Origin of the sequence: Bradyrhizobium sp. CCBAU 11430 (genome assembly GCF_028128855.1) — a bacterium.
Lineage (GTDB): Bacteria > Pseudomonadota > Alphaproteobacteria > Rhizobiales > Xanthobacteraceae > Bradyrhizobium > Bradyrhizobium ottawaense.
In genome coordinates this window covers 1-230,686 of sequence record NZ_LBJV01000007.1, presented here as the reverse complement: position 1 = coordinate 230,686, position 230,686 = coordinate 1, and the positions used below count along the sequence as shown (strand labels likewise).

Here is a 230,686-nt window from a genome sequence, read left to right as displayed (position 1 = left end):
TCACGCCGAACGGCTTGTCCGTCATGTCCCGGCAGCGCGCGATCTCCTTGGCAAGCAGCTCCGGCGTCCGCTGGGTGAGGCCGGTGATCAAGCCGAGCCCGCCGGCGTTGGATACCGCGGCCGCCATTTCGGCGAAGCCGACATAATGCATTCCACCCTGGATGATCGGATGCTCGATACCAAACAGTTCAGTGATCGCTGTCTTCACGAATGATCTCCCCGCGTTTCCGCTCAGTGGATGATTTCAAACAAGCCCGCGGCGCCCATGCCACCACCGATGCACATGGTCACCACGCCGTATTTCGCCTTGCGCCGCCGTCCCTCGATCAGGAGGTGGCCGGTGAGCCGCGAGCCGGTCATGCCATAGGGGTGGCCGATCGCGATCGAGCCGCCGTTGACGTTGAGCTTGTCCGGATCGATGCCGAGCTTGTCGCGGCAATAGATCACCTGCACCGCATACGCCTCGTTGAGCTCCCAGAGATCGATGTCGTCGATCCTCAAACCGTGGCGCTTGAGCAGACGCGGGATCGCGGCGACCGGGCCGACGCCCATCTCGTCCGGCTCGACGCCGGCGGCGACGAATCCGCGGAAGATACCGAGCGGCTTCAGCCCCTTGCTGGCTGCAAACTTTCCGCTCGTGACCACACAGGCTGAAGCACCGTCCGAGAGCTGGCTGGCATTGCCCGCGCTGATGGTCTTGCCCTCGAACACCGGCTTGATCTTGGCAAGGCCCTCGGCCGTGGTTTCCGGACGCGGGCCCTCGTCTTTCGTGAGCGTCACCTGTTCGTAGGTGACCTCCTTGGTGTCCTTGTTGACGAGCGCCATCCTGGTCGTGAACGGCACGATTTCATCGCTGAAGCGGCCGGCTTGCAGAGCGGCGCCGACGCGGCGCTGGCATTCGAGGCTGTACTCGTCCTGCTTGTCGCGGCCGATCGTGTACCGCTCGGCGACGACCTCCGCCGTATCGAGCATCGACATGTACATTTCGGGCTTCATCGCCATCAGCTCGTCGTCGACGGCGTGGAATTTGTTCATGTGCTCGTTCTGCACGAGGCTGATCGACTCGATCCCGCCGCCGATGGCGACCTCGACCCCGTCCAGCATCACCGAGCGCGCGGCAACGGCGATGGCCTGCAGGCCGGACGCGCATTGCCGGTCGATCGTGGTGCCGGCCACCGTCACGGGCAGGCCAGCGCGGATCGCGCCCTTGCGCGCCACGTTCATCACCATGGTGCCTTGCTGCATCGCGCAGCCCATCACCACGTCTTCCACCTCGCCCGGCGCGATGCCGGCGCGCTTCACGGCTTCGGCCATCACATGCCCGGCCATGGTCGGGCCGTCCGTGTTGTTGAGCGCGCCACGATAGGCCTTGCCGACGGCCGTGCGTGCGGTGGAAACGATGACTGCTTCAGTCGTCATGCTGGCCTCTTCTCTTTACGCGGCCGCATCCAGCTGCGCGTAGCGCAGCACGTGGAACGCGGGATCGCCGAACTGGATGTTGATGGAGGAGATTCGCTTGAAATAGTGTCCGACGTTCAGCTCGTCGGTCATTCCCATGCCGCCGTGAAGCTGCACCCCCTGGTCGGCTACGAACTTCCCGGCATAGCCAATCTTTGACTTGGCCCCGGAGGCGAGCCGCGACAGGCCTGAATCACCGGCGTCGAGGCTGAGATTGAGATGCTGCATCAGGGAGAGCGCCTCCTGATGGGCAATGAACATGTCGACCATGCGATGCTGCAACACCTGAAAGGAGCCGATGGCGGTGCCGAACTGCTTTCGGGTCTTTGAATAGTCCAGCGTTGCGGCATTCAGCTCGCCGATCGCGCCGACGACCTCGGCGCAAAGCGCGCCGATCGCGCGGTCACGACAGGTTTCCAGCGCGGCAACGCCCTCGCCTTCTGCTCCCAGCAATTGTCCGCGGACCTCGCGCAAGCTGATCTCGGCGGCGCGGCGTCCGTCGATGGTCTTGAAGCTCTGGAGATTGACGCCCGCGGCATGGCGGTCGACCACGAACAGGCTGACGCCGCCGCGGTCGCGATTGTCGCCGGCGGTCCGGGCCGAAACGATCAGATGATCCGCCCAAGGCGCTGCCATCACCATGGTCTTCTCGCCGCTCAGAACGTAGTCGTCTCCCTCGCGCCGCGCCTTGGTCGCGATATTGGCGAAATCGAACCGGGAGGCCCTCTCGGTCCAGGCCAGCGCCCAGATCCTGGAGCCGTCGATGATGCCTGGGATGAATGCCTGCTTCTGCTCGGACGTGCCAAGCTGCTCGATCAGGCCGCCAGCAAGCACCACCGTTTCGACGAAAGGCTCGACGACGAGGTGACGGCCGAACTCCTGCATGACGATCATGGTCGACAACGGACCGCCGCCGAGGCCGCCGGCATCTTCGGAAAACGGTGCAGCGAGCAGGCCGAGCTCGGCGAAGGCCCTCCACCGCGTCCGGCTGAACCCCTCCTCGCTCGCCACGATCTTGCGCCGCGCCTCGAAATCATACTGGTCGCGCAGAAGGCGCTGAACGCTGGATCGCAGTAATTCCTGCTCTTCCGTGAACTGAATATCCATCCGGTCCTCCCGATCCGCCGTGGCTTAGAGCCCGAGCACGGCTTTGGCGATGATGTTTCGCTGGATCTCGTTGGATCCGCCGTAGATGCTGAGCTTGCGCGCGTTCAGATATTTCTCGGACGCGGTGTGGCCGTAGTCCGGACCCGGCATGAAGTGGTTGTCACTGACCGGATGCTCGCGGATGGCAAGACCATAATTGCCGATGGCGCGGTGCGTGAGCTCGGTGATGTCCTGGAAGATCTCGGTGCCGCGGACCTTGAACAGCGACGCCGCCGGACCGGGATCGATACCACGCGCCATCTGGGCGACCACGCGTAGTTCGGTCGCCTCCAGCGCCAGCACGTCGAGCTCGACGCGGGCGATGTCGCGTAGAAATCCCAGATGCGCCGGATCGTCGGCCGGTATCTCGGCCTTCACGATCTGCTTCAGCTTCCGGAGATAGCGGGTGGACCGGCCGATGCCCGCCATGCTGGTGCGCTCGTTGCCGAGCAGGAACTTGGCGTACGTCCAGCCCTTGTTCTCCTCGCCGACCAGGTTCTCGACGGGCACGCGGACGTCCTCGAGAAAGACGTCGTTGACCTCGTGACTGCCGTCGATCGTGATGATCGGCCGAACGGTGACGCCGGGCGACTTCATGTCGATCAGCAGGAAGGAGATTCCCGATTGCGGCTTCGCATTCGGATCAGTTCGCACCAGGCAGAAGATCCAGTCGGCGTGCTGGGCCAGCGTGGTCCAGGTCTTGTGCCCGTTGACGACGTAGTGGTCGCCCTCGCGCACCGCCTTGGTTCTGACGGTCGCAAGGTCCGAGCCGGAGCCCGGCTCCGAATAGCCCTGGCACCACCAATCCTCGCCGGACAGAATTCGCGGCAGAAACTTCTTCTTCTGCGCCTCGTTGCCGAACGTGTAGATCACCGGCCCGACCATGGTCACGCTGAAGGCAAGCGGCGGCAGCGTTCCCGCCCGGGAGGTTTCCTGCTCAAAGATGAACCGCTGTGTGACCGTCCAGCCCGGCCCGCCATACTCCTTGGGCCACAGCGGCGCGATCCAGCCCTTCTTGTGGAGGATCCGGTGCCAGAGCAGTGACTGCTCCTTGGTCAGGTCGGTCTCCGGATTGGGCACGCGCATCTCCGCCGGATAATTGTCCGCGATGAAGGCGCGCACTTCATCGCGGAAAGCCGCGTCATCGGCAGACAGCGCAAGCTCCATCGTAAGGCCTCCTTACCACTTCTCGCCGAAGGGACGGATTTCCAGCTCGAATGTCCACGCGCTCTTCGGCTGCTGATAAAGCTGCCAATAGGACGCAGCGACGGACGACGGCGGCATCAAGAGATCGGGATCGTCGAGCGCATTCGGACCGAGTGCCTCGAGCCGGCGCTGCCGCACCCATTCCGTATCGACGCCGGAATCGATGATGAGATGCGCGACGTGAATGTTCTTGGGGCCGAGCTCGCGCGCCATCGCCTGGGCCACCGCCCGCAGGCCGAACTTCGCGCTGGCAAAGGCGGCATAGCCGCTGCCGCCGCGGAGCGACGCTGTCGCGCCGGTGAAGAAGATCTTGCCGCCGCCGCGAGGCAGCATCAGCCGCGCGGCCTCGCGGCCGGCGAGAAAGCCGGAATAGCAGGCCATCTCCCAGACCTTGCGGAAGACCCGCTCGGTCGTATCGAGGATCGGAAAGTTGACGTTGGCGCCGATGTTGAAGATGCAGACCTCGAGCGGCGCATGCTTGTCGGCATCGGCGAGGAAGGAGATGACCTCCTCCTCCTTGCGGGCATCCAGCGAGCATGCATGGATTTCGCCTCCGGCGGCCTCGATCTCCTTGACGAGCGGCTCGAGCTTGGCCCCGTTCCGGCGCCCGGCGAACACCGTGAAGCCCTCCGAGGCGAACTTCTTGGCGATCTCGCCGCCGATATAGTCGCCGGCACCGATCACTGCGACGGTTGCATTTCTCTTTTGCATGGATCGTCTCCCGGTTGGATTGAACTTCGTTAGCTCGGCGGCTCTATGCCGTCCTTGCGACCGGCCTCGTTTGCTCGAGGATGGACTCCTCGACGTCACGAAGCTGATCCTTGCCGAAGAACATCTCCTTGCCGACGAAGAAGGTTGGTGACCCGAACGCGCCTCGGCTGACGGCATCGTTGGTCAGATCAATCAGCCTCTTCTTGACGTCGTCCTGCTGGGCGCGAGCGATCAATCTGTCGATATCGAGCCCCGAAGCCATGAACGCGTTCCGGAAGATTTCGACGTCGTCCATCTTCTTCGGCTCCTCCCACATATGGTGATAGGCCGCGCGAAAATAGGACTCGAACACGCCCTCGAACTGGGCTGCCACGGCGCCCCGCATCAGCATCAGCGTGTTGACAGGAAAGAAGGGATTCTGGCGGAATTTCGTGACGTTGTGGCGGCGGATAAACCGCTGGGTCTCGAGCGCCTGATATTCCGGCTTGTTCTTGATCCCACGAAGCGAGTCGAACGGCGACATGTTGCCCGTCGCCTTGTAGATGCCGCCAAGCAAGACCGGAACATAATCGAATTTCGCACCGGTGCGCTGCTCGATGCCCGGAATCGCCACCTCGGCCAGATAAGCGTTCGGGCTGCCGAAATCGAATTGGAATTCAATCTTCAAGGTCATCTCGGCTCCTCCCGCGGAACATGTGCTTGCACTGGCGATCCCGGTCGCCGGCTTGACTTTCCTCAAACATACAGTTCTAAAATAGAACTGTCAAACGCTCCCGCAATCTGCTGATTTCGTCTTGCCTGGAAGGGTATTGTTTGGAGTTTAGTACCTATCTAGAATGGCAAATCCGCGCCGGCCTCTGCAACGATTCGAGACGAGGTCCGTGCCGCGGCGGCGACTGGAGTGTGTGGATGAAGTGGAAGGAACTCGAGGAAGAGCCGTGCTCGATGGCCCGAACTATCGGCGTGATCGGCGATCGCTGGACTCTTCTGATCCTGCGCGAGTGTTTTCTGCGCACGCGCCGCTTCGAGGGATTTCAGTCGGCACTCGGAATCACGCGGCATTTGCTTGCCGAACGTCTGAAGAAGTTGGTTCGGCAGGGCATCCTGCGCCGCATTCCCTACCAGGAATCCCCCAAGCGGCACGAATATATCCTGACCCAGAAGGGGCTCGATCTGTATCCGATCATGATGGCAATCGTGCATTGGGGCGATATTCACATGGTCGACGAGCGCGGCCGCCCCTTGCTGCACCAGCATCGCAAGTGCGGAAAAGATTTCGATCCGGTCATGGTGTGCTCCGAATGCGGCGAGCCGCTGTCGGCCAAGGAGGTTCATACTCATCCCGGGCCGGGTGCTCGCAGCGCGCCGGCGGCAGCGGCGCCGACGACCTCGAAAACAAAGGCACGCTCGCGGGCCGCCTGAGGCTCGGGCATCGAAGGCCTCCCGCGGCCGGAGGTGCCGCCAGATGCGATCTGGCGGCGAGGGAGTGAGTAACGACCGCACGGGACAGGCTCGCTCTCAGACCCGGATCACATCGGCGCCAGCTTCGTGGGTGTAGAGACGCTCAACCTGTTCGGATCGAACTTTCAGCACCGCGCGTTGGTTGACATAGGCCTTGTCGGTGATCTCGCCTGCCGCCATTGATGGCGGGTCTTTCAGCAGAACGAAGGAGCAGATCCGTTCGCTGCTTCCGACGGTCTCATTGTAGTCCCGAAAGCGATCCAGCAGGAACCCGACCACGGCGGGATCCGAGGTCAAATCCGCACCCGGAGTTTTCGAGATCCGTGCGGCCTCCGTGGGATTCAACCAGCAGAGCAGCGCGCACGCCTCACGATTTTCGCCCGCGACCACCATGTCGAGCAAGACACCGCGCGTTGCGGCCAGGATTGCCGCGCGCATATTGCCGATCGAGACCCAGGTCCCATTCGCAAGCTTGAAGTTCTCGGAAATTCGTCCGGTAAAGCGCAGCCCGAGCTCAGGCTTCTGCGGATCCAGAAACGAGACAGTATCGCCGATGCGATAGAAGCCTTCCTCGTCGAAGGCCATTTCCGTCAAATCCGGCCGCCCGAGATAACCCGGCGTGACGTTGGGTCCCTTGACCCTGACCTCGTAAGTATCCGAGACCGGAATGAGCTTGAGCCGCAGTCCCGGCGCGGGAAGACCGATCTCGCCGGGTCGATCTGTCGCCCAATGGGTCGTACTGATGGTCGGGGCGGTTTCGGTCGTACCGTAACCCGACATGACCGGAATTCGCCGGCCGGTCACCGAGAGTGTCAAGCGATAGAGCTTCTCCAGCGTGTCCTTTGAAATTGCAGCGCCGGCATAACTCATTCGGTCCACCCGCTTGAAGACACTGGCGCCCAGATCGAGATCCTTCTCGACCGCGTCACACAGCAGGTTATAGCCGGCAGGCACGTTGAACATGGCGGTCGGCGACACTTCCTTGAGATTGGCGACAGTCTTATGAAAGAGCTGCGGCAGCGGACGGCCGTCGTCGATATAGAGCGTCCCGCCGTTCTTGAGGATGCCGTGAAGAATGACGTTGCTGCCCATCGTGTGGTGCCAAGGCAGCCACTCCACCTGGACTGGCGCAGCCGGAGGAGACACGAGCTGGCTACCCATTTGCAGGGAGCTTGCCATCATGCGGTGGGTGTTGAGCACGCCTTTCGGAAAGCCTGTCGAACCCGACGTGAAGAGTATCTTGGCGACCGCGTCGCACGAGACCGCACGAGATGCCTCGGCAAATCCGTCGCACGCGGTTTTGGCTGTGAGGGTACGGAAGGGCACCGTGTCCGGCGCGCCATCGACACTGATCCAGGTCGCGGCCGCCAATTCCGGAATGGTACGGCCTGCGGAAAACTCACGTCCGCTTTGGACGAACACGAAGCTCGGGCGCAGCACTTCGGCGATGTCCTTGAGACGAGCAAGTCCACCGGGCATCAGCGTGTAGTTTGGCGATATCGACGCCAGGATGACGCCGATAGACATCGCCGCAAACGAAACCACGGCGTTCTCGATCGAGTTTCCGGAGAGGATGGCCAGCTTGTCCGCTGGCTTTGCGCCCAGATCAAGCAGACTTTGGCCTACCGCCTGGACCTGAGACCATGCCTCGCTGTAGGTGATCTCGTCCCACCCACCCTTCGCATTGCGCTGCGCGAGGAATATCCGGTCCGGGGTGGTGCTTGCCCAGCTCGGCAGAAAGTCCGTGATACGCCAGTCACACGGCTTCCACTCGAGGGGTGAGCTCAATATGAGCGCGCCATCTGGTCGGCGCACGATTGAAACCTCGCGCGGCGCAAACGTCAGTGCCTTCGTCGACATCGAATTGATCTCCTGAAGTACCGGAATGGCGATCGCAGCCGTTGCGCTCGTGTCGCGCAGGACGCCGGCGCCGGCACGTCGTCAATGCCGCTCGCCTCTCGCCTGTTACGTGCTCATTCGGACCTGGCGTCCAGCACTTCTCCGAAGGCTTCCCAAGTCGATCCGGTCCATCGCTGCAGGCGCATCTGCGTCCAGATCATGTTCTCGGTTTCGCTGGTGTTGATCTTGATGCCCGGCAGTGCGGTCGGGACGACGAAGTCCCGGAGGTTCTTGGCCTGAGCCAGGATGTTCTTGCGGGACAGGTCATCGCCGCATTGTTTCAAGATCTGTTCCAGCAGGATGCCCTGCTGATAACCGGTGAGATAGCTGCCGTTGGTGATATCGACGCCGGGCAGATATTTGTCGATAAACGCCCGATAGGCCTGCATGCCGGGATCATCTTTCCACTTCGGATCCACGACATCCTTGTTGATGGTGCCGACGATCACGCCAGTCGACTTGTCGAGGCCGGCCGGCGTGAGCGTGCCTCCAACCGAGCCGGACGGAAAGTTGATGATGACGGTCGCCTTCCAGCCAATCAAAGAGGCCTGCCGGATCGCCTGCGCAGCGAATTTCGGCGTGCCCGCGATCATCAGGGCATCCGCACCGGAGCTCTTCAGGTTGGTGATCTGCGAATCGACGGTCGGTTCAGTGACCTCATAGGACGCGGTGACGACCCTGCGATCGTAGTCCTTACCGAGAAACGCCTTGAAGGCGTTGACGTAGTCTTTTCCGAGGTCGTCATTCTGGTAGAGGATCGCATATTTGGCGTTCGGCAGAGCCTTCGTGAGGTATTTTGCGTAGATCTTTCCCTCGGTATCGTAGCTGACGAGACCTGTCGTGATCAGCGGGTAACTGGCGACGTCGGTGAACTTGGACGATCCGCTGACGATCGCGATGCTGGGCACCCCTTTCGACTTCAGGTATTTTGACGTTGCCGAAATGGCGGGAGTGCCGAGCTGACCGAACATGAATGCAACTTCATCGCTCTCAACGAGCTTGCGAACCTGCTCCACGGCCTTGGGCGGGCTATAGGCATCGTCATAGGCGACGTAATTGATCTTGCGCCCGCTGATGCCGCCGCGATCATTCAGGGACTGAATGTAGGCGATCAGCCCCTTGCCCACGAGACCGATCGATGAAGCCGGTCCGCTGAACGGAAACACCCCGCCAATCTTGATTTCCGTCGCCGTAACCCCGGGCTCGTCGGCCGCGAATGCCGGGCTGCCCAACAGCACGAGCAGAACGGCAAGACTCTTCCATCTCGGCAACATCGGCATCCTCCCTGATGCGCACTCTTCGGGTGCGCCGTTCAATTCTTGTGTGTCTCTACGGCTCGCCAGGCGTCATGCCGTGCGAGATCGAGCGCGCTCGCCAAGCGTCGATGGCCAAGCGCGTCAACCGTTGCGGCTCTTGGATCGGCCGCCTCATTCCTCGAACCTACAGTTCTTTTTTTGAACTCGTCAAGCGCTTAGATGCATCACCCCTGACAAAGGACGAAGCGCTTGCGATCTTGCGAAGAGTTGTACTCATAATTCGACAGCGGCACGGGTAGAGGCTGATACCGATTCCAGGCGCGGAGACGCCCCTTTCGGCCCCGGATATCGCGCGTCACAATACAAGACCAGTTCATTCTGTTCTTGAACTTACGAGATGATCGGAGGTGAACCGTAAAATGGCACCGAGGGCTGCGCTGCAACACGCCCGGCCAGCAGGCCAGCGATCCGCTTAGATGCGCGGCGCTCGATTGAAGGGCTCAGGCCATAGACAAAGGAACGTCAAAGCGGGAGCACGCTTCACTGAGAGGGGAGAATTCCAGGGTCTTCAAGACGTTCCGGGCGCAGGCGACGCCGCCCGTGATCTCGCGACACGGACGCTACGGGTCCAAGTTCGTGGATGGCGCCAAGACGTTCAAGGTCGGACGGCAGCGACCCTGATTCCAAGATGGGGTCGCTCGCCAATCCGCGCTGCGCGGAGCGATTGTCAGACTACAAGGTGCCGGAAACAGTCTCACTGCGCATGACACCGCCACCGCGCAATGCAAACGGCAAGGTTCTGAAAGCCGCGTTGCGCGAGAGCAAGACATGAAGGTCGCCACCTGGCACAACGGTACAATAAAGCTGTACTGGCCCTTTCCGCCCTACGGCCCCGCCTTCCCCTTTCGCGCGGCGATCTGCTGTAGCGCCCAGCGCGCGTTCTTGCGCACGTCAGGATCGGGATCGTTGGCGATCACCACGAGGTATGCCTCGCCTTCGGGGGCGGCGATCTCGCCGAGCGCGGCAGCCGCCTCCTTCCGCAAATTCGCCTGCTCATGGTTGATGCAGTTACCGATCGGACGCAGGGCGCGCTCGACCTTCATCTTGCCGAGGCTGCGGATCGCCTTGAGCCGAACCTGCCAAAACCCGTCGGCAAGTGAGACGATAAGCTGATCGGCGGCGAGCGAGCCGTTGACGTTGAGCCCGAGCGTCTCGGCTGCCATCTCCCGGACCATCCAGTCCGCATCCCTGAGTGCGCGGGTGATCGTCTCGGCCGCAGGCTTCATCTGGGAGAAGGCGAGCGCGCTCACCGCGGCGCGGCGCACATGGGCGTCGGGATCATGGATCAGCGCGGTGAGCGCCGGGATCGACTCTTCGAGCTTCAGGAAACCGATGACGCCGATCGCCTGCACGCGGACGGCCGCGTCACCATCCTGGAGCGCTTCCAGCGCAGGCTTCAGCGTGTCCTTGCGGCGCAACTCCTTGAGCGCGCGCAGCGCGCCCATGCGGACGAAGGCGTGGGCATGCTTGACCAGCGGCAGGATGATTTCGGCGCAAGCGGGATCCTTGAATTCGGCCAAACTGTCGGCTGCGGCCGACGCCACGATCCGCTCGGGATCGACGAGCAGCTTGACCAGTGCATTCGCCGCTTCCCGCCCGTCGAACTCGCCGAGCGCCATCGCGACCTGCTGGCGCACGCCCGCGTCGGGATCAGACACCATGTTGGCGAGATGCGCGACCGCAACCGGATCGCCGGAATGGCCGAGCGCAATGATGGCGACGCGCCGCTCGGCCGGATCAGCGGCTTGCAACCGCTCGTCGGCGTCTTCGAGATCGTCATAGGATTCGAACGGACTCGACATGACTACCTCAAGAGATAGGGAATGTTCACGGTGACGGCGCCGGTCGGGCAATCGGCCTCGCAGGGCATGCAGTACCAGCACTCGTCATAGGCCATGTAGGCCTTGTTGGTCATGTCGCTGATGCGGAGCACGTCGAGCGGGCAGACGTCGACGCAGACGGTGCAGCCCTTGTCGGCGATGCATTTGGCGTCGTCGACGACCACCGGGACCGACGTCTGATAGGACGCGAGAGGCATCGTAGATCTCCTGTTGCTTGTCGTTCGATGGATCAGGCGGTCGCGCGGATGCGCTGCTTGTCGTAGAGGTCCTTCTCGTCGTCCGCGATCGGGACGACATAGGGTTCGACCGCGCGCTTCTCACTGGTCATCCTGCCGTTCTGTTTGCTCAGCAGGGTGTGGCAGAACCAGTTCTCGTTGTCCTTCTCCGGGAAATCCGTGCGCCAGTGATAGAGGCCCCAGCGGCTCTCCTCGCGATACAAAGAGGCATGTACCGCCATGTCGGCGCAGTCCATGATCGACTGCACTTCAAGGGCGCGGAGCAGCTCGTGTGCGTTACGTGCGATCATATGCTCCTGCATGTCTTGCCGCGCCTCGGCGAGGCGGCGCATGCCGAGCTCGTATTTGCGCGTGACCTTCGGCGGCTGGAGATAGTCGTTGACCAGGCGCCGCGTCTTGTACTCGACCTGGTTCGGCGGAATGCCGTCCTCGCGCCTGGTCGGCGCCATCACGCGGTCGCGCTCCCTGGCCACGTCGGCGGCATCGAACTCCGCGAAGTCGTGGCTGTCGGCGAACTCCATCGCGTCGATGCCGGCCACCGCGCCGTTGGTGAAGGCGCCGAGCATGTAATTGTGCGGCACGCTCGCCATGTCGCCGGCGGCGTAGAGGCCGGGCACGGTGGTGCGCGCATTGTCGTCGACGAACACGCCGGAGGCGCTATGGCCGGAGCAAAAGCCTATCTCGGAGATGTGCATCTCGATCGAATCGTTGCGGTAATCGACCCCGCGTCCCTGCTGGAACAGGCCACGCGTCGGCCGCTCCACCTTGTGCAGCGTTGATTCGATTTCCGATATCGTATCCGGGTGGAGATGCTTGAGCTGGAGGAACACCGGGCCCTTACCCGACAGCAGCTCGTTGTAGAATTCGAGCATCATCTGTCCGGACCAGTAGTCGCATTCGATAAAGCGCGATCCCTCGTTGTTGGCGGTAAAGGCGCCGAAGGGACCGGCGACATAGGCGCAGGCGGGACCGTTGTAATCCTTGATCAGCGGATTGATCTGGTAGCATTCGAGGTTCGCAAGCGCGGCGCCGGCGTGATAGGCCATCGAATAGCCATCGCCGGAATTGGCAGCATTCTCGTAGGTTCCGAACATGTAGCCGGAGGTCGGCAGACCCAGGCGGCCGGCCGCGCCCATGCACAGGATGACGGCCTTGGCCTTGATCACCAGCATCTCTGCGGTACGCGTATTGACGCTGACCGCGCCAGCGATGCGCCCATCTGCCGACTTGAGCAGTCGCGTCGCCATGTAGCGATTGGAGATCAGGATTCGGGCGCGCCGGAGCTGGCGGTAGAGCGCCTTTTTCACTGTCTCGCCGTTCGGCATCGGCAGCACGTAGGTGCCGATATGATGCACCTTCTTGACGGCGTAGTCGCCGTTCTCGTTCTTCAGGAAGCGGATGCCGAAGCTGTCGAGCTCTTCGATGATGCCGTAGCAGTTCTGCGCGTACTTATAGACCGCCTTCTGGTCGACGATGCCGTCATTGGCGATGGTGATTTCCTTGGTGTACTGCTCCGGTGTCGCATAGCCGGGGATGACGGCATTATTCAAGCCGTCCATGCCCATCGAGATCGCGCCGGAGCGCTTGACGTTGGCCTTTTCGAGCAGGACGACGTTGGCCTTCGGATTCTTCAGCTTCGCCTTCAGTGCAGCCATCGGGCCGGCTGTGCCGCCGCCGATGACCAGCACATCGCAGGAAACCTCCGAAAGTCCGTCGACGATCTGATCTAGTGCCATCGCTTGCTCCTGGTTCGCCGGCATTTCCGGCGCCTTTGCATCAGATTTGTTCAGAGGGCGTCGCCGCGATAGCAATTAGTTGTCGACGGGACGCGATTTGCGCCTCAGCGCTCGACGAACGCCTTTTCGATCACGAAATGCCCGGGCTGGCTGTGGTTTCCCTCGACGAAGCCACGCGCGGAGAACATTGCGGGCAGTTCCTCCAGCATCGCCGGGCTGCCGCAGAGCATGATGCGGTCGGTCTCGATATCGAGGCTGCCCTGCCCGATATCGTCGAAGAGCTGGCCCGAGGCGATCAGATCGGTGATGCGGCCACGATTCCTGAACGGCTCTCGGGTGACCGTCGGATAGTAGACGAGCTTGTCGCGGATCAGCGGTCCGAAGAACTCGTGATTGCGGAGGCCTTCGACCACGTGCTCGCCATAGGCGAGCTCAGAGACTTGGCGGCAGCCATGGGCGAGCACGATCGTCTCATAGTTCTCGTAGACGTCGGGGTCCTTGATCAGGCTGGCGAACGGCGCGAGCCCCGTGCCGGTCGAAAGCAGCAGGAGGCGCTTTCCCGGAATGAGGTTGCCGGTGATCAACGTCCCCGTCGCCTTGCGGCCGACCAGGATGATGTCGCCTTCGCTGATCTTCTGGAGGCGCGAGGTCAGCGGACCGTCCTGCACCTTGATCGAGAAGAACTCGAGCGCTTCCTCGTGATTGGCACTCGCCATGCTGTAGGCCCGCATCAAGGGCTTGCCCTCGACCTCTAGCCCGATCATGGCGAACTGGCCGTTCTGGAAGCGAAAGCCGGGATCGCGCGTCGCGGTAAAGCTGAACAGGGACTCGGTCCAGTGCCGGACCGACAGAACCGTCTCTTTCTGAAATGCGCTCATCTCGTCTCCGTGCCTCGATCGCGCACAAGGTTTCGGAGAGACGGGCATCCGGCAACGCGGAAGTGAAACTCCCGGTCGATTAGTTTCACATTTCGCGGGCGATGATCGGAGAGCGGCCGGCGTTGGCAACTAGTTGCTATTCGCACTCGTCTGCGACGCCGTAGAAGAGGGTCGGAGATACGTCATGACCATGACCTTGGTAGTACCGACCGTGGCCGACTACGAAGCGAGCGCCGATCTGGCGATGCTCCTCGTCCGCACCACGCTGGACGACGCGCTGAGCGTCCCTGCCGAAAAACTTCGCCTCTCCTGCAAATGCGCCCACTGCATCCGCGCCCGCTTCGACGGCCGTTTCCCCGAACACTTTCCCGGCATCGCCATCACCGAGATCGGCGATCTCGGCTATGGGCTGAACATCTCGTTCTCGGACGGACATAACAGGGGGATTTACCCGAAGACGTATTTGCTGAGCCTGGCGGGGCGCTGACCCGCATCCACACACGTCATTCCGGGGCGCCCGAAGGGCGAGCCCGGAATCCATAACCCCCGCTCGTGGCTATGGATTCCGGGCCTGCGCGCTTTGCGCGCATCCCGGAATGACGCAGGAAGTTTGCGCTTTCTCATCTGGCACGGACATTGCTCCTCTTTAGAACGATTTGAACGTTCCGGAGGCAGATGATGTTGCAGGCGGCGAATGCGGTGCGCGGGGCTGTTCCCCCGGCAGTCCGGCCTGCAGGCAGCTCCTCGCTGCTGCTCACCGAGAACCAGCAATGGATCGGCGGGCCCCCGCCGCTGATGGATAAGCTCTCCCCGCGGGAGCGGGAGCAGGTGCTGAAGCAAGGCCGCCGAAAAGTGCTCAACCGCGGCCAGACGCTGTTCAGCCAGGGGGGCAAGCATGACGGCATCTGGCTGATCGAGAGCGGCCGTATCCGGGTGTTCTACACCTCCCCACTCGGGCGCGAGATCACGCTGGCCTATTGGCATGTCGGCAATTTCGTCGGCGGGCCGGAAGTGTTCGAGGGCACGGTGCATCAATGGTCCGGTGTTGCGTCCAGCAATTGCAGCGTCGTGCACCTTCCCGGAAAGGAGCTGCGATCCCTCGCCGTCGAGATCCCGAACCTTGCGATCGGCCTGATCGAAGGCCTGACGTTCAAGGGCAAATGCTATTCGGCTCTCGCCCAGATGCTGGGAACGCGCTCGATCACGCAGCGCCTTTCGCATTTGCTGCTGCATCTCGTCGAGCTCTATGGTGTTGAGGACGCCGATGGCAGGGTGATCGCAGCCGCCTTTACCCATGCCGACATCGCGCACATGGTCGGTGCCACCAGGCAATGGGTCACGATCAGCCTGAAGCGGATGCAGGAGAAGGGAATCGTGCAAACCAGGCGGTCACAGATCGTGGTCTGCCGGACGGACGTGCTGGAGGAGATGCGCGGCCACGCATCCGATTGACCGAATTTGCGACCATCGCCCCTGCTCAGGCAAGCGGCTTTATAGTGCAGAACTGCTCAAGGAGTATGCAATCAGCCTTTCCCGGCAACTAATCGACTGCAGCGCTCATTCCGGATTTGCCCTGTCCGGGCCCTCACCCAATCATGGCAACCACAGCACATCCAACCGAATGAGGATGAGAATGGTCCGCCGTCTTTCCACGCTCTCGATCGCGACGTCGGTGACGTCGCTGGCCCTTCTGGTCGCGCAGCCGGCCTCGGCGGAAACCGTCACGCTTGGCATCGGAACGCAGGATACGACAACCAACACGGTGACCGCCGGTGTCGTCATCCGCCAATTGCACCTGCTCGAAAAATATCTGCCGAAGGACGGCAAATACAGCAACATCAAGTTCGAGCTGGAGTGGCAGAACTTCACCTCCGGCCCGCCCGTCACCAACGCGATGATGGCGAACAAGCTGCAGATCGGCATGATGGGCGACTATCCGCTGATCGTGAACGGCTTCACCTTCGAAAGTAACCCCGAAAGCAAGAGCCGGCTGATCGGTATCGCCGCCTACAGCCTGTCCGGCTCCGGCAACGGCATCGTCGTTCACAAGGACTCGCCCTATTACGATCTCGCTGATCTCAAGGGCAAGCTCGTCAGTGTACCGTTCGGCTCCGCCGCCCATGGCATGGTGCTCAAGGCGATGCAGGACCGTGGCTACACGTCCGACTTCTTCCAGCTCGTCAGCCAGAGCCCGGAGGTCGGCTCGACCAATCTCCAGGAAAAGAAGATCGACGCGCATGCCGACTTCGTTCCCTTCGCCGAGCTGCTGCCGTTCCGCGGCTTCGCGCGGAAGATCTTTGACGGCGTCGAGACCAACGTACCGACCTTCCACGGCATCGTGGTCCGCACCGATTTCGCCGATAAATACCCGGAGGTCGTCACCGCCTATCTGAAGGCGGTCATTGCCGCCAATCAGTGGCTGCGCGACGATCCCAAGCTGGCCGCGGAGAAGATCCAGGAATGGACCGGCATCAGCAAGGAAGTGGTGTACATCTTCCTGGGGCCCAGCGGCAACATGACCACCGATCCCACGGTCAAGCCGGCATTGATCGACGCCGCCACCGCCGACGTCAAGGTTCTGCAAAATCTCGGCCGGATGAAGGAATTCGATCCGAAAAAATGGGTCGACGATGGCCATATCCGCAAAGCCTATGCCGAGATGAAGCTCGATTACGACGCGCAGCTCGCGAGCACCAAGAATTACGAGATCGCCGGCGAAGACACCTTCTGCAAGAAGCCGATCACCGATCCGCGCAAGGCCGGTGAGGTCTGGGTGGATGATGCCGGCATCATGCCGTTTGCGTCCGCGGTGTGCACCCTGGGGGCCTATGCCGACTTCAAGGCCAAGGGCAAGAAGATCAACGTCGCCTACGTCTTCGACACCACGCGCGGCATCAAGCTGTTCGCCGACCAGGCCTTCTTCGCCGTCGGCGATGGCGACGTCGCGCCGTTCCTGCTGAAGAAGGACGCCGAAGCCTATGCCGCCAGGATCGGCGGCAAGGTGCTGGGCTTCGACGACGCGGTGAAGGCGGCGGTCGGCGGAGGCAAGACGTGAGTAGTCCCGCCATCCTCAGACATCCCGAGGACAGCATGCCGGCAACAGCCATTGCAGAGACGGGCGTGGAGCCCGTCGCCACCCCGCCCTCCTTCGGAACGCTCGCGCTGCGCTGGTACCGACTGAACCGCGGCGGCCTGCGCGCGATCGCGATCGGCATCACCTCGCTGCTGGCATTCCTGCTGGTCTGGCACCTGCTCACGACCTATCGCGTCGTGTTCTTCGTGCGATTCACCAATGTGCCCTCGCCGCTCGCGGTCTATGCCAGTTTCACCAAGGCGATCCACGATCCCAAATTCCTGATGCACATCGTCTTGAGCTGCCGGCGCATCCTCGTCGGCTTCTCCCTTGCAGCCATCGTCGGGGTACCGCTCGGTCTCGTGATGGGCCGCTTCAAGCTCGTCCATGAGATCATCTTCCCGGTCGCCGAAGTGCTGCGACCGATCCCGGCAATCGCCTGGGTGCCGATGGCGATCATGCTGTGGCCGACCAACGAGCAGAGCATCGTCTACATCACCTTCCTCGGCTCGTTCTTCCCGATCCTGGTGAATACACTTCACGGCATGACGCTGGTCGATCCCGTGCTGGTGCGCGCAGCACAGTGCCTCGGCGCGCGGGAGCGCTCGATCTTCCGCGAGGTGTATTTTCCGGCGTCGCTGCCGCACATCTTCACCGGCCTCACGGTCGGCATGGGCGTAGCATGGGTCTCGCTGATCGCGGCCGAGATGATCTCCGGCCAGTACGGCATCGGCTACTTCACCTGGGAGGCCTATTCGCTGGTCCAGTACGCCGACATCGCGCTCGGCATGATCGCAATCGGCGTTCTCGGCCTGGGATCGAGCCTGCTGATCCGGGGCGCCGGACAATTGGTGATGCCGTGGAGAGCAAAATGAGCGAGATCCCCGCCAAGGCACCGCAAGGCCATATCGAAGTCAGGAGCTTCTCCCTCAGCTATGACGGCATCGAGGGACCGGTCCAGGCGGTCACCGATACGCAGATCCATGTGAAGCCGGGCGAGTTCGTCTCGATCGTCGGGCCCTCCGGCTGCGGAAAATCGACGCTGCTCAATGCGGTCGCGGGCTTCCTCAAGCCGACCACCGGTATTGTCACCGTCGACGGCGAGCGTGTGAGCGGACCCAGTGCCGAGCGCGGCATGGTGTTCCAGCAATATTCGCTGTTCCCCTGGAAGACGGTGCGGGAGAACGTCGAATTCGGGCTGAAGATGCGCGGCATGCCTCGCTCGCAGCGTGAGCGCGCCGCCCGGACGCTGCTCGGGCTGGCGGGCCTGGAGGCCTTCGAGAAGCACTATCCGGAAAAGCTCTCCGGCGGCATGAAGCAGCGCGTCGGCATCGTCCGCGCGCTCGCCACGGGGCCGAAAGTGCTGTTGCTGGACGAGCCCTTCGGTGCACTCGACGCCCAGACCCGCGTCATCATGCAGCAGATCCTCACCAACATGTGGCAACGGCTGAAGATCTCGGTGCTGTTCGTCACCCACGACATCGACGAGGCGATCTTCCTGTCCGACCGGGTCTACTGCATGACCGCGCGCCCCGGCTCGATCAAGGCGGAGATCCCAATTCCGCTGGAACGGCCGCGACAGCAATCCATGATGATGTCCTCGGAATTTTTGGCGCTGCGCCGCGGGCTGATGTCCCTGATCCGCGAGGAGAGCCTGAAGGCGATGGGCGGCGAGATCAACGACCTCGGCATGCGCGGATTGAACATCGAGCTGCATGGCCAATCTTTGGCCGAGGTACTTTAGGCGAAGCACTGATCTAGATGCTGCGATAGCGATCGATAGCTGAAAGATCCGGCACTGTTCCGAGCCCCGGGTCGTCACTCAGCTGAACCGTGCCTTCGCGCACGTCGACCAGGGAGCCGCAAAACAAATCGCGCAGCGGATTGTCGTTGGCGTCGACCTCCAGCCAGCCATCCCCTCCGATGCCGGCAAGCAGATGAGCCGAGGCAAGCAGTCCAACGCCGCCGCCGAGATAGTGCGGGCAAAACGTCTTGCGCGCGTCGAGGATGTCACGCGCCAGTCCGACACAGACCGTGAGCCCGCCCCACTTCGCGATGTCCGGCTGAACCACGCCGAGCACGTCCTCGGTCAACACCTGCCTGAAGCCTTCGGCGCTCGAGATGTTCTCGCCGGCCGCAATCGGCATGTCCGCGCCTGCCCGCAGTCTTAGCCATTCTTCGCGTGGCCGATCGGCGCGGATAGGCTCTTCCAGCCAACGCAGATCGAACCCGCCAAGCCGCTCCAGCATCTGAAGCGCTTGGTCGACCGACCAGCCCTGATTGGCATCCGCCGCTAGCATGCCCGCGCCGACGATCTGGCGCAGAGCCGCGAGGTTGCCGAGGTCGATGTCGGCGCCGAATCCGACCTTCAACTTCAATGCGCGATGACCTCGCTCGAGTGCGGCTTCGGCCGTCTGCGTGGCTCCGCCGGGATTGATGCCGCTGGCATAGACCTTGATCGTACTGCCGTGCCCCCCGAGCAGCCGCCAGAGCGGCAAGCGCCGACGGCGCGCCGAGAGGTCCCATAGCGCGAGATCGATGCCCGCGATCGCCTGCGCAAACGGACCGGGTTCGCCGCATTGCAGCGCCAGCACTTCGGTGCCCCTCGTCAGGCTCTCGAAGGCTTGAGCCGGACCGTCGAATTTGCGCCCGACGAGACCGGGCGCGAGCACCTCGTTCACGAGTCGCGCACGATGCTCCGCACCGGGCGCGGGAAAATTCGACCAGGCCTCGCCCCATCCCTCGACGCCATCTTCATCGACGGCGCGAATGAAGACGGCGGGGCGGTTGAGCATGCGGCCGAACGACGTCACCACCGGCGTCGCCAACGGATAGCGATAGCAGAGCGCTTCGATCGAGCGGATGGTGAAGCTGTCAGACGTCATGTTGCAGATCCTGCGACCGAGATCGGACCACGCGGAACGGCCATCAGCTCAATACGCGCGCGCGAAGTCCCCTTCCCGCTTGATATCAGTGAATACGGGAAAGCGCGCCTTCCAGGGCGTTCCCTTGGCCTTTGTCAACTCGTTGAACCGTTCGAGCACACCAAGGCCATCCTTGCGCAGGCTGGCGGAAACCGCCGCGCGGTCCGGGAAATTCTTCAAGACGGCATCGAGCCAGATCGTGCGGCCCGCCAAAAACCCGCCCGCGCCCGCGGCATAGGCAAAGTCGAGTACCCGTTCGAATTTCTCCGGCGCAGCACCGCCGGAGAGCAGCACCCAGGGGATGCTGCGCGCGCGGCAGATGTCGCCGATCGCATCGAACTCCGTCTGCGCGGCTTTCGCCTCGGCGCCGCCATCCCGGGCAGGCAGATTGTTGGCCGCCAGCGGGCTCTCCAGCTTCAGAAGGTCGACGCCATATTCCGGCTTGGCGAACTCGCGCACGCTCTCGATGACCAGACCTGGAAGTTTTTCGGGCGACTCCACGTAGTCAGCGGTGTGATTAGCGCTGCCGAGGAACGGATAGACCAACAGCTCCAGGACGTAGGGAATGTCGTGACGGGCGCAATCCTGCCCGATCTCGCGAACGAACCGCTTCTGATGCTCGTTGACCGCAGCATCGGCGTCCGGCCGGTACCACGCCAGCACCTTGACGGCGTCGCCGCCCATGGCGCGGATCTTCTCAACGCTCCAATCGGTGATCGCCCGCGACTTGCGTCCGCCCGATGTCTCATCCACCCGGTGCTCTTCAAGGGTCATGATGAGACCGCAACGCGGCGGCAGAAGATCGATGGCCGCGGGCACCGCGAAATTCGGATCGAACAGCATCGAGCTGCAATGTGGCGCGAGGTTCTCGACGAGCAGACGCTTTGCTGCCGTCACGTCGGAATACTCGACCTGGTCCCGCGTAATCCCCTTTGCTTTCGCAATAGCGTCAAACAGCGGCGGCCGCTGATCCAGCGCGACCATGCGAAAATGACCGTCCGCGTCGGCCAGACGCGCCAGGCCGCGGTTCTTTCCAATCGTTCTCATGGCTTCGTCCTCATGAATGCAAGACACTCGTTGATGGTGGGGATTCCGTTGCGTCCGCCTGCGTGGCGGCATTTCATTGCGGCCGCCGCGGCGGAAAACGCCATCGCGTCGCGCACGTCGAGGCCGGCGCCGACCGCGAGGGCATAGGCGCCATGGAAGACGTCGCCGGCGCCCGTGGTGTCGACCACATCGACCGCGAAGGCCGCCTGCCGGTGCAGGCGGCCGTTCTCGTACCAGCTCACACCCTCGCCACCGCGCGTCACGGCGATGATGCGACACCCGAAGCGGGCGAGCGCGGCGAGGGTTTCATCCTTGGCCGAGCCGCCAAAAGCCGTGAGCGCGGGCTCGGAGAAGATTGCGTGGTCAGTCAGGGGCAACAGCCGCTCGAACACCTCGGCATCGGCCATGTCGCCGTCGAGCACCGTCGGGATCCCGCGCGCGCGGGCTTCGCGGAACAACGTTGCCGCCCCCTCGACCCAGCGCGGATCTGCCAGCACCGAGGATGCGCGGGAAACCGTCTCCAACGGCAGCCAGTCGGCTGCTTCCGGATAGAGACCGCGGAAATTGACGATCTGCCGTTCGCCCGAGCTGTCGACGATGATCCCGGAGACCGACGAGCGGCCATCGGGAAACAGCCGGAAATTCTCGACATCGATGCCCTCGGCGCCGAAGGCGGACCGCATCTCCTGGCCGGCGGCATCATTGCCTGCCCGGCCCCAGAACGCGACCGCCGCGCCGAGCCTTGCAACCGTAACCGCGGCGTTGGCGGCCATGCCGCCGCCGAGGGTCCCGTAGCCGGCGGCCTTGATCTTCTCGCTTCTGCCTGCAAAGAGCCGGTCGACGCGCCAGATCTGATCGAGCGCCGACAGCCCGAGGCAAATCACCTGCACGCGATCCGCCTTGGACACGAGCTCTGCCAGCGCCGACGGATTTCCAATGTTCGCTGGCGATCTCACCGCAAGGCCCGCCCGTCTGCGGCGTCGAACAGATGCGTCCGGCCGGGTTGCGGGCGGAGGCTGAGGCGATCACCGACCTTCGGTCGTAGCGACGGATCGACCCGCGCGATGGATGCCGCGCCGGCAAGATCGAAATGGATCAGCGTGTCCGAGCCGAGCGGCTCAACGAGCTTGACGTTCACTGCAATGCCGTCGGCGGCATCGGTGGCAACGGCAAAATGTTCGGGACGAATGCCAAGCACAGCGCTGCCGGCCCGCCGCAGCCCGTTTGCCGTCTCCTCGCCCAGCGGCACCACCGTTCCGCCTTGCGAAAGGATCGCACGCTCCTGTCGCCATTCGACCGGAAAGAAATTCATGGCTGGCGAACCGATGAAGCCGGCCACGAACTGGTTGGCCGGCCGCTCGTAGACCGCCTCAGGCGTGTCATATTGCTGGATCATGCCGCTCTGAAGCACCACGATGCGGTCGGCCATGGTCATGGCCTCGATCTGGTCATGCGTCACGAAGACCATGGTGGTCTTGAGCTCCTGCGACAGCGCCTTGATCTCGGCGCGCACCTGCCCGCGCAGCTTGGCGTCGAGATTCGAGAGCGGCTCATCGAACAGGAAGGCTTTTGGATTGCGCACGATCGCACGCCCCATGGCGACGCGCTGGCGCTGGCCGCCGGAGAGCTCCTTCGGCTTGCGGTCGAGATACGGCTCGATGTGCAGCAGCGACGCCGCGCGCTTCACCCGCGCGTCGATCTCCGCCTTCGGCGTTCCCCGCAGCTCCAGCGCAAAGGACATGTTGTCGTAAACCCGCATGTGCGGATAGAGCGCGTAATCCTGGAACACCATCGCGATGTCGCGCTGCGCCGCCTGCACGCCGTTGACGCGCGTATCGCCGATGTAGAGGTCGCCGGAGGAAATCGGCTCGAGGCCTGCGATGATCCGGAGCAAAGTCGACTTTCCGCAACCGGACGGGCCGACGAAAACCACGAATTCGTGGTCCGCGATCTCCAGGTTGAGATCGGGGATCACAGTGAAATTGCCGTAGCGTTTGGTAAGGTTGCGGATCGAGATCGAGGCCATATCGCTTAGTCCAGCGCCAGTACAGGCTTGATCAACTCGCCTTTGGCGAAGCGGGCGAAATTCTCGGGCAAAGCGGACAGGCCGAACTCGCCGTCGACGAGAACGCGGTATTCGTCCTTGTACCTGCGCAGCAGTTCGACGTTCGGCTCGAAATCCGAAACCGGGAAGTAGAAGGTCCGGATCATGTAGAAATCCTTGCGGCGGAACACCTTGCCTTCCTCGATGGTCCAGGGCGCGGCGTTCTCGCCGACCAGCACCAGCGCCCCGCGCGGCAGGACGAGCTCGATACCGAGGTTGCGCGCCGCGTGCGCGCCGGAGCATTCCATGATGAGGGCGAACCGTTTCGACGTGTCGCCGACCGGATGCGGTTTCACGCCGAACGATCGGGCGATATTCAAGCGTGCAGCGTTCGGATCGGCCACGTGGATGTCGTCATAACCGAGACTACGGAGCGCCAGCACGACGCCGAGACCGACGGGCCCCGCTCCCATCACGAGGACCGCACCTGCCTCGTCCGGCTGCACTACGCGACTGACGAACCGCACGGCGTGGCCGGAGGTGCCGATGGTGTCGAGCAAGAGCGGCGCGAGGCTGTCCTCGATATCGTCGGGCACCGGCAGCAGGCAGTTTTCCGGCACCGGCACGTATTCGGCGTAGCCGCCCGGCCTGTTCCAGCCGATCAGGCTCGAGACCTCCAGGCACATCTGGGTGTCGCCGCGCTTGCAGGCCGCACAGTGGTCACAGTGCAACGGGATATAGACGGCGCAGCGGCGGCCATGCAGGCGATGGCCGGACTGCTCGACGACGCCAAAAATCTCGTGGCCGGCGGTGAACTCGGCGCCTTTGTGCCAGAGCTTGAAGTCCGAGCCGCACAGCGCGGTGCGCGAGACCCGTACCAGCACCTCGCCTGCCCCAACGTCGGGCATCCGTACCGGCTCGATGGTGATGCGTTCGTGACCATGGAACACCGCAGCCTGCATGATCGCGTTCGGACGTGGCGTTACGTTCATCAGATACCTAACCTTTCACCGCGCCGAGCGTCAGCCCGGACACCAGCCAACGCTGAACCAGAGCTGCCAGTACCAGCGGCGGCAATGCGATCAGCGTCGCCGCGGCCATCAGGGCGCCCCATTGCGTCGAGCCTTCGCCGATGAAATTGAATGCAGCCGCGATCAGCGTCTTGGTGTCGCCATTGGAAAGCACCAGCGCAAACAGGAAGTAGTTCCACGAGAATACGAAGGCCAGTATGGCCGAGACGGCGATGCCGGACGCCACCAGCGGCAGCGCGATGCGCCAGAGGATGCGGGTGACGCTGCATCCATCGACCTGCGCCGCCTCGAACACGCTGCGCGGGATGCCGTCAAACGACGGCAGCAAGACCCAGATCACGATCGGAAGCGTGATCACCGCGTGGCTGAGGATTAGCGCCGTGTACGACCCGATCATGCCGACCTGCCGGAACATGACATACCACGGCAGCAGGAACAGCGTTCCCGGTGCCATGCGCGCCGCGAGCGTCAGGATCGCCGGCCACGAAATACGCGTCCAGGAGACGGCGAACGCGGCCGGAATTCCGAACAGGAGCCCAAGCGCGGTCGAGCCGACGGTGACGATCAGGCTGTTGAGGGCATAGCTCAGGAACGGCGTCGTCTTGGTCAGCTCGACATAATTGTCCAGCGTCGGCGTGAAGATCAGTGTCGGCGGATAGGCCGTCACCTCGAAGGACGGCTTGAAGGAGGCCAGCACCATCCAGACCGTTGGCGTCATGATGATAACGCCGGCCAGCACGAGCTGCACCAGGTTGAGCCAGCGTATCCAGCGGTCGGTGTTGACTGCGTCGGTCATGAGATCACCACGCCACCGCGCCGCGCAGGCGGTTGAAGGCGAGCACGGCGCCGAACACGATCGCGGTCAGCGTCAGCATCAACGCGCTGGCATAGCCGATGTTGAAGAATTCGAAGCCGACCCGGAAGCCGTAGATATTGAGCGTATTCGAGGCGTTGCCGGGCCCGCCCTGGGTCGTGATGTAGATGATGTCGAAGAAGCGCAGGAGATCGACGCTGCGCAGGATGGCTGCAGTGACGATGGTCGGCAGCAGCAGCGGCAGCGTGATGCGCTGGAAGGTCTTGAACGCAGATGCGCCATCGATCTGCGCGGCCTCGTAGACGCTCGGCGGCAGAGATTGCAGGCCGCCGAGCACGATCAAGGCGACGTACGGCGTCCACTGCCAGCTATCGATCAGCGCGACCGTCGGAATGACCCATGTCGGCGAGGCCAGCCAGTCCGACGGCGCCAGGCCGAACGATTGCAGGATGTAGTTGGCCGCGCCCAGCGACGGATCGAGGATCACAAGCCACATCATGCCGGCGACCACCGGCGGCATCATGAACGGCGAGATGAACAGCGATCGCACGATCCCAGGAAGGCGCTTGGCATGAAACAGCACCAACGCAAGCCAGACGCCGAAGACGAGTTGCAGCACCAGCGAGAGCACGAACAGCGCAATGGTGATCCACAACCCATGCCAGAACTCGACGTCGGACATCAGCTTCGTGTAATTGGCAAGGCCGGCAAAGGACTGCTTGCCGGTCGAAGAGAAGGTCTGGAAGCCGAGCCAGATCGTATAGACGACCGGAAATGCGATCATCGCGACCGTGAAGATCACGGCCGGCGCCGAGAGCGCCGCCATTTCCAGCTTCTGCCGGTCCTGCGTGAGTGTCGCAGCCGTGTCAGACATGTATTCCTGTCCTCGATCGAGTTAGGTGCCGGCCGGCGCGAAACCAGCCGGCACCGGGCGGTCAGTTCAGCGCGATCAGCGCGTCCAGCGCCTTGTCGGCGTCCGCGCAAGCCTGATCGACGGTCTTTTGCTTCAGGATCAAATCCTGCACCGCCTGACCAATGAACTCGCGCGATTGAGGATTGGCGACGATGGGATAGCCGACTTCGGACGAGCCCTTGGTGGCGAGCACGTCGAGCGCGGCCTGCCATTCCTTGCGCACTGGCTCCTCGTCGATCCACTTGCGATATTCGGGGTCCTTGGCGACGGACGGACGCGGCGGGGCAATACCCTGCAGGGCCATCTTCTTCTGCACCTCGGGGCTCGTTGCCCACTGCACGAAGTACCAGGCCGCATCAGGCTGCTTGCTGTGTGAGGACACCGCCATGCCCCAGCCGATCGTGGTCGGCACCTGGCCGGCCTCGCCGGCCGGGAACGGCAACAGGCCGGTGTCCTTCAGGCGCGCGCCGCCTTCCATCACCGTGCGCAGTTCATTGGAGGATTCGAACGCCATCGCCGCGCGGCCGCCGCGATACAGCGCCGAAATCTGCTGGAAGCTGTAGTTGACGACGCCGGGCGGTCCGAAGTCACGCAGCAGCCGGCTATAGGTGTCGAGCGCCTCCTTGCCCTTGGCCGAGCACAGGCTCGACTTGCCGCTCGCGATATACGCGCCGCCGATATTGTGCAGCATGTTGCTGAAGGTGTAGGCGATCGCAGGCTTGAGGCCACGCGAGACGAACGGCGTCACCGTGCTGTCGCAAGTCTTGATCTTCTCGGCGGCAGCCTCGACGTCCTTGATGGTCTTCGGCGCCTCGAGGCCGCACTTCTTGAAGATATCGGTGCGGTAATAGAAAATCGGGCCCTCGATGTTCATCGGCATGCTGGTCAGCTTGCCGCCGAACGTCGCGGCCTTCAGCAGGGCCTGGCTCAACCCCGCCGGATCGTAGTCCTTGGCGACCTCGTTCTTGGCCATCGCGGTGAGATCGCCGTACCAGCCGGCAGCGGCGAACTGCTCGCCTTCGCGCGAGGGCAGCGTCATGAACACATCGACCTCGTCGCTGTTCGCATTCATGACGGTGACCAGACGCTGGCGCATCTGCTGTTCCTGATAGCCGTCGACCTTCAGGGTCATGCCGGTCAGCTTCTCGAAATCGGCCTTATAGGTGAGCAGCGCCTGCGAAACCGGATTGTTGTTGGCGAGAAAGGTGACGGTCTTGCCCTTGAACTTCATCCAGTCGAATTCGGCCGCGCGCGCCTGCGCGCTCACGGCGGCAATCGCAAGAACAGGCAACGCGACGCGCGTCGCGAGCATCCTGGCCTTCATCGAACTCTCCTCCCGCTGGCCGCTTTATGCTGTCGGCACTTTCTGAAAACGGTTACATCCTAAGCGCCATCTCACCTCTGTCAAGCGATAGACAATCTATCTTTTGTGCGGCAATATTGCAGATATTCTTCTTGCCGCGTTCACGATCCGGTATTGTAACGTTACATCATGAATCGACCGCCCGCCAAATTGACGAAGCAAGGCATCCGCGCCGTCGCGGCACGAGCCGGCGTGTCGACGGCATCGGTCTCGCGTGCGCTCAACAATCCCGATGCAGTGAGCCCGTCCCTGCGCGCGCGCATTGCGCAGGCAATCGAAGCCGTCGGTTACATCCCGCATGCGCCGGCCCGCATTCTGTCATCGCGGCGATCGCGTACGCTTGGCGCGATCGTGCCGACGATCGACAACACGATGTTCGCGCGCGGCATCGCCTCACTGCAAAGATACCTGTCCTCGGTGGGCTACATGCTGTTTCTGACCACGAGCGGATACGATCTCGACGTCGAGCTGCAACAGGCCCGCAACTTGATCGGTCGCGGCGTCGATGGCCTCGTGCTGCGGGGCGACTGCCATCACGAGGGGTTGCGCAAGCTACTCGCGGACAATGCGGTGCCTTTCATCAATGTCGGGATCTATCAGCCCGACCGGCCCTACCCTTGCGTCGGCACGAACAACGAGGCCGCTGCCCATCGGGCGGCCGGGCATGTCATCGAGCTCGGCCATCGCCGGATCGGAATCGTTTCCGCCCTCCAGCGCAACAACGACCGCGCCGGCGCTCGCGTCGCCGGCTTTCGCCGCGCGATCGCGGAGAACGGCCTGGAGCTGCCTCCGGAATGGCATGTCGAGGTGCCCTATACCCTGGACGACGCGCGCGAGGCGGCCCGCCATCTCCTCAACCTCAAGAATCGCCCGACGGCAGTGGTCTGCGGCAACGACGTCATTGCCTACGGCGTCCTGTTGGAAGCGGAGCGTAGCGGCTTCTCTGTGCCGCGTGATCTGTCGGTCGTCGGCTTCGACGACCTCGACTGGAGCCGCCATTTGCGACCGAGCCTGACGACGATCCACGTCCCAACCGACGAGACCTGGCAGCGTGCCGGAGAATATCTGGTGCGCAGCCTCGCCGGTGAGCAGACCATCATGCATCGTGAGATCGACTTCTCGCTGGTGGTCCGGGAATCGACGGCTCCGCCTCCCGCACTCCCGAAGTGAGATCCTCCGATGAGTACCAGCTTTTCTCTCACCTCCGGTTTTCATGCCGTCGTGATCGGCGGCGCCGGCGACATCGGCGCCGCGATCAGCAACCAGTTCTGCGACCTCGGGGCGACGGTGACCGCCACAGGCGTCAATGACGCCGATCTCGCACGCTCCCTGCTCAAGCCGCGCGCCGGACTTGCGCTCACGACGCTCGATGTCACGAGCGATCAGGCCGTCGCGTCACTCGCCGGGCGGCACGAACGCGTCGATGCGCTGATCAATTGCGCCGGCATCCTGGCACGGGACAAGGAATACGAAATCGAGACCTTCATGAAAGTGCTCGACGTCAATCTGACGGGCACTTTCCGAACCTGCATGGCGTTCCGCTCGCAGCTGGCGAAGATGAAGGGCTCGATCGTCAACATCGCCTCGATGAATGCAACCCTGGCCCTGCCGCGGATTCCGGCCTATTGCGCCAGCAAGGGCGGCGTCGTGATGCTGACCAAGGCGCTGGCCCTGGCGTGGGCCGAAGACGGCATCCGCGTCAACGCCGTCGCGCCCGGTTATGTCGAAACCGCGATCAATGCCGCCGGCCGCACCGACCGCGCCCATTATGAGCGCATCGCCGACCGCACCGCGTTCAAGCGCTGGGGCCAGCCCGAGGACATCGCCGGTGCCGTCGCCTTTCTCTGCATGCCAGCCTCGCAATACGCGACCGGAACGGTGGTCGCGGTGGATGGCGGGTTTCTTGCGGGCTAGCGGCAGCTGTCACACGTTCGCAAGATGGCGCGGCTGCAGGTGCAGCCGCGCCATCTAGCTCAGCGGAAGTTGCCCTTGGTCTCGGGGATCACGACCGCGCCGATCAAATAGATCACGAACACGCCGACTGCAAAGTAAGCCAGCGACATCGGAATCTGTGCGGGGCTGCCGCTCACCAGCGAGACGAAGGTCGGCATCATTCCGCCCAGCGCAAAGCCGATATTCCAGGACAGGCCGGTGCCGCTGGCGCGAAGCGCCGTGGGGAACCGTTCGTTCAGGAAGATCAGCACCGGCGCATAACCGGCATTGCCGATGAAGGCGATGGCAAGCGCATAGAGCGTAATCTGCGTGGTGTCCTTGGTCGTGGCAAGATTCAGATAGCACAGCGGCAACAGCACCGCCGCCAGGACCCCGATCAGCAGGAACGTCTTCTTGCGGCCGATGAGATCGCTCAGCGCGCCGACCAGCACCGCGGCGAAGAACGCCGAGACGCTGGCGCCCATCAGGATCAGCGAGGAGGTCTGGTTCGGAACCGCGTTGATGACTTTCAGGAAGCTCGGCAGGTACCCCGAGGTCAGATAATAACCGGCGCCGCCGCCGAAGGTAATGAGCAGGTTGATCAGCAGGACGCCGCGATACTCGCGGGACAATACGTCCTTGACCGGCGCCTTCGAGACCTTTGCCTGCTTATTGCCCTGCTGGCGCTTGAGGTCCTTGAAGTACGGGGACTCTTCGAGGTTCCGGAAGATGAACCAGCCGAGCAGAGAGCTCAGCAGCCCTGAGAAGAACATGAAGCGCCAGCCCCACACGGCAAAGGCATCTCCGGGGAATACCGAGGACGTGATCAGGAAGATGAAGGACGCCAGCAGCGCGCCAATGCCGGCGCCGCCGCCGCCGACCAGGCCCGACATCGCCCCGCGCCAATGCGGCGGCACCGATTCCGTGCCGATCGTGTGGGTCGAGGCCACGACCCCACCGACGAACACGCCCTGCACCAGGCGCAGGATCAGGAACACGATGGGAGCGATCACGCCGACCTGCGCGATGGTCGGCAGCAGGCCGAACGCGGCCGTGCTGATGCCGACGCCGATGATGGCGATCAGCATGGCCTGCTTGCGGCCGTGCACGTCGGCGTAGTGCCCGAACACCGCCGAACCGAGCGGCCGCATCAGCAGCGTAACGGCGAACGAACCGTAGACCGCGGCGAGCGACAGCGCCGCATTGCTCGACGGAAAGAACAGCGCGCCGACCACCGGCGCTACATAGAGCAGAATGAACAAGTCGAACAGGTCGAGTGCCCATCCGAGCACTGACGCGATGATCGCATTGACCATCTGCTTGTTATCCGTCGATGCCCGTGCACCGGCCACCGGCATATCCATCTCAGCCATCTTGTTTTACCCTCCCCGTTTGAATAGGGCCGCGGTCCGCGCCATTGCGAACCGCGGCAGCTTGTTGCGTCGCGTATCAACGGCCGACGAATTTCGGCGGACGCTTGGCGTTGAAGGCCTCGACGCCTTCCTTGAAATCTTCCGACTGTCGCAGGCGGCTGTAGCAGTGCCCCTCGAGCTCGATGGCGATCGCGAGCGTCGAATCCTCGGTGTCGTTGAGCAGCTTCTTGGCGGTACGCTGCGCCAGCGGCGAGAAGCTGCGGAGCTCGTCGACAAGCTTGTCGGTCGCCTTCTCCAGTTCGGAATCGGGCACGCATTCGGTGGCGATGCCCCACTCCAGCGCCTGCTTCGCCGAGATGCGCTTGGAGCGCATCACGATGTCCTTGGTGCGGGTGATGCCGACCATCTTCTGCAGCCGCGCCGACCCGCCGGAACCCGGGATCTGGCCGAGCTTCTGCTCAGGCAGCGCGTACTGCGTGGTCTCCGAGGCGATACGGAAGTCGCAGGCCAGCGACAGCTCGAAGCCAACGCCGAAACAATAGCCGCGATTGGCGACGATAACAGGCTTGGCGCAACGCGCCGGCGCGGCGATGTTCCAGGCGAGCTTGGAGACGTGCTCGGGGCTCGCTTCCATGAAGCCTCCGATGTTCCCGCCGCTCGAGAAATGCTCGCCCTCCCCGCGCAGCACGATGATGCGCACGCGCGGATCCTCGTCCAGAGTCTCGAAGGTCAGCCGGAGCTGGTCGCGCTGCGGCATCGCCACGACGTTGTAGGGCGGGCGTCCCAGGATGATGTCCGCGCGCTCATGCGCCTCATCGATCTCGACCTTGAACCCGTCGAGCTTGGCAAGCCGAGGATCGGCAAACGTATAGGGTGACGGCATTTTCACTTCCTTCTGTTGATGCGTGACGATCAAGCGGCGTCCGACGGCGGCCGACGCTCGGTCTCGTATTCTCCGGCGACGAGCAGGCGCCGCAGCAGCTTGCCGACCGGCGATTTGGGAATCGCGTCGACGAAGACGTAGCGGCGCGGCCGCTTGAAGTTGGCGAGGCCCGAGGTGCGGCAGAACTGCTCCAGCTCACTCTCGGAAACGTTGCAATTGCGCTTGACGAAGGCGGCGACGACCTTGCCCCATTTTTCGTCGGCGACACCGACCACGGCGACCTCGTCGACCCCGGGATGCAGCGACAGGCAGCTCTCGATCTCGACCGGAGAGACGTTCTCGCCGCCGGTGATGATCATGTCGTCGACGCGGCCCGTGACGAAGAGGTCGCCATCGGGATCGACGAAGCCGGTATCGCCGGTGAAATACCAGCCTTCGCGCAACGATTTGGCGTCGGCCTCGGGGCGACGCCAGTAGCCCTCAAAGGCTTCGTCGCCCGCGAGCGTGGCGATGATCTCGCCCTCCTCGCCGACCGCGGCAAGCTCCGCGACCGAACGCGCGCCGATGCGCACGACCTTGACGTGCTGGTTCAGCCCGGCCCTACCGGCGGAGCCGGGTTTTGCCGTAGCGTTCTGATCGATCGTGAAAGTGTAGATCTCGGAGCTGCCGTAATGATTGACGAACAGCTCCGGCCTGAAGGCCTCGTCCAGCTTTTTCAGCAGGCCGTCCGTCATCGAGGCGCCGGCAAAGCCGAGCTTGCGCACGCTGGAGACGTCGGTCCGGTCGAAGGCCTCGTGATGGACGAGATCGTGATAGAGCGTCGGCACCAGATAGAGATTGGTGATCCCTTCCCGCTGGATCAGCTCCAGCGCCTGGCGGCTGTCATAGCGCGGCAGGCAGATGAAGCTGCCGCCGATCAGCGACATCGCGAGCAACGAGCGGACGCCCATGGTGTGGTAGAGCGGCATCACGCCGAGCGTGCGCTCGCCGCGGCCGTAGAGATTTTGCGCGACATGGGCGATCGCCGCGGCGCGCTCGGCGCGATGACGCCGCGGCACGCCCTTCGGCCGAGAGGTCGTGCCCGATGTGTAGAGCATGATCGACCAGGCATCAGAGCCGACGCACGGCTCGGCATCGGGCGCGCTGTCCCTGATCAGATCGGCAAAGCCGACCGCCTCGCCTGTGCCCGGATCGACCGACACGCGTAGCAGCCGGCCGGCGAGAGCCGAACCCTGCACCGCCTCAGCAGAAACATCCTGGTAGAAAACTGCGCGGCCCTCCGCGTTCTCGATGCAGAAGTCCAGCTCGTCGGCCTTGGCGCGCCAGTTGATCGGGGTGATTACGAGTCCTGCGAACTGGCAGGCCCAATGCAGCGTCGCGGCCTCCCAGCGGTTTTTCAGCAGCGTGACGACGTGGTCGCCGGGCTTGAGGTCCAGGCGACCGAAGGATGCGACCAAAGCAGAGATCTTGACGTACCATTGCCGGTAGGTCAGGCGGAGATCGCCGTCGACCAGCCCGATGGCGCGCGGATCGCGCGCGGCGCTGGCCATGAAGCTGCTGGCGAGATCAAGCATCTGACGTCTCTTTTTTCGATGAAGCGAGCTGGGCGGCGGCTTCGAGGGCCGCCTGAACGATCGGCGTGTAGCCGGTGCAGCGGCACAGATGCCCGCTGAGAAGATCGCGAATCTCCGCCTCGGTCGGCGCCGGGTTCCTGGCGAGATAATGATCGAGCGACATCAGGATGCCGGTCGTGCAGAAGCCGCACTGGAGCGCGTGGTGACGGCGGAAGGCCCGTTGCAGCACGCCGAGGCGATCGGCCGCGGGTGCAAGCCCTTCAACCGTCTTGATCTCGGAGCCGTCGACCTGCGCTGCAAGGGTGAGGCAGGAACGGGTCAGCATGCCGTCGACGACGACCGTGCAGGCGCCGCAGACGCCGTGCTCGCAGCCGACATGGGTGCCGGTGGCGCCCAACTGGTGCCGCAGGAAGTCGCACAGCAGCGTCCGAGGCTCAGCTTCTCCCGCGATGGGCTCGCCATTCAGCGAGACGTGGATGGGGTGGCGGGCGTCGGATTTGAGACGGGTCATCGCAGAACCTCGCCGATCAGATCGCGGCCGATCATGCGCACGAGGTCGCGGCGATAGCGCGCGGTGGCATGAACGTCGTCGCGCGCACCGAGCTCGTAGGCAAACGCGTTGAGGGCATCGTCGAGCGCGCTGCCCTCGAGTCGCGGCCAGTCCCGCGCGGTCGGGACGTCCGCAACGCCACCGACCGCGAGGCGGACGCCGGATGGCGTCTTCATCGCGGCGCAGGCCACGATGGCAAAATCGCCGTGCCGGCGCGCGACCTCGCGGAACGCGAAGCGAGATCCATTGATGACCGGGAGCGAGATGCCCTCGATCAGCTCGTCGTCGTTGCGCGCCGTCAGCATCATGCCGGCGAAGAAATCTCTGGCCGCGACGCGGCGACGACGCCTGGCACTGCGCAAAAGCACCTCGCCGCCGAGCGCGACCAGCGCGAGCGGCATCTCGGCGCTGGGATCGGCATGCGCGAGCGAGCCGCAGATGGTGCCGCGGCTGCGGGTCTGCATGTGACCGACGCAGGGCAGCGCCAGCGCCACCAGCGGCAATGCCTCGGCCAGATCCGGCCAGGCCAGCAGATCGGCCTGGCGCACGCCGGCACCGATGACGACGGCATCGGATTTCCGCTCGATCTTGTGGAGCTCCCGGATCCGCATGATGTCGATCAGAAGCTTCGGCTTGGCGAGGCGCATGTTGAGCATCGCCATCAGCGACTGTCCGCCGGCGAGCACACGAGCATCGCCGCCCTGCTGCGCCAGCGCATCGAGGACATCACCGACGGCTTCGGCGCGGAGATAGTCGAATGCGGGCGGCTTCATCGGCGCCCCCCAAACCGGCCGACGAATTTCGCCAGCACGGCCAACAGCGAGAAGGCGCCCGAGGCGCCGCCGCCGCCGGCCTTGCGGGCCAGCGCTGCGAAGAACTGGCCGATGATCACCCGCGTCGCGCCGTCGAGCAGACGGCCGCCGATGCTCGCAATCTTGCCGCCGATCGCGGCGTCATAGCTGTAGGTCAACTTCGTCCCGCCGCTGCCGTCGGGCGCGAGCGTGACGCGCCCCTCAGCGCTCCCGAAGCCGAGCGCGCCGGTGGCGCCGCCGCGCAAGGTGACCGCGCGCGGCGGATCGAGATCGAACAGCTCCACGTCGGCGCGATAGCGCCCGGTGACAGGGCCGATGCCGAGCGTGACGTCGGCGCGGAAATGCGTCTCGGTGATCTTGTCGACGCGCCGGCAGCCGGGAATGATCGATTGGAGCGTGGCGGGATCGAGCAGCATGGCCCAGACCTGCTCGGGCGTCGCCCTCACCGAGGCCTGCCCCTCGCCGCCAAGCCGCCGATCTGCTTCGCGCGCTGGCGCCGCGGCCACGCCCCCCGCGGGAGGTGGTGGCTCGGCGCTGCGCACCAGCTCGGCAAGCCGCGCGGGCACCAGAGGCAGCGTGATGTCGACAACGCCGAGCGCATCCGCGACCGCATTGGCAAGGCAGACCGGCGTCGACATGCAATTGCCTTCGCCGACGCCCTTTGATCCGAGTGGAGTAAATGGCGACGGCGTCTCCATGTGAAAGATCTCGGGCTCGGGCACCTCGGTGGCGGTCGGCAGCAGATAGTCCGCCAGCGTTCCGGTCAGAAAGCTGCCGTCGTCAGCGTAGGCAAATTCCTCGTAGAGCGCGGCACCGAGCGCCTGCGCGAAGCCGCCACGGATCTGGCCATTGACCATGCCGGGATGCAGGATGGTGCCGCAATCATGCATCGTGACGTAGCGATCGATCCGCGTCTGCAGAGTGGTGCGGTCGATCTCGACGCCGCAGAAGTCGAAGATGAAGCCATGGCACAGCGAGGAGTTGATGCGGTCGTCCTCGCCGGGCGGCGTCAGCTCCGGCGGCGTCCAGAACACAGTCTCGCGGATAGACTGGCCGGCATCGTCAGGCAGCGAGCCCGGCGACCAATGGCTGAGCGCGGCGACACGCGAGAACGCGATCCGGTTTTCCGGATTGTGCCTGGAGGCAACGAAGCCCTCAGCAAACACGATATCCGCGGCTTCGACGTTCAACTGGCTGGCGGCGATGCGGGCGAGACGGCCGGCAATGCGCTCGGCCGCCAGTTTTGCCGTGCCGGCCACCGCGGCGGCGAAGCGGCTGGCATAATTTCCCGACGCGATCGACCAGGCATCCTTGGCGGTATCGATCTCGGTGTTGACGCGGATGTCCTTCGGCTCCAGGCCGAAGACGTCGGCTACCACTTGGGACAGCACGGTGCGATGACCCTGCCCCTGCGGCACGGAGGCGACGTGAACGGTGACGCTGCCGACTGGATCGAGGCCGACGGTCGCTGTCGCCTGCGCGCCGTTCTTCGGCCCGGCCTTGCGGCGCTCGGCCGCGGTCAGCACCGTTGTGATGTAGCCCATATTGGAGACGCTGGGCTCGACCACCGCCGTGAAGCCGATGCCGTAAAGCCGCCCCTCCGCCCGCGCCGCGTCGCGCCGCGCCTTCAATTCCGCCAGCCTGCCCTGCTCGACCGCGCGCGCGATCGCGTCCTGGTAATTGCCGGAATCGAGCAACGCGCCGGTCGCGGTGCGATAGGGAAAGGCACCTGCCTCGATCAGATTGCGCTTGATGACATCGAGCGGATCGAGACCGAGCCCGATCGCGATGCGCTGCACCAGGCGTTCCAGCGCGAAATAGACCTGCGGCCCGCCGAAGCCGCGGTTGAGGCCGGTCGGTGTCTTGTTGGTGACGACGACGCGGTTGCGGATTTTGACGTGGTTGATGTCGTAGGCCCCCGTCATGTTGCCGTGCATGCGGTAGAGCGTGGCCGGCTCGGGTGCGCGCAGATGCGCGCCGCAATCCTCGACCTGGTCCCAGTCGAGCGCGAGGATCTTGCCGTCGGCCGCAACCGCCGCGGCCAATGTCGTCGCGCGGTTTGTCGCTGACACCGACGCGGTGAGATGCTCGAGCCGGTCCTCGATCCACTTCACCGGCCGCCCCGTGACGCGCGCCGCAGCCGCGATCAGAACGATGTACGGAAACACGCCCTGCTTGACGCCAAAGCTGCCGCCGGAATCCGGCGGCGTGCGCAGCCGCAGCCGATTGCCCGGAACTTTCAGTGCACGCGCAATCACGGTGTGGATGCTGAAGGGCCCCTGAAAATTCGCAAGAACCTCAAAGGCATCCTCGCCGGCATCATGCGAGGCAACGACGCCATAAGTCTCGATCGGCGTGCACGAGTTGCGGGGATAGCGGATGTCGATGGAGAAGCGATGCGGCGCACCCGCAAACTCCTTTTCCGGATCGCCGTAACGAAACGTGCGGTCGCTGGCGAGATTGCCGGGAAAACCGTCGTGCAGGACCGGTGCACCTGGTGCCATCGCTCCGAGCGGATCGACTGTGGCCGCTCGTGGGCGATATTCGACATTGATGAGTTCGGCCGCATCTTCGGCGCGGGCACGATCAGTCGCCACGATCACAGCGACCGGCTCGCCGACATAGCGCACGCGCTCGACCGCAATCGGCCAGCACTCGACCGGCGCCTTCACACCGACGACGAGACTCGTGGTGACCGCCTTGATCTGCTCGCCAGTCAGGACCGCGGCGACGCCCGGCAGCCGCCTGGCCGCTTCGACGTCGATCGAAACAATATCGGCGTGGGCGTGCGGCGAGCGCAGGATCGTCGCATGCAGCGTGCCGGGCTGGACGCCGAGGTCGTCGATGAAACGGCCGCGGCCGCTGAGCAGCGCGGCATCCTCGACGCGCTCGATTGAACGCCCGACCCACGGCTTGTCACCGCTCTGATCAACCGAATTTGCGGACTTAACCGCAGCCTGCACCATGTCCCGGCATACCTCCCGCCGCGTTCTCTGACGCGACGGCGACGTTTGTCAGGACAGGAGGCGCGAGGGCCATACCGCCCGCTCTCACGACTTACCAAATCGTCTCATTCGAGAGCGTGCAGCGCAATATCAGCCCGCAAGGATCAACCCGCGAGGCGGGAGACGTTGCGAAACTCGCGCGGGCTGACGCCGGCATGATCGCGGAAGAAGCGCGTGAAATGTGCCGGCTCCGGAAAGCCAAAGCGCTCGCTGAGCTCGCCGAGCGGCGTGTCCTCGCGCATCACCGCGTCGAGCGCACGCTCCATGCGGACGACGTTGAGGTATAGCTTCGGCGAAACGCCGAGCGAGGTCTCGAACAGGCGGAAGAACTGCGCGCGCGACAGGCCCGCGCCCTTCACGAACTGATCGACGTTGGCGTAGGAATCGTTCACGCGCATCGCGTCCATCGCGCGGCGGATCCGCCAGTCGCAGCTCACCGCGCTCATGCCGCGGATCGAGGTCGGAAAGCTGCGCCAGGGCGTGAAGCGCTCGATCACCGCGATCATGAGGTCCGAAAGGGTCTGCTCGTGGGTTCGCACCGCATCGGGATTCGCCATCATTTCGGCCGCAAGATGCAGCGTGAGTTGCCGAATGCGCGGCGAGACTTCGCCCGAGGGACGCTCGAAAAAGCCCGGCGCGCCGCTCGCGGCCCATCCGGGCCGGAACTCCTTCAGCCATTCCGGCTCGATATAGAGCGCCATGATGAGCGTGCGCGGGCGATTGACGTCATGCACATAGGCATGCGGCTTCCAGCCGTCGACGAGAACGGCGGCCGTGTCCGTGAGCGGCGTGACCTGGTCGCCGACCAGAAACTGGGTGTCGGCGCCCTCGACCTTGAGCAGGACGTGGCAGTGATGATGAGCGTGGCGGACCAGCGAACGGTCCATGTCGAGCAGAGCGACCCTGCCGAAAGCGCCATGAGCGATGCGCAGGGCCGTCGACATCAGTTTCTTCCTCCCGGCGTTGCGCCGCAAAATGGTTGCCTTGCTGGTGCGGCACTATAGGCCGCCCTTGCTACATATTCCAACGGCGCAAACGGACGCAAGCCGCTTCCGGGTGATAACCCGCTCACATCCGCGCCTCCGCAAGAAGGCGCGCGACCGCAGCGCCCGGATCGGCCTGCAAGGCTGTCGTCAGGTCGACGTCCTCCTCGCCCTTGACGCGGATGCGCTTGAAGGCGAACTCGGACGCGCTGACCGGCGCCGTCGCATCGAGGCCCATCTTGGCGCCGATACCGTCATCCGTGGTCGGATCGAGTTTCGAGCCGAGCGCGCCGGCGACGACCATGAGATCGCGGTCGGCCTGGAAGCGCGTCGCCACCGCCCATTCGATCTCCTCGGAGGAAGAGATATCGACGTCCTTGTCGACCACAACCACCTGCTTGATGTCGTAATGCGCGCCGAAAGCGCACATCATGACGTTCTTCGGCTCGCCCTCATTGGTCTTGTCCAATTTGATCGCGAGATGATAGCGGCAGGTGCCGCCGCGCGTGAGGCGAACATCCAGCACGGTCGGGAAGCTGCGGCGCAGATGCTGGAGCAGCGTCGCTTCGCGCGGCACGCCGCCGAGTATCAGGTGCTCGAAACCGCCGCCGACGATGGTGTGGAAGATCGGCTTGGCGCGATGCGTGATGGCATCGACTTCGATCACCTCGCGATCGGCGCGCGGGCCGTAATATTGCGGGAATTCACCGAACGGGCCCTCCGGCTCGCGCACGCCTTGCAGGATCCGTCCTTCAATCACGATCTCCGCTTGGGCGGGAACGCGAACCGAATTGGTGCGACATTTGACGACGTCCACGGGCGAGCCGAGCAGCGCGCCCGCAATCGCCATCTCGTCCTCGTCCAGCGCGGCAATCGCCTGCGAAGCCAGCAGCAGCGCCGGATGCGCGCCGATGACGATGGCGATCTCCAGTGCCTGGCCCAGTTCTTCCGCGATGCGATAGTAAGAGAACGTGTGCCGCGGCAGCAGCAGAACGCCGATACGATTCTTGCTGCTGACCTGACAACGGTGAATCGAAACGTTCTGAACGCCGGTCTTCGGATTGCGCGCGATCAACAGGCCGGCCGTGATATAGGGACCGCTATCGCGTTCATTGTGCTTCGGCACCGGAAGTTGTCGGAGCAGGTCGACGTCGTCGTGAACGACCTCCTGCACTGGACCGTCCGGAACCTCGCGGGTCGGCAGTGGATTGCTTGCGGCGGCAAGGAATCGCGGCAGCAACTGGTCCTCGGTGACGCCGATGGAATCGGCGACCCAGTCACGACCGGCAAACAGGTTGGCGATGACGGGAATCTCGTGCCCATCGGGACGCGGGAACAGCACCGCGCTGTCGCGCTCCAGCCGCTTCGCGATGGCGGCGAGCTCATCGATCAGCGCAATACCCTCGCGGGCAATCGCGAGCTTGCCGCGCTCGGCGAGGTAAGCGAGCCAGGCACGCAGATCGGCCGGTGCGTTCGTGCTCTTCGCCGAATTTTGCCTCGCCGAATTTTGCATTCGCATATGACGTATCTCTCTCCTCGGGCGTTCGGGTCAGGGCGCGATCTTGCGCAGCGACGGCGAGCGGCGCTTGAGCGCTTCGTCCTCGCCCCAGCGGCGCACCACGCCGATATCGATATCGAAGAGGTCGAGCACCCGGCCGACGGTGTGCTCGACCATGTCTTCGAGATTCTCGGGTTTTGCGTAGAAGGCGGGCACAGGTGGCGCGATGATCGCGCCCATCTCTGATAGCGCCGTCATCGTCCTGAGATGCCCGGTGTGCAGCGGGGTCTCGCGCACCATCAGCACCAGGCGCCGGCGCTCCTTGAGCACAACATCGGCGGCGCGGGTCAAAAGCGTCGTGGTGACGCCCGAGGCGATCTCGGACATCGAGCGCATCGAGCACGGCGCCACAATCATGCCCGCGGTACGGAACGAGCCGCTCGAGATTGCCGAAGCCATGTCGTCGATCGCATGGCTGACATTGGCGAGCTCCCTCACCTCCGCGATCTTCAGGTCGGTCTCGTAGGCAAAGGTCTGCTCGGCCGTCTTCGACATCACCAGGTGAGTCTCGACGCCGGCATTGCGCAGGAGTTGCAGCAGGCGCACGCCATAGGTGACGCCCGAGGCGCCGGAAATGCCGATGATCATCCGCGTGGGCGCTGCGTGCTGCATATGTCTGATTTCGCTCCCGTGGCCACGTACCCTCGAGGTCTCGTAGCCGGTCGCAAAACTAGGCAATCTCGGCCATCACAACAAATAATGATTGATTATATCATTCATCATCGAAGATGATGGCCCGCGAACGAGTTGGCGAACGAAGGACTGGCCCCGTGGAACTCAGGCAGATGCAGTATTTCCTGTGCCTGGCCGATGAAAAGAACGTCACGCGGGCCGCGCGCCGGCTCAACATCGTGCAGCCGGCGCTCAGCATGCAGATCGCCAAGCTCGAGGCCGAGCTCGGCCAAAGGCTGTTCGACCGCAGCGTCCAGGGCATGACGCTGACCAGCGCCGGCGAGGCGCTGGTGCGGCTGACGGCGCCGATCGTGCGCGATGCGGAGTATGCGCGCCAGGAGATGGCCCAGATCGGCGGGCGGATTTCAGGCCGCGTCGCGGTAGGCCTCATCACCTCCGTTGCGCAGAGCACGATGGCGAGCTCGTCAGCGACTGTCGCGCGCCGCTATCCCGAGATCATCCTCTCCGCGTGCGAAGGCTACACCGAGACGCTGGTCGACTGGGTCAACAGCGGCCAACTCGATTTCGCGCTGATCAACGTGCCGCGCCGAAGGACGCCGCTCGCCGCGCATCACATCATGGACGAGGAGATGGTGTTCGCCTGCCGCAAGGACGGCCCGATCCGGCCGCCGGCCAAGCTGCGCTTCGACCACATCGCGAATTTCGATCTGGTGCTACCCTCGAAGCGCCACGGCCTGCGGCTGATCCTGGACGAGCGTGCCGCAGCCCTCGGCATCGACCTGCGGCCGCGCCTGGAGCTCGACACCCTGCCCGCCCTCTGCGACGTGATCGCGACCACCGATTTCGCGACCGTGCTGCCGACCATCGCGCTCCGGCAGTCGCTGGCAAGCGGGACCATTCGAGCCCACCGTTTCGACGCGCAACGGATCGTTCGCTCCATCGCCTGGGTGCATCACCCGCGGCGAGCGGTCTCGGTTGCGGCCAAGGCCGTGCTGGACGTCATCAGCCACGATCTGGCGCAGGCCGCGGCGGTGGCAAAGCAGTTGGCTGAACCTGGCTCCGGCGGCGCAGCCTCGTCATCCCGCAAACAACGTCGCAAGACCGGGAAGACGATTTCCTGAATCCCGAACGCTCATTTGGACAAGATGTCGCGCCTCTTTGCAAAATGAGACGGGTTGGTAAGTTTCGAGACGAGCCGGCATGACGGTCACGTCAAGCCGCTAACTACGGTCCAGGCGCAGAAAATCGCGGCCTGGCGCTCCTCCGGACAACTCCTGTCACGGACGCTCCCAAGGCTCGCAGAACAAGACGCGGTCGGGAGATTCAGTCCGAGATGGCAAGGTTCGGTCACAGCAGGATCGCGGACGACACAGCGCCGCACGTTGAAGGATTTCACCCTGACCGCAGGTCTTTGCTCTCGCTCGGCCTGGGCGCGGCTCTCTCCGCCACCGGGCTGCGTCCCGCGCAAGCCCAAGACTACCCCGCGCGTCCGATCCAGGTGCTCGTGCCCTTCGCCGGCGGCAGCGCCAGCGACGTCATCACGCGCATCCTGCTCAACCGCATGTCGACGTCACTGGGGCAGGCCTTCGTAGTCGACAACCGCCCTGGCGCCGGCGGCAATATCGGTACCGCCGCCGCTGCACATGCCGCCCCGGACGGCTACACGTTGCTGATGAGCACCTCCGGCCCACTGGCCGCGAACCGATCACTGTACAAGGAGCTGCCCTACGATCCGCTGAAGGATTTCGCCCCGATCGGACTGTTCGCCACGTTGCCGAATGTCATCGTAATCAATTCGAGGCTGCCGCCGAAATCCCTGCACGAGCTGATCGAGTACACCAAGGCCCGCCCCCGGGAGCTGAACTACGGGACGGTCGGAGTCGGCTCGTCGCAGCACCTCGCGGCTGCCTATTTCGAGCAGCTCACGGGCACCGAGATCACCCACGTTCCTTACCGCAACATCGCTGCTTACACGCCGGACTTCATCGCGGGCCAGGTCCCGCTAGGCTTCCAGCTCTTGCCGAACGTCATCGGTCTGATCAGGAGCGGCGATGCGCGTCCGCTCGCGGTTGCCAGCGACAAGCGCATGACGGCGCTGCCGGACGTGCCGACCGCGGCCGAGGCTGGCCTGAAGGATTACGAGAGCGCGGCGTGGCTTGCCCTGCTCGCGCCCGCGGGCACCGGCACCGCCGTTATCGACAAGCTCTATGCCGCCATGATCGAAGCCATGAACGATCCGAAGGTGCGCACCCTCCTGGTGGAGCAGGGCGCCGAGCCCCTGGTGATGGCCCCCCAAGGTCTGAAGGATTTCATGACCGCGGAAACCACAAAATGGGCCGGGATCATCAAGAAGATCGGCATCGAGCCGATGTGACTGCCAGCTTTTGGGTAATCAGCCTCTTCCGCGTGATCCGCCACCCGCGCCCTGCTCGCCCAAAGCTCGCTCGCCGAGCGGCTCGCGCCTGGCTCAATGCTGCGTGCTGGCGGTATGAGCTCGCGTTACGGCAGATTATCCCGCAGAAAAATGTCGATGCGGATGCGTTCTTGGTCGGGGCTGATTGGCTCGCCCGAACAGTGCGCGAGCAGAACGCGTGCCGCAGAGCGCGCCTCGTGCCCGGGATCCTGATTGATCACGGCATCGAGCGTGCCGCGAACCAGGAAACGCCGTGTATATTGGGTCAGCTCATGGGTGATCCAGACCACCTCGCGAGCGCGGCCCGAGGCCTCGAGCGCATCGGCGATGCCGCGGTTTCCGGCGCCGCAGCAGTATATGCCGCGAAGATCGGCATGGCGCGCGAGCAGCGCAGCCGTAAGCTTCCGCGTGCGATCGCTGTCGTCCCGGCCCTCGATGACCGGTAGCGCGGGCAGGTTCGGATACTCGCTGGACAGGATCTGATGGAAACCGAACTGCCGTTCAGTGTGATCACGCAGCGACAGCGACCCCGCGATCACCGCGACCGTCCCCTCGCGCCCAGCAAGGAAGCGCCCCATCAACGTTGCGGCGGTGCGGCCTGCGGCCGGATTGTCGATGCCGACATAATGCAGGCGGCGCGAGCTTGGCGCGTCCGACACGAGGGTCACCACGGCGACCCCGCGTCCGACGAGCTCATCGATCGCGGCCCGAACCCTGGGATGATCGAGCGCGATGACGGCGACGCCCTGGTAGGCCGGCGACAGGGTTTCCAGCGCGCCGGCGAGCACATCCGGATCGAACACGTCGACACGGAGAATGTCGATGAAGCCGCGCTGGCCGGCGAGCCAGTCCGCGGTGCGCTGGACCTGCTCGCTCAGATTGGTCATGAAGCTGTTGCTGCCGGTCGGCAGCACGAAGGCGAAGCGGAACGTCTGCCCGCGGGCGAGCCGCGCGGCCGCGACGTCGGCGCGATAGCCGAGTTTTGCCACCGCGGCCTCGACACGCGCGACGGTCTTGGCGCGCACGCCCTCGCGCCGGTTGACGACGCGATCGACGGTCGCAAGCGAAACGCCGGCCGCACGTGCGACGTCCTCGAGCGTGGCGCGAATCGCCGGCTGCGTCGCCCCTCCCGTCATTCGCGCGCCGCCCAAAGCATGCCGCGGGTCATCAGTGTCCGGATCTCCGGCACGTCGAGCTCGTAGGCACGGTGGCCGAGCGAGGAATAGAACACCCTGCCCGCGCCGTAGCGCTTCTTCCAGACCACGGGCATCACCACGCCCTCGATCCACGGCGCGTGCTCGCCGGTGAAGGTCGTCGTCGCCAGCACCTCGTTGGCGGGGTCGACATGCATGTAATATTGCTCGGAACGATGTTCGAAACTGTTCAGGCCCTTCATGATGGGGTCATCCGGCTTCGTCAAGTCGACCTTGTAGTCGATGATGTTGCCGGGATGGGCCACCCACTGCCCGCCGCACATGAATTGGTAGTCGACGGAATCGCGGAACGCATCGCACATGCCGCCATGATGGCCGGCGAGCCCGACGCCGCTCCGCACTGCGGCGCAGAGATTGAGCGCTTCCGCCTTCTCGATCTTCGACATCGTGTAGATCGGGATGATCAGCGACATGTCGTGGATCGCGGGATCGGCGAATGCCGCCGTCGTCGTCTCGATCCGCACCTCGAAGCCTTCCGCTCTCAGCCAGCCGCGAATCATCGAGGCGCAGAGATCCGGATCGTGTCCCGGCCAGCCGCCCCATACAATCATTGCCTTGCGCATGGTCATTCCCTCAATCGATCTGACCCGTTTCACGTCCCGCCGGCAGCATCGCCGGCCGCTCGACGCTGCTCTCGATCTTGACGCGCCGCCCTTCATCGGCGGAGGTCTGGAACGCCTCCATCACCTCCAGCACGTGAAACGCAAGCGCACCGCTGGCGCGGTGCGGACGGTTGTTCAGGATCGCGGATGCCATGTCGGCGACCCCAATGGAGCGGAACTCACCCTCGACATGGCCGTGCGTCAACGGCATCGTTTCCCATTCGCCGCCGGTCCTGGCGAGGTGCACCTCGCCGCCGAAACGGTTCGGGTCCGGCACCTGCATGCTGCCCTTGTCGCCATAGATCTCGATCGGCGCATGCCGGTGCTTCGGTACATCGAAGCTCATCGCGATCGAGATGACTGCTCCGCTCTCGAATTCAAGCGTACCCGCGACATGGGTCGAAACCTCGACCGGGATCAGCGTGCCGTTCATCGGCTGGCTGGTGACCAGGCGCTCCGATTTCGGCCTCGCGGTCGAGCCCATCACGCTCGCGACCGGGCCGAGCAACTGCACGAGATCGGTGATGTAGTACGGCCCCATGTCGAGCATCGGCCCGCCGCCGCGCAAGTAATAGAAGCCCGGCGCCGGGTGCCAGCGCTCATGGCCGGGGCAGCCGAAGAAGGCGCTGCCCGCCACCGGCGTGCCGATCGCGCCGTCGTCGATCAGCTTGCGGGCGGTCTGGTGCCCGCCGCCGAGGAACGTGTCGGGCGCGCAGCCGACGCGCAGGTTCTTCTGTGCGGCGAGATCGATCACCTTGCGGGCTTCGGCGGCGTTGATGCCGAGCGGCTTCTCGGAATGGACATGCTTTCCGGCATTCAGCACCGCCAGACTGACGTCGGTGTGGGCCAGCGGCACCGTGAGATTGACGACGACCTCGACGTCATCGCGTCTGAGCAATTGATCGACCCGCATCGCCGGCAGCCCGAAAGCGGCACCCTGCCGCTCCGCGACTTCACTGCGCATATCGGCGAGCGCCCTGACCTCCATGACCGGGAAGCGTTGCGCCGCCTTGAGATAGGCGGTGCTGATGACACCGCAGCCGATGATTCCAATTCCGACTTTTCTCATTGTGGTCTCCGTAAGGTCCGTTCATCCCTTGACCGCACCTGCAGTGAGGCCGGCAACGATGTGCTTCTGCGCCAGAAGGAAGAGAATGATCGTCGGCAGGATGGTCAACGTGATGAAGGCCAGGATCAGGTGCCATTCGGACGAATACTCGCCCTGATAGACCATGATGCCGAGCGGCCAGGGATAGAGCGCATCCGTGTTGAGCATCACCAGCGGCAACAGATAGGCGTTCCAGCTGTTGACGAAGGTGATGGTCCCGACGGTCGCCAGGATCGGCCGCGACAGCGGCAACGTCACATAGCGGAAGAACTTGATGTAGCTGCAGCCGTCGACCAGCGCAGCCTCGAGCAGTTCATAGGGAATGTCCTTGAAGAAACGCCGGAGCAGCAGCACGCTCATCGCGAGGCTGAAGGCCACCTGCGGCAACGCAACGCCGAAATAGGTATCGAGCAGCCCGAGATCGCGCACCTTGATGAACAACGGAAGCACCGCGGTCGCCGCCGGAAACAGCAGGCCGAGCGTGAGATAGCTCAGCAGCATCGAGCTGCCGTAGAACCTGACATGGGCAAAGGTGAACGCCGCCATCGAGGCCGTGATCAGGGTCAACACCACCGCGAGCGACGATATGATCAGCGAATTGCGCAGGAGCTGCCAGTAGCGCGCGGAGAACAGGATGTCGGAATAATTCTGCCACTCCCAGTGACGCGGCAAACCGAACGGGTTGACACGCAATTCGCCGAGCGATTTGAAGCCGCCGAGCAACGTCGCGAGCAGCGGCACCAGCACGAAGATGGCCACGATGGCGAGGAACACCGCCTTGAACAGCACGGCGGGATCGACCGGCGTACGAGAGATCTTCGCACTACTCATCGCGCATGAACCAACGCTTGTAGGTAAAAGCAAAGGTCACGCAGATCGCGAACAAGATGACGCCGATGGCGCTGCCATAGCCGACCCGCATGCGAGAGATGCCGTTGTTGTAGAGGAAGCTCACCATCGTGTTCGAGGAGTCCGCAGGCCCCCCGCGTGTCAGCGGCATGACGAGGTCGAACAGCTGCAGCGAGCCGACAATGGCGAAAAACACCGAGAGGCGAATCGTCGGATAGAGCAAGGGAATGACGACATGGCGCAGGGCTTGCAGCCGCGTCGCACCGTCGATGCGCGCCGCCTCGATCAGGCTCTTGTCGAGGCTCTGGAGCGCCGCGATGAACAGCATCATGTGGAAGCCAAAATACTTCCACACGATCACGATCAGCACGGCCAGCATCGACGTGTCGGTCGAGGCCAGCAGGTGCGGCGGCTCGGCGCCGAAACTGCGCCAGATCGACGCGACGAGGCCGTAGTCACCGTCATAGACGAAGCTGAAGATCAGCCCGGTCGCGATCTCGGCCAGGATATAGGGCATGAAGAACAGCATGCGCAGCGCCACCGACCCGCGAAAGCGTTCGGCGAGCATCAAGGCCAGCGTCAGCGCGAGCGGCAGCTGGACCGCGAGCGAGACCGCAATAATCAGCCCATTGTTGCGCAGCGCGAGCCAGAAGGCGCGCGTCTCCAGCACGAAGCGGTAATTGTCGAAGCCGATCCAGTTGGTCGGCCTGCCGAACCCGTTCCAGTTGAAGGCCGAATACCAGGCGGCCTCGCCGATCGGCAGCACCACGAACAGCGTGAACAATAGCAGCGCCGGCGGCAGGAACAGGATCAGGACCGTGAAGCGGCCGTCCCAAGCCGGGCCGCGGACCGCGAGCGAAGAGAACGGTGTCTCCGCAACGCCAATCGCGGGGGAATTCGCGATACGCCGGGCCACCGTCAGTTGCCCTGCTTCCACGCCGCCTCGATCGCCTTCGCCGCATTCTGCGGGCTCATGCTGCCACCGGCGATCTCCGCGGTGACGTCGTTGACGACGCGGCCGACCGACGGACCAAGGCTCTGATCATAGAAGTTCTGGTGGTAGTTCGACTTCGCCAGATTGGTCGCGATCAGCTTCATGAAGGCATTGTTGAGACCAGCGTCCGCGCCCTGCACCACCGGGATGATGAAGTTACCCGCCGCAAGTCGCGTCTGCACGTCCTTCGAGACGAAGTCCTTCAGGAAATCGACCGCCTCCTTCGGCGAGCCTTTCGTGACCAGCCAGCCGGTGATGCCGCCGAGCGTGTCGGTGGGCGCGCCCTTGCCGCCTGATACCACCGGGAAGTCGAACCAGCAGATCTTGTCTTCGCTCAATCCGACCTTGTCGGCGGCGAGAGCGCGCTGCAAATGATAGACCGTGCTGATCGCGAGCGTCATCGCCGCCTTGCCGTCGCCGAAATAGCCGACGGCCTGCGGATTCTTGAAACCAAGGAAGCCATTCTGGAACGGCTGGAGATCGACGAGTTGCTTGAACAGCTCGCCGGACTTCTGGAAGGTCTCGCCGGCGAAGCCGCTGTCCTCGCCGCGCAATGCAGCGTCGAATGCCGGCTTGCCGCCGATGCGCACCGCAAGATGGGTCCAGTAGAAGTGCAACGGCCATTTGTCGGCGCCGCCGACCACGATCGGGGTCACGCCGGCGGCCTTCAGCGTCTTCACCGCCGCAAGCAGATCGTCCCAGCTCTTGATCCCGGCAGGATCGACTTTCGCCTTGGCCATCAGCTCCTTGTTGCAGAGGAAGCCGACCTGCGACAGCGCGGTCGGCAGACCATAAACGCGGCCGTTAGCGGTGAACGCGGCGAGCGCGGCCGGGGTGAGACTGTCGCTGTATCCCTTCACCTGTTCGGTGATGTCGTCGAGAACGCCTGCCTCGATCTGGGTCTTCAGGACGCCGCCGGCCCAGCTGTAGATGATGTTCGGCCGGTCCTTGGATTGCAGGATGGTCGGCAGCTTGGCCTTGTAGGCTTCGTTCTCGAGAAACTGCATCTCGACCTTGACGCCAGGATGGGAGGCCTCATAGGCGCGCGCGACCTCCTCCCAGATTTTCACCTGGGCCGGATTTGCCTCGATGTGCAGCCACTTTACGATCGTGTCGGCTGCGGCGGCGTCGGCCAAAAGCAGGCATGCGGCAGCGGCGAGTCCCAGCTTCCCGAGCAGTCTCATCACATCTCCTCCCGACATCTTATTCTTTGCCGCGATCCTGCTCCCGATTTTTGAGGTACGCAACTAAAATTCTGATCTACGCACCTCACGCGGGACGTGGCTGAAGCCTGCGGAAGAGCTGCATGGCAACCGTGCTTCGTTCAGGCTTAGCTGGCGAGCCCCTCGGGGCCTGAGCGTCAACCTTCTGAACTCGTCGTATCGATCGACGGCAAATTCCGAAGCGCTGCCGCCGACGAAAACGGAATGCGCCAGAGATATCCATGCCTGCGGCGAACGAGGCGTGATCGCTGGATCTCAGCCGCTCGCGGCCGGCAAGCCCGGCGTCTGCTGCGGCATGCCGGCGCGGTCGACAAGCACATCCGTGAGTCCCGCCCCCAGCCACATGCCGCCGAGCACGAGCCAGGCGGTGAGTGCGAATACGGAGGCACCGGTCACGCCAGCGCCGACCGCGCAGCCGCCGGCGAGCATCGCACCGAACCCCATCAGCACCGCGCCGAACAGGTAGCGCCGCATGCCGAGCCCGTCCGAGAACCCCTCGAGCTTCAGTTCATGTGCACGCGCCGCGGCCAGAAACGAGCCGAGGAATACGCCGGGGACGATGCCGAGGTCGAAGCCGAGCCGGAGCTGCGCGCTGTTGAGCACCAGCATCAGCAACTCGGCCGAAGGCCCGCTGAAGGTGAGGCTCTTCAGCGTCACCGGCGCGAAGGAAGCCTGCGACAGCTGGTAGGTGAAGAGCCAGCCGGCGACGACGGCCGTTCCGGTTGCGAGCGCGGCGAGGATCAGCCGGCGCGGCAACCGGCTGCGAAAGGCGAAGGCCAGCCCGGCAATCAGCCACAAACCTCCGAATGCTAGCTTCTCGGGCGTGCCGGCACCGAACATGGCCATGATGTCGCGCGACGGACCGCCATCGACCAGCCACAGGTTGGTCACCCATTCACGGGCGGGCGACAGCAGGCCGCGATAGGAGGCTTGCGCGGTCACGGCGAACACCAGCCCCGACAACAAGGCCCGGAGGTTTCCGTTCGCCGAGAGCACCAGCAGCCGGCTGGCGCAACCCCGCGCCAGGATCATCCCGCAACCGAACATCACGCCGCCGAGGAGAGCGCCGGAGATACTGCCCTGCTGCGCGAGCTGGCGCGCCTCGGATATTTCGAGCCAGCCGAGCGCGACAAAACCTTGCGTGCCGACCAGCGCCGCGGCAAAGGTCAGCAGCCAGACCGCAAGGCGCCGGCCGCCCTCGCCGCGGGAGAATTCGACCGCCGCGGCACGCAGGCAGAAGCGGCTGCGCTGCGCGAAGAACCCGAACAGACCTCCGACCACGAGGCCGCCGAACCATGACAGCGAATCTTCACCCAAGAGATCGATGATCGGCGTCAGCACGTCCGCCTCGGTTGTTCCTGCGAGCATGCAATTCTAGCGATCGCGTCGTCGCGTCCCATGAGCCAGATCAAGGCTCGACGTCGCAGGATGCCGGAGCGGAGCGGCCTCATGGCCGTAGATAAGCATATCCCTGCTGTTGCAGCTCGACGAGCCGCACCACGCCGCCCTTCTCGGCCACCACGAAGCCGGGCGTGAGATCGTCCAGCTTGACGCCCTGCGCCTTCATCGTATTGGCGCAGGCATCGAAGCCGACGCCGGCATCGACGAGCTTCGTCATCATCGCAACGGTGTGGTCCTGTGCCGCGAGTGCGTGGAAGGCACGCAGCGCCGGCCCGTGCACGACCAGCCTGATGTCGGCCTTGCCAGGCCCGCCGACGCCGTCGACATGGTTCTGCAGATTGCCCAGAACGAAGACGACGCGATCGGCATCGGCGAGATGATAGACGACGCGCTGCCGCGCGGGCGTTTCCGTCGCCGCGGACGCCTCGCGCACCGCGAACGCACCAAATAGCCCGGCAAGGCTCGCGCGAAGCATGGATCGACGCTGCATGGTCCCCCTCCTATCGTGCCTGCTTGATGAACTCGGCGATTCGATCGGCGACGTCTTCCGCGAACAGGTCGCGGAAGAAATGATCGGCATCCTCGATCTTGTCGAGCTGCACTCTGCCCCCGCTCGAACCAGCAAGCGAATCGAAGGCCTGTGCTACATCGGGCACAACGCTATCCTTGGTGGCGGCGAGCACCAGCACCGGCAGCTTCACGCGCGCTACGAGCGCGGCCGTGTCCTGGCCGGCATCGGGACCGTAGAATGACGCAAAGGTCCGCGCGGTAACCACGGCATTGCGGCAATAGACGAAGCCCGGCACGTCCATCCACTCCCCGCCGCGGCCGGCCGCAACCGCCTTGGTTGCCAGCTCCAGAAACGGTTCGAGCGGCTTGCCATAGGTCTTGGCGTAGGAGGCGCGCAGATCAGCCTCGGCCTTCGCGGTCACCGGCGCCAGCAACACCCCACCCGCCACCGGCGCGGCTTCGCTTGCAACGAGATACCGTGCGACCTGGTTGCCGCCGCGCGAATGGCCGAACGCGAAGACGAGCCGGGACATGCCCCTCGCCCGCGTGACCCAGGCGCTGATCTCCGCAACTGCATCCTCAACGACATAGTCATGCCGCGCGGTACAGTCGTACATGCCCTTGCGGCGATCGAGCCCCAGCGACAGCGTATGGGCGAGCGAAGCGATGCCGCGCTGCTCAAGCGCTTTGGCAACGCCCTGAATGACCTCCATGTCCTTGTGCGCGAGCGTGCCGTGGGTCATTACGACAAGCGGCGTATCGGGTTTCGTCGAGGCTGGCGTGCGCAGTGTTGCGAGCGTGGTGCGGCCGTCGACCGACAACTCGAGCTCCTGCTCGGCCGCATATGCGGACCCTGCGAACGCGAGCAAGACTGTCAGTGCTATCAACCATCGCATCAGCAGCTTTCTCCTCAGGGCCGGACAATTGTCCAGTTTTTCTCCGCCAAATCCAACAGCGCGGCAACCCCAACCTGCGTGACGCTGACGCCATCGATCAGCGGCGGCCGCTTGTCCTCCTTCGCCGCCAGCGTCTCCAGCGTGTTGCCGCAGGCGATGAAGCTCACATTCGGCATCGATTTCAGGAAATTCCCCAGGCGCTCCTTCACCGGCGAGCGGTCCGCGAGCAGCATGTCGAGGCCGCCGTTGAAAGCGACCACAGCGATTTCGACGTCCTCGCCCTGTCCGGAATAGTGCCGCGAGACGTTGGCCGCGACATCGAGCACGGCACGCATCTTGACCGGGTCGTCGTCGCTGATCTGCAGCGCGAGCCTGTGAAATTCGGCCGCCTGGGCCGCGGCGGGACGGATTGCGATGAGCGAGCCAACAGCGAGAGCCGCATGCAGCAGCGCGCGGCGGTTCGCCCGGCCGTGTATCACTCCACGCCCCGCGACTTCTTCTCCTTGCCGTCCTCGGGCGTCACGTCGATGGCGGCAGCGCGCCCGATAATCTTCACCGGGGCGACGCAGTTATTCATGCAGGGGTCTTTCTGCCAGAACGACTTCTCGGTGGTGGCGCGGTCGTCCATCACGAACCCCTGCTCGTTCGGCATCTTGATCGTCGCAAGGGTCTTCTTGTTCAGCTCGAAGTTTTGATCGGTGACGACGTCGTTCAGATAGAGGACGTACGCGACCAGCGCATAATATTCATCGACGGACAGGGATCCCGTATTGCCGTAAGGCATGGCGTGACGGACGTAGTCGAACACGGTGGACGCGTAGGGCCAGTACGAGCCCACGGTCTTGACCGGATTGTCCGACGTCAGTGAGCCCTTGCCGCCGGCCAGCACCGGCCAGCGGCCGTTCCCCTCGCCGAACTCCCCGTGGCAGCTCGAGCAATTGTCCATGAACAGCTTTTCGCCCTGCATGGCCGTGCCCTTGCCTTCCGGCAGGCCCTGGCCGTCCGGGCGCACGTCGATATCCCAGCCGCGGATCTCGTCCGCGGTCGGCGCGCGGCCGATGTGATAGCGGGGACCGCTCTTGGCGTCCGCCTTCTGCTGTGCAAGCGCCGGCGCGCTCAGCGCACAGGCGAGCAGCGCGGCTGCAACGAACTTAAGCGACTTCGACATTCTCGACCTCACCATTGGCCTGCACATGCCAGGTCTGGATGCCATTGTTGTGATAGATGGAGTTGACGCCGCGGATCTTGCGCAGCTCCGCCTTGCTCGGCTGCACGTAACCCGTCTCGTCCTGCACGCGCGATTGCAGCAGCAGCGGCTCGCCGTTCCAGTCGAATTCGTAGTAAAAACGCGTCAGCGCCTTGTCGAGAACGGGCCCGTCGAGCCGCGCCGGCCACCAATTTCGGCCGCCGTCGAGCGACACGTCCACGCGCTTGACCTTGCCGTTGCCGCTCCAGGCCAGACCCGAGACGATGGTAAAGCCTTTGCCGTGCTTGATCGGCGCTTGCGGGCTCGGGCTGGTGATCACGGACTTGGCGTCCATCGACCAGGTGAAGCGGCGCGCCTTGCCGCTCGGCATGAGGTCCGTGTATTTCGACGTCTCCTCGCGAGTGTGCCAGGGCTGGTCGCCGACCTTGATGCGGCGCAGCCACTTGACCCAGAGATTGCCCTGCCAGCCCGGCACCACAAGCCGCATCGGATAGCCCTGCTCGGGATAGAGCGCCTCGCCGTTCATCTTGTAGGCGATGATGCAGTCGTCGAGCGCCTTCTCGATCGGCAGGCTGCGGTCCATCGCAGCCGCGTCGGCGCCTTCGACCAGCAGCCACTTGCCGCTCGTCTTGACGCCGGCTTCCTCCAGCAGAGTGCGCAGCGAGACGCCGGTGTACTGCACGCAGTGGATCATGCCGTGGGTGAACTGGCAGCCATTGAGCTGGGCGCCGCGCCACTCCATGCCCGAATTCGCCGCGCACTCCATGAAGTGGATGCGGTTGACGCGCGGATAGCGCTTCAGCTCCTCCAGCGTGAGGATGAGCGGACGCTCGACGAGGCCATGGATCATCAGGCGATGATCGGCCGGATCGACCTCGGCGATGCCGCCGTGATGGCGTTCGAAGCAGAGGCCGTTCGGGGTAATGATGCCTTCGAGTTCGTGCAGCGGCGTGAAGCTCACCGAGGATTCTCGCGAGGCAGTCAGCCATTCGACGTCGCGCCGGACAACGTCCTTCTCGAAGTTCGACGGCTTGCCATACGGGCGCACCGCGACGCCCTCGCCGAGCGACTTGGTCCATTCCGGCACATTGGGCGGCTGGTTAGCGGGATTTCCGCCTGCGGCCGCCGGCCTTGCCAGCATCGTGGCCGCGACGCCGGCCCCGGCGGCCAGGAAGCTGCGACGGGATTGACTGTCCATCTTCGACATCGCTTCTTACGCTCCGGTAACTTTGACGGCCCGGTTGGGCTCGAGCCGAACGGTTTTCTGTTGCGTCAGGTAGTTCGCGACGACGTCCCAGATCGGCGGCCCTTCGGTTCCTTCGTTGACGCTGGCCCAGCCGGCGACCTGATATTCCCTGGCGGGCTCGATCGGCGTGCCGGTCTTGAGGACCTGCATGCCGGAGATGCGCTGCCCCTGCGGCTTGGCGACGTCGATCGCGTAGGAGAGCCCGCCGATCCGCACCATATCGCCGCCCTGTTGATAATAGGGATCGACGTTGAAGAGATTGTCGGCAACGTCCTCGATGATCTCCTTCAACCGCGAACCGGTCATGCCCATGCGGTAGACCGCGGGATAGGTGATCGCGGTGGCGTTGGTGACATCCTCGAAGGTGACGTCCTGCCCCGGCAGCACGCTGGTGCCCCAACGGAAGCCGGGTGAGAGCGCGATCTCGGCGTCGCGTTCCTGCAGCAGCGCCTGGCAGATCAGATCGTCGAACGTACCGTTGAAATTGCCGCGCCGGTAGAGCAGCGAGTCGGTCTTGCCGAGCACCTTGGCCAGATCGGAGGCGAAGGGTTTGCGGACCTCGGCGATCTTCGCGGCCATCTCGGCGTCCGCCGTGATCACATCGGAGAACAGCGGAATGAGCTTGTACCTGAAAGCCTTGACCTCACCGTCGCGAACATCGAGATCGAGCCGCGAGACGAACTTGCCGGACGAGCCCGAGGCGATCAGCAGAGTCTTGCCGACTTTGACAGCCTCGGGCAGCGCGTCATGGGTATGCCCGGTCAGGATGACGTCGATGCCCTTGACGCGGCTCGCGAGCTTGCGGTCGACATCGAAACCGTTATGCGACAGCAGCACGACCAGTTGCGCGCCGCCCTTGCGCGCCTTGTCGACCTGCGCCTGAACGTCCTCCTCGCGCACGCCGAACGACCAGTTCGGAATCATCCAGCGCGGATTGGCGACCGGCGTATAGGGGAACGCCTGGCCGAGCACCGCGATCTTGACCCCGCCGCGCTCGATCATGGTCGAGGCGTCGAACGCCGCCTCGTTCCACTCGGTGTCGCGGATGTTGAGGCCGAGGAACGGGAAGCCGAGGCCTTCGATGGCCTGCTTGACCCGATCGGCGCCGTAGGTGAACTCCCAATGGCCGGTCATGGCGTCGGGCTTGAGCAGCGCCATGCAGTCGATCATGTCCTGACCGCGCGTCTTCAGCGAAGACCACGAGCCCTGCCAGGTGTCCCCGCCGTCGAGCAGCGCGACCTTGTCGCCGCGCTCGGCCCGGATCGCCTTGATCACGGTCGCGGCACGATCGAGGCCGCCGATCCGGCCGTAGCTCTTCGCAAGGGCCTCGAAATCCTCCGAGGTCAGGGCATAAGCCGCCGACGAGCCGGGCGCGATGCCGAACCGGGCGAGAAACTCCTTGCCGGTGACGTGCGGCGGAAGGCCCTTGGCCTCGCCCACGCCGAGATTGGTCGAGGGCTCGCGGAAATAGAGCGGCATCAGCTGACCGTGGATATCGGTCACGTGCACGAGCGTGACGTTGCCGAGCGGCTCGAAGGCCAACAATTCCTTTTCAGTCAAGCGCTGCTGGGCGAACGCGCGGGTCAGGCCGGAGCCCGCACCGGTCGAGAGCCCCGCCGTTGCCGCGGCAACCTGAATGAACTCGCGGCGAGAGATCATGCGCAATACTCCTGCAAGCTCAACGTTTCAGTTGCGCACCGACGGCGTCTCGACCGGCAACCCGATGCCGCGCCAGGCCACATAGAGCTCGAGCGCGAGGAACTCGTCCGAGAGCGGCTTGAACGGCTCGGCGCGTACGTCGAACATGCAGCCTTCGAACCGCTCATGCAGCGGCACCAGGCGCTGGTCGCGCAACCGATAGGTCGGAAAGCCGTTGGTCTGGCCCTGGCTCAGGAAGTCCGCGCGCATGAACTTGCCGTTGTTGCGCTCGTGGCAGGACTCGCAAGCGAGATCGAGCTGGCCGTAGCGCGTGTAATAGATCTGCTTGCCGCGATCGAACCAGGGCGACATCGGGCCGTCGGTCTTCACCGCGACCTTCATGCCGTGCGACTGGTAGCGCACGAACGCTGTCATGTCGGTCAGCTCACGGGATTTGAACTTCCAGGGCTCCGCCTTCATGTGCTCGCTGCGGCAGATATTGATGCGCTGCTCGAGGTTGACCGGCTTCTTCAGCTTGTCGTCCCATTTCGGCATGGCGGCGCCGACGCCCTTCATGCTGGTCTCGGCTTCGCCGTGGCAGCTCATGCAGGACTTGCCCTCACCGCCCTCGACCTTCTTCCAGACATCCGCCGCGCGCTCCACGGCGAGGAAGCCCGGATTTTCGAGATCATCGTCCTGCAGCGCGCGGGTCTCCTTGCTGCGAAACTCGTAGCCGGAGATGATGGTCTTGAAGACGTGGCCGGGCGGCGCCGCGATGCCTTTGCGCTCGGCGTCCTCTGCGACCGCGAGCGTCGCAACCGACGCGGCGGCCACGACCAGAGCGGCCAACCCAACAAATCGTCGCGCCATTGCGTGCCTCCCTCAATGCGCGATGCGCATCATGCCTTGAGCGCAATCTTCTCTTCGGCCGTGATCACCGTGCCGTCGTCATCCGTCCAGGAGAACTTGAACGTGCCGGCTTCGTCGACCCGCGCGTCGAACTGGACGTAGGGATTGGCCGAGATCGCCGGTTCGAGCGCGCAGGAGAACACCGGCTTGCCGTTGAACTCGCAGGCGAACTTGTTGATGATCTTGCGCGGAATGGCCTTGCCCTGTGCGTCCTTGCGCTGGCCGGATTCCATGACATGCGAGACCAGGGTCTTGATCTGGATGACCTCGCCCTTGGCCGCTTCCTTGGGAAGCTTGATGCGCGGTTTGTCTGCCATTGTTCCTCTCCTGACGCCCTTAGCCGCCGCAGCCGCCGATAGTGACCTTGACGGTCTTCTGCTCCATGAACAGCGAACCGTCACTCATCTTCGCGACCGCAATCACGTTCTGCGTGGTCGCGAGCCGGATCCGGATCGAGGCTTCCGCCTTGCCCGACAGCGCTGTGAACGACAACGTCGCCACGCCCGCATTGGGGTTGCCGTCCGCGATGATCAGAACGTCTTTCACATAGGCGTCCGCCGTCATCGGGCTCTCGATGTTGATCGACAGCGGCACGGTGTTGCCGTTCTCCGCGATCTCCGGCAGGTCGAGCGCGATCTTTCCCTTGGCAGGCTGCTTGCCGCCGGTGAACGTCTCGATCCATTTCGCCGCATCGCCCGTCACTTCGGCATCGGCTGCCATGGGCATCAGCGTCAGCATGACGAAGCCGCCCCCGAGCGCAAATGCCTGCCGTCGATTGATGGCTTTCATTCCTGATCCTCCTCGCTGTCAGTTCAGCGTCTTGAGAAAAGCGATGACGTCCTCGACCTGCGCGGCCGTCAAAATGGATTTGCCTACGAATTCCGGGCGCACCCGGCTGAGGCCGTCGTTCCTGAAGAACGCCGGCATGACGGTGTTGATGAAGATGCGCTTGGGGTCGGCGACGATGAGGCGCAATTGCGCCTCGGTGTAGCGGCCGGCGACATCGTCGAGCGACGGACCGAACTCGCCGTGGAATTCCTCGGACTTCAGACTGGTGACCTGATGGCAGGCCAGGCAATTGCCGAGCGTGCGGGTCAGAAACACCTTCTTGCCGGCGGCGGCATTTCCTGGCGCGCCGGTCAGGGATTTCGGCACGGAGTCGTTGACGATTTCGAGCCTGATCGGCTCCTTGTTCGGCTCTTGCGCCAGAGCGCTTCCGGCCGACAGACAAAGTGCAAACGCAGCAGCAAGCGAGCGCCGCATGTTCCCTACCCTCGGATCGCGGGGTGACCCCGCTCTTGGTTACGACGGACTCACAATTCATCAAATTCAGTTATTATGATATGTTCATATAAACGCTGACGTCAAGCGGAATTCGAAAGGCGCTCATGGTCAGCCGTTCGCGGCCAGAAACTCCCGGAACGAGCCGCGCTCGTAAGCGCGCTCCCGCACGAAACGAAACATCGCCAGGAAGTGCGGCGGCTTGAGATAGCCGGGTGCCCGCGCCACCTCGCGCGCCATCGCGTCCTTTGCTTCGAGGCCATCGGCGGATGGCGGAAAAAACTGAAAGGTCGGCGTGAACCGGATCCCGTATTTCTGGGCGAGCTCTTTCTCTGTCAATTCCTGGCGATCGAAGTCCGTCACCTTGCGCGAGCCGATCAGATTGAGCTGCAACACCTCGAAATTGTCGCGGATATAGCTGGCGATGCCGGCATCGGCGAAGTTCACCAGATGCGTCTCGCGGCAATAGGGGCAGCCGCGCAGCTCCCACATGATGGCAAGGCGCTTGCCGCCGGCCGCAGCGCTATCCAGGTCCTCGCGCAGATCGAGGAAGCTCTGCAGGAACCAGGGCTCGTGATAGAGCCCGTCTTCTCCGACGGCGGGCTCGGCCGCCGCCGCGCCGCGGCCGGCCAAGGCCACGCCTGCTGCGAATGCGAGGACGCCGCGTCGCGTCGGCGTGCGAAGCGACGTCGGGGTTTCGTGTATCGGAAGATCTTGCGCGCTGCTCATTTTCATTATGATATTCGAATACACGAATGTGACAAGGAGATCCGATCTTGCGCTGCACCATCGTGCTGCTGGCATGGCTGGCCTCGAGCGCGCTCGCGCTCGGTGCGGAAGCCGATAGACTTGCGGATGTCGCATCGGCGATGGCGCCGATCATGGCCAATCTGCGCACCGCTGCGAGCTATGCGCGCACCGGAAATATCGCGCTGGCACAGATCGAGACCGACGAGGCGGTCGCCGGGTGGAAGCGGCTCGCTTCCCTGCCCGCTGACGGACCGTCCGAGTTGTCGAGATTTTTCGACGGAGGTCGCGAACGGCTGGCGACGGCGACGGCTGCACTGGACCGCGGAGACGATGTCGCCGCCGGCCGCGAGCTGCTTGCGCTCCGGCAGGCTTCTCACGCGCTCAGGCGTCGCGCAGGCCTCTACGATATCGGCGATTGCATCTTCGAGATCGCGCCCGCCATGGAAGCCTTGCGTGTCGCAGCCATCGGGTATGGCGAACGGCCGGCGCCCGCAAACGCCGAGGAGACCGTTGCCACTGCAAGCGCGTTCCGCGATCGGCTTCAACGCTGTAACGAATGGGCAAACAGCGAGATCGCGGCCCAAGGTGAATTCCGCCGCCTGATCGACGGCGCAATCGCCAGCAGCGGCGAGATCGCTCATGCCGCGATGGCGGGCGACGGCCCCCTCGTGCATCGTTACCTCATCGAGTTGCAGTCCTTTGCCCAGTTGCTCGACTTCCGTTACGGCTAGCCTCAGCCGATGCTGGTCAATGCAGGGAAATACTCGAGCAGCCATTGCGAGACCGCGGGCATCAAGCCGGTCAGGAACATCAGACCCGTCGCCACCAGGAATACGCCCATCGTCTTCTCGATCAGGCCGAGATGCCGGCGCACACGACCGAGCGCGGCAATGAAGCGGCCGGTGAAGGCCGCCGCGATCAGGAAGGGAATGCCGGTCCCGACCGAATAGGCGAGCAGCAGCAGTGCGCCCCGCCCGGTCGTGTCCTCCGATCCAGCCATCAGCAGCACGGCGGCGAGGATGGGGCCGGCACAGGGCGTCCAGCCAAACGCAAAGGCCAGGCCCATGACGAAGGCCCCCGCCACGCCGGCCGGGCGGTTGTCGACCTGCACGGTCGCGCTGCGATAGAGCAGCGGAATCCTGAGCAGCCCCAGAAAATGCAAGCCCATGATGATGATCAGCCCGCCGGCGACGATGCCGAGCGTCGACAGATGCGCGGAAATGAAGCGTCCCGCGATCGAGGCGGTCGAGCCGAGCGCGACGAACACCAGCGAAAAGCCCGCCACGAAGGCCAGCGCGGAGAGCAGGATCCGTGGCCGCAGATCCGGCCTGTCGCCGGATAGATCCGTGACCGAGACGCCGGCCATGTAGCACAGGAAAGGCGGCACCAGGGGCAGGATGCAGGGCGACAGGAACGACAACAGGCCCGCGACGAAGGCCGCACCAAGCGTGACGTCCAAGGTCATTTCCGCCCCATCCCTAGCACATATACGAATTTAATGATATAAGCCCCAGGGACGTTTGCAAGCAAGTCTGCCAAGCAAGTCCGCAAAGGGCCGGTTACGCAGCATGAACAGAATCGTCGTTTTGCTCGCCCTGGCCGTCGGGCTCGCGCTGCCCGCGATGGCCTCGCGCGCCGCCGAGCTCGTCATGCTCGAGCGCGCTGGCTGCGTCTGGTGCGCGCGCTTCAACGCCGAGATCGCCCCGATCTACGGCAAGACCGACGAAGGCCGGGCCGCACCGCTGCGACGGGTCGACCTGAACAGGCCCCTTCCCGCCGATCTCGCCGGAATCGATCCGGGTCCCTTCACGCCGACCTTCGTCGTGGTACAAGAGGGCCGTGAGATCGGGCGCATTCGCGGCTATCCCGGCGATGCCTTCTTCTTCGGCCTGTTGGACCGAATCCTGTCAAACACGGGATCGGAACCCGGGAGGTCGTGACCACCTTGCGGATTTTCTGAGAGGAACTTGACGCGATGCCGTTGCCAAAGCTGAAGGATATCGAGGGCTCCGCCGAACTCGAGCAGATGATCGAGAAGGCGCGCGAGGCCAGCGACATGCTCAAGGCGCTGTCGCACGAGTCCCGATTGCTGCTGCTCTGCATCCTCGCCGAGGGCGAGAAGTCCGTGACCGAGCTCGAGCAGTTCCTGGGCGAACGCCAATCGACCGTCTCCCAGCAGCTCGCGCGGTTGCGGCTCGATCGGCTGGTGACGACCCGCCGCGACGGCAAGACGATCTACTACAGTCTCGCCAGCGAGGACGTTCGCAAGATTCTCACCGCCGTTTACGACGTGTTCTGCGAGCCGGTACGCCGGCGCCGCCGGTAGTTCTCCGCGCTGGATTTTCGCGCCCCACCGGCGCAGACTACCCGCAAGGCAGAACCAAAAACGAAGCGGGAGGAATGCTGAGCCCTTCGACCATAGCGTTTGCATGCGGGCTTGCCGCCGGCGCCGTGCTCGGCGTTGCCGGCCGAGCGGGTCGTTTCTGTACGCTGGCGATGCTCGAGGACGCATTCTTCGGATCGGATTTTCGTCGGCTGAAATCCTTCGCGCTGGCCGCGGCAGTCGCCCTGCTCGCGACCCAGGCGCTCGCCGCGTTCGGCATTGTCGATCTGTCGCGGTCAATCTACCTCACGGCGTCGATCGGTCTTGGCGGTGCGATCATCGGCGGTCTGATGTTCGGCGTCGGCATGGCGCTGGTCGGCACCTGTGGCTTCGGCACGCTGGTGCGCGTCGGCGGCGGCGATCTAAGGGCCATCGTGGTCTTTCTCGTGCTCGGCCTGTCGGCGCTCGCGACCATGCGCGGCATCACCGGCATGCTGCGGCTGATGCTGATCGAGCCGTTGTCGTTGCGGCTGCCCGAGGGAAGCACCCAGACCTTGACGTCGCTGCTCGGCGCAGGCAGCGCGATGCGCGCGATCCTCGTCGTGGCGATTTCCGCCGCGCTGGCCTTCTGGGCCCTTGCGGATGGCAGGCTGATCCGGTCGCCGCGGCTGCTCGCCTCCGGCCTTGCCGTCGGCGCAGCAATCGCGTTCGGCTGGTTTGCCACCGGATGGCTTGCCGACGACGAGTTCGATCCCGCGCGGGTCTCCTCGCTCAGCTTCGTGGCGCCGCTTGGTGATGCCATCCTTTACGTCGCCACCTTCTCCGGCGCGCGGCTCAATTTCGGCATCGGCTCGGTTGCCGGCGTCGTCGCAGGCTCGTTTGCCGCCGCGATGCTCGCGCGCGGCTTCCGCTGGGAAGCGTGCGACGACGCACGCGAGTTGAAGCGTCACATGATCGGCGCGCTGCTGATGGGCATCGGCGGCATCATGTCGATGGGCTGCACCATCGGTCAGGGCCTGAGCGCGCTGTCGACGCTCGCGGTTTCGGCCCCCGTCACGATGTTGGCCATCGCCTGCGGCGCGCGCCTTGGGCTCGAGTTCACGATGACCGGCGAGTGGCTGCCGGCGGTGCGCAGACTGTTCGGGGTCTCGACCTAAATCGAAAAACGCGGATCGGCGTCAAATCGCCGTCGAACTGCCGGCCTCGTATCCTCCTGCAGCCCGGTTGCCCCTTCAAGCATGACGGCAGACACACCTTCGCATTCTCGCGGCGCAATTCGCCCGAGCTTTGCTTCGTCTCGCGACCCTCCAATCCAAGAGGGCGCAGGGAAGGCCGGGTGCTGGCTCGCACCCGCGGTCCGCTGCGCGAAAAGCGCACGCAGAAAGAACCGCACAGCAGCATACAGGTGGTGCCGATCACTCGGCCTTCCCTGCGCGATGGTCGGACGGCTTATGCCGTGATCTCCCGGAAGCCGAACTTTCCTTCTGGCCTCCCTCGCCCCACGAATTGGATGATGCAGTCTGCCCGGTTGGGCGCGCTCGCACCTTCGCAGGACTTGACCGTAGCAACGACGGCCAGGACCACACGGTTTTCCCGTACGCACGGCCCGCCATTTCGCCGCAGTTTTTCCAGCCCTGCCGACGAAGCCGGAAACTTACAGACGAGACGAAGCCTAGCAGCGCCGCTCGTCGCACGAAGCCTCGGGCTCACAGGGACTACCCGCCCTGCCCGCGCCTCTCGTGCCGACGCTGCCGCGTCCACCGCAAGCCCGGCTCGCGATGCGTGACGACACATGATCGCCCCTCTTGGTGAGCCGGGATGCGCAACACATACGCCGAAACCGAATTTCGGTAAAGTGGAATATTTTTGCACGCGTGGATTGACAGAGCGCGACACAGGCACGGTTCGGTCGGATCGGCTCATCCACGTCTCCCAGTCGACCTCGCTTCAACCGCTTATCGACGAAGCGCAAGAGCCTCGTTTGCGCCCTCAGTCGTGAGCGCCCGACATTTCGTCGTGCTTCAAGTGCCGCCTGCGGATATTGCGGGTGACGATCCAGACCACGGCCACGGCAACCGGCACGAAGATCGCGGTTGCCAGCGAAGGCTCGACATGCAGGCCACCGTCGTGGGCGCCCTTGGCGAGGTAGCCGAACAGGCTGACAACGTAATAGCCAATGGCCGCCACCGACAAGCCTTCGACCGTGCTCTGCAGCCTCAATTGCAACCGGGTGCGCTCATCCATCGAGCGCAGCAGATCGCGATTCTGCTCCTCGAGCTCGACATCGACGCGCGTGCGCAACAGATCAGCCGCGCGCGCGAGCTTGATCGACAGATCCGCCTGCCGGTCCTCCATCGTCGCGCAGGTGCGCATCGCAGGTGCCATGCGGCGGGCGAGGAAGGAGGACCAGGTCGGATAGCCCGCGATCTCGCCGCCTTCGATCACGGCGAGGCGGGCCTGCACGATGTCGTTGTAGGCGCGGCTGGCGCCGAACCGAAACGAGCTGCCGGCAGCTCCCCTTTCGAGCGAAGCCGCCAATGCCGTCAGTTCCGTCAGGAGATGATTGTTGAGCTTGAGATCCTCGGCGCCCTGCATCTCCTCGAGCACTTCGACGAGCCGTCGGCCGATATGGTCGACAGAGGGCGCAAGCTCGAGCGCGGCGGGCAGACCGAGCAGCGCCAGCGTGCGATAGGTCTCGATCTCCAGCACACGCTGCACGAGGGCACCGAGCCGGCCGGGCGAGAGGCCGTCGTTGCAAACGAGGATGCGGACGAAGCCCTGATCATCGGTGCGAAAGTCGGATGCAACGACGGCGGGACCGCTGCGGACCGCGGCGATGGCGAGACTGCCTCTCTCGAACAGCTGCTGCGCACGCTCCAGCGCCGCCGAAATCTGCTCGACCTCGAGCTTGACGGCGACCAGCAATTGGCCCGATTGCCGCAGAGACCGGATCAACGCGGCCGGCTCTTCACCGATCTCGCCGAACCGGCGCGCGGCCGTCTGAGGGCTGCTCAGGATCCAGGTGAAGGTGCTGAATTCCGAGTGTTGCTCCCAGCGCAGCTGGGTATCACCGATCGTCACCTGGTGATGCTTGGTTCCGGCGTCCGGCGGCGCCTGCCCGTGCGACATACAAAATGCCACGAAGCTCTGCCGGTCCGCTGCAGCGACCTCGCCTTGGCCGAGAAAGGCAAAGCGCAGCACCGTGACCGGCGCCGTCAACCGGGTGAATGGGCGCGCATGCACCTCGGCCAGCACCGCACCGCGCTGCGGATGAAGTTCGAAGTCGGCGAGATCGAGGTCACGGTTCATCGACGGTCCCCTGGTGCGCTGTCAGGCCGCGATGTGCCGCCAACCTGGCCGTTCACTACCACAACACACCTCGCCTGCAACGCATCGCGCGTTGCGAGGCCATTTTTTCGCCGCGGAGACTTTCGCCGCCCACGACCTGACCAGACCTAGAACGTCCCGGCGATGGTAAGACGGAACGTCAACGGCTCCACGGGGTGCAGCACGTAGTCCATCACTCCGTTCTGACAGACTGAAGTTGGCGCAGTGCCCGATGCGCAGAGGTTGTAGAGCGTATCGGTCTTGAGCAGCGAGCCATAGGCATAACTGATCTGGTTCGCCCTCGTGTTGAGGAGGTTCAACACGTCGAGCTGAAGGCGCCAGCCATTGTCGATACGATAGCCGAGGCGGCCGTTGAAAATGCTGGTCGCAGAGGAACGGAACGCGTTGTCCTCCGTCAGTGGGCTCGACGCCAGATACCGCCAGCGCAAGGTCCCGAACCAGCCGGTCCTCTCGCCCAGCGTGACGCCGACTGAAGCCACCATCGCGGGCGAGTTCGGAATGTAGTTGCCGGGCGCATTGCCGATCTGCGCCTTGGGATAGCCGGCGAGCGAGGCATAGACGTCCGCCTGCTCGCTGTCATAACCGCGGAAGCGTGCATGGGTCATTGCGAGATCGGCGTCGATGTCGATCCAGGATCTGGGCCGGTAGTGGTTGGTCCATTCAAAGCCGTAGCGGCGGCTGGCGCGGGTCGCCGACGTATCCCCGGCATCGCCGGAGAACAGGATCTCGGAATCCTGATCCAGGATGAAGAGGCTGAGCGAGGTGTCGAGGCCGGGAACGATCCTGCTGCGCACGCCGACCTCTGCACCCTTGGTGCGCACCAGGAGCGGCGATGGCGTCAGCCTCGTCGCAGGGTCGCTAGGATCCTCCGTCGTGGTCGCGCCGCGGGCGTCGTTGGAGTGCATGCCGTAGCCGGCGCCGAAGAAGAATTCGGTCTGGTTGAACGGACCGAGCACCATCCTGAATTTCGGGCTGCCGAGCGCGGCGTCGGTACGGCCGGAATTGTTGGCATTGAACCGCGACGTGACGTCGGCGGCATAATAGTCGCCGCGCCAGCCCACCGTCGTCCTGAGCCAGTCAGTCCAGCGCACCGTGTTTTCGGCATAGACGCCGACGCTGCCCTCGCCGACCTTGTCGCTGCGAACGCTGGCAAGGAAGCCTCGCTGGAAGGTGTTGGTGAGCGCGAGATCAATCGCATCATAGCGCGACTGCAGGCCAAAGGTGGTCTGCATCGGCAAGCCCGCCAACGCGCCGTTCAGCGTGCGCGAGATGTTGGCGCCCGCCATCAGGCGATCGTCGTGCTGGTGGAACTGGTCGCCGAGCACGGGATCGCTGAGGTAGTAGGTGAAATTGTTGAAGAGGTCGAGCTGGCTCTTCACGACGTAAGCGTTGGCTTTCCAGGAGCCGAGATCGTCGCTCTGCGCGATGCGGCTCGAGAGCGCGAAGCGGTTGGTGTTGCCGCCGTCGCTTGGATCTTCCGCGCCGAAGCGATCGAGAAAGCCGGATGCGATCGCGCGCTGCGGGACCTGGTCCGTCGAATTCCATTTGTTGGCGTAAGCCATGCCGGTGACGGAGACGCCGTCGGTCGCGGTGCCCTGACTGTAGCGCACGAGACCGTTGAGCTTTCGCACATTGTCCGGGTTGTCCCACGGGCCGTTGTAGGTCCCGATCTCCCCGGCCACGAGCAAGGAGCCGTCACCGACCTTCGCGGAGTCCATGCCGAGCAGACGGCGATAGCCGAAGCTGCCGGCGGTCACCTGCGCTATCCCCCTGGTGCGGTCGATCAGATCGATATGGACGCTGCCGACTGATGCGAAATCGCCTTCGTCGGCGAAGTACGGACCCTTGCGCACGTCCACTGCTGCGATAGCCTCCGGAATCAGCCAGTTGAGATCGGCATAGCCCTGGCCGTGCGCGTGGGTGCGCATGTTCACGGGGACGCCGTCAACGGTGATGGCAAGGTCGGTACCGTGGTCGAGATTATAGCCGCGCAGGAAATACTGGTTGGCTTTGCCCTCGCCGGAATGCTGCGTCACGATGAGACCCGGCACGGCTTCGAGCGCTTCGCCCGGCCGCGCGAAAGGGCGTGCATTGATCTCCTCGCCCGAGACGGAGATCTCGCTGGCCATGCCAAGCTGACCCTTTGCACCCGAGGCGACGCTGCGCATATCCGACGCTTGCGCCGCTGCCGGATACACGGGGATGCGGTGATCCGCTGGGGACGGCTTGCCGGCCCGGCGCGATGCGACCGGCTTCTTGCGCTCCGCCGCCTCGCCGCCGCCGATTTGGATTGGCGGCAGCTCGCGTGAGGTGCTCTCGCTCTGCGCGAAAGCGCGGCCGTCATCCGCGAGCAGAACCAGGGCCGAGAGTGCCGTCAGCGCGCCGCCGCCACGACAGGGCTCACGCCACTTCGGTCGCATCGGCGCATGCCAGAGCTTTCGTCGCGGCCCGGTTCCGGCCGTCCGCAAAGACGCGGCGATAGAGCACGACCGAGACGAGCCAGGCGACCGCGAACAGCGCGATCACGGCAAAGCCGACATTGGCGAGCGACTCGTTGAGGCCGTCGACCAGCGCCCACATCCCTCCGGACAGATCGAGCCGGTCGGCGATCAGCCCGAGCGCCTCGGTACCGCCGATGAACAGCGCGACCGCCACCGAGGCACCGGTGATCGTGAGGTTGTACCAGAGCTTTCGCAAGGGATCGACGAAGGCCCATCGATAGGCGCTCACCATCAGCGCGGAATCGGCGGTGTCGACCAGCGCCATGCCCGACGCGAACAGTGCAGGGAAAACCAGCACGTCGGCAACCGACGCGCCGCGCGCGGCTTCGGTTGCGGAGATGCTGAGCAGGCCGATCTCGGTCGCCGTGTCGAAGCCGAGCCCGAACAGGAAGCCGAGTGGGTACATGTGCCAGGGTTTTGTGACCAGGCGGAACAGCGGTTCGAGCAGTCGCGCGAGGAAGCCGCGATTGGCGAGCAGCCTCTCGAGCCCTTCGGCGTCGTGGACGCCCTGCTCCCGGGCAGCGCGAAACGTCCGCCACAGGCCGACGAAGATGACGAGATTGATGGCCGCGATCACCAGCAGGAACAGGGCCGACACCGACGTGCCGATGAGGCCGCCGATCTCCTTGAGCAGGCTGTCGCCGCCCAGGCTCACCACGCCGAGCGCAAGCAATATGGTAGCCACCACGACGACGGTGGAATGGCCGAGCGCAAAATAGAGGCCGACGCTGCGTGGCGCACCACCCGTCTGCATCAGCTTGCGCACGACGTTGTCGATGGCGGCGATGTGGTCGGCATCGACAGCGTGGCGCAGGCCGAACACCCAGGCCAGCAGCGCGGTCGCCAGCACCGTCGGCCGGTCGCCGAACAGCGCGAAGGCCCAGGCCCATGCGGCGATGTTGGCGGCGATCAGCCCTCCGAACAGCACCACCGTTCCGGGCTCGACCGCCCGCAAAGTCCGCCTCACCGCTCGCTCCATCCACCTGATCCCGCAGTATGACGTTTATCAAGAACCCTCATACTGGCAAGAGCAAGAGCCGCGCCACTTTTCGGCCCGGCGGCCGAAAGGGCCCTCGAGATGGAAGTCACCTCGTTGATTCCATGGAGATTTTTTTAGTCCGGCGCATCACAGCGCCGGAGCGGAATGCTGGGCTGCGTTTCACGCAAGCGCGTGCGCGGTCACATATCCACGGTCATCGACAGGAGATATGTGCGTGGTGCTCCCAGGAAGAATGTTCCGAACGAAGCCACGCTGGACCAGTAACTCTCACCGGTCACGTTCTGGATGTTTGCGCGGAAAACCGTCTTCTTGCCGTTGATCGCGGTGGTGTAGCGAGCGCCGAGGTCGAGCCGCGTCCACTCGGGAATCGGCTGCTTGTTCGCGGCGTCGACGAACTGCCTGCCCGTGTAGATCACTGCTCCATTCACGGTAAGCCCCCTCATCCACGGGAGGTCCCACTCCGCGCCGATATTGGCCTGTATGTTCGGAACGCCGATCGGCGTGTTGCCCACATTGGCCGCGACGGCGGTCTTCGTCAGGGTGCCGTCCAGCAGCGAGACACCTCCGAGGACACGAACATCCGGCAAGAGTTCGCCGTAGACGTTGAATTCGAGCCCGCGGACACGTTGCTCGCCCGTCGCCGCGAAGCGCCCAGCAGACGACTCGCCGCTCGCCTTCGATATCTCGAACGCGCTGAAGGTGGTCGCGATCCGGCCAAACTCCACCTTGATACCGGCCTCGTACTGCTTGGCGATGTAGGGCTGCAGCACTTCACCGAAATTGGACGTACCCTGAGGGGCAATGTCGCCCCGCGCGAGACCTTCGACATAGTTCGCGTAGAGGGAGACGTTGTCCTGGGGACGGACGACCAGGCCGACCACCGGGGTGACCGCGCTCTTGTCATAGGACGACGTCGGTGTCCCGACATTGGAGGAATAGTTGTTCGCCTCGATGCCCTGGCGGCGGACGCCCAAAGTCAACAGGACGCGCTCATCGAGCACGGACAAGGTGTCGGCAATCGAAAGCCCGGTAAGCTCGCTGTCCGAGAGCCGAGGGCGGTCGCTGATCTCGTTCGCGAACTGCGTCGGCGCGACGGTCGGGCTGTAGATGTTCGAGGTGACCAGACTGCCATTGGTGAGCCGCCGGTGCAGCGCGTCGTGATAGACCGAGGCCTGGAAGGCGACGGCATGGTGGACGAAGCCGGTATCGAAGCGGGCGCGAACACCGCCATCATATGTAGTTCGATCGATGCTGAGGCCGAAGTACTGGGGCGTCGAGGTCGTATTGCCGCTCGTGTTGACAATGGTCGGAAGACCGAAGAACCGCTCGACGTTGGTCTTGGAGCCGCCGACATCCGCGAACAGCGTGACCTGCTCGGTGAGATCGTACTCCGTCCGCAGCAAGGCAGACTGGTCGTTGATGCGCGACCATTCCCAGGGCTGGGTCACGTTCAGCTTGCCGTCCGGCGCCTTCGGCACCTGCAGGCCGGGAGCCATCAGAAAGGGACGTGACGGCGCGTCGAACCGATCGGTCTGGGCGATGAGATAGAGCCAGGACCTGAACCGTTCGCCCTGATAGTCGAGCGCCAGCGATCCGACACCTGTCGTCTCGGACTGGCGGTCGATGGGCGTGTCGCCGCCGCGGACGCTTCCGCTGGCGCGTACGCCCCATTTCTTGCCATCGCCATAGCGCCTCGCAACATCCCAGTGACCGCCGAAACGTGCGGTCGAGCCGTAGCTCGCGGTCAAGCGGGTCAAATCCTCTTCCGCGCGCTTGGGCACGACATTGATGACGCCGCCAACACCGCCATTGGGCGCCATGCCCGAGAGCGCGGCCGAGGGACCCCTGAGCACTTCGATGCGCTCGACGTAGTCCGTGAAGATCCGATATGTCGGCGCGATTCCGTAAAGGCCCTCGAAGGCGAACTCACCGTTATTGCCTTCGTTGATCGGGAAGCCGCGTATGTTGAAGGAGTCGACGATACCGCCCGTCGGGTGGGAACTTCGCACGGAGGGATCGAGGATCAGGGCATCCGCACCCGTTGCCGCCTGTTGATCCCGAATGAACTTGTCCGTGTAGCTCGTCACGCTGAAGGGTGACTTCATGGTGTTGGTATTTCCGAGCATCCCCAGTCGCGCGCCTTGAGCGACCTGCCCGCCGGCAAATGGCGGGACGACAGCCGGTTGCGATTGCACTGCGACCGTCGGGGCTTGCGGGGCGCGCCGTGAGGTCGATCGGACCCGCGCGTCGTTTCGCCTGGTTGGCGCACGGCGAACCGACTGTTGCGTCGGAGCTTCGACGGTCACGGGCGGAAGGGAGCTGCCGCCCTGAGGCGTTTGGGATTGAGCAGGCGATTCGAACCACGTCAGCCACGCCACACCACCCAGCAGCGCCGCACCAAAGCGAGCTACCGTCTTATCCCCACCCGCACGTCGCATTCCAGAAAGTCCTTCATCAATAGCGCGCAGCCCGCCGTGAAGCGGCTTCCGCGTTTGGCCAGCAACGACCATGGATCGAAGAGCAGCTCTTCGTATCCGAGCTCGGCCGGCAAGCATGGCCCGTCAATCAGTTGCTCTGCAGACGCGCACGCGCGTTTGCTGCCTTCGTCTTGGCGGCAACATCCGAATGTCAGCGATCTGCATCGCTTCTTTAAGAAGACGCCATCGTGACGGCAACGCAAATGCGTGCGCTGCGGCTTAGAATGCCTCGATCATCGCCAACTGGGAGGAGAATGTCTGGAACGATTCAAATACGCTTTGGATGATTCCAGATCGGTGCGGTCAAGATGCCGCGGGAAGGCTTGCTCGGAGTGCGCTCGTCAGGAACGCCTCGGCATCATCACTTCGTTGCCGTGGCCTTTATCGCGACGACATCTGCCGCTGACACGCTCTATCTCAGCGAAATCATGATCTGGCTGATGTTGGCCGCAAGCTCCAGGCCCGCTTTCGGCCCCTGCATCACGATCGTCACCCCCTTCTCGTTGCGCAGGTGGACGCCGCTGATGCCTCCAACCAAAGCGAAGCCGCCGCCGACGGAGCTGTAGGTGCCGGCGAAGTCGCCGACCTCGCGGATACCCGAGGCCCAGCCGTCGAGCCGGCCGATCGTCGCGCCGGCGGTGATGCCGAAGCTCATGCCCGTAATTTTGAAGGGATACTTATTGCCCCGATAGGTCAGCACACCGCTTCCAGCGCCACCGCCGACAAGGAGACCCGCCTTGACGATCTTGGCACGCACGTGACCGGCGGCTTGCGCGAATGACGGCGTAGCCGGCACTGCGAAGCCCATCACCAGCACCAGCACCATCATCGCAATCAGGCGACATAGGCGCAGCGGCGATGCCATGATCCGTTCAAGGCTTTGCGGCATCGACTTTCTTCCAAGTCTGGTCGGGATCGAACAAGGTCGTGCGCGGCGCGATGAATTCGGTTCTCGTCCCCAAATCCTTCTCGTAAACGGTGCCGGCATGGTTCACCACGAACGTCATCACACCGGAATTGCCGTACTCGGCGGGCCAGGCGATCAGCCCGAAGCCGCCGATCATCTTGCCCTTGACGACATAATTGAGCGCGCCGCCGGGCGCGTCGGAACCTTGCCCCTTCAGGATGCGGAAGTAATAGCCGTGATAGGGCGCGAGCCTTTCGCCCGGCTTGTAGCCCTCGGCTGAAGCCTCCGCGACGAGGGGACCGAGCGGACTGGGGTCACTGTCGTCGCGCCAGAACAGACCGTCCTTCTTGCCTGACGTCGAGAGGAAGCGCTGTGCGTAGATGCCGGCGCCCTCGCCGCGATCCTTGTCGGCATATTCATTCTGCGCGTCGACATAGGCGAGCGCGGTCTGGATCGCGTCGAGCTCGTTACGGCCGATGCGGCGGCGCAGCACTTCGATCCGTCCCTCGTCAGTGTCGAACTCCCAGCCTGCCTTGGTGTTGACGAGGGGAATCGGGAACGGGAAATCGTCAGGCCCGAGCACCAGCGTCGCCCTCTTGTTGCCCTCCGCCTTGACCGAGTGCTTGGCGTCGTACATCGAGACGAAGCGGGCGCGGATATCGGCGTCGGCGACTTCGTCGCCCGACGAGACGATGTCATCACCCGCCCTTCCGAGCACTTTCAGAACGTCACGAGGACCGCTCCTGGCCGCCGCCGCGAGTGCCGAGGCGGCATCCTCCGGCGTCGGATAAGATTGCTGGGCTCGGGCCGTGGTGACGAGAGCCAGTGCCACGATGCCCGGCAGAGCGGCGCGACGAAGCAACTTCAAGCCGGTCATGGCAAGTCCTCCGCAGGGATCTTCGCGCCATTGGCGAGCCAGTCACCGTAGGATCGGAATCTCAATCCGAGCTTGTCGTAGTAGACCCGCAGATAGCCATCGCTGCCGCGCGTGACAGCATCGGGCGCCACCCGCTCGACCTCCTGCGCCATCACGCCGACATAGCTCTTGTCGCTGCCGATATAGCTGAAGCGGTAGTAGCCGAGGCCGCTTGCGAGATGGCCGAGCAGGACGACATCGTGCTTCAGTGCGATGTCGGAACGCCGGCCACCGCCGCCGCCTCCGCGGCCGCCACCACCAAAGCCACCTCCGCCGCCGCGCATCGCCATTCCGCCACCTCCGCCGCGGCCAGCCATGCTTGGTCCGCCGCCACCACCGCGCGGCATGCTCGCCATGCTGGATCTTCCGCGCGCAGATGCTGCGGCTGCCGACCGGCCGGAGGAGACGTTCATCGCGCCGCCGCGATTGCCGCCACCGCCGCGGTTGGCCGCACCGCCGCTGGGGCGGCTGGCGGCCTTCGCACGATCGCCGCCACCCTTGGCCCGGTCGCCTCCGCCCTTGGCACGATCCCCGGCACCAGCGCGATCACCACCGCCCGGCCGATCGCCGCGATTGCCGGCACGGTCACCCGCTCGATCGCCGGCTCGATCACCAGCACGATCGCCCGCACGATCACCCGCGCGATCTCCCGCGCGATCTCCTGCACGATCGCCTGTCCGATCTCCTGCGCCCTGATTGGGTCGCAGCACCTGATTGCCGTCACGACCTCGGAAATCCATCCGATCCGACACGCCCGCCTTCAGGTTGTTGTTGCCAAAGCGCTGCTGAACATTGCTGTTGTTATAGCGCACGCCCTGGCGATGCGCCGGATTGTGCTGCCAGCCGTTACCGATGTTGGTGGTGCGATGATTGACGTAGACGTTGCGGTTGCCCCAATTGCAGCCGCCGCCCCAGTAATTGCCCCAGCGCCCGATCGCCCAGGCGGTGCCGAAGGCGAGGCCGGCCGCGACCACGCCGGCACCGATATAGGACGGGTAGCCCCAATAATACGGCGGATACTCCGCATAGGGCCAGCTGCCATAGACCGTCGCCGGATCGTAATATGGCACGTACATCGCCGAGGGGTCGGCCTGCTGGATCACGACGACCTGCTTGCCTTCCTGCGACTGGACACTGACCTTCTGCTGCTTGGTCGTGACCAGCTTCCTGTTGTCATAGGCCTTGTTGCGCAGGCGCTGGATCGCATCCATCACGTCGGGCTGCTGGGCGAGAAAGGCATCACCGAGCTTCTTGGTCCATTCGAGCTGGTCGCTCATCATGGTCAACACATCGGCGGTGCTGGCCAGCGCCTTGACGCTGTCGTCCCAGGCCTGCTTCTCGACCTCCGTCTTCAGCGCATCGCCCTTCAGGGTCTTGCGCTCCTTCAGCCAGCGGTCGGCCTGCACCACCTCCAACGGATAGGTTGAGGCGGCGAGCACATTGGCAAGAAGCTCGTCCGGATAGAGCGCGATCGGCGCTACCAGGGCCTCGAGCTGCTCCGGCTTCAGAAGCTCGGCGGTCGGCGCAGGCGGAGGAGCCGGCTGCGCTTGCGGAGACGGGGCCGCAGGCGTCGTGTTGGTTTGCGCCGTTGCGGCGAACGATGTCGCCATGACGAGCGCAAGCGCCATCAGGGTCTTGCCGCAGCGAAACATTGCATCCTCCCTTGCACTTCCAGGGTGGGACGATCGGGCCGGGGAGCAGACGTTTGTTGATCGAGATCAACGAAACGAGGCCCTCGTGGCTGCTGCAGCGCGAGAGCAAACTGTCATTCAACCAGCCCGGCATCCATCCGGAGCCGGCGCGGCGCCCTCAGTCCAGGGGCATTGGCGGCTCGCTACATCGTCTGTCAGCGGATGATCGGAAGCTGGATCGTGAACAGCGCCCCGCCCGCAGGCTGGTTCGCCGCGGCGATCGTGCCGTGATGGGCCTCGATGATGGTTTTGGCGATCGCGAGCCCCATGCCCATGCCCTGAGGCTTGGTCGTGAAGAACGGATCGAACACGTCGGCGAGGTCGGAGGCGGCAATCCCGGGACCAGTATCGGAGACCCGGATCTCCGCTGCATTGCCGACGCGCTGGGTCGAGACGTTGACCTGGCGCTTTCCGGGATCGGCGTCGAAGATCGCATCCATCGCGTTGATGACGAGGTTGAGAACGACCTGCTGAAGCTGGATCGGATCACCTCTGACATGCAGGTCAGCCAAAGCGGGCGTGTAGATCAATGTGATCCGGCGTCCGCCGGCGACAGCCCGCACAAGGCCGATCGCTTCGCGGACCATATCGTTGAGCTCGATGTCCTTGACCTCGAACGGTGTCTTTTTCAGAATACTGCGTAGCCTGCGGATGACTTCGCTCGCCCGCTGATCATCACGCCTGATGTCCGCGAGGATCTGCCGGATCTCGTCGATGTCGGGCGAAGCGGCCTTGAGCATGAGCTCCGCGGTCTCGGCGTTGGTCAGGATGGAGCCGAGCGGCTGGTTCAGCTCATGGGCGATCGACGTGGTCAACTCGCCAACGGCCGAATAGCGGTTGGCGTGAGCGAGCTCGGCCAGACGCTGGCGTGACTCGACTTCGGCGACCTGGCGCCGACGCCGCTCATGCAGCATCCCGCTGATCAGGCCGGCCTGCACCAGAATCACGGACGCGATCAGCAGCATCTGCCAACGATAGCGCTCCCAGATGCTCTGTTCGCGAAACACGATTTCGCTGCCGGGAGGCAAACGGCTCTCGCTGATGCCCCAGTGCTGCAATTGGCGCCAATCATATCTCGGCGCGGCGAATCCGATCGGATCGTAACTGATGCTCGCTGGTTTCGCGCCGCCGAGAATGCCAATCGCGGCACTGACGGTCCGGGAGCTCGTTTCCGCGATCATATGCATCGGTCCCCCGACGGTGCCGTCACCGAAGAACGGCTCCTGGTAGGAGAAGATCGGGGCATTCGCGGCCGCGTACAGGCTGCGCAAGGCGATGTCGCTCTCGTGGACGACCCCGGCCGCATCGACCGACATCAGTCCCCAGAACAGCGCGGTGTGCGGCGGCAGCCTTGATGCGCGTTTCAGGATTTCCTCGAATGACAGGTCCGAGTACCAGACCAGCTCAATCCCTTCTCCCAAAGGTTGCAGTTCCCGCTTCACCTCCTCTACCCAGAACTTCTCGAGCGGCGATGCGCCGATCACGACCGCAATCGACTTGGTGTCCGGCAGAACCTGAAGGATGTTGCCGAACGCGGCCATGAAATCGTTGCGGATCGCCACGACGACGTCGTTGTCGCTGAGATCGGCGCGATTGATCAGCCGATGCTCGACCGCGGAGAAAATCAATGGCACATCAGGGAACAGTCTTCCGCGGTATTTCTGCGCAAACCGGGCCGCCGGCGCGCCGATGCTCAATACGATGTCGGGCATCGCTCCGTGGTACAGCGACTGCAGATAGTCGACGAAAGGCGCCTCGGGACCAGGATTATTGAAGCGCGCGGTGAGCAGCGCGTGCTCCTGGATGTCGAGCGGCCAGGGCGATTGCCGTTCGAGCTTGGCCTTGATATCGCGCGCATACTCGCTCCACGGCCGAAAATCACGGCCGAAAGAATGCAATATCAGGACGCGCTTCAGCTCGCCGCGGAGGCTCCGCTCGACTGCACCAACTCGCCCGGCTGACAGGCACACGGTGAAAAGCAGCGCGAGACAGAGTAGCGCCGCCACGGCCCTCGGCCTGACCTTGGAGATGGACGTGGGCCCGCTCATGCTCCATCCTTGCAGCTCCAGCAACTGCTGTCGCGGCAATTCTAGCGGGAATTGTACCGCTGCGACAGGCCCGGGGCGGCTTCACAGCTCAATGCCCGCTCAGCACCAGCGTCTGGATCGGCAGCAGGAGCGCCTGGATGCGCAGCAGCAGGGCATGCACCAGGCCGACGCCGTCGACGACATGCAGCGCGATCTTCCGGCTGGTCGAAGTCCCCTTGGCCGAGATTTCCTCGTGGTTGCTGGTGTAGGCATTGACGACGCAGCTACTGCCCGGCGTCACGCCATCGATGCCACCCTTGTAAAGCGGCTCCAGGAACACCAGGATGGTGCCGGGGCGGACTGCGTTCTGCGGATCGACCAATTGCTCCCCGGATCGGAATTGTCCGGCAGCGATGTAGTCCTGGACTGACGTGATCACCATGGGGATGATCACCCATGGCCTGGAGATGCAGGTCGCTTCCGCCACCATGCCCTCTTTCATCACCTGTGCCTCGATCTGGCCGAACCCGGCCTGGAGCACCTTGCGGCCGGCCCCCTCCGGGATGAGAACGCCTGCGGGCCGCATGAGTTGATTGACGACGTCGCCGGGACGGATCAGGAATTGCTCGACCCGCCCATCGACACCGGCGCGGACGAAGGTCTTGTCGATATCTACCTGGGCCTGGTCGAGCGCGGCCTCCGCGCTGGCCTTCTGCGCCGGCAGCAGGATGGAGATCTGCATCGATACGGATTGCTTCGCGGCAGTCGCGGCATCGATCCCGGACTGACGTTGATCGACCAAAACCTGGAGCTTGTCGATATCACGCTGCGGGACGATGCCCGGATTGCGGCGCTGCAGCTCGGTCTTGACCTCGAGCTCGTCCTTGGCCTGCTGGTAGTTCGCCTTCGCTTCCCCGATCTGTGCCTCGGCCTTGACCACGTCGGCCTGCGCCGTCTGCATGGCGGCATCGACCTCCGCGACCTTCCGCTTGGCGGTTTCGAACGCGGCCTGCTGTTTCGATGCGTCGAGCGTGAACAGCACGTCGCCCTTCTTCACCGGCGCGCTGAAGCCGACCTTGACCTCGGCAACGCGGCCGGAGCCTTCCGGCAGGATCGGCACAGTGCGGAAATAGAGCGTCGCCGATGACGTCGTCGGATGGAAATAGAAGATCATGGTGATCAGCGACACCGTCAGCATCAGGCAGCCGGTGATGCCCCAGCGCAACTCGTACCAGATCGAGAAGAAGGTGATCTCCTTGCCGAAACGCTTGCCCTGGGCGTAGCGGCGGTAAAGATAGTCCGGCAGGATCGTCAGCAGCGAGCAGAACATCAGCTCAAACATGGCTGTGCTCCTTCTTTGCGGCTTCCGGCTTCTGTTCGGGAGGCGTCGCGGCCTCTGTCCGGATCTCTTCGCCACCGGCGGCAGGCGCTGCCTCTGCAATCTTCTCGACCGACCCGGCGATGCTGCGCAGCGGCGTGCCGAAATCGGGAAGATCGATCAACGCGAGCAGGAGGCCTGCGACCCAGAAGATGTGCATATGCGTGAACAACGAGATCAGGCCGAGCACCGCGACGAACTCGAACTGCAGTTTTTGCGATTTGTGCGCCATCCGCTCGGGCAGGCTGTGCAGCTTCCAATAGAGCGTACCGACCCAGAGCACGGTGCCGATCAGGAACAGCCCCATCACGACCATCAGCGTATCAGTCCCGCTCCCCGGCGCCAGATAAAACGGCAGATGGTGCGGAGCCATCGGATGAAGCTGGTCGCTCAAGGCGTCTCTCCCGATCAAATGCGCATGTGCGATATTGTGTTCGGGCTGGCCGCGGTTTGCTTGATTTGAATCAAGGGAACATCCTCCGCCGGACCTAGCGTTTCCTGGATGCTGATTGGATAACCACCAGGAGCCGCCAGCCATGCCCGGCCTCGACGATCTCATCCCCAACGCCGCTCAGATTCGGAAGGAAGCCGCTCTCAAGGAGGCCGAGAAGGCCGAGGAGTATGTCCGCCTCGCCGCCGCGGTCGAAGCCGAGAAGCGCGCGCTGATCGAGCGGCTCAGCAAACCCTCCGGCAAGAGCGAGGAGGAGAAGATCAAACTCGCCTCGACCATCATCCAGCGTGCGGTGCGAAACGGCCTGACGGAGGTGCTGGTCTATCGCTTCCCCAACTCGCTTTGCACCGACAAGGGGCGCGCCATCAACCAGATGGAAAAGGGCTGGGAGACCACGCTGACCGGCATCCCCAAGGAGATCTTCCAGCTCTGGACCGATTATCTGAAGCCGCGCGGCTATCGCATCGCCTACCAGATCATCGATTTCCCCGGCGGTGTGCCGGGCGATATCGGCGTGACCATTTCCTGGGACGATTGATCCTCCGGACGACGACGAGCGCAGCAGCGAGAGGACCGGCATGGCCAAGGACGGGACCGCGGAGAAGATGAAGCGGAAGGACTATGAGAAGGAGCTGGGGAAGCTCCAGGTCGAGCTGTGTCACCTCCAGGACTACGTGCGGGAGAATAAGCTCCGGGTCATCGTGCTGTTCGAAGGCCGGGACGCAGCCGGCAAGGGCGGCACGATCAAGGCGATTACCGAGAAGGTCAGCCCGCGCGTGTTTCGTGTGGTCGCCCTGCCCGCGCCGTCAGATCGCGAGAAGACGCAAATGTTCTTCCAGCGCTACATGGAGAAATTTCCGGCCGGCGGCGAGATCGTGATCTTCGACCGGAGCTGGTACAACCGCGCGGGCGTCGAATATGTCATGGGCTTCTGCACTCCCGCCGAGCACGAGCGCTTCCTCTCGCTGTGTCCGCAGATGGAGAAATACGTCATCGACGGCGGCATCATCCTGATCAAGATCTGGCTCGAGGTCGGCATGGACGAGCAGGAGCGCCGCTTCAATGCCCGCATTGACGATCCCGTCCGGCAATGGAAGCTCAGCCCGATGGATCTGGAATCCTATCGGCGGTGGTACGACTATTCGCGGGCGCGCGACCTGATGCTGAAGAAGACGAGCACGAAGGACGCACCCTGGTATATCATCCGCTCCGACGACAAGCGGAAGGCGCGGCTGAACTGCATCGCTCACCTTCTGGGCGGCATCCCCTACAAGCGCATCAAGAAGGACAAGATCAAGCTGCCGAAGCGTTCCGACAAGGGACGCTACAACGACCAGACCAGCCTGAAGGGGATGAATTTCGTCGCCGAGCGATATTGAGACGCGAGCGGGCTGCGCTGCCGCAGCCCGTCGTCTCGTCTGGATCACTTGAGGCGGATCGTGACGCCGCCGACCGCCGCCGATACTTCCGCGCCGACCCTCGGACCGCTGAGCTGGAGGATCACGCCGTTGGCGTTCTGCAGCTGAACGGCACCGGCGCCCGCGGCCACGGCTCCGCCCGCTCCGCCCACGGCGTAAGAGCCTTCGATGGATGCTGGTCCCTTCAGATTGAGCGCCCGGCCGACGAACTTGGTCGTCGATGCCCCGACCGTGAGGCCAACGCTCATGCCGGAGACGGTGAAGGGATATTTCTTGCCCCGGAGGAGCAGAACGCCCTCGCCGCCCCCGACGCCGACGATGAAGCCGCCCTTGGTGAAGACGACGGCGACCTCGCCGGTCTCGGCACGCGACGGCGTGCTGAGACCGGTCAGGGCCGCAATCGAGGCAACCAGGGCGACGCCAACGGCAAGTGTCTTCATGACTTTCTTCCCCCTTTTGATCATTGCGCAAGGATCATTGCGAAGTAGCCGAACACGGTGAGCAAGATGCCCGAGACGGCATAGCCGACCGGGAATCCGATCCACGGCACGGAACTCTGGATCTCGACCGCGGCCTCACGGCACGGACCGGAGTGCGACCGCGCGCCGGCAACGCCGCCCATCAGCACGGCCGGGTTGATCTTGAAGACGTGGAAGCCGATCGCCCAGACGATGAACGGCGGGATCGTGCAGGCAATGAAGCCGACGAGGAATATCTTCAAGGCGACTGCACCCGTGAGCTGCGACAGCAGCCCCGCGCCGGCATTGACGCCAACGATGGCGACGAAGACCACGAGGCCGAGATCCTCCAGCACGTTGCGCGCCGCGTTCGGCGTGTTGCCGAAGAAGCGCAGACGCGACACGACCGACGACACGATCACACCCGACAGCAACAGACCGCCCGCGTTGCCGAGGCCGATCTTGGCACCGAACGCCGGGAATTCGATCTTGCCGATCAGGAAGCCGATGATCATCCCGACCGCCAACGTCAGCAGATCGGTCGAGGTGTTGGACCGGGCGATCCGGCCCCACATCTCGCCGAGCTCGTTGACGGCAGACTTCAAGCCGACCACGGAGACGATGTCCATCCGCTCCAGCTTGGTTTTGAGACCGGCCGGAATCTGCACACCGCCGCGCTCGACCTTGGTGACCTGCAGCTGGCCGGCGATCGCGGTGTCACGGAAGGACTCGAAGGTGCGCCCCACCATCTCCTTGTTGGTGATGAGGATGTCCGCCTGGTCCATGGGAATGCCGAGTGTCTTGGCATCCGAGACCTCCGGACCGATCAGGCCCATCTTCTCGGTGAGGTGCTCGGTCGAGCCGCCGAGGGCGACGATGTCGCCCTTCTGCAGCACGAGGTCGGCATCCGCGCCTTGCGGCTCGCCGTTCCGCCCGACGTTGACGATCCGGTATTCCGGATTTATCGAGCGGAACTTCGCGATGCTCATACCGACCGTCGCCGGGTTCTCCAGCCGGTAGGCCCGCAAACCGAACTGGCGATAGCCGGTCAGGCCGCCGCCTTCGAGATCCTTGACGCCGAATTCCCGCTCGTACTGCTTCGCGGCGGCCTTGGCATCGACGCCCCACCAGCGCGGCAGGTATTTGCAGATCAGGATGATGCCGACGGTGCCCCAGATGTAGGTGATGCCGTAGGACAGCGCGATCATGCCTGAGGCATCCTCAGGCTTCATTCCCTCGGGCAGCTTGACGACGCCCGACGTGATGGCCTGCTCGGCCGAGCCGATCGCCGCCGACATGGTCTGCGATCCCGCCAACATGCCGCCGGCTGCGCCTGGCGGGAGAGAGAACATCTTGGCGCCGATCACCACTAGCGCGAGCCCGATAACGCTCGATACCACCGCGAGGATGCAGAACTTCAGGCCGTCGCCCTTCAGGCTGTTGATGAAGGACGGCCCGACACGCAACCCGACGCCATACATGAAGAGATAGTAGAACAGACTCTTGGCGAAATTGTTCAGCTCGAGCTTCACGCCGTAGGTCGACGCCCACACCGAGACGCCGGCGCCGACCACGATGGCGCCGGCAACCATGCCGAGGCCATACCCCTTGATGCTGGCCCGACCGATATAGACGGCGAGGCCGACGACAAAGAACAGCAGCAGGTACGGATTCTGCTGCAGGAAGGTGAAAAACGCCTGCATGTTGGTCCCCTCCAAGACTTATGACGCAGCCTTGAGCTTGGGCTGTGCACTGGGCTTTGGACGTCCGATCTTCGCCAGGGCTTCGGACCGCACGAGCTTCAGCCCTTCCTTGGCGTCGTAGCCGTGGATCTCCTTCACATCGAGCTTGCGCATGAAGTCGATGGTCTCCTGCGTGATGACCTGACCGGGCACCATGATCGGGAAGCCCGGCGGATACGGGATCACGAAATTGGCCGAGACGAGCTCTGGTCCCGACTTGAGCCGGCGATCGATCTCGGGATCATTGAGGCGGATGTGCTCGCAACCCGCCACGTCGTAGGCCGCGTAAAAGCCGCTGCGAATGTCGCCTTCATTGGTCTTGCTGCCGGCATCGCCGCGGAAGCTCGGGTGGAAATGCGAGAAGTTGGGCAGATCAGGCACGTCGGTCATCAGGCTCTTGACCCGTGCTTCGAAGGTCTTCCTCGCATTGGCACCGCCCTGCGCCAACCCGCGATCGACCTCGCCCGCGATGTCGGCGAGGACGCGGATGAGATGCGCGACGTCGCTGCGGGTGTTGTTGATGTTGGACTGGACCAGGACCGAGTTGCGCGAGGTCTTGTTGACCTGGATGTTGTACTCATTGGCGAGGATACCCTTGAACTGGGTGCCGTCATAACCGGCCATGCCGCACACCAACGTCATGCGGGTCGGATCGAGGCAGAACTCGTCCTCGTCCAGGCTCTTGAGGGTGTTGACCCAATTCACGCCCGCGGCGAGATAATCGGTAAAGCCGCTCTGGCGATACTGGGCAGGCACCATGGCGTCGGCGCCGAGGATGCGGAAATATTTCGAGATCAGCGGGTTGTTGTTGACCGCCTGGCGAATGGCAAGCGCGATCTCCATCGCATTGGCCACGAGGCCGTAACCTTCCAGTTCCATCTGCCGCCGCGATATATCGAGGCTGGCGATGAGTTGCTGGTTCGGGCTGGTGGAAGCGTGGGTGAACACGGCCTCCTTGAACTGCTGTTCGACCGTGTGGAATTCGACGTCCTTGACCGAGAGCATGGAGCCCTGGCGGATCGCCGACATCGACTTGTGGGTCGAGTTGGTCTGGTAGACCCGCAGCCGGATCTGCCTGGGATCGGGAATCAGCCGGGTCTTGAGCAGCATCTCGTCCGACGGGCTCTTGCCGAGTTCGGCCTGCTGCTTCTCATAGGTCGCGACCGACTTCGGGTCGTGCATCCACGCCTCGATCTCGTTCGCCGCCCCCATGGCGGTGCGGCGGCGCAGGAACGGCGAGAAGCGCGCGAAGCCGAACCAGGCCTCGTCCCAGAGGAAGATCAGGTCCGGCTTGATAGCGAGACATTCCTCCATCACCCGGCGGGTGTTGTAGATGTGGCCGTCGAAGGTGCAGTTGGTGAGGTCGATCATCTTGACGCGGTCGAGCCGGCCGTCGGCCCTGGCGCCGAGCAGCGCCTGCTTGATCGTCTTCAGCGGCACCGCGCCGTACATCGAGTATTCCGTCATCGGGAAGGCTTCGACGTAAAGCGGCTGCGCACCGGCCAGAACCATTCCATAGTGGTGCGACTTGTGGCAGTTGCGATCGACGATCGCGATGTCGCCCGGCGCGAGCAGCGCCTGCACCGCCATCTTGTTCGATGTCGAGGTGCCGTTGGTGACGAAGAAGACGCGGTCAGCGCCGAGCGCCCTCGCCGCTTTCTCCTGCGCCTTCTTGATGTTGCCGGTCGGCTCCAGCATGCTGTCGAGGCCGCCCGTGGTGGCGCTGCTCTCGGCCAGGAACAGGTTCGGCCCGTAGAATTCGCCCATGTCGCGGATCCAGTCGGACTTGAAGATCGACTTTCCGCGGGCGATCGGCAACGCATGGAACGTGCCGATCGGACGCTGCGCATATTTCTTCAGATTGTCGAAGAACGGGGTGTCGTAGCGATCCTGAATGCCTTCGAGGATGGACAGATGCAGCTCGAGGAGCTCCTCGACGGAGTAGAAGATGCGGCGAACGACGTTGGCTTCAGGGTTTCCAGCCAACTCCTCGACGTCGCGGTTCGAGATCATGTAGAGGTCGAGCTCGGGTCGGACGCGCTTGATGATTTGGGCGAGCCGGAGCGCGGAGGCGTCGGACTCGTCGTTGAGGCCGGCCGAAGCCGTGATCGAGCGCAGCACGGGTGCATTGTGGCGCGAGCGCAGCCCGAAGCCTTCGTTGATGATGACGGCCGCGATATTGGGATTGAGCATGGTCGCGCAGAATGCGTCTTCCAGGCTGCCGACGACGACGGGCTCATAGATGAAGCCATCGATTGGACGCCGCAACTTGCGCCATTCGGCGGCGAGCGCCGGCCACTGACTTGACGACACGCCGGTCACGATCAGGGTTTCGAAATAGGGCCGGCGTGCCGTATGCGCACCGAACGTCGGTGGCACCAGCTCGGGCGCGTCGCCATTACCATCATCCTTCGCGCTCCAGTCGCCGGCATGCTGCCGGAAAGACCGCGTCGCAAGTGCCTGGGTAATCCGCGTCGCAAGGGCCAGCGACGTTGCCCCATCGCCTGCTGAGGCCGCTTCCCGCAGTGCCGCCATCAGGTGCAGGCCAGGATAGCCGTAAAACTCCTCCGTCACCGCAAGATCGGCCAGTGCCGTATCGTAGACCGCGCGATTGCCGACCCGAGCCCACGCCTTCGCGGCCTCCACGAGGTCGCGCCAGTCATCCGCCCGCGCGCCGGGCCCGGAGAAGAACTGATCGATGCGCTTTTGCGCCGGCTTGGTGTCCTTGGACATGTGTCTCTCCCGATCCTCGGCGGTGCCTTGATGGTCACTCGATGGTCATTTGATGCCAATTGGGCGAAGATGAGCGTGATCGTGAGTTCGGCGCCGGTGGCTCCATTGATCCAAGTCAACGGTCGGGCGCATTCTGGCGAGACCGTCGGCCGCAGCGGTCATTCGCATTGCAACACGCCCGCTCAGGCCGTCCGCTGCGCCGTCACGGCCTGCTCGTCGCCGAGGACGCTGTCGAGCGATCGCAGCCACTGGCTGCTATCCGTCCTCTCCGCCAGCCCTTCCGCCCGCAAGAGGTCGCGGAGCTGCGCGTGTGCGCCGACGATGGAGAAAATGACCTTTCGCGCGGCGAGCTCGTCGTAGAGGTCGTGCAGCATGCCCGCGCCGGCGAGATCGATATAGGGCGAAGCCGAGAGGTCGCAGACCACCAGCCGGATCCCGGGCGCGCGCCGAAGCGCGATCAGGACGGTATCGAGGATCGTCTCGGCGTTGATGTAGAGCAGCGAGGCTTCGGGCCGGAACGCGATGACGCCGATCAGCGGCTCGACGTCTGCGTGCCTTGAACTGTCCGAATAACGGCCGCTGCCGGGCAAGCGGCCGAGGAACGCGACGTTTGGCCGCGAGGCCCGGGCCAGCAGCAAAAAGATCGAAGCGATCGACGCCAGCAGCACGCCTTGCAGGATTCCGAGCAATAGCACGGAGACCAGCGCAATCGTTGCGGCGTAGAAATCGATCCGGCTGACCTGCCACATCCGCACCAGCGCGCGGACGTCGACGAGCTTGTAGACGGCGGCAAAGACGATGGCTGCAAGCACGGCCTTGGGCAGGTTGGTCAAGAGTCCCGTGAAGAACAGAAGGCACAGCCCGAGCGTCACCGAGCAGATCACCAAAGCGAGCGGCGTCCGTGCGCCGGCGCTGTCATTGACGGCCGATTGCGACAGCCCGCCGGCAACCGGATAGCCATGGCCGAAGGCAACGACGAGGTTCGCTGCCCCCAGCCCCAGGAACTCCTGCCGGACATCGAGGGGATAGCCGTGCTTGGCGGCGAAGCTGCGGGCGGCCGAAACGCCCTCGATATAGGCCAGCAGGATACACCCTGCGGCGAGCGGGAAGAGATCGTCGAAGTCCAGCAGGCCGAGCGTCGGAATGCCGAGGGCCGGCAGACCTTCCGGTATCTTCCCGGTGACGGGCACGCCGAACGCCGGCAGGCCGAGCAGCGTCGCCGTCCCGATCGCGAGCGCGACGATGGTGATGCCGACCGGTTTGCCCGGCAGCAGCCGTTCGCCGAACAGGAGGAGCAGCAGCGCGACCGCGCCGACGGCGAGCACGAGCAGGTTGACGGTCCCGAGCTGGCCGGCCAGCTTGATGGCGCGGTCGAAGAAATTGTGGCCGCCGCCGGCAACGCCGAGCAGGCTCGGCAGCTGGCTCATGATGATGGTGAGCCCGGCGCCCGCCTTGAAGCCGACCAGGATGCTGTCGCTGACGAGGCGGACCAGCACGCTCAGCTTGAACAACCACGCGATGAAGCACAGCACCGCCACTGCAAAGGCCGCAAGGCTTGCGATCTGCGCATAGCGGATCGCATCGCCTCCGGCCAGCGCGCCGACGGTCCCCGCGATCATCAGGGAGATCGCCGAGGTCGGCCCGATCGCAAGTTGCCGGGACGAGCCGAGCAACGCATAGCCGATGCCGCCGAGCATATAGCCGTAAACGCCGATCTGAGGCGGCAGGCCGGCCAGCGCGGCATAGGCGAGCGAAACCGGGATGGCGTAAGCAGCCAGCGTGACGCCGGCGACGGCGTCGGAGGAAAACCACTCTCGCCGGTAGGCGCCAAGCCAGCCGGCCGGCGGGAACGACCGTATCCATCCAGGTTCGGACGGCGCGCTCATTGGACGGCCCTCTGATGCGAGGCTTCGCAGCGCAGCAAGACGACCAACAGCGCGACCACGGGAATGCCGAGCGCGAGATCCGGAATAGCCTTGGTGGCGAAGGCGCCCACCGCGGCGCCCAAGCCGAACACCGCACACAAGGCGAAGAAGATGCCCGAGCGGCGCAGCGTGCCGAGCGGCGCGCCTCCGGCGGCGGCCTCGAAGACCGTCTCGATCGCCTGGCGCATGTTGCCCGTGACCATCACCGTGCTGCAAACAACGCCTTCGACCCTGGTGAAGATCGCGGTCTGCATCGCGGCGACGAACGAGATGCCGAGCGTTCCAGCCAGATCCGGCAGCCTGTTGTGCAGGATGCTGATCGCGATCAGCAGCAATATCTCGAGCAGGGTGCTGATTGCGCTGGCCCGCTCGCCCGCTACGCGGCGCAGCCATGCGGCAATCACGATACCGGCCGCAAAGGCGAGAAGCGGCGGCACGAAGTGAAGCGCCTTCGTCCAGTCGCCAGCCGTCGCATAAACCCAGAGGAAGATCAGGTTGGCCGTCTGGGCATTCGCCATCACGCCGTGGATGATCCAGGTATAGGCGTCGATATAGCCGCCCGCGAACGCGAGCAGCAGAACGATCTCCACCGTTTCGTCGCGGCGGATCGCGCCGGCTGCGAGGTCGAGAGCGCTCATGTTGACGATGCCGACTGTCGCGAATTCCGCATCGTCCGATAGGCGGTGCCTTGCCGCTCGCAGGGCTTGATCTGGATCAAGCAACGCCCGCGATTTCCCGACTGAGATCACGGCAAAGCGCATGGGGAGATGCGACATGGATACCGTCAGGTGGATCATCTCCACCGCTCCCGAAATCTTTCTGCTGCTGGCCGTCGCCATCGGCACGATCCTGGGCCGAGTCCGGATCCGCGGCTTCGCCGTCGGGACCACGGCCTGCATCCTGATCGTTTCCGTGCTGCTCGGACAGCTCGGCAGTTTTGCGTTTCCGCCGCTGCTCCGCGTGATCCTGTTCAGCCTGTTCGTGTTCACGATCGGCTACCGGTCCGGGCCCGAGTTCTTCGCCTCCTTGAGCGTCCGCACGCTCGCGCAGGTCGCCATGGCGCTGGTGCTGGGCGGCACTGGTCTGGTCGTCGTCCTGTTGTTTGCCCACGGCTTCCGGCTCGATCCCGGCACCGCTTCGGGGATTGCGGCCGGAGCCTTGACGCAATCGTCGGTCATCGGCACCGCCTCGGGCGCACTGGCCCAGCTCGGCCTGTCCAAGGATGTGCTGAGCCAGCAGGAGGCGAACATCGCGGCGGGCTACGCCGTGACCTATGTGCTCGGCTATATCCTGACGCTGCTGTTCGTCCCCTTCGTCGCGCCGAAATTGATGCGGATCGACCTGAAGGCCGAGGCAAAGAAGCTCGAGGCGGAGCTTGCCGGCGGCGAACCGCCCAAAACCGAAAACCTCTCTTATCGCAAGTTCCAGGCCCGCGCCTATCGCGTGACCGCGGGCGCCGGGCGCACGGTCAAGTCGATCGAGGAGGAAATCGGAAGCCGCACGGTGGTCGAGCGCATCGTCCGCCAAGGCTCGGACATCGAGCCACATTTGGAGACCGAGCTCGAGGCCGGCGACGACATCGTCATCGCCGGCCGCACCGCGGTCATCGTCGCCGCCAAGCCGATCATCGGCACCGAGATCGACGCCGACGAAATCTTGAAGGCCGTCCCGGGCAACGTGCTGGAGGTGCTCGTGGACAATCGCCATCTCCACGGCCGCTCGATCCAGGAGATCGCAACGCGTGTCGGCACCGACGCCCGGGGCGTCTTTCTACGCGCCCTCACCCGCATGGGCCGCGAGGTTCCCTTGAGCGCGGACACACGGATCTATGTCGGCGATGTCATGACGCTGGTCGGCAGCACGCGCAACATCGAACGTGCGGCAAAGGCCATCGGCCAGATCCTGCGGTCGGGTGATCGCGCCGACATCGCCTTTCTTGCCGCCGGCATTGCGGCCGGCCTGCTCGCGGGGCTCGTCAGCTTCAGGATCGGCGGCGTCGCGCTCACGCTCGGCGGTGGCGGCGGCGCGCTGATCGCGGGCCTCGTCTGCGGCTGGCTGCGGTCGCGCAAGCCGACCATGGGCGCATTGCCGCCGGCGGCGCAACAGACCCTGAGCGATCTCGGACTCGGCGGCTTCATCGCGGCGATCGGGCTCGGCAACGGCGCCGCGGCCTGGGCCGCGATCCAGGCCCACGGGCTGCTTCTGGTCGGCATGGGTCTTGTCATCACGCTCGTGCCGCTGATCGTCGCGACGCTGTTTGCCTTCTATGTGCTGCGCATGAACCCGGTCGTGACCTGCGGCGCACTGGCCGGCGCCATGACCGTGGATGCCGCGGTGACCGGCGCGTGCGAGGTGGCCGAGAGCCAGACGCCGGTCCTTGGCGTCGCCGTGCCATATGCGGTCGGAAACGTGGTGCTCACGGTGCTCGGGCCGATCATCGTCGCGGCAACCTACAGCGGATGACGGAGACCCATGATGCGGCGACCGGCCAGATCGGTGCTGGGATGTTTCGCGGCCATCTTGTTCGCGTGGGCCGCCTTCGCCGCGGCCGCGCGCGCGGAGGATGACCTCCGCATCCAGGAAGAGATCTGGGCGCTGCCACTAGCGCTTCCGATGTTCGCCTATCTGGTGCGTCCCGTCGGCGACGGCCCCTTCCCGCTCGTGATCATGAACCACGGCGTCTCGCTCAACCCGATCGACCGCAGCTTCTTTCCGCTGGTCGAATTCCGCGACGCCGCCCAATGGTTCGCAAGGCGCGGCTACCTCGTGGTGGCGCCGGTCGGCTCCGGCTATGGCGCAGCCGCCATCGACATTCCCGAGCGCGCGGTCTACGGACCGTTCTTCTCCAAGATCGGCAAGTGCAGCAATCCCAATTTCCACGACGCCGGGCTCGCGGTCGCCAAGGTCGACCTCGATATCATCGACTATCTGGCCGCCGAGAAGCGCATCATCCCCAAGGACGTGATCGTGATCGGGCAGTCCGCCGGTGGCTGGGCCTCGATCGCCTTGTCGAGCATGAACCCGCCGCAGGTGAAGGCCATCATCACCTTCGCTGCGGGCCGTGGTGGACGCGTCGGCGGCAAGCCGAACAACAACTGCGCCCCCGACAGACTGGTTGAGGCCACCGCGGATTTCGGCCGCACATCGCGTGTGCCGATGCTGTGGATCTATATCGAGAACGACACCTTCTTCGGGCCGGACCTGTCGAAGCGCATGCATACGGCCTTCACCGTCGCCGGCGGCCGGGCCGAGTATCACCTGATGCCGCCGTTCGGCAATGAGGGCCATTTCTTCATCGGCTCGAGGGATGCCATCCCGCTCTGGTCGCCACTGGTAACGACGTTCCTCGACGCGCTGAAATAGATGCCCAGATCCGGAGGCCCAATCATGACCAATGCCCGTGACGGCCTTGCCAGTCTCCTGCTTATCGCCATCGCCGCCGCCACGGCGGCGCCCGGCCATGCCGCACCGAAGGGTGCCCAGGCCGAGAGGCCGGCCGAAGTCGCCACACGTGGTCAGCGTGAAGCAAAGGACATCAGCTACGGCGGTTGGCAGAAGCTCTGCTTCAAGGCAGGCGGCGCGCCCACACTGTGCCGGACCTCGATCACCGGCCAGTTCGCGACCGGACAGACGGCGGTGCGCGTCGATCTGATCGAACGCGAAGACGCCGCCGCGGCCCGGCTGCAACTGTTCGTGCCTGTCGGCATGTACCTGCAACAGTCGCCGAGGTTGAGCGTCGACCAGGGCGCGCCCTTCCGCCTGCCCTATACCTGGTGTCTCACCAATCTGTGCATCGCTGCCGATGTGGCGGCGCCGAAGATCATCAGGGAGATGGAGTCCGGCAAGACCCTGACGCTTGAACTGGTCGATTCGAACCTTCTCGCCATGACGACTACAATTCCCCTGGCGCAGTTCGCCACCGTCCGCAAGGGGACGCCAGCCAGGACGCTGGAGCAGGATATCGACGAATGACGGGGCGAGTTGATCTCAGGAGATGCCGGCGCGTTCAATGGATCCGATCAGCGACTCCGCCGTGAAGGGCTTGGTCAGATAGGCGAGGCAGCCGGACCCAAGCGCCGCAGCGCGGTTCGCCGGGCTGTCGTTGCCGGTGATGTAGATCACTGGCGCGGTGACGCCCTGCTCGGCCAAGCTTCGCCGCACGTCGATGCCGGATTTTCCACCAAGATCGATGTCGAGGACGATGCAGATCGCGGTGTGGAATTTGTCGTGTTGGAGCAAGGCCCCCGCGGACTCGAATAGCGTGGCGTCGAAACCGTGGCCGCGCAGCAACCTGTTCAGGCTGGTCCGCATGGACGGATCGTCATCGACGACAAAAACGGACCGGCATAGCGGCAAGGCGATCTGCCTTTCCAGGAGATGAACGAACTGAGAGCGCTGCAACGGCGGTGGGATACTGCATCCGCTTGCTCTGCGTTGCCGACCCCGGCGCCCGTGCATCATTGCGCACGCCTCGCCGTGCACTGTCAACACGCCTCGATACTGTCCTTTGGGGCAATCACACCGTGCGAACCGGGCTTGCGGTGAAGAAGCAGCTAATCCTCGTTCGTACCGAGCATTCCGAGCCGTTCCGCGATCGAAACGAGCTCCGCAAGCGAATGTACCTGCATCTTCTCCATGACCTGATGGCGGTGTGCTTTCACGGTGCGTTCGGTCGTCCCGAGTTCATGCGCAATCTGCTTGTTGATCCGGCCGCGCACGATGAGATTGAACACCTGTCGCTCGCGATGCGTCAGCGTGGCCAGATGGGTACGAAACGTCTCCAGCTTGCTGCGCTGGACGCGCGCCGTCCGCTGACCTGCCAGAGCGCGCTCGATCGCATCGATCAACTGCTCGGAGGATATCGGCTTGGTCAGGAAGTCTTCCGCACCCGCCTTGATCGCCCGCACGGTGGTCGGCGTGTCTGCATGCCCCGTCAGGAAGATGATCGGCAGCGTCGAGCCGGACGCGATCAATCGCGCCTGCAAATCGGGGCCGCTCAATCCTGGTATGCGCACGTCAAGCAGAATGCATCCGGCCTGCTCGGGATCCAGCGCGGACTCCTCCAACTCCAGTGCCGACGCATAGGTCGCGACCTCATAGCCGGCGAGCTTCAGACGCCGTGCGATCGCGGTCCGAAAGGACTCGTCGTCATCAACCACGTGAACGAGACCCGACACCTTCAACCTCTCGGCCAGTTCCAGCGAGGACCATTGACGTCCTCTCGCTCGACAAAGTCGTCTTCAACAGTTTGAGAACCGAAATATCTGCTTGCAATGGGCCAAATCCCCGCAGCGACAGCGCTTTCTCATTCCGCGCACCAAGCGCCGGGGGGTGTCCCTTGGTACAATGAACCTAGGGACAATGGATTGAAATACCGCCTTGGGCGTAAATCAACCCGGCGGGAGCGGAACAGCGCGGCGCATTCCCAGTAGCGAAAATCCTTCGTCGGACGGACCAAATTCGGCGATGAGCTGAGGACCTGGCCCATGTTTGTTCGCATCACAACCGATTCCGCACTGCGTCCCAATTCCCTCCGTGACCTCGGCATGACCAGCGATTCAAATGCGCTCGTCAGTTTAAGCGAATTTTCGTACAGAAAAGGCACCGAGATTTACGGCGAGAAAGAGCCCGCCAAATATGTCTATCAGGTCAAGGCGGGCGCGGTGCGAAGCTACAAGCTGTTGTCGGATGGTCGCCGGCAGATCGGCGCATTCCACCTCATCGGCGACATCTTTGGGCTCGAGAACGGCGGGGAGCATCGATTTACGACGGAAGCGGTCGTCGACACCACGGTGCGCCTGATCAAGCGACAAAGTCTTGAATCAGTGGCCGAGAGCGATGCCATGGTGGCCAGAAACCTGCTCAGCATGACCACGAACAATCTCCAGCACGCGGAAGACCACATGCTGTTGCTCGGCCGCAAGACCTCGCTGGAGCGGGTCGCGGCGTTCCTGCTCGAGATGGACAAGCGGCTGACGGCGGCGGGCGTCATCGCGCTCCCGATGTCGCGACGCGATATTGCCGACTATCTCGGCTTGACGCTGGAGACCGTCTCGCGCGCTCTGTCGCGCCTGCACGAGCTCGGCATCCTCGGGTTCATCGGCAACACCCAACGGCAGATCGTGTTGCTCGACCGGAACCAGCTCGCCAGCCTCGATCTGCATCCTTGAACTGGCGAAACATCGGTCGCGGTTGCCGGAGATCCGGGGCGCCGTTCGCCGCGCCCTTCATGGCTGGCGTGAAACTGGGCCAGGCGCTTCAGTCAGTCCAAGATGCTCGAGCGTCTTGCGCAATACCTCGAAAAGAATGGCGGCGGACCAGCCGAACAACAGCACGCCATTCATGGCGGTGAACGGGCCGATCAGCCGCCATTCGCGCACCGGCGTGATGTCGCCATAACCGAGCGTGGTGTAGTTGACGAAAGCGAAGTAGAGCAGGTCAGTGTCGGCGGCGGCAGCCTGGACGATGCCGTAGGTCGCAGCCCACATCAGGATTTCCAGCATGTGCGCGACCTTCAACACCACGGCGGTCGCGATCATGACGCCCATCAGGTGCAATTTCGGTCGCTTGGAGTGACGCAAACCCGCGCTGCGCGCGATCCCGACGGCGACGACCGTTACGAGCGCGTGGAGTCCGATATTGATCATGCTGACCAGCGTGCCGGCGAGGAACTGTAGCATCATGGCAACCCACCCGCCCTCAATTTACCCCGGGACGTCTTACGTCCCCGTCAAACGATGCCAAAGGTCCGCCCGTCGACGCGCCGTCGCGTTTTCCCTCGTCGGCTACGGCGAAGGCCTGGAAATTGACGTTAGCGAGCATGCCACACTCGCGCCAATCGGCCATGGCAGCGGTTGACTTAAGTCAATGCTGCTCCTACGGCCGGGAGATCGCCAGTGCCGATCCGGCCGGCGAGAGTTGCGACAGGACGGACGGGGTTGGTCAAGTCGGCGGAAAATTACCGGGGCGACTGAGCCTTACGGCTCTTTGATTGCGAGACGCGCGATGTTGAGCTGGTGAATCTGGCTGGTGCCCTCATAGAGGCGGACGAGCCGCATGTCTCTCTACCAACGCTCGATCAGCGCTAGCGGAGATGGCGGCCAAGGCCCGCCAGCATGGCTGGATCGACACCGAGCGACACGCGATTCGGGTTCATATCGAACGAGTGCTCCAAAACCATCATTATGACGTTAGCAAACGAGCCCGGCGTGATCTCAGTCGCGCTTGAGCCCGATCAACCTAATGATGGGAGCCAGTCGGGCCAGCTCGTCCGCGACCAGGTGCTGAAACTGGTCGGGACCTGAATCGACGTCCGGCTCCAGACCTTGCGAACGATAGCTTTCCTGCAACCGTGGATCTGCCATCGCAGTACGGGTCGCAGCAGCGATCCGCTCCACGATCACATCCGGGGTCGCTCTTGGAGCGAACAAGCCGAACCAGCCGGCATATCTGAGGCCCGGCATGCCGGATTCGATCACCGTCGGAATGTCCGGCGCGCCGCTCAGCCGCCGATCGCTCGTCACGGCGATCAGCCGCAGCTTGCCCGCATGGTGCAATTGCAGGATCTGGCTCGAGACCACGGCAATGACCGACGAGATCTGGCCACTGACGAGGTCGTTGGTGGCGGGGCCCATGCCTCGATAAGGAACGTGGACAAGGTCCGCTGCAACACCGGATTGCTGCCTGAACATCTCGCCGATGAGATGATTGCCGGTGCCCACCCCCGGAGTGCCATAGGACAGCCTGCCCGGATTGGCTTTCGCAAAAGCTGCCAGCTCTCGCAGGTCCTTCACAGGCAAGGAAGGATGAACCGCGAATGCCAGCGTGCTGGTGATCAGGCGATAGACGGCGCGGAAATCGCGAACCGTGTCGTAGGCAGGCTGCGCGGAGGACAACGGAATCATCACCTGGGTGCTGCCATTGCCGAGCAGAAGCGAATAGCCGTCGGGTGCGCTCTGCGCCACCGCGGCGGAGCCGATCGCACCGCCGGCGCCGCCGATATTCTCGACATAGATCGGCCCCAGCAGCGAGGTGATCCTGTCGGCCCAGGGACGGCCGATCTGATCACCGGCGGCACCAGCCGTATAGGGAATGATCAGCCTGATGGGACGGGAGGGATAGTCGTCGGCGGCTGCACAGCCGGGCCATGCGGCCAGCGCCATGATACGCGTCGCCGTATCGAGCAGTTCTCGGCGTGAAAGGAGGGACATCTTCTGCGTATTCAGGACCGTCGCGGTCATCTTACACGAATGAAGGTCCTTGAAAATCCGCTCGGGGAGATCGCTGCCCTGCACTGTGCAGGCGACAAAGCGCCGCACCATCGCTATTCGCGTCCTCAGCAGCCGCGGCAGATCGATCCTTCGAGCATCTTCTCGAGTTGGGCGTCGTCCTTGTCGATTGTCGGGTCCGTGCCGAGCAACGGCCCCTTCGTCGCGCGATGACCGCTCTCGGACGATGGCAGCGCCGTGCCGAGCGAGTTCGTCCCCGGCACGGCGGCACTCGAGCCGAGCGCCCCGCCGCTCGTCATGGACATGTGCGAACCAATGCCGCCACGCGCGGACGCCGCGCCTGAGAGAGCAAGGCAGGCAACGATGCAGAGAAACGAAAGCTGTCTCATGGTCCACACTCCACATGTTGCATGACTTGTCATCTAGAACTGGACGCCGCGCGCAAACTGACCATGCACGATCGCGCGATCAATCATGACATCGGTGACAGAACTCCGTTTCGACGGCGCACTAGCAATCATCGACGGCGCGGCCATCGCTGACATTCGATCATCGTCTCGCAAGAGTGATGCATGTCCAGCGAGCTTTGCTGACCGCGCTGCTTATATGGCTTGGTATAGAACACACTTCCGGAAACGCCACCAGCCGAGCAGCGATCATCGCCAAGCGACTCTCCGCGCACACCAAGAAATGGAGAAGCGCTATGAGTGCATTCAAGATCCTGATTGCCGCGACACTGATTTCAACAGCGACGGCATCGTCGGCGTCCGCGGCCTGGTCCTTCGCCGACCAGGAGCCCGCTGCCTTTGCCTCGATGTATCCCGATCGCGACGTGCTGAATGGCGGCGCGTTGACTCCGGCGGGACGCATGGGGCTCGAACGTCCCGGCGGCGCCGCCCCCGTGTTCGGCGCGGTTCACGTTCATGACCACCACTGGCGCCAATGAGACAAGAACGATGTCTCGGGCGCGACCGATCGGAAGCGACAGTCCTTTGCTGAAATCCCCGGCATCCATGCGTGACCATGACTTCATGCAAAGACGAAAATGATCGTCGTTCGCATCCACATGTCTGGCCGGCGAGCCGAGGCGTTCCCGGCGTCGCTTTGTCAAGGAGACCTGCAAGACTACGCTGAAACTCTTTTCCGCCGGCTTGATCGCCGCAGCCATGGTTGCCTCCCCCGCGATGGCTCGCGAAGGCAATACGAACGCGCGGCGGACGAATGTCGACGCCTACGCCTCGACGCAACGTATTCCGGTCACTGCCAAGCGCGGCTGCGTGAGGGCTCCGGACGTCGGCGCCTACGCATCCGCGCCATGGCGCCGTCCGCCCTGCGAGCCGACATCCGGCTACTGATTGCGCGCGCTGGACGACGCCCCCTCGGCACAAGGCAACTGCCGGCGCTGAGCTGAAGGGATCGTCACGCGGTCAGGAGGCTTGTCTGCCTCACGGATGGAAGGAAGAATGGCAACTTTCCCTGATGCTGCCATTCTTCCTTCCGGGATCGACACATATCGAATCGTTCGCTACGTCGCTGCCGCCGCCCAGCGAAGTGCCGGCCTCAAGGAAGAAGACTGCCGCGACCCAGCAGTTCGACGCGGCACGGCTTCCGTCAGCATCCCGTCGGCGGGATCGGCGACACTCCCGGCGTTGGCGCGGCACCCGACGCATTGGCCGGTAACACTGTCGCAGGCCACGCCAGGTTCATCGAAACCCCTTCCATGCAGGCGGAGCTGTTCGGACTAGGCACGACGGCATTTGGATCAATGCCAGTCCCGCCGGCCCCGCTGGTGTCCTCCAGGATCGTCCCAGGCACCGGATTGGCCGGCACTTGCGGGATCGAGAGCGGCAGAGACGCAGCACTCGTCGTCTGCCCTCCAGGCGTTGAACTGCAGGTGACTGTCGTTCCCGCGCCCGCGGGCGCAGCCGCAGGAATTGTCCCCGTGGAGCTGCTGATCTGCCCCATGACCGGAAGTACTGGAGCCACACTGCCCGGCATCGGCAGGCCCGTGCTCGACACGACCGGTATCGCCGGCGCCAATGCCGGAGAATTCGACGGCGGCGCGCAGACAACAACCGTACCCGGCGTCGTCGGATTAGAGGCGAGCGGAACCGGCGCCAGCGTCGTATCGGGTGCGCCGGGCTCGGTCGTTGCGGAAAACGGGCCAGGGCTGTTGAGCGGCGAGATGACGACAGCCCCCGGCACGGTTGGAAGACTCATTGCCGTGCTCCCGGTCGTTGCCACCTGGGCGTCGCTGGGACAACAGCCCAGCTGCAGGACAATCAGCGCGGCGGGTACGATCCGGATCATGCCCGTGCCCCTAGCTTGCGTCCTGCTTGCGAATGGCGACCTTGCTGCCCTCCGCCAGATTGATCGCCGGATTGAGCACGACCTGCTCGCCAGGCTGCACGCCGTCGCGGACTTCGACCGACGTACCGAAATCCCGCGCGATCGACACCTTCTGCAGATGAACGGTGCCATTCCGCACCACCACGACGTGAAGTCCGTTTTGATCGAAGACCAGCGCATCGGACGAAACCGTCATCGATGGGGTCTTGCGCGGGATCGACAGCTCGACCGTGCAATAGATGCCGGGACTTAAGGCTCCATCCGGATTCGGGACGTCGATCTCGGTCAGCAGCGTTCGGCTTCCCGGCTGCAACGCGGTTGCGATGCGCGTAACTTTGCCCGGAAACGTCCGGTCCGGAATCTCGGGGACGCGGATCTCGGCATCAACGCCCGGCGCGACTCCGAAGGCCTCGTCCTGTGGAACGAACACCTGCGTTCGGATCACGTTGGCATGCATCAGCGTGAACATGAAGGTCGATCCGGCCTGTACCAGGCTGCCATTGTCCACATTACGCTGCGTGATCACGCCGTCGAACGGCGCCACCACGCGCTGGTACGCCTTCTCCTGCTGAAGAACGCGAATCTGCGCTTCCTGCGCCGTGATATTCGATTGGGCCACATTCACGGCCGCCTGCTGGGCACGCAGTGTGAGACGGTCGTTGTCACCCTGCTGTGCCGTCAGCCAGCCCTGCTTGACCAGATTGCCATCCCGCGCATTGGTGACGTCGGCAAGCTCCCGGCTCGCCTGCGCCTGCTGCAGCGAGGCATGGTTCTGCGCCAGCGTCGCCTGGGCCTGCGCGATCTGCTGGTCGAGCTCCGGCGCGGTGATCTCCACCAGAAGGTCGCCCTTCTTCACCCGATCGCCGATATCCACGTAACGCTTCTCGATATAGCCGCTGGCCCGCGCGAAAATATTTGCCGCCTCGAATGCCGTCGTCGTCGCAGGCAAGGTGACCTTCATGATGTCGCTGCTGGGTCGAACCGTGGCCACCCGAACCTCCGGAACGGCGGTCCTGCTCTTCTCTGTCACTGCAGCGACGTCGCGCGCGGCCTGATAGTGCCGCCAGCCGCCGATACCAAGACCGCCTGCGAGCAGCAGGAGCACACCACCTCCGAGCAACACGCCGCCGTAGCGGCGCTGCGGCCGCCCGCCCCTTCCGGGCAATTCCACGATCCGGCAGCTCTCCGCATCAGATCGGTCCCTTGCGTCGTCATCATTGGTCCGCTCGCCAACATCGCTCATTTCGGTATCTCCTCGAATACGCCGTGATGAGGCCTGCCATCGTTGCGCTTGCGCAGCATGGCGAAGAGATAGGGCACGATCAGCAATGTCGTCGGCGTTGCAAACAGCAGCCCACCAATAACGGCACGCGCGAGCGCCGCGTTCTGCTCCTCGCCCGGGCCTCCGATCGCCATCGGGATCATGCCCACGATCATCGCGGCGGCCGTCATCAGGACCGGACGGATTCGCGTGCGACCCGCGCTCAACGCAGCCTGGAGGGCCGATTGCCCCTTCAGCTGCTCGTCACGCGCGAAGGTCACGAGCAGGATCGAATTGGCGGACGCAACCCCGACCGCCATGATCGCGCCCATCAGCGAAGGCACGTTCAATGTCGTTCCCGTGATGAACAACATCGTCACGATACCGCAGAAGGTTGCCGGCAGCGCCAGGATGACGACGAAGGGATCGCCGAAGTTCTGGTAGTTCACGACCATCAACAAATAGACCAGGATGGCAGCAAACAGCAGCCCGATCCCGAGATCGCGAAACGACTGATGCATGCTCTGGATCTGGCCCAGGACCTGGATCGAATTGCCGGGCTGGAGCTGCTTCTGCAGCGTCGCGGTCACCCTGTCGATATCGGCTGCGACGCTGCCGAGATCGCGGCCCTGGACGCTCGCATAGACGTCGAACACCGGCTGGACATTGGCCTGGTTCAAATTGGTGGGCACGGTGCCCCGCTTGAACGTTGCGACGTTGCTGAGCAGGCCCGGGACTGTCTGCCCGCTTGCAGCAAGCGAGGCCGAAACCGGTGTGTTACCCAAAGCGTTGAGCGAATTGGCCCTGTATTCGGGGGTCTGCACAGCCAGATAGTACGGGATGCCTGACGTCGGATCGGTCCAGAAATTGGGCGAGACCTGGGCGGACGAGCTGAGGCTGACATTGATGTTTGTCGCAACCGTGCTGGCATTGAGCCCGAGCTGCGCAGCGCGGGTGCGGTCTATGTCAGCGTAGAATGCGGGAGCGTCGACCTCCTGCTGAAGATGCGCATCGACGATCCCGGGAACTGCCGCCAGGCTCTTCTGCGCCTGCTTTGCGACCGCCAGATTGTTGGCGCCGTAGCCGGCCGTCCGGACGTCGATCTGCGCCGGCAGGCCGAAGTTCAGGATCTGCGTGACGATGTCGGCCGCCTGAAAATAGAACAGATCCTCGGGAAATGCGGATGGCAGCACCTGGCGCAACTTCTTGACATAATCCGCGGTCGGCCTGTGTCCGTCCTTGAGCGACACGAGGATGGTGCCGTCGTTCACCCCTATCGTCGAACCGTCGGTGAATGCCAGATTATAGGGGCGCGCCGGCAGTCCGATATTGTCGACGATCAGTGCCCGGTCCTTGTCCGGAATGACTTCGCGGATCTTGTCCTCGACCGCCTGGAAGATCGCCTCCGTGTGCTCAATGCGGGTGCCGGCGGGTGCGCGAACATGGAGCTGGATCTGACCACCGTCGATCAAGGGGTAGAAGTCCCTGCCGACGTAGATGAACATGACGCCCCCGAGAGCCAGCATCAGCGCGGCCACCACCGGGACGATGCTCCGGCGCCGAAGTAAAACCATCAGGAGATCGGAATAGCCGTCGCGCAGCCGCTCAAATCCACGCTCGAACATGGTGGAGGCCCTCGCGAAAATCCCGGACGGACTCTCGTCCTTGGAATGGCGCCGCTCGCCCTTCAGCAGCAGACCGATCGTGATCGGTGTAAGCGTCCGCGACAGCCCGTATGACGCCAGCATCGCGAACACCACCGCCAGACCGAGCGGAGTGAAGAGGTACTTGGCCGGTCCCTGCAGGAACACCACCGAAGTGAACACGCAACTGATCGCGAGCGTAGAGACGAGCGTCGGCACCGCGATTTCGGCTGCGCCATGCAGCGTTGCGTCCGACAGCGGCATCCCCTCCTCCGTCCAGAGCCGATGCGTGTTCTCGATCGTCACCGTCGAATCGTCGACCAGTATGCCGACCGCAAGCGCGAGTCCCCCCAGCGTCATCGTGTTGAGGGTCTCTCCCAGAAAATGCAGAACAACGAGCGAGGACAGCATCGCGAGCGGGATCGAGATCAGGACGACGAGCGTCGACCGCCACGATCCGAGAAACACCAGGATCATCAGCGCCGTGAGGCCCGCCGCGATCGCGCCTTCCCGCAGCACGCCGTCGACCGAATGGGTGACGAAGACAGATTGATCGAACAGCTCATTGATCTTCAGCCCGGCAGGTGCCGAGGCCCGAATCGACTTCAAGGCTTGCTTGACACCGTTGACGACCGCAAGTGTCGAAGCGTTGCCGTTCTTGATCACGCTGAGCAGGACCGAACGATGGCCGTCCTCGCGCACGATGTTCTGCTGCACCTGTGATCCATCGCGGACCTGGGCAACATCTTTCAGCAGGATCGTGGCGCCATTCGCGAACTTGACCGGGATCATATTGAGATCCTTGATCGAGGCCGGTGTCGCATTGGTTCGGACGGTGTACTGGGTGTCGCCGATCTTCGCCGTGCCTGTCGGCAGCGTCAGGTTCTGGGTATTCACTGCATTGACGATGTCGAGCGGCGTCAGTCCGCGCGACAGCAGCTTGTTCGGATCGATGTCGACCATGATCTGACGATACTTGCCGCCCGCAGGCGTTGGCAGCGTCACCCCGGGGACAGGAGCCAGCTGCTGTCGGATCCGGTAGATGCCGAAATCGTATAATTGCTGTTCGTTCAGCTTGTCGGACTCGAGGCTGAGCTGCAGCACCGGCACGCTCGAGGCATTGAACTGCACGATGACCGGCGGCTGAATACCCGGCGGCATCAAGGCGCGGATGGCGTTCGTCGCCGAGACGATCTGCGAGATCGCGAGATCGAGATTGACGTCCGGCTGGAAGTAGATCTTCTGAACCGACAAGCCGTTGAGCGTCTGCGCCTCGATGTTCTTGATGCCGCTGACATTAGCGCTGATCGAATACTGGCTGTACGTGCTGACACGCTGCTCCATCTCCGGGGTGGAGAGGCCGGTGTAACTCCAGATGACGGTGACGACGGGAATGCGGATCTCGGGAAAGACGTCCGTCGGCATCGACCAAATCGCGATGCCGCCGAGAAACAGGATCAGCGCCGCAAGCACGTAGAACGTATGCGGAAACCGCAGCGCGAATCGAACAATTCCCATGATGACTTCCGCCTGAAGACAATTGCGCCTAACTTCGAACAGATGATGACGAGCCGGCATCCGTTCAAATGAAAACCAATTCAGGACGTCTTGCCGGAACGACTGCGCTCGGCCGCGTCCATCACCGGTTCTCGATCGCTCAGAGAGACGTGAGTTCTTCCGGAGTGGATTCCGTAACGCCACGAGAATAATCACGCGGCGCGGGAGATACGCGTCCGGGCGATTCGAAAGCGCACGCCGCATTCTGCGCCGCCAGTACCGCGGCCCGTCTGACCCTTGCGAATGCGCAGATCTCGATCTGCCGGACCCGCTCGCTCGAGATGGAGAGTTCACGACCAAGCTGTTCGAGTGTGCGGGGGTGCTCAGCCAGCCGCCTCGCCTCCAATACGCGCCGCTCGCGCTCCGTAAGGATATCGAGTGCCAGGCGCAACGCGCTGGTGCGACGCTCTGTCTGTTCCTGCTCGGCGATGACCGTCTCGGCGTCGATTGCATCGTCAACCAGCAAGCTCTGCCACTCGGCTCCCTCCTCGTCGCCTCCAACGCGCGCATTCAGCGAGAGGTCGCCGTTCAAGCGGGAGTCCATCTCGATCACGTCGCGCGTCGCAACGTCGAGCCTCCCGGCAATCATCCTGGCGGCCTCCGGGGTGAGGCCCGCCATCTCACCGCCTGTCGCTCTCCTCATCTCGCTGCGGAGCCTGAAGAACAGCTTCCTCTGGGCCGTCGTCGTACCGATGCGGACCAGCGACCAGGACCGCAGGATGTACTCGTGAATGGTTGCTTTGACCCACCACACTGCATAGCTGGAAAACCGCGCGCCGCGACCGGCCTCGAAACGGGAGGCCGCGATCACGAGCCCGAGATTTGCTTCAGCAATGAGATCAGCCAGCGGAAGGCCATATCCCCTGTAACCTCGCGCCAACCTTGCTGCGAGGCGGAGGTGACTGGTGACGAGCACGTTGGCGGCGTCAGGATCCCGCGTTTCCTGCCAACGACGTGCCAGCCGCTGCTCCTGATCAGGCTGCAGCAGATCATATCGCCTGATGGCTGCTGCGTAGGCATTGACCGCGCTCGCCGACGGAGTTCGGCCGAACGTCGAGGTCTTGGTTCTCACGATCACGTGACGAGTTTGCATCCACTGCTCCCGCGCTCGAACTTGGCGAGTCAGCGTAGGAGGCCTTCGCGCGGAGCTGCCACTAAATTGGACTTGAGAATCCTGAATTCGTTTTCAGGCCGTCCGAGAGTCGGGCATCGCCGCCAACGTCACGTCCAGTTAAGCCTCGCGTGACGCGCGATTCGGGGAGGTGCTGGGGCGCGGTCCCTTTGCTCCTGTCGAGACAAGGATCTCGACCCTCCCTCCGGGGGGCGGGCAAATGATCAGCCTGAAACCGTGAAGCTTGACGATGGCAGCCACCAGGCTCAGTCCCAGTCCTACCCCGGGCGTGTGGCGCATCTTGTCGGAACGATAGAAGCGCCGCAGCACGGCCTCACGTTCCTGCTCGTTGATGCCAGGCCCGGTATCGCTCACGCGCACGAACGCGGTCTTGTCGGTCGACACCAGCTCGAGCCTGACCATTCCGCCCGCGGGCGTGAACTTGACGGCATTGTCCACGAGATTGGCGACCGTCTCGAATAGCAGGTCGCGATCGCCCCATACCTGCACCTTGCGATCGATGGCGACGCCAAGCGCGACGTTCTTGTCTTCGGCAATGGGCTCGTAGACGTCGCAGACCTCGCGCAGGATCTCGTCGAGCGCGACATCGCCGAAACCGGCCATCCGGCGGTTGTTCTCGATCTCAGCCAGACGCAGCAACGCGGTGACGATTGCGAGCGACTGATCGATCCCGGCGACCGCCTTGTCGACGACCTCATGGAGTTGCTCCAGCGTGGCCGCGTGCGTGCGGCCTCTCTCCAGCGCCAGCCGGGCACGGGTGAGCGGTGTCCTGAGATCATGAGCAATGTCGTTACCGACGCCAGTCAGGGCGTTGATCATCGTCTCCATTTCGTCGAGCATCCCATTGACGATGCCGGCCAGCCGCGCGAACGGATCATCCACATTGTCCTGTGGTAAACGCTCGCGCAGATCACCGGCCACGATCCGCCGGACCCGCTGGTTCACTTCCTCCACGCGCCTCTGGGCACGGATGCTCAAGCACGCTCCGGCCAGCAGGCAGAGGCAAAATGCCGGCAGCAGGCCGAGCGCGAGAGCCTGCCCCACGACACTCGATATCTCGCGCGTCTCATCGACATTTCTCCCCATGACCAGGATGGCTCCGCCCTCCAGGCGCCTGGCCGCCGCCCTGACAACCGGATCGTGGTCAGTCGATTGCGTGATGCGATCGAGCCGCACCCCCTGCACCACCCCGTCGAGCTCGAGCTCCTGCGGCACGCGCTGGATGTTGCCGGCAAGCCGGGCTCCGGCGACGTCGAACAGTCCCGCGTACTGCACGCCCCTGGAGTCCTGTTCGAGGTGATCGGTGATCGCGTTGACACGGCGGGCCGAAGGCAGCCTGGCCAGGAAGTCGATCTGCGTCGTGATCATCCGATCCGACCGGACGATCAGATAGTCATCGATCTTCCAATAGATGAACGCGAACAGCCCGACCACGAACAGCGCAAAGGCCGCCGCCACCGCCAAGGCCCAGAGAAACGTGTTCGAACGAATAAAGTGGAACTGGCGCATCGGTTCGACGCTCGATAGTCGTGCATGCTGCGCGATTTCGGGAGTGACCGCCGCAGCTATTGGCGCACGCGCAGCAGGAATCCCGATCCTCGAACGTTATGGATGAGTTGCATCTCCCCGGGGCCGTCGACCTTGTGACGGAGCCGGCCCATATGCACGTCGATCAGGTTCGTGGTTGCAGGAACGAATTTATAGTTCCAAACCTCCTCGAGCAGCATCGCACGCGTCAACAGCTGGTCGCTGCGACGCATCATGTATTCGAGCAGGCGGAACTCGCGCGGCAGCAGATCGATCTCACGCTCGCCGCGCCGCGCGGTCCGGTCGATCAGGTCGAGCTCCAGCGGCCCGGCGCGCAGTGTGGTTTCTCGACTGTCGGTCGGACGGCGCAGCAATGCCTCTACGCGAGCGACGAGCTCGATGAGCGCGAACGGCTTGGTGAGATAGTCGTCTCCTCCCATGCGCAAGCCGCGCACCCGGTCATCGACCGCGCCGAGAGCGCTCAGCACCAGGACGGGCGTTCCGACCTCGTCCTTGCGCAACGCCTCGATGACGGTCAGCCCATCCATTCCGGGCAGCATGCGATCGACGATCAAGGCATCTGGACATGACGAGCGCGCCCGATCGAGACCATCGATGCCATCGGGCGACCACTGAACCTCAAAGCCACGATCCGCAAGCTCGGCGATGACCGACTCGGCGGTCTCGGCGTCGTCCTCGATCAGAAGAATCCGCGTCATTGTCCCGGTCCCACCTCCTGCGAGGCGCTTCGGCCTGCGGCGCCGAAGCATGGGTTCGGCGGCTCTTGTCGTCATATTCCACGCCCATTGCGCCCGAAGGCGCCGTGCTGAGCCTGCATGCGATGAACCGCTCGCCCTGCGGGGACATAGTCCGGCTCAGGATGGAACACCACTAAATTGCAATTCAGGAAGCCTGGGAGGGCGGCCTGCGACGGTGCGCGAGCAGAAAGGTGTGCTGTCGTCGTGGTCATCTCCCATCTCCGTCCGGGACTCGCGATGCACCATAGATATGTTCTCGATGGGTCCGTCGTTACGCGCAAAAATGGGATTCTGCGGCGAACATTGCGGATTCGCACGATCGTCGCCGCCATGCGAATAGCGATCACGGGCCGTTGAACTCCGGTGAGCAATTCGTGCGTTTTGTTGGGTCGCGATCGTCCGCACCTCCTTGGAGAGCCGGCTTGGTCTGCCTGCTGTCATCAAAGGAGAAGCCACAATGTCTACCCTCAAGCTCTTGTCGACCGGATTGATCGCAGTCGCCATGCTGGGAGGACCTGTCATGGCACGCGAACGGCATGCCGTCGTGCGGCCGTCCTCCATGGAAGCCAATCCGGCCGCATCGAACGCATCCCTCTATCGGGATGGTCGCGCCTGCGTTCCGGCGCCGCGTGTTGGCGCATTTGCGACGGCGCCGTGGACCGGCGACAACGTCCCGTGTGAGCCGGGCACCGGAAGCTTCTGATCGCTACGGCTTTTGCGGCCGACCGGGCACCTCGGTCGGCCGACCGCATCACCTTGCCGATCGGCCCTCGCCTTCCTGAAACCGAATTTAGTGGGATTGACCAGCGCGGTTCCTATCTTCCCTTCATCACGTAGCTTGGCGACACCACGACGCCGAAGCGAACTGCAGGGATCGCCGGGCACCTTGATAGAAAAGGAGTGCTCCCATGAAACGAGTATTGATGATTTTGGCCACAGCGGCACTTGCCTCGACCTTGACCGTCGGGGCGGCCGAGGCACGCGGCGGCGGTGGCGGAGGCGGCCACGGTGGTTTTGGCGGCGGCGGCTTTGGTGGCGGCGGCTTTGGTGGCGGACATATGGGCTTTGGCGGGGGAGCGCATTTCGGCGGCATGGCCCATGCCGGCGGGTTCGGCGGAGGATTCCACCCCGGCGGGACCGCGGCATTCGGTGGCGGACAGCGCTTTGACGGAGGCCATCTCGGTCTCGGCGATCACATCGCCTCCCGCGGCACAGGCCTCAGTCACCAAGCACTGCATCAGTATGGTCGCTATCGGTCCGCGTATGGATTCTACGGCGCCTATCCCGACTGCTACGACTGGTACGACCTGCATCCCAACGCGCCGTTGCCGCTGAGCTGCGGCTGATTTGCGAGCGCAGGCCCCTGCCTTCGGCCCGGATCTGGCCTGAGCCGATCCGGGCCGAGGGCCTCCTGACATTCCTTGCGACGACCGCCGCGATCAACGCGGCGGAGACACCTCAGAACTGCACACCGCGCGTCAGGGCACCGTCGACGACGAGGTTCGTTCCCGTGATGAAGCTCGCGGCACGACTTGCGAGGAATACGACCGCGTTGGCCATCTCCTGCGGGGTCCCCATCCGGCCCGTGGGATTGAGCGCAAGCGCCGTCTTGTAGAGCTCGGGATTGTTGTCCTTGATCGTGTTCCAGACCCCGCCTTCGAAATAGGTGTTGCCCGGCGAGACCGTGTTGGCGCGAATGCCCTTGTGTGCAAGCTGATTGGCGAGACCTTGCGTGTAGTGGATGATGGCGGCCTTGAAGGTGCCGTAGGGGCCGGCCGCGAAATCGACCTCGCGCCCGGAAACGCTCGATATGGCGACGATCGCACCGGCGTCGCTCTTCTCGAGATAGGGCATGGCCGCATTCACCAGCCGGACCGTGCCCATCATGTCGGTCGAAAATTCCCTCGTCCAGCTTTCATCGTCCTGCCCGATAGCCAGCGCACTCACATTCGCCACGACGACGTCGATCCCGTCCAGTTTGGTCGCCATGTCGACCACCCAGGCCCTGAGCGCCGCACCATCGGCAACGTCGACCGAGGCACCAAAGGCGGCCACGCCTTTGGTCTTGAGCGCTGCAACAGTGCTGTCGACATCCGCCTGATTGCGCGCACAAATGCCGACATTCGCGCCCTCCGCCGCAAAGGTCTCGGCGATCGCGCGACCGATCCCCTTGGTGCTGCCGGTGACGAGAACCTTGGCGCCCGAAAGTCCTAGATCCATGATCGGTTCCTTTTCTTTTCCTGCAGTCTCGCACGTTCAATGGTTATTCGCCACCGCCCTGACCAATCCCCGATAGCTGTGCGGCATCCGCATCGAAACGAGATTCTTTCGGCGCACGACGTTGGTCGGATAAACGCTGTCGAGATTGGTGGTGTCGACCAGAGCCGTGGCAAGGCCCGTATCGTCAGCTGCAATCGCCTCGCGGCGCGGAAACTCGAAGGTATCGGGGCCGAAGACGCCGCTGAGGCCGGGATAGCCGTGTTCGGGATCGAACACATTGGCAAACGCCAGAAACACATTGTTCTCGCCGGCGCGGACGCGGAAGTGATGCCAATGATGCGGATCGGCGCCGGTCGGAATCGGCGCCGACTGCTGGACCGCCGTCCCCGCATGTGGCGATCCAAAGGGGCCCTTGACTGCTGCGCAGCACGCGATGACGTCGCAACCGCGAAGCGCGAGCACCCTCCCCGCTTCCGGAAATGCCGCATCGTGGCCGATCAGCAGGCCGATGCGCCCGACAGGCGTGTCGACGACAGCCCAGTCATCGCCAGCCGTGGCCCAGCTCCGCTCCTCTTCCGTCAAATGCGTCTTGCGATAACGCGTGATCCTTCCATCCGGCGTGAACAGGCAGGCGCTGTTGTAAACGGCATCGCCCGAGCGTTCGGCTATTCCACAAACGATGTAGATCTCGAGCTGCGCAGCGAGCGCGTGCAGACTGTCCGTGGCAGGTCCCGGTATCGGCTGGGCCGATTTCGCCGAACCTGCCAGGCCGGTGACCGCGAGTTCCGGGAATACCACGAGATTGGCACCGTCGGCCTTGGCCCGGCGGGCAAGATTCGCGATCGCCTCGAGATTTCCTGAAATGCTGTCACCAGGTGCGAATTGGGCCACGCTGACGCGCGAGCGCATTCCGTCAGGCCAGGGCTCGTGACCATAGAGCCCGAAGAACGCGCGCGGATTCCAGCTAAAGGTATCGGTCAGCAACTCCGGATACAGCTCGGGCCGACGCTGAACGAAGACCGGCTCACCGAGCACGCGGCGCGCACGAGCCATGTCGAGATCGATCTCGGCCAGAGCGAACCCGTCGCCCTTGTCGAGGACCGTGACCACCTCGCCATCCGGCGCGATCACGCAGCTCCCACCGCTGAACTGGACGGTGCGCTCCAGCCCCCAGCGGTTGCTCTCGATCACGTAACAACCGTTCTCGAAGGCCCGGCTGATCCAGTAAGGCGCCGGCGTCCGCTCCGCGAGCCAGTTGGAGATATGGCAGATGACATCCGCGCCCCCCAGCGCCATCAGTCGCGCGGTTTCCACGAAATGGATGTCCATGCAAATGAGGAGTGCAATCCGTCCGATCGGCGTATCGAAGACCTGGTTGTGCAGGTCGCCAGCCGCCGCCCATTTTGGCTCCGAGATATAGGGATGGGTCTTGCGATGGCGGCCGACGATGCCATCGGGCCCGATCAAGACGGCCGAGTTGAAGTAGATGTCGTCCTCGTCGACTTCGGGCATGCCGACCACGAGGTAGCAGTCGTACTTGCGTGCCAGCGCCGCGAAGCGGTCGGTGGTCGGCCCCGGAACCTTCTCGACAAAGGGCCGAACCTCGGCCCGGTTGAACCAGCAATAGCCCGTGGTTCCCATTTCCGGCGTGACGATGAGCTTCGCGCCGGCCGCCGCTGCCTGTTCGCAGAGTTCGAGCAGGCGCGCGATGTTGCGCTCCTTCTCGAACATGGTCGGCTCGAACTGGACAGTGGCGACCTTGTGCACGGACGGCATGATCGACATCCCCCCGTTAGCGCAAATAGGATTTCTTGATGGAGGCGCCGAGCGTGTATTTCGGATCGACCATGTTGCCGAGACGCACCCGTCCGGCCTGGGTCAACAGCATGTAGGCGTCGATCTCCTCGAAACCGTAGTCCGCCGCCATCCAGCGGCACAGCTCGCGATAGGCAATGCGCGCGGCATCCTCCATCGGCCGGGCCGAGCCGATGGTCATGATGAAATCCTTGGTCTCGAGCCGTGGCCAGGCGATCGTCCAGCCTTTGATGAGATCGACCTGGACCGTGGTCACGGTCGGATGCTCGATCGCGACGCCGCAGAGTTCGCCGTCCCCCTGCGCGGCATGGCAGTCGCCGAGATAGAGCAGCGCGCCCTTGGTGTTGACCGGCAGATAGACGATGGCGCCGACGCCGACGTCCGGCAGGTCCATGTTGCCTCCGTAATAATCGGGGACGAGCGAGGAGATCGCCTCGATCTCCGGCGACGTTCCGATCGTGCCGATGAAAGGCTCATAGGGCAACGTGATCTTGTCGTTCCATTTGGTGCCGGTCTTGGCGTCGATCTCCAGCTTCTTGACCCGTTCTGGCAGCGCCGGGTTGAGCAGCGCGGTCTGCCCCGTGCTGACGAGGCCGCCGAAGTCCGGCATGACCACGGTGGTGCCGCACGGCTGCGGCCCGCGCGGCACGATGCTCTCGATATAGACCGCGAGCGTGTCGCCCTTCTCGGCGCCGTTGACGTGGATCGGTCCATTCTGCGGATTGAGGAACGGAAAATTGAGAATCTTCGACGGGCTGTCGGTTTCGTGCTTGATGGCGCCCTCGAAGGCGTCGTGGGTCTCGGCGGAGACGAGCGCTCCAGGATCCACGGTCAGCACCGGATTCACGTAGGGGCCGTAGACATAGTGATACTTGCCCTGCTCGCTTTCGGTGATCGTATACGAGGTGCCGCGCTCTCCCTTGGCCACGCCCTTGCGAGCCATGATCGAATCTTTGTGCCAGGACATTTTCTTTTCTCCTTCTGTCGTAGGGCAGCGTTCAAACGGCGAGATGGCGCCGCATCTCCGCTTCGTCGTCGAGCGCTGCGCGATCGAGATTTGCGACGATGCGGCCCTTGTCCATGACGTAGCAGCGCTGCGCCATGGCGCGGATCATGTCGAGGTTCTGCTCGACCAGAATGATGGTCACGCCCGTGCTGCGGTTGAGCTCGACCATGTTGCGCGCGATATCCTGGACGATGTTGGGCTGGATACCTTCCGACGGTTCATCGAGCAGGATGAGATTGGGGTTCGCGATCAAGACTCGTCCTATCGCGAGTTGCTGCTGCTGGCCGCCGGACATGGTGCCGGCGCGCTGGTGCCAGCGTTCGGCGAGGATCGGAAACGCCGCGACGATCCTGCGTCGGCCCGCTTCGGGAATGCCGCCGCCCTTGATCGCGGCGCCGACCGCGACGTTCTCGCCGACGGTCAGTCGTGGAAATACGTCGCGTCCCTGCGGCACATAGCCCATGCCGAGGCGCGCCCGCTTGTGCGCCGGCAGCGATTCCACCGCTTCGCCGCGATAGACGACCGAGCCGCTCATCGCCGGCACGAGGCCGATCAGGCTCTTCATCAGCGTGGATTTGCCGACGCCATTGCGCCCGATGACGGCGACGATCTCGCCTTCGCGTACCTCGATCTCGAGGCCCTGGAGCACGGGCTTGCCGCCATAGCCGGCGCGCAAGGCCAGCGTCGAGAGGATGACCTCCTTGCGCGGCACATCAAGCATGGGCCTGCCCCAGATAAATCGCCGCCACGCGCTCATCCGCCACGATCTCGTCGATCGAGCCCTGCGCGAAGACCTGGCCGAGATGCAGCACCGTGACACGCTGGGCGACCTGGCGGACAAAGGCCATGTCGTGCTCGATCGCGAGCACCGTCATGCCGTCCGCATTGAGCCGCTGCACCATCTCTCCGGTCAGATGGGTTTCCTCCGGCGACATGCCGGCCGTCGGCTCGTCCAGCAGCAACAGGCGCGGCTTCAGGCTGATCGCCATGCCGATCTCGAGCCATTGCTTCTGGCCATGGCTGAGATTGCCGGCCGTCTGGGCCTGCTCGGACCCGAGCCCGAGGAAGGCGAGCAGCCGGTCGATCTCGGCTTCGAGCTCGGCGCCGCGATGACGGATCTGAAGTGCGATCTCCAGGTTCTGGCGGACCGACAGACCCTTGAACACGCCGGGCACCTGGAATTTGACCGAGAGGCCGCGATGGATTCGCGCAAAGGATTTCAGAGAGGTGATGTTCTCCCCGGCGAAGACAATTTCGCCGCTGCCGGGATGATGCTCACCCAGAATCAGGCGGAACAGCGTGCTCTTGCCGGCGCCGTTCGGGCCGATCAGGCAATGGATTTCGCCGGTCTGAAGCGTGAGGTCGACGGCGTTGGTGACGTGCAACCCGCCGAAATGCTTGTTCAGCTTGCGCAGTTCGAGCAGCGACATCAGCCGGCCCTCTGCGTCAGGCGGGCGACGAGCCTGCCGAGCCAGTTCATCGCCCCGAGCACGAGGCCGTTCGGGGCGATCAGCACCGTGAGCACCAGCAGCACGCCCATGAACACCAGCGCATACTGGCTGCCATAGATCGTGAGCGCCTGGAACGCGGCCAGCACCATCAGCGTGCCGATCACGGTCGACGTCAGGTCGCTGCGGCCCCCGACAGCGACCCAGATCAGCGGCAGCGCCGCCGCCGTCATGCCCATGCTCGAGGGCGTGATGTACTGTCCCCACACCGTGTAGAGCACGCCGGAGAGCCCTGCGAGCGCCGCGCCGATGACGAAGGTGATGAGCTGGTATTTGCGCACGTCGTAGCCGAGCATCTCGGCCCGTTCCGGATTCTCCCGGATCGCGACAATGACGTTGCCGAACGACGAGTTCATCAGAATGCGCAGGCCCAGATAGACGAAGATGAGAAGTCCGAGCACGAAGTAATAGAGGCCGACATCCGCGAACAGCACGATCGGCTCGCCCGGCCAGGGGATGGTCAGCGGCGGCATCGCGCTCATGCCGTTGAAGCCGTTCAGTCGCGCACTGCCGATACGCCACTCCGGCCCTGCGGTCTGGGCCATGAATCGCTCCAGCATCAACGTCACGGCGAGCGTAACGATGCCGAGGAAGACACCGGCGATGCGGCCGAAGAACATGAAATAGCCGAGCAGGATCGCGAACAGCGCAGCGATCGCGACGGCTACCACCAGCGCCACCAGCGTGAAGCCGTAGGCCGAGCCGAAATTGATGGTGAGGATGCCATAGCCGTAGCCCGCAATCCCGAAAAAGGCGGTCTGGCCGAAGGACAGCGAGCCGCCATACCCCCAGATCAGGCAGAGGCTGAGAGCGATGAAGACCCAGACGAAGAAGTAGACCGTGTTGCCGACGGTGTAGCCGTCGCTCACCAGCGGATACGCCAGTGCGGCAGCGAGCACGACGGCGAACAGGCCCCAGAAAGCCGGACCGCGACCGACGGTCTGCGGTCCTTCGAGACGGCGAAACAACGAGAGAAAACCGGTCACGACGCCATCCCCCGTCAGGTGCGCTCGCGCAGCACGAAGCCGGAAATGCCCTTCGGCAGCACCCGGACGACGATGATCACCGCGACCAGGAGGCCGATCTGGCCGAACAGCTGCCCCTGCCAGGACGTCATCCCCGACTTAACGATCGCAAGCAGGCCGCCGGCAGGCGCCGTGCCGAGGAACACGTCGGCGCCGCCGATCACCACGGTGACGAACGCTTCCATGATGAAGGTTGCTCCCATGGTCGGCACCAGCGTCATGGTCGGCGCGTAAAGGCCGCCGGCAAGTCCGGCGAGCCCCGCGCCGCAGGCGAAGGTGAGGCTATAGATCAAACGCGTATCGACACCGAGCGCCGCGGCCATGTGCGGCACCTGGATCGTGGCACGCGCCAGCACGCCGAAGCGCGTCCAGTTGAACAGGGCATAAAGCCCCGCCAGCACACCGAGCGCAGCGCAGAACAGCACGATGCGATAGATCGAATAGGAGTAGTCGCCGACCTGAAAGCTGCCGAACGGCGTGCCGACGCCCGCCATGGTCGAACCGACCATGATCAGCGTGCCTTGCGTCGCGATCAGGCTGAGGCCCCAGGTGGCGACGATGGTGTCGAGCGGCCGGTCGTAGAGATGGCGGATGACCACCAGCTCCACCACGACGCCGACCAACGCCGACACGATGGTGCCGGCGAGGATTCCGAGCGGCAACGGCAGGCCGGCATGCACGGTGGCGGCCGTCACATAAGCGCCGCACATGATGAACTCACCATGGGCGAGATTGATCACGCCCATCATGCCGAAGATCACCGCGAGCCCACAGGCCGAGAGCACCAGGAACGCGAAAGCGTCGCCGAATTGATAAAGCGCAGAGAAGACGAGGGTCGCAAGGTCCATGAAACAACCAGAATGTGGGAAGGCGCGAGACTGTCGTCGCAGATATTCGAGGGTCGCCCCGGCGTGCCGGGAACGCCGGGGCAACCAGCCGCCGTCACGGTTTCGGCGGGGGATTCGACGGCGTGTACTGGGCCATCGGATCCTTCTTGGTCAGATCGCAGCCGGCCTCACCCAGCCAGTACGGCTTGATGTCTTCCCAGACTTTCGGGAAAGAGATCGCGTGATCCGCACCGACCTTGGCGAGATAGATCGTGTGCGACATGTGCTGGCTCTTCGGGTCGATGCAGACCTTGCCCTCCGGCGCGTCCATGCAGACGTCGCCGAGCGCGATCACCTTGCGGATGTCCTCGCGCTTGGTCGACTTCGCGCGCTCCACCATCTGCTTGTATAGATAGACGGCGAGATAGGAGTTCTCCGCCTCCTGGTTGACATAGGGCTCGCTCGGGAACTTCGCCTTGAACTTGGCGTAGAACTCCTTGCTCTTCGGCGAAGAGATCTCCTCGATGTAGTTGGTGGTGACGTACATGTCCTTCAGGCTCGGCGGCTTGAAGCGCTTGTGCTCGTAGCCCTGGCCGACGTTGACCGAGGAGGCCATCGGCAGGTTGACGTTGGCAGAGGCCGCCTGCTCGTAATAGGAGGCCTGCGCGGTGCCGACCAGCAGGGTGACCACGAAGTCGGGCTTGGCCTTCTGGATGTTCTGGATGCTCTGGGAGAACTGCGACACGCCGAGCGGGATGAACTCCTCGCCGGCCATCTTGCCCCCGTTCTCCTTGACGATCTTGCGCACCCATTCCGCCGAGATCTGGCCGAAATTGTAGTCGGCCGCGAGCGTGTAGACGTTCTTGCCGTACCTCTCCATCATGTAGGGGATGAGCGTGGAGAACTGCTGCTCGGGCACCGCGCCTGTCACGATCATGTGGCCGTCACAGACACCGCCTTCGTACTGGTTGTTGTAGAATGCGAAGCCATTGAACTGGTCGACGATCGGACGGTACGCCTCTCGCGAGGCCGACGAAAAGCCCGCGAACACGACGTCGACCTTGTCGCGCTGGAGGACGCGCCGCATGAACTCCTGGTAGCGGGTGTTGTCGGATTGCGTGTCGTAAGCGACGAGCTCGAGCGGCCGGCCCATGATGCCGCCGGCCTTGTTGATTTCGTCGGCGGCGAGCTGGATGGCGTGGACCTTGCCGATCGTCGCTGCGGCAAAATCGCCGGACTGATCTTCAAGCACGCCGAGCTTGATCGGATTTTCCGCCGCGAGTGCCATTTGTGGTCCAAGGGGTGATCCGAGGACAAGCGTCCCCGTGAGGGCTGCGGCACGCAGCCCCCGCAATACAGACTTGCTCATTTTTGCTTCTCCTAGATGGCCTGCTTATTGCCGCCTTGCAGCGTGATGCCGGTTGTGCGGCCGGACGTATCGGGCGGCTTCGCCCGCTTGCTCATAAACTCCTCGCAATAGAGTTCCATGTTCTGCCGCGCACGCATGCTGTCGCGCCGGAGCTGGGAATAGGCTCCCTCCTCGTCGAGGCCGTCTTGCTGCATCAGCAGGACGACCGCCCGGATCACCGCGCGCCGGCCGCGGCGGCGCTCCTCGAGGCCTTGAAGGCGCTCATACATCTCGGCGCGCAGCAGGAACTGGTTGATGCCCATGAACAGGGACGTGTAGACCGCGCCGCCATGCACGGGCTTACGCAGGAACGAGGTTGCACCGAGATTGACGAGCGCCTTGAGCCGGCTCGGCGCTTCGACGCCGACGAGGCCGATCACCGGCACCGGCGGCAAACGTGAGCCGGGATTGACCTCGATCGCTACCGCGCCTTCGAGATCGCCGTCGATGAACAGGATGTCCCGCTCGGCCTGAAGGCTTGCGACGTCAATCTGCGCACGACCGTCGATGATCTCCGGATATTCGGTGGAGACGCCAAGCTTGGCCAGCGTCGTTTCGAGCGCGCTCTCCCATCCGCCTCGCCGGGTGACGACGATGGCACGGCCGCCCTTGAAGTTCTGTAGCAGTCGGGAGCTCATGATTGCACCACCTTCAAAAGCGGAGAGCGCATTGCGCTGGCAAAGCGCGGCGACGACTGAACGAGATAGGGATCCGGTGCGATTGGCTCGCGCGATTCCAGCAGCACTTCGAACTGCCCGCTGACCGTCGACCGGCCGATCCGGGGCGTCAGCCAGGCATGGAAGGTCTGGCGGTCGATGCGGACCTCGCCTTGCGGAGCGCGCAGCCGCTGGTCTGCGACGGCGGCGCGTACCGTGCGGGCGTCGTCCGTGCCGGCTTGTGACAGGGCCGCGCCGAGCAGCTTGACGGCGATGTAGGACGCTTCGGCGTCTGCCGACGAGACCGGTCCGTCCGGAAAGGATGTGGTGTAGGCGCGAATGAAGGCGCCGTTTTCCGCCGAGTTCAGCGAGGAGAAGTAAACACTCGAGGACAGATGTCCGTCGACAGCATCCGGGCCGATTTCCGGCAATTCCGGCTCCGACAGCGTGCAGCTCGCGACCGGGATTTCAGCCGCCTGATCGATGCCACGCGCACGGCAGGCGGCCCGGAACGCCCGGAAGAAGGCGTAAGCGCTGGTGCCGATCAAATTGTTGAAGACGAAGTCGGGGCGCTGATCGATGATCGCCGCGATCACCTGGTCGACCTCGGTATCACCGACCGAGAGATACCGCTCGGCAAGCACGGTGCCACCGCGCGCGGCCAGCGCCTCCCGGAAGATGCGATTGTTTTCCCAGGCCCAGATGTAATTGGAGCCGACGCAGAAGGCGCGCGAGCCGACGCGGGATGCCAAATAATCGACGAGCGGCAGCACGTGCTGGTTCGGCGCCGCGCCGGTATAGATGACGTTGTCGGAGCTCTCGAATCCTTCGTAGTGAGACGGGTACCAAAGCAGTCCGTCGAACTTCTCGAAGCAGGGGATCACTTCCTTGCGGCTCGACGAGGTGTAGCAGCCGACCACATGCCGGACGCCGGAACCGAGCAGCTCGAGGCTGAACGAACGATAGCTCGCAAGGTCGCCGGCCGGGTTGACCACGACCGGCTCCAGCGCAATGTCGTCACGGCCCGCATTGATTTCGCGAAACGCGAGCAGCGCCCCGTTCAGCATCGAGCGCGCAACGACGCTGTAGGATCCCGTCGTCGACAGCATCACGCCGATCCGATAGTTCGTCCGCGCCATCACTCGTTCCAAAACAAAAAAGCGCCCACCGGCTGTTAAGCCGAGGGCGCCCTCGCCGCCAACTGAGCACGCCAAATCAGCGTGATGTTGGAAATGGTTGAAGCTCGTTGCGTTGACGGGCTGAACTGCCCAACGCTTGCATGATACGGTCGTTGAGATCAGTTACGAAGTCAAGCGCGTTATTGCAGCGAAAGCTGCCGCGATTCATATCGTGGTGCAGCAAAACTATGCAGCCGAGCCAAGGGCGCCGCTTCGATGCGGCGGAGACACCAGGGCACGCCTGGCGTCCGGTTTCCGGCGGGCTATTGAAAGCTGCGTGCCGAGCTGCCAGGAGGCCCACGCCCAGCCGAGAGCATCGTCGCTTGCCGCACGAACGACGGATGTCTCTGCCAGCTGTCGGTTTCGTTGGGGCGAGTGAACTTCAGCTGCCTTGGGGGCCCCGTCTGGTATCGAGCCGCCTCTGCACGATCTCATCCCGAGACCAAGCCCAAACGGCTCTGGGATTTAAGAATTTGGTAACGATACGAACGTGGTTGAGCGCGTTAATGCAAATCGCACACCGCCGGTGTCTCGCCCGTAACGACCCTGCTATAAAGCGTAGCCACGGCTCGATCGACTTCGCGAATTATCCGGTTTCCCTGATTGCGCATGAACAAACTTAGCAACACGTTCGACATCGTCATCGAGCAGGCGTTCGACTTTCTGTCTCCGGAATATGCCGAGCTGTTTGATCGCTCGGCCGCCACTGCGTTCCAGCATCCGATCTGGCTGCACAGCCTCTACACCAGGCTCGCTTCGGATGCGGGTGCGACACCTCTGGTCGTCGTGGTCCGCCACCGCGCGACGGGCGCCCTTGCGATGGTGCTGCCCTTGCTCCGGATCCGGCGCGGCCCGATCCGAACCGTCGAGTTCGCCGACCTCCGCGTCTCCGACTATCTGGCGCCGGTTTGCAGCCCGAAAGTGTTCTCGCAACTGCTCGATGACGCGGACGCATGCGCGGAGATTCGGCGCCTCGTTCGCCCTTTCGATCTGCTCCGGATCACCAAGCTGCCCGACGGGCGGCTTCCGATCGAGAACCTCCTGGCCGCATCCCGCCGCGTATCGATGGACACCAACGCCTACGCGACGGTCCTGGTCGCGCCGTTCGAGCAATGGCGGGCCGGTGCGATCGATCGCTCCTATCAGAAGGAGCTCGCAAAGAAATATCGTCAGCTCCAGAAGAAGGGCGCGCTGAGCTTCTCATGCTGCAACGACAGCGCCTCCGTGCTCGAGGCGATGGACGTGATGAGGAAGTTTCGCGGTCCGCGCTTTCAGGCGCAAGGCGACGGAGATCTGCTCCAGCGTCCCGAATATTTCGGCTTCTATTCCGACGTGGCCCTTCGTGGGCTCGGCTCCTTTGTGCGTCTCTATGCCATGAAGATGGACGGCGAAGTGATCGCCGCCGTGCTCGGCCTCTGCCATCAGGGCAGCTTCCTCATCATCATGAGCGCCTTCGACATTGCCGGGTACAAGAGCCAGTCCCTGGGCGCGCTGATGTTCGAGCAGGTAGCGCGGGATTGCATCGAGCGCGGCGATCAGATGCTCGATTTCACCATCGGTGACGAGCCATACAAGAAACTGTTCGGCGGACAGCCCTCGCCGATGTGGGCGATCACGAAAGCCGGCAGCACCGCAGGTGCCATCGCCCTGTTCGCGCTAAAGCAGGCTCCCTGGCTCAAACTGGCGGCCAAGCGGCTCTCGGATTTGCGGCTCCTGCCCGCCCGCACCTCGACGCCCACGCGCTGAAAAACGGCAGGCGAAGGGCCGCGGAACTCAGGCGCGCAACGCCCCGCGAACACGCCCGAGCCAGCCGGGATGCATTTGATCGACGCGGTGTGTCAGGCTGCGCCGCAGGAAGTGCAGCCGGCGCCGGACATCCCAGCCGATATCGTTGCGGGATGTCAGGGCCTGGCGGAAGCGCGCCATCTTGAGGGACTGCTGATCCGCCGCGATCTTGTCGCGATCGGAATAGAACTGCGTAATCTTCTCCTGGTCCATGCCTGGGGTCGCGAGCCACTTCGGCGCATATTCGGTGCACAGACGATCGACGTCCACCAGCAGGCGCGCGACGCCCGTGCCGGCGGCGGGACAATTGGTCTGGAACGCATCGCCGATGAGCACGATGCCGGGCTGGAGATGTCCCTCGACGACGGTCAGATCCATCACCCAGTTCTGGACACGGTCGGTGACGCGGAAATCGCCGAGATAGGGCCGCAATCCCGGCAGCAGACGCAGAACGGTCGCTTCCGGTTCACGACGCAGCTCGCGCATGATCGGATCGGTCGGGTCGCGGAACATGAAGAGATTGGCCCGCATGCCGGCGCGCACGGGAAACAGGCTGAGATAGTCGATGCCGTCGGCCGTGCGCTCGCCATAGCAGGTCAGTGCCTCGAAATCGAACGGCGCGCCATCGCGGCGGGCGATCGTGAAACCGAACGACACCGAATGGCGCTCGGCCAGAATCTGCCGCTTGATACCGAGTTTATAACCGAGAGCCGCCGCCATGCCCGTGGCGAGAACGACGAGACGCGCAGTCACGCGCCGTCCGGACGCCAGCTCGAGATGCTGGACGTCGTCGCTGCAGCTGATCGCGGTGACCTCGTCGACAATCAGATCGGATGGCTCGGGGATCCGGCCGCGCGCCATGGCAACGAGATCAGCATAGGGAAATCCGTAGGCCTGGCCGACGCTGACATCGACCACCTTGCCTTCCCGGATATTGCGCACCTGATCATATCGACAAGCGACATTTTCGAGCGCGTCGAGGAAGCCCAGCTTGCGGAGCATCGCCAACTGATGGCCGCCGATCTTTTCGACCCGGAACTCGTCCGGATAGACCGCCCGCTTGTCGATCAGGACGATGCGATGCCCTGCCCGCGCCAGCACGGCCGCCGCAAGCGATCCTGCAAGGCCACCACCGACGATCGCGATGTCCGCAACGATCGTCGAAGTGCCAGCTGCGCCGATCGGCTCGGTCACAGTTCTATCCGCCGTCATGATCCAGGCTCCCACGGTCAACCAAAGCCGTACGTGCAATTCTCCGGCCTGATGTCGCATCGCAGGACCAAACGCGATCATTTCTCGGTATCGAGGTTAATGAAGCGGGGGACCCGGCCGCCCGGACGAAAGCCGGCACGCCTCTTGCTCGGGATTCTCCGTAAATTCCGGCTTCTGGCAGTTCTGCGGTCGATCCCGGCGAGGCATTCGGCATTCAAGCCGCTGATCTCGCCTTTCTCGGCCGTCGATGCGGCGCTATGCCGTCAGTCGGCCTGAGCTCGGCCCTGGTCTATTTGGGACAACGGGGACGGTGATGTTCCACAGTGAAGCAACCGGCATGAGCGCGACATCGACGCCGCAGGCGAGATCCTGGATGCCCTGCATTAACACTCGCATTTCTTCGGCATGCTAGGTTGTCACCGGTATCGGAACATGTCTCTTCAGGAGAGAGCAGCTCCTTAAACTTCATGATCAAATCCATCCTCCAGCTCATGCGGCGCGACGTCACGCGCGGTGTCGTCGGGACCATCCTGCTCAAGGTTGGTAGCGGCGCGCTCGCGTTTGCGCTGTTTTCGCTGGCGGCACGAACGATGTCGCCCGACGGCTTCGGTATCTTTGCGACCTGGCTTTCGGTTGCCCAGATCGCCGCCGTCGTGGGACTGGTCGGCCAGGAATCGTTGCTGGTGCGGTTCCTGAACGAATATCAGGTCGGCGACAGGCCGGATCTCACCAAAGGTGTCCTCTTATCGAGCTTCAAGATTACCTCGATCGCAATGCTGATCGTGATCGCGGGGATCGCCATCGCGGCGAACATGAGAGGCGATGGGTGGCTGCTCATACTTGCGGTATCGGCCTACACGGCCGCGAATGCCGGCGTGATGCTCGGCAGCCAGATCGCACGCTCACTGGTCAGCATTCTCACGGGCGAAGGAAATCGCGAGTTCTTCTGGCGAGTCATCGTCGTCCTGTTTCTGCTCGCCATGCTGCTTGGTCATCGGCAACTCGATCCCGCCGAGTTGATGGCGGTGATGACAATTGCCATATCGGTGGGCCTGGTTGCGCAAATCGTTTCGATCGCGCGCGTGCTGCCGGATTTGCGCGGTACGCCGGCGCGCTCCGAAACGTCCCGCTGGCGCTCGAGCGCCCTGCACTTCTGGCTTGCATCCATTCTTGAAGCCGCAAACCAGTATTTCGACGTCATTCTGGTGTACTGGATGCTGGATCCAGTGACTGCCGGTATCTACTTTGCCGCATCGCGCCTTGCCAATATCTTCGCCATGCTGTCTGCGGCGCTATACACGTTCGGAGCCCGCCGGCTTCCCTCGCTGTATTTCAGCAAGAACCACCAGGAGTTCGAGCGAACCTTGCAGCTGATGGCGGAGGTGACCGCGCTATGCGTGGTCGCCGGGCTCGCCATGATCTGGATCGGCGGCCCCTATCTCCTCAACCTGTTCGGACCTCATTTCACCGCGCAGCACTCGGTCTTGATCGTGCTCGCAATCGGGACGGCCATCCAGGCCGCAGGCGGCCCATCTGCTGCGATCCTGCAGCTGACCGGCCACGAACGGATCTACGTTCCCGTGGTTGCCGCCAATGTCGCGCTGCGGCTCGTGGGTTTTCTCATCCTCATTCCCTGGCTCGGCGTGCTTGGCGCGGCGATTTCGGCGACCGTGTCGCTGGCGCTCGCGACCATCGCCCTGAACGTCCTCTGCCGCCGGCGAACAGGGGTGGATCCTTCGATCCTCGTGCTGCTGCGCTTCTCCGCCTTGAAGCGCCGCAATTATGCAGTGCGCGGCGCCGACTCCAGCGACTAGGCTCAATCACGCCGTCGCCCGATGGTCCGCAATCACGCGCTGGCCGCGCGCAAGATCGATTGGTTAACGCGCTCGCCGCGCAGCAGCCGGGAACCAGCGAAATGCCTGCGGGAACGATGTCGACTGCCAAGCCTGGCATTAACTCCGTTTGTTGCTAGTCGGTGTCCACGCGATGCCCGCATGATAGGTACGGAGTTAAGAAGGTGAAGATTTGGTTTCTTTAGCGGGTCGGGATCCGTGCTCCACTATAAGCCGAACAAGGAATTGGGCGAGACGGCCGCGGCGGCACTCGCGCGGCCGAACGGCGGCGGACGAAAGCTGCACGTGCTTCTCGCGCAAACCCAGGCCGAGAACGCTGGTGCGCAGGAGATCTCCAGGCTGCTTGGCGCCAGGCTGACCGCGCGCGGCTACCGCGTCACCAATCTGTTCTTCTTCCGCAAATCGGATTCCTTCGACGAGCCGCCCGATACGCTCTACTGCGCGCCGAGCCGGCCGGGCAATCCGATGGCGCTGCTGCGGATGCTGTGGACACTCGGCCGCCATATCAGCACCATCAAGCCGGACGCCGTCCTGACCTTCCAGCATTTCGGCAATGTCATCGGCGGCGGCGTGACGCGCCTCGTCAGCCGCGCACCCGTCATAGCCAATCAGGTTTCATCCGCGCTGGCGATGAGCTGGCCGGTCCGCACGGCTGACATCGTCATGGGTAGCCTTGGCTTCTTCGACCGCATCACGCTCAATTCGCAGGACATGCAGCGCGAGTATTCGCGCTACCCCGCGGCCTACCGGTCGCGCATGGTGCATGTCCCGCACGGCTTCGACGACAAGGCCCTCACACTGTCGAAGGAGGCCGCGCGACAGAAGTTCAACCTGCCGCCGGATCGCATACTGCTCGGCTGCGCAGCGAGGTTGCATCCGCACAAGCGTCTCGACCTGGCGATACGTCTGTTACCGGATCAGCCGTCCTGGCACCTTGCGCTTGCCGGCCAGGGAGCCGACGAGGGCCGGCTGAAGCTGCTGGCGAGTGAATTGAAGGTGTCGGACAGGCTGCATTTGCTGGGGGAAATCCCGCCCAGCCGGATGGCGGACTTTCTCGCCTGCCTGGACGTGTTCGTATTCCCGACACAGGCCGAGACCTTCGGTCTGGCCGCGGTCGAGGCTGCGAACGCCGGTGTTCCCTCCGTCGTCACCGATCTTCCCGTCCTGCGCGAAGTGTTGTCCTACGAAGGAAGACCGACGGCACTCTTCGTCGACGCTTCCGATCATGCGAAGCTCTCCGCGGCCGTCTCCAGGCTGCTGACGGACCAACATCTAAGCGACGAACTGCGACAAAACGCCAAAGGCTTGCGGTTGCGCTATTCGGTAGATGCCATGGTGGAGGAATACGTTCGAATTCTCGGCCAGGTCATCTGACCGGACGATTGGAATAGATGGGCTCGACATGATCATCGAGTTTCGCTGTGAACGTGAGTACGCGCGGCGGTGGATGGGTCGCGAGACGCTGCTGATCGACGGCCGGGAAGTTCCGGTTCAAATCGCGTGGACGGCGAAGGCCGAGCCGCGGCCCGCAGGTCTCGACGCCCTGTTCGAGCTCGAACGCATGGTGCTGCACAAGGGCAAACACAGCAGCGTCCACAGGCTGAAGGTCATTCCGGGACCGACGCGGGCTCGCACCGAGACAGCCGACGTAATCGTCGACTTCACCGGCGGCGCGCGCGATCCGAACGACTCCGCCCGGCTGTATCTCCGTCCGCTGTTCAATGGCGTTGCAGGCGAGAACGCCGCGCTCGCCGCCATTCTGACTGGCGACCTGCCGGTGATCGACATCGTCAACGAGGTCGACGGTTCGGTCCTCGATCGCGGCCATCCATCCGGAGAAATTGCCGCCGGCCTGAGCGGCGCACTCGAAACCGTCATGGCGCGAACCCTGACCATGGTGGCGGCGATCCTGTCGGGACGACGGCGGCTTGTGCCGCAACTGGCGCGTCCGGCAGCGGATGGCCCGCGTCGTGGCCCCGTTGGCTATGTCGCGCGCGGCCTTGCCGTGTCGATCGCCAAGGAGATTTATCGCCTGTGCTGCTATGCCCCTCACTGGCATGTCGGGTGGCGCTTCAATGACGGCGCGGGCGTCTGGCAGACCGGAGATCTATCAGGTCCAAGCTGGAACGTTCTGGGAGATCCTGGAAACCACTTCTACGCCGATCCCTTTCCCATGACCTGGCAGGGACGAACATTCGTCTTCTTCGAAGACCTCGATCACCGCGTTGGAAAAGGCATCATATCGGCGATCGAATTCAACGACACCGGCCCGGTAGGACAAGTCGTGCCCGTGCTGGAAGAGCCCTGGCACCTCTCCTACCCGTTCCTGATCGAAGACGGCGGCGATTTGTGGATGATCCCGGAGAGCTCGCTCCATGGGGACGTCGCCCTCTACAAATGCGTTCGGTTCCCGGACAAATGGGAGCGGCACGCGACGCTGCTGTCAGGCCTTGAGCTGGCAGACGTCACGATCACGCGGCACAACGGCCTGCACTACCTATTCGGGGCCTGGCGCGACGGAACCGGCGGTTATTCGGACTCGCTGGCGATTTACTACGCCGAGCACCTCCTGGGCCCCTGGTTGCCCCATGCCAGCAATCCGGTCCTGATCGACCGCGCGAGCACGCGGCCGGCGGGGAATTTCGTCACGATCAATGACAAATTGTGGCGACCGGTTCAGAACTGCACCGACGGATACGGCGCTGCGCTCGCGCTGGCGGAAGTGATCGAACTGTCGCCGACCGCCTTCAAGCAGATCGTGCGCCATTCTCTGAAGCCCGGACCGGTGTGGCCCGGCAGGAAGCTCCACACCCTGAACCGCTGCGGCCGGCTCGAGGTGATCGACGGATCGCGTGTCCAACCCAAGACCCGCGCCTTCGCGGGCAGATTTCCGTCCGCCGTTCAGTCTCCGCGCACCAGTTCATACACCGCCGGCTGAAGCCGCCGGCGCGCTGTCGCTTGCGCTGCGTCCGAGCGCGCGGGCAAGGACGCTTCCGATCGTTCCAGCCTGCGACGCGCTGCCGCGCCAGGCCACGATCTGGTCGGGACGTATCAGAGCGAGGTCCGCCTCATAGAGGTCGCGCAAGGATGCCGGCAGCGTGACGAGCTTCACGTCGACGCCGAGGTTGCGGACGGCATCGGTGACCGCAGCTGGCGCCGACGCGACCTCACCGAACTGGAGCATCGTCCATTCGAACCCGAACAGGTCGTACAGGGACACGCCATCGTCCAACCACGCATGCGGTGCGCGGCCACCGGGACAAGCGCTCGGAACGTAGACGTTCGCAGCGTCGGGCGGCGGCTGGCTGCCATCGGAGACGATGATCGGCGAGCCGTCGTACCGTCCGCCGAAGGTGACACCGGGGATGTTGAATTCCGCACGGGCATGCTGTTCGAGATAAATGCCCGCCGTCCGCCGCGCCTCGCTGCCCTCGTCGGTGGCGTCCTCGATCTCAGGCGCCGGCGCGAACAGACCAAGGGAGTCGGCAAAGCGCCGCGCATAGTCGGTATTGCGGAGCGCCACCGGACGCCGCTCGACCTCGTAGCTGTCGAGCAGCGTCGCCGGGCTCAGACTCTTGACGACGCTTGCGAGCTTCCAGCCGAGATTGACCGCATCCTCGATCGCGGTGTTGTAGCCGAGCCCGCCGGTCGGCGTGAACAGATGCGCGGCGTCGCCGCCGAGGAACACCCTGCCCCGTTGCATGCCGTCCGCCACCAGCGCGTGACCGGCGGTCCAGGTCAGGAAGGACAGCACCTCGCAATCGATCGGCGCGCCGCACGCGCGCTGGAACGCGGCCTTGGCCTCATTGATCGTGATCGCACTTTCGTCCTCGCCCGGCCGAAGCTGCGTGTGAAACGCGAATTCGTCACGCCCGTTCACCGAGGCCATGAAGGCGCGGCGGTCGCCGTTGAAGCAATTGTACATCCACGCCTTGGCGTGCGGGATGCTCGCGTAAAACTCCGGTGAACGGAGATAGACCGCCAGCATGCGGCCGCCCATGAAGTCACGCTGCGTTCCGGTCTCGCCGCCATAGACAATGCCGAGCGACTGCCGGACCGTCGAGCGTGGTCCGTCGGCGCCAACGAGGAAGTCGGCCTCCACCTGAAAGCGGCGGCCGTCAGCGAGACATTCGATCTCGCCGACGATGCCGTCATCGCTTCCGACGTAGCCGATCAGCCGGTGGCCATAGTTCAGCTTGATGCCGGCAAGCCGTTCGGCATGGCGACGCAGCACCGCCTCGACATATTTCTGCGAGACCCGGTGCGGCAGCTCCGCCGCGCTCCAGGAGCCCGACATGCCCTTGATGAGCTCGCCCGCGCGCGACGATGACGGCAGGGCAAACCGCGCCAACTCGTAGCCGGCATAACGGGTGAAGTACGCAACGTCGGTCGGGTAGTCCGCAGGCAGGCCTTCGCGCCTGATCTCGTCGGCAAAACCAAGCCGCCGATAGTGCTCCATCGAGCGCGCCTGCGTCGCGTTGGCCTGCGGATTGAACGCGGTGCCAGGCTTCTCGTCGACCAGCATCGCGGACACACCGCGACGGCCGAGCTCGTTGGCCAGCATCAGCCCGCAGGGCCCCCCGCCCACGATGAGCACTGCGGCCGTCAGACGTGTTTCCAAGACGCTTCTCCCTACCAGCACTATCTTGCATGGTAAGGAAGCCTGACGATCTCGTCAAGTCGCCTGACTAATCGACATCCTCGAGCGTGTCGAACCTCTCGCCATAGACCGCCAGTCCCTTCAGGATCGCGTCCATCGTGGCCTTGCCGAGCTCGGCGCGCATCTCCTGCTCGGCGATGTCCACGGCATCGCGGAACGCATCCAGCCATTTGCGCCCGGCGGGCGTGAACATGACGATGCGCGCGCGCCGGTCGGTCGGGTCGGCGATGCGATTGACGAGCCCGAGCTCGGCGCATTGATCGACCAGCTCGCCCATCGCCTGCTTGCTCATGGAGGCGCGGCGGGCAAGCTCGGTGAGCCTCGTCCCCTCGACGTCGAGATTGCGGGTCAGGCTGACATGCGCGATGCGCGTCTCGTCGTGCCCCTTCTCGCTCATCAATTCGAGCACGCGGCCTTCGAAGCGCCGCACGGCGTTGTTGAGCAGGCGACCGATATTGGCATGCCGCCACGCGGTGCCGGATGTGGCGCCGGATATCCTGGATTTCACGAGATCTGCTTCCGATTCGGACTGATCGAGATTGCGCGAGGCTAACACAAGAGGCAGCCCGCGCGCTCGGACAGCCGATCAGCGCGCATTGCGGCTGTGACGCCACGGGCGGCATGAATCAAAACGCCGCCCGTCATCCCGTGCTTCGAGCGCTCCTGGCAAGGGGCGCTTACTGGGAACGATCCGAGGTCCAGCCCTTGTACTCGGCGACATTGTCCCTGGTCACCAGCTTGGACGGCAGCAGCTCGACGGTCGAGGCCGGCTTCTGGCCATTGAGAATGCCGACGCCCACCTGCACGGCCCGCCGCGCCATGAAGAACGGGTCCTGCGAAGCCGAGGCCTGGATCTGCGGCGACTGCGGATCCTTCAGCGCGGCCTCGATATCGGGCGCGCCGTCGACCGCGGTAATGACGATTCCGCTGCGGTTCTGCTGGCGCGCCGCAAGGTCGGTGCCGATCGCCTGCGGGTCGTTGATGGCGAAGATGGCGTCGATCTTGGGGAAGCGCGTCAGATAACCCTGCGCGACGGTGAGGCCGCCTTCGCGCGAGCCTTTGCCGTCCTGGTCGTTGGACAACACCTTGATGCCGGCATTCTTCGAGAAGACGTTCTTGCAGCCGACGACGCGGTCGATCACGGCGGAGACCTGCGGCCCATTCTCGATGATGACGTCGCCCTTGCCGCCCAGCTTGTCGACGATGTACTGGCAGGAGATCTCACCGGCCTGCACGTTGTTCGTGGTCACGGTGGCGTCGGCGCCTTCGGCCGCGGTGTCGACCGCGACGACGACGATGCCTGCCGCCTGCGCCTTCTTGATCGCCGGCCCGATTGCCTTGGGATCGCCGGGGTTGAGCAGGATCAGGTCGACGCCAGCGGCAATGAAATTGTCGATCTGGGTGACCTGCTTGCCGAGGTCGTATTCGAAGCCGACTGCCGTGATCTTCACATTGGGATTGGTCTTCTTCGCCTCGAACTCGGCGCCCTTCGACAGCGCGACGAAGAACGGATTGCCCATCGATCCCAGCGAGACGCCGATCGACTTGAGCTCCTTGGCGAAGGATGGCGCGGCGCTGAGGGCAAGCGCCGTCGCGGCGCCGGCGAGCATGATCGTCTTCAACATGGACTTCCTCCCTGGTCTGTCTTCGTCCCCGGCGCGGCAGACCAGTTGCCGCAACGGAACCTCGCATTCAAGTTCTGGCAGAGCCCTTCAAGTTCTGGCGGAGCCCTGCAGCCGGTAGCGATCGAGGCCACGGCGCCGATGATCACCAGGCCCTTGATGACATATTGCCAGATGTCGGAGACGCCGATGAGGATCAGGCCGTTCGACAGCACGGCGATGATCAACGCGCCGACCAGCGTGCCCCAGATCGAGCCGATGCCGCCGACGAAGGAGGTGCCGCCGAGGATCACGGCGGTGATCGCGTCGAGTTCGTAGGACTGGCCGAGCTGCAGGCCGTTGGCCGCATAGAGCCGCGCCGCCTGCATGGCGCCGCCGAGCCCGGCGAAAAGCCCGGAGACGCCGTAGACGAAGATCAGCACGCCCCAGACCTTGATGCCGGCAAGCCGCGCCGCGCTTTCATTGCCGCCCACCGCATAGATGTGCACGCCGAGTACGGTCCGGCGCAGCACCAGCCACGAGACGAGGATGACGAGCAAGGCGATCACCGAGAGCCACGGGATCGACGCGACGCCGGGGATGAGGGTCAGCGAGCCGTTGCCGATGAAGGCATAGGGAATGGACGGATTGAACACGGTGGTGTCGGCCCCGAGCAGTCGCGCCAGGCCGCGTACCGCAGTGAGAGAGCCGAGCGTGACGATGAAGGGCGGCAATCGGAGCAGCGCGATCAGCGCGCCGTTGACGACACCGAAGCCAAGGCCGGTGAGCAGCGCGGCCGGCAGCCAAAGCATCCCGAGCTCCGGCATCTTGGAGAGCGTCAGCCCGGCCATGGCGGAGGCCGCCAGGATCGAGCCGACCGAAAGGTCGATGCCGCCGGTGAGGATGACAAAGGTCATGCCTGCGGCAAGCACGGTGTTCACCGCGGCCTGCTGCAGCACGATGCCGAGATTTTGTCCGGTGAAGAAGCGGCCCTCGGACAGGAAGTGGAAGCCGCCGCAGAGGATCAGCAGCACCGGCAACATACCGAGCGCGCTGATCAGCACCCTCACCCGCTGGCGCTTCGACTCTGCGGCGGCACCGTTGGTCGTCGCCGGTGCGGGCTTGGCCTGCGAGGCACCATTGTCAGGCATCGAGATGCTCCATCCCCGTGGCAAGCGCCATGATGTCTTCCTGGTTCAACGGCGCCGTCTCGGTTCGCCGGACCTCGCCTGCAACCAGTCCCGACCGCATCACGACGACGCGGTCACAGATGCCGATGATCTCGGGCAGGTCGGACGAGATGACGAGGATCGCGGTGCCGGCTTTGGCAAGATTGTCGATGATCGAACAGATCTCGGATTTGGCGCCGACGTCGACGCCGCGCGTCGGCTCGTCGAGGATCAGCACCTTAGGCGCAATGGCAAGAAGCCGCGACAACAGCAGCTTCTGCTGATTGCCGCCGGACAGGCCGCCGGCGGGAACGCCGACGTTGGCGGCGCGGATGCTGAGCCCTGCGAAGGCCCGATCGGCGCGCTCGCGTGCCTTATCGCGATCCAGGAGCCAGCCGAGCTTCGCATCGCGGCTGAGGACCGCGAGGTTGATGTTGTCCAGACATGACATGTCGAGAAACAGGCCGAGCGCCTTGCGGTCCTCCGTCAGATAGGCGATGCCGGCCTCGAGCGCCTCGCCCGGCGTGCGGATCTCGACCGGCCGTCCCTCCAGTTCGAGACGTCCTAACGTCTTGTGCGCCGCGCCGATGATGAGATGCGCAAGCTCGGTACGACCGGCGCCGATCAGGCCGGCGAGACCGACCACCTCACCCGCGTGCACAGTCAGCGAGCAGCCCTTGACGCGCAGGCCATCGGCCATGTCGATCGCGGCGAGCACGGGATGGCCGCGTCCCGCCTCCGGATCATGGTCCTTCTTGTAGAACGATGAGACGTCGCGCCCGACCATCAGCCGCACGATGGTGTCCGCACGGATCTCGGGCTTGTCGAGCGAGCCGACCAGCCGGCCGTCGCGCAGCACGGTGACGCGGTCGCCGAGCGCGTAGACCTCGTCCATGCGATGCGAGATGTAGATGATGGCGAGGCCCTCGGCGCGAAGCTGGCGGATCAGCGCGAACAGCCGTGCGCTCTCGCCGGCCGACAGCGCCGTGGTCGGCTCGTCCATGATCAGGATCCTTGATCTCGCGTGCAGCGCACGCGCGATCTCGACCAGTTGCCGCTGCCCCATGGACAGATGCGCCACCAGCGTCGACGGCAGGAAGTCCGCACCGAGCCGCTTCAGGATGGGACCGACGCCCTCGCGCATGGCGCCGCGCGCCAGCAAGCCTGTCCGCGATATCTCTCGCCCCAGATAGATATTCTCGGCAACGCTGAGATTGGGCGCGAGCGACAGCTCCTGATAGATGATGGAGATGCCTGCCGCGCGGCCGCCGAGCGGACCTTCGATCCGTACCGGCTGTCCTTCGATGCGGATCTCGCCGCCGGGATCCGGCCGATAGGCGCCGGACAGGATCTTCATCAGCGTCGACTTGCCGGCGCCGTTCTCACCCATCAGGGCATGAATTTCACCGGCATAGACAGTGAGATCGACGGCGCGCAGCGCCTTGATGCCGAAGAAGGACTTTGAGACCCCGCGCATCTCGAGGATCGGATCGTTCATCGTGCCTCCCGGCGCACAATGCGTTTCCCACCCGCGTCTCAATCATTCTGTCAGCGCGGCTTGCGCATTAAACAAAAGGCCGCGGCACAGGGCAATACCGAACAGACGGGAATGTAGCATCGAGGCGATGCTAGTGGCGCGGCCGATACAGTTCGCGCCAGGCGGGAAGCCGCTCGGCATAAGCATCAGTCAGCCCGGTGTCAGGTTTGTACGTCTCGATGCGCTGCGGCCGGGTGCAAACGGTGGCGATCGCCTCACCGGTGACAGCAAGTCGCCCCAATCTCGCCGCACCGAACGCTGCGCCGGTCTCACCTCCGGCGAAGCGGTGGATCGGAATATTCAGCACGTTCGCCAGCACCGAGAGCCAGAAGCCGGACCGTGAACCACCGCCAATGGCATCGGCTTCCGTAATCACAATGCCAGCATCGGCGAGCGCGTCGCGGCAATCGGCCAGCGCGAAGGCAACGCCCTCGAGCACCGCCTGCACGATCGCCGCGCGATCGGTGCCATGGCTCAAACCATCGAGCATGCCGCGCACGACGGGATCGTCGTGCGGCGTCCGCTCACCCGCGAGATAAGGCAGGAAGCTCACCGGCGACGGCGCCTGTGGATGCGATCCAAGCGGCGCCAGCAACTCGGCCTCGCTGACGCCGAACAGGCGCGCGGCCCACGCGAGGCAGGAGGCGGCCGACAGCATCGCGCCAGCCTGAATCCACATGCCGGGAATGGCGTGGCAGAAGGTATGCACTGCACAGTCCGGGTTCGCAGCGATTGTACTGGTCGGCGCCAGCAGGGCACCCGAGGTTCCCAAAGATACGAACGCGGTTCCCGGCTGGATCGCACCGATGCCGACGGCGCCCGCCGGATTGTCGCCAGCGCCGCCCGCGATCACCGGCTGCCTCACCATGCCCCAGCGCTGCGCGAGGTCGCTGCGCAATGTTGCTGCTGCCGCGCATCCCTCGACCAGGCGCGGCATGTGATCGCGCGACAGGCCGGTCGCGGCCAAGGCCTCGTCCGACCAGTCCCGGCGCGCGACGTCGAGCCAAAGGGATCCCGACGCATCGGACACGTCCTCGACGGCCTCGCCTGACATCACCAGGCGCAGATAGGCCTTTGGCAGCAGCACCAATTTCGTCGCTGCAAAGACTTCAGGTTCGTGCGTCGCGACCCAGAGCAGTTTCGGCGCGGTAAAGCCTGGCATCGCCTTATTGCCCGTCACGGCACGCAAGGCAGGCCAGCGCTGCTCCAGGACGCGACACTCGGCGGCAGCGCGTCCGTCGTTCCACAGGATGCAAGGCCGCAGCGGCCTCGAGCTCGCATCGAGCAGCGTGGCGCCATGCATCTGGCCGGACAGCCCAATGCCCTCGACCGCCGCCAGCTCTTTTCCATGCGACGTCTTCAGGGCATCGAGCGTGGCGAAGGTCGCCTCGATCCATTGCGCGGGGTCCTGCTCGTAATAACCCGATTGCGTCGAGGTGATCATCAGCGGCCGGCTCTCGCTTGCAATCACGCGCTGGGCACCGTCGACGAGAACGGTCTTGACTGCGGAGGTGCCGAGATCGATGCCGAGACTGCTTCCGCTCACTTCGCCGCGTCGATCCAGATCCCCGGCTCGGAATGCTCGCGGATGTGGCTGACCAGGAAGTCGGAAAACACCCTGATCTTGGCAGGCAGCCGGACGCGGTTTTGATAGGCGATGTTCATGGTGAGCAGCGGCAACTCCCAGCCCGTCAGGACAGGCACCAGCCGGCCGGCTGCGATATCGCTCTGCACGATGTAAAGCGGCTGGATCAAGATGCCGAGCCCCGCGCGTGCCGCACCGCAGATGATCTGGCCATCATTGCTGTCGAGCGTCGGCGCGATCCGCACCGTCTGCGTCGTGCTGCCCTGGCTGAGCCGCAGCGAATAGGGATCGTTGGCGAGATTGTAGATCAGCATGTTGTGGCGGGCGAGATCGGCGGGGTGCTCCGGCCGGCCGTGCTTCTCCAGATATGACGGCGCCGCCGCGAGCACGCGGTGCATCTGGCCGATGCGGCGGACGATGATGTTGGAATCCGGCTCGTGCTCGCGCGTGCGGATCGCCACGTCGATGCCGGCCTCGATGAAGTCCAGGTAGCGGTTTGCGCTGATGATCTGCACGCTGAGATCAGGATACAGCGCGCGGAAGGCGGGCAGCATCGGCGCGAGATAGATCATCGCAAAGGACAGCGAACTCGTCACGCGCAGCATGCCCTTCGGCGACAGCGCGCGGTCGGAGACGGCATCCTCGGCTTCGGCGAACTCGTTCAACAACGTGCTGCAGCGCTGCAGAAGCTCCTGCCCTGCCTCCGTCAGCCATAGCCGGCGCGTGTTGCGTTCGATCAGCCGGACTGCGAGCCGTTCCTCCAGCGCGCTGAGGTGGCGGCTGGCGGCCGCGTTCGACATCCGCAGGATTTCGGCGGCCTTGGACAGGCTGCCGAGTTCGGCGGTTTTGGAGAAGACTTCGAGTTGGAGCAGCCGGTCCATTTTTGCTAAAAGAGGAAAAGAGACTTACAAATTTTGGCCTTTATTTCCGTTTTCTGCAAGGCAAAATAGTCACAACGAGACATAATCGCAGGCGAGGAAAATCAGGAAATGTCGGGCCCGATCAGGCACATCGTGATGTGGCGGTTGCGCGGGGAAAGCCCCGAGGAGCGCTCCGCCGCCCGGGTCAAGGTCAAGACCCTGTTCGAGGGCCTCAAGGGTAGGATCGACGGCCTCACCCATATCGAAGTCGGCATGGACGTCAGTGCGGTCGACTACGCCTGCGACGTGGTGCTGTTCTCGGAATTTACCGACCAGGCCGCGCTCTCGGCCTATGCCAACCATCCCGAACATCTACGCGTGCGCGAGGCGCTTGGCGACTTGCGGATCGGACGCTTCCAGGTCGATTATCCCATCAAAGAGACCGGCGCATGATCGGTTCGTTCACCTTTGAAAACCTGCCCTGCCGCGTCGTCTTCGGTAGCGGAACGCTTGGCTCCGCCAAGGCCGAGGTGGAACGGCTCGGCGGCAAGCGCGCGCTTGTGCTGACGACGCCGCAGCAGGAGGCGCAGGGCAAGAGCCTTGGGGCGGCGCTCGGCCCGCTCTATGCCGGCATCTTTCCCGGGGCCACCATGCACACGCCGGTCGAGGTCACGGAGCGTGCGCTCGCGGCAATGAAGGCGTGCGAGGCCGACTGCGTCGTCTCGCTCGGCGGCGGCTCGACCACCGGCCTCGGCAAGGCGCTGGCGCTGCGAACCGGCGTCAACCAGCTCTGCATTCCCACCACCTATGCAGGCTCGGAGATGACGCCGATCGTCGGCCAGACCGAGAACGGCCTGAAGACCACCGTGCGCGATGCGGCTATCCTGCCGGAGACCGTGATCTACGATGTCGATCTCACTTTGACGCTGCCGGCGGGTCTCGCCGCGACATCAGGCATCAACGCGATCGCCCACGCGGTGGAAGCGCTTTACGCGCGCGACACCAATCCCGTGACGTCGCTTATGGCGGAAGAAGGCATCCGCGCACTGGCCCGCGCCCTGCCCGCCATCGCCGCCAAGAGCGACGACCGTGAGGCCCGCACAGAAGCGCTTTACGGCGCCTGGCTGTGCGGTGTTTGTCTGGGCACCGTCGGCATGGCGCTGCATCACAAGCTCTGCCACACGCTCGGCGGAACCTTCGACCTGCCGCATGCCGAGACCCACACCATCGTGCTGCCGCATGCGCTGGCCTACAATGCGCCGGCGGTGCCCGACGCCATGATGCGCATCTCGCGCGCGATTGGCGCTGCCGATGCATCGCAGGGACTTTTCGAACTTGCGAAGCGGCTGGGTGCGAAGACGGCGCTGCGCGATATCGGCATGCCCGAGGGCGGCATCGACAAGGCGGCTGATCTTGCCGTCACCAACGCCTACTGGAATCCGCGCCCGCTCGAGCGCGGCGCCATCCGCGACTTGATTGCGCGCGCCTGGGCCGGCGAGCCGCCGGCCCCAATCAAAGCGGCGGCTTGAGGGATGCGGCGCACGCTGATCAGATCCGCGACCGTCATCAGCATGGATGACGCGATCGGCGACCTCGGCACCGGCGACGTGCTGGTCGAGGGCAACCGGATCGTCGAGGTGCGACCATCGATCGATGTCGCGACCGATACGGAGATCATCGACGGAAAGGGTCGCATCGTCATCCCCGGCCTGATCAACGCGCATATGCACACCTGGCAGACGGGCCTGCGCGGCTATGCCGCGAACTGGACACTGCTGGAATATTTCCGCCGCATGCATGCCGGGCTGGCCACCGTGTTCCGGCCCGACGACATCCATATCGCGACGCTGGTCGGCGCGCTGAACCAGATCAACTGCGGCACGACAACACTCGTCGACTGGTGTCACAACAATCCGACACCTGATCATACCGACGCTGCCGTGCGCGGCCTGATCGAGAGCGGCATTCGTGCCGCGTTCTTCCATGGCTCGCCAAAGCCGGAGCCAAAGCCCGGCGAGCCGCATTTCTCGGAAGTGCCGCATCCGCGCCGCGAGGTCGAGCGGCTGCTCGCAGGCCCCCTTGCCGACCGCGACGGCCTGGTCACGCTGGGCCTTGCGATCCTCGGCCCGCATTATTCGACGCTCGAGGTCGCCATGCATGATTTCCGCATGGCGCGCGAGCTCAAGCTGATTGCATCGATGCATCAGGGCGGCGGTCCGGCCAAGACGCCCGGCGGCTGGGAGAAGTTGATCGAAGCCGGCCTCGTCGGCACCGACATCAACATCGTCCATGGCAACGATTTGCCCGACAATCTCCTCGACATGATGGTCGATCTCGGCGTCTCCTTCTCGGTGACGCCCGAGAACGAGATGATCCAGGGCCATGGCTTTCCGATCACCGGACGGTTGCTCAGGCGTGGCGTGCGGCCGACCATCGGCATTGACCTCGAATCCATCCTGGCCGGCGACCTGTTCTCCGCCGCGCGCATTGCGCTCTCGATGCAGCGGTCGCTCGACAATGCGGAGTCCCGCAAGACCCGCGGCACCATCCCCGCGACGACCACGATCCCCGTGCGCGAGGCGCTGCGCTGGATCACGACGGAAGGCGCCCGCATGCTCGGCCGCGAGCGCCAGATCGGCTCGCTGACGCCAGGCAAGCTCGCCGATCTCGTCATCATCAACGTCTCCGATCTCAACCTCGTCCCGGTGCATGATCCCGTCGCCACCGTCGTGATGCAGACGAGCCTCGCCAATATCGAGGCCGTCATGATCGGCGGCGCCTGGAAGAAGCGGAACGGCCGACTGCTGGCTGAGGGGTTGGAGACCAAGAAAGAGCTGCTGGCGCAATCCGGCCGGCGGCTGGTGCAGGACATCGAACGACAGGGACGCGCCGCCTGAGGCACCAACGGACAACAACAATGACAGATACCTCGAAAAACATCGCTTTCATCGGGATCGGCAAGATGGGGCTGCCGATGTCGGCGCTCGTCGCCAAGGCCGGTTTTGCCGTCACCGCGTTCGACCAGAGCGCGGCGCGGATCAACGAGGCACGCGCGCAAGGTATTGCGATTGCCGCATCGCCGGCCGAGGCCGTGAGCGGCAAGGCGGCTGTCGTCACCTCCCTGCCCGACGACGTCGCGTTGCGCGGCGCCCTGCTCGGCCCCACCGGCGTCATCGCCGCGATGGCGCCGGGCGCCATTTTGATCGAAACCAGCACTGTCAGTGTCGAGGCTTCTACTGAAGTCGCGGCCGCGGCACAGGCCCGCGGGATTGCCTATCTGCGCGCACCGGTCTCCGGCAATGCCAGCATCGTTCATACCGGCGCCTTGACCTGCTTCGTCTCGGGGCCGAATGACGCCTTCGAAAACGCAAAGCCGCTGTTCGCCGCCTTCACCCGCGCACAGACCTATCTTGGACCAGCTGAGGAAGCCCGCTACGCAAAGCTCTCGGTCAATCTGATGATCGCGGTGTCGGCCGCGATGATGGCCGAGAGCCTGGCGCTGGCGCGCAAGGGCGGCATCGCCTGGCAGGATATCTTGAAGGTGCTCGACGACAGCGCGGTGGCCTCGCCGATGGTGAAATACAAGACCGCGCCGCTACGAACCCGCGATTTCGAGTCGACCTTCTCCTGCAAGCAGATGGCCAAGGATCTCGACCTGATCCTGGGTGCCGGCCATGCCGTCGGCGTGCCGTTGCAGCTCGCGGCCCAGGTCCGCGAGACCTACGGCTCGCTGGTCGCGCAAGGCGACGGCGACACCGACTTCATCGCGACGGTCAAGCACCTGGAACGGCTGTCCGGGCTCGGCGAGCCCAAACTCTGATCGGCGGAAGGCACACATATGCGCAATTTCAACGAGAACACGATCACCGACGCCGTGCTGGAGCGGATCAAGGACGCAACCGATCCGCGCATCAAGCAGGTCAGCGAAGCGCTGGTGCGCCACCTTCATGCCTTCGTCCGCGAGGTGCGGCCGACCCAGAAGGAATGGGAATTCGGCATCGATTTCCTGACCCGCACCGGCCACATGTGCGACGACAAGCGCCAGGAGTTCATCCTGTTGTCGGACACGCTCGGCGTCTCCATGCTGGTCGACGCGATCAACCATCCGGTGCCAGAGGGCGCGACCGAAACCACGGTGCTCGGCCCGTTCTTCGTCCAGGCCGCACCGGAAAAGGACAGCGGCGCGGATATCTCCGGTCCGATGGAGGGCGATCCGATGCTGGTCACCGGCTCGGTGGCGACCGTCGACGGCAAGCCGCTCGTGGGTGCCGTCGTCGACGTCTGGCACTCCGACGATGATGGTTATTACGACGTGCAGCAGCTCGATGCCATTGGCGATCTCGCGATGCGCGCGCGCTTCCACACCGACGCCAACGGCAGATTCCATTTCTGGTCGATCAAGCCGGCCGCCTATCCCGTTCCGCATGACGGCCCGGTCGGCGAGATGCTCGAGGCGCAGGGCCGCCATCCCTGGCGCCCCGCGCATGTGCATTTCATGATTTCCGCGCCCGGCTTCGAGCAGCTCGTCACACACGTGTTCGTTGCCGGCGACCAGTATCTCGACTCGGACGTGGTGTTCGGCGTCAAAGACAGCCTGATCCGCGAATTCACCCGGCATCCGGCCGGCCGTGCGCCGGATGGTCGCATGGTGGACAGCGAGTATTTCCATCTCAACTATGATTTCGGCCTAAAGCAGGTCGCGAGCAACGCAAGAGCCGCTTAAGCTAGAGCGGCGACGGACCAGCAAGAGTCCGGCAACAGGGGGCAGACGGGAGCTGAGGATGGGACCGCGGGTCAGCACGAGCATCTTGGCCGAGCGCCTCACGGGCATGATCGGCCCGCGCGCGAGCGTTGCGCGCGGCGTGCTCGATCAGCACGGGCAGAGCGAGTCGCATTATCGCAATTTGCCGCCGGACATCGTCGTCTTCCCTGAGACCACGCAGGAGGTCGCGGAGATCGTCAAGCTGTGCGCGAGCGCGGGCATGCCGATCGTCCCGTACGGCGCCGGCACCTCGCTCGAAGGCAATGCGGCCTCGGTCGCGGGCGGCGTCTGCTTCGACTTCGCCCGCATGAACAGGGTGCTCAGCGTGCACGACAGCGACATGGATGTCGTGGTGCAGCCCGGCATTACCCGCAAGCAGCTCAATGCAGAGCTGCGCAACACCGGCCTGTTCTTCCCGATCGACCCCGGCGCCGACGCCTCGATTGGCGGCATGACCTCGACGCGCGCCTCCGGCACCATGGCGGTGCGCTACGGCACGATGAAGGACAATGTCATGGCGCTGGAGGTGGTGCTGGCCGACGGCCGCGTGATCCGGACCGCGAAGCGTGCGCGGAAGTCGGCAGCCGGCTACGACCTGACGCGCCTGTTCGTCGGCGCGGAGGGCACGCTCGGAATCATCACCGAGATCACGCTGAAGGTGCATCCCGTCCCACAGGCGATCTCGGCCGCGGTCTGCAGCTTCGGCACCCTGCACGACGCCGTCGATACCGCGATCTCCGTGATCCAGTCCGCGATCCCCGTGGCGCGCATCGAGCTGCTCGACGACGTCATGATGCGCGGCATCAATGCCTATGCCAAGCTCGGTTACCGCGAAGCGCCAACCCTGTTCTTCGAATTTCACGGATCCGAGACCTCGGTCGCGGAGCAGGCCGAGGCCGCGCAGGCGATCGCCGCCGACCATGGCGGCCATGGCTTTGCCTGGGCCAAGGCACAGGAAGACCGCAGCCGGCTCTGGCACGCCCGCGACAACACGCTCTATGCCGGCCTCGGCCTCCGGCCCGGCGCGCGCGCCGTGATCACCGATGTCTGCGTGCCGATCTCGCGGCTAGCGGAATGCCTGACCGAGACGCGGCGCGACGCTGACGAGCACGGCTTTACCGCGCCGATCGTTGGCCATGTCGGCGACGGCAATTTCCACATGCTGATCCTGATCGACCCGGCTCAGCCCGAGGAGGCCGAAGGCGCCAAGGCGCTTCAGGCCCGCATGGTCGCCCGCGCCATCGCCATGGACGGCACCTGTACCGGCGAGCATGGCATCGGGCTCGGCAAGATCGACTATCTCACCGACGAGCTTGGCGAAGCCGTCGATGTGATGCGATCCATCAAGGCCGCGCTCGATCCGAATGATTTGATGAACCCCGGAAAGATCTTTGCGAGCGGAGCCAAGGCATGAGTGACAAGGCATGAGCGACGCGCTTCCCATCGAGGTCACCTCGCCCACCCCGCTGCTGGAGCTGCGCGGCATCAGCAAGGAGTTTCCCGGCGTCAAGGCGCTGGATGACGTGTCCTTTGCCGTCTACCCCGGCGAAGTCCACATGCTGCTCGGGGAGAACGGCGCCGGCAAGTCGAGCCTGATGAAGGTGCTGTGCGGTGCCTACCGCGCCGACGCTGGCGAGTTCTATTTTGAGGGCAAGAAGGTCGCGATCTCCTCGACCGCGGATGCGCAGAAGCTCGGCATTGCCGTAATCTTCCAGGAATTCTCGCTGGTCCCCTATCTCGATATCGCACAGAACATCTTCCTCGGCCGCGAGCCGAAAGGTCACATCCCCGGCACCATCGATCGCCGCAAGATCCTGGCTGACGCAAAGCGCGTGCTCGACACCATCGGCTTCGACATCGATCCCTCCACCATCGTCGACAAGCTCGGCGTCGCGCAGCAGCAGATGGTCGAGATCGCCAAGGCGATCAGCCAGGACGCCCGCATCCTCGTGATGGACGAGCCGACCGCGGCGCTGTCCGACCGCGAGACCGAGCTGCTGTTTGCCCTTATCGCACGGCTGAAGGCCGACGGCGTGTCGATCGTCTACATCTCGCACCGCATGGCCGAAGTGTTCGCACTCGGTGATCGTATCACGGTACTGCGCGACGGCCGACGCATCGACGGCGTCCGGCCCGCCGACGTCACGCCGGACCAGCTCGTCCGCATGATGGTCGGCCGCAACGTCGACATGACCTATCCGCGCAATTTTGCCGACAAGCCTGGCGAGCTGCTGCTCGAGGTCAAGGGCCTGACCGCCTCGACCGGCATCTCCGACATCAACATCGAGGTGCGCCGCGGCGAGATCGTCGGCCTGTGCGGCCTGGTCGGCTCGGGCCGCAGCGAAGTCGCGCGCGCCATCTTCGGCGCCGATCCCGTGACGTCGGGCGAGATCATCTTCGACGGCAAGGCCATCTCGGGCGAACCTGATCTTGCCGCCCGCCGCGGCATCGCGCTGATCCCGGAGAGTCGCAAGAGCGAAGGTCTCGCGCTGCTGCGGTCGGTGAGCGACAATCTGGTGGTGTCGGCGCTGCGAAAGCTGTTCCCGAGCGGGCTGTTCGACCAGCGCGGTGCGCAGCGCACCTCCGATGCCCTGATCCGGCAATTGAGGATCGCGACACCGAGTGCGCGTCAGACCGTCGGCCTGCTCTCGGGCGGCAACCAGCAGAAGGTCGTGATCGGCAAATGGCTGGCGGCCGGCTCAAAGCTCTTCATCTTCGACGAGCCGACGCGCGGCATCGACATCGGCGCCAAGTCCGAGATCTTCGCGCTGATCGACCGCCTGGTTGCGGAAGGCGCGGCGGCGCTGATGATCTCGTCCGAACAGGTCGAGATCTGCCATGTCTGCGACCGCGCCTATGTGATGCGCGAGGGGCGCATCGCCGGCCACCTGAACCGCAACGAACTGACCGAGGAGAACATCGTGCGACTGGGGATGCATCATGCGTGAGGCCGCGGTCGTTTCACAGCCCAATCCGCTGCAACGCATTCCCGGCGTTGCCATCGTGCTGGTGCTCCTGATCACGCTGTTCAGCGTGATCGCGCCCGGCTTCCTGTCGGTCGCCAACCTCTCCAACGTGCTCGTGCAGTCGACCATCCTGACCATGCTCGCGCTGCCGATGACGCTGATCATCATGACCGAGGGGCTGGACCTGTCGATGGGCGCGGTGCTGACGCTGACCTCGCTCTGCGTCGCGATCGTGTCGCTCGCCACCAAATCGATGCTGCTCGGTTTAGGCGCCGGCCTGCTGGTCGGCGCGGCCTTCGGCGTCGCCAACGGCTGGCTGGTGGCGATCCTGGGCATTCCGCCCTTCGTCGCCACGCTCGGTACGCTCGGCATGGCGCAGGGCCTGTCGCTGATCGTCAGCGACGGCCAGAGCGTGGTCGGCATCCCCCACAGCGTCCGCGACATTTATTCAGCGACGCTGCTCGGCATTCCCGTGCCGATCGTGATGGCTCTCGTGACCTACCCGGCGTTCCACGGCCTGCTCTATCACACCCGCTTCGGCACCTACATTTTCGCACTCGGCGGCAATCGCGAGGCGCTGCGCTATGCCGGCCTCTCGCCGAACCGTCTGCTGATCGCGGCCTACGCGATCGGTGGCGCCATGGCGGGCATCGCGGGCCTGTTGATGACCGCGCGGATGAATTCCGGCCACCCCACCGCCGGCCTCGGACTTGAATTCGATGCCATCGCCGCCGTCGCGGTCGGCGGCACCTCGTTCGAGCGCGGCAATGGCTGGCTGCTCGGTACCCTGCTCGGCGTCCTCTCGGTCGGCGTGTTGCGCAACGGGTTGAACCTGATCTCGCTGCCGTCCTCGGTGCAGGTCGCAAGCGTCGGCGTCCTCGTCATCGTCGCGCTGTTCCTCGATGGTCTCAGGAGCCGGGCATGACCGACATCACCAAAGAGGCGATGATGCCGCCCCGTTCCTTCCTGTCGCAGGATGCGATCCAGGTGTTCTATCGCCTGCTCGCGGCCCTCTTGATCTGCGCGGTGCTCGCCGTGCTCAGCGATTCCTTCCTGAGCCTCGGCAACATCCTCAACGTGCTCCGGCAGGCGAGCCTGACCTTCTTCATCGCCTCCGGCCTGACGCTGGTGGTGCTGACGGCCGGCCTCGACCTCTCCGTCGGCGCCAATGTTGCGCTGTCGGCCTGCATCGCCGGGACCGTGATCCACAAGACCGGCTCGCCGGCGCTCGGCATCCTCACCGGGCTTGCCTGCGGCGGCATCGTTGGCCTGCTCAACGGCGTCATGGTCACCGCGCTGCGCATCCCCTCCTTCATCGCCACCTATGGCATGCTCTGGGTGCTGAACGGCCTCACCTATTGGTACATGGCGGGCGAAACCCTGCACGGCTTCCCCGCGGGCTTCCGCCAGATCGGTAGCGGCTATCTGTTCGGCCTGCCGATCCCGGTCTATCTCCTGCTGTTGTTCCTCGGAATCGGAACGTTCTTCGCGCAGCGCACGATCTGGGGCCAGGAGATCTATGCGATCGGCGCCAATCCGGTTGCGGCCCGCCTCTCCGGTATCCGGGTCGCGCGCCGCCTGCTGCTGGTCTATGCCGTCTCCGGCACCATGGCGGGGCTCGCCTCGATCATCTTCCTGTCACGGCTCAATTCGGCCGAGGCCGACATCGGCGAGAGCCTGACGCTGCCCGCGATCGCGGCCGTGCTTATCGGCGGCACCTCACTGTTCGGCGGCGTCGGCACCGTGTTCGGCACCTTCATCGGCGCGCTGATCCTGACGCTGGTGCTGAACGGCATGAACCTGCTCTCGGTCAGCGCCAACTGGCAGCCGCTGGTGACAGGCATCATCGTCATTCTCGCGGTGTGGCTCGACATGAAGACCCGCCGCCGCGCGCAATGAGTTCATTGAGTTCCAACAAGCAAAATGAGGGATGGAGGCAACATGAGACAACATAAACTGGCTTACCTCGCACTGCCGCTACTGGTGGCGGCCGCGTTCACCAGCGAGGCGCGCGCCGACGGCGAGACCATCGCCGTCTTCACCAAGAACCAGACCAACCCGTTCTTCCAGACGGTGCGGGTCGGCGCCGACAACATGGCGAAGACGCTGAACGCAAAGACGCTGCAATACATCCCGACCAAGCCCGACAGCATCCCGGAGCAGCTGAGCCAGATCGAGGACGTCGTCGTGAAGAAGCCGAGCGCGATCGTGTTCACGCCGGTCGACTACAAGGCGATGGTGCCCGGGGTCGAGAAGATCAACGAGGCCAAGATCCCCGTCGTCAACATCACCGACCGCTCCGCGGGCGGCAAGTTCCTCTCCTTCGTCGGCGCCGACGATTACAGCCTCGGGCTCGAGACCGCGCGCTTCCTGCTCAAGACGCTGGGCGGCAAGGGCAACATCGTCATCATCGAAGGCGTCAAGGGCTCGCTGACCAATGTCGATCGCGTCCGCGGCTTCAACGACGCGCTGAAGGAGACCCCCGGTGCGAAACTCCTGGCGTCGCAGCCGGGTAACTACCAGCGCCTCCAGGCGCTTCAGGTCATGGAAAACCTGATGCAGTCGAATTCGCAGATCGACGGCGTGCTGGCGGCCAACGACGCCATGGCGGTCGGCGCGATCGAGGCGCTCGACGGCGCCAACCGCAAGGCCCAGGTGATCGGCATCAACGGTACCAAGGAGGCGATCGACGCGATCAAGTCCGGCAAGCTGCTCGCAAGCGGCGACTACAATGGATTTGCCCAAGGCTGCCTCGGCACCATGATGGCGATCCGGTCCTTGCGCAACCAGCCCGTCATCGCCGAGATCGTGCTGAAGCCGACTGTCATCACCAAGGACAATTTTGGGCCGTTCGACGTGCCGCTGGAGCAGCGGACCTGCCCGACCTTCGAGGAGGCCGGCAAGCTCAGCGCGAAGTAAGCGCACTCACGACAATCTCGGACGGCCGTCGCGGCGGCCGTCCCAAGAACCGAGTCAAGAAACGGAGACCACCATGCTGTTCGCCATTCACGCCGTCGACCGCGCCGGCGCGCTGCCGACCCGGCTTGCCAATTACGATGCCCACAAGGCTTTCCTCAGCGACACCTCGCGCTTCGGCGTCAAGATCGTGATGTCGGGGCCGCTCGTCTCCGACGATGGTCAAACGATGATCGGCAGCCTATTTCTGATCGAGGCGCCCGACCGTGGCGACGTCGAGGCCTTCAACCGTGCCGACCCCTTTGCCGCGGCCGGCATCTGGGAAAAGGTCACGATCACGGGCTTCCTGCGCCGGCAGGGTTGAGGCCGGTTAAATCAAAAATGCGAAAACAACCCCATGCACAGTAGAATGGGGTTGTTTTTGCTGACGAATTTCCGGCGCGAATCCCACCCTTCAACCGCTCGCCGCCACAGATCCGTCTTCGAGATGACAGGCCACCCACTGCTCGGTCCCAGTTGCGCGAAGCACCGGCTCTTCGACCCGGCAGCGATCGAATACGAGCGGGCAGCGGGTGTGGAAGCGGCATCCTTTCGGTGGATTGATCGGGCTCGGCACGTCGCCCTTGAGGATGATGGGATTGCGCTGGGCGCCGGGCTCGGGGAGCGGCACCGCGGACAGCAGCGCTCTGGTGTAGGGATGCCTTGGCGCGGCAAAGATCTCTCGGCGGGGCGCTATCTCGACGATCTTGCCGAGATACATCACGGCGACGCGGTGGGTCATGTGCTCGACGATCGCGAGGTCGTGGCTGATGAACAGCAGCGCGAGGCCGAACTCGCTCTGGAGATCCTGCAGCAAATTGACGATCTGCGCCTTGACCGAGACGTCGAGCGCCGAGACCGCCTCGTCGCACACAATCAGCTCGGGTTCGGCCGCGAGCGCCCGCGCGATGCCGATGCGCTGGCGCTGGCCGCCGGAGAACTCGTGCGGCCGGCGGTTCAGCGCCTCGCGCGGCAGCCGCACCGTGTCCATCAGGGAGGTGACGCGGACCTCGAGATCCTCGGCGGATTTGGCGAGGCCGAAATTCCGGATTGGCTCGGCCAGAATGTCACGCACCCGCATGCGCGGATTGAGGCTGGAGAACGGATCCTGGAACACCACCTGCACGCGCCGGCGCATCTGGCGCATCGTGCCCGGATGTGCGTCGTCGATACGCTGGCCGTCGAGGATGACTTGGCCCGCGGTGATGTCGAACAGCCGCAAGATGGCGCGGCCGACCGTCGACTTGCCGCAGCCGGACTCACCGACGAGCGACAGCGTCTCGCCGCGCGCGATCTCGAAGGAGACGCCGTCGACCGCATAGACGAATTCGGACTTGCGGCCGAACAGGCCGGACTTGACCGGAAAGTGCTTCTTGAGGTCGTTGACCTGGAGCAGCGGAGGGCTCATGCCGCGACAGCTCCTTTGGCCGCATAGTGGCAGGCGGCGACGTGACGAGGGCCCTTCTCATCGAGCCCCGGCGCATATTGGCGGCACAGATCGGTCGCGAGCGCACAGCGACCGGCAAAGACGCAGCCGGTGATCGGCTTTCTGAGATCGGGCACCTGCCCGGGAATTTCGGCGAGCCGTCTTGCCGTGCCCGTGAGCGACGAGCCGAGCCGCGGCACCGCACCTAACAGGCCCTGCGTATAGGGATGACGCGGCGAGCGGAACAGTTCCGCCACCGGCGCTTCCTCGACCTTGCGGCCCGCATACATCACCATGACGCGCTCGGCGATCTCGGCGACAACGCCGAGGTCGTGGGTGATCAGGATGATGGCGGCGCCGACCCGGCGCTTGAGGTCCAGCATCAGCTTGAGGATCTGCGCCTGGATCGTCACGTCGAGCGCGGTGGTCGGCTCGTCGGCAATGAGAAGCTTGGGATTGCAGGCCAGCGCAATGGCGATCATCACGCGCTGGCGCATGCCGCCGGAGAGCTGGTGCGGATATTCGCGCACGCGCCGCTTCGGCTCGGGAATGCCGACCAGCGTCAACATCTCGATCGCGTGCGCCTCGGCCGCCTGCTTGTCCAGCCCCTGATGGATCATCAGCGTCTCGCGGATCTGCCGGCCGACGGTCAGAACCGGATTGAGGCTGGTCATCGGCTCCTGAAAGATCATCGAGATGTCGTTGCCACGGATCGCGCGCATCTCGCGATCGGAGAGTTGCAGCAGGTCTCTCCCGGCAAAGCGGATCGCACCTGCGATCCTGCCCGGCGGCTCCGGGATCAGCCGCATCAGCGACATCGATGTCACCGACTTGCCGCAGCCGGACTCCCCGACGATGGCCAGCGTCTCGCCCTCGTTGACATGGAAAGACACCCCGTCCACCGCGCGGTTGATGCCGCCGGGGGTGCGGAAATGAGTCTGGAGGTTATCGACTTCGAGCAGCGCCATCGCGATCAGCCCCGGTCAGAGACGCTTGGCCATGCGCGGATCGAGCGCATCGCGAAGGCCGTCGCCGAGCAGATTCACCGCAAGCACGGTGACGGACAAGAAGGCCGCCGGAAAGAACACGATGTAGGGCTTGACCTGCCACAGCGCGCGGCCCTCGGCCATGATGTTGCCCCAGGACGGAATGGTCGGCGGTGTTCCGGCGCCGATGAAGGATAGGATCGCCTCGGTGATCATGGCGCTGGCGCAGATGTAGGTCGCCTGCACCAGCATCGGCGCAAGCGTATTGGGCAGGATGTGGCGGAGGATGATCATCGGTGTGCGCGTGCCGCAGGCGACCGCGGCATCTACATAGGGCTGCTCGCGCAGCGACAGCACCACGCTGCGCACGAGCCGCGAAACGCGCGGGATCTCGGCGACGGTGATGGCGAGGATGACGTTGCCGACGCTCCCCCGCGTCAGCGCCATCAGCGCGATCGCCAGCAGGATCGGCGGGATCGACATCAAGCCGTCCATGAAGCGCATCAGGATGCCGTCGGCCCAGCGGATGAAGCCGGAGACCATGCCGATGGCAAGACCCGCCACGGATGCGAAGATCGCGACCGACAGGCCGACCGTGAGCGAGACCCGCGCCCCGAACAGCACGCGCGAGTAGATGTCGCGGCCGAGCACGTCGGTGCCGAACCAGAAATCGGCGGACGGCGCACGCGTGCGCTTGGCAGGGGCGAGCGCGGTCGGATCGACCGTTCCGAGATAAGGCGCGAAGACCGCGATAAGCACGAGCGTCAGCAGCAGCGCGCCACCAATGGCGACCGTCGGATGGCCGCGCAAAAACCCGACGAAGCCGCGCCGGATCGTGACCGGCCGCAGGATTTCCGGCAGTTGTGGCGCAAGAACGAGCCCGGCCGGAAGCGCCTGCGGATTGAGGGTCGTGTCGGTCAATAGCGGATCCTCGGGTCAACGAGCGTATAAATGACGTCGATCATCAGATTGACGAGGACGTAGACGAAGCTGAACAGCAGGACGATGCCCTGGATGACGGGATAATCGCGGCGCAGGATCGCATCGATCGTGAGCCGGCCGAGGCCGGGGATCGCGAACACGCTTTCGGTGACGACCGCGCCGCCGATCAGGAGCGCGATGCCGATCCCGATCACGGTCACGATCGGCACCGCCGCGTTCTTCAGCGCGTGAATGAACAGGATGCCGCCCTGCCCGAGGCCCTTGGCGCGCGCGGTGCGGATATAGTCCTGCTGCAACACTTCGAGCATGGCGGCGCGCGTGATGCGCGCCACCAGAGCGATGTAGACGCAGCCGAGCGCGATCGCGGGCAGGATCAGGTTCTCGAGCCACGGCCAGAAGCCTTGGTTGAGCGGCGTATAGCCCTGCACCGGCAGCCATTCGAGCTCGAGCGCGAAGATGTAGGCGAGCATGTAGCCGACCACGAAGACGGGCAACGAGAAGCCGAACACGGCAAAGCCCATGATGACGCGGTCGATCAGGCTGCCGGCCTTCCAGGCCGCCACCACGCCGAGCGGCACTGCCACCACGATCGTGAGCAGCAGCGTGACGATCATCAGCGACAGCGTCGGCCCTAAGCGCTGTCCGATCATCGCCGAGACCGGCAGATTGGTGAAGATCGAGGTGCCGAGATCGCCGTGCAGGATGCGCCAGACCCAGCCTCCGAACTGGACCAGGAAGGGCCGATCGAGACCGAGGCTCTGGCGGATGCGCTCCACATCCTCCGGACTCGCCTGGTCGCCCGCGATCACCACCGCGGGATCACCCGGCGCAATGTAGAGCAGGCTGAACACAAACAGCGCGACGATTGCCATGACCGGCAGGGTCGCGACGATGCGACGGAGGATGTAGGAGAGCATCTGGCCTCAACGCACGATCATGCAGACTTCGACACACCCCAGAAGAACGGCAGCGGCCCCTTGGTGATGCCGGAGACGTTCTTGCGCCAGGCCGTGTAGGTCAGGAAGAAGCCGGTCGGCGCATAGACGACATCCTCGAGCGCCGCCTTGTTGACCCGCCCGATCGCCGCCTTCTCTTCCTCGAGATTCTTGGCGTCGAACCAGGTCGTGATCTCCTTCTCGGTATTCGGACTATTGGGCCAGCCGAACCAGGCCTTTTCGCCATTGGCGCGGATGGCGGTATAGGCGGCGGGCGTGATGCAGTCGGCGCCGGCGTGCCAGCTGTGGAACATGTTCCAGCCACCCTGCCCGGGCGGCGTCTTCGCCGCGCGGCGCGAGCCGACCGTGCCCCAGTCCGTCGCGACGAAGTCGACATTCATGCCGAGCCGCTTCAGGAGATCCGCGGTCACGTCGCCTTGCGCCTTGGTGATCGGCTGATCCTGCGCCACCAAGCAAGTCACCGGCTGGCCGGAATAGCCGCTTTCGGCCAGCAGCTTCTTGGCCGCATCGAGATCGCGCTTGCCCTTCAGGATCTCGCCGCCGAGCTCGCTGTAGAGCGGCGTATCCGGCGTGAAGAAACCCGGCAACGCCTTCCACAATGCGTTGTCGTCACCGACGATCGCGCGCATGTAGTCTTCCTGGCTCATCGCCATCAGCACCGCGCGCCGCGCCCGCACGTCGTTGAACGGCGCGAATAGATGGTTCATGCGGAACGAGCCGATGTTGCCGAGGGGATCGCCGATGTCGACGCTGATGTTCTTGTTCTTCTTCAGCACGGGCACGAGATCGGCGATCGGATTCTCCCACCAGTCGACCTCGCCGTTCTGCAGGGCGGCGGCCGCGGTGGCCGGATCCGGCATCACGATCCATTCCACGCGATCGACCAGGATCTGCTTGCCGCCGGCAAGCCAGGAGGCTTTCTCCTGCCGCGGGACGTAGTCTGCGAATTTCTCGAACACGGCCTTGGCGCCGGGGACCCATTCGCCCTTGGCGAATTTCATCGGACCCGAGCCGACGTACTCGGTGATCTGCTTGAACGGATCGGTCTTGGCAATGCGCTCAGGCATGACGAAGGAGCACGGCGCGTTGTTCTTGGCCAGCGCGTAGAGCATTTTCGGGAAGGGCTGCTTCAAGACCCATTTGAAGGTGCGGTCGTCGACGACGGTCAATTCCTGCTGGTTGGCGAGGATCATCAGCCCCATCGGATCGCGCGCAGCCCAGCGCGACAGGCTCGCGACGACATCCTTGCTCAGCACCGGCTCGCCGTCGTGAAACTTGAGACCGGGGCGCAATTTGAACGTCCAGGTCTTGCCGTCGTCCGAGGTCTCCTCGGACTCGACCATCTGGCGCTGCGGCTGCAACGAGGAATCGATGCCGTAAAGCGTGTCCCAGACCAGAGCGGCGGCATTGCGCACGACATATTGCGTGCCCCAGATCGGATCGAAATTGGCGAGATTGGCTTGCGGCACGAAGCGGAGGGTGCGGGCTGATGCGCCTTGCGCGATCGCGGGGGCCGAGAGGCCCGTCAATGCCAGACCGCCCGCGCCAGCCAGTCCCTTCAATACGGTCCTGCGATCCATGAAATCCTCCCAATGCCGTGATGCCGGCCATCGTTGGCCAAGAGCAGGTGAAACCAGAACCCATTGGCGTGCAAATGGTATGCCACTAACCGGACCTTCGCCAGCGGGATCTCACCGCCATTTGGGCCGGCCCAGGCCTCACAGAGCTGCCGCCAGCATCTCGCCGGTCTCGATATGCGGGATCGCCTCGACCAGCTTGCGCGTGTAATCGGTCTTCGGATTGTCGAACAGCGCCCGGCTCTCGCCCTGTTCGACGATTCCGCCATTGCGCAGCACGATGGTGCGGTCGCAGAGCATGCGCACCACGTTGAGATCGTGGCTGACGAACAGCAGCGCGATGTCGTTCTCGCGCCGCAAGCGGTCGAGCAGTTGCAGCACAACCGCCTGCACCGAGACATCGAGCGCGGCGGTCGGCTCGTCCAGCACCAGGAGCCGCGGCCGGCAGGCGATGGCGCGGGCGATGCCGACGCGGGCCTTCTGGCCGCCAGAGAGCTGGTGCGGAAACCGCGGCAACAGATCCAGCGGCAATCCCACCCGCACGGCGCATTCCTCCACCCGTTCGCGAAGCGCCTCACCCGGGCGCATGCCGCCAAGCCGCATCAGGGGGTGGGCGATACAATCGAAGGCCGTAAAGCGCGGATTGAGGCTCTCATTCGGATCCTGGAACACCATCTGGATGTCTTTGCGCAAGGGCGAGCGGTGAAAGTCGCGCGAGGCCACGTGTCCGATCGAATGCCCGTCGAACACGATGTCGCCTTCGCTTGGGTCGATCAGGCGGCAGATCATCCGCGACGTCGTGCTCTTGCCGGAGCCGGACTCCCCGACGAGACCGACGCTCTCGCCGCCGGCCATGGTCATCGAGAAGTCGGACACCGCAGCAGAGCCCTGGTCGAAGCGTTTTGCCAGTTTTCGCACTTCCAGGAGCGGCGGCGTGCCGTGCGCTAGCTCCGTTCGGGGCTTGCCGACGACAGTCGCGTAGCGCTCTCTCTCCTCTTCCGTCACGAGGTCTTCGATACGGGACGTCGCGGTCGGCGATGCCGCGACCAGGCGCCTGGTATAAGCGTGCTGCGGCGCGCCGAAGAGTGTCCTGGAACTCGCCTCCTCGACGATGCGGCCACGTTCCATCACGGCGATGCGGCGGCAATAACGCGCCGCGAGCCCGAGATCGTGCGTGATCAGGATCGTGGCCATGCCGCGCGCGGCGGCGATATCCGCCAGGAGATCCATCACCACTTTCTGGGTGGTGACGTCGAGGCCGGTGGTCGGCTCGTCCGCGATCAGCAGCGCGGGATTGCAGGAGATCGCGATCGCTATCATGACGCGCTGGCACATGCCGCCGGAGAGCTCGTGCGGATAGGCGTTCATCCGCGCCTCGGGTTCGCGGATCTGAACGGCGCGCAGCAGGTCCAGCGCCTCGGCGCGCGCGGCGTCCTTGGAGATCCGCTTGTGGGTGAGGATCGCGTCCGCGATTTGCAGGCCGATGGCCCGGATCGGATTGAGCGCCGCCCGCGGGTTCTGGAAGATCATCGACATCGCGGCTCCCTGGAGCTGACGAAGGTCATCGCCCCTGAGTTTTGTCACGTCCTGTCCACGAAACAGGATCTTGCCGCCGGTGACGCGCCCCGCTGCGTCGAGCAGCCGCGTCGTGGCGAAGCCCGTCACAGACTTGCCCGAGCCGCTCTCGCCGACGAGGCCGAGCATCTCGCCCTTCTCGAGCGTGAGCGTCACGCCGCGCACGGCCTCGACCATGCCGCGTCGCGTCGAGAACGCGACGTGGAGGTCGTCAATGCTGAGCAGCGCCTCGCTCATGTGCGCATGCGGGGGTCGAGAATGTCCCGCATCCCGTCCCCGAGGAGATTGAAGCACAGCACCGCCATCATCAGTGCCAGGCCCGGAAATGCGACCAGCCACCACCGCCCGGTCGAGATGAAGCGCGCGCCCTCCGCGACCATGATGCCCCATTCCGGCGTCGGCGGCTTGACGCCCAGACCGATGAATGACAGGCCCGCGGCGTTGAGAATGGCCCAGCCGAGGTTGAGCGAGATCTGCACCGCCATCGCCGGCAGGATGTTCGGCAGCAGGAAGCGCAGCACCACCGAGAAATGGCTCTCGCCGCAGGCCCGCGCCGCCTCCACCCAACCGACATTCCGGCGGACATTGACCTCGGCCCGCGCGAAGCGGATGTAGAAGGGAAGATTGATGATCGCGGTCGCGATCACGATGTTCTCGATCCGGTTGCCGAGGGCTGCGACCATGGCCATCGCCAGCACGAACAGCGGAAAGGCCATCATCACGTCGACGAAGCGGCCGACGCCGCGATCGAGCCGGCCACCGGCATAGCCACAGAACGAGCCGACCACGGCTCCGATCGCGAAGGAGATGCCGACGGCCGAGACCGCAATGGCAAGATCTAGACGCGCGGCGATGATAAGACGGCTGAACACGTCGCGCCCGAGTTGGTCGGTGCCGGCAATGTGCGCCGCGCTCGGCGGCAGCAACGCCTCCGAGACATTGGAGGCCACGGGATCGTAAGGCACGATCCACGGTCCGAAGATCGCAACCAGCACGAACAGGAGCACGCCGGTGGCGGCAACGGCGGTGAGCGGGTTTCCGCGCAGGATCCAGACCGAATGGCGGAGGGTTGCGCTGGTCATCCGATCGACACCCTGGGATCGGCGATGCCGTAGCAGATGTCCACGACCAGGTTGACCAGCACAAACAGGCTGGCCATCAGCAGCACAAAGCCTTGCACCGGCGCATAGTCGGAGGACAGCAGCGCATCGAGCGCATAGGAGGCAACGCCCGGCCAGGAGAACACTTTCTCCACCAGCACATTGGCGCCCAGCATAGTCGAGAATACGATGCCGGCGATGGTGATCACGGGGAGGATCGCATTGCGTAGCGCGTAGGTCACGACCACCTTGCGCCAGGACAGTCCGACCGAGCGCGCGGTGCGCACGAAGTCACTGCCGAGCGAGACCAGCATCGAGGCACGCGTGATCCGCGCCAGCGGCGCAATCACGAACAGCGCCATGCTCACCGCCGGCAGGATCAACTGCTTGCAGGCCGCCCACCAGCCCTCGAAATCGCCGGCGAGCACGAAGTCGATCGAGAGAAACCCGGTGTGCTGCGGCGGCAGCGACGTGAAGACGTCAATCCGCCCTGTCGGATCGGGTGCAAGGCCGAGCAGATAGTAGAAGACGTAGATCAGCAGCAGGCCCGACACAAAAGTCGGCACGCAGACGCCGAGCGCGCAGAACAGCCGGACGCCGTGATCGACGACGGAGCCCGGCCTCAAGGCCGCGAGCACGCCGAGCGGCACCGCGGCGATCAGCGCGATCAGGAGCGCGGTGAAGGTGAGCTCGAGCGAGGCCGGCAGCCGCTCGCGCAGATCCTTCAGCACCGGCTGCCCGGTCATCATGGAACGGCCGAGATTGCCGCGGCCGATGTCGGAGAGATAGAACACGAGCTGCTCCGGCACCGACTTGTCGAGCCCCATCTGCTTGCGGATCTGCTCGATCTCCTCCTTGCCGGCGTTGGGCCCGGAGGCGAAGAACACCGCGGGGTCGCCGGGCAGGACGCGCATCAGGAGGAAAGTGAAGACCAGCACACCGAACAGCGCCGGCAGCGACGACAGCAGCCGCCCGCCCGCCCGCACCATCGTTGCGCCAAGACCGGTCCTCACCTTCCAGAGCTCCTTTCGTCTGACGCTATCACTTGCGGCTGACATCGCGATAGTCGACCTGGCGGTGGAACTCGTAGGTGTAGCCCTCGATCGAGGACGCCATCACCGCATCCTGATTTGGCTGCCACAGCATGATTTGCGGCATCAGATCGAAATGCATCGCGTTGAGCTTGCGGCCTGCTTCCTCATACTTCGCCTTGTCCGGCTCGAAGCGGGCTTCCTGCGCGATCGCGGCGAGCTCCGCGTTGTTGATCGAGCTGTAATTCCAGCGCTGATTGCCGGTGTAGAAGTTGCGGTAGAAGTAGTCCGTGGACGGCAGCCAGGCAACGATGCCTTCGGTGTAGAAGGGCAGCTTCTTCTCGTTGATCTGCGTCGACATCTGCGCATCCGGCAGCTTCTGGATGTCGACCTTGATCCCGATCTTGCCGAGCGATTCCTTCACCAGCGCCGCCATCGGCTCGGCGGTCGAGGCTTGGCCGACATTGAAGCTGAAGGTGGTCGAGAAGCCCTCGGGGAGCCCGGCGGCCTTGAGATATTCCCTGGCCTTGTCGAGATCGATCTTGACGGGTTGCTGGAACGGATAGATGCCGTTCAGCGGCTTGCCGTCCGGCCAGCTCGCACCGAACAGCGGCGCGCCGCGGCCGAACAGGGCGGCCTTGAACATGTCGTCATAGGGCAGCGCGAAGGCGACGGCGCGGCGGACATTGACGTTGTCGAAAGGCGGGATCTGATTGTTCATCGAGACGAAGGTGATCGAATTGTATTGCGGCGTCGAGATCACCTTGAGCTTGCCCTTGGACTCCAGCGACTGCACGTCGCTGGCCTGCAGATCAACGACGAGATCGGCATCGCCGCGCTCGACCAGATTGGCGCGCGTCGCCGGCTCCGGCACCGACTGAATGATCACGCGCTTGAAGAACGCCGGCTTGTCGGGCGAGCCACGATTCCAGGCCTCGTTGCGCTTGACGATCACCTGCTCGCCCGGCTTGAACGTCTCGATCACATAGGCGCCGCTGCCGGCGGTGTGCTCCTTCAGCCAGGCGGTGGCCCAGGGATCATCCGCTGTCGCGTGCTCCTTCGCCACCTTCGAATTGATGATCATGGGATAGACGGTGGCCAAGTTCGGCAGCGCGAGCTTGTCGGGCTTCGGCAACGTCACCTCGATCGTGAGGGGATCGATGACCTTGAACTGGTCGGCCGACGTCAGGGAGCCAGTCAGCAGCTGCGCCTTGCCGAGGATCGGCGCGGTGACGCAGCGATCGAGCGACCATTTCACGTCCTCGGCCGTGACCGGCGAGCCGTCCTGGAATTTTGCATCCTTGCGCAGGCGGAAGGTGAGCTTCAACCCGTCGGGGCTGACGTCGTAGGATTCGGCGAGCTCGCCGGTGATCTTGTCGAGATCGAACACCCATTTGCCATTGAGCTGCTTGCGACCGAACGCCACCAGCCGGTCGTAGGTGCTCATGCTCAGCGCGAAGGATTCGCGGGTCGAACCGGGGATGTTGGGATCGAGCGTGTTGACGGATGCGCCGGTGACATAGCGCAGCGTCTCCGCCCGGGTTTGCGCCTGCGAAGGCGCGGTGGCGATGAGCAACAGCGCAGTGGCGGCGAGCACGGAGGACGCCGGCCTGAAAGACACAAAACGCATTCGTTTTCCCCAAGATTTCGACAACAACGCAAGGCAGGTTAAGAAAGAAGCAAGTTGCGCGCCAGTCTCATGATGCGCTTCTGCGGACGCTTCGTCGCGGCGGCGCATGGATGATCATCGCAATTTCCCGCTGCTTCGCGCTTGCCGCGTGACCACGGCCTGCGGCACGTCATAGGCGCTGAGCGAGGCCCAGTGCCGCGCAACATCGGCGCGGAACAGGCCACGCGTCAGGCCATGAACCAGCTTGGGCACCGCGGTCGTCATCGCGTTGATCGACGATCCCGACGGGCCGAAACTCATGGTCGAGGCGATGGCGAACAGATGGATGTCGGAAATCCAGGGCGTCTCGCCCGGCACGCGTTCAGTGAAGGCGTAGTCGTCGGCGAGATAAGGGAAGCGGCCGAGCCGTTCGTTGCGCTCGTTGTCCGGCGGCTGGTAACGGTCGGCCCAAGTCGCGATATTGCCGGCAAATCGGCTGAGTTCGCCGCGGCCAGCAAAGTTCATGTCGATACCGGTCCCGCAGATGACGAAGTCCGCCGCGATGGTTCCGCGCGGCGTGTGCAATTCAATGCCTTTTCCGGTCGCGCACGCGGCTTCGATCGGCGCGCCCTCGTGCAATGTGAAATTGGCGTGGCGCGCGCAGCGGTCGTAGGTCGCTTGCGGAAATCCCTCGCGCATTTCCAGGATCGTGCGCATGAAACGCCAGCGCCAGGCATCATCGAGATCGCTGAGATGACGCAGGAAGCCGCGGAAGGTCAGCCAGCGATAGGGCTGGATCACCTGGATCTGCGCACGGCGACACAGTAGGTGCACTTCCGCAGCCCCCGCCTCCAGCGCCGTGGCCGCATTGTCGAACGCAGATGCGCCGGCACCGATCACGGCGACGCGCTTGCCGCGAAGGTTTTCGAAATCGATCTCGTCGGCGACAGTTGCGACCGACCCGGCCGGCAGATCGCGCAGCGGCTCGGGGATCATCCAGCCGCCCATGCCCTCCTGCCCCGTCGCGAGCACGATCTTGCGCGCATGGAGCGTCTCGACGCCGTCGGCACGTGTCACGAGGGCAGCCAGCAGGCCGTCGGCCGCTGGCGCAATCTTCAGTAGCTCGCAGCCATTGCGCACCGGCAACGCGATCGTGCGCCGCAGCCAGAGCAGATAGTCCGCCCAATGCTCGCGCTCGATCAGGCCAAGCCCCTGCCAGCTCTCCTTGCCGAAACGGGCTTCATGCCAGGACTGATAAGTCAGGCTGGGGATATCGAGGTCGGGCCCCGTATAATCCTTCGGGCTGCGCAGCGTCGGCATGCGGGCATAGGTCAGCCACGGGCCCTCCATCCCCTCCGCGGCCTTGTCGAGCAGCAGGATGTTGCTGACGCGGGAGCGCATCAGGCCGAAGCCGGTAGCCACGCCGGATTGGCCGGCGCCGACGATGAGCACGTCCAGCGCAGGCTTGCCGTCCGGGCCCGTCTTCGGCTCGAGCCAGGCGGCGCCGGGATGCGCGATCCTGGCGAGATCGGCGCGAATGCCCCCTTCGAGTTCTGTCAGCGCATCGCTCATGCCGCGAGCCAACCTCCGTCGATGATGGCCGAGCGCCCTTGCGGTGGCATGTCAAATCTCCTCCCGGTGCTGCATCCACCAGGTGCTCATCGCCGCCGCAGACTCTGCGCAGCCGAACCGCGCGTGCCAGCCGAATTCGTCCGCCATCCGTGTAACCGAGAGCGGAGCGCGTTCCGGCCCTTGCAGTCTGATGAAGGTGCTCTCTCCGGGTGCCGCCAGCCGGCATTGCAAACCGGGATGCAAAGCCGCAAAGGCCTCGCCCCATTGCAGCGCAGACCACGCCGCACCGCTGGAGATGTTGTAGAGCCGGTGGCGTGGCCGCTCGGCCTCGATCAGCACAGCGACGGCTTCGGCGGCGTCTAGGGCATAAATCCAGTCCTTCACTCCTGGACCTGGCATGAGCGCCAGCCCGCAGCGAGCGAACTCGGCAAGGATCTGAAACTGAAGGCTCGGCGTATCCCGCACTTTGCCGATCCGCTCCCAAGGACCGAACACCGCGCTCAAACGCACGCTCAGGAAATCACCGCCAAAGAGCTCGGCGTGCCGCGCCACCGATCGTTCCGAGGTGAATTTGCTGATCGCGTAGAAGGAAATGGGATCGCACGGCGTTTCCTCGTCGAGGACCGGGTAACGGTGCCCCGCGGCACCATAGGCGGACGCCGAGGACAGATTGATCACGCGCCGAACGCCACGGCGGATCGCCGCGCTCAGGATCGGCATCTGAGCCATCACATTAATTTCGAGGATGTTCGAGGTCGTGGATCGCTCGAGCTGATCACCGGCCGTTATCGCAGCGCCAAGGACAATCGCATCGAAACCCTGTTTCAGAAGTACGTCGATCCTCTCGACGTCCGTGATCTCGCCCTGAACAAGGGTAAGCCGCTCCCGGTCGTCGACGAAGGATCGCTCCGCTCCCGCCGGCAATTGCTTGCGGTCATACAACGTCACCTCATGCCCACGCGCGAGCAGCACCTCGGCGAGGTTGAGCCCGACAAAGCCGGTGCCGCCGAAGATGACGGTCCTCATCGCGCGCGATCCGCGATCACAGCAGTTTTGCCCCGAAGTTCCGTTCCGGGTCCATGTCGGCGACGAGACGGCCGGTGGGCTTGGCCGCCTCGCCGCCGCTGCGTGCCAGGAATTTTCCGCTGCCGGCATCGGCGAGGCACTTGTTGCCGTCGATGACCACCCGGCCGCGCGACAGCACCGACACCGGCCAGCCCTTCAGCTTGCGGCCCGCGAACGGCGTGTAGCCGGCGAGATCGTGCATCATCTGGTCCGCGATCACGGTCTCGCGGTTGGGATCCCAGATCGCGATATCGGCATCGGCGCCGATCGCAATCGAGCCCTTGCGGGGGTGCAGATTGTAGATTTTGGCAGGCGCCGTGGACGTCAGCTCGACGAACTTTTCCAGGCCCAGCCGCCCCTTCGACACCATCGCGTCGAACAGCAGCGGCAGCCGCAGCTCCAGCCCCGGCAGGCCGTTCGCGACTTGCTTGAAATTCGGATTGGGACCGGCCCGCAGCTTGCCGGTCTCGTCGTAACGATACGGCGCATGATCGGAGGAAATGGTCTGGAGATCGCCGAGCGACAGCGCCTGCCACAGCGCCTCCTGGTCTGCATGCGTGCGCGGCGGCGGGCTGCACATCCACTTGGCGCCTTCCGCGCCGGGCTTGTCGAGATCGTTCGCGGTCAGGAACAGGTATTGCGGACAGGTCTCGGCGAAGACCTTCAGCCCCTGCCCGCGGGAGTCACGGATCACTCTGGCGCCTTCGGCGGTCGAGACGTGGAAGACCATGATCGGCTGATCGATCAGCGCGGCCATGCCGATCAGCCGCGTGAAGGCTTCGGCTTCGGAGACACGGGCATGACTGACGGCGTGGTATTTCGGCATCGTGTAGCCGCGCGCGAGCAGGCGCTTCACCATCCAGGCGATGATGCCGTGATTTTCGGCATGGGCGCACAGCATCGCGCCGGACTGGCGCGCGGCGAGCAGGATGTCGAGCAACGGCTCGTCGTCGACCTTGAGGCGGTCATAGGTCATGAAGATCTTGATCGAGGCGTGGCCCTGCTTCACCAGCGCGGGAATGTGCTCCTCGACCGTCTCCTTGGTCGCGTCCGCGATGATCATGTGAAAGGCGTAGTCGATCACGGCGCCCTTCTTCGCCAGCGCATGATAATCCTCCACCACCTGCGGCAGCTTCATGCCGACATGTTGGGCGGCGAACGGGATCACCGTCGTGGTGCCGCCAAAAGCGGCAGAGACAGTCGCGCTCTCGAACGTATCGGCGTTCATGATGCCGGCAGCGGACAGCTGCTCGATATGGGCGTGGCTGTCGACGCCGCCGGGCAGCACCAACTTGCCGCGCGCGTCGATCTCGCGCTTGGCCGCCGGAAGCCCGCGGCCGATCGCAGCGATGGTCTCGCCGGAGATGGCAACGTCGGCCTCGAACACGTCGGTGGTGGTGGCGACGCGTCCGCCGCGGATGATCAGGTCGTAGGTGGGTTCAGTCATGAGGCACTCCGTGATAGGCTTGGGGCAAATGCTCTCCATTTCGCAGGAAGACCATCATGTCCCGGCCGCGCATTCTCGTCATCAATCCGAACTCCAACCCCGCGGTCACGCAAGGGCTGGAGGACGCCTTGAGGCCGCTCGGTTTCGAGGGTGGACCGGAACTGGTCTGCCAGACGCTGGCCGAAGGTCCGTTCGGCATTGAGAGCCAGGCCGATGTCGACGGCGTCGCGATGCCGCTGCGACGGCTGGTGGAAGGTGACAACAGCTCGGCTGCCTTCGTCATCGCCTGCTACAGCGATCCCGGTCTTCAGGTCTGCCGCGAAGGCACCGAACGGCCCGTGTTCGGCATTGCCGAGTGCGGCGTGCTGACGGCGCTCGCCCGCGCCGAAACGTTCGGCGTCATCGCCATCGCGCAGCGCTCGATCCCGCGTCACATGCGCTATCTCAGGCAGATGGGACTGACCGATCGCCTCGCCGGCGAGCGGCCGCTCAATATGAGCGTTGCGGAGACCGCTTCGGGCGAAGGCACGCTGGCGAGGATGATCGACGTCGGCCGCGCACTGCGCGACCAGGACGGCGCCCGCGCCATCGTGATGGGCTGTGCCGGCATGGCACGGCACCGTCGCCCGCTCGAAGACGCGCTGGGCATCCCCGTGATCGACCCGACACAGGCGGCCGTCAGCATGGCGCTGGGTACGGTGCAGCTCTCGGCTCACTAGGCGTCCTTCAGCTCTTTGGCATCCTGCGCGCGCGCCATTGCGCATGGCTCTCGCGCGTCAGCGAAAAAACATCCCGCTGGGTGGTGTAGAGATTGCCGAACATGCGGCCGATCGGCCGGTAAGCGTCGAGATCGACATACATGTTGGCCTCATCCACAAGGCCCTCGCGGGCGTGAACCCTGAGCACCTCACCGACCAAGAGTTCTCGATCCGGAGAGAAGTTCAGCACCACATGGCGGCGGCATTCCAGCGCAAAGGGCGCAGCAGCGAGCCGCGGCACTTTCACGTCGACTGAGGGAAGAATCGCAAGCCCGGTCGCAGCGACCTCGCTGTCGCCGGAGGGGAAATCGACCGCGCAATCGTTCATCGCGACCGACAGCGCCTCGTCCACCATGTGCACGACGAACTCGCCGCCGCGATGGATGTTGCGGGTGGTATCCTTCGGGCTGTGATCCGGCTTGTGCTGAAGACCGAGCACGATCAGCGCGGGGCTCTCGGAGAACACATTGAAGAAGCTGAACGGGGCCGCATTGACCGCCCCGTTCTCGTCCAATGTCGTCACCAGCGCGATCGGCCGCGGCACGATTACGCCGCAGAGCAGCTTGTAGCGATCGCGCGGATCAAGCTCGCGCAAGGAAATGCCATGATCCGACATCGGCGTCATTTCTCCGGCGGCGGCACCGCGCCGGTTTGGCTGGTGATCAGACCGTAATGCTCGATCCGGCGATGCTGCGCGAAATTGAAGATCGTGGTCTTGCCGAAATTTGTGGCGTCGAGATCGCAGGGATGGACCAGAAGCTCGTCGTCCTCCGTCCTCGCTTCCGCGACGATCTCGCCGTTGGGATCGACGATCAGGCTGCCGCCGAACAGCGGATGGCCATCCTCATTGCCGGCCTTGGCCACCGCGACGACCCAGGTCGAATTCTGATAGGCGCCGGCCTGCACGGAGAGGCGGTTGTGAAACAGGCGCTTCTCGACGCCCTCCTCGCTTCGCTCCGCATTGACGGAGGGCGTATTGTAGCCGATCAGCACCATCTCGACACCTTGCAGGCCCATGACGCGATAGGTCTCCGGCCAGCGCCGGTCGTTACAGATCGCCATGCCGATGATGCCACCCAGCTCGCGCCAGACGTTGAAGCCGAGATCGCCCGGCTCGAAATAGCGCTTCTCCAGATGCTGGTGCGAGCGCTTGGTGTCGTACTCCACATGGCCCGGCAGATGGACCTTGCGATATTTGCCAACGATCTTGCCAGACTTGTCTGTCAGGATCGCCGTGTTGAAGTGATGGCCGTCCGGCGTCAGCTCCGCATAGCCGAAGTTCATTGCCATCCGGTGCTGCGCCGCGCGCTCGAACAGCGGCTTCGTCGCCGCGTTCGGCATCTCGCGCTCGAACCAGATGTCGAACTCGGCGCGGTCCTCCGCGTACCAGCGCGGGAAGAACGTCGTCAGTGCCAGTTCCGGATAGACGATAAGGTCGGCGCCTTTGGCCTTGGCTTCGTCCATCAGCGCGATCATGCGCTTGACCACGGCCTCGCGGCTATCGGCCTTCTGGATCGGGCCCATCTGGGCGGCGGCAACATTGACGATACGCATCAGCGATTTCCCGGTGATCTCTTGGAGGAAGTGAAAGCTTCAACGAATTGCCGGCGCCTGCAACATAACGCGGCACCGCCGATGGTTTCCAGCCGGATGGGCTGGACGGCTTGCAAGCCGTGATCGGCGCTCATCGGTGCTCCTCGTCGGCAATATCGAGGCCATGGTCGAGCGCATCCAGAAGCTGGTCCGCCTCGCGGTCGGAAATGACGAGTGGCGGTGCCAGGAACAGCGAAACCTGCTCGCCGCTGGTTCCGATCACCGCGCCGGCTTCCAGCGCCCGCGTCGCGACGCGCGAGGCGATCGGATCTTCGGTAGTGTCGGCGCGCCAGGAGCGCCAGTCCGGTCCGTGCAGCTCCACCGTCCAGTGCAGCCCCTGCCCCGCCACGCGCTGCACGCTGGGGTGTTTCTGAGCGATCGCAAGCAAGCGGCGGCTGAACAGCTTCTCGAGGCTCTTCACATGCTCGAGAATATTGTCTTCGCTGACAACCTTCAGGTAGGCGCTGACCGCGGCCATGCTGATCGGATGGCCGCGCAAGGTGCCGTAATTCTGCCAGCTCGTGCCCTTCAATCGCTCGACGATCTCCTTCGATACCACGACCGCCGCCACCGCAGCCGCACCGCCGCCGAGTGACTTTCCGAGCGTCACGATATCAGGACGGCTTTGCGAGCCCTGAAACGCGAACCAGCGCCCCGCGCGCCCTGCACCGGTGACGACCTCGTCCGCGATCCAGTATGATCCAGCCTCTCGCGCGCAGCGGGCGACTTCGTCCTGATAGGCGCCGTCGTAATAGATGCCGCCCTGGGTGTAGTCGATGATCGTCGCCGCGGTATCCGACAACAGACGCCTGGCGTCGGCCAGATATTCGCTCGGTGGCTTGCTGTTGGCCGGTCCACCGTAGATTGCGCCATCCGGCGCCGGCAGGATTCGCACCGGCGCCATCGGCGCCGGCAGCTTCGAGCCGCCTGCATGCACCGCGAGTCCGCCGTGCCATTGCGGCTGCACCGTCATGCTGCGCGACAGACCCGTGATGCCGTGATAGGCGCGCTCGCGCGTCGCCAGCGCGGAGCGCTGCGTCATGGCCTGGCAGAGCGACAGCGCCATGTCGTTAGCCTCGCTGCCGCTGATGCAGAAGCGCACCGCGCCGACCCAATCGTCCTCGCCCTTGAACGCAATGGCCATCAGATCGTCGGCGGCCTGCTCGCGACCGACCCAGGTCCAGCCCTCGTTGACCACGGGCGTGTCCGCCGCCCGGCGGATCGCCTCCACCATCGCGGGATGACGGTGACCGAGACCGCCGCCGGTGTTGCTGCCGTCGATGAGCTTGCGGCCGTCCGCAAGATGAAAATAGACGCCCTCGCCGCCGACCACGGCCATGGGCGCGCTGTCGCCCGCGTTCAGCCCGGTTCGCAACAATCTGCTCATCGCAATCCCTTCACTCCGCAACTTCAGCGCCGTAGCCACCGCCGCCGCAAGTCTCGACGGTGACGAGATCGCCTTGCTGCAGCACGAGGTTGGATTTGCCGTCGATCGCGACGTTGGCGCCCTGCCTGACAAGCGAGATGCGACAGGCCTTGCCGGGTTCACCGCCCTGCATCCCGAATGGCGGAATCACCATGCGCTCGATGCAGGTCGTCAGATGCATCGAGGGCGCCAGAATGCGGTAGGCACGCACGACACCATCGCCGCCGCGGTGGGCGCCAGCGCCGCCGGATTGCCGGCGAATGGACTGCTGCTCGAGGCGGATCGCGTAGTTCGCCTCGATCACCTCGACCGGCGTGTTGGAGGTGTTGGACAGATGCACCCGGGTCGCCGAGATGCCGGCCCGATCGTGCCGCGCGCCTTCGCCGCCCCCGTGGACCTCGTAGAGCATCTTCCAGGAACCGTCCTGCCGCGGCTGCGCAAAGAACAGGACGCCCGCGGTGGTCGCGCCGCCCGCGGACAATCGTTCGGGGATGGTATCCTGCATGGCGCGGAAGATCGCATCGACGATGCGCATCGACGTCTCGTGGTTGCCCGCGGCGACGGAGGCCGACCAACCCGGCTCCAGGATCGAGCCCGGGCGGGTGACGATGGTCAGGGGGCGGAGCGCACCGGCATTCTGCTGCATGTCGCGCCCGCTCATGATGCGCGCGGCATAGGCGACGGCCGAGCGCGCCATGAACGGCGTCGTGTTGCAGAAATTCGAGACGCGGTCGCAGCTCCCCGAAAGGTCGAAGGTCGCCTCGTCGCCGGCAATGGTAATCCTGACGTGGATACGCGCGGGCGCGTCGTTCACGCTGCCGTCGTCGAGATGGTCTTCGCCCTCGTAGACCCCGTCCGGCAACGCGCGGATAGCCTCGCGCATCTCGATTTCGGAGAGGTCGTGCAGGCGCGACTGCGTCGCGGTGAACACCGCCTTGCCGTGCTCGCGGCAGAGGTCGACGATGCGCCGCTCGCCGGCCTTGGTCGCCGCGATCTGCGCGAGCAGATCGCCCTCACAGGATTCGGCGTCCCGAACATTGGCCTTGAGCAATTGCACGATCGGCGCGTTGATTCCGGCCGCGGTCGCGATCAGCACTGGCGGAATGCGCATCGCCTCCTGAAACGTGTCGATGGCTTTTGCAAAATAGCTGCCGGGCCAGGTGCCGCCGATATCCGGCCAGTGCGCGAGGCTGACCGCGAACGCCACGATCTCGCCATCGACAAAGACAGGGCGGACGACCTTGACGTCGTTGAGATGATTGCCGCCGAGCGCGCCGACATTGTAGATCAGCACGTCACCGTCGTTCAGGCTGTCGCGCGGCACCACCTTCAGCAATTCGGGGACCGTGTAAGCCATCGCGCCCAGATGGATCGGGATGTCGCGGCCCTGCCCGACCAGGCCGCCATGGCCGTCCGTGATCGCCGACGACAAATCGCCGGCCTCGCGCAGCAGCGGCGAGCGCGCCGAGCGCGTCATCACCAGGCTCATCTCCTCGGCCGCAGCCGAGAGTCCGTGCCGGATGATTTCGACGACGAACGGATCGAGCTTCACGTTGCCCTCCGCGTCAGGAACAAATTGCCTGAAACGTCCGGCCTCGCCTGCCAGCCCGGCGGCACCACCACCGTCGACCACGCGTCTTCGATGATGGCCGGGCCACTGACGGTGTCGGCCAGCGATGCGCGGTCGATAATCCCTGTCGCGATGTCGTGGAAGCCGTCGAACGAGCAGAGGCGCGTGCCTGATGACAGCGCCCTCGCCGCCGTCGCCGGCCGGCCCACCACCGTTGTCGACGGCCGACGCGCCTGTACCCGCACGGATTCGATGACGCAGGGCTCGCTCGTCGCATAGCCGAAGAGTTCGTGATGCCGCGCCAGAAAATCGCTCTTGAGCCTGATCACGTCGAGCGGCAGTGCGAGCGGGACTGGAATGGCGTCGTTCTGCGCCGCGTAACGCATCAGCGCCACCAGCTCGACTTCGATCTCCGCCTTCGCGACACCGTTGGCGATCAGGGGCGCCGACGCATCGTCAATGAGCGTCCCAATGCGCTCAGATACGCGCACGAGATCGATGCCGTCGAGATCGGCGCGCAGGGTCTGCTGCTGCAGGAAGCTGAAATCGGCGGTGAGACAGCCCAGCGCCGAGAACGCGCTCGATGCGCTGGGCACGACGACCTGCGCAATCCCGTAGAGATCGGCGAGGCCCGCAGCATGCATGGGGCCGCCGCCGCCGAAGGCGAGCAGCGTGCAGTCGCGCCCGTCGATGCCGCGCTCGACCGTGACGCGGCGCAGCGCGCGGGCCATCGTCGCGTTGGCGACCTTGATGATGCCGAGCGCCGTTTCGGTCAGGCTCAGCCCCAACGCCCGCGCGATCGGCGCGATGACGCGCTTGGCCGCATCGATGTCGATGCCGATGCGGTCGCCAAGCTTCGTTTCGGGATTGAGATAGCCGAGCACGGCATTGGCGTCGGTGATGGTTGGCTCGCTGCCGCCGCGGCCGTAGCAGGCCGGACCCGGCTCGGAACCGGCACTCTCCGGCCCGACCGTCAGGCCACCCGGGCCGTTGCGCACGATCGATCCGCCGCCCGCCCCGATGGAGTGAACCGCAAGCATCGGCTGGCGCAGCGGCTTGTCGCCGAGCATGCGGCCGTCGGTCATCTCGGCCTGGCCGTCGACGATCAGGCACACGTCCGTCGTGGTGCCGCCCATGTCGAAGGTGAGCATGCGCGGCGTGCCGAGCTGGCGCGCGATGCTGACCGACGCTGAGACGCCGGCGGCCGGGCCCGACATTGCCATCACAAGCGGGCGACGTTTCACCGCGGAGATCGGGATCATGGCGCCGGCGGAATGGAACACCTGCAGGCCGGGGCCAATCGGCAGGCGTTGCTCCAGCTCGCTCAGATACTCGACCGCAATCGGCATCGCGGCCGCGTTGAACACGGTCGCCGAGGTCCGCTCATACTCGCGTGCCTCGGGGTTGACCTCATGTGACAGCGAGACATGGGCGACGACGTCCTTGAGGCGCTCGCCGAGCATTTTTTCGTGCACGGGATTGGCATAGGCGTGAAGGAGAGCCACCGCGACGCTCTGAACGCCGGTCTCCTTCAGCCAGGCCACCAGGCGCTCGATCTCCGCTTGTTCCAGCGGCTTCAGCACCCGTCCCTCGTGATCGAGGCGCTCGGCGAGCCCGAAGCAGCGCTCAGGCGGCACGAGCGGCGGCGATTTCGGCGGAATGTCGAGACGGTAGAGATCGCGGCGGCGATAACGCGCGATCTCGAGCACATCGGCAAATCCCTCGGTCGCGACCAGCGCCACCTTCGGCAGTCGGCCCTCGACGATGGCGTTGGTCACGCGCGTGGTGCCGTGGACGAAGCGCCTGACCTCGCTTCTGCGCAGGCCCACCGCCTCGATCGCCTCCAGCATCGCCTGAACCGGAGCGTCGGGGCGCGACGGCACCTTTGCAATCCGCGCCTCCGATGAATCGCGCCGGATCGCGATGATATCGGTGAAGGTGCCGCCGATATCGGTGCCGACCTCCCAGTGATTTTCGGAGGAGCTCATGTGCGGGGGCAGCGACGGATGAGGTCCGAACCGGACGCCGGGCTGTTACCGTCCATCGCGACATCCAATGCCCAACCGAGAGCGCTCATCATGCATCCCTTGTCTTGCCATTGTCCGCGAGTGTGCGACAGAGCGGTCAGGTGGGGATAGAGCCAGGTTTGTCGCAAACCGCCGGGCCGGCGCCGCGAGCTGCAAGTTCGGTTGCACGTTTTGGTGCAGCAGTGCCCGCGCGGAGAGCATGCAGATGTCGACTGCTGGACACCAGCAGAGTGCATCGCACCACGGATTTTTCGGCGCAAACCGTCACGTCCGTTGCACTGCAATCCGAACATCCAAAATCACCTGTCTAATTTGCAGGCGATCGAGGGGCGCTGCGCGAGGTTCGGATGCCCATGAGCTATGCACGGCAGGCGGCTCAGCCTTTCTTTATTGTACGGTCAGTAAGCGAGGATATCGTCCGGTCCAATCGATGGGCGACAGCGCAGCCATCCGTTGGGACCAGCTCGTTAGAAACCATCGAGATTCGGACATCCTGCGTTGAAAGTCGCGATCGCGGGCCAGATATTGCCTGAACCCGCCAGTCATGTTCGGATCGACCATCGCCTGCATGCCCTTCTTCCGGCTCAACGACGACCATATGAACCCCGATGATCTCGGGGATTTCGATCCTGAAACCGTGCCGCGCACCGTCGCCGCGTTCGGGGGCCACATGGTCACCAAGGGCATGGAGCTGGCCATGCACGAGCATCGCAAGGACGAGCTCGTCCTGTCCGTGCGTGGCATCGTCAGGCTGGAGGCCGGACACGGCGTCTGGATCGTCCCGCCGCGCTGTGCGGTGTGGATTCCCGGCCATGTTCCGCACAGCGTCAGCGTCGCTGGCGACGTCGAGATGCATTGCCTGTTCGTCGAACCGGATGCGGTGCCGGCACTCCCGCGGCAATGTTGCACGCTGACGATCTCGCCCTTGCTCGAGCATTTGCTGGTGCACGCCACCCACATGCCGGTCATGTACGATCCCGACGGCGCCGACGGCAGGATCGCCGCGGTGCTACTCGACCAGCTGTCGCTGGCCCCCGCCGAAGAGCTGCGATTCCCCATGCCGGCCGATGCCAGGCTGCGCCGGATCGCCAGCGCGATGATGACCGATCCTTCCGATCGCGCGACGATCGAGGATTGGAGCCGGCGCATGGCCGTCGCCCCGCGCACCCTCACCCGCATCCTGCAACGCGAGACCGGCATGAGCTTCGGCCGCTGGCGCCAGCAGCTCCACATCCTGATCGCGCTTCAGCGCCTCGACCAGGGCGCATCGGTCCAGGCCGTGGCGCTCGATCTCGGCTATGAGGGGGCCAGCGCCTTCGTCACCATGTTCCGCAAGGCACTGGGCAAGCCACCGGCGCGATATCTGGCCGAACGACGCATCGGCGCACACTGACCGGAATTCGCAATCGATTGTCCCGTTCGCGGAATGCGGTCTGAGGGACCATTTCGTATCCAGGCTCCGAAGCGCCCGGCGGGCGCATCGCAAGGAGCCGACCGACATGGATTCACTCAGCAAGGGCGTCGTCGCCGACGTCCTCCATCGTCTTCGTCAGGAAGCGGAGATCGCCGACGGCCAACTGATGCAAACCTTCGCGAACGAAGCGAAGAGCCGGGATGAGATCATCAGCAAGGCCATCGCGGCCGAGAGCCGCGATCTGAACGAAGTCTATCGCGGACTTGCGGACAATTTCCTGAGCGTCTCTCCGCGGTTCGGACGCTTCCTCTACATGTGCGTCCGCGCCTCCAAGGCACAGCGCATCGTCGAGTTCGGCTCCTCGATGGGGATTTCCGCGATCTACATGGCGGCGGGCTTGCGCGACATCGGTGGCGGCCGCCTGATCGGGACCGATCTCGAACCCGGCAAGATCGAGCGGGCGCGGGCGAATCTTGCCGCCGCGGGGCTCGCCGACCTCGTCGAGTTCAGGCACGGCGATGCGCGCGAAACGCTCAGCTCCGGCCTTGGCGACAAGATCGACATGGTGATGCTCGATGGCGCTTTCACTCTTTATCTTCCCATTCTCAGGCTGCTGGAGCCGCACTTGAAGCGCGGCGCGCTCATCGTCGGCGAGAACGCGCTCGAGGAAGCCTCGGGCTATATCGACTACGTGCGCGATCCCGAGAACGGTTACCTCTCACTGTCGCTGCCGTTCGAGCCGGGACGCGGCAACGAATTCACGATCAAGACCAGATGATAGGCATGGCGGTGAACCCTGCGATGGAGCCAAACTTGAACGAGCCCGCTCACGAGCCACAAACGTCCGAGCCATCGCGGGCACCGCAGGGACGGGTCACGCGGATGTTGCTGCGATGGCTGATGCGCCCTGCGCGCGTTGCCGGCATCAAGACGCTCTCGCCGCACTTCCGGCTCGTCGAGCTCGAAGGCGAAGCGCTCAGAAACGTCGCCTGGGCGGCCGGCGACAAGATCCAGGTCGCGATGGGCTCGGGCCTGAGCGCGCGCACCTATACGCCGATGTGGTGGGACGCCGGCAACGGCAGAACGCGGCTGCTGGCCTTTGCACATGGCGAAGGCCCCGGCAGCCGCTGGGCTAGCAGTTTGCGCGAAGGTGACAGTTGCCAGTTCTTTGGTCCACGCCGCTCGCTCGACCTTGCCGACCTCCAAGCGCCCATCGTTCTGTTCGGCGATGAAACCTCGTTCGGCCTTGCGGCGGCGTTGCGCGACAGCCTGCAGGCTGGCGGCGCGCTCCATCTGTTCGAAGCCGCTGATATCGCGGAGTCGAGACTTGTGCTGGACTCCATCGGCCTCGGCCACGCCAGGCTAATGGCACGCAGCGCCGATGACACCCATCTTGCAACCGCCGAATCCGAGTTGCTCCGCCTTGCCGCAAACGGCGCACGGTTCGTCCTGACCGGCAAGGCATCCTCGATCCAGCGCGTCGGCCGCGCCTTGAAGGCCGCCGGCGTCGCATCATCGCGGATCAGGGCAAAAGCCTATTGGGCACCGGGCAAGACCGGCCTGGACTAGAGAGGAGCCGATAGAACCGCCGGCCGTTGGTCAAGACACGCGGTCTCGGTCAGGACCGCAGACGCCGCCAGCCAATCGCGATCCCGGTGACGGAGAACGCCAGTCCCAACGCACACAGTCCAACGATAAGGGTATCGCGCAGACGTGGATGCGCCAGCAGGACCGGAAAATCGAGCGTGTGGAGCGCGCTGTAGAACCAGCGGTAGGCTCGCCGCGAGGCATCCAGCCTTTGCAGCATACTGCCATCGGCACCGTCGATATCGAACCAGAGGTCGCCGCAGCGCAAGCGGTAGACGGGCGCACCGGGAATAGCCGATTGCGCGGGGTAGTCGTCGTTGCCAGCAAGAACGGACGGCGCGCCGCAGCCGGCGGCGAGGCGCGCCACCAGATTCTGGATCTCATGCACGTCCAGAAATTCCGTTGGTCCATCGCGGGGCGCGTCCCCTGCCTTGATCAAGACCTGACGGTCGAGGCCCACCCGGTCGCGCCGGTAGACAGTGCCGTTGAAGGCAAACCATTCGATCTCCCGGGCCGAGGGCGATATCGGCTGCCGATCGAGCCATGAGGCAGCCGCCCAATCAGGCAACGCGTTCATCACGCCGGATTCGGCCGCGGTCAATTGTCCGCGCGAGAACAGCCGGCCGTGATCCATGGAGAGCCAGCCGCTGAGACTCCATGTCAGCACGAACATTGTTGCCGTGAGGCCAATGACGTGGTGCAACGCGTGCCAGCCACGATAGGGCGAGGACATCCGGCGCCCTCGCAGCTGCACTCGCGCGATCCCGAGCACCGCGCCAAGCATCGCCGCGATCAAGGCCAGCAAGGACAGCGTCCAGACGACGCGATCCCACAGCGACCAATTGCTTCTCAGGACTGTCGGGTAAATCCAGTGCAGCACACTGCCGGCCCAATTCCAGCCCCGCTCGCGCCGCCTCGTGTCCAGGACGATCTCGCCGGTGGACGAGGAGACATAGACTTCCGTCCCGGCGGCATCGCCGAGCGCCACACGAAACAGCGGCCGGTGGCGATCGAAGCCGTTCGGCACGCTCCACTGATCATGGTCCGAGAGCGCAACGACCGCGGCCCGCGCGGCATCGGGCCCGCGATTGCGCCCGTGCTCCCGCGCGATGGCAAGCGCGGTATCGGCAATCGCGACCGACGCATCGCCTCCGTCGGAGGCGCGGACCGCGCGCACGCGCGATGATCCCGACACGATGTAGACCGCTGCATCGCTCCGCTGGATCAGCCGGACGTGCACGGCGCCCGCGACCCCGCTCGCAGCGACCGCCTCCACAACCGGGATCCTCGCCGCTCCGCGATCCACCGGCGCAAGGCCGGCAAACCGTTCCGCTTCCGTCAGCGACGGAAACGGAACGAAGTGCATCACGATCCCCGTCGCAAACCACATCGCGAACAGCAGGCAGAACGCGATCCCGAGCCAGCGATGCGTAACGACGATCGCGCTCATCATCCGTTCAGCGCCCTACCATTTGAACGCGGCCGAGAGCTCATAGGTGCGCGGCGCACCGAGGAGGATCTGGTCGGGATAGAATGGATCGCCCCAGATCGCATAGCGCTTATCGGTGATGTTGCGCACGCGGAAGGTCAGGCGGGCCTGGTCGACCGCGTTGAATACCGTCTTGGGGATATCGACGAAGGCGTAGACGTCGGCGACGGTATACGCCTTCATCGTCACGACATTGGCATCGGTGTTGTAGCGGTCGCCGACATGGCGGCCGGTGATGCCGAGCTCCACCGGCCAGGGCGTGAAGAAGCGCCAGGATGCACCCGCATTCGCCACGATGCGCGGCACGTTCGGCGGCGTATTGCCGGAGAACGAGCCGCCGACGAAATTGTAGTCGGCATAGCGGGCGTCGACATAGGCGATGTTGCCCCACAGACGCAGTGGATCGATCGGACGGACCGAAGCGGCGAGCTCGACGCCCTTCGACTCCTGTCGCCCGGCGATGTTGAGCGCCATGCCGCCGGCCGCGGCATAGACGTTCTTGCGCACGATGTCGTAGGCCGAGAAAGACCACTCCGCCCTGTTGTCCCAGAACAGGTGCTTGACGCCGGTCTCGTAGGTACGCGAGGTCGTCAGGTCGAGCGGCTGGGTCGGCGACAACAGGAAGCTGGTGTTCGCGGAGACGTCGGCGCCGGTGGCGTACTGGCTGAAGAAAGTCATGCCGGGCACGACCTCCCACGTATAGCCGATGCGGCCCGTCACCGGCGCCCAGTCTTTCGTGAACGGGAAGCCCGCGTTCACCAGGCCGGCGGCATCCGTCGAGTTGCGATCGAGCCCGATATGCTCGACGCGCAGGCCGCCGATCAGCGCGAAGGTCCGCGTCAGCTTCAGCCGGTCCTCGAACGACAGCGCCTCGTTGTCGATACGCGCGGTCTGCTGCTTGGTCGTGAGCAGACCGTAGAAGCCGCGGTTGGGATCGACCAGCGAAACATAATCGTTCGGGAAGTTTGCCGCGCCCGGCCTGACGAAGTCGAGATAGCTCGACGACAGCGTCGTGACCAGCCGGTTGTCGAAGCCTGCGATATTCGTGTCCCAGATCAAATCGGTGATGTTGCCGACGAGGCGCTGGCTGTGCGCGACATAGAAGCGCTCGCGATACACCTGGTTGTTGGTGGAATCGAACGCCTCGATCTCGTTGTTGAACCAGGTGCGCTCCGCACCGTAACCATAGGCCTGACTTTTCAGCGTCAGGTCCGGCGCCAGCTTCAGCTCGAAACCGCCGCGCAGCCACACCTCCTGCGCGACATTGCGGTTGTCGAGGACATTGTAGTTGGTATTGAAGGTGCGGTCGTCGATCGTGACAGCCCCAAGATCAGTCCTGTTGAAGTAGTTGCCGGAGACGATCCCCGTCGTCGCGTGCGATCCACTGAAAGCGATCGGCACCAGCGGCGCGCCCCAATAGGCTTTCGAGCGATCCTCGCGATACTCGATCGCGCCCCAGATCTTGAGACTGTCCGAGATGCGATAGTTGAGCTGGCCCGACACATCGAGCATCTTGGTATTGGTGTCGTCGGCAAAGCCGTTGAGCGCCGAACTGCTGATGTCGAAGCGGTAGTCGAGGCCCTGCACATTGGTGCTGCCGCCCGAGCCGTAATGCGCGCGGAACGAATTCAGCGAATCCCAGGAGAAATCAGCTTCGTTCCGGATCGCTCCCGTGTGCGGCTGCTTGGTCACAAAATTGATCGCCCCGCCGGCGGCGCCCTCGCCCGAGATCAGCGATGCCGGGCCCTTCAGGAATTCCACGGCTTCCAGATTGGCGGTGTCCATGATCCGCGAGGTCATGTTCTGCGGACCGATCTTGATGCCGTTGTAGAGCGTGTTGATCTGGCTGTTGGTGAAGCCGCGCATCGAGAAGGCGGAAGGCTCGGCCGGATTATCGCCGGAGGTGACGCCGACCGCCCCCTGCGCCACGTCGGACACGGTGCGATAACCCTGCTCGCGCATGGTCTCCGCGGAGATCACCTCGACGGTCGCGGGCGTCTCGCGCACCGTCAGGCCGAGCCGCGAGGCGCTTTCGGCCACGGCATTGCTGTTGAGCGGCGTCGGGGGTGCCGCAGTCGGCACGGCAGGCTTCGGCATCGCTGCTGCGGTCGCCGGCCTGCGCGCTGCTGCGCGGCGCGTGCTCTGCGCCTCCCGGCCGGCAGGCTTGGCCTGCTTGCGGGATTGGGCCGGCGACACCTCGACCGGCGGCAGGGGCTCTCGGGCCTGCTGCGCCAGCGCAGCGGGCGGATCGAGAGCGGCAAAGGATGTGAGTGCCGCGGAGGCGAGCAGGAATTTTCGCGGTCGTACGATACGGATGGAAGACACGGTTTCGGGCCTCGGTATGACGTCAGTGGCACGTCACAGCGAACGAGGTCTCACCTTTTGGCCCTTCAGCCGTCCGATGAAGCCGAATGTCTGTACTCCCCGACCGACATCTTCGCGTGTGACCACGGCTGACGGCAGGTCTCCTGGCTCGCGGGTCATCACCACTTCGTCGCCTTCCCGGGACCGAGGACCCAGTGGCTTCTGACGAAGGATTATCCGCTCACAGTTGCGGGGGCAGCCACGGCGTTGGGGACAATGTCCCCGCACCGTATTCCCTTTTCATCCCCTCTCGGGGAAACCGTCGCGAGCATCTAGGATTACCATCACAACAGAGTCAATGTGCCAGTTGCGGCGTTATGGCCACAACGACCAACTTCCTTGGAGATGAGCATGGAAGGCGAGACCTTCCTCTGGTTGATACGGCACGCGCCCGTCGCGGGCGTCACAGGCACGATCCACGCGTCCGACGCGCCGGCCGATCTCAGCGATCGCGCGCAACTGGACGCTGTGCGACGGCACCTGCCACCGGATGCCGCCGGCTATGCCAGCCCGTCGCGGCGTACGGTCGAGACGGCGCGCGCGCTGGGCCTCGAGCCGGAGCCCGTCAGTGAATTCCGCGAGCAGGATTTTGGTGACTGGACCGGCCATCGCCATGACGAACTCGAGGCGACCCGCGGTGAGGCCTATGCGCAGTTCTGGAACGATCCAGCTGGCGGACGACCGCCGGGCGGCGAGAGCTTTGCGGATCAGGTCGCGCGTGTCCGGCTGGGCCTGTCGCGGATCGCAGCCGGATCGGCCACGCTCGTCGTGCATTCCGGCACCATCCGCGCCGCGCTCTGCATCGCGCTGGACCTGACGCCGACGGCGGCCTTGCGCTTCGTGGTCGATCCGCTGTCGCTGACCCGGATCGATCGCCTCCTGAGCGGCTGGCGCGTCGTCTCCGTCAATCAGCGGATCAGTTAGGACGATCCGGCACATTGGCCTGCGCAAACGTCGCCATGCCGTTGTGGAGGCTGCAGGCGAGGCGCACCAGCGGCAGCGCGATGGCGGCGCCCGATCCCTCGCCGAGCCGGAGATCGAGGCTGATCAACGGCTGCACGTTCAGCGCGCGCAGCACCAGCCGATGCCCTTGCTCCGCCGATTGATGCGACGGCAGCAGGAACGGCTGGCACGACGGATTGAGACGTGCCGCCGCCAGCGCCGCCACCGATACGATGAAGCCATCGATCAATACAGGGATGCGGCGCTGCGCGGCCGCGATGATCGCACCTGAGATCGCCGCGATCTCCAGGCCGCCAACGGCGCATAGGATTTTTTCCGGCGAAGCGCCGCCAACGCCGTGACGCGCGATCGCAGCATCAATCACACGGGCCTTGTGCGCGCGCCCCGCCGCATCGATCCCGGTGCCGCTCCCCGCAATCTCTTCGGCGCTGATGCCGAGCAGGCCCGCCGCGATTGCCGCCGAGGTCGTGGTGTTGCCGATCCCCATCTCGCCGAAGATCAGGAGATCAGGCTGATGGGCAGCCGCACGTGCGACGGCGCGCTGGCCGGCCTCGAACGCATACCCCAGCTCGGCGGGTGCGAGAGCGGCTTCGACGCTGAAATCGCGTGTGCCGTGGCGCGGCTTGTCGGTGACGATTCCTGCCATCTCGTCCTGCGCCAGCGTGCCGGCGTCGACCACCTCCAGGCTCGAGCCAAGCTCGCGCGCCAGCACCGAGATCGCGGCGCCGCCGGCGGCGAAATTCGCCATCATCGCGATAGTCACGGCTTGCGGATAGGCCGATACGCCCTGCGCGACGATGCCGTGGTCGCCGGCGAAGATGATGATCGGCACCCGTGCGGCACGCGGCTGTTCGGTCGCCTGCAGGCCCGCAAGCTCGATTGCGAGCTGCTCGAGCCGGCCGAGCGCGCCGGTCGGTTTTGTCAGTTGCGCCTGCCGCGCAATCGCCGCCTCGCGATGGGCCGCGGAGACATCGGGGCAGTTCTGGGGGACCCATTCGGGGAGCATGCTGCCTCGCTTAACGTGCGCGCTTGAGAATGTAGCTGTCCATGATCCAGCCGTGCCGCTCGCGCGCTTCCTGCCGCGCCGCGACGATGCGCGGGCCAACCTCGGCGAGCGCGCCGGACATGATGATCTGGTCGGGCATGCCGAGATAGGCGCCCCACCAGATCTGCAAGCCCCGCTGATCGAGCGATTGAAACGCCGTGCCGCCGTCGAGCATCACCACCACGGTATCGACATCTTGCGGCCAGCCGCCTTCGCGCAAGCGCCGCCCCGTCGTGACCAGAAAAGGCTCGCCGATGTCGTTGAGCGGCAGCGCATGCGCCGCGCACAGCGCCTGGATCGAGGTGATACCGGGCACGACCTCGATCGTCGGCAACGGATTGAGCCGTCGTGCAATGCGCAGCGAGGAGTCATAGAGCGAGGGATCGCCCCAGATCAGCAGCGCAACCTTGCCTTCGCCTTCGAGATGGTTTGCGATCGCTTTCGACCAGGCCGCGGCAACCGCATCATGCCAATCGTCCACGCCCTTGCGATAGTCAGCTTCACCAGCGTCGCGCACGGGAAGATCGAATTCGGCAATGATTGTCTTGTCGCTGGTGAGCACGTCCGCGCAGATCGTCCGCCTGAGATCGGCGAGATCGGACTTCGCCGTCCCCTTGCGCGGGATCAGGACGAGATCAGCGGCGTTGATCGCTCGAACAGCCGCGCGCGTGAGCTGGTTGGGATCGCCGCAACCGATGCCTATCAGGGAGAGCGTGAACATCGCGAACGCGACGGGCGGCCCTTGCGGCCGCCCGCTCGCTTGTCTCTCAGGCCGCGTTGTGCAGGCGCGGGGTGACGAGGCCGGGCGCGGTGACGCCGCGCAGCGACTTCGCCAGTGCCAGCACCGCGAGATCGGCGAGCGGCTCGATCACGATGACCAGCGCATAGGACGCCGCGAACGTCGCGATGTTGGCGAGATTGGTCATGGCAAAACCGGAGCCATAGAGCGCCCAGAACGCCACCCAGGCGATCACACCGGCCTGATAGGTCGTCGAAAGCGCCAGGGCCTGCCGATACTTCAAATCAACATAGGCGGTGTTGCGCGAAATGATCCGTGTGGCGATCGCCTGAATCGCGAACAGCGGCACCAGCAGCGTGGTGATGTTCATGCCGTATTGCGGGATGTCAGCGGGCTCGAAGAACACGCCCTGGAGCAGCAGACCGAACGCAAGGCCGAAGGCCGCAGGCGCCGCGCCGAACAGCAGGAACAGTGTCGAGCCGAGAATGAAGTGCACCTCGGAGACGCCGACCGGGAAGTGCGGCAGGATCTCGAAGAAGGTGAAGACGAGGACTGTGGTGGCGAGCGTCCGCGCCGCGAACGACGTGATGCCCTGCTCACGCACGGTCTCCACCGCGAGCTTCAGCGCAACGCCGCCTGCGGCGATGCCGGTTGCGTAACTCAACACGAGCTTGGCGCCCGTCACTATGCCGGGTTCGATATGCATGGCTCAATTTCCTTCCTGCCGTCACACCCGACGGCCTTGGCCTCAAAACGTGCAGGGCCGGTCTCCTGGCTCGCGGTTCCCCGGGATTTCCGGCCTTCCCGGACCTTGCGGCCCAGTGGCTGATCGGAGTCCCTCACCGCTTACAGTCGCGGGGGCGGCTGGGGTTTTGGGCGCCGCAACTGGGTCCGCCCATCCCCATTCCCGATTATGCTCCGGCGCTTTGCGCCGCGTCGAGCACCATGCCTCTCTTGTGTGCCCCTTTCGCTGAGCCTGCGTCAAGGGGCGAACGGCGGCCAGGGCCGTCATGACGGATAATCCCCCGCCAGCGCCCCAAACAGGATCACGGCGGCCGTCGAGGCGGCGCCGCCGCGCGCAAGCTGCTCGGCAAGCTCGGCGATGGTGGTGCGGACCAGCCGTTCGTCGGGGCGTCCGAGGGATTCGGCGAACAATGCCGGCGTGGTTGGGGCGAGGCCGTGCGCGATCAATTTTGCAGCAAGCGCTGGGAAGGTGCGCCGGCCCATATAGACCACGGTCGTCGCTTCCGGGTCGGCCAGTGCCCCCCAGTTCAGGTTAGGCGGCAACGCGCCGGTGACATCAGCCCCGGTCACGAACTGCACCCGGCGCGAGGTATGGCGCCGGGTCAGGGGAATGCCGGCTTGCGCCGCGGCAACGCAGGCCGATGTCACGCCGGGAACGATCTCGTAGCCGATGCCGGCCTCACGCAGCGTCTCAAGTTCTTCCTCGAGCCGGCCGAAAATGCCGGCGTCGCCCGACTTGAGCCGCACCACGCGTGCGCCTGTCGCCGCATAGTCGACCAGCAGGCGGTTGACGTGGTGCTGCTTGGTCGAGGGACGCCCTGCCCGTTTCCCCACCGCGACGAGATTGGCGCCTGGCCGGGCGAGATCGAGGATCGCGCCAGAGGCAAGATCGTCATAGAGCACGACGTCGGCTTCGCGCAGCCGCGCGGCGCCCTTGAGCGTGAGAAGCTCGGGGTCGCCGGGCCCGGCGGAGATGAAGGAGACGAATCCGCTCACCGGTCCTCCGCGATCAGATGAAAGAAGGTGCCGGTGGCGTGGCCGCGCTGCGAGCCGGTCTCGGCGATGACTGCGCCAGTCGCATCATGCACGACCGCCAGCGGCGTATCAGGCTGGGCAAGAATGGTCGAATAGTGGAATTCGTGGCCGCGCAGGCGCGCGCCGGAGCGATGTCCCGGCATCGGCGCGGCGAGTTCGGCCAGACGATAACCGAGATGCATGCGGCGTTTGGCAAAGCTCGTCTCCAGGCCAAGCAGGCCTGTCATCTCGTGGCGGATTCCGTCCGCATCGGTCAAAGCGGTTCCCAGCACCATATAGCCCCCGCATTCGCCGTGCACCGGCCGCGTTTCGGCGAAGGCGCGCAGGCCGCTGCGAAAACGCGCATTGGCCGCGATCTTGCCGGCATGCAACTCGGGATAACCGCCGGGCAGCCAGCACACATCGGCGCTCGCGTCAGGCGCTTCATCGGAGAGCGGCGAGAATGTCGAGATCTCCGCGCCCGCCCGGCGCCAGGCTTCCAGCATATGCGGATAGACGAAGGAGAACGCCGCATCGCGGGCCAGCGCGATGCGCTGCCCCGGCGGTGTCACGTTCAGCCCATTCGCGGCAGGTTGCGGCGACCAGCTGGCAGCCGATCGCAGCACCGCATCGAGATCGACATGCTCGGCGACGAAGCGCGCGGCCTCGTCGATCAGCTTGCCGATCTCGCCCTGCTCTTCGGCCTGCACCAGGCCGAGATGTCGCTTCGGCAGGCTGATCTCGGCATGACGCGGCAGCGCGCCGAACACGGCAATGCCGGAATCGTTGAGCGCACGCCGCACGAGGTCTTCGTGGCGCGGGCTGGCAACGCGGTTGAGCACGACGCCCGCAAGGCGCACACCGGGGCGATAATCGCGAAGTCCCGCGGCGATCGCCGCCGCGGTCTGCGCCTGACCGGAAGGATCGATCACCAGCACCACCGGCCAGCCCAGCATCTCCGCAATGTCGGCGGTGGCACCGGTGCCGGAGACACCGCGCGCGGCGACGCCGTCGAACAGGCCCATCGATCCCTCGGCGAGCACGACATCGGCGTCCGCGCCGCGGCTGACGAGATGGGCGATGCCCCCGCGGTCCATCGCCCAGCTATCGACGTTGACGGAAGCGCGCCCCGTGGCGGCGGCGTGGAAGGCGGGATCGATGTAATCGGGACCGCTCTTGAAGCACTGCACGTTCAATCCGCGATTGCGCCAGGCGCGCGCGAGCGCCAGCGTCAGCGTGGTCTTGCCGACGCCGGAAGCCGGCGCGGAAATGACGAAGCCTGCCGCCATCACGAGGCCTCCGGAAAGCGTGGCTCGGCACCGACAGGCCGATAGCGACGATCGTAGTCGGCGGCATAGAGGCGGCTCTCGTCGAAATCCGCAGCACCAAGCGTTCTGCCGACCAGAATGATCGCGGTGCGCTCCATCTCGGTGCCGACGGCAGCATCGAGCGTAGCAAGCGTGGCGCGGACGATGCGCTGGTCCGGCCAGCTCGCGCGCCAGACGATGGCGACCGGGCAATCCGCGCCATAATGCGGCGCGAGCTCGGCGACGACCTTGTCGAGCAGATGGATCGACAGATGGATCGCAAGCACCGCACCGGTCGCGGCGAATGCGGCGAGCTTCTCGCGCTCGGGCATCGCACTGGCGCGGCCGGGCGTGCGCGTCAGCACCACCGTCTGGGCGAGACCGGGCAGCGTCAGCTCAGCCTCCAGAGCGGCGGCGGCGGCGGAGAAGGACGGCACGCCAGGCGTCACGGTGAAAGGGATACCGAGTGCGCGCAGGCGGCGGAGCTGCTCGCCCATCGCCGACCAGATCGAGAGATCGCCGGAATGCAGGCGAGCGACGTCCTTGCCTTCGGCATGCGCGGCGGCGATCTCCGCGATGATCTCGTCGAGCGATAGCGGCGCGGTATTGACGATGCGCGCGCCGGGCGGGCAATGCGCCAGCACGCCTTCGGGGACCAGTGAGCCCGCATAGAGGCAGACCGGACAGGCCGCGATCAGGTCGCGGCCGCGCAACGTCAGCAAATCGGGCGCGCCCGGCCCTGCCCCGATGAAATGCACCGTCATGCGCCGTCTCCTTCCGCGATCGCGGCGGTCGCGGTGCGATCCTGCGAGACAACGCGTGTCGAGATCAGCCGTGCACGCGGCCCCGCCGCAGCGAGAGCTGCGGCTTCGGCAACCGATCCGATGCCGAACTTCTCCATCACGAGTTTGGACTGGGTCGGCGTGGCTATCCTGGCCAACATGTCGGCCGGAACAGCCTTGATCGGCACGCCGCACTCAAGCGCGAGCTGCTTCAACGGCTCCGCGTCGGCCTTGTCGCTGACAGTTGCCATCGCAGTGAGGCCTTCGGGATCACCCGCAGCCAGCAGCGCTTCGCGCAGCGAAGCGAGAGTGACATCTCTCCTGAACCCAAACCCGGCCACCTTCATCGGACCGTACTCCACTGCACCACCGGCCGTGCCGCCTCCCAGGACCGGTAACGGCCGAGCGGGCCAGCATAAGCGATGTCGACCCGCATCAGCTCGCCGCCGTGGCGCTGGTGCAGACCGCCGAGCAACGCTTCCGTCTCCAATGTGACCGAATGTGCAACCAGCCGTGTGCCCGGTGCAAGCCGCGACCAGATTGCATCGAACATCGCGATGTCGAGACCGCCGCCGATGAAGACCGCATCCGGTGCTTCGAGTGCAGCAACAGCTTCAGGCGCCCTCCCCGTGACGACGGTTATCCGGTGCGAAAGTCCAAACGCCGCTGCATTGCTGCGGATGTTTGCGACGCGATCCTCGCGTGGCTCGATTGCGGTCGCCGTCCCGCCGCACAGCGCCCACTCGACCGAGATCGACCCCGAACCGGCGCCGATATCCCACAGCCGTTCGCCCGGACGCGGCGCCAGCGCCGAAAGCGCGAGCGCACGCACCGGCCGCTTGGTGATCTGGCCGTCATGGACGAACAGATCGTCAGGACGCCCCGAGGCGTGGGGCATACCATGCCTGCCCTTCGCCTCAACGGCGACGGTGATCAGGTTTCCAGCGGGATCACCGGCGAAACCGTCGGCGCGATGTTCTTGGATGCTTTCGCGCGGACCACCGAGTGCGGCGAGCGTCCAGAAGGACGAGGCGCCCCATCCACGCTCGCTCAACCATTTTGCGAGATCGCTTGCCGCTTTCCCATCGCGCACGAGGCAGATGATGCGCGCCCCTCGCGCCAGATGCGGAACGAGACGTTCGAACGGTGCGGCGTGAAGCCCGAGGCAGACGGCGGATTCGAGCCGCCAGCCCAGCCGTGCGGCCGCAAGCGAGAAGGTCGACGGAGCGGAATGCGCGGTCCACTCGCCGGTCTGCAGCTTCTCGGCGAGACCAGCACCTGCGCCATGCCAGAACGGATCGCCGGAAGCGAGCACCACTGTCGGCCGGCCGCGGCTGCTCAGAACGACGTCGGCGTCGAACGGCACCGGCCACGGACGGCCGCGGCTGCCGACGCCGGCAAGCGCGAGATGCCGTGCACCACCGAAGACGGTTTCGGCCTCATTGAGCGCCTTTCGGCTTGCTTCGGACAGCCCGGCAAGGCCATCTTCGCCGATACCGATGATGGTCAGCCAGGGATCAGCCAAGGAATCAGCCATGACGCGCGCCCTCATTCTGGGCGGAACTGCCGATGCGAGCCTGCTCGCCGCGGCGATCGCGCGCGCAGGCATCGAGGCCATCTATTCCTATGGCGGCCGCACCCGCGCGCCTGCGGATCAGCCGCTGCCGACCCGCATCGGCGGCTTCGGCGGCGTGAGCGGGCTTGCCGACACCATCCGCAGCGAAGGCATTACGCATGTGATCGACGCGACGCATCCTTTCGCTGCGGAGATGAGCCGCAATGCGGTCGAGGCGTGCGCGGAAACCGATACGCCGCTGATCGCGCTGGAGCGCGCGCCTTGGACCGGGATGTCCGGCGACAATTGGATTGAGGTCGCAGATGTCAACGCTGCAGTCGCCGCACTGCCGGAGGCGCCCGCCAACGTGTTCCTCGCCATCGGCCGCCAGCACATCGCGCCGTTCGCAAGCAAGCCGCAGCACACCTACACGCTCCGCTTCGTCGATCCGCCCGAAGCGCCCCTGCCCTTTGCGGCCGAAATGATCGTATCGCGTGGACCGTTCAACCTTGACGGCGAACTGGAGATGATGCGGACGCGCGGCATCGCATGGATCGTCGCCCGCAATTCCGGCGGCGACGGCGCGCGCGCCAAGATCGACGCGGCGCGCCTGCTCGGCCTTCCCGTGGTCATGATCTCGCGGCCGGAGCTGCCCGAGCGCCGACGGGTTGAGAGCGTCACTGAGGTGATGCAGTGGCTCAGTCATTCGACCCGCCTCGGTGCATAGACCCAGCGGCCGACGCGGCGCGTCTGCGAATTGCCGACGATGACCAGCGTGCGCATATCGGCCATCTCGGGCCGGGCTTCGTGCAGCGTGACAGTTTCGATCCTCTCGTCAGCTGTGCTGACCGCGCGCGCAAAAATCACGAGGCGCTCGCCGCAACCGGCGTCCTTCAGCACCGCGAGCGCGCGGCCAAATCCTTCGGGCCGACTTGCGGAGCGCGGATTGTACATCGCAATCGAAAAATCAGCTTCGGCGGCAAGCCGCAGGCGCTTCTCGATGACTGCCCACGGCTTGAGATTGTCGGAGAGATTGATGGCGCAGAAATCATGGCCGAGCGGCGCGCCCGCGCGCGCGGCAGCTGCCAGCATCGCCGTGATGCCAGGCAGCACGCGAATCGAAAGATCCCGCCATTGCGGCGCCTGTTCAAGCGCCTCGAACACTGCAGAGGCCATCGCGAAGACGCCGGGATCGCCCGAGGACACGACAACGACCTGCCCGCCTTCGGACGCAAGCCGCAGCGCTTCGCTCGCGCGCTGCAGCTCCTCGCGGTTATCCGAGGGATGCAGCTTAAGCCCGGCACGCGGCGGCACGCGCGTGACATAGGGTGCGTAACCCAGAATGTCGGTTGCGGAGGCCAGCGCAGCCGTGACCTCGGGCGTCACCAGAGCATCGCTGCCCGGCCCGAGGCCCGCGATGGTCAGCGTGCCCGTCATTCGGCGGCGTCCAGGTGCCGGCCCTTGCCGTGTACCAGCACGATCGCGAAGTAAGGACAGTCGGCGCCGTCGACCTCGGCAAGCCGCACCACGCGCTCGCCCGCCATGGTGCCGCACTCGACCAGCCAGGCATCATCGAGCCGGCCGGCTGAGCTGAGCGCGCGGCGCACCTTTGCGAGATTGCGCCCGGTCTTCATGACGACAACCGCATCGGAATCGCGCATGCGCCGCTCGAGCTCGTCCTCGGCCAGCGTTCCCATCAGCACGGTCGTCACGTCATCGCCGAGCGCGATCGGCTGCCCGACGCCGTTCCAGCAGCCGACCATGCCGGGAATGCCCGCAATCACCTCGATCTCGACACGGCCCTGCAGGCGTATGTGCAGATGCATGAAGGAGCCGTAGAAATAAGGGTCGCCCTCGCAGAGCACGACGACGTCGACCGCGCGCGAAAGCCGCGCCAGACGCTCCGCCCACTCGTCGTAGAAGCCCGCCAGCAGCTGCACGTACTCGGCGCTGTCGAAGGCGATCTCGGTGGTGACCGGATATTCCATGGGATATTCGGTGACATCGGCCGCCAGCATGCCCTCGACGATGCGCCGCGCCTGGCCCGGCCGGCCCTTCTTGCGGAAATAGGCGACGTGGCTTGCGGCGCGCACGGTGCGATTGGCGCGCACGCTCATCAGATCAGGATCGCCAGGGCCGAGACCGCAGCAGATGATGCGCCCCATCGCTATTCGCTCCGGCTCGCCAAGGCGTTCACGGCGGCAACGGTAATCGCGGAACCGCCGAGGCGGCCCTCGACCGTCAGCGCCGGCGCCGGCGGATCGGCCATCAGCGCGGCCTTGGATTCGGCAGCGCCGACGAATCCGACGGGACAGCCGATGATCGCCGCGGGCCGTGGGCAGTCACGGTTCTCCAGCATGTTGAGCAGATGAAACAGCGCGGTCGGCGCATTGCCGATCGCAACGATCGCACCATCGAGATGCGGCCGCCACAGCTCCAGCGCCGCGGCCGAACGCGTGTTGCGCATGGATTGCGCCAGCGCTGGAACGGCCTCGTCGCCGAGCGTGCAGATGACGGCATTGGCTGCCGGTAACCTCGCGCGCGTAATCCCTTCAGAGACCATGCGCGCATCGCACAGGATCGGCGCGCCTCGTTGCAGGGCGGCGCGCGCAGCGGTCGCCATGCCCTGCGTGAAGCGGATATGCGCCTCCAGGCCGACCATGCCGGCGGCATGGATCATCCGCACCACGATTTGTTCTTCGTCCGGCGTGAAGCGGGCAAGATCGGCCTCGGCGCGGATGGTCGCAAAGGACTGCCGGTAGATGGCCGCGCCGTCGGTCTCGTAAGTGTGCGGCATCAGTTTCCTCCCACGAGAATGGAGGGATCGCTGACGATGTCCGCGCCGTTCAGGCCGCGCAGCACCGGCTCGTCGCGGATCGAGCCGTCACGGACGAGATCGAAGCCGGCGCGGGTCGCCACCAGCGTGACCGCGGCCGTGCCGGAATGGGCACAGCCCTTGCCGCAGCCGGAGACGTGGAGCCGCGCATCGGAGGCGATGCGCGGGGCGAGCGCTGCTGCGAGCGCACGCGTATCGGCATGGGCTTCGCGGCAGCGCGGCGCGCCGCTGCAGGCGATGACGCGCAGCGCGGGATCAAAGGGCTCGGTGATCAGGCCCGGGGCGCTCGGCATCTCGCGCTCGCCTTCGCTCAGCACCATCCGCCAGGGCGTCATGCGCAGCGCATGTCCACAACCGGCGAACTGATGCAGCGTCGTATGCAGCATCTGCCCGAACGCGACGCCGACCATCGCGCCTTGCGGATAGTGCCCGGGACGCGAGGCGGCCATCACGGGCGCGGGCTCGGTCTCGCCGCGCAGCGATTGAGGCAATGCCGCGCCGGACGCGATGTGGGCCGCCATGCGCCCTCGCCCGCCTGTCGCGCCGCCGGAGACCAGGAACCAGCTTGCGAGCGCGAGCGCCGTGCTCACGGCTTCTCCGCGTGCGACGGAGCGGCCCAGCTTTGCGCCATCGGCCCGCACCAGGAGACGGCCTGTGCGATCGCGCTCGATGCGGATGTCGGCGGAATCGCCGGCGAGCACGCGCGAGGTCCCGTCATCGATGGCGAAGCCGAATTTCGTTGGAAGCGCGAGCGAATTATCCTCGAGCGCTTCTTCCAGCTCGGCGGCAAGCGATTGTGTCGCGTCGCCAGCGCGCCAGAACGGCGTGACGAGGATGTTGCGACGGGCTTCCGTGGCCGGATCGGGATCGAGCAGCGCCAATCGTGCAAGGCCGTCGATCAACGGTCGATGGCCTGCTTCACTGACGCCCCTGATCTGCAGATTGGCGCGGCTCGTCACGTCGATCAGACCATTGCCGTGTTGCCCGGCGAGCTCGGCAAGTCGGGAAATTTGAGGTGCTTCCAGCCGTCCACCGAACGGACGCACGCGCACCACGAGCCCGTCGCCCGAGAGCATCGGGCGCAGCGCGCCGGGACACCAGCCCTTGACCGTGGCCGCGCTCATGAGGCCTCCCGCAGCGCCGCGGCGATCGAATTGCGGCGCGTTTGCCAAAGCGCCGCATCGTGCAGGCGCGCAAAACAGGTTTCCATCGCGGCGAGCGCCGACGGATTTTCACGCGCCATGAAAGCGCGGACGTCATCATTGCCGAGCGTTGCATCGTAGTAGAGATCGAACAGATGCGGCGGCACGGTGCCGGCGAGATGCGCGAAAGCGGCCATGTGCTCCAGCGTCGCGGTGATTTCGGCGGCGCCGCGAAAGCCGTGACGCATCATGCCGGCGATCCAGGCCGGATTCGCGGCACGCGCACGGACGACACGCGCGATTTCCTCGGTCAGGGTGCGCGCATGCGGCTGCTCGGGACGCGTCGTGTCGAGGTGATAGAGCGCCGGCCCTGCCGCGCCGAGATGCGCGGCCGCGGCCGCAACGCCGGCTTCATGCGCGGCATAGTCGGCCGCGAGCAGCAGATCGGTCTCCGGCAAGTCCTGGACATGGACAAAGCCATCGGCCGCAGCGAGGCGCTGTTCGATGCCGGCGCGATTCGGCTGCATCTCGCCGTCGGCCGAGAACGCCCAGGACGATGCCGCCAGCCAGGCTTCACCGGCTGCCTCGCGGGTCTCCGGCGTGAAGGCATCGGGGATCGCGGATAGGCCCACGCCGTATTGTCCGGGACGCGGCGCGAACACGCGGGAGGCGCGGTGGCGGTACGGATTCTCATCGCCCTCGTCCTCGCGCGCCGCAAGCGCTTCGGAGGCGGCCTCGAACAATTGCGCAAGGCCTGAGAAGACGTCGCGGAACAGGCCGGACACGCGCAGCGTGACGTCGATGCGGGGGCGGCCGAGCTCGGCCGGCGCGACGATGTCGTAGCCGGTGACGCGGCCGGAGGCGTGATCCCAGCGCGGCGCAAGGCCGGCCAGATGCAGCGCCATCGCGAACTCTTCGCCCGCGGTGCGCATCGTTGCCGAACCCCAGAGATCGACGACGAGCCCCTTCGGCCAGTCGCCGTGATCCTGCAGATGGCGGCGCAGCAGCTCTTCGGCGAGTTTTATCCCCTGCGCATGTGCCGACGGCGTCGGCACGGCGCGCGGATCGACCGCAAAGAGATTGCGCCCGGTCGGCAGCACGTCTTGACGGCCGCGATAGGGCGAGCCCGACGGTCCCGGCGCAACGCGCTGGCCGGCAAGCGCGGCGCGCAGCGCTCCGCGCTCCGCCTCGCCGCAGGCGCCGCGGCCGAATACGTGCAGGCCGTCCCCGAATTGGCTTTCCTTGAGATCGCAGACGAAGCGATCAATCCGCGGAATGGCTTCGGCGGGCGCGGCCGAGGCATCCAAACCGAGATCGTCTTCGAGGCCTGCCACGCGCGCCTCGTCGCGGATCGCGGCAATCAGCCGTTGGCGGCGCGCGGGATCGAAACCATCAGCGGTCGAATATTCGTCGAGAAGTCGTTCGAGCCGGCGCAGGGCCTCCGGCACCGAGGATGTTTCCAGCGGCGGCGGCAGATGGCCGATGGTGACGGCGCCAATGCGCCGTTTCGCCTGCGCGGCCTCGCCGGGATCGTTGACGATGAAGGGATAGATGATTGGGAGATCGCCGATCAGGGCTTCCGGCCAGCAGTGCGATGACAGCGCCACGGATTTTCCGGGCAGCCATTCCAACGTGCCATGTGCGCCCATATGCACGACGGCATCGCAGGCCTGCTGCCGGAGCCAGAGATAGAACGCGACATAACCCTGGCGCGGCGTGCGGGCGAGATCGTGATAATCAATATCGCGCGTGGTCGCATCGCCGCGTTCCGGCTGAACCGCGATGATCGACTTGCCGCAAGCGACGGCCGCGAATTGAAACACGCCGTCCTGGCAGCTCGGATCATCCTCCGGCGCGCCCCAGGCTTGCGCGAGATCATCCTGCAAGACTTGCGGCAGGCGCGAAAGCGCCGCGCGGTAATCGACGATGCTCCAGGTGAGCTGCGGCCTCAGCAGCGTCGCGCCGAGCGCATGGACGGGCGCAACATCGAAGCCGGCCTCCGCGAGATCCGACACCAGCGCCTCGACCGAAGCCAGCGCATCGAGACCGACCGCATGCGCGATCTGATGCGGCCGGCCCGGATAATTCGAGAGCACGATCGCAATGCGCTTCTCGGCCGCTGGCTTCTCCGCGAGGCCCCGCCAAGCCGCGACGCGCGCGGCGACGGCCGTCACGCGCCCTTCATCGGCGCCGTGCGCAAGACGCGAAAATTGCAGATCGGGGTCACGCATCCCCGCCGATTTGAAGCTCACCACGCCCGCGAACAGGCGGCCATCGACCTCGGGCAGCACCACATGCATCGCAAGATCGCCGGGCGACAGGCCGCGCAGCGACTCCACCCAGTCCTCGCGCCGCGCGGTGGAGAGCGCGACCTGAAACACCGGACAGGATGCGGCGTCAAATGGTGTCGTGCCGTCGTCGCCCATGGCCGAGAACGCCGTCGCATTGACGATCGCCGCCGGAGGATTTTGCGCAAGATGCGCGCGCAGCCAATCCGCAACGCCCGCAGCCTTCAGCGACGTGACGAACGCGCCACAAGTGTCAAATCCCTTCTGACGCAACGTCGCGATCAGGGCATCGACCGGGCCGGTGTCGGCAGCGGTGAGATAGGAGCGATAGAACGTCACCAGCGCGCGCGGCCTGCCCTCGCCGCCCACCGGCGCAGCAATGACACCACGCGCGGGATCGTAGAACCCCATCTCGGGCACGGTCGTCTCGCCGATAACTGGCCCGGCATAGAGGCCCGAGGCCAGCGCGAGCTGTGCAATCGCGGCCTGCGCCGCGACCGGGCCGCCGGTGTCGCAGAGCACCTTGAGCCGGCGCAGCGTCGAGACCGGCAAGGTCGAGTATGCATCGAGCCGCGTGTCGTCACGGCCATCGGCCGGCAGCACGGCCAGCACAATGCCACGGTCCTTCGCGAGCTGTTGCAGGGCCGCAAGCCCATACGGCCAGTAGGACTCCCCGCCGATCAGCCGCACCAGAATGCCGCGCGCCTGCGACAGCGTGCGCTCGATATAGGTGTCGACCGACAGCGGATGACGCAGCTCAGCAAGGTTCGCGAGCCGCAGCGTCGGCAGGTTCTCGCGACCACGCCGCCAGCCGGCTGCGAACGCCGCGAGATCCGAATCCGAATACGAGAGCACCACGAGATCGGCCGGGTCCTGGCCGATATCCCTTGGCGTCGCGGTCTCCTCCAGACCGCGGCTCTCGCGGAAGACGACGTGCATCAGATACCTAGTCCTGCCTTGATGGCGGCCTCGTCGATATCGCCGTGCTCGCCGATCACGACGAGCTTCGACCGCCTGTGACCGGCGCCCCACGGCTTGTCGAACTGGTGGCGCACGCGCTCGCCGACGGCCTGCAGCAGCAGCCGCATCGGCTTGCCCGCGACCGCGATGTAACCCTTGGCCCGCAGCACGTTCTGCTCGCGCGCCAGCTTCTGGACGGATGCGACCAGCGCATCGACGTCGGCGACTTCAGGAAGGTCGACCACGACGGAGGCGAAGTCATCGTGCTCGTGCTCCTCCTCGCCGTCATGATGCGAGGGGCGCGCGGCGAGATCGTTCTCGGCGGCGGCGCCGAGACCGAGGATGACGCGCGCATCGATCGCGCCGTCGGTCACGGGGAGCATCGGCACGCGGCGCGGCATCTCGGCAATAATCGCCGCCTTGGCCGCTTCAAGCCCCGCCGCGCCCGCAAGATCGGCCTTGGTCAGCAGCACGATATCGGCGCAGGCGATCTGATCCTCGAACACCTCCGACAGCGGCGTCTCGTGATCGAGATTTTGGTCTGCCGCCCGCTGCGCTTCGACGGCATCAGGATCCGGCGCAAAGCGGCCGGCGGCGACGGCCTCGGCATCGGCAAGTGCGATCACACCGTCGACGGTGATGCGCGAGCGGATCTCCGGCCAGTCGAACGCCTTCAGCAGCGGCTTCGGCAGCGCCAGGCCCGAGGTCTCGATCAGGATGTGATCGGGCCGCACGGGCCGCGCCAGCAGTTTTTCCATGGTCGGGATGAAATCGTCGGCGACCGTGCAGCAGATGCAGCCATTGGCGAGCTCGATGATGTTCTCCTCCGGGCAATTGGCATCGGCGCAGGATTTCAATATCTCGCCGTCGACGCCCTCACTGCCGAACTCGTTCACGAGCACCGCGAGCTTCTTGCCGCCGGCATTGCTGAGCAGATGCTGGATCAGCGTCGTCTTGCCGGAGCCGAGAAAACCGGTGACCACCGTCACAGGGACTTTTGCGAGCGAGTTCATTCGGCGGCCTCCGGCACGACGGCAATGGGGGGAATGCGGGCAAGCGATTGCTTGCGGAATATTTCCGGCCGGCTGCGCCAGGGCACGAGACCATCCGGCGCCGCCGCATAAGCCGCGGCGCCCGCGACCACATCCCGCGCATTCGCATCCGACAGGCGGCCATAGACATACGACCAGCGGCCGGGCGCGCTGAGCGCGACCGAGCAGCCCTGATTGCAGGCCGACAGGCATTCGACGGGAACCACATTGACGCCCTCGGGCACGCCGGCGTCGAGGATCGCCCCATGCAGGCGCTTGCCGGGCGTCGCCTCGCCCTCGCCAGGCGTCTCGCCGGCACGGCAGGTGATGCAGACGTGAAGTGTGACGGTCATCGCCTCTTCCAGATAACAGCGGGAGGCGATGAGGCACACGGACCATTCTTCAGAAGGCCCGTTTCCCCGTCGCGGAACACCCCGTCCGCCGGTCCAAAACTCGTCCGCGCTGGCAGGTCTCCCGGCTTGCGGAGCAGGGTTTTGCCCTTCGATCCCCGCCTTCCCGATTCCCGCGGGAATCAGTGGCTTCGGGCATCTCTCCGGTCACGGTCGCGGGGGCGGCTGCATTTTGGACCCAAATCTTGCCGATTCGGACCCTATCGCATTCCCTCTTCGCCTGTCATAGGACAGGAACCAACGCCGGGCCACCATTTGCCGGTGGCCGCCACTTGTCAAGCCGAAGGACCGGGACCGATGACGCCTGAACCGGATACAAAAACGGCCGAGGAAACCGACGCCCGCCACGCCACGAAAATGGCGAAGAAGAAGGCCGCCCGCGACAAGATCATGGCGACCAAGAGCGGCGAAAAGGGCCTCATCATCGTCCACACCGGCGCCGGCAAGGGCAAGTCCTCCTCGGCCTTCGGCATGATCGTCCGCTGCGTCGCCCATGGCTTCCCCTGTGCGGTCGTGCAGTTCATCAAGGGCGCCTGGGATACCGGCGAGCGACGCCTGCTCACCGGCCATTTCGGCGACCTCTGCCAGTTCCACGCCATGGGCGAAGGTTTTACCTGGGAGACGCAGGACCGCGCCCGCGACATCGCCGCCGCGCGCGCCGGCTGGGAGAAGGCCAAGGAGCTGATCCTCGATGAGAGCTTGCGCATGGTCGTGCTCGACGAGATCAACATCGCGCTGCGCTACGACTATCTCGACATCGCCGAGGTCGTCGAGTTTCTGACCACCTCGAAGCCGCCGATGACGCATGTCGTCCTCACCGGGCGCAACGCCAAGGACGAGCTGATCGAGATCGCCGATCTCGTCACCGAGATGACGCTGGTCAAGCATCCCTTCCGCTCCGGCATCAAGGCGCAGGCCGGCGTCGAGTTCTGAGTTCGATGGCGCGCGCATTGATGATCCAGGGGGCCGGCTCGGACGTGGGCAAGTCGCTCATCGTCGCAGGCCTTGCGCGTGCCTTCACGCGGCGCGGCCTGCGCGTGCTGCCGTTCAAGCCGCAGAACATGTCGAACAACGCCGCCGTCACCATCGATGGCGGCGAGATCGGCCGCGCCCAGGCGCTGCAGGCGCTGGCAGCAGGCGTCGAACCGCACACCGACATGAACCCCGTGCTGCTCAAGCCCGAGACCGATGTCGGCGCGCAGGTGATCGTCCACGGAAAGCGCATCGCGACTGCGCGCGCGCGTGACTACGCCGCGATGAAGCCCTCGCTGATGGGCGCGGTGCTGGAGAGCTTTGAGCGGCTGAAGGCACGCGCCGATCTAGTGCTGGTGGAAGGCGCCGGCAGTCCGGCCGAGGTGAATTTGCGTAAGGCCGACATCGCCAATATGGGTTTTGCGCGCAAGGCCGACGTGCCGGTCGTGCTGATCGGCGACATCGACCGCGGCGGCGTCATCGCCCAGCTCGTCGGCATCAAGACGGTGATCGACCCCGACGATGCCGCGATAATCCGGGGTTTTGTCATCAACAAGTTCCGCGGCGATCCCACCCTGTTCGACGACGGCTACAGGCTGATCGAGCAAAAGACCGCGTGGCGCGGCCTTGGCGTGCTGCCCTGGTTCGCCCGCGCCGGCGAGCTGCCGGCCGAGGATGCGCTGGGCCTCAGCGATGCGCGCAAGCCGGGCCAATGCAAGATCGCCTGCCTCGCGCTGTCGCGGATCGCCAATTTCGACGATCTCGATCCACTCAAGCTCGAGCCGGGCGTCGATCTCGTGATGGTACGCCCCGGCGAAGCCATCCCCGGCGATGTCCGCCTCGTCATCATCCCCGGCTCAAAGTCCACCCGCGGCGATCTCGCCTTCCTGCGCGCGCAAGGCTGGGACATCGATCTGCTCGCGCATCACCGCAGGGGTGGCTATGTGCTCGGCCTCTGCGGCGGCTATCAGATGCTGGGACGCAGCGTCGCGGACCCACAGGGAATTGAAGGTCCCGCGGGCGACACGGCGGGGCTCGGGCTGCTGGATGTGGACACGGTGATGAGTCCGCAGAAGACGCTGACGCGGGTTACGGCTGTGCATGCCGCTACGGATCAGCCGATCGAGGCGTACGAAATTCACATCGGCCGTACCGATGGGCCCGATCGTGCGCGCCCGTTTGCGACACTGAACGGCGAGACCGAAGGCGCGATCTCGCGCGATGGCCGCGTGCAGGGCAGCTACCTGCACGGCCTGTTCACGTCGGATGATTTCCGCAAGGCGTACCTCGCAAAGCTCGACATTCCCGCTGGCAACGAGCCCTACCACGCCCGGGTCGAGAGTGCGCTCGATGCGCTCGCCGACCACATCGAAAAGCATCTCGACGTCGAAGGTCTGCTTGCGCTAGCGCGCTAGCACCTCGGCAAGGCGCATCCATTCGGCTTCGCTGCCGGGAAGCCCGAGCCGAAGCCATGTCGGCTTTTGCGCGAAGACGCGCGACCAGATCTGGCTTTGTGCCAGTCTGTCTTGCGCGGCGAGCGCGTCGGGTGTCTCGTAGAGACGGAACAGCGGCGTCCCCCCAAGCAGCATCCAGCCTTGCGCTTGCGCTATGGCATCGAGGCGAACACAGTCCCGGGCAAGTCGCGCTGACGTGGTCTCAGCCCAGGCGTCGTCGCGCAGCGCGCGACAGCCGATCGCGATCGCCGCTCCCGAAACCGGCCATGGACCCGACATCGACGCAAGCTTGCCAATGTCGGCGGCATTGCCGATCGCGAAGCCGAGCCGCAGGCCGGCAAGGCCATAGAACTTTCCGAACGAGCGCAGGATCAGCAGTCCCGGTCGATCGGCTTCCGATGCAAGCGACAGCTGCGAAACGGCGTCGACGAAGCTCTCGTCGATGACGAGGCGGCCGACGCGCGGCAGCAGTGCGAGCAGATCCTTTGGTGCACGATGCTGTCCGCCGGGGTTGTTGGGATTGACGATCACGGCAAGATCCGCCCCCGCCAGCGCGTCGAGTTCCCTGACCTCCTGGACATCCCAGCCTGCGGCCGACAGAACCCCTGCGTATTCATTGTAGGTCGGTCCGAGGATGCGGGCGCGGCCGGTTCGTAACAGCTGCGGCAGCAATTGAATGGCAGCCTGCGCGCCGCCCATCGCAACGATCGGTGCGCTGGTGCGATAGGCATGCTGCGCCGCCTGATGCAGGGCGTTGATGTCGGATTGCGAGGGCAGCGCATTCCAATAGTGCGCATCGATCTCGCCGACGGGATAAGGCAGCCGGTTGATCCCTGTCGACAGATCGATCCAGTCTTCCGCGCGTCCGCCGAAACGCTGCTGTGCCAGATCCAGATTTCCACCGTGCTCGCGCATGTCCCGTTCTTTCATGCGAAAGCCAGGATCGCAAGGGTGCCAGCGAGCAGCACCATGGCGCGGCGGTAGACCGTCAGTGCCTCGGCGATATCAGCGGCGCGCGGATCGCGCGCGCCCTCGTTGAGCCAAGGCTCGTCGGTCGCGCTGCCGTGATAGATGCGGGGGCCGCTGAGCCGGACGCCAAGCGCCCCCGCCATGGCCGCCTCCGGCCAGCCGGCATTGGGCGAGCGGTGACGGCGTGCGTCGCGCGTCATGCACGACAACGCCTCCGATCGCCGCGGCGCTAGCAGCACGAACACGAATCCAGTCAGCCGCGCCGGAATGAAATTGGCGACATCGTCGATGCGGGCCGCCGCCCAGCCGAAGGCCTCGTGCCGCTCGTTGCGATGGCCGATCATGGAGTCCAGCGTGTTGATCGCCTTGTAGCCGAGGATGCCCGGCAGGCCGAACAACGCGCCCCAGAACACCGGCGCCACGATGCCGTCGGAGGCATTTTCCGCAAGGCTCTCGATCGCCGCGCGCGCGATGCCGGCTTCATCGAGCGCTGCGGGATCGCGGCCGACGATCCGCGAGACCGCGTCGCGCGCGGCGGCGATATCGCCAGCCAGCAGAGGATTCGCGACCGCGGCGACGTGATCATATAGCGAGCGCAGCGCGACCAAGGGCCAGGCCAGGATGCCAATCAGCACGACCTGGATCCAGCCCAGGGACAGCAAGGATTGAAGCATCCAACCGAGTGCGACGGAGAGCGCGATCACGAGAAGCGCGCCAGCAATGCCCGCGCCGCGGCGAAATGCCGGCGGATCGGACGAGCGGTTCCAGGCAATGTCGATGGCACCGATCAGCCGGCCCAGCCAGCTCACGGGATGCCCGATCCGCGCGAACAGAGGCGACGGCCAGCCCAGCAGGGCATCCACCGCCATTGCCACCACCATCGCGCCCGCAAAACCCACATTCGTCTCCTGTCCCGCCCCTGTTGCGCAAAGCGAGGGGCGAGCGCAAGCCCCTCGCCTCCCGATTTCGGCTTTGTCTTTGGCCGCGTTTGATGATTAGTCAGGCCCGCAGGAGACCTTTTATGGCCGTCATCTTGATCACCGGCGGAGCTCGATCGGGCAAGAGCAAGCGCGCGGAAACGCGCGCCCGCAGCTTCCCGGGCCAGCCCGTTTATGTCGCGACGGCCGAGGCGCTTGATGCCGAAATGGAGGCGCGCATCGCCAGACATCGTACGCGCCGCGGAACCGACTGGATCGAGCGCGAGGTGCCGCTCGATCTCGTGCCGGCGCTGGTTACAAGCGATAGCGGCGGCGCGCGGCTGGTGGACTGCCTGACGCTGTGGCTCTCCAACCTGATGCATGCGACGCGCGACTGGGAGCACGAGGTGACCGAGCTCGCCGCCGCCCTGCCCCGTCTCAAGAGCCCGGTCGTCCTCGTCACCAACGAAGTCGGCCTCGGCATCGTGCCCGACAACGCGCTCGCTCGCAGCTTTCGCGACGCCGCCGGGATCATGAACCAGGCCATCGCGGCCGTTGCCGACGAGGTTGAGTTCGTCGTTGCCGGCCTTCCGATGAAATTGAAATGATGCCGCGCGCCGAGCTTCTGAAAGACATCGTCGCCGATCTCAGGATGGCGGTATCGTTCGTGACGATCCTCCCGGTGGCCTCGTCCAAGCCCGCGGCTGACGGCACCGTCGCGCGCGCGACCTGGGCGCTTCCCGTCGCGGGACTGCTGGTCGGCCTTGCCGGCGCTTTCGTCTACAAGGTTGCCATCCGCTTCGGACTGACGCCGAACATTGCCGCCCTGCTCGCACTCGCGAGCACCGCCCTCATCACCGGCGCGCTGCACGAAGACGGTCTTGCCGATACCGCCGATGGGCTCGGCGGCGGCCGCACGCGCGAGCGCAAGCTCGAGATCATGCGCGACAGCCGGATCGGGACCTACGGCGTCTGCGCGCTGATCCTGTCGTTCGGCCTGCGCTGGAGCGCACTCGCGGCGATCGCCGATCCCTTGCTGGTGGCATTTGCGCTTTGCGCCGCGCACGCCGCCGCCCGCGCGGGCGTGCCGGCCTTCATGTCACTGGTACCGCCAGCGCGGCCTGACGGGCTGTCGGCGAGCGCGGGATCGCCGCCGGGCCGCAGCGTCGCCATCGCCTTCGCTCTTGGAACGCTCGCGCTCGCTCTCGCGTTGGGGCCGGGCAAGGCGCTGGTCGGCCTGATCCTGCTGTCGCTCGCCGGCCTGTTGCTGGCGCGGCTTGCCGTGCGCCAGATCGGCGGGCAGACCGGCGACATCCTCGGTGCGTTCGAGCAGATCGGCGAGATTCTCATTCTGCTGGTCGCGGCATCGTTCCGGATGGGAGGCTGATCTCATGGTCGAGTTCGACGACACCTTCCGTCAGCACTTGCGCGAGCTGTTCGTGTGGCGCCGCGACGTCCGCCGCTTTCGAGCTGACCCGCTGCCGGCCGGCGCCATCGATCGCCTGATCGAGACGGCCTGCCTGTCGCCCTCGGTCGGCCTCAGCCAGCCCTGGCGCTTCGTCACCGTCGATGATGCTGCACGACGTCGCGCCATCATCGATGATTTCACGGCGTGCAACGCCGACGCACTGAATTGCTATTCCGGCGAACGCGCGGCCCGCTACGCCACGCTGAAACTGTCGGGCCTTGAGCAGGCCCCCGGTCACCTCGCCGTGTTCGCCGACAAGGCCAGCGACATCGGCCACGGCCTCGGCCGTGCGACCATGCCGGAGACGACCGAGTATTCCGTGGTCGCCGCCATCACCGCGATGTGGCTCGCCGCGCGCGCCGAGAGCATCGGCATCGGCTGGGTCTCAATCCTCAACCCGGATCGCATCCACGTCGTCCTCGACGTGCCCGATACCTGGAAGTTCATCGCCTATCTCTGCATCGGCTATCCGGAAGCCGAATGCGACCAGCCCGAGCTGGAGCAGGCGAAATGGGAGCACCGGCGCGGCGCGGACGAGTTTACGTTGCGGCGTTAAGCGGATCGCGCCCCAACTCGCCCGTCAGATACCAGCAGTCGATCCATCCTCTGTCATTGCGAGCGAAGCGAAGCAATCCAGGATCGCAAGGGCTCCTGGCAATGACGGCGGAGAGAGCGGCACAACCTTCCGTTACGACCTGCTCCTGCCGGCCACTGCCGCCACAGGCGCGGGTGGCTCCGGCTTCTGGAACATCAGCAGCGGGCGGAAGATGACGCGGCCATAGGCCTCGTAATGGTTCTGGGTCGAGACCGCCATCTTCAGTGGCGTCGCGTAATTTGCCTCGAAGGTCATGAACTGCGCATAGGTCCAGGAGAAACCGACGCCGACCGAGGCCATTTCGGTGACGCCGGGGAAGGTCGAATACACCGCACCCCAGTCGGTGAAGATGTAGGTGTCGAAACCCCTGAGCCATTGCGACCAGTTGTAGTGCAGCTCGGCGCTGAGATAATAGCCGCTGTCGCCGGAGGCCGCATTGGAGGGATAACCGCGTACGGTGGTGGGGCCGCCGATCGAGAAGATCTGATCGCCCGGCAGCAGCTTCTCCTGCGTGTACTGCCAGCTCGCCAGCACATTGGCGCTGAAGTTCTGGGGCCCTGCGGCGCTCGTCGCGATCAGCGAGCCGGTATAGGTGTTGAACGCGCGGTTGTTGCCGAGCACATAGTCATGCCACGCGATGTAGTTCACTGCCGGCGAGACCGTGATCGAATAGGTGTTGCCGGACTTGGTCACCGAGATTCCAGCCGTGGTCTTGTCGTAGTGGTCGTCGGTGACGGCGACCGTGGCAAAGCGGCTGACGGTCTTGCCCTCGGTCAAGGCCGCGTTGAGCAGCACCAGCCAGTCCTGCGTCACCCAGACCGGCTGGCTGAAATTGACAGCGGCCTGGCTCGAGCGACCGGTGACGTCGAGCGCGACGAACGGCCCCTGGACGATCTTGATCTTGCCTTCGGTATAGCTGACGCCGGCGCGGCCGCCCCAGGGATTGACCGGGATGCTGTAGGCGACATTGCCGTTGAGATTGCCGTCGGAGCGGACGCCGTAGAAGGTCAGGCGGTCGTCGACGCCGAACAATCCGTGGCGCTTGTAGAAGGCACCGCCCTCCCAACGCCCGGTGTTTTCGGAACCCTGATTGTCGGTGAAGAGCTGCAAGGTGTCGACCGGCGGCTCGATCACCGCGAACTGGAGGTCGGTGAGGCCGAAGCTCGTGCCGGGCTGCAGCAGCGCCTTGATCTGCACGTCGTTGGTCCGGTTGAACCAGATCACGTCGCGGTTGAGTTTTGGAACGTCGAGGACCTCGCCTTCGGGCTCCTTCACGCGATCGAGGATGTAATCGGTGCGAGTCTGCTTGTTGCCCTCGACGGTCGTCTTCTGCAGCCGTCCCTCGGTCAGCTTGACGCGGACGACGCCGCCCTTGGCATCCTGCTCGGGCAGGGTCGCGATGCCCGTGACGATGCCGCGCGCGGCATAGACCGCATTGATGTCAGCAACGAGCTGCAACAGCGAGGCGATGTCGACGTCCTTGCCGACATATCTCTTCGCGATCTCATCCAGCTCCGCCGGCGTGATGAACTTGGACTCGTCGAACGTGACCTTGCGCAGGCGAAATTTCGGCCCGCCTGGCTTCAGGAGCTGGGACTTTTCCCGCTCGCCGCCGATCACCGCCGGCCCGGTGAGCTTGGGCGGCGCGCTCTGCTGCTCGAGCTGCCGCCGCTGCCGGTCGACGTCGTTCTGGATCACGCCGGGATTGATCGACTGGGCGCGCGCGGAGGCGATGCAGCAAGCTGCAAGCCCGATCGCCAACGACGCCCCCAGAATCCGCATCCCGAATCCAATTACCATGCCTGTGCGAGACAGCCAACGGCCGGCTTTTCCGTTTCAACCGCCGCATCCTTCCAGCCCGGACGTCCCGCACGCTGCCCCTTCTGGCGCAGCTTGCGCATGTCGCTGAGCCCTTCGACGTTAACGGCGGGGCCGGAGCCGACGGCCTCGACCGGCCGTGGCGTTAGCAGCGCGTCGAGCCGCGCCTGGCCGGAGAGACCAAGCAGGTAGAACGTCCCCCCATCCTTCTTCGCGAGCCAGGTCTCGATGCTCTCTTTGCCCTCGCCGTCGACCGAGATGTTGCGCGCCATGCTGGCACCGGTGAAGACATTGCAGCAGCTGTGGGTCGACCCGTAATTGGTGACGGTCGCCGAAACGTCGCCGGTATAGAACACCACATAGGCGTCGCTGACATTGGCGTTGCCGGTCTGGCTCATCGTGAACACGCCGCCCGGCTGGTAGAGCTGCAGCGACGGCCAGCTGGACGGCGCCGGCGTACGGTTGTTCAGGAGTATCTGCTGGGTCGCTGTGGTGAGCATGAGCTGGCCCGGCACGTAGCCGTTCAGGATCGAGACGGCCGGCGCATCGGTCCAGAAGTTTGCGTCCACCACCCTGAACTGGTTGACGATGATGTGGTCGGGGTCGATCGAGATGTTGGCGGACTTCGCAACGCCGCCGTTGTAGCCGGTGACGTTCAGGATCAGCGGGACCGCCGGGTTCGAACGGATCTGCTCGCCCTTGACGTTGATCGTATCAGCCGCGAGGTCGAGCTCCCGCACGACGCTGACCCAGTTGATCGTCAAATCACCCGACGACGTCATCTTGACGATGTCGCCGCTGATCCGGTCGAGCGAGACCGGTCCGACCACATCGAGATGCGTGTCGCCGGGGGCGGAGATCGATCCGCCGCGGAGCGAGCCCGTGTCGGACTTGACGTTGAGATCGCCGGCATCGCCCGGGATCCCCGTCGTGGTGAGCTGGCTGAAGACGACGTCGTTCACGGCATGCAGGGTCTGCGTGCCGCCGCTGATGGCGGTGCCGACGGTGATCCCTCCGGTCGTCGCGGTGACGTCGAGTGCGCCGCCAACGTTGAGATTATCCCAATGAACGACCGTGCCGCTGAGGACTGCATTGCCGGCGGTGGCCGTGAGGTTATGCCCGGTGTTCGCACCCGCCGCGATCAGTCTCGCCGAGCCGTGGGCCGAGACCGAGCCCAGCGTCGGCACGCCGCCTGAAGTCACGGTCTGCGCGAGGATGAAACCGGTGTCCGCGTTGACGTTGATGCTGCCGGCATCGCCGTTGATGCCCGTCGCCGTCAACGCGTTGAAGGTGACGTTGTCATGGGCGTGGATGGTCTGCGTGCCGCCGCTCTGCGCGGTCTGGAAGGTAATACTGCCCTGCCCCGCGGTCGCGCCCAGCGTCGTCCCGACATTGAGGACGTTCCAGTTGATCGGGCCGGCGGCAGTCAGCAGGCCCGAGCCCGTCGAAGCCGCGAGCGTGTTGCCGCTGATGGTCGTGGCCGCAACGAGGCTCGCCGAGCCGTGGGCCGAGACCGAGCCCATCGTGGTCGCACCGCCCGAGGTCACCATCTGCGCCAGGATGAAGCCGGTGTCGGCGGTGACGTTGATGCTGCCGGCATCGCCGTTGATGCCGGTCGCCGTCAGCGCGTTGAAGGTGACGTTGTCATGGGCGTGGATGGTCTGCGTGCCGCCGCTCTGCGCGGTCTGGAAGGTGATGCCACCCTGGCTCGCCGTCGCACCCAGTGTCGTGCCGACGTTGAGGACGTTCCAGTTGATCGGGCCGGTCGCAGTCAGCAGCCCCGAGCCGGTCGTGGCGGCGAGCGTGTTGCCGGTGATGGTCGTGGCCGCAACGAGGCTCGCCGAGCCATGGGCCGAGACCGAGCCGAACGTGGTCACACCGCCCGACGTCACCGTCTGGGCCAGGATGAAGCCGGTGTCGGCGGTGACGTTGATGTTGCCGACGTCGCCGCTATTGCCGGTGGCCGCGAGCGACTTGAACGTCACATTCTGGGTCGCGTGGACCGTCTGCGAACCGCTGCTCTCGGCGGTGCCGATGAGGATGCTGCCATTGTTCGCGACGGCGCGGAAAGATCCGCTCGCGCCGGTCGCCGTGCCCGCCAGCACCTGGTCGAGCCTCAGTCCGCCGGTGCCGATGATGTCCACACTGCCCTTCACCGCGGACAGCAGGCTCACCTCGGTGTCAGCGAGAACCTTGACGTAGATATCGCCGGCGCTCGCGCTCGCAGACAGCCGCGCGGCACTTAAGGTAAACCGCCCGGTCGCACCGCCGATGCCGTTCGATGCGCTCAGCGAGAGCTCGGCGCCCGCGCCGGAGGCGATGAACTTGGTCTGGCCGTCGCCATTGTCGATGATCGCACCGAGCGAGGCGACGCCGCCGGCGGTGACGATGATCGACGGGGCGTTCGAGGCGGCAGCGTAGGACAGCGAGGAATTCAGCTGGCCGATCGTCGCATCAACCGTGGTGGTCACCGAGATCAACCCGGGCGCGTTGATGGCCGAATAGGCGCCCATCGATAGCGTCGCGGCAACCAGCGTCACGCCGCCCGTGCTGCTGGTCGCAACCACCGGCGCCGCACTTGTGCCGGCCGCGAAGGTCATGCCGCGATTGGCGAGCAGCTGCATCAGGCCGTCGCTGGTGATGCCAGTATTGATGGTGAGCGCGCCGCGCGCCACGTTCAGCGTCAACGCGCCGCCAGCCGTCAGCGCCCCATAGGGGCCGCTGGTGCCGACCGCGAGATCGCCGGTGACCGCGAGGATGCTGACGTCGCCGACCGCCGAGCCGGTCACCGCGCCGGAGATGTTCACCTGCAGCGGCTGGAAGGCCCCGCCGTTGAAGCCGATGCTGCCGCCGGCGCGCAGGTCGAGGTCGGTGCCAAGGATGTGGATCGCGGAGCGGTCCGTGAAGCCGGCCTCGGCGTAGATGCTGCCGGTCGCGGCGAGCTGGATCGCATTGCCGGCGGCGATGTTGCCGAGGATGAGATCGCCGGTGGTCTGCTTCACATAGATTCCCTGTGCCGACGAGACCTGGTCGAGCTGGTCATTGCCCGGATCGGCAAACGCGATCTGAAGCGCGTTGGCGTTGGTCGCGGGATTGCTTCCGGCAGCGCCCGGCGCGCCGACATTGCCATGCTCGGCGATCAGGGTCAGGTTGGCGATATCGCCCGAGATCACCGCCCCGCCCACATTGGCGGAGATATTTGTGACGGCGTCGAGCTTGACGTCGCCGCGGCCGGTCACCTCGATGCCGTTGGTCTGCGCGGCCGTGATCGGGCCATAATTGGCGGTGACGCCGCCGAGCGCGAGGCTGTTCTTGCTGCCGAGATAGACGTTGGTCAGTGCCTTGGCCGAGATCGCGATCGGGTTGTCGACGACGACGAGGTTCTGCTGCGACAGGCTGACCGTATAGGTCGTGACATGGGTCGTCGGATCCGTGACCGCGCCGACGGTGAGCTGGCCGGGGCCGGCGGTGGCCAGCAAGCCCCTCTGCTCCGGCGTCAGCGACGAGGAATCGACGCTGGTGAAGGTGAAGGTCTGGGGCGCCGCCGAATTGCCGACCGAGCCGCGCGGCGCGTAGAGCATGATCTGGTTGGCGCTGACATTGGCGATGACGTTCTCGTCGATCGGCGGCGGTGCCGCACCGACGGCCGACGACGACACCGTGTAGGCCAGCTGGCTCTGGGTCCACTGCGAGCCCGCGGTGATGATGCTGTAGACCCGCTCGGTCGATGCGAGCGTGTAGCTGTAGTTTGCATTGTAAGCGCCAAGCGCCGTTTGCAACGCCGTGTTGCTCGGCATCCGCTGGCTGGTGGTCGCCACGCCATCGAACAGCTTGGTGAACAGGGTCGCCGACAGCGAGCTGCCGAACACGGTCCCCAGCGGATCCGCGGGAGCGGCACCGAGCAATGTCGTCAGCGAGGTCTTGAGCTCGTCGGTGGTGATCTTGCCGAGCAGGAACTGATCCCTCAGGAATCGCGTCGTGGCCTCGGTCTTCATCTGCGTCGCGGTGACGTCGGCAGGGTCGATGCCGAGCTTGGCCGCCACCTGCGCCCGCAGCACCGTCTGCCCCACCGAGGTCGGGTTGTAGGTGCTGCCGTTCGTAAAGGCGATGTTCTTGAGCTGGAAATAGTCGTTGTAGGCCGACGTCACCATCGACTGATAGCTGTTGACGGCGTTGGTGGCGGCGTTGCCACTGACAAGGTCGAGGCTGGCCTGGACGTCCTGAAGATGCTGGCTCTGTGCCTGGGTCAGGCCGACCGCCGCCCGGCCGTTCAGGATGTTGGCCTGGTTGCCGTCGGAGCCGGCGGCCTCCAGGAACAGCGGGCCACCGGTCGACTGGATCGTGCCTAGGCGGAGGTCGCCCTTGGACTGAATGATGTAGGTGCCGGTGGCCGAGGCGCTGTCGAGCACGCCGCCATCCACGCTGACGCCCGCCTGAACCGTCCCCGTCGCCTGGATCACCAGCGGATTGATGTTGGTCAGGGTGGACGCGCCGTTGACCACCGCGCTCGTCGCGCCGATGGCACCGGAGGCGGAGTTGATCTCGATGTTCTTGCCGATCACGACGGGATTGGCGGGGTTGTAGGCGGAGGCCGAGTTGATGTCGCCGGTCGCCGACAGGAACACGTTGCCCTGCGGCGTGGCGCCTGCCGAATTCACCTTCACCTGGTTGATCGACAGCGCGCCGATGGCCGAAATCGCGATGTCGCGGTCGATCGAGCTGGCGGTCAGGCTGCCACCATAGATCTGCACCTGGACGGGCGTCCTGTTGGCGCCGAGCGTGCCGATGCCGCCGTCACCCCGAAGCGTCACGCTCGTACCCGAGATCACCGGGTTGTTGGCATTGGCGCCGACCGTGATGGACGAGTTGGCGCCGGTGGCGGCCAGCGTCGTCGTTCCCTGCTGGTTGTTGATCGACCCGTTGATGACGATGCCTGAGGTCGAATTGACCACGACGTCGCTGCTACTGCCACCGGTGAACTTGATGTTGATCGGGTTCGACGCCTTGACCGTGTTGGTCAGCGAGAGCGTCAAATGATCATAGATCGCCTGGTACCAGTTGTACTGGGCATCTGCGCCGCAGCACGCGTTGGAGTGGGTGTTGAGTCCAACGGGGCTCCCGTCCGGATTCGTGCCGCCCGCCCAGTGATAGCTGCCGGTGGCGGTCGTGACCTTCTGGTAGTTGGTGCTCTGCGTGCCTGAAACCAGGCTGGTCGAGCGGGTCCAGCTCTCGCCGGTGGTCTGATTGGGCGTGAAGCTCCAGCCGTAGTCGAACTGCGTGCTGGTGGGTAGACGATCCAGCGTCGCGGTGTCGACCCATTGATAGAGCATGTTCTCCTTCGTCGCGTACTGGATACCCGCCGTACCGGTCCTCGCTGCAAGCATCGACGGATCAATCGCGGCCGCAGTGACACTGTTGGTCTCGTACCGCGACACCTGCTGGCTGCTTGCAGCCTTGGGATCGTAGACCCACCACGTCGTCTTCCCCTTGAGCTGGTCGACGATCTCGACCACGCTCTGGGCAGTGACGCTGGTATTGATGGTGTTGGTGACGAGCTGGAGCCCGCTGGTGTTGTTGACGGTGACCGTGCCGGCACCGCCTTTGATCTCGATGTTACCCTGGGTCTGGGTGCTGTCGGTCGAGGTCGAGATGATCTTGCCGTTGAGGTAGACGTAGCCGCCGGCGCCCTGCGCCACGCCATTCAGGATGAGCTGGTCGGTGAGAGCGTTGTACCTGACCCCGATCTTGGCGTCGCCGCTGGCCGACGCCGTCACGGAGCCCGAGATATCGTAATAGACGCCGTTGCGCGCATTGGCCTGGGCCGCGGCAAAGTCCGCGCCGCCGTTGCGGTTCTTGAGGCCGTTGCTGCCATAGATGGCATCGTACGCCGCGGCGCCGATGTCGACCGAGTAATTGCTGCTCGAGCCGGCCTGGATGGTGCCGTTGATGTTGATCACCGACGCCGAGATGATGACCGCCTGGCCGCTGATGGTCCGGGAGGCTGTCGCGGTGGCCGGCGAATTGGCGGTCTTCGGCGTGATCGCATCCGGCTGGATGTTGATCACCTGGAAGAAGCCCGAGCTGTCGCAGGCTGACGCACAGTTGAACGGCGTCTTGTACGGACCGCTATCGGTGTAAACGTTGCGGCCGTCATAAGTCGTTTTCTTCCACTGCGCGAGCACGACATTGGTCGAGTCCTGCGACTGCCCCTCGATGATCTTGAGGGTCGCGATGTCAGGCACGCTGCCGGCATCGGGAGTGCTGGTGTTCCCAGGCGTACCCCTGCCCACCGGCAGGAAGATCGATGAATAGAGCGAGGTGCCGTCGTAATACGTCATCAGCATGCGCGCGGTGAAGATCGTGCTGGCGTCGGCGTTGCCGACGGGTTGATACACGCCGTGGCTGCCGTCGGTGCAGCAGTAATAGAAATAGGGGTGATCGGTTCCCGAAGCGATATGCGGAGCGGTATAGTAGTCGCCGTAGGCGCCGAGATAGGTCGCCGCCGTCATCACCGCGGTCAGCGTGTCTTCCGGCCTGTTTTCAGTGGTGGCCCATTGCGAGGTGACCGCGCTGCCGCTGTCGTAGAAGCTCCCGATACCGCCGAGGAAGGTGAAGGTGCCTTTTGGCACCACGATCTGGACGGTCGCGGCACTGAGCGACTGCGATGCGACGACGCTGCCGAGATTGTTGATGATCTTGAGCAGGCCGTTCGCGTTGTTGACGGCGCCATTGAAATAGATGTCGGGCGTGCGGGTCAGCACGTTGCCGTTCTGGTCAATGCCTTGACCGGAGTCAGGATCCAGGCGGTTATAGGTGGCCGAGATGTCGATGACCGGTGTTGCGCTCGGCATCGCGGTGAAGGTCACATTGGAGTGCGAATCCGGGTCGACATGGTCGATCTGGCGGTAGGTGATGTTGCCTCCGCTCACGTCGGTGACCGTGAGGTTGCCGAGGCTCATGAAGTCCAGGCCCTTGTTCTCGATCTTGATCAAGGGCGAGCTGCGCGCGATGACCGCGGGCGCGGCCGGGTTCGTGCCGCTGTTTCCGGTCAGCTTCTGCGCCAGGATCGAGACGTTGCCGGCGGACACCATGATGTCGCCGAACGCGAAGGCATTGCCGGGTGCGTCGGAGGTGAACGGCGCCTGCTTGATCAGCGTGTCGATCTGGCGCTGGATGTCGCCGGTCGGATCGGTGCCGGACGGCGCCATCGTCGCGGGCGCCGTAGGCGTGGCCGCCGCGAGCTGGGAGCGGACTTGCGCCTCGGTCAGGCCGGTCAGCGACGCCAGCTGATTGACCACCAGCTGGTAGGGATTGAAGTTGCCGACGACGGTGTACTGGACCGTCTGGTGGTTCCAGCTCATCACCGGATTGAAGTGATTGACGTCGGAAACGGCCTCGAGGGTCAGCGCGGAGTAAGGGCTGGTCGTGCTCAGGGTCGGCGTGCTCGCGCCGAGCTCGATCGTGATGGTCACGTCGTTGTTGATGCCCGCCACCACCAGGCCGTTGAGCGCGACATCGCCGGTTCCGCTGGTGTGGCTGTGATTGTCGCTGTTCTTGGCGCTGAAGATGTCCAGATACGGATTGTAATTGCTGCCGTTGCCGGCGGCCGTGACCTGCCCTTGCGTTGCGCCCAGATAGATATTCCGCGCGCCGAGGATGCTCGAGGTCGGGGCCAGCGTCAGGCTCGTGCTGTCGTCGGCATTGGCCGTGCCGCGGTACAGCGTGGAGATCGGAATGGCGGTGTTGTTGTAGACGACCGTCGTCGCCGTCGCCTGCACGCTGCTGAAAACGAGGCCATCGCCGGACAGGCCGGCATACATGGTGATGTCACGCCAGGCCATGATCTTCGCGCCGGCGCCGACATTGACGGACTGGTTGGCGTGAACCCAGCTGTTGGTGCTGGCGCCGACGCCAGCGATCGCGCCATAGAGGCTGGCATTGGCGTTGGTCGCCGCCGCCATCTTCGCGGCCGTGCCAATATAGATCTTGCCGGCGCTGAACAGCTCGCGGGCGTTGATGTTGACCGCGAGCGTGGCGTTCGCCGTCATGTTGGATTCGGCGCCGCCGCCGGCGAAGAAGCTGGCGGTGGCGAGGCTCGCGGTGTCGTTGGTGTTCAGCGTGTTGTAGGCCTCGATGTTGATCACGGCCGTCGAGGTCCTGGGATCGTCGTTGAGGCTCAGCACCGTGCCGGCGCCGATATTGGTGGTGACGTTCTGCGTCACAAAGGACTCGCTGAGCGCGGCCGCCCCTGAGAACGAGCCGCCGGAACCCGAACGCGCGCCGCCGCCACCCTGGTTGACGATGTCGTTGGCGATCACGACCATGTCGCCGGCCGCCGAATTGATGATCAGATGCGTCCCGATCTCGGCCGTGGTGGTGGAGTCGACGTCGTTCCGCGCCTCGCCGGCGGACACGCCGGCCGTGGACGCCTGATAGGCATCGCCGCTCGCCGCGTAATTCGTGGTGTGCTTGGCATTGATGCGGAGACCGCCGAAATAGAGCGTGTCATCAGCCGTGCCGCCGTCGAAGCGCGCGTTGGTCACGGCGGTCGAGCTGGTCGTGGCGACCGCGGCCGCGCCGGCATAGGTGCCGCCCGCGCCGACCGTCGCGTTGGAGACGTTGGTATCCGTGCCGGTGGCCGTGATCCGCAGGATACCGGTGTAATTGCCGTGATTCAGATTATCCATGTCGGCAGGCGCACCCAGATAGGCGTAGGTATGCGCGCTGGACGAGGTCTGCGCGACGGTGGCGCCGAGCGCCAGGAATCCGGTCGAAAGGCCCGTCGCCTCGGCGTATTGGGCGCTGTCGTTTTCGGCCGCGATGGTCACGTCAGCGTTGGGCAACGTAATCCCCGTCCCGCCATAGGCGCTCACGGTCGCGTTTTCCGACGCCTTGGCGTAGCTGCCCTGTGCCCCGATCAGCGAGCCGCCGCCGCCGGCGAGCGCCTTGGCCCATGTCGACGTGCCGCTGGTCGGAACCAGCGCCATGGCGGTCACCGCAAGCGCACCACCCGAGAAGCTCGTGTTGTCGCCAACATCGGCAGTGACCGTGGCGCCGACCGTGGACTGGGCGATGGCGACGCCGACCGCGGCGCCGCCGACCGAAACGCCGATCGCCTCGCTCGATAGATTGGGCGTGATCGAGGCCGACACCAGTGTGCCGACGCCGGTCGCGGATGTCGTGATCGAGGCACTGCTGCCGATCTCCGCCAGCACGGACGAGTTCTCGTGCGCCTCCGCATCCGCACCGACGCCCGCGACGATACCGCCGCCGAGCGCGGTGGCCGTCGTCGTCAGCGTGCCGGCACCGCTTGCGCCAACTGCCAGAGCCGCGACGTTGACGGTGGAGCCGTTCAGAACCCTCGCGGCGACCGAACTCGCTCGGCTTGCCGTTGCGACCGAAGGACCGGCCGCCACGGCACCGCCGGTGACGCCGCCGGTGAAGACGACCTGGGTCGTCGAATCCTGCGCCATGACGGCGGCGCCATTGCCGGTGCCGCCCGTGCCGGTGATCTGGCCGCCGAGCATGGCCACCACGGAGTTGCTGACATTGCCGACCGCGACAGCCGCCTGGGCGCCAAAGTAAAGCGCCGCACCGCCGGCGATGGCCTCGGTGTCGACGGTCTTGCCGGCATAAGGCCCGGTAGTCGCGTCCTTGACGACCGCCGCAACGGTGACAATCGGCGCCGAGACCGCCAAAGGCGTATCGGCGGCCACCAGCACGCCGGAGCCGTTGCGTCCGTAGTCACTCAGATTGGCGAGCACGGTGCTGTTGACGCTGGTGTAGCCGATGCCCGCACCGATGCCGACATTCTTGGCAAAGCCGGCGCCGAGCAGATACATCTTGGCCGCGTTGGCGCTGGTGGCGGCAACGTTGACCTGCGTGCCCGTGACGTTGCCGCCCGCGATCTGCGCGACGACGACGTCGTTGCCGCCGCTCAGCACGTTGCTGACGTCGTAGGTCGAGCTGACATTGGCGCTGTTCGGATTGCCGGCCGTGCCGCTGGCGACGGCGTTGCTCCCGTGGGTGTTGCTGGTGCCACTGTTGACCGACGCGATGGTGCCGCTGCCGCCCTGATTGAGCTGACCAGTCTGCTGGCCCTGGGTGTCGGCATCGGCGGTGTTGGTGCCGATGATGATGACGCCGACGGTCGCGCCGGTGCCGACGCTGCCGCCGATGCCGGCGGTGACCGCGTAGGACAGCACCTCCTTGGTGCTGAGCGCATTGACGTTGATCGCGCCTGACGAGTTCAGATTGCTGTTCCAGCTCTCGGCAACGGTCCGGCTCTTGAACACGATGACGTTGGCTGCGGCGCCGACGCCGACGCCTCCCCCGCTGGCGCCGACCGCAAGTGCGCCTGCGATCTCCTTGATCGCCACGTCTTCGTTGGCGTTGATCGTCACCGCGCCGGCCGTACCGCCCGTCACCCCATGCAGCGTGGTGTCGTAGACGCCGGCGATGGTGGTGTTGTTGGCGACCTCAATGTTGGCCATGCCGGCGATAGCCGCCGTCCCGGTCGAGAGCGCGCCGCCGATCGCATAGGCCTCGAAACGGTTCTTGGTCTTGGCCTCGACGTCGAGCGCGCCGCTCAGATTGAGCGCGGTGGTGTGTGCGGCACCATTGCCCTGATAGCGGAACTCGTCACCGACATAGGCCAGCGTCCGGTTCGAGGAGACCTGGACCAGGAACGCCGCGCCAATCGCGGCCTGGCTGCCATAGGCGCCGGAGCCGTTCGCGGAGAAGATACCGGTGTTGTTGTTGGCGTTCACCGTCAGTGACGAAGCCGTCAGCGCGCCGCCGTCAACATAGGCTTCCGTGGTTGCCTGGAAGACGTTGAGCCCGACCGAGCCGGTGTTGAAACCGATCGCGATCGACGACGCATCCTGCTCCGCATTGGCCTTCACAGTGACGGCGCCGACCGTCTCGCTCGACGACTGCACGCCGCCGACTGTGGCATTCGTGATATAGGCCAAGGTCTCGCGCGACATCGTCGTCGAGATGATCGTCGCGCCACCGCCGCCACTGCTGCCGTAAGCGATGCCGGCGCCGAACGCGCCGGAATAGGAGAAGCTCGACGCGGCGACCTCGATCTGCGGCTTGAGCGTCGAGGAGGTCAGGCGCGTGTCGATGGCCGCGCTGTCGATATAGGCTCGCGTCGCCCCGCTCATCACATTGGTGATGGGGTTGATCATGATCGCGATGCTGGAACTCGCGGCAAGCGAGGCGACGCTGGTCACGACGGCCTGGTGCGAGCTCGCGACCACGGCAAGGCCGCGCACGGTGTCCTGGTTCTCGGAGAGGTCGGGCGTGGTGTCGGTTGGCGCATGGGCGGTGCCGAGATCGAACGCGTGGACGAGCGTGCCGTTGTTGACCGACAGCGTATCGGACGAACTGGTTCCGAGCGCATCGACTTTGGTGTTGGCACCACTGATATAGGCTGCGGTGGTTCCGGTGATCTGGTTGGTCACCAGCGAACCCGCGCCGCCGGCCGCCCCCTTGCTGATCGACAAGGCACCGGCGAACACCGCCGCCTTGTCGTTGTTGCCGGCGATCACGCCGACATTGTTGGTGGCGGTGACGTCAGCGCCGTTGATGCCGTTGGTGCCGGCCGCGGTGATGCTGGCCGTGACATTGGTCCCCATCAGATTGGTGGCGACCGAACCGGCCAGACCGACCTGCGAGGACATCGCGACACCGACGGCGACCGTCGAGATGCTGGCATTCGAGTTCGCACCGACGGCAACGCTGCCCGAGGCCGTCAGCTTGGAGCCGGTGACGCCGGCGCTGACGTTGTTGGCGATGCTGCTGTAGACCAGCGCCAGACCTGCGGCGCTGCCTTGCGACGCGGCGCTCGCGATCGCGGCGGTTCCGGTGATACTGGAATTGTCGGTCGCACTGACGGAGATGTTGCGGGCCGTGACGGACGATTGCGTCGTGCTGGACAGATTGTTGCCGATGGTCGCCGAGACGGTATTGGCGATCGAGCTGATCGTCGTGCCGCCGACGCCTGCAAACTGTCCGGTCGCCAGACCGAGGCCGATCGTGACCGATTGGATCTTCGAGGAATCGACCGCGCTCACGCTGACATTGCTGCTCGCCGTCATCAGGACGTTGGCGATATAGGCCGAATGCGTGGTTGCGATGGTGTCGTAGATGATCGAGGCGCCGACATTGTTCTTGCCGGCCTGGATGAGGCCCGCAACGGAGATGATGCTGGCGCCCGGACCATTCCCCGTGCCGTCGTTAAGCGCCGCCGCGCCGAAGTCGATGCAGTTCTGCCCGCCCGTGCCGCCGGCGACCGTGCAGGTGTCCGTGGCGAGATGATTGTTGTTCGACTTCTTGACGAGGTTGCCGAGCGCTGTGTCCAGCGCCGACACGGCGCCGCTGTCCGCCAGCACCGTCACGCGCCCGACGTTGATGCTCACCGTCGCGCCGCTGTTGATGTAGGCCGTCGTGGTGGGCGAGATCTCGCTGACGACGATCGCGCCGGCAAGCCCGTTGGACCCCGCCCCGCCCGAGGCCGCGCCGGCCGCGATCACGCTGGCGCTGTCGGCCAGCACCAGCAGGGTGTCGTAGTTCGAGATCGAGGTGCTGCGGATATGCGCATCGGTCGCGTTGCCGCCGGTGGGATCGGCGATCGAAGCATAGGTCAGCCCGATGCCGACGCCAGCCTGGCCACCCGAGATATAGAGCGAGCCGCCACCGATCGCGATGTTCGTGGTCTGGTAGGCGTCGACCTCGAGCGCGCGGTTGACGCCGGAGGATTGGCCCGTGATCGTCGAACTCTCGATGTAGGCGTTGGCGCTGTCGGTGATGATGCCGACCGAGGCCGACAGCGACGCCGCATTGGATTTAGATGCCGCCACGCCGAGGGCGACGACGGTCTCCGAGCCGCCATTGAGCGCCTGCACCGTCACCGAACTCTGGTTGTTCATGGTGGTGCCGTAGATATAGGCGAGCGTCGAATTGTTCGACATCGCCGCCGCGATCGCACCGCCGATCGCGGCCCCCGTGGCGGACCCTCCGGCCAGATTGAGCGCCGCAGAGCCGGAACCATTGTTGAGCATGGTGTCGTTGAGGGCCTGAACGATCGTGTTGGTCACCACCGCACCGGTCGTGGTGTACTTGTTGACCGTCGTGTTCCTGATATAGGCGCTGGTAACCAGCGAGACGTCGCTCACTGACGAGCTGCCGGCGAGATCGAGGCTGAAGCCGCTGGTGCTAGATCCCGAGGTCGAACCGATCTTGCCCGCCGCCGTCGTCACGCCGGCGGCGCCTCCGGTCGAGGCGGCGCCGGCAGCGCCTGCCTTGTCGGAGAAACTCGACGACGCCGGGTCGGAGACGGCTGCCGCGACGGCGGCAGCGGTGATGCGCCCCGAAGTGGTCGCGCTGAGTGTCAGATTGTCGACATTGACCGCCCCGCTTCCGCCGCTGGTGCCGGCGAACGGATCGTTGGCGCTGAACACGCCGGGCCGTATGTCGGAATGGTTGTCGCCGATATAGGCGGAGGTGTCGGCATTTGCGCCGAGATAGGCGACCGACAAGCCGACCGCCGAACCGCCGCTCCCGTTATAGCTCATCGCGCCGGACAGCGTCACGACCGACAGATCCTGCTGCGCCAGGATGCCGACGGTCGGTGCATAGACGGTGGCCTGGCTCGAGATCGACGCATGCGTCGTGTTGTTCAGGAAACCGAGCGAGGTGATGCCATTCAGCGCCAGCGTGCCGGCAGCCTTGCCGGACGACGGTGCGACAGCGACGAACCGGTCTGAAGTGATCGCGTTGACGGCGATGTCGTCCGCCGCACGCAGCGTCGCGCGGTCCGAAACGCCAGCGATGGTATTGGTGTTGAACTGGACGAGATTGAGCGCGCCGCCGACGGAGGAGCCGCCCGAGGTGTTGCCGAACAGGAAGCCGAGCGTGCCGACATTGCCGGCGGCGTCGATCGACGCCGTGGTCGTGGTGGCCGCGATCTGGAGGCTGGCGTCGTAGGTATGGACGTCGCCATTGTCCATCCCGACCGACCAGCCGGTGCCACTGCCGCAGGCCGCGGTCGCGCAGGTCGCCGTCAGGCTTGCGCTGCCGGCCACCCACGCCGTCGTGTTGTTGTTCACGACGAAATGGTTCAGCGAACCGGCGATGCCGATCGTGTCGCCGGCGTCCGCGGTGGCATTGGCGTAGCTGGTCAGGATGTTGCCGCCGACGCCGAGATTGCCGTTGAGGTGGCTCAGCACGGCGCCCAGACCATCCCACTTCAGCCAGGTGTTGGTGATCGGCAATTCGGTGGTGGCATCGACGGCGATATTCGCCGCGTTGATCAGCGTGCCATTGCCGACATAGGCGTTCGAATTATGCGTGAAATTGCCCCAGGCGACGGCCGCGCTGATCGCGGTGCTCTCGCCGGACACCGGGTCTTTCGTGATCGCGCTGGACGTCGCGTTGCTGCGAACGCCGCGATCAATGACATTGCTGGCGACGGCAACGTTGCCGCTGGCATAGATGCTCGGCGCGCCGCCGCTCGGATTCTGCGCGATCGCAGCGGTCGCGCTCTGGGTGCTGTTGGCCAGCGACAGCGCGGCTGCGACCTTGAAATCGAAGCTCAGCGGCACCAGCGATCCCATGTGGTCCCTGATGATCGACGTCGGCGAGGTGACGGCGCGCAGTCCTCGTTCGATCGCCGCGATCAGCGCCGGTAGGCCGGCGATGGACGAGGCCATCGTGGAATTGCTCGTCGTGTCGGACGTCGCTTCGACCAGAACGGAGGCGTTCATCCGGTTGTTGATATCGGTTCCGAGCGATGCGCCGAGCGTCGCGGTCGCGGACGTCGTGATGTCGCTGATGGCGAACGCGCCTCCGACAGCACCGCTCGCCCCCGTTCCGGGCGCCGCAACCGACGTTGCGCTGGTCGAGAACGAGTTGTTGTTGATCGCGCGCACCTTCAGGGTGCTGCCGCTCGTGTTCACCGTGCCGGCAGCAATATGCGCGCCGGTCGCAACGTTTGCGGTCGTCGTCACCGAGCCCTTGGAATAGGCCACCGTCGGGACGATCTGCGCGCTCGTCGATGCCGCGAGGGCAGAGACGGCGATGGTCGCATCGTTGAGCGCCTTGATCTCGAGGTTGCCGCCGGCGTTGATCGTCGCGCCCGAGGCGATGTTGGTGGTCACGTTGCCATCGATCTTACCGACGACCACGCCGGCCGCGACCGGCGTGAGACTGCCGAGCAAGGTGGATGCGACCGCCGGATCCGACGCGGTCTCGGTGGCATGTGCGGAAATGGTGACGTCGCCGCGGCCGTTGATGTCGGCATGGCTGTTGATGTTGATCGTCGCGGTCGCGCTGGCCGCGACATAGCCGCCATTGAGCCCGAGCAGCGAGGCGGCGAGCGTCGAGCCGACGAGCGCGAGATCACCGACCGCAGAACCGTTCAGGAAGCTCGACACGGCCGTCGAGGTCGCGGTGATCGAGACGGTACCACCGGTAATCTTGCCGTCGACCGTGATCGCCGTCGTGGCTGTGGCCTGACCGGACAGCGTGATGTCGCTCGCCGTTGCCCGCAACGTCACATTGCCGTCGGCGTAGGTGGTTCCGCCGAAATTGACCGACTGCGCCAGGATCTGCGCGCCATTCATGATCTCGATGTTCGGCGCGTCGATGATGACGTTGTTGGCGTTACCGGTCGAATGGCCGGAGCCATCGAGACGACGGGCGTCGATCATCGCATGCGCGGCGAGCGTGATCGAATGATCCGCCTGGATGAGGTAGTCGGAACCGGCGCTGAGCCCGGCGAGCGCCGCCGCGACGGAGCTGTTCGACAGCGTCACGCCGGTATCGCCCTGGGCGGCATCGCCGACGACCAGGTCGGTCGGATCGATCAGCAGCGTGCCGGCCTTGCCGTTGGCCGCGCTGAGATTGACCTTGATGCCCCGGCCGATGTCGATGACGCCGTTCGCGCTGAAATCGACCAGACCTGCATTGCCGGTCTTCGCGCTGGCGTTGAACCTGGCCCCGCCCGTCACGGTCAGATTCTGCGCCGCCTTCAGACGGATCTCGCCGGCATCGCCGTTCCTGCTGGCGATATTCAGCCTGGCGTTCTTGCCGATATCGATGTTGTTGCCGGCCTGCACCGTGATGTTGCTCGGCGTCGAGGTCTTGCTGTGCGCGGTCAGGCGGCCGTTGACGCGAGCGTTGTTGACGGCGCCGATATGGATCGAACCGTTGCTGACGGTGATCGAGCTGGCGCTGCGCAGGCCCTTGGAATTAACGGATGCCGCGAACTGGGCGGCGTGGTCGAGATTGGCGATGTCGCGCTGGGTCGCGCCGCCGACAAAGACGTTCTGCCCGGTCAGACGCACGCCGTCCTGGGCATTGACCCGGCCGTAGATGCGGATGTTGCCGTCCGGCGAGACCGGGAACGAGCCCGCCATGAGATTGCCGACGGCCGTGCCGTTGATCGCGCCGCCGGGACCGATCAGGCTGTCGGTGAACTCCCGTGTCGGAGTCGAGACATTGAGGCTGCCGACATTGACCACGCCGCTGCGGCCGACCACGAACCCCTTGGGGTCGGCGAAATAGACGTTACCGCCGATTGAGCCGTTCATGTAGGAGTTCAGCGTGCCGTTGACGTAGACCGGCGCGTCGCGAACGATGTTGACGAGATTTCGCGTCCCCGTCGGCAGTTGCAGGTTGACCGTATTGCCCTGCCCGACGCTGAACTGCGAGAAGGAGTTGAAGGCGTTGTTGCCCGAGACCGTCGACGTCGTGACGTTGGTGACGCTGCCGGAAGTTTGAAGGCTGGTCCCGGTCCGTCCATCGGGAACGATGACGTTCGCCGTCTGCGCCTGAAGGCGGACGCTGAACACCGGCAGAAAGACCATCTGCATCGCGCAGAGCAGCGACATCGAGCGGAACCGCGCCAGCCGGCGCAGCGTCGTCCGCTCGTCATCGTTTCGCGCCGCAGATGGTCCGCGCATGTCAGATCCTCGTCATCGGCATTGGCGCCGACCCACAACCGGGTGGGAGAATGTCGTGCGATCCAGACATCAGAACTGGCCGGGCGGCAGCTTGAAGATGTCGGGGCTCTTGGCGTCGGCCACGTAGAACAGCAGCAGGCTGGTCGGGGTCAGCACACGCTGGTTGTTCTCCTTGTTCTCGAACGTGCCCTGGAGGAGCAGGATCACCGAGCGATCCCTGGCGTCGCTGCCGCGGAACATCACGATGCCGCCGGCGACGGGCATGTTGACCGCGATGGAGTCGGGCTTGAAGCCTTCACCCATGAAATGGGCGCGCAGGATGTTGGCGTTGGAGAACAGCTTCTCCGGCGTGATCGCTGCGTCAGTCGCCTTCGACCAGACCGCGCCGACCTGAATCAGCGACTTCGACTTGTAGCCGAACACGTAGGAGAGTTCGGCGGTGCCGCCGTTCGGCAGCAACTCCGGAACGGACAGCAGAATGCTGTGCGTCAGCTCGGACGCGTTGTCCTGTGACTTGATGGCGTCGGGCTTGGCGTTGAAATCCTTTGTCATCGCCGCGCGCACATCGGCCTCGTTCATGCCGAACTTGGCGGAGCGGAAACCGTCAATCGCCTTGATCTTGTCGTCCGCGGCCGGTGTCTCGGCCGAATTCGCCCCGGCGGCGACGGGCGTGCCGGCTGCAGCGGGGGCGCCGGCCGCAGCCGCTCTGGGTGCCGGCGCAGCCTTCTGCTTCGGTACGGCGCCCTGGGCCGCGAGCGGTCCGGCAGCAATGACGGTGAGCAGGCCGACGACGGCCGGAATGAGATAGATTTTGCGCATCGAGAACCTTCGAAACAACTTGAAACAACGCTTCAAAAATCGGCAGCTGCGAAATCGCCTTCCGCGAACCGTCGTCGCAACCGAGACGGAAAATGTTGCAACGCGAAGGCGTTACAAGGCGTCACGAAGGAGACAACGCTCGAAGCAGCGACTCTTTGGCAGCGTAGGAATACGGTATCGGGCTGCCAAACGCTGCGAATGAGCATTCATAAGCGCATTTTTTCATCAATTGTGGATGCCGGCCGTTCGCGCTAAGCATCCGCTCCGGGGCAAGCCATCATGCGAAGAGTTTCATGACCGAACGGCCTTCCGCTCTCGCGGTCGATCGCCGCGGGTTCATTCGCCTTGCGGGCGCAACCGCCGCGGGATGGGTCGCGCTCGGCGCAACGTCGGATCGCATGCGGATCGTCGGATCGCTGACCGCATTGCCGCTCGACGACGAGCTGACCCGGCGGAGCCTGATCGACAGCACGACCTCCCGCCTCGGTGGCCTCGTCGCCGGCTTGAGGCAGCGCGGCTGGGTCGAAGGCGTCAACTTCCGCCTCGAGCTCCGTTCGACCTTCGGCGCACCGGACCGGCTGAAGGCCGCGATTCAGGAATTGCTGGAGCTGAAGCCGGACGTGATCCTGACGGGGTCGACGGTCGAAACCGCGGCGGTCCTTGCCGCCACCAGGACCATCCCGATCGTCTTCGCGACCGCCAACGATCCCGTCGGCAATGGCTTCGTCGAAAGCCTTGCGCATCCCGGCGGCAACGTCACCGGCTTCACCAACAGCACCGCCGAGATGGGTGGCAAATGGCTGCAGCTGATCCGCGAGGCCGTGCCCGACCTTGCGCGCGTCGGTATCCTGTTCAACCCGGCGACCACCCCTCGCGGCGGGCGCTTCTTCCTCGACTCGATCGAGCAAGAGGCGGCCGAGTCCGGAGTGTCCGCAATCCCCGCCCCCGTCGACGCGCCGGCGGACATCGACGAAGCCGTCAGGCGCTTCTCCGAGCCGCCGAAGGCGGCGATGATTGCGCTGGTCGACAGCTTCCTGGTCGTCAACCGGAAGGCGGTCGTGGCGGCGGCCGCCAAGTATCGCGTGCCCACGATCTATCCGTTTCATTACTTCATGGACGCCGGCGGGTTGATGAGCTACGGGCCGACGCTGGAAGTGCGCTCGGCCGACTATGTCGATCTCATCCTGCGCGGCACCAAGGCCGGCGACCTGCCGGTGCAATCGCCGCGGAAATACGAGCTGCTGATCAACCGCACGGTCGCCCGCACGCTGGGATTGACCATACCATTCACGCTGCTCGCGCGCGCCGACGAGATCCGCGAGTGAACGAAACGGTCGACCAGGGACATTTGCGAACGCCTCCCGGCCGGCTGTTCCGCAAATATCTCTACTCGATCGTCGCCCTCGCCTTTGCCGCGCTCGCCATCAACACGGGCTTCGACGTCTGGTTCTCCTATCGCGAGCAGAAGCAGCTTCTGGCGGCGACCCAGCGCGAGCAGGCAGCGTCCGCGGCGATTCAGATCGGCCAATTCATCGGCCAGATCGAAAACCAGATCAGATGGCTCTCGCGCCTGCCGCCGGAGCTGTCGACCAACGAAGACGAACGCCTGAACGCCATCCGTCTCCTGCGCCTCTCCCCGGCGATCGCGGAAATCGCCGAGCTCGACTCGCACGGGCTTGAACAGATGCGTGTGTCCCGCCGTGTGGCAGACCGAATCGGCAGTAAAGCCGACCTCTCCGCCTCGCCCGCCTTTCGCGGAGCCAATGAAAGCCGGGCCTATTACGGGCCGGTCTACTTCTTCGGCGATACCGAACCCTTCATGACGCTCGCCACGCGGGGGATTGGCCGCAATCCCAATGTGATCGTCGCCGAGGTCAATTTGCGTTTCATTTGGGACCTCGTCGCCGGGATCAGGGTCGGCAACACCGGCAAGGCCTACGTGGTGGACCGCACGGGTATCTTGATCGCGCATCCCGATTTGTGGCGAGCCCTGCAACGCAGCGATCTCTCCGGCCATGCCGACGTCCGCGCCGCGCTCGACGGCGTGGGGCCGCCCTCCGGCGGCCTGATCAAGGAGGATCTGTCCGGCCAGCGCGTGCTGTCGACCTATGCGACGGTCCCCTCGCTCGGCTTGCTGGTGTTCGTCGAGCTGCCGCTCAGCGAGGCCTATGCGCCGATCTATGCGTCGATTGGCCGTTCGACCTTTCTCCTCGTCGTCCTGCTGGCCGGTGCGGTGCTGGTCTCTCTCTTTCTCAGCCGGCGCATGACGGGGCCGATCCAGCTGCTGACGCAGGGCGCACGGCGGATCGGGAGCGGCGATCTCGGCCTGCGGCTCGCGATCAAGACCGGCGACGAGCTGGAAGCGCTCGGCGACCAGTTCAACCGGATGGCCGCGCAACTGCGCTATTCCTACGCGACGCTGGAGCGCAAGGTGATCGAGCGCACCTCGGAGCTGGAGAAAGCGCGCGATCAGGCCCTTGCCGAGCACGATGCCGCCGAGCGCGCGCGCAGCGCGGCGGTGGCGGCCAATGAGACCAAATCGCGCTTCCTTGCCGTCGTCAGCCACGAGCTGCGCACGCCGCTGAACGGCGTCATGGGCGTGCTGCAGCTGCTCGACGACGGCAAACTCGGCGAGGCGCAGCGGCGCCACCTCACGACCGCGGCGGCATCGGGGGAGACGCTGATCGCGCTGGTCGATGCCATCCTGGAATATGCGCGCCTGGAGGCCAGCGCCGAAGCCCTGGAGCCGCGTAATTTCCACCTCGACCAGCTGATCGAAACGGCCGCCGACCTGATGCGGCCCCAGGCCTTCGGCAAGGGACTGACCTTCGACCTTGCCTGCGATGCCTCGGTCAGGACCTCGGTGCACGGCGATCCCGTCAGGCTCAATCGCATCCTGCTCAATTTGATCGGCAACGCCATCAAGTTCACGCCATCAGGCGCGATCGCCGTCAACGCAGCCGCCGAGCGCCATGATGGTCATGTCCTGCTGCGCGTGACCGTTCGCGACACCGGCATCGGCATCGCCCCCGACATGCATGAGCGGATTTTTGAGGATTTCGTGCAGGCGGACGACAGCATCGCGCGGCGGTTCGGCGGCACCGGCCTCGGACTCGCGATCGCGCGGCGTCTCAGCCGTTTGATGCGCGGCGAGCTGACGGTGGAGAGCACGCCGGGCACGGGTAGCACGTTCACACTCGAAGTGCCGCTCGATCCGGCCGTCAGCGGCATCGCCCAAGGTGCACTTCCGCCACCGTCGCGGCGCCTCCGCGTGCTGCTGGTCGACGACGACCCCATCAATTGCGAGGTCGGCGAAGCAATGCTGAATCGGCTCAGCCATCATGCCACGATCGCCAGAAACGGCGCCTCGGCCGTCGCGCTCGCCCGCGATCACGCGTTCGACGTCATCCTGATGGACCTGCACATGCCCGACATGGACGGCGTCGAGGCGGCGTCGCGGATCGGCAAGCTCGGTCTGCCGAGAATGCCGCGCATCATCGCCGTCACCGCGGACGTGTCCTCCAGCGCACGCGAGCGGCTCGCCGACGCAGGCATTGTCCAGATCGTCAGCAAGCCGATCCTGATCAACGCGTTGCGCGAGGCGATCGAGGACGATCCGGAGGTCGCGCCGGCAGCCGTGCAACTCGCCGCGGGCGCCTTGATCGACCGGCACTATCTCGACGACCAGAAGGAGCTGCTCGGCGCCGCGCAAATCACAAAGCTCCACCACTTGCTGGAGGAGACCAGCGAAAAGCTGATCGACGACATCACCAAGGCTGCCGCGACCGGCGACCATAAACAGCTCGCCCGACAGGCACATCAACTCGGCAGCGCCGCCGGAGCGCTCGGCCTCGTCCGCCTGTTCGAGCGCTGCCGCGAGATCGAGCTGGCGTCGCCTGCGATGTCGGCGCCTGAGTGCCAGAGCGCCGCGCGCGAGCTCGCTGCGCTGCGAGCAGCCTCGATGAGCGCGCTCGACGATCTGCTCCGGCCTGCCGAGCAGCGGTCGGTCAGCTAGATTTGTTCAGATCGAGCTCTTGGCGTTTTGCCCCCGAGCAGACCAAGACGGCTGAAATCGCACATTGACGTCTGCGAGCCCCCGGCGTTGAATGGTGTCTTCGATGTGGCGGAGGAGCTGCGGCGTCCCGTCGCCCGACAAGCGGTCGGTTAGCCGCTCCTGATCTTCGCCTTCGGGAAGTACAGTTTGGCTTCACCGACGCGCTGGGAGGTCGAGAGCCATGAGATTTCCGACCGCTCTATGGGTGTTCTCGTTGGCATTGCTCACCGCGGCGGGGGCGCGTGCGCAAATCCAGGAGGGCCCGCCAGCATGGGCCTACCCGGTCAACCCGCCCAATTTTCAACGCACGCCTGACGATGGCACGATCAGGCACGTTCCTGACAGCGCCGCCGGTTTTACGCTCACGCAAGTGCGCGATCTGTTCGCCGCGCCCGACTGGCATCCGGACGATCATCCACCAATGCCAGACATCGTGGTGAGGGGGAGAAAGCCAGAGGTGTTCGCGTGCGGCGTCTGCCACCGGGCAGACGGACCGGGCGGTCCTGAGAATGCCAGCCTATTTGGCCTCTCCGCGGAATACATCATTCAGCAAACGGCGGAGTTCAAGACGGGCCTGCGCACGAACTCTGCGCCTCGCGTCGCCACCGACCTGATGATCAAGTTGTCCAAAGCGGTGACAGATCAAGAACTCGCAGAGGCGGCAGCCTACTTCGCCTCCATCAAGCCGAGATCGAATATTGTCGTCGTTGAAGCCGAGGCGGTGCCAAAAACACAGGTGAGAGACCTGTTCCTTGCTCCGCTGGACGGCGCCGAGAAAGAGCCCATCGGCCAGCGCATCATCGAGATACCGGAAAACGTTGAACACTTTGTCAGCCGGGACTCGCGCGCTCGTTTCACCGCCTACGTCCCGGTGGGCAGCGTTCAGAAAGGACGGACGCTGGCAACGAACAGCGATCCGCGCGTCCAGTGCGGGACCTGTCACGGTGCTGACCTCAGCGGGACTGCCATCGCGCCGGGGCTTGCGTCCCGTTCGCCCACTTACATGTTCCGGCAGCTCTATGACTTCAAATCGGGTGCGCGGAAGGGCGCCAACAGCGAAGTCATGAAACCGGTTGTCGAGAATCTCGGCGTCGACGACATGATCGCACTGGTCGCCTTTTCAGCGTCGCTCAAGCACTGAAATTCTTCAGTTGCTGTGCAAGCCAGCCGGCGCGCTTGGCGCGATTCTTCAGCAGGTCGCCCGGACGGCAATGTGCCGCCGGCCGGGCCAACACGCCACCCAAGGAATCAACTTCCTTCGTGTGGGACCTGTGACCATTGCGCTGTCACGAACCGGACGTCTTAACGACGAGCTTTATGTTCAGCAGGTTGACGCCCTTGAATGGGTTCGGCGCGCTTTCGATTGTTCCCGTGCCCGTGGCGTTCGCATAGGCACCTGTGCCCGACAGGATGGTGTATTCGCCCGTCGATTTGCCGTCTTTGGCCGAACCGGTGTAGCGCGCGGTAATCGAGCCTTCCTCGAATGTGTACGTGCTGTAGCCGAAGAAGGGGCCCGACCCTTTGAGCAGGTCCGAAGTATTGACGAACTCTTTCACTCCGATACGGCCATCGTTGAAGACGGCGACCCCAAAGAATTTGCCAGACACAACCGTCTGTCCCTCGACGTTTGCGGCCTCTATGACCTTGAGGTCGATCGGCTTCGTAACCAGCTTGAACTCAAGCACCCGCTCACCGGCTACGGCTGTTGACGCCGCGACGGCCAATGCCACGCCAGAAAGGAAAAGGGTGAGAGACTTCCGCATAGCTTCCTCCTGCGCTTGTTGAAATCAAGTCGAGAAGTGTGAGCTACTCATCGTGCCCGGCTCTTCGCGGTGGCACGGAAGAGAGCCCTCGGAACGCCCCGACAGCGGTTGAACTCTTTCTGTCCTGAGGCGCGAAGTCGGGACGCTAATATGAGTCCCAAGGCGCGGGAAGAAAGTTCAACTTTCCGGTGCGGTATAATCGTATCAAGCCACTGCGCGGACTCTCAGCAAAGGCACAACCATCATGGCCTTTGCTGGTAGCCGGACTTCATCCAGTCGTTCGCGGGGAGAGCAATTCCGAGGAATCACTGTCAGCAACGTTGACAATAGAAGAACCCTTGCCGCTCACCCTTTCAAAGGAAATCCCCCGACTGCCGTGTAGCTCGCCTTCTTGACTCATCGCGAGAGATCGCTGCGAGCCGTTGCCCGGGCAGAGTCATGGCTTCCCGACCCAGCCTCAGCCCCCCTGCGCGCCGACTTCTTCATCGCGGCCAAACCGCTCAACGAGAAAGTCGATGAAGAGCCTGACCTTCACCGACAGGTGCCGCGTCGGCGGATAGACCGCATAGAGCGCGAGCGGCGGCGCAAAATAGTCTTCCAGGACGGCGCGCAGCTTGCCTGTCCGCAACGCGTCGGCAGCGATGAACTCCGGCAGCAGCGCGAGCCCCCTGCCCTTGATCGCGACGTCGCGCAGCACCTCGGCATTGTTCACGCACAGCGACCAGGCCGGCTGGATCCAGTGATCGCCGTCGGCGCCTGTAAGCTTCCACTGATTACCGGTGAGCAGGTAGCCGTAGGTCAGCGAGGCGTGCTCGCGCAGATCCTGCGGGTGCTTTGGCGTGCCGTGACGTGCGAGATAATCCGGCGAAGCGCAGATCATGCGCGCCACCGGCATGATTTTTCGCGCGATCAGGCTCGACGATTCCAGTTCCGCGATCCGCAAGGTCACGTCAAAGCCGTCCTGGACGGGATCGAGCAGGTCGTCACTGAGCACGATCTGGAGCTGGAGCTCGCCATAGCGCGCCATGAAATCGGCGAGCACGGGCCCGAGTCGCATCGTGCCGAACGACATCGGCGCGTTGACGCGCAACAATCCGCGCGGCGCCGAATGGGCCTGCGTCACCGCCTGGTCGGCCGCCTCGATCTCCGAGAGGATGACGAGCGCGCGTTCGAAATAGCGCTGGCCGTTCTCGGTCGGGCTCGCATGCCGTGTGGTCCGGTTCAACAGCTGGACGCCGAGGCTCTCCTCGAGGTCGGCGATGTACTTGCTGATCGCCGAGCGCGACAGCCGCAGCTGCCGGCCCGCTTCCGCAAAGCTGCCGCTTTCGACCACCTTCACGAAGGCCCGGAGACTGCCAAGCTTATCCAAGAGCTGCACCCGCCGATTGTTTCCAAATCGTAGACATAGCCGTCATATTTGCATGGATTGTCTCCAATCCAAAGCGGAACGATATTTCCGGCCAGAGCAAGACGCTCCCCGAACCCTGGAGGACGACAATGTCTGGACTGCACCATGTCACCGCGATCGCCGGCGACCCCATCAGGAATTTCGGCTTCTACACCCGGGATCTCGGCCTGCGCTTCGTCAAGAAGACGGTCAATTTCGATGATCCCGGCACCTATCACTTCTATTATGGCGACGAGACCGGCCGCCCCGGCACCATCCTGACCTTCTTTCCGTGGGCGGGCGTTCCGGCCGGGCGCCGCGGCGTCGGCGAAACTCATCAGACCGCCTTCCGCGTGCCGCAGCGCTCGCTCGGCTACTGGACCCAGCGTTTCACCGAGAAGGGCATTGCCTACGAGGCGCTGGAGAAGCGCTTCGGCGAATCCGTGCTGCCGTTCACCGATCCCGATGGCATGGCGCTGGCGCTGGTCGGCATTCCCGGCGCCGAGAGCGAGCCCGGCTGGAGCAACGGCGACGTGCCGGCCGAGCACGCGATCCGCGGTTTCCATGGCGTGACCTTGCTGCTCGACAGCGCGGCGAAGACGGCCGCTGTCCTCACCGACGTGTTCGGCTTCAAGGAGACCGGCCGTGAAGGCTCGGTGATCCGCTTCAAGGCGCCCGGCGATGTCGAGGGCAGCGTTGTCGACATCTACGAGGCCAAGGGCTTTTTGCGCGGCCATCAGGGCGGCGGCTCGGTGCATCACATCGCGTTCCGCGCGGCTGACGATGCCGAGCAGGGCAAGATGGCGCAAAAGCTCGTGAGCAATCACGGCCTGCATCCGACCGAGCAGAGGGACCGCAACTACTTCCGCTCGATCTACTTCCGCGAGCCCGGCGGCGTGCTGTTCGAGATCGCGACCGACATCCCCGGCTTCGCCGTCGACGAACCCGTCGCGACGCTGGGACGTGACCTCAAGCTGCCTGTTTTCCTCGAAGCGCAGCGCAAGCAGATCGAGGGTGTTCTGCCGAATCTGGAAGAGACCGTGTCATGACCGAGACTGAATTCATCCATCGTTTCGAGCCCGCGGCCAGCGCGGGCTCCCCTCCGCTCCTCCTGTTGCACGGCACCGGCGGCGACGAGAACGACCTGCTCGGGCTCGGCAAGATGATCTCGCCGGGGTCCGCCCTGCTCTCGCCGCGCGGCCGCGTGCTCGAGCACGGCATGCCGCGCTTCTTCCGCCGTCTCGCCGAAGGTGTGTTCGACGAGGACGACGTCCGCCGCCGCGCGAACGAGCTCGGCGAGTTCGTCAACGCGGCGCGGCAGCGCTACGGCATCGCCGCGCCGGTCGCCGTCGGCTTCTCCAATGGCGCCAACATCGCAGCCGCGCTGTTGCTGCTGAAGCCGGAGGTTCTGGCCGGCGCGATCCTGCTGCGCGCCATGGTGCCGCTGTCGGATCCGCCCAGAGCCGATCTTGCAGGCAAGCCAGTCCTGCTGCTGTCCGGGGAGGCTGATCCGATCGTGCCGGCCAGCAATTCGGCCAAGCTTGCGGCTCTGCTCTCGCAAGCAGGCGCGAGCGCGACCCACAGGGTCCTGCCGGCGGGCCATCAATTGTCGCAAGCCGATTTGACGCTCGCCCGCGACTGGATCGGCAGCGTCGACGCCAAGGCAGCATGACCGAGCGAGGGGCGCATCGTTTCCAAACGGTGCGCCGCCGCCTTCACTCGAACGGCCCGTCGTAGGTCGCACCCATACGGCCTTGATCGCGCCGAAGGGATGCTCGACTGTCTCGCGTCGCGTCCGCATGGAGTCTGGAGTGGAATCGAGCCGCCTCTGAACTCTCAACAAGTGAGCATTTCGCTACTGGCAAACGCATTGCCTACGCGGTGGGCGTCGCGCCATGCGCTGAGTGCGATGGTACACCCCTTACGAAGTCTATGAATGCGCGCAACGGCGCCGGCACGAGACGTCGACCAGGATAGTAGAGAAAGGGCCCCGAAAAGCTCTGCCACCAGGGTTCGAGGACCGGCTCGAGCTGACCACTGGCGAGATGGGGACGAAGCCAGTCCTCGAAGAGGGTGACAATGCCGGTACCGGCGATGGCGGCGGCAACGGCGAGATCTGTCGCCGCCCCGACGCTGACCAGCAGCGGTCCTTTGGGTTCGACGCGAACGATTTCGCCCTCCCGTTCAAACTCCCACGGAGCCACCATCGCGCCGGACGAAAGACGACTGCCAAGGCAAGCGTGGTCGACAAGCTCGCGAGGATGATTGGGCCGGCCGTAGCGATCCAGGTAATTTGGAGAGGCAGCGGTTGCAAAGCGCTGAACGCGAGGACCGATTGGAATCGCCATCATGTCCTGCTCCAGACGCTCGTCGTATCGGATGCCAGCATCACAACCAGCGGCCAGAACGTCGATAAAGTTATTCTCCGCAATCACTTCCAGCCGGATGTCAGGATAAGCGGCGAGAAAGGGCGGCGCGATGGTGGGCAGCACGAGGCGTGCCGCACTGACCGGTACGTTCAGACGCAGGGTACCTGCTGGCCTGTTGCGGGAGCTGTTGACGACGTCGACGGCAGCTTCCACCTCGGCGAATGCTGGCCCGAGCCGCTCGAGGAGACGTTGACCTGCCTCAGTGGGCGCCACGGTTCGCGTCGTCCGGTTCAACAATCTGACGCCGAGTTGCGCTTCCAGCCTGGTTACCGCTTCGCTGAGTCCTGACGCACTCGCCCCGCTCGACCGAGCTCCGTCCCGAAAGCCTCCGGCCCGCGCGACGGTCACAAAAGCGTTCAGTTCACCCAGATCGACTTTCACTGTTCGCTTCTCCGAACAACCCGTTCGGATTGTACCCGGTTATCGAGCGCGCGGGCAACGTCTACCTACCGGCCATTGGTTCTTATGGAGATGACCTATGCCCAACACCGACCTAACTGCCAGCTTTGACCTCGGAGACCGCCGCGTGAAGCGGCTTGGCTACGGTGCCATGCAGCTTGCAGGCCCGCACGTGTTCGGTCCGCCCAGGGATCGCGCCGCCGCGTTGGCTGTGCTGCGAGCGGCCATCGCGTCCGGCGTGAACCATATCGACACAGCCGACTTCTACGGCCCGCATGTCACAAACCAGTTGATCCGTGAGGCGCTGCACCCCTACCCCAAGGATCTCGTCATCGACACCAAAATCGGGGCTCGGCGTGGCGCGGACGCCTCATGGAATCCGGCCTTCTCGCGCGAAGAGCTCACCCAGGCGGTCCACGACAATCTGAAAAATCTCGGGGTCGACGCACTCGATGTCGTCAACTTTCGCGTCATGATCGACCGGCATGGCCCGGCCGAGGGCTCGATCGAAGCGCCGCTGAACGTCTTGGCCGATCTCCAACGTCAGGGCCTGATAAGGCATATTGGGCTGAGCAACGTGACCGCCACGCAGGTCGCGGAAGGACGCAAGATTTGCAAGATCGTCTGCGTGCAGAACCAATACAATCTGGCCCACAGGTCTGACGACTCCTTGATCGACGACCTTGCCCGGGACGGCACTGCCTACGTGCCGTTCTTTCCGCTCGGCGGGTTCACCCCCCTGCAATCGTCCACTCTAACCGATGTCGCTGCTCGCCTCGGTGCAACGCCCATGCAGGTCGCGCTTGCTTGGCTACTTCGTCGCTCACCTAACATCCTCCTTATCCCCGGCACTTCGTCCGTCGCGCATCTGCGCGAGAATCTCGCCGCGGCCGAACTCGATTTGCCGGATGATGCGATCGATGAGCTGAATGGCCTTGCCAGGAGCCCCGGTTGAGACGGTCTCCGGGCGTAGCATGGGACAGTGCTGCCTCATGCCAAATGGGGGCCGACCGTATGAAACTGGAAACGCTCAAGGACATCGGACGTCGCCATGCCCTCAAGACCCTGGCCGGCGCCGAGGTTGGGGGTATGGCGCTGCGGCGGTTGGCGCAGCCGCTGCGGCCGGTGCTTACGGCTACTACAACTCCGGCTGCGACGATGACAGCTACGGACAGTATATTTGTCCGGGGCGCAATACACTTACCGGAATTGATCAGCCAAAGTTTAGGACGGCGGTTCGAAGCCGCCGTACTCATGCCTCGGCCAGAGCGCCGCTTCGTCAGCGGCCATCGTGAGTTTGTAAGATGGCCAAGATGCCCACCGCGTGGCGGCGTCTACAATCTGAGACTGGGACCTGAGTTGCAGCTTTTGCAGCAGCCGCTTCCGCTGTTCGCCAACTTGATCAACTCTTCCGCCGATCTGAACCGCAATGGTGTGCTGAACTCGGGGAGCAACAGCCGATAATGCTCCTTCCGTCACCGCGAGACTGTTCACTTTTGGCCACAGCCGCCATCGCTGATGCAATTCGCTTATGCGCAGCAAGTGCGGGACGAACCGATCATAATTCGATAGAAACAGTCATATGACCGACCAAACTGCTGACGTCCAGGCTGCTATGCAGTATTTGACCTGGGCACTGGAAAAGATCGAAACGATGGGCAACCAGAAAGCAGCCCACCACGCCCGTATAGCCTTAGAGGCGCTGCGCAAGGGTTCAGCTGGTAAGACTGAATAATCAGCTTCGGCCTGGCACAGCAAGCCCGCTTCGGGTCAGAAGCGGTCGTCCAAGCGCGGAAGCGGTAGCGCTGCTGGGCGGCCAAGAGTGCAACCCGCGTCTCGCCCCGCCGCGGGCGGAGCGAGATCGTTGCGCCCAAACCAACTCGCTCAGATGAGGAAGTCGGTCTGGTGCAGGCTCGCCGTTTGCACGCCGTCGAGCGTGATGGTATCGCTCGCCGACAGATGAATCACGGCGTCGCCGGCGGCATTGTCGCTGATCAGGCTCGACAGCGCCGCCCAATCCGCGAACCCGTAATCGTGCACATTGATCAAATCATGTTCGGTCACGGTGCTGCCGACCGCCTTGTTGCCCTGGTCGAAATCAGTGATCAGGTCATTGCCGGAGCCGGCGTTGAAGACGAAGGTGTCGCTGTTTCCTCCGCCCGAAAGCTGGTCATCGCCGGTGCCGCCGTTGAGGATATCCCTGCCGCCGGTGATCGAGCCCGGCGTCGCGGGGGCATAGACCTTCGCATCACCATACAGGAAATCATTGGTTGTCCCGCCCATGAGAATATCGTTACCGCCATGGGCATTGCCGGACATGGTCGGCGCATCACCGTAGAGCGAAGGGTGCGTAAGGTGGAGGGTGTCGGGGCTATCGGCCTTGAGCGTGAGAATGTCATCGCCCCCCTCGGCATTGTCGGTCAGCGAGGTCGCGGAATCTCCGTAGCCAAATCCACCGGTCCAGACGATGTCGGTGCCGAAGGTGAAGGTGATATTGTCGTTGCCGCCATGCGCATCACCGCTGATGGCGCCGATGGCGTCGCCGCTGGCTACCGCTGAGCCCTCCCTGGTGATCACGCTGATGTCGAGCGTGTCATTGCCGCCCTTCGCCGTGCCGCTCATGGAACCACCGGCATCGCCAGCATACACATTGTCGTAGTCTCGCCAACCCACCGCGCCGGTGATGGTGTCACTGCCGCCGTGCGAATTGCCCGACATGTCGCCGGCGACGTCGCCGAAAGCATGCACGTTGGTGTACATCGAGTCGGCCAGGACATTGATGGTGTCGTTGCCGCCGCGGGCGTCGTCAGTCATCGCCTGGGCATCGCCGGCCACGAGGGCTTCGTTCCAGCCGTAGTTGAAGTTGACCGTGAGCGAGTCGTTGCCGCCGTGGGACTGGCCATGCAGCGTCGTGCTGTCGTCGCCAAAGATCGTGACGTCTGCTTCGGGCTGGCTGATGGTCGCCGTCACGGTGTCGTTGCCACCCCAGGCGTCCGCGGTGGTCGGGAAGTTCGGATCGCCGTCGATGGTTTCGATTTGACCAAACTGGTCCAGCGTGACGTCGTAGGTATCGTTCGGCAGATGCTGCATGGCGTAACTCCCATTTCATTGTCGGAAACGGGCCTGACGCGTGCAGAATTTTCTTGCAAGACGCGTTGTTGACCACGCTTCACCGGCAGCGAATCTACCTTTGGTAGATGGCAGAGATTTGCAGGAATTCGGGAGAGAGTTTGATTGGGCGCATGGAACCGCGCTGACACCGCGAGGAACCTCGCCGCAGGTTGCGCATCCGTGAAACTCTGATGACCTGCAAAAGCGCGCTGGCGCACGCGAGCATGTCTGCCTGCTACGGCACCAGGCGGAACTTGCCTCCGTCCACCGTGATCAGGAAGGCGGAGCGCTCGTCGTACCCGTTGTGGTCGGTCGGGCTCATCGTCGACAGGGCGTTGTCGAGATCGTGGTTTGCCCGACGGGTCAATGTCCAGCGCATTGTGCCAACCATCGAAGTTCGCAACGCGCAAGCTATTGAAATCCCCAGCTGCTGTGCATGGGGTTGTTTTTCGGGCTCTTGTTTTGGACGTGCCAAACGATTGGCCTCTCCCAATGGGGAGAGGCCAGATTGAAACGACAGGCTCGACTCGATCGAGCGCTCCTACTCCCAAGACCACGTCGAGAAATCGTTCTCGTATTGCGGGACGTCCTTCCAGACGCCCTTCAACTTCTTGTTGGTGATGGTGATGAGCTGCGGCTGGTACAGGTAGGCGGAGACGGCGTCGGTCGCGAGCATACGCTGGGCGTCGCCGAGCAGTTTTGCGCGGGCGGCCTCGTCCGGCGTCGATACGATCTGTTTGTAAAGTGCGTTGAACGCCTCGTTGTTGTAGCCGAGATAGTAGTCCGCCTCGGTGATCTTGACGAGATCGAACGGCTCGACATGGCTGATGATGGTGAGATCGAAATTGTGCGGACCGTTGCCGGCGAACACCTGCGACAGCCATTGCGCCCATTCGACGTTCTCGATCTTGGCGACGATGCCGACCTTGGCGAGCTGGGCCGCGGCGATCTCGCCGCCCTGCCGCGCATAGGACGGCGGCGGCAGCTTGAGCGACAATTCGAGCGGCGTGGTGACGCCGGCTTCAGTGAGCAGCTTCTTGGCCTTCTCGGGGTCGTAGGGATTGATGCCGGTGGTGTCGACATAGCCGAGCGCCCCCGGCACATAGAAGCTGCCTATCGGCGTGCCGAAACCGTCGACGGCGCCGTCGATCATGGCCTTGCGGTCGATCGCGGCGAGGATGGCGCGGCGGACGCGGACGTCGTCCAGCGGCTTCTTGCGGTGGTTGATCGCGACGATGGTCTTGGCCCTGGAGCCGCCGACCAATACCGTGAAGCGCGGATCGGCCTTGAACTGGGCAATGGTGCGCTGGGCCGAGACGCGCGGGAACGCATCGACGTCGCCCGAAAGCAGCGCCGCGGTCTGCGCGGCCGGATCGGAGACGAAGCGGATCGTCACCTTGGAGAGCTTGACCGCGGCGGCGTTGCGGTAGTCTGCCCATTTGGTCAAGGTGATTGAGGAGCCCTTGGCCCAGGCACCGAGCTGATAGGGCCCGGTGCCGACCGGCTGCGTGACGTTGGTGGCAGCGCTCTTCGGCTCGACAATCGAGCCGCCCGCCTGACCCAGCAGGAACGGCAGGTTCGGCTCGCCGTATTTCAAGGTGATCACGACCGTGTCGGCATCGGGCGCCTCGACCTTCTCGAAGGCCTGGTAGAGGCTCTTGTCCTTGTTGGTGCTGTTCGGCGCGGCGTTGCGCTCGAACGAGAACTTCACCGCGGCGGAATCGAACGCCTCGCCGTTGTGGAATTTGACGCCCTTGCGCAGCTTGAACGTATAGGTCTTCAGATCAGGCGAAGCGGTCCAGCTCTCCGCCAGCAAGGGCGAAACGGAGCCGTCCTCGTTGATCTTGGTCAGGGTCTCGTAGATGTTGTAGAGCGTGACCTCTGCGATCGCGGCAGCGGCCGCATTGGTCGGATCGAGCCCCGGCGGCTCCAGCGCCATCGCCATGACGACGCTGTCCTTCTTGCTCTGCGCAAGCACCGGCAAAGGCGTTGCGACCAACGCGGCGGCAAATGCAACGATCGACAATTTCCTGAACATGCGTAACTCCCCGGCCAGTTCTGTTCTAAGCCTACGCCAATCCTGCTCCGGACACTAACCTTCCATGGCCGCCTGCGGCAACGCCATCACAGCCTCGGCCTTGTGGCAGGCGGCAAGGTGCCCCTCGCCCACCTTGCGTAACTCAGGCATGGCCTCGCGGCAATGCTGGTCGGCGAGCGGACAGCGCGCGACATAGGGGCATCCGGTCGCGGCC

Annotated in this window: 193 protein-coding genes, 3 pseudogenes and 3 riboswitches (1 of these 199 cut by a window edge); of the genes and pseudogenes, 58 read left to right on the top strand and 138 right to left on the bottom strand. The window is 64.7% G+C overall.

Translation table 11 applies throughout. From position 1 onward, the window contains the following. The 6 genes in view from XI04_RS05870 to XI04_RS05845 are tightly spaced (at most 43 nt apart) and all read right to left on the bottom strand, a layout consistent with a single transcriptional unit that may run on beyond the window. On the bottom strand, positions 1–208 hold the 5' portion of the coding sequence (locus XI04_RS05870) for an NAD(P)H-dependent flavin oxidoreductase (RefSeq protein ID WP_038948944.1). 797 nt of this gene lie to the left of the window's left edge; the window shows 208 of its 1,005 coding nt (coding positions 1–208); it begins with the start codon at positions 206–208; its stop codon lies beyond the left edge, outside the window. 23 nt (positions 209–231) lie between these two features. Continuing rightward, a complete protein-coding gene (locus XI04_RS05865) occupies positions 232–1,419 on the bottom strand; it encodes an acetyl-CoA C-acyltransferase (RefSeq protein WP_028143612.1) in 1,188 nt (395 codons plus the stop codon). A 15-nt stretch (positions 1,420–1,434) separates the two neighbouring features. Next, positions 1,435–2,565, bottom strand: coding sequence for an acyl-CoA dehydrogenase family protein (locus XI04_RS05860; protein WP_271608105.1), 1,131 nt, complete (start codon positions 2,563–2,565; stop codon positions 1,435–1,437). Positions 2,566–2,589: 24 nt separating this feature from the next. Then, entirely contained in the window at positions 2,590–3,771 is a 1,182-nt protein-coding gene (locus XI04_RS05855) for an acyl-CoA dehydrogenase family protein (RefSeq protein ID WP_271608106.1), read from the bottom strand. A gap of 12 nt (positions 3,772–3,783) precedes the next feature. Then, positions 3,784–4,521, bottom strand: coding sequence for an SDR family oxidoreductase (locus XI04_RS05850; RefSeq protein WP_038970433.1), 738 nt, complete (start codon positions 4,519–4,521; stop codon positions 3,784–3,786). A gap of 43 nt (positions 4,522–4,564) precedes the next feature. Next, positions 4,565–5,194, bottom strand: a complete 630-nt coding sequence (locus XI04_RS05845) for a 2-hydroxychromene-2-carboxylate isomerase (RefSeq protein ID WP_038970434.1) — start codon at positions 5,192–5,194, stop codon at positions 4,565–4,567. A gap of 236 nt (positions 5,195–5,430) precedes the next feature. Between XI04_RS05845 and XI04_RS05840 the strand changes: the two genes are divergently transcribed. Next, positions 5,431–5,943, top strand: a complete 513-nt coding sequence (locus XI04_RS05840; protein ID WP_028143607.1) for a winged helix-turn-helix transcriptional regulator — start codon at positions 5,431–5,433, stop codon at positions 5,941–5,943. Positions 5,944–6,039: 96 nt separating this feature from the next. On the opposite strand, the gene XI04_RS05835 is transcribed toward XI04_RS05840, so the two are convergent. Then, a complete protein-coding gene (locus XI04_RS05835) occupies positions 6,040–7,842 on the bottom strand; it encodes an AMP-binding protein (protein WP_271608107.1) in 1,803 nt (600 codons plus the stop codon). 113 nt (positions 7,843–7,955) lie between these two features. After that, a complete protein-coding gene (locus tag XI04_RS05830) occupies positions 7,956–9,155 on the bottom strand; it encodes an ABC transporter substrate-binding protein (protein WP_038948946.1) in 1,200 nt (399 codons plus the stop codon). A gap of 670 nt (positions 9,156–9,825) precedes the next feature. Between XI04_RS05830 and XI04_RS05825 the strand changes: the two genes are divergently transcribed. Then, positions 9,826–9,969, top strand: a complete 144-nt coding sequence (locus tag XI04_RS05825) for a hypothetical protein (protein ID WP_154694137.1) — start codon at positions 9,826–9,828, stop codon at positions 9,967–9,969. Positions 9,970–10,021: 52 nt separating this feature from the next. Here XI04_RS05825 and XI04_RS05820 read toward each other — a convergent pair whose 3' ends face one another. The 4 genes from XI04_RS05820 to XI04_RS05805 all read right to left on the bottom strand — a co-directional run bounded on the left by XI04_RS05820 (position 10,022) and on the right by XI04_RS05805 (position 13,888). Then, positions 10,022–10,999 carry a HEAT repeat domain-containing protein gene (locus tag XI04_RS05820; RefSeq protein WP_028143604.1) on the bottom strand — a complete coding sequence of 326 codons (978 nt, stop codon included), beginning with the start codon at positions 10,997–10,999 and terminating at the stop codon, positions 10,022–10,024. Positions 11,000–11,001: 2 nt separating this feature from the next. Further along, a complete protein-coding gene (locus tag XI04_RS05815) occupies positions 11,002–11,235 on the bottom strand; it encodes a 4Fe-4S dicluster domain-containing protein (protein ID WP_007593252.1) in 234 nt (77 codons plus the stop codon). Between the two features lie 32 nt (positions 11,236–11,267). Continuing rightward, on the bottom strand, positions 11,268–13,010 hold the full coding sequence (locus tag XI04_RS05810) for a fumarate reductase/succinate dehydrogenase flavoprotein subunit (RefSeq protein WP_028143603.1): 1,743 nt from the start codon (positions 13,008–13,010) through the stop codon (positions 11,268–11,270). A 104-nt stretch (positions 13,011–13,114) separates the two neighbouring features. Continuing rightward, the gene (locus tag XI04_RS05805) at positions 13,115–13,888 is read right to left on the bottom strand and encodes a ferredoxin--NADP reductase (RefSeq protein ID WP_028143602.1); all 774 of its coding nucleotides are present in this window, start codon (positions 13,886–13,888) and stop codon (positions 13,115–13,117) included. Positions 13,889–14,078: 190 nt separating this feature from the next. Between XI04_RS05805 and XI04_RS05800 the strand changes: the two genes are divergently transcribed. The 5 genes from XI04_RS05800 to XI04_RS05780 all read left to right on the top strand — a co-directional run bounded on the left by XI04_RS05800 (position 14,079) and on the right by XI04_RS05780 (position 18,705). Beyond that, the gene (locus XI04_RS05800) at positions 14,079–14,375 is read left to right on the top strand and encodes a gamma-butyrobetaine hydroxylase-like domain-containing protein (protein ID WP_028143601.1); all 297 of its coding nucleotides are present in this window, start codon (positions 14,079–14,081) and stop codon (positions 14,373–14,375) included. Between the two features lie 188 nt (positions 14,376–14,563). Then, positions 14,564–15,340, top strand: a complete 777-nt coding sequence (locus tag XI04_RS05795) for a Crp/Fnr family transcriptional regulator (protein ID WP_095426564.1) — start codon at positions 14,564–14,566, stop codon at positions 15,338–15,340. A gap of 181 nt (positions 15,341–15,521) precedes the next feature. Continuing rightward, positions 15,522–16,943 (top strand): ABC transporter substrate-binding protein, encoded by a 1,422-nt coding sequence (locus tag XI04_RS05790; RefSeq protein ID WP_271608109.1) that lies wholly within the window; start codon positions 15,522–15,524, stop codon positions 16,941–16,943. Then, entirely contained in the window at positions 16,940–17,836 is an 897-nt protein-coding gene (locus tag XI04_RS05785) for an ABC transporter permease (protein ID WP_028143598.1), read from the top strand. Before XI04_RS05790 ends, XI04_RS05785 begins: the two co-directional genes overlap by 4 nt. Then, positions 17,833–18,705, top strand: a complete 873-nt coding sequence (locus tag XI04_RS05780) for an ABC transporter ATP-binding protein (protein ID WP_183236006.1) — start codon at positions 17,833–17,835, stop codon at positions 18,703–18,705. Before XI04_RS05785 ends, XI04_RS05780 begins: the two co-directional genes overlap by 4 nt. Positions 18,706–18,718: 13 nt before the next feature. Here XI04_RS05780 and XI04_RS05775 read toward each other — a convergent pair whose 3' ends face one another. From XI04_RS05775 to XI04_RS05740, 8 genes are all read right to left on the bottom strand, one after another. Continuing rightward, complete coding sequence (locus XI04_RS05775; RefSeq protein ID WP_271608110.1) at positions 18,719–19,846, bottom strand: mandelate racemase/muconate lactonizing enzyme family protein; 1,128 nt, start codon at positions 19,844–19,846, stop codon at positions 18,719–18,721. A gap of 48 nt (positions 19,847–19,894) precedes the next feature. Then, positions 19,895–20,932: a tagatose 1,6-diphosphate aldolase gene (locus XI04_RS05770; protein ID WP_271608111.1), complete on the bottom strand. Its 1,038-nt coding sequence runs from the start codon at positions 20,930–20,932 to the stop codon at positions 19,895–19,897. Continuing rightward, positions 20,929–21,840 (bottom strand): sugar kinase, encoded by a 912-nt coding sequence (locus tag XI04_RS05765; protein WP_271608112.1) that lies wholly within the window; start codon positions 21,838–21,840, stop codon positions 20,929–20,931. The genes XI04_RS05770 and XI04_RS05765 overlap by 4 nt, the downstream gene beginning before the upstream one ends. Before the next feature lie 44 nt (positions 21,841–21,884). Beyond that, positions 21,885–22,958 carry an ABC transporter ATP-binding protein gene (locus tag XI04_RS05760; RefSeq protein ID WP_271608113.1) on the bottom strand — a complete coding sequence of 358 codons (1,074 nt, stop codon included), beginning with the start codon at positions 22,956–22,958 and terminating at the stop codon, positions 21,885–21,887. A 5-nt stretch (positions 22,959–22,963) separates the two neighbouring features. Then, positions 22,964–23,968 carry a zinc-dependent alcohol dehydrogenase family protein gene (locus tag XI04_RS05755; protein ID WP_038970445.1) on the bottom strand — a complete coding sequence of 335 codons (1,005 nt, stop codon included), beginning with the start codon at positions 23,966–23,968 and terminating at the stop codon, positions 22,964–22,966. 7 nt (positions 23,969–23,975) lie between these two features. Beyond that, the gene (locus tag XI04_RS05750; RefSeq protein ID WP_028143591.1) at positions 23,976–24,803 is read right to left on the bottom strand and encodes a carbohydrate ABC transporter permease; all 828 of its coding nucleotides are present in this window, start codon (positions 24,801–24,803) and stop codon (positions 23,976–23,978) included. A 4-nt stretch (positions 24,804–24,807) separates the two neighbouring features. Then, the gene (locus XI04_RS05745; RefSeq protein ID WP_152103159.1) at positions 24,808–25,695 is read right to left on the bottom strand and encodes a carbohydrate ABC transporter permease; all 888 of its coding nucleotides are present in this window, start codon (positions 25,693–25,695) and stop codon (positions 24,808–24,810) included. A gap of 61 nt (positions 25,696–25,756) precedes the next feature. Further along, on the bottom strand, positions 25,757–27,058 hold the full coding sequence (locus XI04_RS05740; protein ID WP_038948959.1) for an ABC transporter substrate-binding protein: 1,302 nt from the start codon (positions 27,056–27,058) through the stop codon (positions 25,757–25,759). 168 nt (positions 27,059–27,226) lie between these two features. On the opposite strand from XI04_RS05740, the gene XI04_RS05735 reads away from it, so the two are divergent. Both XI04_RS05735 and XI04_RS05730 read left to right on the top strand, forming a co-directional pair. After that, a complete protein-coding gene (locus tag XI04_RS05735; RefSeq protein ID WP_212429521.1) occupies positions 27,227–28,267 on the top strand; it encodes a LacI family DNA-binding transcriptional regulator in 1,041 nt (346 codons plus the stop codon). A 9-nt stretch (positions 28,268–28,276) separates the two neighbouring features. Continuing rightward, positions 28,277–29,011, top strand: a complete 735-nt coding sequence (locus XI04_RS05730; protein ID WP_212429520.1) for an SDR family NAD(P)-dependent oxidoreductase — start codon at positions 28,277–28,279, stop codon at positions 29,009–29,011. Positions 29,012–29,070: 59 nt separating this feature from the next. On the opposite strand, the gene XI04_RS05725 is transcribed toward XI04_RS05730, so the two are convergent. From XI04_RS05725 to XI04_RS05685, 9 genes are all read right to left on the bottom strand, one after another. Beyond that, the gene (locus tag XI04_RS05725) at positions 29,071–30,402 is read right to left on the bottom strand and encodes an MFS transporter (RefSeq protein ID WP_152103163.1); all 1,332 of its coding nucleotides are present in this window, start codon (positions 30,400–30,402) and stop codon (positions 29,071–29,073) included. Positions 30,403–30,478: 76 nt separating this feature from the next. Beyond that, positions 30,479–31,285 carry an enoyl-CoA hydratase/isomerase family protein gene (locus tag XI04_RS05720; RefSeq protein WP_152103164.1) on the bottom strand — a complete coding sequence of 269 codons (807 nt, stop codon included), beginning with the start codon at positions 31,283–31,285 and terminating at the stop codon, positions 30,479–30,481. Positions 31,286–31,314: 29 nt separating this feature from the next. Further along, positions 31,315–32,859: an AMP-binding protein gene (locus XI04_RS05715; RefSeq protein WP_271608114.1), complete on the bottom strand. Its 1,545-nt coding sequence runs from the start codon at positions 32,857–32,859 to the stop codon at positions 31,315–31,317. After that, positions 32,852–33,370: a (2Fe-2S)-binding protein gene (locus XI04_RS05710; protein WP_212429519.1), complete on the bottom strand. Its 519-nt coding sequence runs from the start codon at positions 33,368–33,370 to the stop codon at positions 32,852–32,854. The genes XI04_RS05715 and XI04_RS05710 overlap by 8 nt, the downstream gene beginning before the upstream one ends. Next, on the bottom strand, positions 33,367–34,182 hold the full coding sequence (locus XI04_RS05705) for an FAD binding domain-containing protein (RefSeq protein ID WP_271608115.1): 816 nt from the start codon (positions 34,180–34,182) through the stop codon (positions 33,367–33,369). The genes XI04_RS05710 and XI04_RS05705 overlap by 4 nt, the downstream gene beginning before the upstream one ends. After that, positions 34,179–37,187, bottom strand: a complete 3,009-nt coding sequence (locus tag XI04_RS05700) for a xanthine dehydrogenase family protein molybdopterin-binding subunit (protein ID WP_271608116.1) — start codon at positions 37,185–37,187, stop codon at positions 34,179–34,181. The genes XI04_RS05705 and XI04_RS05700 overlap by 4 nt, the downstream gene beginning before the upstream one ends. 143 nt (positions 37,188–37,330) lie before the next feature. Next, entirely contained in the window at positions 37,331–38,170 is an 840-nt protein-coding gene (locus XI04_RS05695; protein WP_091952531.1) for a helix-turn-helix transcriptional regulator, read from the bottom strand. A gap of 124 nt (positions 38,171–38,294) precedes the next feature. Continuing rightward, the gene (locus XI04_RS05690) at positions 38,295–39,728 is read right to left on the bottom strand and encodes a UbiD family decarboxylase (RefSeq protein WP_271608117.1); all 1,434 of its coding nucleotides are present in this window, start codon (positions 39,726–39,728) and stop codon (positions 38,295–38,297) included. A gap of 30 nt (positions 39,729–39,758) precedes the next feature. Next, the gene (locus tag XI04_RS05685; protein WP_038970453.1) at positions 39,759–40,379 is read right to left on the bottom strand and encodes a UbiX family flavin prenyltransferase; all 621 of its coding nucleotides are present in this window, start codon (positions 40,377–40,379) and stop codon (positions 39,759–39,761) included. A 173-nt stretch (positions 40,380–40,552) separates the two neighbouring features. On the opposite strand from XI04_RS05685, the gene XI04_RS05680 reads away from it, so the two are divergent. Beyond that, the gene (locus XI04_RS05680; RefSeq protein ID WP_038948971.1) at positions 40,553–41,521 is read left to right on the top strand and encodes a LysR family transcriptional regulator; all 969 of its coding nucleotides are present in this window, start codon (positions 40,553–40,555) and stop codon (positions 41,519–41,521) included. Positions 41,522–41,733: 212 nt separating this feature from the next. Next, complete coding sequence (locus tag XI04_RS05675) at positions 41,734–42,774, top strand: Bug family tripartite tricarboxylate transporter substrate binding protein (RefSeq protein WP_028143577.1); 1,041 nt, start codon at positions 41,734–41,736, stop codon at positions 42,772–42,774. A 125-nt stretch (positions 42,775–42,899) separates the two neighbouring features. On the opposite strand, the gene XI04_RS05670 is transcribed toward XI04_RS05675, so the two are convergent. From XI04_RS05670 to XI04_RS05585, 18 genes are all read right to left on the bottom strand, one after another. Next, positions 42,900–43,949 (bottom strand): LacI family DNA-binding transcriptional regulator, encoded by a 1,050-nt coding sequence (locus XI04_RS05670; RefSeq protein ID WP_038970460.1) that lies wholly within the window; start codon positions 43,947–43,949, stop codon positions 42,900–42,902. Further along, positions 43,946–44,590, bottom strand: a complete 645-nt coding sequence (locus XI04_RS05665) for a ThuA domain-containing protein (protein ID WP_028143575.1) — start codon at positions 44,588–44,590, stop codon at positions 43,946–43,948. Before XI04_RS05665 ends, XI04_RS05670 begins: the two co-directional genes overlap by 4 nt. A 10-nt stretch (positions 44,591–44,600) precedes the next feature. Beyond that, positions 44,601–45,698 (bottom strand): Gfo/Idh/MocA family protein, encoded by a 1,098-nt coding sequence (locus XI04_RS05660; RefSeq protein WP_038970456.1) that lies wholly within the window; start codon positions 45,696–45,698, stop codon positions 44,601–44,603. Between the two features lie 21 nt (positions 45,699–45,719). After that, the gene (locus XI04_RS05655) at positions 45,720–46,568 is read right to left on the bottom strand and encodes a carbohydrate ABC transporter permease (RefSeq protein WP_038970457.1); all 849 of its coding nucleotides are present in this window, start codon (positions 46,566–46,568) and stop codon (positions 45,720–45,722) included. After that, the gene (locus XI04_RS05650) at positions 46,561–47,502 is read right to left on the bottom strand and encodes a carbohydrate ABC transporter permease (protein WP_028143572.1); all 942 of its coding nucleotides are present in this window, start codon (positions 47,500–47,502) and stop codon (positions 46,561–46,563) included. Before XI04_RS05650 ends, XI04_RS05655 begins: the two co-directional genes overlap by 8 nt. Positions 47,503–47,504: 2 nt before the next feature. Continuing rightward, on the bottom strand, positions 47,505–48,764 hold the full coding sequence (locus XI04_RS05645) for an extracellular solute-binding protein (RefSeq protein WP_271608118.1): 1,260 nt from the start codon (positions 48,762–48,764) through the stop codon (positions 47,505–47,507). Between the two features lie 294 nt (positions 48,765–49,058). After that, positions 49,059–50,144: a YeeE/YedE family protein gene (locus XI04_RS05640; protein WP_271608163.1), complete on the bottom strand. Its 1,086-nt coding sequence runs from the start codon at positions 50,142–50,144 to the stop codon at positions 49,059–49,061. Between the two features lie 106 nt (positions 50,145–50,250). Beyond that, positions 50,251–50,694 carry a DsrE family protein gene (locus XI04_RS05635; protein ID WP_271608119.1) on the bottom strand — a complete coding sequence of 148 codons (444 nt, stop codon included), beginning with the start codon at positions 50,692–50,694 and terminating at the stop codon, positions 50,251–50,253. 10 nt (positions 50,695–50,704) lie between these two features. After that, positions 50,705–51,610 (bottom strand): alpha/beta hydrolase, encoded by a 906-nt coding sequence (locus XI04_RS05630; protein ID WP_097668685.1) that lies wholly within the window; start codon positions 51,608–51,610, stop codon positions 50,705–50,707. Positions 51,611–51,624: 14 nt separating this feature from the next. Beyond that, positions 51,625–52,059, bottom strand: a complete 435-nt coding sequence (locus XI04_RS05625) for a DsrE family protein (RefSeq protein WP_442868726.1) — start codon at positions 52,057–52,059, stop codon at positions 51,625–51,627. A 26-nt stretch (positions 52,060–52,085) separates the two neighbouring features. Next, positions 52,086–52,778: a c-type cytochrome gene (locus XI04_RS05620; RefSeq protein WP_038948986.1), complete on the bottom strand. Its 693-nt coding sequence runs from the start codon at positions 52,776–52,778 to the stop codon at positions 52,086–52,088. Further along, on the bottom strand, positions 52,762–54,024 hold the full coding sequence (soxC, locus tag XI04_RS05615) for a sulfite dehydrogenase (RefSeq protein ID WP_095426549.1): 1,263 nt from the start codon (positions 54,022–54,024) through the stop codon (positions 52,762–52,764). The genes XI04_RS05620 and soxC overlap by 17 nt, the downstream gene beginning before the upstream one ends. Positions 54,025–54,030: 6 nt before the next feature. Further along, complete coding sequence (gene soxB / locus XI04_RS05610; RefSeq protein ID WP_095426548.1) at positions 54,031–55,722, bottom strand: thiosulfohydrolase SoxB; 1,692 nt, start codon at positions 55,720–55,722, stop codon at positions 54,031–54,033. Positions 55,723–55,749: 27 nt separating this feature from the next. Beyond that, entirely contained in the window at positions 55,750–56,571 is an 822-nt protein-coding gene (gene soxA, locus XI04_RS05605; protein WP_028143564.1) for a sulfur oxidation c-type cytochrome SoxA, read from the bottom strand. A 29-nt stretch (positions 56,572–56,600) separates the two neighbouring features. Further along, entirely contained in the window at positions 56,601–56,927 is a 327-nt protein-coding gene (gene soxZ, locus XI04_RS05600; protein WP_018316049.1) for a thiosulfate oxidation carrier complex protein SoxZ, read from the bottom strand. A 19-nt stretch (positions 56,928–56,946) separates the two neighbouring features. Further along, entirely contained in the window at positions 56,947–57,399 is a 453-nt protein-coding gene (gene soxY / locus XI04_RS05595) for a thiosulfate oxidation carrier protein SoxY (protein WP_028143563.1), read from the bottom strand. 18 nt (positions 57,400–57,417) lie between these two features. Beyond that, positions 57,418–57,873 (bottom strand): sulfur oxidation c-type cytochrome SoxX, encoded by a 456-nt coding sequence (gene soxX / locus XI04_RS05590; RefSeq protein WP_028143562.1) that lies wholly within the window; start codon positions 57,871–57,873, stop codon positions 57,418–57,420. A gap of 129 nt (positions 57,874–58,002) precedes the next feature. After that, complete coding sequence (locus XI04_RS05585; protein ID WP_095426604.1) at positions 58,003–58,620, bottom strand: SoxW family protein; 618 nt, start codon at positions 58,618–58,620, stop codon at positions 58,003–58,005. 47 nt (positions 58,621–58,667) lie between these two features. On the opposite strand from XI04_RS05585, the gene XI04_RS05580 reads away from it, so the two are divergent. Then, on the top strand, positions 58,668–59,372 hold the full coding sequence (locus tag XI04_RS05580) for a hypothetical protein (protein WP_049801701.1): 705 nt from the start codon (positions 58,668–58,670) through the stop codon (positions 59,370–59,372). A 2-nt stretch (positions 59,373–59,374) separates the two neighbouring features. Here the strand turns inward: XI04_RS05580 and XI04_RS05575 are convergent, their stop codons facing one another. Then, positions 59,375–60,106 (bottom strand): cytochrome c biogenesis CcdA family protein, encoded by a 732-nt coding sequence (locus tag XI04_RS05575; RefSeq protein ID WP_271608122.1) that lies wholly within the window; start codon positions 60,104–60,106, stop codon positions 59,375–59,377. 103 nt (positions 60,107–60,209) lie between these two features. On the opposite strand from XI04_RS05575, the gene XI04_RS05570 reads away from it, so the two are divergent. From XI04_RS05570 to XI04_RS05560, 3 genes are all read left to right on the top strand, one after another. Next, positions 60,210–60,581: a thioredoxin gene (locus XI04_RS05570; protein ID WP_038970466.1), complete on the top strand. Its 372-nt coding sequence runs from the start codon at positions 60,210–60,212 to the stop codon at positions 60,579–60,581. A gap of 35 nt (positions 60,582–60,616) precedes the next feature. After that, the gene (locus tag XI04_RS05565; protein ID WP_018316042.1) at positions 60,617–60,967 is read left to right on the top strand and encodes an ArsR/SmtB family transcription factor; all 351 of its coding nucleotides are present in this window, start codon (positions 60,617–60,619) and stop codon (positions 60,965–60,967) included. 74 nt (positions 60,968–61,041) lie between these two features. After that, entirely contained in the window at positions 61,042–62,121 is a 1,080-nt protein-coding gene (locus XI04_RS05560) for a YeeE/YedE family protein (protein WP_271595148.1), read from the top strand. An 832-nt stretch (positions 62,122–62,953) separates the two neighbouring features. Here the strand turns inward: XI04_RS05560 and XI04_RS05555 are convergent. The 10 genes from XI04_RS05555 to XI04_RS05510 all read right to left on the bottom strand — a co-directional run bounded on the left by XI04_RS05555 (position 62,954) and on the right by XI04_RS05510 (position 77,582). Beyond that, positions 62,954–64,273 carry a DUF3422 domain-containing protein gene (locus XI04_RS05555; protein ID WP_028142542.1) on the bottom strand — a complete coding sequence of 440 codons (1,320 nt, stop codon included), beginning with the start codon at positions 64,271–64,273 and terminating at the stop codon, positions 62,954–62,956. A gap of 146 nt (positions 64,274–64,419) precedes the next feature. Further along, a complete protein-coding gene (locus XI04_RS05550) occupies positions 64,420–66,732 on the bottom strand; it encodes a TonB-dependent receptor (protein ID WP_271608123.1) in 2,313 nt (770 codons plus the stop codon). Continuing rightward, a complete protein-coding gene (locus XI04_RS05545; RefSeq protein WP_271608124.1) occupies positions 66,713–67,792 on the bottom strand; it encodes a HoxN/HupN/NixA family nickel/cobalt transporter in 1,080 nt (359 codons plus the stop codon). Before XI04_RS05545 ends, XI04_RS05550 begins: the two co-directional genes overlap by 20 nt. Before the next feature lie 200 nt (positions 67,793–67,992). Beyond that, positions 67,993–69,918: a TonB-dependent receptor gene (locus tag XI04_RS05540; RefSeq protein ID WP_271611374.1), complete on the bottom strand. Its 1,926-nt coding sequence runs from the start codon at positions 69,916–69,918 to the stop codon at positions 67,993–67,995. A gap of 784 nt (positions 69,919–70,702) precedes the next feature. Continuing rightward, positions 70,703–71,179 carry a hypothetical protein gene (locus tag XI04_RS05535; protein ID WP_152103178.1) on the bottom strand — a complete coding sequence of 159 codons (477 nt, stop codon included), beginning with the start codon at positions 71,177–71,179 and terminating at the stop codon, positions 70,703–70,705. After that, positions 71,163–72,074: a DUF2950 domain-containing protein gene (locus XI04_RS05530; RefSeq protein ID WP_271608127.1), complete on the bottom strand. Its 912-nt coding sequence runs from the start codon at positions 72,072–72,074 to the stop codon at positions 71,163–71,165. Before XI04_RS05530 ends, XI04_RS05535 begins: the two co-directional genes overlap by 17 nt. Further along, a complete protein-coding gene (locus XI04_RS05525) occupies positions 72,071–73,765 on the bottom strand; it encodes a DUF3300 domain-containing protein (RefSeq protein ID WP_271608128.1) in 1,695 nt (564 codons plus the stop codon). The genes XI04_RS05530 and XI04_RS05525 overlap by 4 nt, the downstream gene beginning before the upstream one ends. A 194-nt stretch (positions 73,766–73,959) precedes the next feature. Further along, a complete protein-coding gene (locus XI04_RS05520) occupies positions 73,960–75,852 on the bottom strand; it encodes a sensor histidine kinase (RefSeq protein ID WP_038970471.1) in 1,893 nt (630 codons plus the stop codon). An 88-nt stretch (positions 75,853–75,940) separates the two neighbouring features. Further along, complete coding sequence (locus tag XI04_RS05515; RefSeq protein ID WP_028142535.1) at positions 75,941–77,173, bottom strand: HlyD family secretion protein; 1,233 nt, start codon at positions 77,171–77,173, stop codon at positions 75,941–75,943. Further along, the gene (locus XI04_RS05510; protein WP_038970507.1) at positions 77,166–77,582 is read right to left on the bottom strand and encodes a hypothetical protein; all 417 of its coding nucleotides are present in this window, start codon (positions 77,580–77,582) and stop codon (positions 77,166–77,168) included. Before XI04_RS05510 ends, XI04_RS05515 begins: the two co-directional genes overlap by 8 nt. Before the next feature lie 163 nt (positions 77,583–77,745). On the opposite strand from XI04_RS05510, the gene XI04_RS05505 reads away from it, so the two are divergent. Both XI04_RS05505 and ppk2 read left to right on the top strand, forming a co-directional pair. Further along, on the top strand, positions 77,746–78,198 hold the full coding sequence (locus XI04_RS05505) for a hypothetical protein (RefSeq protein ID WP_028142533.1): 453 nt from the start codon (positions 77,746–77,748) through the stop codon (positions 78,196–78,198). 40 nt (positions 78,199–78,238) lie between these two features. Further along, positions 78,239–79,039, top strand: a complete 801-nt coding sequence (gene ppk2 / locus XI04_RS05500; RefSeq protein ID WP_095426541.1) for a polyphosphate kinase 2 — start codon at positions 78,239–78,241, stop codon at positions 79,037–79,039. A gap of 44 nt (positions 79,040–79,083) precedes the next feature. On the opposite strand, the gene XI04_RS05495 is transcribed toward ppk2, so the two are convergent. The 5 genes from XI04_RS05495 to XI04_RS05475 all read right to left on the bottom strand — a co-directional run bounded on the left by XI04_RS05495 (position 79,084) and on the right by XI04_RS05475 (position 86,574). Beyond that, on the bottom strand, positions 79,084–79,518 hold the full coding sequence (locus XI04_RS05495) for a hypothetical protein (RefSeq protein ID WP_028142531.1): 435 nt from the start codon (positions 79,516–79,518) through the stop codon (positions 79,084–79,086). 20 nt (positions 79,519–79,538) lie between these two features. After that, positions 79,539–81,239 carry an aspartate:alanine exchanger family transporter gene (locus XI04_RS05490; RefSeq protein ID WP_028142530.1) on the bottom strand — a complete coding sequence of 567 codons (1,701 nt, stop codon included), beginning with the start codon at positions 81,237–81,239 and terminating at the stop codon, positions 79,539–79,541. A gap of 18 nt (positions 81,240–81,257) precedes the next feature. Continuing rightward, a complete protein-coding gene (locus XI04_RS05485) occupies positions 81,258–84,011 on the bottom strand; it encodes a decarboxylase (RefSeq protein ID WP_038947992.1) in 2,754 nt (917 codons plus the stop codon). A 182-nt stretch (positions 84,012–84,193) separates the two neighbouring features. Beyond that, entirely contained in the window at positions 84,194–85,897 is a 1,704-nt protein-coding gene (locus XI04_RS05480) for a SulP family inorganic anion transporter (protein WP_271608129.1), read from the bottom strand. Continuing rightward, entirely contained in the window at positions 85,894–86,574 is a 681-nt protein-coding gene (locus XI04_RS05475) for a YoaK family protein (RefSeq protein ID WP_271595237.1), read from the bottom strand. The genes XI04_RS05480 and XI04_RS05475 overlap by 4 nt, the downstream gene beginning before the upstream one ends. 136 nt (positions 86,575–86,710) lie before the next feature. Between XI04_RS05475 and XI04_RS05470 the strand changes: the two genes are divergently transcribed. Genes XI04_RS05470 through XI04_RS05460 form a run of 3 tightly spaced genes read left to right on the top strand, consistent with a single transcriptional unit; the run spans position 86,711 to position 89,908 of the window. Further along, a complete protein-coding gene (locus tag XI04_RS05470) occupies positions 86,711–88,399 on the top strand; it encodes an aspartate:alanine exchanger family transporter (protein ID WP_038947990.1) in 1,689 nt (562 codons plus the stop codon). A 9-nt stretch (positions 88,400–88,408) separates the two neighbouring features. After that, positions 88,409–89,299, top strand: a complete 891-nt coding sequence (locus tag XI04_RS05465) for an alpha/beta hydrolase family protein (protein ID WP_370156902.1) — start codon at positions 88,409–88,411, stop codon at positions 89,297–89,299. Between the two features lie 24 nt (positions 89,300–89,323). Next, positions 89,324–89,908 carry an invasion associated locus B family protein gene (locus XI04_RS05460; protein ID WP_271608130.1) on the top strand — a complete coding sequence of 195 codons (585 nt, stop codon included), beginning with the start codon at positions 89,324–89,326 and terminating at the stop codon, positions 89,906–89,908. A 15-nt stretch (positions 89,909–89,923) separates the two neighbouring features. Here XI04_RS05460 and XI04_RS05455 read toward each other — a convergent pair whose 3' ends face one another. Then, on the bottom strand, positions 89,924–90,292 hold the full coding sequence (locus XI04_RS05455) for a response regulator transcription factor (RefSeq protein WP_271608165.1): 369 nt from the start codon (positions 90,290–90,292) through the stop codon (positions 89,924–89,926). 197 nt (positions 90,293–90,489) lie between these two features. After that, entirely contained in the window at positions 90,490–91,113 is a 624-nt protein-coding gene (locus XI04_RS05450; protein ID WP_028142522.1) for a response regulator transcription factor, read from the bottom strand. Between the two features lie 309 nt (positions 91,114–91,422). Here XI04_RS05450 and XI04_RS05445 point away from each other — a divergent pair, with 309 nt between their 5' ends. Further along, a complete protein-coding gene (locus XI04_RS05445) occupies positions 91,423–92,106 on the top strand; it encodes a helix-turn-helix domain-containing protein (protein ID WP_028142521.1) in 684 nt (227 codons plus the stop codon). A 57-nt stretch (positions 92,107–92,163) separates the two neighbouring features. Here XI04_RS05445 and XI04_RS05440 read toward each other — a convergent pair whose 3' ends face one another. The 4 genes from XI04_RS05440 to XI04_RS05425 form a co-directional block, all read right to left on the bottom strand. After that, the gene (locus tag XI04_RS05440; protein ID WP_152103182.1) at positions 92,164–92,619 is read right to left on the bottom strand and encodes a potassium channel family protein; all 456 of its coding nucleotides are present in this window, start codon (positions 92,617–92,619) and stop codon (positions 92,164–92,166) included. A gap of 531 nt (positions 92,620–93,150) precedes the next feature. After that, positions 93,151–94,146, bottom strand: a complete 996-nt coding sequence (locus XI04_RS05435; RefSeq protein WP_152103739.1) for a Bug family tripartite tricarboxylate transporter substrate binding protein — start codon at positions 94,144–94,146, stop codon at positions 93,151–93,153. Positions 94,147–94,271: 125 nt separating this feature from the next. Beyond that, entirely contained in the window at positions 94,272–94,553 is a 282-nt protein-coding gene (locus XI04_RS05430; protein WP_038947983.1) for a hypothetical protein, read from the bottom strand. Between the two features lie 33 nt (positions 94,554–94,586). Next, complete coding sequence (locus tag XI04_RS05425) at positions 94,587–94,709, bottom strand: hypothetical protein (RefSeq protein ID WP_271608131.1); 123 nt, start codon at positions 94,707–94,709, stop codon at positions 94,587–94,589. Between the two features lie 158 nt (positions 94,710–94,867). Here XI04_RS05425 and XI04_RS05420 point away from each other — a divergent pair, with 158 nt between their 5' ends. Next, a complete protein-coding gene (locus XI04_RS05420; RefSeq protein ID WP_028142517.1) occupies positions 94,868–95,110 on the top strand; it encodes a hypothetical protein in 243 nt (80 codons plus the stop codon). A gap of 1,374 nt (positions 95,111–96,484) precedes the next feature. Here the strand turns inward: XI04_RS05420 and XI04_RS05410 are convergent. The 5 genes from XI04_RS05410 to XI04_RS05390 all read right to left on the bottom strand — a co-directional run bounded on the left by XI04_RS05410 (position 96,485) and on the right by XI04_RS05390 (position 104,352). After that, positions 96,485–97,756, bottom strand: coding sequence for an efflux RND transporter periplasmic adaptor subunit (locus tag XI04_RS05410; protein ID WP_271623536.1), 1,272 nt, complete (start codon positions 97,754–97,756; stop codon positions 96,485–96,487). Beyond that, positions 97,753–100,935, bottom strand: a complete 3,183-nt coding sequence (locus XI04_RS05405) for an efflux RND transporter permease subunit (protein ID WP_152103185.1) — start codon at positions 100,933–100,935, stop codon at positions 97,753–97,755. Before XI04_RS05405 ends, XI04_RS05410 begins: the two co-directional genes overlap by 4 nt. 139 nt (positions 100,936–101,074) lie before the next feature. Beyond that, positions 101,075–102,067, bottom strand: coding sequence for an RNA polymerase sigma factor RpoH (gene rpoH / locus XI04_RS05400; protein WP_271608133.1), 993 nt, complete (start codon positions 102,065–102,067; stop codon positions 101,075–101,077). 138 nt (positions 102,068–102,205) lie between these two features. Then, complete coding sequence (locus XI04_RS05395) at positions 102,206–103,615, bottom strand: sensor histidine kinase (protein WP_038970480.1); 1,410 nt, start codon at positions 103,613–103,615, stop codon at positions 102,206–102,208. 56 nt (positions 103,616–103,671) lie between these two features. Further along, entirely contained in the window at positions 103,672–104,352 is a 681-nt protein-coding gene (locus tag XI04_RS05390; protein WP_028142513.1) for a response regulator transcription factor, read from the bottom strand. A 496-nt stretch (positions 104,353–104,848) separates the two neighbouring features. Between XI04_RS05390 and XI04_RS05385 the strand changes: the two genes are divergently transcribed. Together XI04_RS05385 and XI04_RS05380 are read left to right on the top strand one after the other, a co-directional pair. Continuing rightward, on the top strand, positions 104,849–105,094 hold the full coding sequence (locus XI04_RS05385) for a hypothetical protein (RefSeq protein ID WP_028142512.1): 246 nt from the start codon (positions 104,849–104,851) through the stop codon (positions 105,092–105,094). Positions 105,095–105,299: 205 nt separating this feature from the next. Then, positions 105,300–105,737, top strand: coding sequence for a hypothetical protein (locus XI04_RS05380; protein WP_271608134.1), 438 nt, complete (start codon positions 105,300–105,302; stop codon positions 105,735–105,737). 112 nt (positions 105,738–105,849) lie between these two features. Here XI04_RS05380 and XI04_RS05375 read toward each other — a convergent pair whose 3' ends face one another. The 10 genes from XI04_RS05375 to XI04_RS05330 all read right to left on the bottom strand — a co-directional run bounded on the left by XI04_RS05375 (position 105,850) and on the right by XI04_RS05330 (position 115,995). Beyond that, positions 105,850–106,611, bottom strand: coding sequence for an SDR family NAD(P)-dependent oxidoreductase (locus XI04_RS05375; protein ID WP_038947974.1), 762 nt, complete (start codon positions 106,609–106,611; stop codon positions 105,850–105,852). Between the two features lie 36 nt (positions 106,612–106,647). Continuing rightward, complete coding sequence (locus XI04_RS05370) at positions 106,648–108,387, bottom strand: nitrilase-related carbon-nitrogen hydrolase (RefSeq protein WP_038970512.1); 1,740 nt, start codon at positions 108,385–108,387, stop codon at positions 106,648–106,650. Positions 108,388–108,403: 16 nt separating this feature from the next. After that, positions 108,404–109,393 carry an acetamidase/formamidase family protein gene (locus XI04_RS05365; protein ID WP_271595168.1) on the bottom strand — a complete coding sequence of 330 codons (990 nt, stop codon included), beginning with the start codon at positions 109,391–109,393 and terminating at the stop codon, positions 108,404–108,406. A gap of 31 nt (positions 109,394–109,424) precedes the next feature. Then, the gene (locus XI04_RS05360; RefSeq protein WP_038947972.1) at positions 109,425–110,153 is read right to left on the bottom strand and encodes an ABC transporter ATP-binding protein; all 729 of its coding nucleotides are present in this window, start codon (positions 110,151–110,153) and stop codon (positions 109,425–109,427) included. Continuing rightward, positions 110,146–110,862 carry an ABC transporter ATP-binding protein gene (locus XI04_RS05355; RefSeq protein ID WP_038947971.1) on the bottom strand — a complete coding sequence of 239 codons (717 nt, stop codon included), beginning with the start codon at positions 110,860–110,862 and terminating at the stop codon, positions 110,146–110,148. The genes XI04_RS05360 and XI04_RS05355 overlap by 8 nt, the downstream gene beginning before the upstream one ends. Continuing rightward, on the bottom strand, positions 110,862–111,926 hold the full coding sequence (locus tag XI04_RS05350) for a branched-chain amino acid ABC transporter permease (RefSeq protein ID WP_038947970.1): 1,065 nt from the start codon (positions 111,924–111,926) through the stop codon (positions 110,862–110,864). The genes XI04_RS05355 and XI04_RS05350 overlap by 1 nt, the downstream gene beginning before the upstream one ends. A gap of 14 nt (positions 111,927–111,940) precedes the next feature. Further along, a complete protein-coding gene (locus XI04_RS05345) occupies positions 111,941–112,813 on the bottom strand; it encodes an ABC transporter permease subunit (RefSeq protein ID WP_028142504.1) in 873 nt (290 codons plus the stop codon). A gap of 94 nt (positions 112,814–112,907) precedes the next feature. Next, a complete protein-coding gene (locus tag XI04_RS05340) occupies positions 112,908–114,161 on the bottom strand; it encodes an urea ABC transporter substrate-binding protein (protein WP_271623535.1) in 1,254 nt (417 codons plus the stop codon). Positions 114,162–114,172: 11 nt separating this feature from the next. Next, the gene (locus XI04_RS05335) at positions 114,173–114,838 is read right to left on the bottom strand and encodes an ANTAR domain-containing response regulator (RefSeq protein ID WP_028142502.1); all 666 of its coding nucleotides are present in this window, start codon (positions 114,836–114,838) and stop codon (positions 114,173–114,175) included. Continuing rightward, positions 114,835–115,995 (bottom strand): transporter substrate-binding domain-containing protein, encoded by a 1,161-nt coding sequence (locus tag XI04_RS05330; RefSeq protein WP_028142501.1) that lies wholly within the window; start codon positions 115,993–115,995, stop codon positions 114,835–114,837. The genes XI04_RS05335 and XI04_RS05330 overlap by 4 nt, the downstream gene beginning before the upstream one ends. Before the next feature lie 648 nt (positions 115,996–116,643). Between XI04_RS05330 and XI04_RS05325 the strand changes: the two genes are divergently transcribed. Continuing rightward, a complete protein-coding gene (locus XI04_RS05325) occupies positions 116,644–117,780 on the top strand; it encodes a GNAT family N-acetyltransferase (protein WP_028142500.1) in 1,137 nt (378 codons plus the stop codon). Between the two features lie 27 nt (positions 117,781–117,807). On the opposite strand, the gene XI04_RS05320 is transcribed toward XI04_RS05325, so the two are convergent. Beyond that, on the bottom strand, positions 117,808–119,031 hold the full coding sequence (locus XI04_RS05320; RefSeq protein ID WP_271608135.1) for an FAD-dependent oxidoreductase: 1,224 nt from the start codon (positions 119,029–119,031) through the stop codon (positions 117,808–117,810). A gap of 467 nt (positions 119,032–119,498) precedes the next feature. Here XI04_RS05320 and XI04_RS05315 point away from each other — a divergent pair, with 467 nt between their 5' ends. The 3 genes from XI04_RS05315 (at position 119,499) to XI04_RS05305 (ending at position 123,822) form a co-directional block, all read left to right on the top strand. After that, complete coding sequence (locus XI04_RS05315) at positions 119,499–120,845, top strand: lipopolysaccharide biosynthesis protein (protein ID WP_028142498.1); 1,347 nt, start codon at positions 119,499–119,501, stop codon at positions 120,843–120,845. Positions 120,846–121,082: 237 nt separating this feature from the next. Beyond that, positions 121,083–122,258 (top strand): glycosyltransferase family 4 protein, encoded by a 1,176-nt coding sequence (locus XI04_RS05310; protein WP_271608136.1) that lies wholly within the window; start codon positions 121,083–121,085, stop codon positions 122,256–122,258. A 28-nt stretch (positions 122,259–122,286) separates the two neighbouring features. Continuing rightward, positions 122,287–123,822: a glucosamine inositolphosphorylceramide transferase family protein gene (locus XI04_RS05305; protein ID WP_271608137.1), complete on the top strand. Its 1,536-nt coding sequence runs from the start codon at positions 122,287–122,289 to the stop codon at positions 123,820–123,822. Here XI04_RS05305 and XI04_RS05300 read toward each other — a convergent pair. The 7 genes and pseudogenes from XI04_RS05300 to XI04_RS05270 all read right to left on the bottom strand — a co-directional run bounded on the left by XI04_RS05300 (position 123,805) and on the right by XI04_RS05270 (position 132,317). Next, positions 123,805–125,505 (bottom strand): FAD-dependent oxidoreductase, encoded by a 1,701-nt coding sequence (locus XI04_RS05300; protein ID WP_271608138.1) that lies wholly within the window; start codon positions 125,503–125,505, stop codon positions 123,805–123,807. The two genes, XI04_RS05305 and XI04_RS05300, sit on opposite strands and share 18 nt — an antisense overlap. 67 nt (positions 125,506–125,572) lie before the next feature. Further along, positions 125,573–126,040 (bottom strand): MarR family winged helix-turn-helix transcriptional regulator, encoded by a 468-nt coding sequence (locus tag XI04_RS05295; RefSeq protein ID WP_370126384.1) that lies wholly within the window; start codon positions 126,038–126,040, stop codon positions 125,573–125,575. Positions 126,041–126,221: 181 nt separating this feature from the next. Then, complete coding sequence (locus XI04_RS05290) at positions 126,222–127,169, bottom strand: ABC transporter substrate-binding protein (protein ID WP_028142493.1); 948 nt, start codon at positions 127,167–127,169, stop codon at positions 126,222–126,224. 87 nt (positions 127,170–127,256) lie between these two features. Then, positions 127,257–128,296: pseudogene (locus XI04_RS05285) on the bottom strand (ABC transporter permease subunit). After that, positions 128,289–129,812, bottom strand: coding sequence for a sugar ABC transporter ATP-binding protein (locus XI04_RS05280; protein WP_271623534.1), 1,524 nt, complete (start codon positions 129,810–129,812; stop codon positions 128,289–128,291). The pseudogene XI04_RS05285 and the gene XI04_RS05280 overlap by 8 nt, the downstream one beginning before the upstream one ends. A gap of 130 nt (positions 129,813–129,942) precedes the next feature. Beyond that, the gene (gene xylB / locus XI04_RS05275; protein ID WP_271608141.1) at positions 129,943–131,397 is read right to left on the bottom strand and encodes a xylulokinase; all 1,455 of its coding nucleotides are present in this window, start codon (positions 131,395–131,397) and stop codon (positions 129,943–129,945) included. After that, entirely contained in the window at positions 131,394–132,317 is a 924-nt protein-coding gene (locus XI04_RS05270; protein WP_271608142.1) for a LysR family transcriptional regulator, read from the bottom strand. Before XI04_RS05270 ends, xylB begins: the two co-directional genes overlap by 4 nt. Positions 132,318–132,425: 108 nt before the next feature. Here XI04_RS05270 and XI04_RS05265 point away from each other — a divergent pair, with 108 nt between their 5' ends. The 11 genes from XI04_RS05265 to XI04_RS05215 all read left to right on the top strand — a co-directional run bounded on the left by XI04_RS05265 (position 132,426) and on the right by XI04_RS05215 (position 143,304). Next, positions 132,426–132,749: a Dabb family protein gene (locus XI04_RS05265; protein ID WP_038947956.1), complete on the top strand. Its 324-nt coding sequence runs from the start codon at positions 132,426–132,428 to the stop codon at positions 132,747–132,749. Beyond that, positions 132,746–133,825 (top strand): maleylacetate reductase, encoded by a 1,080-nt coding sequence (locus XI04_RS05260; protein WP_271608143.1) that lies wholly within the window; start codon positions 132,746–132,748, stop codon positions 133,823–133,825. The genes XI04_RS05265 and XI04_RS05260 overlap by 4 nt, the downstream gene beginning before the upstream one ends. A gap of 3 nt (positions 133,826–133,828) precedes the next feature. After that, positions 133,829–135,193, top strand: coding sequence for an amidohydrolase family protein (locus XI04_RS05255; RefSeq protein WP_271608144.1), 1,365 nt, complete (start codon positions 133,829–133,831; stop codon positions 135,191–135,193). Positions 135,194–135,213: 20 nt separating this feature from the next. Next, entirely contained in the window at positions 135,214–136,116 is a 903-nt protein-coding gene (locus XI04_RS05250) for an NAD(P)-dependent oxidoreductase (protein ID WP_095426527.1), read from the top strand. Positions 136,117–136,134: 18 nt separating this feature from the next. Further along, the gene (locus XI04_RS05245) at positions 136,135–137,019 is read left to right on the top strand and encodes an intradiol ring-cleavage dioxygenase (RefSeq protein WP_028142485.1); all 885 of its coding nucleotides are present in this window, start codon (positions 136,135–136,137) and stop codon (positions 137,017–137,019) included. Positions 137,020–137,077: 58 nt separating this feature from the next. Next, a complete protein-coding gene (locus tag XI04_RS05240) occupies positions 137,078–138,472 on the top strand; it encodes an FAD-linked oxidase C-terminal domain-containing protein (protein WP_038970495.1) in 1,395 nt (464 codons plus the stop codon). A gap of 10 nt (positions 138,473–138,482) precedes the next feature. Continuing rightward, entirely contained in the window at positions 138,483–140,006 is a 1,524-nt protein-coding gene (locus XI04_RS05235; RefSeq protein WP_271595181.1) for a sugar ABC transporter ATP-binding protein, read from the top strand. Beyond that, positions 139,999–140,949, top strand: a complete 951-nt coding sequence (locus tag XI04_RS05230) for an ABC transporter permease (protein WP_271623533.1) — start codon at positions 139,999–140,001, stop codon at positions 140,947–140,949. The genes XI04_RS05235 and XI04_RS05230 overlap by 8 nt, the downstream gene beginning before the upstream one ends. Next, positions 140,946–141,923 (top strand): ABC transporter permease, encoded by a 978-nt coding sequence (locus XI04_RS05225; protein ID WP_271608146.1) that lies wholly within the window; start codon positions 140,946–140,948, stop codon positions 141,921–141,923. Before XI04_RS05230 ends, XI04_RS05225 begins: the two co-directional genes overlap by 4 nt. Before the next feature lie 42 nt (positions 141,924–141,965). Next, entirely contained in the window at positions 141,966–142,943 is a 978-nt protein-coding gene (locus tag XI04_RS05220; RefSeq protein WP_271608147.1) for a sugar ABC transporter substrate-binding protein, read from the top strand. A 73-nt stretch (positions 142,944–143,016) separates the two neighbouring features. Beyond that, positions 143,017–143,304, top strand: a complete 288-nt coding sequence (locus XI04_RS05215) for a YciI family protein (RefSeq protein ID WP_271608148.1) — start codon at positions 143,017–143,019, stop codon at positions 143,302–143,304. A 90-nt stretch (positions 143,305–143,394) separates the two neighbouring features. On the opposite strand, the gene XI04_RS05210 is transcribed toward XI04_RS05215, so the two are convergent. The 12 genes from XI04_RS05210 to hydA form a co-directional block, all read right to left on the bottom strand. Beyond that, entirely contained in the window at positions 143,395–144,387 is a 993-nt protein-coding gene (locus XI04_RS05210; protein WP_212475834.1) for an ABC transporter ATP-binding protein, read from the bottom strand. Then, the gene (locus XI04_RS05205; RefSeq protein WP_271608149.1) at positions 144,384–145,373 is read right to left on the bottom strand and encodes an ABC transporter ATP-binding protein; all 990 of its coding nucleotides are present in this window, start codon (positions 145,371–145,373) and stop codon (positions 144,384–144,386) included. The genes XI04_RS05210 and XI04_RS05205 overlap by 4 nt, the downstream gene beginning before the upstream one ends. A 15-nt stretch (positions 145,374–145,388) precedes the next feature. Further along, the gene (locus XI04_RS05200; RefSeq protein WP_152103202.1) at positions 145,389–146,312 is read right to left on the bottom strand and encodes an ABC transporter permease; all 924 of its coding nucleotides are present in this window, start codon (positions 146,310–146,312) and stop codon (positions 145,389–145,391) included. Further along, positions 146,309–147,250 (bottom strand): ABC transporter permease, encoded by a 942-nt coding sequence (locus XI04_RS05195; protein ID WP_152103203.1) that lies wholly within the window; start codon positions 147,248–147,250, stop codon positions 146,309–146,311. Before XI04_RS05195 ends, XI04_RS05200 begins: the two co-directional genes overlap by 4 nt. A 17-nt stretch (positions 147,251–147,267) precedes the next feature. Next, positions 147,268–148,869, bottom strand: a complete 1,602-nt coding sequence (locus tag XI04_RS05190) for an ABC transporter substrate-binding protein (protein ID WP_038947948.1) — start codon at positions 148,867–148,869, stop codon at positions 147,268–147,270. A gap of 138 nt (positions 148,870–149,007) precedes the next feature. Further along, positions 149,008–150,678: a nickel ABC transporter ATP-binding protein NikE gene (gene nikE, locus XI04_RS05185; protein WP_095426524.1), complete on the bottom strand. Its 1,671-nt coding sequence runs from the start codon at positions 150,676–150,678 to the stop codon at positions 149,008–149,010. Next, on the bottom strand, positions 150,675–151,523 hold the full coding sequence (locus XI04_RS05180; protein WP_018315991.1) for an ABC transporter permease: 849 nt from the start codon (positions 151,521–151,523) through the stop codon (positions 150,675–150,677). The genes nikE and XI04_RS05180 overlap by 4 nt, the downstream gene beginning before the upstream one ends. Next, on the bottom strand, positions 151,520–152,554 hold the full coding sequence (locus XI04_RS05175; protein ID WP_095426600.1) for an ABC transporter permease: 1,035 nt from the start codon (positions 152,552–152,554) through the stop codon (positions 151,520–151,522). The genes XI04_RS05180 and XI04_RS05175 overlap by 4 nt, the downstream gene beginning before the upstream one ends. 28 nt (positions 152,555–152,582) lie before the next feature. Further along, positions 152,583–154,202 (bottom strand): ABC transporter substrate-binding protein, encoded by a 1,620-nt coding sequence (locus tag XI04_RS05170; protein ID WP_212429395.1) that lies wholly within the window; start codon positions 154,200–154,202, stop codon positions 152,583–152,585. Positions 154,203–154,316: 114 nt separating this feature from the next. Continuing rightward, positions 154,317–155,753 (bottom strand): NAD(P)-binding domain-containing protein, encoded by a 1,437-nt coding sequence (locus tag XI04_RS05165; protein ID WP_271608150.1) that lies wholly within the window; start codon positions 155,751–155,753, stop codon positions 154,317–154,319. Between the two features lie 51 nt (positions 155,754–155,804). Beyond that, on the bottom strand, positions 155,805–156,779 hold the full coding sequence (locus tag XI04_RS05160; RefSeq protein ID WP_038947940.1) for an NAD-dependent epimerase/dehydratase family protein: 975 nt from the start codon (positions 156,777–156,779) through the stop codon (positions 155,805–155,807). A gap of 16 nt (positions 156,780–156,795) precedes the next feature. After that, the gene (hydA, locus tag XI04_RS05155) at positions 156,796–158,265 is read right to left on the bottom strand and encodes a dihydropyrimidinase (RefSeq protein WP_271608151.1); all 1,470 of its coding nucleotides are present in this window, start codon (positions 158,263–158,265) and stop codon (positions 156,796–156,798) included. 56 nt (positions 158,266–158,321) lie between these two features. Between hydA and XI04_RS05150 the strand changes: the two genes are divergently transcribed. Beyond that, positions 158,322–158,984, top strand: coding sequence for an aspartate/glutamate racemase family protein (locus XI04_RS05150; RefSeq protein WP_097668702.1), 663 nt, complete (start codon positions 158,322–158,324; stop codon positions 158,982–158,984). On the opposite strand, the pseudogene XI04_RS05145 reads toward XI04_RS05150, so the two are convergent. The 5 genes and pseudogenes from XI04_RS05145 to XI04_RS05125 form a co-directional block, all read right to left on the bottom strand. Next, a pseudogene (locus tag XI04_RS05145) lies at positions 158,981–159,648 on the bottom strand (flavin reductase family protein). The gene XI04_RS05150 and the pseudogene XI04_RS05145 sit on opposite strands and share 4 nt — an antisense overlap. Further along, entirely contained in the window at positions 159,645–160,577 is a 933-nt protein-coding gene (locus tag XI04_RS05140) for an N-carbamoyl-D-amino-acid hydrolase (RefSeq protein ID WP_028142465.1), read from the bottom strand. The pseudogene XI04_RS05145 and the gene XI04_RS05140 overlap by 4 nt, the downstream one beginning before the upstream one ends. A 130-nt stretch (positions 160,578–160,707) precedes the next feature. Then, entirely contained in the window at positions 160,708–162,003 is a 1,296-nt protein-coding gene (locus tag XI04_RS05135; RefSeq protein WP_212475824.1) for a class-III pyridoxal-phosphate-dependent aminotransferase, read from the bottom strand. Between the two features lie 10 nt (positions 162,004–162,013). Further along, on the bottom strand, positions 162,014–163,594 hold the full coding sequence (locus XI04_RS05130; RefSeq protein WP_271608152.1) for a hydantoinase B/oxoprolinase family protein: 1,581 nt from the start codon (positions 163,592–163,594) through the stop codon (positions 162,014–162,016). Beyond that, positions 163,591–165,600, bottom strand: a complete 2,010-nt coding sequence (locus tag XI04_RS05125; RefSeq protein ID WP_271608153.1) for a hydantoinase/oxoprolinase family protein — start codon at positions 165,598–165,600, stop codon at positions 163,591–163,593. The genes XI04_RS05130 and XI04_RS05125 overlap by 4 nt, the downstream gene beginning before the upstream one ends. A gap of 583 nt (positions 165,601–166,183) precedes the next feature. Here XI04_RS05125 and XI04_RS05120 point away from each other — a divergent pair. The 3 genes from XI04_RS05120 (at position 166,184) to XI04_RS05110 (ending at position 168,622) form a co-directional block, all read left to right on the top strand. Then, positions 166,184–167,032 carry an AraC family transcriptional regulator gene (locus XI04_RS05120; protein WP_249162500.1) on the top strand — a complete coding sequence of 283 codons (849 nt, stop codon included), beginning with the start codon at positions 166,184–166,186 and terminating at the stop codon, positions 167,030–167,032. Between the two features lie 106 nt (positions 167,033–167,138). Continuing rightward, complete coding sequence (locus XI04_RS05115; protein WP_271623532.1) at positions 167,139–167,831, top strand: O-methyltransferase; 693 nt, start codon at positions 167,139–167,141, stop codon at positions 167,829–167,831. A gap of 122 nt (positions 167,832–167,953) precedes the next feature. Then, positions 167,954–168,622, top strand: a complete 669-nt coding sequence (locus XI04_RS05110) for a siderophore-interacting protein (protein ID WP_249162499.1) — start codon at positions 167,954–167,956, stop codon at positions 168,620–168,622. A gap of 49 nt (positions 168,623–168,671) precedes the next feature. Here the strand turns inward: XI04_RS05110 and XI04_RS05105 are convergent, their stop codons facing one another. Beyond that, the gene (locus XI04_RS05105; protein WP_212475803.1) at positions 168,672–170,093 is read right to left on the bottom strand and encodes a PepSY domain-containing protein; all 1,422 of its coding nucleotides are present in this window, start codon (positions 170,091–170,093) and stop codon (positions 168,672–168,674) included. A 12-nt stretch (positions 170,094–170,105) separates the two neighbouring features. Then, positions 170,106–172,454 (bottom strand): TonB-dependent receptor, encoded by a 2,349-nt coding sequence (locus tag XI04_RS05100; protein ID WP_161966479.1) that lies wholly within the window; start codon positions 172,452–172,454, stop codon positions 170,106–170,108. A 116-nt stretch (positions 172,455–172,570) separates the two neighbouring features. After that, positions 172,571–172,772, bottom strand: a riboswitch (cobalamin riboswitch). A gap of 72 nt (positions 172,773–172,844) precedes the next feature. Between XI04_RS05100 and XI04_RS05095 the strand changes: the two genes are divergently transcribed. Continuing rightward, the gene (locus XI04_RS05095; RefSeq protein WP_028142456.1) at positions 172,845–173,417 is read left to right on the top strand and encodes a histidine phosphatase family protein; all 573 of its coding nucleotides are present in this window, start codon (positions 172,845–172,847) and stop codon (positions 173,415–173,417) included. On the opposite strand, the gene cobT is transcribed toward XI04_RS05095, so the two are convergent. The 8 genes from cobT to cbiE all read right to left on the bottom strand — a co-directional run bounded on the left by cobT (position 173,410) and on the right by cbiE (position 180,612). Continuing rightward, a complete protein-coding gene (gene cobT, locus XI04_RS05090; RefSeq protein ID WP_038947927.1) occupies positions 173,410–174,462 on the bottom strand; it encodes a nicotinate-nucleotide--dimethylbenzimidazole phosphoribosyltransferase in 1,053 nt (350 codons plus the stop codon). The genes XI04_RS05095 and cobT overlap by 8 nt on opposite strands. Positions 174,463–174,472: 10 nt before the next feature. After that, positions 174,473–175,222 (bottom strand): precorrin-6A synthase (deacetylating), encoded by a 750-nt coding sequence (gene cobF / locus XI04_RS05085; protein WP_212475801.1) that lies wholly within the window; start codon positions 175,220–175,222, stop codon positions 174,473–174,475. Between the two features lie 46 nt (positions 175,223–175,268). Beyond that, a complete protein-coding gene (locus tag XI04_RS05080) occupies positions 175,269–175,946 on the bottom strand; it encodes an energy-coupling factor ABC transporter permease (protein WP_212429403.1) in 678 nt (225 codons plus the stop codon). Between the two features lie 38 nt (positions 175,947–175,984). Continuing rightward, a riboswitch (cobalamin riboswitch) is annotated at positions 175,985–176,203 on the bottom strand. Positions 176,204–176,248: 45 nt separating this feature from the next. Continuing rightward, positions 176,249–176,980: a uroporphyrinogen-III C-methyltransferase gene (gene cobA / locus XI04_RS05075; RefSeq protein WP_212429404.1), complete on the bottom strand. Its 732-nt coding sequence runs from the start codon at positions 176,978–176,980 to the stop codon at positions 176,249–176,251. Continuing rightward, positions 176,977–178,287, bottom strand: coding sequence for a cobyrinate a,c-diamide synthase (locus tag XI04_RS05070; protein ID WP_095426512.1), 1,311 nt, complete (start codon positions 178,285–178,287; stop codon positions 176,977–176,979). Before XI04_RS05070 ends, cobA begins: the two co-directional genes overlap by 4 nt. Continuing rightward, on the bottom strand, positions 178,287–179,069 hold the full coding sequence (gene cobM, locus XI04_RS05065; RefSeq protein ID WP_212475798.1) for a precorrin-4 C(11)-methyltransferase: 783 nt from the start codon (positions 179,067–179,069) through the stop codon (positions 178,287–178,289). Before cobM ends, XI04_RS05070 begins: the two co-directional genes overlap by 1 nt. Further along, complete coding sequence (locus XI04_RS05060) at positions 179,066–179,434, bottom strand: cobalamin biosynthesis protein (RefSeq protein WP_212475797.1); 369 nt, start codon at positions 179,432–179,434, stop codon at positions 179,066–179,068. The genes cobM and XI04_RS05060 overlap by 4 nt, the downstream gene beginning before the upstream one ends. Continuing rightward, complete coding sequence (gene cbiE, locus XI04_RS05055; RefSeq protein ID WP_212475941.1) at positions 179,431–180,612, bottom strand: precorrin-6y C5,15-methyltransferase (decarboxylating) subunit CbiE; 1,182 nt, start codon at positions 180,610–180,612, stop codon at positions 179,431–179,433. The genes XI04_RS05060 and cbiE overlap by 4 nt, the downstream gene beginning before the upstream one ends. A 10-nt stretch (positions 180,613–180,622) precedes the next feature. Between cbiE and XI04_RS05050 the strand changes: the two genes are divergently transcribed. Then, positions 180,623–181,369, top strand: a complete 747-nt coding sequence (locus XI04_RS05050; protein ID WP_028142447.1) for a cobalt-precorrin-6A reductase — start codon at positions 180,623–180,625, stop codon at positions 181,367–181,369. Here XI04_RS05050 and cobJ read toward each other — a convergent pair. The 7 genes from cobJ to XI04_RS05015 are packed head-to-tail and all read right to left on the bottom strand — an operon-like array spanning position 181,345 to position 189,252. Beyond that, positions 181,345–182,079, bottom strand: coding sequence for a precorrin-3B C(17)-methyltransferase (cobJ, locus tag XI04_RS05045; RefSeq protein WP_271608155.1), 735 nt, complete (start codon positions 182,077–182,079; stop codon positions 181,345–181,347). The genes XI04_RS05050 and cobJ overlap by 25 nt on opposite strands. After that, the gene (locus XI04_RS05040) at positions 182,076–182,807 is read right to left on the bottom strand and encodes a precorrin-2 C(20)-methyltransferase (protein WP_038970536.1); all 732 of its coding nucleotides are present in this window, start codon (positions 182,805–182,807) and stop codon (positions 182,076–182,078) included. The genes cobJ and XI04_RS05040 overlap by 4 nt, the downstream gene beginning before the upstream one ends. A 2-nt stretch (positions 182,808–182,809) precedes the next feature. Further along, complete coding sequence (locus tag XI04_RS05035; protein WP_028142444.1) at positions 182,810–183,439, bottom strand: precorrin-8X methylmutase; 630 nt, start codon at positions 183,437–183,439, stop codon at positions 182,810–182,812. Further along, positions 183,439–184,602 carry a precorrin-3B synthase gene (gene cobG, locus XI04_RS05030; RefSeq protein ID WP_271608156.1) on the bottom strand — a complete coding sequence of 388 codons (1,164 nt, stop codon included), beginning with the start codon at positions 184,600–184,602 and terminating at the stop codon, positions 183,439–183,441. Before cobG ends, XI04_RS05035 begins: the two co-directional genes overlap by 1 nt. After that, a complete protein-coding gene (gene cobN, locus XI04_RS05025) occupies positions 184,599–187,847 on the bottom strand; it encodes a cobaltochelatase subunit CobN (RefSeq protein WP_271611370.1) in 3,249 nt (1,082 codons plus the stop codon). Before cobN ends, cobG begins: the two co-directional genes overlap by 4 nt. Continuing rightward, entirely contained in the window at positions 187,847–188,881 is a 1,035-nt protein-coding gene (gene cobW, locus XI04_RS05020) for a cobalamin biosynthesis protein CobW (RefSeq protein ID WP_028142441.1), read from the bottom strand. The genes cobN and cobW overlap by 1 nt, the downstream gene beginning before the upstream one ends. Further along, positions 188,878–189,252: a DUF1636 family protein gene (locus tag XI04_RS05015; protein ID WP_028142440.1), complete on the bottom strand. Its 375-nt coding sequence runs from the start codon at positions 189,250–189,252 to the stop codon at positions 188,878–188,880. Before XI04_RS05015 ends, cobW begins: the two co-directional genes overlap by 4 nt. A 94-nt stretch (positions 189,253–189,346) precedes the next feature. Continuing rightward, positions 189,347–189,566: riboswitch (cobalamin riboswitch) on the bottom strand. A 40-nt stretch (positions 189,567–189,606) separates the two neighbouring features. On the opposite strand from XI04_RS05015, the gene cobO reads away from it, so the two are divergent. Both cobO and XI04_RS05005 read left to right on the top strand, forming a co-directional pair. After that, complete coding sequence (gene cobO / locus XI04_RS05010) at positions 189,607–190,242, top strand: cob(I)yrinic acid a,c-diamide adenosyltransferase (RefSeq protein ID WP_028142439.1); 636 nt, start codon at positions 189,607–189,609, stop codon at positions 190,240–190,242. A 5-nt stretch (positions 190,243–190,247) separates the two neighbouring features. After that, entirely contained in the window at positions 190,248–191,696 is a 1,449-nt protein-coding gene (locus XI04_RS05005) for a cobyric acid synthase (RefSeq protein WP_028142438.1), read from the top strand. On the opposite strand, the gene cobD is transcribed toward XI04_RS05005, so the two are convergent. Together cobD and cbiB are read right to left on the bottom strand one after the other, a co-directional pair. Then, entirely contained in the window at positions 191,685–192,650 is a 966-nt protein-coding gene (gene cobD, locus XI04_RS05000) for a threonine-phosphate decarboxylase CobD (protein WP_028142437.1), read from the bottom strand. The two genes, XI04_RS05005 and cobD, sit on opposite strands and share 12 nt — an antisense overlap. Before the next feature lie 11 nt (positions 192,651–192,661). Further along, the gene (gene cbiB / locus XI04_RS04995; RefSeq protein ID WP_271608159.1) at positions 192,662–193,603 is read right to left on the bottom strand and encodes an adenosylcobinamide-phosphate synthase CbiB; all 942 of its coding nucleotides are present in this window, start codon (positions 193,601–193,603) and stop codon (positions 192,662–192,664) included. Positions 193,604–193,725: 122 nt separating this feature from the next. Here cbiB and cobU point away from each other — a divergent pair, with 122 nt between their 5' ends. The 3 genes from cobU to bluB are packed head-to-tail and all read left to right on the top strand — an operon-like array spanning position 193,726 to position 195,645. Then, positions 193,726–194,229, top strand: coding sequence for a bifunctional adenosylcobinamide kinase/adenosylcobinamide-phosphate guanylyltransferase (gene cobU, locus XI04_RS04990; RefSeq protein ID WP_173015866.1), 504 nt, complete (start codon positions 193,726–193,728; stop codon positions 194,227–194,229). Beyond that, positions 194,226–195,008 carry an adenosylcobinamide-GDP ribazoletransferase gene (cobS, locus tag XI04_RS04985; protein ID WP_271623531.1) on the top strand — a complete coding sequence of 261 codons (783 nt, stop codon included), beginning with the start codon at positions 194,226–194,228 and terminating at the stop codon, positions 195,006–195,008. Before cobU ends, cobS begins: the two co-directional genes overlap by 4 nt. A 4-nt stretch (positions 195,009–195,012) precedes the next feature. Continuing rightward, the gene (gene bluB / locus XI04_RS04980) at positions 195,013–195,645 is read left to right on the top strand and encodes a 5,6-dimethylbenzimidazole synthase (RefSeq protein WP_152103220.1); all 633 of its coding nucleotides are present in this window, start codon (positions 195,013–195,015) and stop codon (positions 195,643–195,645) included. 132 nt (positions 195,646–195,777) lie between these two features. On the opposite strand, the gene XI04_RS04975 is transcribed toward bluB, so the two are convergent. The 3 genes from XI04_RS04975 to XI04_RS04965 form a co-directional block, all read right to left on the bottom strand. After that, the gene (locus tag XI04_RS04975; RefSeq protein ID WP_038947908.1) at positions 195,778–197,466 is read right to left on the bottom strand and encodes a ShlB/FhaC/HecB family hemolysin secretion/activation protein; all 1,689 of its coding nucleotides are present in this window, start codon (positions 197,464–197,466) and stop codon (positions 195,778–195,780) included. Positions 197,467–197,477: 11 nt separating this feature from the next. Then, on the bottom strand, positions 197,478–214,472 hold the full coding sequence (locus XI04_RS04970; protein ID WP_271623530.1) for a leukotoxin LktA family filamentous adhesin: 16,995 nt from the start codon (positions 214,470–214,472) through the stop codon (positions 197,478–197,480). 69 nt (positions 214,473–214,541) lie between these two features. Next, positions 214,542–215,291, bottom strand: a complete 750-nt coding sequence (locus XI04_RS04965; RefSeq protein WP_028142430.1) for a hypothetical protein — start codon at positions 215,289–215,291, stop codon at positions 214,542–214,544. Between the two features lie 293 nt (positions 215,292–215,584). On the opposite strand from XI04_RS04965, the gene XI04_RS04960 reads away from it, so the two are divergent. From XI04_RS04960 to XI04_RS04950, 3 genes are all read left to right on the top strand, one after another. After that, positions 215,585–216,616: an ABC transporter substrate-binding protein gene (locus tag XI04_RS04960; RefSeq protein ID WP_152103223.1), complete on the top strand. Its 1,032-nt coding sequence runs from the start codon at positions 215,585–215,587 to the stop codon at positions 216,614–216,616. Beyond that, complete coding sequence (locus XI04_RS04955; RefSeq protein ID WP_152103224.1) at positions 216,613–219,306, top strand: hybrid sensor histidine kinase/response regulator; 2,694 nt, start codon at positions 216,613–216,615, stop codon at positions 219,304–219,306. The genes XI04_RS04960 and XI04_RS04955 overlap by 4 nt, the downstream gene beginning before the upstream one ends. Before the next feature lie 220 nt (positions 219,307–219,526). Further along, entirely contained in the window at positions 219,527–220,486 is a 960-nt protein-coding gene (locus XI04_RS04950) for a c-type cytochrome (protein WP_244625826.1), read from the top strand. A 145-nt stretch (positions 220,487–220,631) separates the two neighbouring features. Here the strand turns inward: XI04_RS04950 and XI04_RS04945 are convergent, their stop codons facing one another. Continuing rightward, positions 220,632–221,108, bottom strand: coding sequence for a hypothetical protein (locus XI04_RS04945; protein ID WP_028142426.1), 477 nt, complete (start codon positions 221,106–221,108; stop codon positions 220,632–220,634). A gap of 457 nt (positions 221,109–221,565) precedes the next feature. After that, the gene (locus XI04_RS04940) at positions 221,566–222,477 is read right to left on the bottom strand and encodes a LysR family transcriptional regulator (protein WP_173015962.1); all 912 of its coding nucleotides are present in this window, start codon (positions 222,475–222,477) and stop codon (positions 221,566–221,568) included. 128 nt (positions 222,478–222,605) lie between these two features. Here XI04_RS04940 and XI04_RS04935 point away from each other — a divergent pair, with 128 nt between their 5' ends. Both XI04_RS04935 and XI04_RS04930 read left to right on the top strand, forming a co-directional pair. Then, positions 222,606–223,544: a ring-cleaving dioxygenase gene (locus XI04_RS04935; RefSeq protein ID WP_028142425.1), complete on the top strand. Its 939-nt coding sequence runs from the start codon at positions 222,606–222,608 to the stop codon at positions 223,542–223,544. Beyond that, a complete protein-coding gene (locus tag XI04_RS04930) occupies positions 223,541–224,167 on the top strand; it encodes an alpha/beta hydrolase (RefSeq protein ID WP_038970551.1) in 627 nt (208 codons plus the stop codon). Before XI04_RS04935 ends, XI04_RS04930 begins: the two co-directional genes overlap by 4 nt. A 202-nt stretch (positions 224,168–224,369) precedes the next feature. Here the strand turns inward: XI04_RS04930 and XI04_RS04925 are convergent, their stop codons facing one another. Continuing rightward, positions 224,370–225,305: a LysR family transcriptional regulator gene (locus XI04_RS04925; protein ID WP_083859290.1), complete on the bottom strand. Its 936-nt coding sequence runs from the start codon at positions 225,303–225,305 to the stop codon at positions 224,370–224,372. A gap of 97 nt (positions 225,306–225,402) precedes the next feature. Here XI04_RS04925 and XI04_RS04920 point away from each other — a divergent pair, with 97 nt between their 5' ends. From XI04_RS04920 to XI04_RS04910, 3 genes are all read left to right on the top strand, one after another. Beyond that, entirely contained in the window at positions 225,403–226,278 is an 876-nt protein-coding gene (locus tag XI04_RS04920; RefSeq protein WP_038970553.1) for an aldo/keto reductase family oxidoreductase, read from the top strand. A 59-nt stretch (positions 226,279–226,337) separates the two neighbouring features. After that, positions 226,338–226,787, top strand: a complete 450-nt coding sequence (locus XI04_RS04915) for a hypothetical protein (RefSeq protein WP_157158788.1) — start codon at positions 226,338–226,340, stop codon at positions 226,785–226,787. 118 nt (positions 226,788–226,905) lie between these two features. Then, complete coding sequence (locus tag XI04_RS04910; protein WP_173015868.1) at positions 226,906–227,058, top strand: hypothetical protein; 153 nt, start codon at positions 226,906–226,908, stop codon at positions 227,056–227,058. 149 nt (positions 227,059–227,207) lie between these two features. Here XI04_RS04910 and XI04_RS04905 read toward each other — a convergent pair whose 3' ends face one another. The 4 genes and pseudogenes from XI04_RS04905 to XI04_RS04890 all read right to left on the bottom strand — a co-directional run. Then, the gene (locus XI04_RS04905; RefSeq protein ID WP_038970555.1) at positions 227,208–228,413 is read right to left on the bottom strand and encodes a calcium-binding protein; all 1,206 of its coding nucleotides are present in this window, start codon (positions 228,411–228,413) and stop codon (positions 227,208–227,210) included. Between the two features lie 256 nt (positions 228,414–228,669). Next, positions 228,670–228,801 (bottom strand): hypothetical protein, encoded by a 132-nt coding sequence (locus XI04_RS04900; RefSeq protein WP_271608169.1) that lies wholly within the window; start codon positions 228,799–228,801, stop codon positions 228,670–228,672. Between the two features lie 174 nt (positions 228,802–228,975). After that, positions 228,976–230,472 (bottom strand): ABC transporter substrate-binding protein, encoded by a 1,497-nt coding sequence (locus XI04_RS04895; RefSeq protein ID WP_028142421.1) that lies wholly within the window; start codon positions 230,470–230,472, stop codon positions 228,976–228,978. Between the two features lie 54 nt (positions 230,473–230,526). Beyond that, a pseudogene (locus XI04_RS04890) lies at positions 230,527–230,686 on the bottom strand (peptide ABC transporter ATP-binding protein); the annotation flags it as partial.

Bases quoted from the DNA above. Each gene is read 5' to 3' on its own strand.
- XI04_RS05480 (WP_271608129.1), bottom strand. From the start codon at position 85,897: ATGAGCGCGCCGTCCGAACCTGGATGGATACGGTCGTTCCCGCCGGCC.
- cobS (WP_271623531.1), top strand. From the start codon at position 194,226: ATGATGCCGCGCGCCGAGCTTCTGAAAGACATCGTCGCCGATCTCAGG.
- XI04_RS05545 (WP_271608124.1), bottom strand. From the start codon at position 67,792: ATGGAGCGAGCGGTGAGGCGGACTTTGCGGGCGGTCGAGCCCGGAACG.
- XI04_RS05195 (WP_152103203.1), bottom strand. From the start codon at position 147,250: ATGCTCTCCTACATCCTCCGTCGCATCGTCGCGACCCTGCCGGTCATG.
- XI04_RS05810 (WP_028143603.1), bottom strand. From the start codon at position 13,010: ATGGCACTAGATCAGATCGTCGACGGACTTTCGGAGGTTTCCTGCGAT.
- cobJ (WP_271608155.1), bottom strand. From the start codon at position 182,079: ATGACGGGCACGCTGACCATCGCGGGCCTCGGGCCGGGCAGCGATGCT.
- XI04_RS05690 (WP_271608117.1), bottom strand. From the start codon at position 39,728: ATGCGAATGCAAAATTCGGCGAGGCAAAATTCGGCGAAGAGCACGAAC.
- XI04_RS05380 (WP_271608134.1), top strand. From the start codon at position 105,300: ATGAAACGAGTATTGATGATTTTGGCCACAGCGGCACTTGCCTCGACC.
- bluB (WP_152103220.1), top strand. From the start codon at position 195,013: ATGGTCGAGTTCGACGACACCTTCCGTCAGCACTTGCGCGAGCTGTTC.
- XI04_RS05675 (WP_028143577.1), top strand. From the start codon at position 41,734: ATGGCAAGGTTCGGTCACAGCAGGATCGCGGACGACACAGCGCCGCAC.
- XI04_RS05535 (WP_152103178.1), bottom strand. From the start codon at position 71,179: ATGCCGCAAAGCCTTGAACGGATCATGGCATCGCCGCTGCGCCTATGT.
- XI04_RS05440 (WP_152103182.1), bottom strand. From the start codon at position 92,619: ATGATGCTACAGTTCCTCGCCGGCACGCTGGTCAGCATGATCAATATC.
- XI04_RS05255 (WP_271608144.1), top strand. From the start codon at position 133,829: ATGCGGCGCACGCTGATCAGATCCGCGACCGTCATCAGCATGGATGAC.
- XI04_RS05060 (WP_212475797.1), bottom strand. From the start codon at position 179,434: ATGAAGGTGGCCGGGTTTGGGTTCAGGAGAGATGTCACTCTCGCTTCG.
- hydA (WP_271608151.1), bottom strand. From the start codon at position 158,265: ATGACTGAACCCACCTACGACCTGATCATCCGCGGCGGACGCGTCGCC.
- cobO (WP_028142439.1), top strand. From the start codon at position 189,607: ATGACGCCTGAACCGGATACAAAAACGGCCGAGGAAACCGACGCCCGC.
- cobW (WP_028142441.1), bottom strand. From the start codon at position 188,881: ATGAACTCGCTCGCAAAAGTCCCTGTGACGGTGGTCACCGGTTTTCTC.
- XI04_RS05490 (WP_028142530.1), bottom strand. From the start codon at position 81,239: ATGCAGGCGTTTTTCACCTTCCTGCAGCAGAATCCGTACCTGCTGCTG.
- XI04_RS05685 (WP_038970453.1), bottom strand. From the start codon at position 40,379: ATGCAGCACGCAGCGCCCACGCGGATGATCATCGGCATTTCCGGCGCC.
- XI04_RS05745 (WP_152103159.1), bottom strand. From the start codon at position 25,695: ATGTCTGACACGGCTGCGACACTCACGCAGGACCGGCAGAAGCTGGAA.
- XI04_RS05645 (WP_271608118.1), bottom strand. From the start codon at position 48,764: ATGAGACTGCTCGGGAAGCTGGGACTCGCCGCTGCCGCATGCCTGCTT.
- XI04_RS04920 (WP_038970553.1), top strand. From the start codon at position 225,403: ATGCCCAACACCGACCTAACTGCCAGCTTTGACCTCGGAGACCGCCGC.
- XI04_RS05770 (WP_271608111.1), bottom strand. From the start codon at position 20,932: ATGAGAACGATTGGAAAGAACCGCGGCCTGGCGCGTCTGGCCGACGCG.
- XI04_RS05080 (WP_212429403.1), bottom strand. From the start codon at position 175,946: ATGCATATCGAACCCGGCATAGTGACGGGCGCCAAGCTCGTGTTGAGT.
- XI04_RS05150 (WP_097668702.1), top strand. From the start codon at position 158,322: ATGTCCCGGCCGCGCATTCTCGTCATCAATCCGAACTCCAACCCCGCG.
- XI04_RS05520 (WP_038970471.1), bottom strand. From the start codon at position 75,852: ATGAGCGGGCCCACGTCCATCTCCAAGGTCAGGCCGAGGGCCGTGGCG.
- XI04_RS05330 (WP_028142501.1), bottom strand. From the start codon at position 115,995: ATGGCGCGGACGAACTATCGGATCGGCGTGATGCTGTCGACGACGGGA.
- XI04_RS05825 (WP_154694137.1), top strand. From the start codon at position 9,826: ATGGGGTCGCTCGCCAATCCGCGCTGCGCGGAGCGATTGTCAGACTAC.
- XI04_RS05290 (WP_028142493.1), bottom strand. From the start codon at position 127,169: ATGTTGAAGACGATCATGCTCGCCGGCGCCGCGACGGCGCTTGCCCTC.
- XI04_RS04930 (WP_038970551.1), top strand. From the start codon at position 223,541: ATGACCGAGACTGAATTCATCCATCGTTTCGAGCCCGCGGCCAGCGCG.
- XI04_RS05585 (WP_095426604.1), bottom strand. From the start codon at position 58,620: ATGAGCAGCGCGCAAGATCTTCCGATACACGAAACCCCGACGTCGCTT.
- XI04_RS05630 (WP_097668685.1), bottom strand. From the start codon at position 51,610: ATGCGATGGTTGATAGCACTGACAGTCTTGCTCGCGTTCGCAGGGTCC.
- XI04_RS05370 (WP_038970512.1), bottom strand. From the start codon at position 108,387: ATGCCGTCCGTGCACAAGGTCGCCACTGTCCAGTTCGAGCCGACCATG.
- XI04_RS05280 (WP_271623534.1), bottom strand. From the start codon at position 129,812: ATGAACGATCCGATCCTCGAGATGCGCGGGGTCTCAAAGTCCTTCTTC.
- XI04_RS05670 (WP_038970460.1), bottom strand. From the start codon at position 43,949: ATGACGGGAGGGGCGACGCAGCCGGCGATTCGCGCCACGCTCGAGGAC.
- XI04_RS05110 (WP_249162499.1), top strand. From the start codon at position 167,954: ATGCGCCCTGCGCGCGTTGCCGGCATCAAGACGCTCTCGCCGCACTTC.
- XI04_RS05315 (WP_028142498.1), top strand. From the start codon at position 119,499: ATGATCAAATCCATCCTCCAGCTCATGCGGCGCGACGTCACGCGCGGT.
- XI04_RS05470 (WP_038947990.1), top strand. From the start codon at position 86,711: ATGGATACCGTCAGGTGGATCATCTCCACCGCTCCCGAAATCTTTCTG.
- XI04_RS05270 (WP_271608142.1), bottom strand. From the start codon at position 132,317: ATGGACCGGCTGCTCCAACTCGAAGTCTTCTCCAAAACCGCCGAACTC.
- XI04_RS05695 (WP_091952531.1), bottom strand. From the start codon at position 38,170: ATGTCGACGGCCCTGCGCATCGCTCATGGCGCTTTCGGCAGGGTCGCT.
- rpoH (WP_271608133.1), bottom strand. From the start codon at position 102,067: ATGCAAACTCGTCACGTGATCGTGAGAACCAAGACCTCGACGTTCGGC.
- XI04_RS05830 (WP_038948946.1), bottom strand. From the start codon at position 9,155: ATGTTGCCGAGATGGAAGAGTCTTGCCGTTCTGCTCGTGCTGTTGGGC.
- XI04_RS05655 (WP_038970457.1), bottom strand. From the start codon at position 46,568: ATGAGTAGTGCGAAGATCTCTCGTACGCCGGTCGATCCCGCCGTGCTG.
- XI04_RS05335 (WP_028142502.1), bottom strand. From the start codon at position 114,838: ATGAGCTCCCGACTGCTACAGAACTTCAAGGGCGGCCGTGCCATCGTC.
- XI04_RS05225 (WP_271608146.1), top strand. From the start codon at position 140,946: ATGACCGACATCACCAAAGAGGCGATGATGCCGCCCCGTTCCTTCCTG.
- XI04_RS05035 (WP_028142444.1), bottom strand. From the start codon at position 183,439: ATGCCGCACACTTACGAGACCGACGGCGCGGCCATCTACCGGCAGTCC.
- XI04_RS05375 (WP_038947974.1), bottom strand. From the start codon at position 106,611: ATGGATCTAGGACTTTCGGGCGCCAAGGTTCTCGTCACCGGCAGCACC.
- XI04_RS05775 (WP_271608110.1), bottom strand. From the start codon at position 19,846: ATGACGTCTGACAGCTTCACCATCCGCTCGATCGAAGCGCTCTGCTAT.
- XI04_RS05190 (WP_038947948.1), bottom strand. From the start codon at position 148,869: ATGGATCGCAGGACCGTATTGAAGGGACTGGCTGGCGCGGGCGGTCTG.
- XI04_RS05345 (WP_028142504.1), bottom strand. From the start codon at position 112,813: ATGGACCTTGCGACCCTCGTCTTCTCTGCGCTTTATCAATTCGGCGAC.
- XI04_RS05105 (WP_212475803.1), bottom strand. From the start codon at position 170,093: ATGATGAGCGCGATCGTCGTTACGCATCGCTGGCTCGGGATCGCGTTC.
- XI04_RS05460 (WP_271608130.1), top strand. From the start codon at position 89,324: ATGACCAATGCCCGTGACGGCCTTGCCAGTCTCCTGCTTATCGCCATC.
- XI04_RS05840 (WP_028143607.1), top strand. From the start codon at position 5,431: ATGAAGTGGAAGGAACTCGAGGAAGAGCCGTGCTCGATGGCCCGAACT.
- XI04_RS05735 (WP_212429521.1), top strand. From the start codon at position 27,227: ATGAATCGACCGCCCGCCAAATTGACGAAGCAAGGCATCCGCGCCGTC.
- XI04_RS05435 (WP_152103739.1), bottom strand. From the start codon at position 94,146: ATGTCCCTCCTTTCACGCCGAGAACTGCTCGATACGGCGACGCGTATC.
- XI04_RS04895 (WP_028142421.1), bottom strand. From the start codon at position 230,472: ATGTTCAGGAAATTGTCGATCGTTGCATTTGCCGCCGCGTTGGTCGCA.
- XI04_RS05220 (WP_271608147.1), top strand. From the start codon at position 141,966: ATGAGACAACATAAACTGGCTTACCTCGCACTGCCGCTACTGGTGGCG.
- XI04_RS04975 (WP_038947908.1), bottom strand. From the start codon at position 197,466: ATGCGGATTCTGGGGGCGTCGTTGGCGATCGGGCTTGCAGCTTGCTGC.
- XI04_RS05720 (WP_152103164.1), bottom strand. From the start codon at position 31,285: ATGCCGTCACCCTATACGTTTGCCGATCCTCGGCTTGCCAAGCTCGAC.
- XI04_RS04935 (WP_028142425.1), top strand. From the start codon at position 222,606: ATGTCTGGACTGCACCATGTCACCGCGATCGCCGGCGACCCCATCAGG.
- XI04_RS05235 (WP_271595181.1), top strand. From the start codon at position 138,483: ATGAGCGACGCGCTTCCCATCGAGGTCACCTCGCCCACCCCGCTGCTG.
- XI04_RS05005 (WP_028142438.1), top strand. From the start codon at position 190,248: ATGGCGCGCGCATTGATGATCCAGGGGGCCGGCTCGGACGTGGGCAAG.
- XI04_RS05205 (WP_271608149.1), bottom strand. From the start codon at position 145,373: ATGGCGCTGCTCGAAGTCGATAACCTCCAGACTCATTTCCGCACCCCC.
- XI04_RS05425 (WP_271608131.1), bottom strand. From the start codon at position 94,709: ATGTCAGCGATGGCCGCGCCGTCGATGATTGCTAGTGCGCCGTCGAAA.
- XI04_RS05215 (WP_271608148.1), top strand. From the start codon at position 143,017: ATGCTGTTCGCCATTCACGCCGTCGACCGCGCCGGCGCGCTGCCGACC.
- XI04_RS05565 (WP_018316042.1), top strand. From the start codon at position 60,617: ATGCCGTTGCCAAAGCTGAAGGATATCGAGGGCTCCGCCGAACTCGAG.
- XI04_RS05360 (WP_038947972.1), bottom strand. From the start codon at position 110,153: ATGCTTGATGTGCCGCGCAAGGAGGTCATCCTCTCGACGCTGGCCTTG.
- XI04_RS05855 (WP_271608106.1), bottom strand. From the start codon at position 3,771: ATGGAGCTTGCGCTGTCTGCCGATGACGCGGCTTTCCGCGATGAAGTG.
- soxB (WP_095426548.1), bottom strand. From the start codon at position 55,722: ATGATCTCTCGCCGCGAGTTCATTCAGGTTGCCGCGGCAACGGCGGGG.
- XI04_RS05510 (WP_038970507.1), bottom strand. From the start codon at position 77,582: ATGGCTCCGCACCATCTGCCGTTTTATCTGGCGCCGGGGAGCGGGACT.
- XI04_RS05700 (WP_271608116.1), bottom strand. From the start codon at position 37,187: ATGGTGCAGGCTGCGGTTAAGTCCGCAAATTCGGTTGATCAGAGCGGT.
- XI04_RS05475 (WP_271595237.1), bottom strand. From the start codon at position 86,574: ATGAGCGCTCTCGACCTCGCAGCCGGCGCGATCCGCCGCGACGAAACG.
- XI04_RS05395 (WP_038970480.1), bottom strand. From the start codon at position 103,615: ATGCGCCAGTTCCACTTTATTCGTTCGAACACGTTTCTCTGGGCCTTG.
- XI04_RS05550 (WP_271608123.1), bottom strand. From the start codon at position 66,732: ATGCGACCGAAGTGGCGTGAGCCCTGTCGTGGCGGCGGCGCGCTGACG.
- XI04_RS05240 (WP_038970495.1), top strand. From the start codon at position 137,078: ATGGGACCGCGGGTCAGCACGAGCATCTTGGCCGAGCGCCTCACGGGC.
- XI04_RS05165 (WP_271608150.1), bottom strand. From the start codon at position 155,753: ATGAGCGATGCGCTGACAGAACTCGAAGGGGGCATTCGCGCCGATCTC.
- cobU (WP_173015866.1), top strand. From the start codon at position 193,726: ATGGCCGTCATCTTGATCACCGGCGGAGCTCGATCGGGCAAGAGCAAG.
- XI04_RS04910 (WP_173015868.1), top strand. From the start codon at position 226,906: ATGACCGACCAAACTGCTGACGTCCAGGCTGCTATGCAGTATTTGACC.
- soxA (WP_028143564.1), bottom strand. From the start codon at position 56,571: ATGGCGCGACGATTTGTTGGGTTGGCCGCTCTGGTCGTGGCCGCCGCG.
- XI04_RS05465 (WP_370156902.1), top strand. From the start codon at position 88,409: ATGATGCGGCGACCGGCCAGATCGGTGCTGGGATGTTTCGCGGCCATC.
- XI04_RS05750 (WP_028143591.1), bottom strand. From the start codon at position 24,803: ATGACCGACGCAGTCAACACCGACCGCTGGATACGCTGGCTCAACCTG.
- XI04_RS05430 (WP_038947983.1), bottom strand. From the start codon at position 94,553: ATGAGACAGCTTTCGTTTCTCTGCATCGTTGCCTGCCTTGCTCTCTCA.
- XI04_RS05635 (WP_271608119.1), bottom strand. From the start codon at position 50,694: ATGCAGCGTCGATCCATGCTTCGCGCGAGCCTTGCCGGGCTATTTGGT.
- XI04_RS05040 (WP_038970536.1), bottom strand. From the start codon at position 182,807: ATGGGGCGCATCATCTGCTGCGGTCTCGGCCCTGGCGATCCTGATCTG.
- cobN (WP_271611370.1), bottom strand. From the start codon at position 187,847: ATGCACGTCGTCTTCCGCGAGAGCCGCGGTCTGGAGGAGACCGCGACG.
- XI04_RS05230 (WP_271623533.1), top strand. From the start codon at position 139,999: ATGCGTGAGGCCGCGGTCGTTTCACAGCCCAATCCGCTGCAACGCATT.
- XI04_RS05445 (WP_028142521.1), top strand. From the start codon at position 91,423: ATGTTTGTTCGCATCACAACCGATTCCGCACTGCGTCCCAATTCCCTC.
- XI04_RS04905 (WP_038970555.1), bottom strand. From the start codon at position 228,413: ATGCAGCATCTGCCGAACGATACCTACGACGTCACGCTGGACCAGTTT.
- XI04_RS05410 (WP_271623536.1), bottom strand. From the start codon at position 97,756: ATGAGCGATGTTGGCGAGCGGACCAATGATGACGACGCAAGGGACCGA.
- cobF (WP_212475801.1), bottom strand. From the start codon at position 175,222: ATGTTCACGCTCTCCCTGATAGGCATCGGTTGCGGCGATCCCAACCAG.
- XI04_RS05180 (WP_018315991.1), bottom strand. From the start codon at position 151,523: ATGACCAGCGCAACCCTCCGCCATTCGGTCTGGATCCTGCGCGGAAAC.
- XI04_RS05815 (WP_007593252.1), bottom strand. From the start codon at position 11,235: ATGCCTCTCGCGTCCTATCAGACGTCGGTCCCGGTGGTCGTCGACGAC.
- soxX (WP_028143562.1), bottom strand. From the start codon at position 57,873: ATGCGGCGCTCGCTTGCTGCTGCGTTTGCACTTTGTCTGTCGGCCGGA.
- XI04_RS05485 (WP_038947992.1), bottom strand. From the start codon at position 84,011: ATGTCCAAGGACACCAAGCCGGCGCAAAAGCGCATCGATCAGTTCTTC.
- XI04_RS04945 (WP_028142426.1), bottom strand. From the start codon at position 221,108: ATGCGGAAGTCTCTCACCCTTTTCCTTTCTGGCGTGGCATTGGCCGTC.
- XI04_RS05620 (WP_038948986.1), bottom strand. From the start codon at position 52,778: ATGTCGAAGTCGCTTAAGTTCGTTGCAGCCGCGCTGCTCGCCTGTGCG.
- XI04_RS05525 (WP_271608128.1), bottom strand. From the start codon at position 73,765: ATGTTTCGCTGCGGCAAGACCCTGATGGCGCTTGCGCTCGTCATGGCG.
- XI04_RS05115 (WP_271623532.1), top strand. From the start codon at position 167,139: ATGGATTCACTCAGCAAGGGCGTCGTCGCCGACGTCCTCCATCGTCTT.
- XI04_RS05725 (WP_152103163.1), bottom strand. From the start codon at position 30,402: ATGGCTGAGATGGATATGCCGGTGGCCGGTGCACGGGCATCGACGGAT.
- XI04_RS05790 (WP_271608109.1), top strand. From the start codon at position 15,522: ATGGTCCGCCGTCTTTCCACGCTCTCGATCGCGACGTCGGTGACGTCG.
- XI04_RS05365 (WP_271595168.1), bottom strand. From the start codon at position 109,393: ATGTCCTGGCACAAAGATTCGATCATGGCTCGCAAGGGCGTGGCCAAG.
- XI04_RS05325 (WP_028142500.1), top strand. From the start codon at position 116,644: ATGAACAAACTTAGCAACACGTTCGACATCGTCATCGAGCAGGCGTTC.
- soxZ (WP_018316049.1), bottom strand. From the start codon at position 56,927: ATGGCAGACAAACCGCGCATCAAGCTTCCCAAGGAAGCGGCCAAGGGC.
- XI04_RS05505 (WP_028142533.1), top strand. From the start codon at position 77,746: ATGCCCGGCCTCGACGATCTCATCCCCAACGCCGCTCAGATTCGGAAG.
- XI04_RS05265 (WP_038947956.1), top strand. From the start codon at position 132,426: ATGTCGGGCCCGATCAGGCACATCGTGATGTGGCGGTTGCGCGGGGAA.
- XI04_RS05050 (WP_028142447.1), top strand. From the start codon at position 180,623: ATGACGCGCGCCCTCATTCTGGGCGGAACTGCCGATGCGAGCCTGCTC.
- XI04_RS05860 (WP_271608105.1), bottom strand. From the start codon at position 2,565: ATGGATATTCAGTTCACGGAAGAGCAGGAATTACTGCGATCCAGCGTT.
- XI04_RS05555 (WP_028142542.1), bottom strand. From the start codon at position 64,273: ATGAACCGTGACCTCGATCTCGCCGACTTCGAACTTCATCCGCAGCGC.
- XI04_RS05340 (WP_271623535.1), bottom strand. From the start codon at position 114,161: ATGAGCAAGTCTGTATTGCGGGGGCTGCGTGCCGCAGCCCTCACGGGG.
- XI04_RS04965 (WP_028142430.1), bottom strand. From the start codon at position 215,291: ATGCGCAAAATCTATCTCATTCCGGCCGTCGTCGGCCTGCTCACCGTC.
- XI04_RS05540 (WP_271611374.1), bottom strand. From the start codon at position 69,918: ATGAAGTCACCCTTCAGCGTGACGAGCTACACGGACAAGTTCATTCGG.
- XI04_RS05805 (WP_028143602.1), bottom strand. From the start codon at position 13,888: ATGAGCGCATTTCAGAAAGAGACGGTTCTGTCGGTCCGGCACTGGACC.
- XI04_RS05495 (WP_028142531.1), bottom strand. From the start codon at position 79,518: ATGAAGACACTTGCCGTTGGCGTCGCCCTGGTTGCCTCGATTGCGGCC.
- XI04_RS05320 (WP_271608135.1), bottom strand. From the start codon at position 119,031: ATGACGGCGGATAGAACTGTGACCGAGCCGATCGGCGCAGCTGGCACT.
- nikE (WP_095426524.1), bottom strand. From the start codon at position 150,678: ATGAGCGAGGCGCTGCTCAGCATTGACGACCTCCACGTCGCGTTCTCG.
- XI04_RS05405 (WP_152103185.1), bottom strand. From the start codon at position 100,935: ATGGGAATTGTTCGATTCGCGCTGCGGTTTCCGCATACGTTCTACGTG.
- cobG (WP_271608156.1), bottom strand. From the start codon at position 184,602: ATGAGCGCGGCCACGGTCAAGGGCTGGTGTCCCGGCGCGCTGCGCCCG.
- XI04_RS05210 (WP_212475834.1), bottom strand. From the start codon at position 144,387: ATGAGCCCTCCGCTGCTCCAGGTCAACGACCTCAAGAAGCACTTTCCG.
- XI04_RS05835 (WP_271608107.1), bottom strand. From the start codon at position 7,842: ATGTCGACGAAGGCACTGACGTTTGCGCCGCGCGAGGTTTCAATCGTG.
- XI04_RS05120 (WP_249162500.1), top strand. From the start codon at position 166,184: ATGTTCGGATCGACCATCGCCTGCATGCCCTTCTTCCGGCTCAACGAC.
- XI04_RS05250 (WP_095426527.1), top strand. From the start codon at position 135,214: ATGACAGATACCTCGAAAAACATCGCTTTCATCGGGATCGGCAAGATG.
- XI04_RS05420 (WP_028142517.1), top strand. From the start codon at position 94,868: ATGAGTGCATTCAAGATCCTGATTGCCGCGACACTGATTTCAACAGCG.
- XI04_RS05800 (WP_028143601.1), top strand. From the start codon at position 14,079: ATGACCTTGGTAGTACCGACCGTGGCCGACTACGAAGCGAGCGCCGAT.
- XI04_RS05530 (WP_271608127.1), bottom strand. From the start codon at position 72,074: ATGACCGGCTTGAAGTTGCTTCGTCGCGCCGCTCTGCCGGGCATCGTG.
- XI04_RS05850 (WP_038970433.1), bottom strand. From the start codon at position 4,521: ATGCAAAAGAGAAATGCAACCGTCGCAGTGATCGGTGCCGGCGACTAT.
- XI04_RS05245 (WP_028142485.1), top strand. From the start codon at position 136,135: ATGCGCAATTTCAACGAGAACACGATCACCGACGCCGTGCTGGAGCGG.
- XI04_RS04970 (WP_271623530.1), bottom strand. From the start codon at position 214,472: ATGCGCGGACCATCTGCGGCGCGAAACGATGACGAGCGGACGACGCTG.
- XI04_RS05385 (WP_028142512.1), top strand. From the start codon at position 104,849: ATGTCTACCCTCAAGCTCTTGTCGACCGGATTGATCGCAGTCGCCATG.
- XI04_RS05170 (WP_212429395.1), bottom strand. From the start codon at position 154,202: ATGCGTTTTGTGTCTTTCAGGCCGGCGTCCTCCGTGCTCGCCGCCACT.
- XI04_RS05260 (WP_271608143.1), top strand. From the start codon at position 132,746: ATGATCGGTTCGTTCACCTTTGAAAACCTGCCCTGCCGCGTCGTCTTC.
- cobD (WP_028142437.1), bottom strand. From the start codon at position 192,650: ATGCGCGAGCACGGTGGAAATCTGGATCTGGCACAGCAGCGTTTCGGC.
- XI04_RS05760 (WP_271608113.1), bottom strand. From the start codon at position 22,958: ATGGCCTCGATCTCGATCCGCAACCTTACCAAACGCTACGGCAATTTC.
- XI04_RS05135 (WP_212475824.1), bottom strand. From the start codon at position 162,003: ATGAGCAGATTGTTGCGAACCGGGCTGAACGCGGGCGACAGCGCGCCC.
- XI04_RS05845 (WP_038970434.1), bottom strand. From the start codon at position 5,194: ATGACCTTGAAGATTGAATTCCAATTCGATTTCGGCAGCCCGAACGCT.
- XI04_RS05160 (WP_038947940.1), bottom strand. From the start codon at position 156,779: ATGAGGACCGTCATCTTCGGCGGCACCGGCTTTGTCGGGCTCAACCTC.
- XI04_RS05865 (WP_028143612.1), bottom strand. From the start codon at position 1,419: ATGACGACTGAAGCAGTCATCGTTTCCACCGCACGCACGGCCGTCGGC.
- soxY (WP_028143563.1), bottom strand. From the start codon at position 57,399: ATGAAAGCCATCAATCGACGGCAGGCATTTGCGCTCGGGGGCGGCTTC.
- XI04_RS05660 (WP_038970456.1), bottom strand. From the start codon at position 45,698: ATGAGAAAAGTCGGAATTGGAATCATCGGCTGCGGTGTCATCAGCACC.
- soxC (WP_095426549.1), bottom strand. From the start codon at position 54,024: ATGTCGAAGATGGACAGTCAATCCCGTCGCAGCTTCCTGGCCGCCGGG.
- XI04_RS05125 (WP_271608153.1), bottom strand. From the start codon at position 165,600: ATGAGCTCCTCCGAAAATCACTGGGAGGTCGGCACCGATATCGGCGGC.
- XI04_RS04915 (WP_157158788.1), top strand. From the start codon at position 226,338: ATGAAACTGGAAACGCTCAAGGACATCGGACGTCGCCATGCCCTCAAG.
- XI04_RS05780 (WP_183236006.1), top strand. From the start codon at position 17,833: ATGAGCGAGATCCCCGCCAAGGCACCGCAAGGCCATATCGAAGTCAGG.
- XI04_RS05140 (WP_028142465.1), bottom strand. From the start codon at position 160,577: ATGCGTATCGTCAATGTTGCCGCCGCCCAGATGGGCCCGATCCAGAAG.
- XI04_RS04960 (WP_152103223.1), top strand. From the start codon at position 215,585: ATGACCGAACGGCCTTCCGCTCTCGCGGTCGATCGCCGCGGGTTCATT.
- XI04_RS05795 (WP_095426564.1), top strand. From the start codon at position 14,564: ATGATGTTGCAGGCGGCGAATGCGGTGCGCGGGGCTGTTCCCCCGGCA.
- XI04_RS05560 (WP_271595148.1), top strand. From the start codon at position 61,042: ATGCTGAGCCCTTCGACCATAGCGTTTGCATGCGGGCTTGCCGCCGGC.
- XI04_RS05680 (WP_038948971.1), top strand. From the start codon at position 40,553: ATGCAGTATTTCCTGTGCCTGGCCGATGAAAAGAACGTCACGCGGGCC.
- XI04_RS05570 (WP_038970466.1), top strand. From the start codon at position 60,210: ATGAACAGAATCGTCGTTTTGCTCGCCCTGGCCGTCGGGCTCGCGCTG.
- XI04_RS05705 (WP_271608115.1), bottom strand. From the start codon at position 34,182: ATGAAGCCGCCCGCATTCGACTATCTCCGCGCCGAAGCCGTCGGTGAT.
- XI04_RS05715 (WP_271608114.1), bottom strand. From the start codon at position 32,859: ATGCTTGATCTCGCCAGCAGCTTCATGGCCAGCGCCGCGCGCGATCCG.
- XI04_RS05730 (WP_212429520.1), top strand. From the start codon at position 28,277: ATGAGTACCAGCTTTTCTCTCACCTCCGGTTTTCATGCCGTCGTGATC.
- XI04_RS05740 (WP_038948959.1), bottom strand. From the start codon at position 27,058: ATGAAGGCCAGGATGCTCGCGACGCGCGTCGCGTTGCCTGTTCTTGCG.
- XI04_RS05355 (WP_038947971.1), bottom strand. From the start codon at position 110,862: ATGTCGCTGCTCGAACTGCGCAAGCTGAACAAGCATTTCGGCGGGTTG.
- XI04_RS05710 (WP_212429519.1), bottom strand. From the start codon at position 33,370: ATGACCCGTCTCAAATCCGACGCCCGCCACCCCATCCACGTCTCGCTG.
- XI04_RS05515 (WP_028142535.1), bottom strand. From the start codon at position 77,173: ATGTTTGAGCTGATGTTCTGCTCGCTGCTGACGATCCTGCCGGACTAT.
- XI04_RS05070 (WP_095426512.1), bottom strand. From the start codon at position 178,287: ATGGCGGCAGGCTTCGTCATTTCCGCGCCGGCTTCCGGCGTCGGCAAG.
- XI04_RS05015 (WP_028142440.1), bottom strand. From the start codon at position 189,252: ATGACCGTCACACTTCACGTCTGCATCACCTGCCGTGCCGGCGAGACG.
- XI04_RS05755 (WP_038970445.1), bottom strand. From the start codon at position 23,968: ATGAACGTAACGCCACGTCCGAACGCGATCATGCAGGCTGCGGTGTTC.
- cobT (WP_038947927.1), bottom strand. From the start codon at position 174,462: ATGCTCCCCGAATGGGTCCCCCAGAACTGCCCCGATGTCTCCGCGGCC.
- cobM (WP_212475798.1), bottom strand. From the start codon at position 179,069: ATGACGGTGCATTTCATCGGGGCAGGGCCGGGCGCGCCCGATTTGCTG.
- XI04_RS05820 (WP_028143604.1), bottom strand. From the start codon at position 10,999: ATGTCGAGTCCGTTCGAATCCTATGACGATCTCGAAGACGCCGACGAG.
- XI04_RS05305 (WP_271608137.1), top strand. From the start codon at position 122,287: ATGATCATCGAGTTTCGCTGTGAACGTGAGTACGCGCGGCGGTGGATG.
- XI04_RS05665 (WP_028143575.1), bottom strand. From the start codon at position 44,590: ATGCGCAAGGCAATGATTGTATGGGGCGGCTGGCCGGGACACGATCCG.
- XI04_RS05095 (WP_028142456.1), top strand. From the start codon at position 172,845: ATGGAAGGCGAGACCTTCCTCTGGTTGATACGGCACGCGCCCGTCGCG.
- XI04_RS05390 (WP_028142513.1), bottom strand. From the start codon at position 104,352: ATGACGCGGATTCTTCTGATCGAGGACGACGCCGAGACCGCCGAGTCG.
- XI04_RS05575 (WP_271608122.1), bottom strand. From the start codon at position 60,106: ATGACCTTGGACGTCACGCTTGGTGCGGCCTTCGTCGCGGGCCTGTTG.
- ppk2 (WP_095426541.1), top strand. From the start codon at position 78,239: ATGGCCAAGGACGGGACCGCGGAGAAGATGAAGCGGAAGGACTATGAG.
- XI04_RS04950 (WP_244625826.1), top strand. From the start codon at position 219,527: ATGAGATTTCCGACCGCTCTATGGGTGTTCTCGTTGGCATTGCTCACC.